This is a genomic window from Methylocystis sp. MJC1 (genome assembly GCF_026427715.1).
Lineage (GTDB): Bacteria > Pseudomonadota > Alphaproteobacteria > Rhizobiales > Beijerinckiaceae > Methylocystis.
In genome coordinates, this window is the sequence record NZ_CP107558.1 from 2655001 (window position 1) to 2885686 (window position 230686).

Here is a 230686-nt window from a genome sequence, read left to right on the forward strand (position 1 = left end):
CAACAGCCAAGCCGCCGCAAAGAAGACGCTTCCCCGTCCCGACGATACCCAGTCGAGCTATCAACCGTCTACCAGAAGACGAAGAAGCGACCGCATCCGCTGCAACCGTTGGCAGCGCCGCCGTCGATGAATGCGTTATACGGATGCGAGCTCAGGGTGTCAACGCTCCTTCGAAAAACTTTCGCACTTTTGTCGCATCGCCCGCGAAAGCCCGGTTTCTCTAGGGGTAGAGCCGTGGATAACTCTTTCGTCTCTCCGCGCGGACACGCCGTAAATGAGCCATAATGCGAAGGCTTCGTCGTGATGTGATAATCGTGCTTCGTATGTCAGCGCCAGGAAACCAGGGGCGGTCTAGGATGACGCCGCACGACCTGGAAATCGCCCCTGAGATAGTTTGAAAGGCTACGGCTCCGGTTCATGGGATTGCAATTCAACAGCCGCCTCGCCTCCGCCTCCGGGAGCGCCGACTGGCGCGATATCGGCGAGGAACCCGCGATTGAAGTCGACGGCCGCCGCCATACAGCCGATGATCGGCGCCGCGTCTCGGCCCGCTGGCTTTCGGGAACTGTTCTCACCGGCTTTTCGGGTGCATTGCTGATCAGCGCCGCAGCCTACACCGCGCTCGATCAGCAGACGCGCTTCGCGGAAGCGCCGCAGCGGGCGCAGGCGGCAAGACAGGCGGAGTCGGAAGGCAATTCCGTCAATCCGAAAAAGGGCGACCGCCTGATGCGCGCGGTCGACGTCGTCGCCGCCAAGCAAACATTCCGCGCCGCCACCACTTCGAAATCCGGCGACAAGGAAGTGGTGCGCACGCGCGCCTTCACCCATGTCGCCGCGACGCTCACGCTGGCGCCGACGAGCTTTGCGAACGAAGTGCCGGCTTATAATCCGCTCAAGCTGGCGAGCGATCCCCGCGCCCCCGAGAATAGCGGCGAATCCGACATCGCCCTCGACGAAGCGGAAGTATCTTTCGTCACCAAGGACCTGTCGGGGCTCGACATCCAGTCGCAGAGCGCGCATCTCTCGATCGACGAGGCGCAGGCGCAGGTCAACGAGCAGGTCAAAAGTTCGCTCGCCGCCGGACCTAAGCCGGCCCTGCCCCTCCCCGGGCAGCTTCTGCTGTCGCGCACGAGCCGCGCCGCGGCCATGGACCCTCAGGCCCTGGCCTACGCGACGCCGGGAACCTCGCTCACCGCGCCCTTCTCCTCGATCGAAGTGCGCATGGTGCCGGAGAATGTGACCATCGCGCCGCGCGATACGCCACAACCGACGCAGATGGAAGAAAAGCTCGCCGTCGTGCGCCGCAGCGAAACGCTCGAAGATATTCTCGTGGCGAATGGCGTGCCGAGAGCGCGCATTGCCGCGGTCGTGGCCGCCTATCGCGGCAAGCGCGATCCGGTGCGCGAAGGCCAGCGCGTGAAGCTTCTCTTTGCCGATTTCGACGGCTCGGGCAAAAACATGCAGCTCGCGCGCCTGTCCGTCTATAACGACGACGAGGTCGAGTCGATCGTCGCGGCGAACGACCAGGGCGCCTTCGTCCAAACGCCGACGGCCCCCTCGGGCGGCGCGCGACGCGCCCAGAAACGCGCGCCTGTCGACGATTTCAACGCCGATGGCGAAGACGACGACTCCGGCGCCATGCGGCTCTATGATTCGCTTTATGAGACGGCGCTGAAACAGCAGATTCCGAAGACCGTCGTCGGCGAGCTGGTGCGCATCTTCGCCAACGACGTCGACCTTCAGCGCGGCGTCGCGGGAGGCGACTCGCTGGACATCTTCTATGACGAGCCGGAGGACGGCTCGGGACCCACGCGCGATTCACTGCTCTATGCGTCGCTCACGACGCATAGTGAGACCTATCGCTACTACCGCTTCCAAACCCCCGACGACGGGCTCGTCGACTATTACGACGAGAACGGCCGCTCGAGCCGCAAATTCCTGGTGCGCAAGCCCATCTCGATCGGCGAGACACGCTCGGGCTTCGGCATGCGCCGCCACCCGATCCTCGGCTATTACAAGATGCATACGGGCGTGGATTGGGCGGCGCCGATCGGCACGCCGATTCTCGCGGCCGGCAACGGCACGGTGATCAAGGCGCAATGGGACTCGGGCTATGGCCGCCGCGTCGAAATCCAGCACGCCAACGGCTACATCACGACCTATAATCACATGTCCGGCTTCGCGCGCGGCGTTTCGGAAGGCGTGCGCGTCAAGCAGGGACAGGTCGTGGGCTTCCTCGGCTCGACGGGCCTCTCGACCGGCCCGCATCTCCATTACGAGGTGATGGTCAACGGCCATTTCGTCGATCCGATGCGCGTCAAGCTCGCACGCACCCGCGAGATCGAAGGCCGCATGCTTGCCGATTTCAAGCGCGAGCGCGATCGGGTCGACTCCCTGATGGCCAAAGCGCCCAACAGCAACAAGGTCGCCGCGCAGGGCGCGACGGCAAGCCGATAATCAAGCCCCCGAAAGCGGCGCGCCAGATTGCGCGAGGCGGAGCGTCTGCGAGATCGTTTCGAGCGATCGCATCGTCTCGCGCTTCATCGCATGGCGCGGAAATTGGACCCCGAGCTCACGCTCGAGCGCGAGCATGATCCGCACGGCGCAATAGGGCGTGAGGCCAAAGGCGAACAGATCGTCGTTTGGCGTCAGATCTGCGGCGGCGATAGGGAGCCGCCCTTCCCGATCGATAATGCGCCTGATGGTGGAGAACATTGCCCCGCCTCCTGAATTTTTTAAGCGGCGACGCGCGGCGTTTCGGCCACGACTGGCGGTGACCGCAGGCTCTCGATCGCAAGAGCGATCGAGGCGATCGAGGCGGCGGTCTCGCGCTTCAACAGCACGCGCGGAAGCTCGATCTTGAACTCGCGCTCGATGGCGACCAGCACGAGAACCGCCCCGAAGGGGGTCAGCCCGAGATCGTAAAGATTGGCGTGCGGGGTAAGACGCGCGGCCGGAACGGCGAGCTTGGTTTCCTGCTCGATAATGCGACGGATGGTTGCAATCATTGTCTTTCCCCTTGCCCTAGAGAAATTCGATTGTGAGAATGTAGCTGCGCGGGCGTGGGAATTTCGTGCGGACGCGCACGTAGGACGACGGCGCTCCGGCGCCTCGAACGGGCAAGGGCGCTGGGCGCGTTGCGAACGCCCTGCCTTCACTCCGCCGAGATCTGAAATCCAAGTTTCCGCCAGACTTCAGCGGCGCTGATCCCCGCTTCCCTGAGCGCCCGCAGCGTCGTCGAACCGCGGCTCTTTGCGAGCTTCTCGCCTGTATCGTCGAGAACGAGCTCATGGTGGCGATAACGCGGTTCGGGCAGGCTGAGCAGGCGCTGCAACAGGCGGTGCAGGCTCGTCGCGAAGAAAAGGTCGCGCCCGCGCACGATGTCGCTCACCCCCTGCAGCGCATCATCGACGACGACGGCGATGTGATAGCTCGCCGGCGTGTCCTTGCGGGCCAACACTACGTCGCCCCATTGCGCGGGATTCGCTGGCGTAAGAAAAAATCCTTCCCCTGCGTCGGGAGCCCCTTCCCGCCCACGAACGCAGTACTCCCGCCAAAAGAGCCCCTCCCCGGCCAGCGCCGTCGCCTTCGCCATATCGAGCCGCAAGGCTTCGCCGCCATCGGCCAAGATTTCGCGCGCCGGACGGCGGGGCTTTTCTCGACAGATTCCCGAATAGAGCGGCGCGCCATCGGGATCGCGCGGCCAGCCGGGATGCTCGGCGGCGAAATGGCCGATGTCGGAGCGCTTGCAGCCGCAGGCGTAGAGCAGGCCCATGGCGTCGAGCCGCTCCAGCGCCGCGGCGTAATCGTCGAAATGCTCGGACTGGCGGCGCACGGGTTTTTCCCATTCGAGCCCAAGCCAGGCGAGATCTTCATAGATCGCCGCCTCGAACGCCGGCCGCACGCGTCCCAAGTCGATATCCTCGATGCGCAGCAGGAAGCGACCGCCGCAACCGCGCGCGAGCGTAAAATTCAGCAGAGCGGAATAGGCGTGGCCAAGATGCAGATAGCCGTTCGGCGAGGGCGCGAAGCGGAAGATCCGACGCTCACTCATGCTTCCGCCTTTCCGGCGCCGATATCACCCAAATGGGTGATGACCGTTGGGCTTACTCTTGATTACAACAGTCCTATATTCAGAGCCATTTTCATCGCGGGGAGGCCTTCGGGCCTCCCTTTTTCATTGGCGCCCTTCAACGCGTCGCGCGCGCTCCGCGATCTCCAGCGCCACCGCGAATACCTGGTCGCGATCGAGCTCGCTCGTATCGAGCGTCACGGCGTCCTCCGCCGCCTTCAGGGGCGCGGCGCTGCGTTCACTGTCGCGGGCGTCGCGTTTCCGCACATCGTCCAGAATAGCGTCGTAATCCACTTCTTCCCCGCGGGCCGCGAGCTCCAGGGCGCGGCGCTGGGCGCGTGTCTCCGGCGACGCCGTGACGAAAATCTTCACCTGCGCGGCGGGACAGATGACCGTGCCGATGTCGCGGCCGTCGAGCACGGCTCCCTCGAGCCTCGCCGCGAAAGCCCGCTGCATGTCGACAAGCGCGGCGCGAACGGCCGGCATTGCGGCGACGACCGAGGCCGCCTCGCCCATATCGCGCGCCCGCAGCCGCGCCTCGTCGAAATCGGTCAGCGACAGCCCGCGCGCCGCCTCCACCGCCCCATCGACGTCGTCGAGCGGCAAGCCTTCGTCGAGCAGGGCGCGGGCGGTGGCGCGATATAGCAGGCCCGTATCGAGATGCGGCAGGCCGTAATGCGCGGCGAGCCTGCGGGCGAGCGTGCCCTTGCCGGAAGCCGCCGGCCCGTCGATGGCGATGACAAAGCTCACGAGAATCGCGCTCCCAGGCTTTCCATCAGCATGCGGAAGGAGGGGAAGCTCGTCGCGATCATCGTCTCGTCGTCGACCGTCACCTTGTTTTGCGCGGCCAAACCCATGACAAGGAAGCTCATGGCGATGCGATGGTCGAGATGCGTCTCGACCACGCCGCCGCCGGCCACGGAGCCGCCGCGCACGATGAGATCGTCGCCGATAATCTCGCAGTCGACGCCATTGGCCTTCAACCCCGCCGCGATGGCGGCGAGACGGTCCGATTCCTTCACGCGCAATTCGGAGAGACCGCGCATTCGCGTTTCGCCTTTAGCGAAAGCGGCGGCGACGGCGAGGATCGGATATTCATCGATCATCGAGGGCGCGCGTTCGGCCCGCACGTCGACGCCCTTCAAAGACGAATAGCGCGCGCGCACGTCGGCGACTTCCTCGCCGCCCTCCTCGCGCTTGTTGTCGAGAGAAATATCCGCGCCCATTTCGATCAGCGTCGTGAGCAGGCCGCTGCGCAGCGGATTGGTCATCACGCCTTCGACAACGATGTCGGAGCCGGGAACGATCAGCGCCGCGACCAGCGGAAAGGCGGCCGAGGACGGATCGGCCGGCACGCGCACGGGGCGCGCTACAAGCTCGGGGCGGCCTTCGAGCGTGATTTTGCGCCCATGCGGACCGTGCGGCTCGCTCATCACCGTCGCGCCGAAATGGGCGAGCATTTTTTCGGTATGGTCGCGCGAGGCCTCGGCCTCGATCACCACCGTGCGGCCGGGCGAGTTGAGCCCGCAGAGCAGCACGGCCGATTTGATCTGCGCCGAGGCCACGGGGGTTTTATATTCCACCGGCAGCGGCTCGGCCGAGCCTTGCAAAACGAGCGGCAGACGGCCGCCTTCGGCCTGCTCCAACAAGAGCGCGCCCTGGAGCGCCAGCGGATCGAGAATGCGCTTCATCGGACGCTTGCGCAGCGAGGCGTCGCCGTCGAAACGCGCGACGATCGGATGACCGGCGACGACGCCCATCATCAGCCGCGAACCAGTCCCGGCATTGCCGAAATCGAGCGTCTCGGTGGGTTGCAGAAGCGAGCCGAGCCCCGCCCCCCAGACGCTCCAGCTTCCCGGCGCATGCCGCACCACCTTGGCGCCGAGCTGGCGCGCCGCCTGCGCCGTGCGCAGCACGTCCTCGCCTTCGAGAAGCCCGTCGATCTTGGTCTCGCCTACGGCGAGAAGGCCGAAGATCATGGCGCGATGCGAGACGGATTTATCCCCAGGCGGCCGCACGCGGCCCGAGAGCGGACCTGAAGCATAGGCGCTCAGCGGCGCGGCAGAAGCATGGGCGGCGGCGTCCAATGACGTGATCCTCGGCGAATTGCGACGGAACTGTTCCGCCGTCTTCTAGCCGGGCGGCCGCTCGATGTCATTCCCATGAAAGCGGGAAAGTCTCGGCGTTCTACGCCTGCGCGTGATCTCGAGCGTTCAGCCGTCACGGTGGACACAGGGATCGCGCAGCGCGTCGCTGCTTGTTACCGCCGAATGCGTTGAACGCAGCCAGCCTAGAGATGGGTCACGGCCTCAGCTCGCTAGCGCCACATGGCGGGAAGGAGGCGGGACAGGGTGGCCCAGATCACGCGCGGCTTCGATCCAAGTGAGAATGGCGTCACGCGCATTCGTCACCGCTTCCTCTGGCGTCTCGCCATCTGACATGCAGCGGGGAAGATCGCGAACGATCGCTACGAAACCGCCGCCATCCTCCGCGGAAAGCGGCTGGACAATGAGCGGATAATCGGTTGCCTCGACCGTCATGGCAAAGTCCTGGCTGCTTCGACAAAGGCGACGAGCTTGCGGATATATATGCTTTGATAGGCCGCTTGAAAGGAATTGTGAGCTTTTCCGCCACCCTGGGATGCGCGACCTTGTAGTGAGAACCCCCGCCCCGCGGCGGCGCGCATAGGATGCCGAACTCGCGGCACAAGGCTGCAATATCGTCGATTCGCCAGTCGCCGGCCGGGTGGCGGCGCATTTCGTCAAGGCGACTGCTCACGGTGAGCCCTTCTTTCCAGGGCGGGAAACGGCTAAGTCAGCGGCAGAGCGATAAACGATTGGAATGCTGGGGAAAAATGGAGCGGGCGAAGGGAATCGAACCCTCGACATACAGCTTGGGAAGCTGTCGTTCTACCACTGAACTACGCCCGCGATTTCAAGGTATTAGCCTGCCTCGCTGCATCCCTTACGGAGTGATTTGGAAGAAAACGAGACTGAGCCGCAATGTAACTTGACGCGTCATTATGCGCAACCAGCTCTGTGATCTCGCCCTTGGCCGAAGGTTGGTTTTTTCTACGAGAGGATGGCTGATCGTCTCGCATCAATGGGGCAGGCAAAATACCAGGACACGACGCGTGTCAGCGGTGGCCGACCCAAATGGAACGGTAACGTGAGGATTGATGAAGCCTCGCTTGAGCTCCCTAGACGGTGGCGTAGTGGCAAGACCATCTTTGTAAATTCGATGTCGGATCTCTTTCACGAAAGTGTGCCGTTTGAATTCATTGAGGCCGTTTTCAAAACCATGGAAGAGACACCTCAGCACACCTATCAAGTCCTTACCAAGAGAGGTGAGCGACTTGAGGAGCTTTCATCAAAATTAAGGTGGCCGTCGAATGTGTGGATGGGTGTGAGTGTCGAGTCCCAGGATTATGCGTGGCGCATCGACTGCCTCCGCAAAACAGAGGCGTGGATCAAGTTCTTGAGTCTGGAACCACTTCTCGGTCCGCTGGAGAACCTCGATCTTTCGGGTATCGACTGGGCTATCGCGGGGGGGGGGAAAGCGGGCCAGGCGCGAGACTCATGGAAGCTGATTGGGTTCGGTCAATCAGAGACCAGTGCACTCGCGCTCGCGTAGCTTTTCATTTCAAGCAGTGGGGCGGAACAAACAAGAAGAAGAAGGGTAGGATCCTCGATGGGAGAACCTGGGACGAGTTCCCTGCTCGGTTCCGTTCTAGGAAAGCGGACTACGATCTCTTCGCTTGAGATCGAGTTGCAGCGCAGTGCTTCGCCCGAGCGCGCTCTTCACGCATTCTCCCGCTCGGCGGCGCATTCGGCGCGCGGCAGGGTTACGCGGACGATCAGCCCATGCGGAGCGCGATCCAGCATTTTCACCGATCCACCATGCCCTTCGACCAACGAGCGCACAATGGCGAGCCCGAGGCCGAAGCCGCCATGCTCGCTGATTGTGCGGGCGGCGTCGCCGCGCACGAAGGGCTCGAAGACCCGCGCCTTCAGCTCGTCGGGAATCCCCGGCCCGTCGTCTGCGACGTCGATCTGGATCATATTGCCGGAAATTTCGCAGACCTTGATCTCGACGTGCTTGGCGTGGCGCGTGGCGTTCTCCACAAGATTGGTGAAGGCCCGCTGCATATCGGAAAGTGAGCCGCGCATCGTCTGCTTTTTGTCGCAGGAGTAGACGACGTCGCGCCCGAGGTCGTTGAACTCATCGGCGACGGTCTGGATGACGCTGTCGAGATCGATGACGGAATGATCCACGCGCGGATTTTCGGTGCGCAGATATTCGAGATTTTTGCGCAGCATCGCATCCATGAGGCGGATGTCTTTCTGCATTTTGCCGCGCAACTCGTCGTCCGCGATAAACTCCGTTCGCAGATTCATGCGCGTGATGATCGTCTTCAGATCATGGCTGACGGCCGCGAGAATTTGCGTGCGTTCGGCCACCATCGCCAGAATGCGGGCCTTCATGGCTCGGATCGAACGGTTGAGATCGCGAATCTCGCGCGGCCCGCGCTCGACGAGCGGGAAGGCGAACCCCTCTTTGGTGGGGAAGGACTCGGCCCGCCGGGCCAGCTCATCCAAAGGCGCCACAATGTAGTTCGAGAGCCAGATCAAGATCACCGAGGCGCTGATGAAGAACAGAAAGCCCACCCGGGCCCAGCGGGTCAGGAAGAATGGGTAGCGCGGCTCCGGCTCCCACAGCCAACGCCACAGAAGGCGAGAGGGTTTCCGGTGCTGTGCGACGGAGACGACTGCATAGCCGCCCTTCTCCAGCTCCAGCGCCAGAGTGTCCTGCATATTGTGGAGCGGTATCGTCTCGAAGGCCTTGGCGGCCCCGATCAGATGCGCGTTGATGCGATGGATCTCGGCGATGAAAACCGGCTCGTTGGTATTGAACGCCGCGGGCCGGTCGTTGCGAATCAGAATGCTCGTATAGGGCGCGGCGAAGTGAATCTTCTGGATCAGCGCGTCTCGATCCGCAACGGGCGCCGTGTCGAGCGCCAGCAGCACCCCGGTTAGAAAATCCGCTTCGGAGACGTAGTGGCGGCGCCCTTCCGCCTCCATCACATGCAGCAGCAGGACGATGACCAGCTGATAAACGACGATGGAGCCGAGAATCACGAGGGAAATCTGGCCAAGGAGGTGATCCGGCCTCAACCGGCGGATAAAATCCGACAGGACCATGACGTCTTCCCTCTGGCGCGCGCCGGCACCTACCCGATCCTGAAATGTTTCGACAGTTTCAGGCCCTGGCCCTGATAGTTCGACAGGCCCTCCTCGCCATATAGAGACTGGGGCGTCTCGGCCATGCGCTCATAAACCAGCCGCCCGATGAATTGGCCGTCTTCCAATATGAAGGGCACCTCGCGCGAGCGGACCTCCAGCACGGCGCGCGCGGCGGCGCGTCCGTCCGGCCCCGCGCCGAAGCCGGGATCGAAGAAGCCGGCGTAATGCACGCGGAACTCGCCGATCGCGGCGTCCATCGGGGCCATTTCGGCTGCGAGGCCGGGCGGAATGGCGAGGCGCTCGCGCGAGGCGAGAATGTAAAAATCGCCCGGATCGAGGATCAGCCTCCCATCGCGGGCGGGCAGCAGGTCCCAGTAATCGTCGATCCGATAGGCGCCCACCCGGTCGACGTCGATCACATCGGTGTGTTTCTGCGCGCGATAACCGATGATACCGCCGAAAGCCTCGGCTCCAAGCGCAACCCGCAAAACCACGCCGTTGCGCAGATTGAGCGGCCCGTCGACGAGCGGCGTCTTGTCGTGCAACTCGGCAAGCGCCGCGTCGGAAAGCGCGACGCCGCTTTGCCGGCCCGCTCCTTCGGATCGCGCCCGAAACCGCAGCTGGTTGAGCCGCGACCCTATGCGCGCGCGCACCGAGAAGCTCCTCGGGGAAACCTCGGCGTAAAGCGGCCCATCATAGCCGGGCGCGACCTCGTCGAAGCGCTCGCCCCTGTCGGTGATGAGCCTCGTGAATATATCGAGGCGCCCCGTCGAGCTTTTGGGGTTGGCCGCGCCCGAAATATCCGGGCCGAGCGACAGGCGCTCCAGCAGCGGCACGACATAGACGCAGCCGCGCTCGAGAATGGCGCCCTCCCCTTCGAGCGACATTTCATCATAGGCGAGCGCAGAAAGAATATCGCCGACGCCCCGCTCCTTGCCGGGCAGGAAGCTCGCGCGCACGCGGTAGGCCTTGGGCCCGAGCCGCAGGTCGAGGCTCGCAGGCTGGATTTGGCCGCGAGCCAGTGGCGCAGCGGCGCGGATCGCGCCGTTCTCGGCCATCGCCTGTATTTGTCGGCTGGAGAGCACGCCGCTCATTCTTCCCCTCCTCGGCCGGGCGGAAGCCGGTTAACGGAGGCATAAGCGCCAAATTACGCCGCAAGGCAAGACGAGCCCGGTTGACAGCCCCGGCGGCTCTGCCCTCTATAGACGAACGTGGTTATTTGAGCCGGCCGGCTTGCCGCCACGCAAAACAAAGGGCTAAAAGGCCGGGTCTCCCGAAGGAAACCCGTTTTCGGCCGCGCGCTCGGCAGGCGCGCATGAATTTGCTTGGCGCAAGTGCGCCCGAGGGAGAAAAGGATGTCTACGAACGCTCCGCGCAATCTTAAGCCGGCCACGCTCCTCGTCCATGGCGGAACGACGCGCTCGCCCTTCGGCGAAATGTCGGAGGCGCTGTTTCTGACGCAGAGCTTCGCCTATCCCACGATGGAGGCGGCCGAGGCGCGGTTCAAGGGCGACGATCCGGGCTTCATCTATTCACGCTTCTCGAACCCAACCGTCGCCATGTTCGAGAATCGCATGTGCCTGCTGGAGGGTGCGGAGGCCGCCCGCGCGACGGCAAGCGGAATGGCCGCCGTCACGGCCGCCATTCTCGCGCAGGTGAAGGCCGGCGATCATGTGGTGGCGGCCCGCGCGCTTTTCGGCTCCTGCCTCTATGTCGTCGAGGACCTGCTGCCGCGCTTCGGCGTCGCCTCGACGCTCGTCGACGGCGCCGATCTCTCGCAATGGAAGGCGGCGATCCGCCCCGAAACCAAGCTCTTCTTCCTCGAAAGCCCGACCAATCCGGGCCTCGAAGTCTATGACGTCGCGGCGATCGCCGATCTCGCTCATAATGCCAGCGCGCGCCTCGTCGTCGACAATGTCTTCGCGACGCCCCTCTTACAGAAGCCTTTGGCGCTCGGCGCCGACGTCGTCGTTTATTCGGCCACGAAACATATTGACGGCCAGGGCCGTTGCCTCGGCGGCGTCATCCTCTCGACGCAGGCGCTGATCGAGGAGAGCATCCATAATTTCCTGCGCCAGACCGGCCCGGCCATGTCGCCTTTCAATGCCTGGGTGATGCTGAAAGGGCTCGAAACCTTGCCGCTCCGTGTCAACCAGCAGGCGGCGAGCGCGGCGAAAATCGCCGACTTCCTTGCCGAGCAGAAGGGCGTGACGAAGGTTCTCTATCCCTTCCGCAAGGATCACCCGCAGGCCGAGCTCGCGCGTCGGCAAATGAGCGGCGGCGGGACGCTGGTGAGCTTCTTCCTGGAGAGCAAGGCGGCGGCCTTCAAGCTCGCCAACGCCCTGCAGGTGATCAAAATTTCCAACAATCTCGGCGACGCCAAGAGCCTGATCACCCACCCGGCGACGACAACCCATCAGCGGCTCACCCCGGAGGCGCGCGCCACGCTCGGCATCGCCGACGGCATGCTGCGGCTCTCGGTGGGGCTGGAGGACGCTGGCGATCTGATCGACGATCTCGCCGAAGGCGTCGCGGCGGCCGGGCGCGCCTGAGCGCGCCCGTTTCTTTCAATTAAGGGCAATCGTCGGCGCATCTGAGCGCGAAGCACCCTTCCCGCTCGACTGGAATCGGTCGAGCGATAAGAAATCGCGCTAATTCAAAAAGTGCTGGAGCGAAGCCCGATCGCAAAAGCCTGTCAGCTTTTGCGGAATTCTCCCTGGGGCAACCGCTTACGCGCCACGGCCGGCCGCAACGCAGGGGCGGCTTCCTGGCGCAGGCAGTCGACGACGAAAAAGGCGGCGGTCAGCACCGCCAGGATCATCTCAACGCCGACCGATAAGACTGATTCGGACATTCTTTCCTCCGCGCCGCGAAGGCGGCGATTTTTTCAACCGAGATTCGCGTCGGCGCCTCAAGGAGGGAACTGGCGCCGACGCAAATCCGCCTGGGGGGCTTTAGCCGATAGTGGGCGGCGCCCGCGCCCAGTGAGGCAGACAGGTCCGGGGCGTCGGCGCAGCGCGGTCCGCCAACATCCAGGGGAGGTTCAGTCTCTGGATGTGCGCCGCAACGACGACCCCGGGCCGGGCTGCCAAGGGCGCGGCGCCACTGCAGAGCGTCTGACACAGGACGCAATCGATGCCGTGGTCGCCGGCCGAACCTGGCCGCCCTGTCTGCGCGTCGGGCAGGGAGGAGCCCGACGCGAAGCAAACGAAAAGAGACGCAACCGACCCAGCCCCCGCGCGCAGGCCCTTGGCGAGCGACGCCGCGAACGGCGCCCCCGTCAAAAGGGCGGCGACCAGCAGCAGCGCGCCCGCAAGGCGACTCGCTGCGGCGGCGCGCAGGAAAGAAGGGCTGTGCGTCATTTCGATGGTCTTTTAGGACTCGAGGCGCGCAAAACGCGCCCGCCGCTCCAGATTGATCAGCCGGATGCCGCTCTGCTGGGCGTCGCGCCACATGGCCACGACCGGCGCGATCAAAGGCGCCGCCGAAGCCATAGCCCTCTTTTCGTGGCGCTCGCGCTCACTCAAGGACGAAAGCGCAGCGCCCGCCAAGACGCTATCGCGGCCGCTCGGCCGTCTTTTTCTTCGATTCACGATATTTCTCCCTTCACCGCAATTACGCGGCGGCTATCGTCGTTCGGACATAGGGGCGCGCGCCTGAAACAAGGCTGCGGTCGCTATGGCGAAAGCTTTGGACGATCAGGAGAAGCTGGGAGGCGCGCGTGCGCGATTGGACTCGTCGCGCGCCCAAGCAGGCAAGGCGCGATCCGCCGGCGTCCAACGGAACTCGATCCATCGGGCAGGCGCCATGCCGATCGACATAGGGCGCAGGGCGATCGGCGCGACGCCGTCGCACAAGAACTGGCAAATGGGACAATCGCGGCCGCCATGAGGATGGCCAGGCGTTTGATGCCCCGCCTGGCTGCCTCTGGCGGCTTTCAGGCAAATGCTGACGGAGTTGTCGGCGTTGCCCTCCCGCGCGGCGGCAAAGGCGCTCGCCAATGGCGCAAGGACCTGCACGGCCAGCGCCAAAGCGAAAAGCATCTTTGTCAGCCACATGCGCGGCATGAAGAAAGCCTGTCTTTCAATTCGCCAAGAGAGCGGTCAATTTGCCAAGAGAGCGGTTTGATTGAAGCAAACGTAGCGCGAGTCGGCAAGCCCTCTGCGGCGCCTGCGTCTGTCTGCGTCAAAGCGCCGCATGCCGAAAAGCGCGCGGCGCCTCCAATCAGCGCGCCCCCGGAGCGGCGGCGCCAACTCCGCCGTTTAATCCCGCGACCGTCGCGCCGCCGTCCAGCCCGCCGATGTCATATTTCAGACCCAGGAAGAACGTGCGCTGGTTATAGGGATTCGGATTGACGTAGTATTTCCACCGGCCGATGTTGTCGATGCCGGCAGTCAACGTCCACTCGGGCGCGAGCTTGTAGTTCAGCTTGGCGTCGAACACGAGATATTCGCTGTCGACGCTGCCGTAATTATTGTGATTGAAGTCGACGTTGTTGAGCGTCACGAAGGCGGCCGAAGCATAGCGCGCGCCAAAGGAAACCGACCAGTCTTTCGTCGGGCTGTAGCTCACAACCGAGCGGATGCGGATTCGCGGCACCCGCGGATATTGCATGCCGTTGAGCAATATGCCGCCCGCCGTGGGGAAAGGCGAGCCGGCGGGCGAGCCTGTCAAAGCGAGAGCGCCCCCATTCGAAAGAATCTTCGAGTCGACGAAGGTCACGCTGCCGGAATAATCGAGGCCGGGGGTCAGAATGTCCTTCATCACGATCGCGCCCTCGATTCCGCGGAAGCGCGCTTTGTCGAGATTGGCGTTTTGGGTGACGATCTGCCCCGTTGGCCCAATCGCCGATTGGCTGACGATGGCGTTCCAGCGGTCGTCCAGGAAGAGGCTCACGCGCGGATTGAAAAGGCCGACCGCGCCGTTGAAGGCGTCGACCTTGCGATATTCGCCGGTCAAATCCCATGAGGTCGAGATCTCGGGCTGCAGATTGGGATTGTTCACGATCACGCTGCTCGACGTCGTGAGAGACTGGAACAGCTCGTTGACCGTCGGGAAGCGATAGGCGCGCCCCATGGAGCCGCGCATCGCGAATTCCGGCGTCACCTGATATTCGAGCGCCGCCTTCGGCGAGAAAGAATTTTTGTAGGCGTCTGGGAATTGCCCCGCTGTCGCCCGCGCCGGCACGACCGGCACAAGCCCCGGGGCCGATCCGTTGCCCGTCGCCAGCCCTCCCGCGACATTCGAGCCATTATAGGCGTGCCAGAACTCGCCGCGGCCGCCGGCGATGAGCTTCCAATCCGGCAGGAACTTCCAAGCGTCCTGGATATAGACCGCCTTGGTTTCGGTCTTGCCATAGTTCACGCCGGTAAGGCCCATCGCATAATTATTGCCGGCGAAGGGCGTCAGGCTCGTCACCGTGTTGAGCGAATAGACGTCGGCATGCCCGCCGAAGGAGACTTCGTGCTTTCCAAGGTAGTCCTGCACAGGCCGCCAGATGAAGCGCGCATCGCCCGTGCGCCAGTACGTTCCAGTGTTTACGGTGTTCTGGCCGGTGGTGTTGATATTATAGGCGGTCGCGGCGCCGTTGGGGCGCAGGCCATAGGACGTCGCGTTTTGTGAATAGTCGCGCAGGAAATTGTAGGACGTCGCCGAGAGATCGAAATCGAACACGCCGCCCGTGTCGCGCTTGAGCGAGAGCGCCTGCATGAGATGCGTCGAGCCGCCCCAACCCGGGTTCACGCCGCCCGGCTGGACGGCAAAGGGACCAATGGCGATGAAGCCGCTCTGCGTATTGTAGATCGGAACGCCATTGCGATCGTAGATGAAGCTTTGGACGGATGTCTTGTCTTCCAGATTCCAGACGCCGAGCGTATAGGTCGCGCGCAGCAGCGGCGCGATGTCGTAAGACATCTTCAGTTTCGCCATGTCCTGCTGCTGGAAATCGGCCCCGGCGGCGCCCGTGATGATGCGGGGAACGCCATTCTGGTTGAAATCCTGATAGCCGCCGTAGAAGCGCGTGCCGTTTCTGGGGGCGAAGGGCGTCATAAAATTGCCGGGGAAGGTTTGCGCCTGCCCCTGCGAGGTGAGGTGGTCGTAAGAGAAGAAATAGCGGAAGTCGCCGAAACGATCGCCGATGAGAAGATTGGCGTTGCCCGAGCCGTCGAGCTCGCTGCGTCCGTAAAGACTGAAGGGCTGCAGCGCGCCCGTCGCCGAGGCGTGCAGCTCAAATTTGTCCGGCATGCGCGTGGTGATCGCCAGGACGCCGCCGATCGAATTACCCGGATAGAGCGCCGAGAAGGGACCATAGATCACATCGACGCGGTCAATCTCGGCGGGCGAGACCATGCCCCAGCGCGGCGGGAAGTTGAAGCTGTTGCCGAGCAGATTGGAGAGCAGCACATTATCGGCGTAGACGAGCGTCTTGGCGCTTTCGATCGTGCCGGTCGTGCGGCCCGAGACGATGGCGTTGCGGTCGCCGATATAGCGCTCGCGGATGAGCAGCGAGGGCAGATATTTGAACGCCTCCGCCGAGGTCATGACATTGACCGTCTTCTCGATCTCCTGGCGCGTGCGCGACTCCACCACCGCCGGCACATTTTGCGGGATCGTGCGGCTGAACGGCGCGGGCTTGGGTCCGGCGTAACGATCGAGCCCGGCCGAGGGCGCGACGACCGGCCCCGCGGCGGGGGCGGGCGGGCGCAGGGGACCGCGCGGCGCGCTGGAGACGCTCGGCCGCGCCGGTCCGCGCCGCGCGCCGACATCGATCGTGGGCAGGCTTTGCTGCGCCAGCGCATCGGCGGAGACGAAGAAGAGAAGCGCGTGGATCGAGACGGCGCCGAGAAGAGAGTGACGGTTCATTGTGCAAATTCCGGAGAGCTTCGCGGGCTCTCGCACGCCGGAAAAGTCCGTCGCGCGGGCGACAAGCGGAGCAAGTCTTGCGGGAGAGCGGCAGGAGCCGCTCAACTGGACAGAGAGAAATGCGCGGGCGGGCGGCGAGGATTCGCGCCGACGCTCACGCGCTCAGGAAAATTGCAGGCGGGCCACGCGCGAGCCGGCCGCGCGCAAGGCGCGCCGGGGCGCCGGCGCTATCGGCGGCGATAAAGCGGACGCTGTAAAAGAGGCGGGGCTGGGCGAGATCGGGATAGAAGGCCCCGACCGGAAGCAAGGGCGGCCCAGCGCAGAGAAGGCAGGACTCGCACATATGATGGTGCGCGTCGCGGCCTCGATCGCCCGAGTCGGGCTCGCTGGCGTGCGACAGGCCGCAATGGTCCGAGATTTGCGGATCGAAGCCGTTGGGCGTCGCGCGCGCAGCGCCGAGCCCGCCCGCCACGGTCTGCAGGACCATGACGAACGCGACCAGCAAGGCGCGCAACGATGACGGCCGCATCTTCGTCCCTCAAAAACTTTTACGGTAATTTAATCGCTTAGCTGGGCTTGGAAGCCAAGCGGGCGTTTTCCTGTCGCTGTAAAAATCTCATGCGACGTGTCGAATCCGCCACAATCCGTCAGGCGCCCAGGAAACAGGCAGACAGGCGCCCGGAGAATGACATTCCTCTTTCGCAGAAGCCGTTTTAAGCTCCGGCCATGTATACCGCCATCACCAAAGACATTCGGGTCACGGCGCTGCCGGATTTCCTGCCCGAGAATTCAGACCCCATCCAAGGCCGGTTCTTCTGGGCCTATACCATCGAGATCGCCAATCTCGGCCGCGCCCGCGTGCAGCTCCTCTCGCGGCATTGGATCGTCATCGACGCCAATGGCCGACGCGAGGAAGTCCGCGGGCCCGGGGTCGTTGGCGAGCAGCCGGTGCTCGAGCCCGGCGAGACATTCCGATACGAGTCGGGCTGCCCGCTGGCCACGCCGTCGGGATTGATGCAAGGTAGTTATCGAATGGTCACGGATTCGGGCGAAACATTCGACGTGGAGGTTCCGGCCTTCTCGCTCGACAGCCCTATGTCCAATCCTACGCTGAACTAGCTTGCCCCAGATCGCCTGATGGACGCTCTCGACCGCGCAATCGACATGACCGCAAGGCTCGTGGCTTTCGACACCGAAAGCTCGAAGTCGAACCTGGCGCTGATCGACTTTGTCGAGGCCTATCTGCGCGAACAGGGCGTGCCCTTCGCGCGCGCCCCCAACGCCCTCGGCGACAAGGCCGCCATCTTCGCCACCATCGGCCCGATGGCGCCGGGGGGCGTGCTGCTCTCGGGCCATACGGACGTCGTGCCCGTCGACGGCCAGGAGTGGAGCTTCGATCCTTTCACCCTACGGCGCGACGGCGGGCGTCTCTATGGGCGCGGCGCGGTGGATATGAAGGGATTCGGCGCCGTCGCTCTGGCGATGATCCCGGAATTCAAAAAGGCGGCGCTGGCGCGCCCCATCCATATTCTCTTGAGCTACGACGAGGAAACGACCTGCCTCGGCCCGCTGGACATGATCGCGCGGCTCGGCGTCGATCTGCCCCGCCCCAACGCCGTGATCGTGGGCGAGCCGACCTCCATGGAGGTCGCCGACGCGCATAAGAGCGTCACGACCTTTACCACCCATGTGCGCGGTTTCGAAATCCACTCGGCCAATCTGCATCGGGGCGTGAGCGCCGTGCATATCGCCTGCCGACTGGTGACGGAGCTGGAGCGAATCTCGGAAGAGGTGCGCGCCGAAGGCGACCCCTCGGGCCGTTTCGATCCGCCCTACTCCACCATCCATGTCGGCTTCATCAAGGGCGGCACGGCCCGCAACATCGTCGCGAAAGATTGCGAATTCCACTGGGAATTTCGCGGCCTGCCGGGCGCCGCGCCGACGCTGGCGCGCGACCGGCTCGAAGCCTATTCCGACGGCCTGCGCAAAACGGTTTTCGCGAATTTCCCCCAGTGCGGGATCGACACCGACACGCTGGTGAAGGTGCCCGGCCTCGCGCCCCAGCCGGGCTCGGACGCCGAGGTTCTGGCGCTGCGCCTCGCGCGCCGCAACAACACGATCGCCGTGCCCTATGCCACGGAGGCCGGACATTTCCAGGAGGCGGGCGTTCCGACCGTCGTCTGCGGGCCCGGCCGCATCGATCAGGCCCACCAGCCGGACGAATATATCGACATCTCCGAGTTGGCCGCCTGCGTCGATTTCATGCGCGCTCTGGCGCGGGAGCTGGAAACGTAGATTTCGGACAGTAGCAGCGCCGGGTCGGAAAGCGTAGCGCGCGCGACCGGTGTCTCGGCCGCGCGCCCCAAAAACGCGAAAAATCTTTTTAGCAGGCCCAAACCCAGCGGCCATACCACCAGCGCCAGCAGGCGCCGCGATAGCCGCCGTAGCCGCCGCCATAATAAGGCCGGCGCCAGCCATAGCCGTAGCCGCCACCATGCCATCCATAGCCGCCGCCATGCCAGCCGGGGCCGCCATGCCAGCCGTGTCCTCCCCAACCGCCGCCGTGTCCTCCCCAGCCACCGCCATGGCCCCAGCCGCCGCCGTGACCCCAGCCTCCCGCAAACGCTGCATCTGGCGCGGCCAGGAGGCCCGCCGCCACGACCAAACAGGATAACTTCTTGAGCATGGACGTATTCTCCGAAGTCTTGTCTCTGCCTCAGGGGCGCATAGGGAGCGTCCGCTTTGGCGCCTGAACCATGGGTGAACGCTCACGCTGGCCCCGCTGTTCCGCTTCGCCAGCAAACAACCCCAGGGTGTAAGACTGGCAAATGCCTCGCGAAGCGGCATCCGGCATTGCTTTCGTAAGTCGAGCGGCTATAGTCCGCGCCCGTTCAGACGCCCGCTCGACGCCTTCAAAACGCGCGTCGCGCCTACGATAGAGACGCTGCGATGAAACTGATCACGGACGCCATGGCGCAAACCGAACAGCCGACGGCCCCCGCCCAACCGGCGCCCGCGCCAGCCGCCCCGACGCCTTCCCCTGCCCCCAGCGCGCCCGCTACGCAGACGAGCGTCGGCGCAGCCGGCCCCGCCGCTGACGCCAACCAGCCGCCGTCGATTCCCGATCTCATGGCCCAGCTCGTTCCCATCTTCGTGGTGATGGGCATTGTCTATATTCTCGTCATCCGGCCGCGCGCGCGCCGCGAGAAGGCGGAGCAGGAATCGCTGCGCAACGTCCGCCGAGGCGACGTGATCGTCACGACCGGCGGCCTCGTCGGCAAGGTGGCGAGAGCGATCGACGACAACGAAATCGAACTCGAGATCGCCCCCAACACCCGCATCCGCCTCATTCGCACGGCGATCGCCAGCGTGCGCGCAAAGGGTGAGCCTGTGAAGGACACCCCTGCGCCGGCGCCTGCCAAGGCGGCCAAGCCTGCTCCCGAGACCAAGGCGAAGCCGTAACACGCCTCTCATCGCGCGGACCCTCTGACGAAATAGCGACACGATGCTGCGATTCTCTACCTGGAAATTCCTCGCCATCGTGGCGATGACCCTCGCCGCCGTCCTGGTGACGGTCCCGAGCATGTTGTCGCCATCGACTTACGAGGCGCTCGCGGCGCGGCTGCCGTCATGGGTCATGCCGCCGACCATCGTGCTCGGCCTCGATCTACAGGGCGGCTCGCACGTGATGCTGGAGGTCGACCAGTCGGACCTTCTGAACACGCAGATCAAGAATCTGCGCGACGACGTGCGCCGCATTCTGCGTGAAGAGAAGGTGGCGATCACGGGCGGCATCGGCGCGACGACGCGCGGCGTGCAGCTGCGCGTCCCGGACGCCGCGGACCGCGAGAAAATCCTGCCGCGCCTGCGCCAGCTGCGCGGCAGCTTCAACGCGAATGTGGGCGGCCAGTCGCCCCTCGACGTCGATACGACGCCGGAAGGCCTCGTCCGCGTCACCGTCACCGACGCCGGCCTGCGCGACAAGTCGCGCAAGGCGGTCGAGCAGTCGATCGAAGTCATTCGCCGCCGCGTCGATGCGCTCGGCACGCGCGAACCTTCGATCCAGCGCCAGGGCGACGATCGCGTTCTCGTGCAGGTGCCGGGCCTTCAGGACCCGCAGACCCTCAAGGACATTCTCGGCCAGACCGCCAAGCTCGAATTCCGCCTCGTCGCCGAGCCGGGCCAGAACCCGGCCGAGGTCGAGGAGCTGGATCAGGTCGACGAGCAGGGCAAGCTGCCCGTCGAAAAGCAGGTCATGGTGCAGGGCGAGGATCTCACCGACGCCCAGCCCGGCTTCGACCAGCAGCGCAGCGGCGAGCCGGTCGTGAACTTCCGCTTCAATATCCGCGGCGCGCAGAAATTCGGCGACGTGACCTCCAAGAACGTCGGCCGCCTCTTCGCCATCGTGCTCGACAACAAGGTAATCTCGGCGCCGCGCATTTTGACGCCCATCACCGGCGGCTCAGGCCAGATTTCCGGCCGCTTCACCGTCGAGCAGGCGAATAATCTCGCCATCCTGCTGCGCGCCGGCGCCCTGCCTGCAAAGCTCAATATCGTCGAAGAGCGCACCGTCGGCCCCGGCCTCGGCCAGGACTCGATCGACGCCGGCAAGCGCGCCGCCTTTGTCGGCGCGGGTCTCGTCGTCTTCTATATGCTCATCACCTACGGCGTGTTCGGCGTCTTCGCCAATCTGGCGCTCTTCGTCCACATCGCCTTCATCTTCGCCGGCCTGGTGCTGCTCGGCTCGACGCTCACGCTGCCCGGCATCGCCGGCATTGTGCTGACCATCGGCATGGCGGTCGACTCCAACGTGCTGATCTATGAGCGCATCCGCGAGGAGAACCACGCGGGGCGGTCGATCCTCGCCTCGCTCGACGCGGGCTTCAACCGCGCCTTCGCAACCATCGTCGACTCCAACGTGACCATGGGCGTCGCCGCGCTGATTCTCTACTTCCTGGGCTCGGGTCCGGTGCGCGGCTTCGCCGTGTCGCTGGGGCTCGGCATTCTGACCACCATCGTCACCGCCGTGACCATGACCCGCATGATGATCGCGGTCTGGTATCACTATGCGCGCCCGACCAAGCTGCCGATCTAAGAGGCGAAAACACCGATGAAACTCCTGCGCCTCGCTCCGGAGAATACAAAATTCCCGTTCATGCGCTTCCGGCGCGTGAGCTATCCCTTCTCTGCCGTGCTATCGCTCATCGCCGTCGCGCTCTTCATCTTCAAGGGCATGAATTTCGGCATCGACTTCGCCGGCGGCACGGTCATCGAGCTGCGCGCCAAATCGGGCTTCGCCGAAGTCGCGACGCTGCGCGGCCTCGGCGAAAACCTGAAGCTCGGCGACATCGAAGTGCAGGCATTCGGCAATCAGGCCGACGCCACGCTGCGTTTCGGCCTGCAACCCGGCGGCGACAAGGCGCAGCAGGAAGCGGTCGAGAAGGTGCGCGGCGCGGTTGAGAACCAATATGACGTGCGCCGCGTCGAAGTGGTCGGTCCGCGCGTTTCGAACGAGCTGGTGCAGTCCGGCACGCTTGGCGTCGTCATTTCGATTCTCGCGGTTCTGACCTATCTCTGGTTCCGCTTCGAATGGCAGTTCGCCATCGGCGCGGTCATCGCGACGATGCACGACCTTCTGCTCACGGTCGGCTTCTTCTCGATCACGCAACTCGAATTCAACACCACCTCGATCGCCGCCATTCTCACAATCGTCGGCTATTCGCTGAACGAAACGGTCGTCGTGCTCGACCGTATCCGCGAGAATATGCGCAAGTATAAGAAGATGGCGACGGCGCAGATGGTCGATATGTCGATCAACGCCGTGCTGCCGCGCACCATCATGACCGCGACGACGGTCATGCTCGCCCTTATCGCGCTCGTCATCTTCGGCGGTCAGGTCATCCGCTCCTTCTCGCTCGCGATGATCTGGGGCATTTTTGTCGCGACCTATTCGTCAATCTTCATCTGCTCTCCCATGCTGATCTATCTTGGCCTGCGCACCGAGGACGTTGCGCGGCCGGCTGAGGAGAAACCAGAGGCCGAAGCGGCGACGGAAGACGAGTATTTTGGGTCTGCGGACTCTTATGCGGCCTCCATGTCGGACGACATCGGCGACGCGCCTGTGCCCGCTGCCCCGAAGCGCCCCGCCACCAAGGCGGCGACGAAGCCGAAGTCGGGCGCGCGACGCAACCGCCCGAAATAGGCGCTCACGCAGAAGGCGCGCATCATGACCGCCCCGCAGGGCTATGTCCCGGGCCGCTACAAAATCGACGATTATGGCGACGGCGGCTTTCGCTTCGCCGATATGTCGCACCGCGGCTCGGTCCTCGCCCTGCCGACCGGCATACGCGCCATCGCGCCTCGCGCCTGGACCGAGATCGATGCGGCCACGATCGATCTCGCGCTGTCCGAGTCGGGCGAGCTGGACCTGTTCATCGTCGGCACGGGCAAGGATCTGATGCCGCTGGCGTCGTCGCTACGCGCCAAATTGCGCGAGGCGGGGGTCGGCTGCGAAACCATGGCGACGGGCGCGGCCGTGCGCACTTACAACATGCTCATCGACGAAGGCCGCCAGGTCGGCGCGCTGCTGATCGCAGTGTGATGGAGAAGGCGCTCGGCTCGCTCCCCTGTCATTCCCGGCGCGCCAAAGGCGCGACCGGAAATTCTGAGCGACGGCGACCGCCTTCTGGATTCCCGATCGCGCTGCGCGCGTCGGGAATGACAGTCGCCAATACGCCCCCGAACGCGCCCACGTTAGGACTCTTTGGCGGCCTCAGGGCTTGTCATTCCCGGCGGGCCAAGGGCCCGACCGGGAATCCAGAGCAGCGGCGACAGCTCCTGTGCGCGCCTGAAGGCGCGCGGTCCGGGGGGCCCCTCTGGACCGCACGCCTTCAGTCGCGCCACCGGCGCGAGCGCTCATCATGAGCGCCGCCCCCGACCACTACGCCATCTGTGAAGCGGCGCTGCGCGAGCGCGACCGGGACCTCTGGCTCGCGAGCCTCTTCGCGCCGCCGGCTGCGCGCAAACATATCCACGCCGTCTACGCCTATGCGTTCGAGGCCGCGGATGTGCGCGCGAAAGTCTCGCAGCCTCTGCTCGGCGAGATGCGACTGCGCTGGTGGACCGACGCGCTCTCCAACGAAGCTTCCGAGGGAACCCGCGCCCACCCCGTCGCCGACGCGCTGATCGACACGATCGAGCGCTTCGCTCTGCCCCGTGAGGAATTCATCGCGCTCTCCGACGCCCATGTCGCCGATCTCTACGACGACCAAATGCCCGACATGGCCACCTTGGAAACCTACTGCCGGGCGACGGCCGCCGGCCCCATCCGCTGGGCGGCGCGCATTCTCGGCGCGCCGGACTCTCCGGCCTTCGACGACGCCGGCATGGCGCTCGGCATCGCCCGCGTGCTGCGGCTTCCCTCAGGCGCGCTTCTCCCGGCCGATCTGCTCGCGCGCCACGGCGCCGATATTCACGCCAATAACGCGGCCCTGCGCGCGGCCCTTTTGGAGCTACGCGACAAGGCGCAGGCCCATTATGACGCGGCCCGCCGCGCAGCGAGCGCACTGCCCAAGGGCCGAGAGGCCTTGCTGGCCGCTGCGATGGTTCCGGCCTATCTGGCGCGGGTCGCCGCCTCGGATTACGATCCGCTGCGCGGTTTGAGCGAAATCTCGCCCCTGCGGCGGCAATGGCGGATTTGGCGCGCCTCTCGCGGCGTCGGCCTTTGACAAGCGCCGCACGGCGCCGGAAGAAGAAGCATGAAACCCGACGTCTATGACGAAGATAGCCGGCGCCTGCGCGTCGGCACGCTGATTTTCCTGCGCTGGATCGCCATTCTCGGCCAGAGCATCGCCTGTCTCTTCGTTTATTTGGTTCTCAACTTCGAATTTCCCGTCGGGCTCTGCTTCGTCTTCATCGTCGCCTCCGCCACGCTCAATTTCGGATTGCGTTTCGGCACTTCCGGCACGTTCCGCCTGAGCGATCTCGAAGCCGTGGTGCTGCTCTGCTACGACCTCGTGCAGCTGAGCTTCCTGCTCTATCTCACCGGCGGCGTGACCAACCCCTTCGTCATGCTGCTGCTGGCGCCCGTGACGATCTCGGCCGTCTCGCTGCCGCGCAATCTCACGCTCTTCCTCGGCATCGTGATGCTCGCCGCGGCGACCTTCCTCTGCGTCGAATTCGAGCCTTTGCCCTGGTACGAGGACGAGCAGCTGAAATTCCCCCTGCTCTACCGCGCCAGCATTTGGTCGTCCCTCGCGCTGTCGGCGGCCTTCATTGCGCTCTACGCCGCGCGCGTGTCCGATGAAAGCCGGCTGCTCGCCACGGCGCTTGCGGCGACGGAATTGGTCCTGGAGCGCGAGCAGCATCTCTCCCAGCTCGACGGGCTCGCTGCGGCGGCTGCGCATGAACTCGGCACGCCCCTCGCGACCATCACCCTCATTACGCGCGAACTGCAGAAATCCTCGGCCAATTGCCCGGCGGAAGGCTTGAAGGACGATCTCGATCTCCTCGCGCAGGAGGCCGCGCGGTGCCGCGAGATTCTGGGCAAGCTGGCGTCGCTCGGCGCCGATCAGGGAACCATGATGAACGTGCTCTCCATCGACACGCTCATCGAGGAGGTTGTCGAGCCGCAACGCGAATTCGGCGTGAAGCTGGAAATTTCGAAGCGTAGCAACGGCTCGACCCCCTCCCCGGCGCTGGCGCGCAATCCCGGCCTTCTCTACGGTCTCGGCAATCTGGTCGAAAACGCCATCGATTTCGCCCAATCGCGCGTGCGGATCGACGCCTGGTGGTCGCGCGACCTCGTGACCATTTCCATCGAGGACGATGGCCCGGGATTTACGCCAGCCATCCTCGATCGCCTCGGCGATCCTTACCTGCGCGGCCGCCCGACCGACCGCCGCACCAAAAACGACAGCCAGTCGGGCTTGGGGCTCGGCCTCTTTATCGCCAAGACCTTGCTCGAACGCTCCGGTGCGACAGTCGAAGCCTATAATGTTTCGCCGCCCCGCACCGGCGCTATCGTCAAGGTCACCTGGCCTCGCGCGGCGCTCGAAATACCGGCTGCAAAGCTGAAGTCGACGGAGGCATAGAGCATCCACCGCGCTCTCGGATGAAAAGGGCTCTCGGCCTGGTTATTCGAGGATTGAAAATTCCCTGTCTTTTTGATTTTACGACAGCTGCGGCAGAGTCGACGTCGTAAAATCCTTGTTGTAATCTTGACAAAAATCACTCTGGGGGGCTCGGGGCATGAATCGCGAGGACATCGGCGACACGGAACACGCTGTCACGGAGCCCCAAGCCGATGCGCTCGTTCCCCCGCTGCCTGACGACCGGTCGCTGCTCGTCCTCGACGACGACAAGCCCTTCCTGCATCGTCTGGCCCGCGCCATGGAGGCGCGCGGCTTCATCGTCACCCAATGCGAGACGGTGGCCGAAGGGCTCGCGGCGCTGGGAAACAGGCCGCCGGCCTTTGCGATCGTCGACATGCGGCTCGAAGACGGCAACGGCCTGGACGTTATCGAGAAGTTGAAGGAAGCGCGGCCTGACGCGCGCGGCATCATCCTGACCGGCTACGGCAACATCGCCACGGCCGTCACCGCGGTGAAGCTCGGCGCCTTCGATTATCTCGCCAAGCCCGCGGACGCGGATGAAATTTATCACGCGCTGATGGCGACCTCGATCGAGAAACCCGATGCGCAGGAAAACCCCATGTCCGCTGATCGCGTGCGATGGGAGCATATTCAGCGCGTCTTCGAATCCTGCGACCGCAATGTCTCGGAGACGGCGCGACGCCTCAACATGCACCGCCGCACCTTGCAGCGCATACTCGCCAAGCGCGCGCCGCGCTGAGGCGTTGGACCGTGCGCCTTCAGGCGCACTCAACATGAAGCGAGCCTGAAGGTGCGCGGGTCCGATCTGTCTCAGCTCTCCAGCCGCTCGTCTCCGAAAGCGAGTGCGCAATAGCGTTCCGCCGCCAATGCGCCAAAGCGCACCAGCATCGCCTTTCGGCTCGCCGGCGCGAGACGCAAACTCGGCGCTTCGCGGGCGAGCATCGCACCATGCGCATCGGCGACGATCAGGCCGGCGTCCTGGGGAAATAAACCGACGTCGAGCGCCATGGGAATGGCGAAATAGAACCAGTCGCAATAGTTCCGGTACCGCGTCCATTTCTGATCCGCGCGCAAATCCTCGAGCGAGGACTTCACCTCGACGATGCGCAATCCCCCGTCGGGCGCCAGCGCGACGAGATCGGCCCGCGTCCCATTGGGCAAGGGCATTTCGGCCATGACGGCGAAGCCGCGGGCCCGCAGATAGACCCGCGCGCCGCGCGTCACGCGCCGGGTGGCCTCGGGCCGCCCGACCTCCGCCGATGAAAGCAGATTGGATTGCATCGTCTCTCCCGCGCGAGCGTGATAATCTCAGCCAGCGACATGCGGCGCAAGCCGCGCCCCTCCAGCCGGCCGCTCATGACGAAGATCCTCGCCGCCCTCCTCATCGCCTTTGCCTGCGCTCCCGCCTCGGCTGCCGAGCGCGTGGTTAATATCTTCAATTGGAGCGATTACATCGATCCGGGCGTGCTCGAGGATTTCACGCGCGAGACCGGCGTGAAGGTCGTCTATGACACATACGACTCCAATGAAATATTGGAGTCCCGCCTGCTTGCCGGCGCAACGGGCTACGACATAGTGGTGCCTTCCGCGACCTTTCTGCAACGGCAGATCAAAGCCGGCGTGCTGCAACCCGTCAGCCGCAAGCGCCTCGCCAATGCGGTCAACATATGGAGCGAAATCGACGGCCGGCTGTCGAGCTACGATCCGGGCAGCGCGCACGCGATCAATTACATGTGGTACACGACCGGCGTCGCCTATAATGTCGCGAAGATCAAGGAGCGCATCGGCAAGCCGATCACGAGCTGGGAACAGGTGCTGCGCCCCGAAAATTTGAAAAAGCTCGCCGACTGCGGCGTCTATGTGCTGGATAGTCCCGAAGACATACTCGCCATCACACTCAATTTCCTGAAGCTCGATCCCAACTCCAAGAGCGAAAGCGACCTCAGGCGCGCAGCCGATCATCTCGTGGGGCTACGGCGCTACATCAAGAAATTCCACTCCTCGGAATATATCAACGCGCTTGCCAATGGCGACATCTGCCTCGCCATCGGCTGGGCGGGCGACAGCCTGCAGGCGCGCAACCGCGCGCGCGAGGCGGGCTCGGATGTCGAGATCGCCTATGCGATCCCCAGCGAAGGCACGCTAATGTCCATGGACAATCTCGCCATGCCCATCGACGCGCCGCATGTCGCCGAGGCCTATCTGTTCATCGATTATCTGCTGCGGCCCGATGTGGCCGCGCGCAACACCAAGGCCACCAATTTCGCCAATGGCGTCGGCCCCTCCCGCGCCTTGATCGACAGTTCAATCGCGAATGACCCTTCGGTGTATCCGAATGACGCGACCATGCGCCGCCTCTTCACCGTCACGACCCCGAACCAGCCTCAGCAGAAGTTTATCACGAGGCTTTGGACAATGGTGAAAACCGGGCGATAGGCCCTGCCGGTATTGCGCATCGAGAAGCCGTGAATTTCAGGAAATTAGGCCGCTGTCATTCCCGACGCCCGCAAAGCGGGCGATCGGGAATCCAGAGCAAAACCAGCGCTCTTGTGGCCCGGGATTGACCTGCCCCTGAACAACTCCTCCAGCTTCGATTAGAGTCCGGCCCATTGCAGGACGGACGAGATGAAGAAGAAGCGGTTCACGGAAGAGCAGATCATCGGGATTTTGCGGGAGCAGGAAGCGGGCGCGAAGGTCGCGGATCTGGCGCGCAAACACGCGGTTTCGGAAGCGACGCTCTACAATTGGAAGGTCAAATTCGGCGGCATGGACGTTTCGGAAGCGAAGCGTCTGAAGGCGCTGGAGGAGGAGAATGCAAAGCTGAAGAAGCTGCTGGCGGATCAGATGCTGGAAGCGGCGGCGCTCCGGGAGCTTCTGGGAAAAAAATGGTAGGGCCCGCCGTCAGGCGCGAAGCCGTCGCGCATCTTCGGGCCGTGATGGGCCTGTCGGAGCGTCGGGCCTGCTGCATCGTCGCCGTCGACCGCACGACGGTCCGCTACGTCCCGAAGCGTCAGGCCGATACGGCTCTGCGCGAAAGGCTTCGAGAACTCGCCAACTCTCGCCGCCGCTTCGGCTACCGGCGGCTGTTCGTCCTGCTGCGTCAGCAAGGCGAGCGCTCCGGCAAGAACCGCATCTACCGGCTCTATCGCGAGGAAGGGCTCACGGTGCGCAAGCGCCGCTCCCGACGCCGCGCCGTTGGGACGCGGGCGCCGATCCTCGTCGAGGCGAAGCCGAATGCGCGCTGGTCTCTGGACTTCGTGCATGACCAGTTCGCCTGTGGCCGGCGCTTTCGCATCCTCAACATCGTCGACGACGTCACGCGCGAATGTCTGGCGGCGATCCCCGATACGTCGATCTCGGGCAAGCGCGTCGCCCGTGAGCTGTCCGCGCTGATCCGGCGGCGCGACAAGCCGGGCATGATCGTTTCCGACAACGGGACGGAGTTCACCTCGAACGCCATCCTGTCCTGGGCAAGCGAAGGCGGGATCAAATGGCGTTACATCGCGCCGGGCAAGCCGATGCAGAACGGCTTTTGCGAGAGCTTCAACGGGCGCATGCGCGATGAGCTTCTGAATGAAACGCTGTTTTTCGGCCTCGACCACGCACGGGCGAAGATCGGCGAATGGGTAAGCGACAATAGTCATCGACGCCCGCATTCTTCGCTCGGCTACGCGACGCCAGCGGACTATGCGGCCAATCTCACCGCAACAGGCGATCGGCTGCGCAACCCCGACCAGCTCCGCCGATCACCTGTTGCTACATCCGCGCCCTCGGGCGTATCAAATGCTCCGACTCTAATTATTGCTGGATGAGAGTTCAGGGGCAGGTCAGGATTCCTGATCGGACTATTCAGCCCGTCGGGAATGACAAAGCCCAATGCGAGCGGTTCCAGCGGAAATGCCTTCAGCTACTCACCGCCTATGAAGCCGTTGCGAATTGCTCGAGAAGCGCGTCGCGCGCCTCCGCAATACGGCGGTACTCCTCGGCGCTGCCGCCGGCGTCAGGATGCGCGGTCTTGGCCAGCCGCCGGAAGGCGGCGTTGATCTCCGATGGCGTGAGCGCGCCCTCGGTCGGCAAGTTCAGCGTCTCGCGGTGCTCTTCCTGATCCGACTCGGTGAAACGAAACTGAAACTGGAAGGCGCGGCGCTTCTCCCGCGCTTCGAGGCGCAATTCGAGCTGATCTTCTTGCCACCTCTGGCGCGACATGACGAGGCATTCGCCAAAGGCGATCCGCCCCTGCGCCTCGAGCTCGTCGAGGCTAAACGGGCCGATGACGCCGTAGGGCGGCGCAAGATAGGCGCGCCTGCCGTCCTCGCGCGCCTCGATATGGCCGATGGTCACCATATCCAAGACGCCCAGCGAGCCATTCCAGACGACCCATTGCTCTTTGTCCGTCATGCAGCGGACCTTCTCGCACAGGCCAGCGTCGCGCCCCCGCCTTATGCGTGCGAAAGGGTCTGCGAAGCCGGACAATCTGTGCGTCTATGCATGATTGGAGCCAAGGCGCGGAGAAAGGCCGGCAGGCTCCAGCGGTGAGGCTTATTGCTCGTTCAATATGCGTTTCAGAAGATCGATGACTTCCGCAAGGCTTTTGTCCTTGGAGACGAGCTCCTCGATCTTTCGGACAGCGTGCAGCACCGTCGTGTGATCGCGGCCGCCGAAGCGTCGACCGATCTCGGGCAAGGAGCGCAAGGTCAACACCTTCGACAGATACATCGCGATCTGGCGAGGGCGCACGACATTCGCCGTGCGGCGCGAGGAAAGAATGTCGGAGCGCGAAATATTGTAGTGCGACGCCACGAGCTTTTGGATGTCGTCGATCTTGACGCGCTTGGGCTCTTGCGTGCGAACCAAATCGCGGATCGCCGTTTCCGCGGTCTCGACGGTCAGCGGCGCGCCGTTGAGTGTGACATGCGCCAAAAGACGATTGACGGCGCCTTCCAGATCGCGGCCGTTGGTCACGATCGTGCGCGCGACGTAATTGATGACGTCCGGCGGCACATGGAAGCCCGGCTGCATTTCCTGGGCGGCGGCGATGCGCGCGCCCAAGATTTTTGCGCGCAAGGATTCGTCGAGCGGGCCGATGTCGACACACAGGCCGCCCTTGAAACGCGACAGAACGCGCTCATCCAGCGTTTCGAGATCGGACGGCGGACGATCGGCGGCGACGACAACCTGACGCCCTGCGTCGATCAACGCATTGAGCGTGTGGCAGAACTCCTGCTGGATCGATTTGCCTTGCAGGAACTGCACATCGTCGATGATGAGCATGTCGATGGCGCGCAACCGCTCCTTGAAGGTGTGCGCCGTCTGCGTGGTGAGCGAAGAAACGAAGCCGCTCATGAAACGTTCGGCGGTGAGATAGACCGCGCGGCGCCGATTGTCGTTCGTCGCATGGGCAAGCGCCTGCAGCAGATGCGTCTTGCCGAGACCCACCGCGGCATGCGCGTAAAGCGGATTGAACATCGGCGTATCGCCCGGCCGAGCGTCTGCGACGCGACATGCGGCGGCGTAAGCGAGCTGGTTGGAGGGACCTACGAGGAAGGTCGAAAAGGACAAGCGGCGATCCAACGGCGAACCGACAAAAGAGTCGTTCTCGCCACGCGGCGCAACGGGACGCGCTGGCCGCCGTTGCGCGGCGGGAGTCTCGATAGGTTCCGCAGCAATAACGTAAGGAGTCTGCGGCTTCTCGGCCAAATGCGGTGTATGCGCATCGGACTCGCCGGCGCCGTCGCGCAGTTTGGCCTTGCGCGCCGAGGAACGCACGTCGATCACCACGTGCTCGACACTTTCGAATTCGTTCGACACCCGCGCCTTGATGCGCGAGGCGTAATGGGATTGCACCCAGCTCTTCAAGAATTTGGTCGGCACGCTGAGATAGATGGTCTGGCCGGTCAATCGATCGAGCTCCAACCGGGTAAACCAGGAGCTGTAGACCGCATCGCCGAGCTCGGCGCGCAATCTTTGTCGTACACCTTCCCAGCGCTTTTGATCTTCCGGGGAAATCCCGTCGTTTGGCATGGCGCGATCCAGCATTCGTGACCTTTTTCGATAAAACGCGTTCCGTCGCGCCCGCAGCGCGCGGACGACGTGAATTCGCTCAGATAGATGTAGGCGGTTGCTAGAATTGTCTCTTTCGAGAACGCTCAGCACGGCGGGTCGAGTGCGACCCCTTCACTACTCGTTTCGCGTCTTGCGCGATCGCGATCGACGTTGGGGACGAAATCAATTGAACGCCGTGAGAAGAATTCACGCACAATACGCAGCACTCCAATCTCATTGGCCCGCCGCTGTCTTCTCATGACAAAACCCCCGGTTTCCAGAATCGTAAGATCCTGGATTTTTAACGCCCCCGCCTGACTGCCTTTAAACTCAGCAGCCCCGCGAACTGATCTCGTGAATGTCAAATCGAACAGGTGGGAAAGCAATCAATCGCCGGAAGCCTCGGCTTTTCGAGCAGGATCTCGACATATCGTCGCTCCCTTTGTGCGCTCAGCCTACAGCTGATGGTGGGCGATAATTGCTTTCGTTCGACAAAAATGAACCTACACGCGGCGCCTCATTGGCGCAATGACGGACATCAATGTGACGTCATCCTTTCGCCTCGCCTGTGGCGCCGTTGCAAGACTTTATGGTGCAAAGTTGGCCGTAAACTTATGATTCAGTTCTGGGAAAGAACGGAAATTGCGCCTGGGCCATTATGCGATTGGAATATGCGCGAAATCGCTGTCGCAAAGATGTCAAGTCACCTTCCGGTCAGGCATTTTCGATGACTTGGTCACAAGGGCTTGAATCACAGCCAACTTAGCTGCGCGCAACCTTTACGCGACATTTTTTGTTGGCGCGTCGCAGTGGCGCAGGGGAAATCAAGCTATAAGCAACCGGCAATAAAAAAAGCCCAGCAAAGCTGGGCTTTATTTTTTCTTCGAGCGGCTCCGAAAACAGGCGGGAGCTGCACGTTATGGGCGAGAAATCTTAGCCCTTGGCGGCGAGCGCCTTCACGCTGGCGCTCAGGCGCGACACTTTGCGCGAGGCGGTGTTCTTGTGAATGACGCCCTTCTGCGCGGCGCGCATCATCTCGGGCGCGGCGCTCTGCAGCGCGGCGGCGGCGAGCGACGCGTCGCCGGAAGCGATCGCCTCCTCGACCTTGCGCACGAAGGTGCGCATGCGGCTGCGACGGGCGCGGTTGACGGCGGTGCGGCGCTCGATCTTGCGAACGGCCTTTTTGGCCGAAGCGGTATTGGCCATGTCCTATCTGTCCTCGAAGCTGTAACAGCGACTCATGGCCGCTAGAAAACGCTGCGGCCGCGAAATCGCGGCCACGTCGTGCGCCTTATAGGCTCAGCCCCTTTTTTCGTCAATGGCGATGCGCATCCGCACGGCCCGGCCTTCGGGCCCGCATTTTCAGCGAGCCAGACCGCTCGCGGTTAGCCTCAGCGGTTCTGGAAAGCGGGTTTCCGCTTCTCGACGAAGGCCGTCATGCCTTCTTTTTGATCCTGGGTCGCAAAGAGGGAGTAAAAGAGCCGGCGCTCATAGCGCACGCCCTCGGTGAGCGTGGTTTCGAAAGCGGCGTTCACCGCCTCCTTGGCCATCATCGTCGCCGGCAGCGACATGGCGGCGATGGCCGCCCCGGCTTTCAGCGCCTCGGCGACAAGGTCGGCGGCGGGGACGATTCGGGCGACGAGACCGCAGCGCTCGGCCTCCTCCGCCCCCATCATGCGGCCGGTCAGCACAAGGTCCATGGCTTTGGCTTTGCCGATCGCGCGGGTGAGGCGCTGCGTGCCGCCCGCGCCGGGGATGACGCCGATCTTGATCTCCGGCTGGCCGAACTGCGCCGTATCGGCCGCTATTATGAAGTCGCACATCATGGCGAGCTCGCAGCCGCCGCCGAGCGCGAAACCGGCGACCGCCGCGATGATGGGCTTGCGGGCGCGCGCAACCGTGTCCCAGCGGCCGATGAAGTCGCTCAGATAAGCGTCGGCGAAGCTCTTGTCCTTCATCTCCTTGATGTCGGCGCCGGCGGCGAAGGCCTTCTCCGAGCCGGTGATCACTACGCAGCCAACGCCGTCGTCGGCCTCGAAGCCGGCCAGGGCGCAGTCGACCTCGCTGATCAGCAGCGCGTTGAGGGCGTTCAAGGCCTGCGGCCGATTGAGCCGAATGAGGCCCACGCGGCCATGCGTTTCGACTTCGATCGTCTCGTAGCTGCTCATCTGGGCCTCCTTCTAAATATCGAAGTCCGTCGCCGGCTCTCTCTGGCCGAAGCCCTGCGCGATCGCGCGGGTATAGAGATCCTCGAGCGTAATGTCGTCGAGCCGCGCCAGCGCCGCCTCTTCTGTCTCGGCGATCAGGGGCTCGAGCACGGCGATGAGCAGCGCAGGCGCCTGATCCTCTTCCTCCTCGGCGCGCAAGGCGACGCGCACGATCTCTCCGATGCAGAGCCGGCGTCGCTCGCGCGCCAGCTCATAGCCGCCCGCCGGGCCCCGCACGCTCTTCAATATGCCGGCGCGCACCAGCGCCTGCAGCAGCGTTTCGAGCCGACGCGGCGGAAGATCGTGGCGCGCGGCAAGCTCTTTCGAGGAGACCGGGCGTCCACGCGCATAGAGGGCGACGTCGAGCGCCGCCATCAAGGCGAATCGCGCCGGTCGCGGCAGCAGCCTCATTCCTCGCCGCCCCCATGCAAGCCAGTGGAGCCGAAACCGCCCGCCCCGCGCGCGGTTTCGTCGAGATCCTCGACTTCGGCCAGGATCGCGCGCATGACCGGCGCGACGACGAGCTGGGCGATCCGCATGCCGCGGGTGATCTCGAAGGGCTGCCCCCCATGATTGATGAGCAGCGCTTTCACCTCGCCGCGATAGTCGCTGTCGATTGTGCCCGGCGCATTGAGCACGGTCACGCCATATTCGACGGCAAGCCCAGAGCGCGGCCGCAGCTGCGCCTCATAGCCCGCAGGCAAGGCGATCTGGATTCCGGTCGGAATCAGATCGCGCGCGCCCGGCTCCAGCACGAGCTTCTGCCCAGCGGGCAGCGCCGCATAGAGATCGAGGCCGGCGGCGCCCTCGCTGGCGTAGGCGGGGAGCGGCAGGCCCTCGCCATTGGTGAGGCGGCGGATGGAGACTTTCATTCAGCGGCCTCTTTTTTGTTGAGAATCTCCGCGAACCGCGCAACGAGCCGCTCGGCGACCGCCCCCTTGCGCAGGCGCGGCCAGCTTTCGACGCCGATCGGCGAAACGAGATGCGCCTCGTTCTCATCGCCGCCGAAAACGCCGGAGCCTTCCGACACATCATTGGCGACGATGAGATCGCAGCCCTTGCGGGCGAGCTTCTCGCGGGCGTGAGTAATGACGTTGGTGGTCTCCGCCGCAAAGCCGACGACGAGCCGCGGCCGGTTTTGCGCGCGCGCGACGCTCGCCAGAATGTCCGGGTTTTCGACGAGCGCAAAGCTCGGCGCCTCAGCCCCCTGCTCTTTCTTGATTTTCTGCGCCGCCGCCTCGACGCGCCAATCGGCGACGGCGGCGGCGGCGACAAAGACATCGGCCGGCAGCGCCTGCTCGACAGCGGCAAGCATGTCGCGGGCGCTCTCGACGTGAATAACGTCGCAGCCAGGCGGATCGGGGAGCGTCACAGGCCCGGAGATCAGCGTCACCCGCGCGCCCGCGCTGGCGGCCGCGGCGGCGATGGCGTGGCCCTGCTTGCCCGAGGAGCGGTTGGCGATGTAGCGCACGGGGTCGATCGCCTCATGCGTCGGCCCGGAGGTGACGACGACAAGGCGGCCAGCCAGCGCGCCGGGTTCGACGGCCGGCAAGGAAAGCCGCGTGTCGCTCTCCAGCGCTTGCTCTATGGCGGCGACGATTTCCAGCGGCTCGGCCATGCGGCCCGGGCCATATTCGCCACAGGCCATCTCCCCGCTGTTGGGGCCGACGAACAGCGCGCCGTCGCCTTCGAGCGTTACGACATTGCGCCGGGTCGCGGGCGCCAGCCACATGCGCAGATTCATAGCGGGCGCGTAGAGGGCGCGCTTGTCGGTCGCAAGCAGAAGCGTCGTGGCGAGATCGTCGCAGAGGCCCTGCGCGGCGCGCGCGAGGAGATGCGCGGTCGCGGGCGCGACGACGACGAGGTCGGCGTCGCGGGAGAGCTGGATATGGCCCATCTCCTGCTCGTCCGTCGCCGAGAAGAGATCGTCGTAAACTTTTTCATTGGTCAGGCTGACGAAGGCGAGCGGCGTGACGAATTGCTTGGCCGCGGCGGTCATGACCACCCGCACCCGGGCCCCCCGCTCGCGCAGCCGACGCACGAGATCGAGTGACTTATAAGCCGCGATCCCGCCCCCAACGACGAGCAAAACCCTCTTCCCCTCAAGGCTTTGCATGATCTCTGGACGCGGCAAGGCGAATACTCCCCAATGAATGAGCGCGGAGAATACAGATTTTGGGCGCAAGGCCAAAGCGGCCATGGTCGGCGCGCGCCTTCGGCATCGCGAGGAGCGCAGCGACGACGCGATCCAGAGCCCCTAGTGAGGCTCTAGATTGCTTCGCTTCGCTCGCAATGACGGCCCGGCCTCTCACGGCTCGGCGACGCGTCCCTCCCATTGGTGTTATCTAACGGCGAATGACGCGCGCCGATTCCCTGCCCGCGCCGCGCGTGCGGCGCCTCACGCTTGCCGATTACCGCTCCTATGCGCAGGCGCGCTGCGAGATCGACGCGCGGCTCGTGGCGCTTGTCGGCGAGAACGGCGCCGGCAAGACCAATGTGCTGGAAGCCCTTTCGCTCTTTTCGCCGGGCCGGGGCCTGCGCCGCGCCGAGCTTTCCGAATGCGCCCGCCGCGACGGCTCTGGCGGCTTCGCCGTGTCGATCGAGATTGAAGCGGATGAGATGACGGCGCAGCTCGGCCACGGGCTTTCGGCCGAGGGCGAGCGGCAATTCCGCATCGACCGCACGCCGGTTTCCTCTGCCCGCGCCTTTGCGGATCATTTACGCGTCTTGTGGCTGACGCCCGCGATGGACGGGCTGTTCAACGGCCCGGCGGGTGAACGCCGGCGTTTTCTCGATCGACTGGCGCTCGGCGTCGACGCCGATCACGGCGCACGCGTCAACAAACTGGAGCGCGCGCTGCGCAACCGCAACCGGCTGCTGGAGGAAGGCATCTCAAACAAGCGCTGGCTCGACGCCGCCGAGCAGGAAATCGCCGCGCTCGGCGTCGCCGTGGCGGCGGCGCGGCGCGAGACCGTCTCGCGGCTTGCGTCGTTGATCGTCGCCAGCGAAAGCGTCTTTCCCTGGGCGGAGATCACGATAGACGGCGAAATCGAGAACATACTCGCCGAGGCGCCGGCGCTCGCTGTGGAAGAGCGCTTCCGCGAGACGCTTCGAGACACACGACGCCGCGACGCCGCCGCCGGCCGCACCCTCACCGGCCCGCAGACGAGCGATCTCGCCGTGCGCCACGGCCCCAAGAACGAAGCCGCGCGCGACTGCTCCACGGGCGAACAGAAAGCGCTGCTGATGGGCCTGACTTTGGCCCACGTCCGGCTCGTCGGAGAAATGACCGGCAAGGCGCCCCTGCTGCTTCTGGATGAGGTCGCCGCACATTTCGATCCGAAGCGGCGCGAGGCGTTGTTTAGCGAGCTAGAGGCGCTGGGCGGTCAAATCTGGATGACGGGCGCCGATCCGCTGTTGTTCGCCTCGCTCGACGGGCGGGCGGAGATGTTGTTGGTGACGCCCGGACGCATAGAAAAAGCTCTCTGACGCATGCTATCCATCACGCTGATCGAGGGAGCGCGCAATGGATTGGTATTGGTATGCAGTGATCGCCGGCGTGGCGGCGCCGTGGCTCATTCTCGGGGCCGGCCTGCGCAACGCCTTCAAGGAAGGCGGCGTCGTGACCGGCGCTTCCGTCTGGTCGGGAATGGCCGTCTTCACGACGCTCATCGCGCTTTTGATCGGCTGGATCGCGCATAGGCTGATTGGGTAAGCGGAATGAATAAGCCAGTCACGGGCGCGCAGTGGATCGAACATGAATCGCGCGCGGCGATCCTCGCGGAGCTGCATGCGCGGCCTTTCCTGCCGTTGCAGGTCCCGCGCCGCATCTACCATTTCGCCTTTGCGACCAATCGCGAGGAAGCTTTGGCGGACCGCGCCGCGCTCGAACAATTGGCGCGAAGGCATCAGCTCGAACCGCCGGCGCCAGACGCGAAATTCCATCATCTCGCGCTCGACGGCTGGCAATTGCGCTGGGAGCAGCACGCCGAATTCACGACCTATAGCTGGTCGACCAGCATAGGGGCGGAAAAGCCTTTCGATCACGCCGATCCTCTCGCGCGCGGCGAAATCGCCTTTCGCCCGCCGGGGCGGCTGATCGTCGCCGCGCATCTTTGCGTCATCGAGGGGCAAATGCCGCTCGAGGAGCTGGCCGCGCTTTTCAATTCGCAGAGCCTCTGCGTCATCGAAATCGGCAAGGCCGGCGGCGCCCAAGCGCTGACCGATTTCGCCGTCGACGCTTATGGCTTCACGCGCATGGCCATCCGCACCCTGGAGGCGCCGCCGCTCGAAGCCGGGCGTCTCGCGCAGCGCCTTCTCGAAGTCGAGACCTATCGCAGCATGGCGCTCATCGGCCTTCCGCTCGCGCGCGCCGTTTCTCCCGAGCTGACGATGATGGAGGAGGAGCTATCGGAAATCACGAATGCTTTGCGCCGCGACGAGTCGCGCAGCAATCAGCATCTGCTCAAGCGGCTTTCCGATCTTCTCGCCGCCAATGAGGCGCTTTCGACGCGCACGACTTTCCGTTTCAGCGCGAGCCGCGCCTATCATGCGCTGGTGAAAAGCCGGCTGGAATTGTTGCAAGAAGCCAAGGAAGGCCAATATCCGACCATTTCGAGCTTTCTCAACGCCCGGCTCGATCCGGCGATCGAAACCTGCAACGCCGTGCAGGCGCGCCAAACGCGCTTTTCGACCGATGTCGCCCGCACGACCAATCTGATGCGCACCGGCATCACGCTGGAGATGGAGCGACAGAACGGCGCCCTGCTCGATGACATGGTGCGTCGCACGCGCCTGCAGATGCGGCTCAACCGCATGGTGCAGGGCATCTCGGTCGCCGGCCTCGCTTATTATCTCGTAGGGTTGTTCGCCTTCATCGCCAAGGGATTGAAGGAGGCGGGCGCATTGCCGGAGGCCATCTCCGCGGATATGGCCGGGGCGATCTTCGTGCCTTTCGCGCTGCTCATTTCCTGGGCCTTCATGGCGCGCGTGCGCGTCTTGTCGATCCGCGCAGCCAAGGAAGAGCTGGGCGATTAGTTCCTTATTCCACGTCCAGAGGCGCAACGCCCTTGGGCGCGCCATTCTCGCCGAGCGTGATCTTTTCGACTCGCGCCTCGGCCTCGGCGAGCAGCTTCTCGCAGCGCTCCTGCAGCGCCTTGCCGCGCGCGTAAAGTCGCACCGATTCGTCGAGCGAGACGGAGCCCTTCTCCAGCTCTCCGACGATGCTCTCGAGCTCCTGCATCGCCTTCTCGAAAGGCATGGCGGAGACGTCTACGGCCGCTTCTTCTTTCTCGGTCTTCATGTCTTGCCTTGGTTCAATGCGCGCCTGAAGGCCCGCTCAGACTGGATGACGCCCCTCGTGCTTCGAGACGCCTGCTGCGCAGGCTCCTCAGCATGAGGAGCTTCTGCAACTTCGTCAAAAACTTAGGCCTCATCCTGAGGAGCGAGCGAAGCTCGCGTCTCGAAGGACGAGGCCGCCTCGGAGGTTTATCAACAATGCGCGCCTTCCGGCGCGCTGCCCTTCAATCATGATCGGCCGGCTCGGCATGGCCAACGATGCGCAGGATTTGAGGATACTCTTCGCGCATCCGACGCTCCAACCCATCGACCGCCTCGTGCACCGTCTCGACCGGCACGCTGGCGTCGACGGCGCAGTGATAATTCACGATGAGCCCGCCGGAAGTCTCGCGCACGCGCACATCGTGCACATTGGCGATATAGCCGACCTGCCCGCTGTGGCGATCGAGCGCCGCCGCGATCTCCCCCGCAAGTTCGTCCGGCGCGTCGCGACCGACGAGCACATGCGGCGCGAGCGGCTCGATATGCGTCTCGATTTCGACGTCCGCGCCGAATTCGTCGTGTATGGCGCTTTCGAAGTCCGTGGCGATAGCGTGGGCGCGCCCCATCGGCATCACCCCATCGAGCTCTATGTCGAGGCCGATCGACAAGCGCTCGCCGATCTGCTGGGCGATGACGTGATGCGCGGTGATATGGCGGCGCGCGGCGACGAGCATGATGCGCTCCACCACCGTCTCGTCGTCGAGCGCCCTTGCGTCGGCGGTGATGGTCACGCGCGCATGGGGGACAGCGGCGAGGATCGCCTCCGATACCGCGGCCTTGATGCGCGCCGCCTGCTCGACGCGCAGCGTGCGCGCGACGCCGATCGTCGCGTCGCCGATGATCTCCGCGCCGGCGCTGCGCAGCCGCAATTCGTCGAGCGTGATCACGCCCGGCACGTTTAGGATCGCCCGCTCGATCTGCGGCGTGAGATCGCCCGGCGCCACGTCGACCAAAGTGTCAATCGTGCGCCGGCCGAGCCGGTAGCCGGCGATGGCGATGAAGCCCGCGACGCCAAAGGAGGCGAGCGCGTCGCCCTGCGGAAAGCCGAAATGCGCCGCCGCCACGCCGATCAGCGCCAGAGCGGAGGACACGAGATCGCTCGCAAAATGCAGGGCGTCGGCGGCCAGCGCGTCGCTGCGCTCCTCCCGCGCGATCTCGGCTAATTGCCGCGAGCGCACGAAATCGATCAGGATCGACGCCGCGAGCACGCCATAGGCCGGCCAGCCAGCGTCGATCGTCACCGGCTCGCCGCCGAGGCGGCGGATCGCCTCGCCGACAACCACGAGCGCCAGGCCGAAGAGCAGGCCGGTCTCGACAAGCGCCGCGAGCGCCTCATATTTCCCATGTCCGTAATGATGTTCGGCGTCCGCCGGTTTCTCCGCCTCGCGCACCGCGAAATAGGTCAGCGCCGTCGCGCCCGTGTCGACAAAGGCGTGGCCCGCCTCCGAGAGCAGCGCGAGCGAGCCCGACCAGAGCCCGGCCGCGAGCTTGGCGACGGCGAGAAGCGCGCTTGCGGCGATGGAGGCCTTGGCGGCGGCGATTTTTCGGCTGGCGCCGCTGGCGTCGAGCGCTCTCGTCTCTGTCATGGGGGGTGTCCGCAAAGATTGATGCGCTTTGCCTAGCAAGAGCTGGCCGCGGCGGCAAACGCCGCTTGTGGATCGAAGCGCCGGAAATGGGAGAGGGCCTTCGGCCACGCACAAGCCGGCACGGGAGTGCTACGATAAGCCATTCGACAGGAGTTCAGGCATGAAGTTTCTGCATACAATGATCCGGGTGGGCGATCTCGACCGTTCGCTGCATTTTTTCTGCGACATTCTCGGCCTCGCTGAAGTGCGCCGGATGGAGAATGAGAAGGGCCGCTACACGCTCGTCTATCTTGCGGCGCCCGCCGACATCGAGGAGGCCAAGAGCACCGGCGCCCCGACGATCGAGCTTACCTATAATTGGGACGAGCACGAATATTTAGGCGGGCGCAATTTCGGCCATCTCGCTTTCGCGGTCGACGACATTTACGACGTTTGCAGCCGACTTCAGAAAGCCGGCGTGACAATCAACCGGCCGCCGCGCGACGGCCATATGGCGTTCGTGCGGACGCCGGACGAAATTTCGATCGAATTACTGCAGAAGGGGAAGCCTTTGGAACCCAAGGAGCCTTGGGCCTCGGCGCAGAATATCGGCGTCTGGTGACGCCCGAGGCGGCGCTGCCCGCATAAGGGGGGGCTGCATCCGTTTTCGCAACTGCAGCGACGATTTTTTCGACTCCCCATGAAACTATGGCCAGAGTGGCGCGTTGGGACAATACGGAGGCGCGGCATGGGCGCGCAGCGCTTCCTCCACACAAAAATTGCAACCGCTCGTCGTAGGCCGGTCACAGGCCTGAGATAGGAGTGGAAACGCGGAAGATGGGCCGCGGACGGGTCGCGCAAGGCGCGCTGCCCCCCGCAGCCTGGACGATGCGCCCGGGTCCGTTTGGGATCCGCGATTTTCAGCGCAAGCGGTTCAGCGACGGTTCAGCCGTGGCCGCTCAGTTTTCAGGGGGACGCGCCGCGCCCGAGGGGTGGGCGGGGCGCAGAAAGCGAAGAGGACGGGCTGAAAAAAGAAGCTAAAGCGGAGGACGATATGCTGGTTACGGATCTGATCCATTCCTGCTCGAATGAGATGGTCGCCCAGGCGGCCCTCAAATGCATCGGCGGCCGCTTCGCCGAGCGCGTGCGCGTCGCGGCGCAAGAGAAGGGAATGAGCGTCGGCAGATTCGTATCGATCATTGTCCGTGACTTCGCCCGTCGGGCGGACGACGGCGTCCGCGAGGCGCTGCGCGAACGGATCACGGGCGACGACCAGCCGCTGCTCAAGGGCCTGCGCGCGGTGCTCGAACCGGCGCTCGAGGAGGGAGCCCTCTTCACCGACGAAGGCCTCGGCCGGCCCTTCGCGGTCAATCTGAGCTGCGCCGGCGCGCATCAGTATCAATAACGGCCCGAAGGGCTTACGCATCGAAGCGACATCGCGCCACGGTGTCGCTTTTTCTTTATCCGAGCTTGCGCGACGTCATCATGGCCCATTTTCTCGATCAGGCTCAGATCGCCGTCATCCTCTCGACCTATGGCTATTGGGCGATCTTCTTTGTGGTTGCGCTGGAGAGCTCCGGCCTGCCATTGCCAGGCGAGACCATGCTGGTCGGCGCCGCGATCTATGCGCGGCTTTCAGGTGCGCTCTCCATCGATTGGATTGTCGCGGCGGCCGCCGCCGGCGCCATCATGGGCGACAACGTCGGCTATTGGATCGGCCGCGAATTCGGCTACCGCTTCCTGGAGCGCCATGGCTGGCGCGTGGGGCTCGGGCCGGAAAAGCTGCGGCTCGGGCAATATCTCTTCTATAAATGGGGCGGCGCCATCGTCTTCTTCGGCCGCTTCATCGCGCTGCTGCGCATTCTCGCGGCGCTGCTCGCGGGCGCCAACCGCCTGCCGGCCGGCAAGTTTTTCCTCTTCAACGCGGCCGGGGGCATCGTTTGGGCGCTTGTCTTCGGCCTCGGCGCCTATTGGCTGACGGCCGGCTTCGAGAGGATCGAGGGGCGGCTCGCTACGCTCGGCGTGGTCTGCGGGCTGATCGGGCTCTTCCTGCTCTGGCGGTACTATAAGGTCAATGAGGCGCGGCTGTTGCGCGACGCCGACGATGTCCTCTCGCAACGCAAGCAGTAGTCAGGAAAAACGCAGTCCCCTTTTCGCCATAGCGAGGGCGCGGCTGAGATCGCGGGCAAGCTCCGCCTTCTGATCCGGCCCGAGGAACGAGCCGACCTCGACCGTCTCGCCGCGAAAAACGAGAGCAACGCTCTGCGTGCCGAATTCCTCGTGGACCTTCTGCTCCAGGCGGACCCAGGCAGGATTGAAGCGCCATTCCCGCCGCCAGCCGCCGGCGCCAACCTTGGCGAAGACGAGTTCGAGCGGTGTGACGTCAAGAGTCTCGTAGGCGCGCGCATCCCGGAAGCTGAGGCGGAAGGCGATGAAAAGCGCCAGCGCATCGAGCCCCATGAAGCCCGCGACGGGCCAGGCCCCCATGAAGAGAAACGGCAGCGCGAACAGTCCCTGCGCTACGCAATAGGCGACGATGAAGAGATAGAAGGCGCGTGGCGTCATCGATCGATGCGGCGAGAGGCGCTTGGAATAAATCGGTTCGTCAAAGGGCTCAGCCATGGGCTCTACAGCGCTTCCGTCCCTGCGAACCAATAGATATAACGCTGTCATGGCGGGAAGAAACAGCGAAAACGCACAGACCAGGAAGCGCCCTGCCCACCGCCGCCTGCCCGCGGCGGAGGCGGCGCGGATCGAGGCTATTTTCGCGCGCCTCGCCGAAGCCAATCCCGAGCCCAAGGGCGAGCTTCTCTATACGAACCCCTTTACCCTGCTGGTCGCCGTGGTGCTCTCCGCGCAGGCGACCGACGCCGGCGTGAACAAAGCAACGCCGGCGCTTTTCGCCATCGCCGATACGCCTGAGAAAATGGTCGCGCTCGGCGAGGACCGCGTGCGCGAGGCGATCAAGACCATCGGCCTATTTCGCACCAAGGCCAAGAACGTCATCGCGCTCTCGCAATTGCTGATCGAACGCCATGGGGGCGAGGTGCCGCAGGACCGCGATGCGCTGACGGCCCTACCCGGCGTCGGCCGCAAGACCGCCAATGTCGTGCTCAACATCGCCTTCCACCAGCCAACCATCGCCGTCGACACGCATATCTTCCGCATTTCCAACCGCCTGCCCCTAGCCAAGGGCGCGACGCCGGAGGCGGTGGAGAAAGGGCTCGAGGCCGTCGTGCCGGAGAAATATCTCCTGCACGCGCATCACTGGCTGATCCTGCACGGGCGCTATGTGTGCAAGGCGCGCAAGCCGGAATGTGCGCGCTGCATTTTGTATGATTTGTGCAAGTTCAAGGAGAAGACGGCGTGACGTAACCGCACCTGAGCGAAGCGCTACTCCCCGCGGGGAACCGACGTCGCTCGAACTGTTCGCCAACGCGCCACAAGGCGTTCGCGCAGCACTCTCATGAAGCCCGGCGGCAGCATCCCATAAACAACGCTCGCGGGATCGCCGCGGACGGCCGGGCGAAGATCGGGGCCCGGCCAGACGAAATCATTAGCTTCGGTCAGCCCAACCCAGGAACGGGCAGTGTCGAGCCCGAGGCGTTGCTTCGTTGCGGGAGGAATCTCCAACCCATCCTCGGGATTTATCGGCGCGGTATGGGTGACCGGCAGGACGCGGACAAGCGGCGCCTCTCCCTCGCGCAGAAGAACGAGAACGATCGCGCAGGGCCGGTCCTTGACGCCTTCTTCCCTGCCCTCGCGAGCTTCGCGCGCCCAAAGATAGGAGTATCGAATCAACAATCCCGGCTGCGGAGCCGGCCAACTCACGGCCGCCAGTCTTTCAATTCCTCATCGAGGCTCTCATGGCCCGGCGGGACTTCCGCCTTGGCGATAGCGGCTATTTCTTCTTCCGTAAAATCCGCCAGTTCCATAACGCGCCGGTCGCAGCGCTTGAGGCGCGAATATTCCTCGGCCGAAATGACCACCAGCCGGTCACGACCGTTCCGCGTAATGGTGACCGGCTCGGAGAGGGCGCGATCGGACAATGCGCTGTAATTCTCGATAAATTCAGCGGCAGAGACCTTCATGGGTCTTTCACTCGCTTTGTGGCGTCGCCTTTATTATGGGGGCGCGCCCATCCGGTCGCAAGGCATTGGCTTTGGGGCTACCCCGCCCCTTCCAGCAACCGCATCGCCGCCGCGCGCGCTTCGTCGGTGATGGCCGCGCCGGACAGCATCCGCGCGATCTCCTCCCGCCGCTCGGCCTCCGCCAGCACGGCGACGCTCGTCGCCACGCGCTTCTCCTTGCCCTTGCTCGACGCGCCCTTGCTGATGCGCAAATGCCGGCTGGCGCGGGCGGCGACCTGGGGCGCATGCGTCACCGCCAACACCTGAGCCTTGCCCGCAAGCCGCGCGAGGCGCTGGCCGATCGAGTCGGCCACCGCGCCGCCGACCCCCGTGTCGATTTCGTCGAAGACCAGCGTCGGAGCCGACCCACGGTCGGCGAGCACGACCTTCAAGGCCAACATGAAGCGCGCAAGCTCGCCGCCCGACGCCACCTTGGTCAGCGGCCCGGGACGCGAGCCCGGATTGGTCTGCACCCAGAATTCGACGCGGTCGATCCCCTCCGGTCCGCCGTTCTCGGGCTCGCTCGTCACCTGCGTCGAGAAATGCGCGCCTTCGAGCTTCAAGGGCTTCAACTCGGCGTCGACCAGCGCGTCGAGCTTCTTCGCCGCCTTCTGGCGGGCGGCGGAGAGCGCTTGCGCCGCCGCGTCATAGGCGGATTTCGCGGCGGCGAGTTCCTGAGCGAGCTTTGTCAGCCGCGCTTCCGAGGCGTCGAGCGCCGCAATGTCTCCGGCGAATCTCTCCGCGAGCTTCGGCAGCTCCGGAATGCCCACCTGATATTTGCGCGCCGCCCCGCGCAGCGCGAACAGCCGCTCCTCGACGCGCTCCAACTCCGCCGGATCGAAGCGCGTTTCCGCCAGCGCCTGCTCCAGCGCCTGCTCGGCGAGCGACAAGGCGTCGACCGCCTGCGCCATCGCCTTGGCCGGCGGCTCCAATATTTGCGGGGCCTGCGTCAGCCGGCGTTCCAGCCGGCGCGCGGCATGGCCGATCTCCACGGCCGGCGCCCGGTCGTCTGCGAAAACAGCGAGCGCGTCGCGAATGTCAGTGGCGACCTTCTCGGCGCGCTGCATGAACAGCCGGCGCTCGGCGAGCGCCTCCTCCTCGCCCGGCTCGGGCGCGAGCTTGGTCAGCTCCTCATGGGCGTGGCGCAGATAATCGGCGTCGGCGCGGGCCTTGGCGATGCGCGCCTCCTCATCGGCCAGAGCGCGCCGCGCCGCCTGCCAGGCGCTGTGCCTGCCGCGCACCTCATTGGCCTGATTGAGCAAACCGCCATGGGCGTCGACCAGCGCGCGGTGGGCGCTCGGATCGACGAGCGCGCGATCGTCGTGCTGGCAATGGATTTCCACCAGCTCGCGGCCGATGGCGCGTAGCGCCTGCGCCGTCGCTGGCTGATCGTTGACGAAGGCGCGCGTGCGCCCGTCCGCCGCCTGCACGCGGCGCAGCACCATTTCATCTTCGCTGGCGAGGCCGAATTCGCGCGCGGCGAGATGGGCGGGATGGTCCGGGACGAGATCGAAGACGGCCGTCACCTGGCCTTGCTCGCTACCCGCGCGCACGAGCGAAGCGTCGCCGCGCCCGCCGAGCGCTAGCACGAAGGCGTCGAGCAGTATGGACTTGCCCGCGCCCGTCTCACCGGTAAGCGTCGTCAGCCCCTGCGCGAAATCGAGATCGAGCGCGTCGATGAGCACGATGTCGCGAATCGAGAGGCGGGTGAGCATGACGCTGACTTTATCGCTCCAGTGCGCGAACCGCATGCAACAGGCCTGCCGCCCGGTGGCGGAAGGGCGCGATTCGCCGACGCGCGAAGGTTGGCACGCCCGGCGACGAAATCAATCCGGGACCGCGAGCCTTCGGGCTCGCCCAGTCTGTCGACAAACCTCCGAGGCGGCCTCGTCCTTCGAGACGCGAGCGTCGCTCGCTCCTCAGGATGAGGCCTAAGTGTTTGGGGCAGAAGCAGAAGCTCCTCACGCTGAGGAGCCTGCGCAGCAGGCGTCTCGAAGCACGAGGGGCGTCATCGCCACTTTGTCAGCAGTCTGAGCGAGCCCGAAGGCTCGCGGTCCACCTTGGTTAGATCGCGTGGAGAGTCTTGCCGACCTTGGAGAGCCAGGAGTCGCTATATTCATGCGGCTCCAGACCGCCGGTTTTCAACAAGGCGTGCGCGTCCTTGTACCATTGCGAATCCGGGTAGTTATGGCCGAGGATCGCCGCCGCCGTCTGCGCCTCATTGGTGACGCCCATGGCGAGATAGGCTTCCGTCAGGCGGTAAAGCGCTTCCTCAGTGTGGCGGGTCGTCTGATATTTGCCGAGCACGTCGTGGAAACGATTGATTGCCGCCGGGTAGTTCTTACGCGTCAGATAGAAGCGGCCGACCTGCATTTCCTTGGCGGCAAGCTGGTCGCGGGCCACGCCGATTTTATACTTGGCGTCGGCGACATATTCGGACTTGGGGTATTTCTGCACCAGCTCGGAGAAGATCTGCAGCGCCTTTTCAGCCGACGTCTGATCGCGCATCACGTCCGGCACTTGATTGTAGTAGCTCATGCCCGCGAGATAAAAGACATAGGGCGTGTCGGGCGAATTCGGGTAAAGGCCGATATAACGCTGCGCCGCCTGCACGGCTTCGTCATAGGCCGGCTTCTCGAATTGCGTGAAGACAGTCATCAGCAGCGCCTTGCGCGACCATTCGGACGAAGGATAGTTTTTTTCCACCTCGCCGAATTTCTTCGCCGCCTTCTCGTAGTCCTTGGCCTTCAGCTTGGCGAGGCCCTGGTTATACAGATCGTCCGCCGGTATGTCCGGGGTGATTTCCGTCTTATATTTCTCGCCGCCGCCCAAAAGGCCAAAGCCGCTCGTGATCGTATCCATGATGTCCGCACGCGCCGGCGCGACGGAGAGCGCCAGGGCCGCCAATGCGGCGAGCATGGCGGAAGAGCGGAAAGAAGCAGCGAAAACCGACATATGAAGCGCCCCTTGCGGCAAAGAGCGACGAACCGCGCCGCGCTCTGAAAGCCTATTAGCCTAAACCGCCATAACCCGCCACTCGCGGCCCCGCTCTAGAGCGCATTCCGCAAAAGTTGGAAGACTTTCGCGATAAGAATGCGCTCCAAGCACTTTATTGGCGCGCGTCGTCGCGGCGCTGGCGGCGCGCGGCGACGGATTGTGGGATATTAGGAAGGACTTTGTTCTGGCGAGATTATGGCGAAGGACGAAGGATCGGCCGCTCCGCCACAGAATAGCGCTCGACGAATTCCAGCGCGCCGTCGCGCATCGCCGTTTGCACGAGCGCCACATTGAGGGCGTGCCCACCTCTGAACGAGCGGAACGCCCCCACGATCGGCGCGCCGGCGAGCGCGAGGTCGCCGACGACGTCGAGCATCTTGTGGCGGACGAATTCGTCGACGTAGCGCAGCCCCTCGGAGTTGAGCACGGTCTCGCCGTCGAGCACGACAGTATTCTCGAGCGAGGCGCCGAGCGCCAGACCATGGCGCCACAGACGTTCGGCGTCGCGCAGGAAGCCAAAACTGCGGGCGCCCGCAAGCTCGCGGCGGAACACGCCGGGCGTGAGGTCCAACATGCGGCGTTGCCGACCGATGCGGCCCTCGAAGGCAATTTCGACGTCTAGGCTCAGTCCTTTGCGGGCCGGCGTCAGCTCTGCCCAGCCGGCGCCGTCAGAGACGCGCACGGGCGCGGTGACGTGCAAGAAACGGCGCGGCGCGGCCAGCTCGACAATCCCCGCCTCATCGAGCGCAGCGACAAAGGCTCTAGCGGAGCCGTCCATGGCGGGTATTTCTTCGCCCTCGATCTCGACAAGGGCGTTGTCGACGCCAAGGCCGGCAAGCGCCGCCAGCAGATGTTCGACGGTCGAGACGCTCGCGCCCTCGCCCGAAAGCCTTGTGCGCAATTGTGTGGCGTCGACGCTGCGCCAGTCGGCGAGGATATCGGCGCCCTCGACGCTGAGGACGATTCCGGAATCAGCTGCGGAAGGCGAGAGCGTGAGCCGCGCTGGCGTGTCGCTGTGGACGCCGCGGCCGCTGAGCGTGACGGAACGCGCAAGCGATGTCTGGGCGCGAGACTTCGGGCGAATGAGGGGATCCTCCCGGCGAAGGCTGGAACAGGCCCAAGTTAGAGCCACTTACTGGATAATTCTTATCCCAGGGGCGTGGCAAGGCTCCAGTAACGGTTTCCTACCGTTTGTTACAAGCCACGCGCAAAAAACAAAGGCCCGCGCTGGCGGGCCTTTGCGAAGCTGCACTGCAGCTCAGTGGTTCGATTGCCGGCGCAGGAAAGCCGGGATTTCGAGGTGGTCTTCCTCCACCGGGCGCGCTGCGGGGGCGCGGCGGCCATGCGCGTCGAGCCCGGCGTGACCCGGCGCCTGCGGAGCGGGCGCCGCCGGGCGCTTGCCATATTCGGCATGCGCAGGCGAAGGCTGCGGGGCGCGCGGCGGCATGGGCGCCTGAGGATAAGGCGCGGCGGGAGCGTCCTGCATCGCGTCTTCCTGCCGGCTCGCGCCGAAGGAAGCGAGGCGCTCGAAGATCGATTTCCGGCGCGGATCCTGCGACGCCTCAGCGTGGTGCTGACGGATCTGGTCTTGCACCGGCTTCGGGAAATCCTCGATCGACGGCATGCGCGGGGTGCGCGGCATCTCCGGCGCCGGCGGCACATAGGGGGCCGGAGCAGGCTCCATCGCCATGCGCGACGCAGGCTCGGGCATGGGCTCGACATAGGCCGGACGGGCGGCGACCTGCTCCAGATAGACGCCATTGGTCGTCATATGCGCGGGCGCAGCCGGGGCCGGCTCGGCGTAATAGGCAGGGGCCGGCGCCGCTTCGCGCATCTCGGGCTGATAGGCGGGCGCAGCACGCTCCGACATCGCATAGATCTGCGCGGAGGGGGCGGCCTCGGCGACGGGCGCCGACGCCGACTGCGGCTTGGAATGCAGCTGCTGACGCAGCCGCTCGGCGGCCTCGGCCATGCGGCTCTGGCTCGTCGGATCCTCGGCCGTGATCGCGGCAAGATCGATTCCGGTCGCAACGACGGACACGCGGATGACGCCTTCGAGCGAGGAATCGAAAGTGGCGCCGAGGATGATGTTGGCGTCCTCGTCGACCTCCTGACGAATGCGGCTCGCCGCCTCGTCGACTTCATAAAGCGTGAGATCGTCGCCGCCGGTGATGGAGATCAGCAGGCCGCGCGCGCCCTTCATCGACACTTCGTCGAGCAGCGGATTGGCGATCGCCGCTTCCGCCGCAAGATTGGCGCGGCGCTCGCCGGTCGCCTCGCCCGTGCCCATCATCGCCTTGCCCATGCCGCGCATGATCGAGCGGACGTCGGCGAAGTCGAGATTGATGAGGCCTTCCTTGACCATGAGATCGGTGACCGAAGCCACGCCCGAATAGAGCACCTGATCCGCCATGGCGAAGGCGTCGGCGAAGGTCGTCTTCTCCGTCGCGATGCGAAAGAGGTTCTGGTTCGGGATGACGATCAGCGTGTCGACGCATTTCTGCAGCTCGGTAATGCCGGCGTCTGCGATGCGCAGGCGGCGCTGACCCTCGAAATGGAACGGCTTGGTCACGACGCCGACAGTGAGGATGCCCATCTCGCGCGCGATCTGCGCGATGACCGGCGCGGCGCCCGTGCCGGTGCCGCCGCCCATGCCGGCGGTGACGAAGCACATATGCGCGCCCTGCAGATGCTCGCGAATCTCCTCGCGGGCTTCCTCAGCGGCGGCGCGGCCGACTTCCGGCTGGGCGCCGGCGCCGAGACCTTCCGTCACCTGCAGGCCCATCTGAATCACGCGCTCGGCCGAAGAAGAGGCGAGAGCCTGAGCGTCGGTGTTGGCGACCAGAAAATCGACGCCCGACAGGCCAGACGTGATCATGTTGTTGACGGCGTTGCAGCCGCCTCCACCCACGCCGCAGACCATGATTCGGGGCTTGAGTTCCCTCAGTTCGGGCGCTTTGAGATTGATCGTCATTTGCCAGGCCTCTCGGAATTAACACAGCTCATCGGCGTCGGTTGTCCTTTCCTTGGACGCCCCGTCGCCGAACGCGTCGTCCTCGGTATCTTTACGCAGGGGCCCGTCTCGACAGGCCGAATCGCTTCGGTAGAGAGAATCACTTGCTCCGATTCTAGAAGCTTTCCTTTAACCATCTACCCACTCGCGACATGTAACCATCCGTACCCGTCGCAAACCTTTCGCCGCGATGCGGCTCGAAATATTCGCGCCCCGCGACCTGCGGGTAGACGAGCAATCCCGCCGCCGCCGCGAAGGCGGGGCTGCGCGCCGGATCGGGAAGCCCATCGACTCCGATCGGGCGGCCGATGCGCACCTGACCGCCGAGGATCGACCGCGCGCACTCGGCCGCGCCGGTCAGCTGGCAGGCGCCGCCGGTGAGAACGATGCGGCGGTTGGGGCCGGACGGATAACCGGCGCGCGCGAGCCGGTCGCGCAGGAATTCGAACGTCTCCTCGATGCGCGGACGAATGATCCGCACGAGATGCGACTTCGGCGCATGGGCCTTGTGACGGCCGCTCTCGCCGACATGGTCGAAGGACACCGTCTCGCGCTCGTCGGAGGAAGACGAGATCGCCGAGCCGTGGAAAGTCTTCAGGCGCTCGGCGTCGGCAAGCCGCGCGTCGAGGCCGCGGGCAATGTCCATGGTGACGTGATTGCCGCCGAGCGTGACTGCATCGAGATGGGTCAACTTTCCGCGCGCGAAGACCGCGAGCGAGGTCGAGCCCGCGCCCATGTCGATGAGGATGACGCCCATCTCGGCCTCGTCCGGCTCGAGCGCCGACAGGCCGGCGGCGTAAGGCGCAGCGGCCATGCCTTCCACGCCGAGATGACCGCGCTCGGCCGCGAGGACGAGATTGCGAACCGCCGCCTGATCGCAGCTTGCGACATGGAGATCGACGCCGAGCTCGTCGCCGATCATATCCTTCGGCTCGCGAATGTCCGGCACGCCGTCGAGCGAGAAGCCGGTCGGGATCGAATGCACGGCGACGCGGCCGCGATGCAGATGATGCGCGGCCGAGGCTTCGAGCACGCGATGAATGTCGCTTTCCGCGACCTCACGCCCGCCGATCGCGCGCTTCGCGGCAAAATGTTCCGACGCGAGCCGGCCGCCGGACGCAGTGACGATCACATGATCGATCTGCGTTCCGGCCATGCGCTCGGCGGCGTCCACCGTCTGCCGGATGGCGCGCTCGGCCGCGTCCATGTCGATCACGAGGCCGTGCTTCACGCCGAGCGAGCGCTGATGGCCGATGCCGATGACGCGGACGCGATGCGTCCGCCAATCGCGCGGCGCGACGTCGCCGGCCGGCGTCAGGCGCGCGATCAGGCAAGCGATCTTCGACGTGCCGATGTCGAGGACGCCGAAGGTTGCCGGACGACGCGGCGAGAGCGGCTTGAGACGGGGGGGAACAAGCTGGGACTTCATGACTCTACCCACCAGCCTTCTTGGTTTTATGGGGCAACGCCGCCTCTCGCGCCGCGGCGGCTTCCTCCGTCAGGCGCACAGTAACGCGGTCGGCCGCGCGCAAATCGATCGCCATCACGTCCTTGTCGAGAATGCGCGCCTCGCGCTGCAAGCGAATGAGGGCGCCAATGGCGCGGCCGGGATCCGCTTCCGGCAGCTTGACGATCACGCCATTGGTCATCTCGATGTCCCAGCGGCGGTTGGCGACGAGAACGCCGGCCTTCACGCGCTGCGCGAGATCGCCCATCCCCTCTCTGATCGCCAGAAATTCCGGCAGTCGCTTCTGCGCGCCTTCGCCGACCACGAAGGGCAAGCCGAGGTAACGCTCGTCGCGGAGTTCGTCGATCGCCACGCCGTCATCGGAAACAACCAAGATGCGGCCGTCGCGCTGCCAAAGCGCTTGCGGCCGCCGCTCCTCGATCGCGACGACGAGACGGTTGGGATAAAGCTTCATCACCCGCGCGGTCTTCACGAGCGGAATGGCGAGCAAGCGCTCGCGGACGGCGCCGGCGTCGAGAAAGAGCAGCGACTGGCGCGGCGTGACGCCGGCGGCGCCCAACAGCTCATTTTCGGTCAGCCGCGACTGGCCGGTGATGGTGACCGCGGAAATATCGAAACCGAAAGCGCGGGCGGCGATATCCCAAGGCTGGCCTTCGCGCCGGATCAGCGCGTCATAGCCGCCGTTCTGCAAGGCGCCGGCGAGGCCGACGCCGCCAAAGAGAAGAAGCACGGCGACCAGGCCGACGCCCGGGCGCGCAAGAAAAGCGTAGCGCTGCAGCGCAGGCGGCTCATCATCGCTGCGATGCGGCGGCTGGGGTGGAAGAGTGGCGCTGGCGTAGGAGGCGCCCGCGACGGCCGCCTCGGGCTGGGCGAGCGAAAAATGTACAGGCGGGAGGGAAGTCGCGAGCGACTCCCTCAACGATCGCAGGATGCGTCCTCCACCATCCATTTCACAAGCTCGCCGAACGATAAACCTGCATAAGCCGCCATATCTGGCACGAGCGAGGTCTCCGTCATTCCCGGCTGCGTATTCACTTCCAACACGACAAGCTCGCTCGTTCCATCGGGGCGATCGTCGTATCTGAAGTCCGCGCGGCTGACGCCGCGGCAACCGAGAGCCCGATGAGCCTCGATGGCTAAATGTTGAACCTCTTGGTAAATATTTTGTTTAAGATTCGCGGGAATAACGTGTTTTGAACCGCCTTTCGCGTATTTCGCGTGATAGTCGTACCAGCCGCCGTCGGCGGCGAGAATCTCGATCACGTCGAGAGCGCGGTCGCCCATCACGGCGCAGGTAAGTTCCCGCCCCGCCACGAATTGTTCGGCGAGCATCAGATCGCCATGCGCCCAATCTTCCCGCATCAGCTCCTGTGGCGGATGGGCCTGGTCCTCCCGGACGATGAAGACGCCGAAGGAGGAGCCCTCCGAGACCGGCTTCAGCACATAGGGCGGCGGCAGCACATGCGCCTGCGCGGCCTCCAGACGATGCACGACGCGGCCTTTGGGCACAGGAACGCGGGCGGCCGCCATCACGACCTTGGCCACATCCTTCTTCATGGCGAGCGAGGAAGCGAGCACGCCCGAATGCGTATAGGGGATGCGCAACAGCTCGAGCACGCCCTGGATACAGCCGTCCTCGCCGAATTTTCCATGCAGGGCGTTGAAGGCCACATCGGGCTTGAGCGACGCCAGCACGCTCGCGACGTCATGGCCGACGTCGACCGGCGTCACGCGGTAGCCCTGCTCCTCCAGCGCTTTGGCGCAGGCCGCACCTGAGCGCAAAGAGACTTCGCGTTCGGCGGAGAGTCCGCCCATCAGCACGGCGACGTGTTTGGTCATATCGATCTCTTGATTGGCGCCAAGACGAGGCGGAAGAGAACTCTTCGCCTCTGGCGCGCGTTGATCGGGCCGCGCCCGAATCCCTTACCCGGCCGAAGCTATGCCGCCCTCGGAGACGGCGCAACGGCGTCCCGCACCTTCCGGGTCCAGATTTCGATTTCCTCGGATTGGCCGGTTTTTTCATAGCCGTCGAGGACAGTGGCGCACTCCGGCTGCTTGATCGCCCACTCACGCGTCTCTTTATCCTCGACGATGATGACGTCGGGCTTGCCGAGACGAACATCCTCGGCAAATCCGGCGAGATCGCGACGGCGATAGTCTTGCAGCAGCGCGCGCCGCTCCGGATCGACGGCGCCGTTTGAGAGATAGGCGGCGAAGCTCGCGACCCAGAGCGCATTGGGGCGGCCGACCCAGACGCCGCCAAGCTGGCGCGTGACGGGATGGCCGAAGTCGAGCTGGCGCGCCATGGCGATCATGCGCGGATGCGGCGGCGCAGCGCGTGCGATCGCCGCGCGCAGGCCGGGGTGCTCCTCGGCGTTTACCCAAAGCATGTTGGCGCCGAACTCGAAGGGAGCGGCGATCAGCAGTGGCAGAAAGACGAATTTGAAGAGCCGACCTTCCCGCGCGGCCTTGGCGCGCGGATCGTCGCCGAGCGCGAACAGGCTCCAGGCGAGAAGCGCCAGCACGACGCCCGGATAGGCGTGATTCATCCAACCCTTCCCCTGCAAGAGAAAGCTTGCGAGAAAGGCGGCCGAGGCGAAGGCGCAAACCCGCACGGCGACGGGCGTCGCGCCACGCGCCGAGGCGAGGAAAAGCCCGACGAGAAGCGCGACGTTGACAGGCGCAAGCGAGTGGAACGCGAGATTGACCGCCGTTTCGCGCGACGGCTGATAAACATCCGCGATCACGGGCAGCGCATAATGCGCATAGCCGGGGAAAAACACGAGGGTCGCGACGCCATAGGCGACGCAGACGCCAACGGCGCTCGCCATTTCCGCCGTCAGCAGCAGACGCGGCGAGCGTTCGCGGTATGCGATAGCGAGCGCCGGCGCGATGATCGCGAGCGCGAAAAAGGGCTTGAAGCAGACTGCGAGCCCGGCGCCGAGGCCGGCGAGGATGCCCAACGATCGGGCGACACGCCCGCCTTCGGCTGACGCCGCCAATGTCGCAAGCAGAGGCGCGAGCGCCAGAAGCGCAAGGTGCTCGCGCTCTGCAAACGTCAAAGCAGGCGCGACGAGCAGCAGGAAAACCGCTGCGTTGCCGATCAGCCCCCATTCCTTGCGCGCGCGCGGCGCGGCGGACCGTAGGATCACAGCGCTGAGCGCGATCGACAGGAATGCCGAAAAGAACACGAGCCCTGCAACGACCGGCTCGGCCGCAAGACCCAAGGCGCGGGCCAGTTTGATCGCCGGCGCCAGAACGAGAAAGGACGCAGGCGGGTTCGGGTCGGTTATATCGACATAAGGAACCGCGCCGTCGAGATATCGCTCGGCAAAAGTGATGAACCAGGATACGTCGCAATCGAGGTGGCCTGCGAGCTGCTGGCCGATCGCAATCAAGACCAAGGCAAGCGTCGTCCAGAGACTCGCAAGGACCGCCTCGAGCTTCGAGGCCTCATCGGCGCGCGGCGCGTCCGCTTTCATTTAAGCGACGCCAATCCTTTTGATTTCCCAGTGCAGCTCGACCCCGCTCGTTTCGAGCACGCGGGCGCGAACCGTCTCACCGAGATTTTCGATGTCGGCGGCGGTGGCGGCGCCTCGATTGATGAGGAAATTACAATGCATCTCGCTCACCTGTGCGTCGCCGACGATAAGGCCGCGGCAGCCGGCGGCGTCGATCAACTGCCAGGCTTTGTGGCCTTCGGGATTCTTGAAGGTGGAGCCGCCGGTCTTTTCCTTGATCGGCTGTGAGGCCTCGCGCGCCTGCGTGATGCGATCCATCTCGGCAAGGATCACCGCGCTGTCGCCGGGGCGTCCCTGGAACAACGCCTGCGTGAAAATAACGTCTGCAGGCGCCGAGCAGTGGCGGTAGCTGTAGCCCATGTCGGCGTTGGAGAAGATGCGCATGTTGCCCGCGCGATCGACGCCGCGCGCTTCGATGAGCGTATCTTTCGTCTCGCCGCCATGCGCGCCGGCGTTCATGCGCAGCGCGCCGCCGATGGCGCCGGGAATGCCGCGATAGAAGGCCAGACCATCAATGCCCGCATCGACTGCGGCGCGAGCGGCTTTCACATCCGGCACGGCGGCGCCGACGCGCAGGCGAGCGTTTTCTTCAACCGCGATCTCGCCGAAGCCCTTGGCCGAGAGCCGGATCACCACCCCCGCGACGCCGCCGTCGCGCACGATGAGATTTGAGCCGAGGCCAATGACGGTGACGGGGATGTCGCTCGGTAGATGCGAGAGGAAATAGGCGAGGTCTGCTGCGTCCGCCGGCATGAAGAGAAGCTGCGCCGGCCCGCCGACGCGAAACCATGTGTAAGGCGCGAGCGCCTCATTGGCGGAGAGCTTGCCGCGCAACTCGGGCATGAGGGGCGCGATGTCGGGGGTGAGGTCGGGGAAGGTCATAGGCCCCCTCCCCACCCCTCCCCCGCTTTGCGGGAGAGGGAGCAGGCGCGGGTCTTCATCCACAATGCGGATCGCGAGTGTTCCCTCTCCCGCTTGCGGGGGAGGGACAGGGAGGGGGTAAACCGCAGCATCCTCACGCCTGCCCGCCCGCCGCAAGCTGCTCCGGCAGCGCATAGGCCCATTGCGTGATGTTCCCCGCGCCAAGACACACGACGTAATCGCCCGGCGCCACAATCTCCCGCACCATGGCCGGCAACACTTCCGGCGACGGCAGGCTCACGGCGCGGCGATGACCATGCGCGCGAATGGCGTTGACCAGCGCGTCGCGATCGACGCCCGCGATCGGCTGCTCGCCCGCCGCATAGACATCGGCGACGATAACAACGTCCGCGTCATTGAAGCAGGTGGCGAAGGCGTCGAAGAGCGATTGCAGGCGCGTATAGCGATGCGGCTGCATCACTGCGATGACCTTGCCCTTGGTGGACGCGCGCGCGGCGCGCAACACGGCGCCGATCTCGACAGGATGGTGGCCGTAATCGTCGAACACCTGCACGCCATTCCATTCGCCGGTGCGCGTGAAGCGGCGCTTGACGCCGCCGAAGCCAGCAAGCGCCTTGCGGATCTGATCGGGCGACAGGCCGAGCTGATAGGCGACGGTGATGGCCGCCGTCGCGTTCAGCGCATTGTGATGGCCGGGCATGGGCAGCAGCAGGTTTTCCAGATAGGTCGCCTGCGCGGTCTTGCGGTCGCGCAGCAACACATTGAAGCGCGACACGCCGCCTTCGAGATTGACGTCGAGCAAACGGACGTCGGCTTGCGGATTTTCGCCATAGGTGAAGACGCGCCGGTCTTCGATCTTGCCGACGAGCTCCTGCACGGTCGGATGATCGAGACACATCACCGCGAAACCGTAGAAAGGCAGATTCTCGATGAAGGCGCGAAAGGCTTCCTTGATCGCGTCGAAGGTATGGAAGTGATCGAGATGCTCGGGATCGATATTGGTGACGATTGCGACATCGGCGGGCAGCTTCAAAAAGGTGCCGTCGCTTTCGTCGGCCTCCACCACCATCCAATCGCCTGCGCCCAATCGCGCATTGGTGCCATAGGCGTTGATGATGCCGCCATTGATGACGGTGGGGTCAAGCCCGCCGGCGTCGAGCAGCGTCGCGACAAGAGACGTGGTCGTCGTCTTGCCATGCGTGCCGGCGATGGCGACGCATTGCTTGAGGCGCATCAGCTCCGCGAGCATTTCGGCGCGGCGCACCACTGGCAGGCGCTTCTCGCGCGCCGCGACAAGCTCGGGATTATCGCGCTTGATCGCGGTCGAGACGACGACGACGGCGGCTTCGGCAAGATTCTTCGCGTCATGGCCGACGAAGACCCTCGCGCCCTTTTCGGCGACACGCTTCACATTGGCGTTTTCGGCGGCGTCCGAGCCCTGCACCGTATAACCGAGATTTAGCAGCACTTCGGCGATGCCCGACATGCCGATGCCGCCGATGCCGACAAAGTGAATGGGGCCGAGATCGCGCGGCAGTTTCATTCCAATGTGTCTCCTTGAGGCGCGCGGCTTTGGGCCACGTTCAAAATCAGATCGGCGAGACGTTCGGCCGCGTCGGCGACGCCGACGCGCTTGGCCGCTTCAGCTTTTTGTGCGAGCGCCTGCGGCGCGTCGATGAGCTGCGCGAGACGCGCGGTCAGGAAGGCCGGCGAGAAATCGCTCTGCTTTACCGTCTCCGCCGCGCCGGCCTGTTCGATGACGGCGGCGTTTGCCGCCTGATCGCCGTCGAGCGAGTGCGGCAGCGGCACCAGCAGCGACGGGCGGCCGATTACCGCGAGCTCCGATACGGTGGAAGCGCCCGCGCGCGCGATGACGAAATGCGCCTGCGCGATGCGCATCGGCAGATCCTTGAAGAAGGGCGCGATCTCGACGTCGACCTTGGCGCTCTCATAGATCGCCTGGACGCGGGGAATGTCCTCGGCGCGCGTCTGCTGCACGAGGCGAATGCGCGAACGCAAATCATCGGGCAGCGCGGCGATCGCCTCCGGCACAATGTCCGCCATCACGCGGGCGCCCTGCGAGCCGCCGGTGACAAGGAGACGGAAAGTCCCATCTGCGAAATCGGGATAAGCAAGCGTCGCCGCTTCCAGCACCGCTGGCCGCACCGGATTGCCGGTGACGACAACCTTGCTTTGCAAAACGGGCGGCACGGCCAGATTGGGAAGCCCGGCGGCGATCTTGTCGACATGGCCGGAGAGAAAGCGGTTGGCTTTCCCCATGATGGCGTTCGACTCGTGCAGCACGGTCGGGATTTTCAGGAAAGACGCCGCGAGCAGCGGCGGCACGGTGGGATAGCCGCCGAAGCCGATCACCGCGCGCGGGCGCAACCGGCTCATGACCTTCGCGACCTGCGCCGTGCCGTACGCGAGTTGTGCGACGGCGCGCGCCTTCTCAAACAGCGAACCGCCGCGCGGCGTCGCCGAGGGAATGCAGTGCATCGCGCGCGCCGGGAAGCTTCCGCCATAAGCGAGCGCACGCTCGTCCGTGACAAGCTCCACCGCAGCGCCGCGGGCGCCGAGCGCATGCGCCAGCGCCTCGGCCGGAAAGAGATGGCCGCCGGTGCCGCCGGCGGCGAGAAGAATAGGCCGATCGTTCATTATCATGCAGCCGCCGGCAGCGGCCCGCTCGTTGCGGCGACCTCGGTAAGCACTCGCGTGCGCGGGCGCTTGCGCGTGACAGCAAGCAGGAAGCCCATGCCGAGCGACAGCGAGATGAGCGAGGAGCCGCCGTAGGAAACGAAAGGTAGCGTCATGCCTTTGGCGGGCATGAGGTGGACATTCACAGCCATATTGATGCAGCTCTGCAAGCCAAAGAGCATGACGAGCCCCGCCGTCGCAAAACGGCAGAAGGGGTCTTCGTTGCGCGCGGCGGAGAAGAGCCCGCGCACCACGATGAAGGCGAAGACCATCGCCAGCACAATGCAGACGATGACGCCGAATTCCTCGCCGATGACAGCGAAAATAAAGTCGGTGTGAGAGTCCGGCAAGATGCGCTTGACCGTGCCTTCGCCCGGCCCCTTGCCGAACCAGGAGCCCGCCTTGAAGCTTTCGAGCGCGGTCTCGGATTGGAAGTTCGTCGGCACGCCGGCGACGGGCGGCGGCGGCTCGAGAAAGGCGTCGACGCGCGCGCGCACATGCGGCGCGAATTTATAGGCGAGCAGCGCAGCGGATGCGCCCAGGCCCCCAAGCCCGACGACCCAGATGATATGCAGCCCCGCCATGAAGAAGAGCGCGGCCCAGACGACCGAGATCAGCATGGTCTGGCCGAAATCTGGCTGCAGTACGAGCGGCCCGATGGTGAGCGGGAAGAGGAGAAGCGCGAGCCAGTTTCCCGGAACGTCCTTGCGCCGCGCGCCTTCCGAAAAGGCCCAGGCGACGACGACGACGAAGGACGGCTTGAGGAACTCCGACGGCTGAATGCCGAAGATCCAGCGCCGAGCGCCTTTCACTTCCTGGCCGAAGAACAACGTCGCGACGACGAGCGCCAGCGACACGACGAAAACGACGAGCGCGGCGCGGCGCACATGGCGCGGCGACAGGAAAGAGGCGCCGATCATCACCGCCAACGCCGGCAGAAGATAGGCAACTTGGCGATTGACGAAATGGAAGGTCGAGAGATGCAGCCTTTCCGCAACCGGCGGGCTGCCCGCCATGCCGAAGACGAGGCCCGCCACGATGAGAAGCGCGATGCCGGCGAGTAGCCAACGATCGATGGTCCATGCCCAATCGGAAATCGGGGTTCGCTCGGCGCGCGAAATCATGGGTGCTCTCCTCTGCGAGCGGCGATAACGGCTGGCAATCCATTGACGAGGGCGCGGAACGCGTCGCCGCGCGCCTCGAAATTCTTGAATTGGTCGTAGGAGGCGCAGGCTGGCGAAAGCAACACGATCGGCTCCGCCGCATCGCCGTCGAGCGCATCGAAGGCCGCGCGCATGGTCGCGACGTCGAGCGTCTCGCAGCGCTCATAGGGCAGCGCGCCGTCGAGCGTGCGTGCGAAATCGTCGCTCGCATGGCCGATGAGATAGGCCTTGCGAATGCGCGGGAAGTAAGGCCGGAGTGGCTCGATGCCGCCCTCCTTCGCCTTGCCGCCGATGATCCAATAGATGTCGGCAAAGCTCGCGAGCGCCTTCTCCGCGGCGTCGGCGTTCGTCGCCTTGGAGTCGTTCACGAAGAGCGTGCGGTCAATGCGGCCGACCTCCTCCATGCGATGCGGCAGGCCGGGGTAGCTCAGCAGGCCGCGGGCGATTTCCTCGTCCTCGAGCCCGCATTCCCAGGCGGCTGCGGCGGCGAAAGCGGCGTTCTGCGCATTATGCGCGCCGCGCAGCGCCCGTGCGCCTTGCAAAGAGCCGAGCAGCTCGGCCTCTTCGGGTGGATGGCCCTGCTCGCGGAAATAGACGCCGCCGTCTTCGACATAGAATCCCCAATCCAGAGGGCGCGCGGCGGAAACCGGCATGATGCGCTGTTCGGGTTTCGCATTGGCGGAGAGACGCGCGCCGATCGCGTGGGTATAGGCGTCGTCGACGCCGACCAGCGCCACCTCGGCGCCCGCGACGAGACACTCTTTCACCGCCGCGTAATTCTCCATCGTTCCGTGGCGGTCGATGTGATCGGGCGTCAGATTGATCAATATGCCGATGGTCGGATTGAGCGACGGCGTGAGATCGATCTGGAAGGACGAGCATTCGATAACGTGGATGCGCTCGTCCGACGGCGGCTCGAGATCGAGGATCGGCACGCCGATATTGCCGCCGAGCTGCACGTCTCGGCCCGCCTCGTGCAGAATATGCGCAATGAGCGCCGTCGTCGTCGATTTGCCATTGGTGCCGGTGATGGCAATGAAAGGCGCGCCGCCCGCATGCGCGGCGCGTTCGCGGCAGAAGAGTTCGATGTCGCCGATGACCTCGACGCCGGCGGCGCGGGCGCGCGCGACCGTCCAATGCGGCTCCGGATGGGTGAGCGGCACGCCGGGAGAAAGAACCAGCGCAGCGAAAGACGACCAGTCGCTATCCGACAAATCTTCGAGCGGCACGCCATTCCTGGCGGCGGCGAGGCGCCCCGCTTCGCCATCATCCCAGGCGCGGACATTCGCGCCGCCCGCCATCAGAGCTTTGGCGGTCGACAGGCCCGAGCCGCCGAGCCCGAAGAGGGCGACAGTCTTGCCTCTGAAAGTTCTGACCGGCGTCATTCGTCACCTCAGCTTGAGGGTCGAAAGACCCATGAGCGCCAGAACGAAGGCGATGACCCAGAAGCGGATGACGATCTGCGGCTCCTTCCAGCCCTTCTTTTCAAAGTGATGATGGATCGGCGCCATCAAGAAGATGCGCTTGCCGGTCGCCTTGAAATAGGCGACCTGAATGATCACCGAGGCGCCTTCGAGCACGAAGAGCCCGCCGACGATGACCAGCACGAACTCCTGCTTCACCGCGACGGCGACAGCGCCGAGCAATCCGCCGAGCGCGAGCGAGCCGGTGTCGCCCATGAAGATTTGCGCAGGCGGCGCGTTGAACCACAGGAATCCGAGCCCCGCGCCGATCATCGCGGAACAGACGATGGTCAGCTCGCCCGCGCCCGCGACGTAATTGACGCCGAGATAGTTCGAGAAGATCGAATTGCCGACGAGATAGGCGAAGATCGCGAATGTGCCGACTGCGATCATCGAGGGCACGATGGCGAGGCCGTCGAGACCATCGGTGAGATTGACGCAATTGCCCGCGGCGACGATGACGAAAGCGCCGAAGACGATAAAGAACAGGCCAAGCGAGCCGACGTAACCCTTCACCATCGGTATGGCGAGATTCGACATGTTCTCGCCGCCCACTTTCATCATCAGATAGCAGGCGACGCCGGCGGCGAGAAACTCGAGCGCAAGGCGCGCCTTGCCGGAGAAGCCGGCATGCGATTGCTTCGTCACCTTGAGGTAATCGTCGTAAAAGCCGATCGCGCCGAAGGACGCCGTGACGAAGAGCACGATCCACACATAATAGTTGCGCAGATTGGCCCACAGCAGCGTTGCGGCGATGAGGCCGGAGAGGATCATCAGCCCGCCCATGGTGGGCGTGCCTTTTTTGGTCAGAAGATGCGACTCGGGGCCGTCCTCGCGGATCGGCTGGCCCTTGCCCTGCTTGAGGCGCAGCGCCGCGATAATATTCGGGCCAAAGAAGAAGACGAAGAACAGCGCCGTCGCCGCCGCCATGGCGGCCCGGAAGGTGATGTAGCGGAAAATGTTGAGCGGACTGTAGAGATAAGACAGATCCGCAAGCAGCGTCAGCATACAGTAGTCCTCAACTGGCCATCTCGGGCGCGAATTTGGCTTTCGCCGCAGCGACAATCCTCGACATGCGCGACCCGTTGGAGCCCTTGATCATGACGACGTCCCCCGACCGAATTGCGGCGAGGATGGGCTCTTCCAGCTCCAGAGCCGTGGCGCGATGGGCGGCGCGCATGGGCTCCGGCGCAGCGTAAAAGAGCTGCTGCATCAGCGGCCCAGCCGTGAACAGCAGATCAACCTTGGCTCGCGCGACGTCCTCCGCCAGCGCAGCGTGTAGATTCCCGCCTTCTGGACCAAGCTCCAACATGTCGCCGAGCACGGCGATGCGGCGTCCGCCCGCGCCCGGCACCGCCGCGGCAAGCAGCTCCAGCGCCGCGCGCATGGAGGTCGGATTGGCGTTGTAGCTCTCGTCGATGAGCGTGAAGGAGCCCTCCGCGACGGGAAGCGTTTCGCGCTGGCCGCGCCCCGTGGGCGGCGCGAAATCGACGAGCGTCGCGGCGGCCTCTTCGAGATCGAGATCGAAAGAAACGGCGACGAGCAGCGCGGCAAGCGAATTGAGCGCGATGTGCTTGCCGGGCGCGCCGATGCGATAGGTAAGACGCCGGCCGAGAATCTCCGCCTCGACCTCGCAGCCGCCGTCGGTCTGCTTATATGCAATGAGCCGCGCCTGCGCGCCGTCGGCCTCGCCGAAATCGAGAACATGTCCCGCGTAAGGCGCCGCCGCGGCGGCGAGCTGCTCATATTCCGCGTCATCGCGATTGATGATTGCGACGCCGCCTTCGAGGCCCGCAAAGATTTCCGCCTTGGCGTCGGCGATGGCCTCGAGAGAGGCGAAATGTTCGAGATGCACGGGCGCGACGCGCGTCACCACCGCGACATGGGGGCGAACCTGCCCGACGAGGCCGGCGATTTCGCCGGCGTGATTCATGCCGATCTCGAAAACGCCATAGCGCGACGAAGCCGGCATCCGCGCCAGCGACAGCGACACGCCCCATTGATTATTGTAAGAAGCCGCGGAGGCGTGCGTGGCGCCAAAATGCGCCAGCATCAGCCGCGTCATGTCCTTCGTCGAGGTCTTGCCGACCGAGCCGGTGATGGCGGCGATGAAGGCGGCCGTGCGGTCGCGCGCGCGCATGCCGAGAAGCTCCAGCGAACGCTGCACGTCCTTGACGACGAAAAGCGGCCCGGCGCCTGCAAGCTCACGCGCATGTTCTTCGTCGATCACGACCGCGGCGGCGCCCTTCTCGAAAGCCGCGCGGACGAATTCATGACCGTCGCGCGCCTCGCCCTTGATGGCGACGAAAAGATCGCCGGGCTGTAGCGTGCGCGTGTCGATCGAGACGCCCGTCGCCTGGCGCGCCAGCGCGCCGCTGACGCGAGCCTGCAAGGCGCCGACAAGCGCCAGTCCCGACCATAGAGTTTCCTGCTTCATGAGCCGTGCTCCTGCAGCGCTTTCGTGACAGCTTCGTGGTCGGAAAAGGGCAATATGCGATTGCCGACGATCTGGCCAGTCTCATGCCCCTTGCCGGCAACGACGAGCGCATCGCCGGCGCGAAGGCTCGCGACCGCCTGGGATATGGCCTCCCCCCGGTCTGCGATCTCGATGATCTGCGCCGGACCAGCGCTTTTTGCGCCGTCGATGATCGCTGCGCGAATCAGGGTCGGATCCTCGCTTCGGGGATTGTCGTCCGTAATGATCGCGACATCGGCGGCGCGCGCGGCGATCTCGCCCATCAGCGCCCGCTTGCCCTTATCGCGGTCGCCGCCGCAGCCGAAAGCGACGATGAGCCGGCCCTTGGTCAGCGGCCGCAGCGTCGCGAGCACTTTTTCGAGCGCGTCGGGCTTATGGGCGTAATCGACGAAGACCGGCGCGCCATTGCGGGCGCCGACGAGTTCGAGGCGCCCAGGAGCGCCCTGGAGATGGTCGAGCGCGGCGAAGACTCGCGCAGGATCGTCTCCGCACGCGATGGCGAGCCCCGCCGCAACGAGCGCGTTGGAGGTCTGAAAGGCGCCGGTGAGCGGCAGTTCGATCTTATAATCCTTGCCGGCGTGGCTGATGTCGAGGCTCGTCGCCAGCGCGTGCGGGCGCGCGTCTTTCAGCACGATTGCCGCGCCCTTGGCGCCGACCCCGAAGACGCTCAGCCCGCGGGCGTTGCAAACCGCGGCGACGCGCACCGCCACATCGCTGTCGGCGTCGATCACCGCCGTCTGGCCGGGCTGCAGCAGCGTATCGAAGAGGCGCATCTTCGCCGCGAAATAGTCTTCCATGTCGCGGTGGTGGTCGAGATGGTCGCGCGAGAAATTGGTGAAGCCCGCCGCGCTCAGCCGCACGCCATCGAGGCGGCGCTGGTCGATCCCGAGCGAAGAGGCTTCCATCGCGAGGTGCGTCACGCCCTGCTCAGCGAGCTCGGCCAGCGTCTTGTGTAATTCGATGGGCCCAGGCGTCGTCAGCGCGCCATAATGGGCACCCTTGGAGTCCACGACGCCGACCGTGCCGAGCGAGGCCGCCTCATGGCCCATCGCCGCCCAGATCTGCCGCAAAAAGGCGACGACGGAGGTCTTGCCGCTCGTGCCCGTGACCGCGACGATGGTTTGCGGCTGGCGCGGATAGAAGCGCGCCGCCGCGCGCGCCACGGCCGCCCGAACGTCGGGAACGACGACCAGCGGCAAGGCGCATTCGGCTGGGCGCTCAGCGACGACGACCGCCGCGCCGCGCGCCTTGGCGTCCCCCACAAAAGCAAGACCATCCCCGGCATGGCCAGGGATGGCGAAAAAGGTAAAGCCCTCGCTGACGACGCGGCTGTCCGCCGACAGGCCGGCGATCTCGATGTTCCCGAGGGAAGGGTCGAGATTGTCCGTGGCGAGGAGTTCAGAGAGACGCATCAGTGGCCATGGCCTCCGGCAGCAGGAACATTGGCCATGCCATAACCGAGTTTGGCGAGCAGCGGGAAGGGCGTATGCGGCGGCTCGAAGCGCGGCGCGAGGCCGAGGATCGGCCCTGTGCGCTCGATGATCTGACCAGTGACGAAGCCGGCGTTATAGGCGGCGGTGGCGTAGCCGCCGTCCTCGGGCCGGCCCTGCGGCTCATCCATGATGGTGAGGAAGAGATATTTCGGCTTGTCCGACGGTGCGACGGCCATGAAGGTCGTGAACAGGCGGGTCTTGCTGTAATGGCCGCCGATGACCTTTTCCGCAGTGCCGGTTTTGCCGCCAACGAAATAGCCGTCGACATTCACCTTTCTGGCTGAGCCAATTTCCGCGTTGAGGCGCATGAGATAGCGCATCGACTCGCTCGTCTCGGGCTTCACCACCTGCACGGCGTTCTTCATCGCCTCTTCCTGCGAGCGCTTCAGGAAGGTCGGCGTGATGAGATAGCCGCCATTCATCAGCGCGCCGACCGCCATCATCGCCTGTAGCGGCGCAACGGCGAGACCATGGCCGAAGGCGATGGTCATGGTGTTCAGCTCGCTCCAATGCTTCGGATAGATCGGCTCGGCGCTTTCGGGCAGCTCCGTGCGCATACGCGTGAGCTGGCCCATCTTGCGCAAAAACACCTTGTGCTTCTCGACGCCCTGCCCCATCGCCATGCGCGCGGTGCCGATATTCGATGAATAAGTGAAGACCTCCGGCACTGTCAGCGCCCGGTTTCGCGCGTGATAATCATGGATCTTGAAGCGGCCGAAGGTGAGCACGCCGCGCGCGTCTAGGCGCGAGCCCAGATTGACCTTGCCGGAGTCGAGCGCCATCGAGATGGTCAGCGCCTTGAAGGTCGAGCCCATCTCATAGACGCCGACATTCATGCGGTTGATGTGGGTGAGGTCGAGCGCGTTGGCGTTTTCTTCGGTCGGATGATTGGGGTCGTAGTCCGGCAGCGAGGCCAGCGCGATCACTTCTCCAGTGTTGACGTCTAGGATCGCTGCGGCGCCGGCTTTCGCCTTGAAGCGAGTAACGCCTTTTTCCAGCTCGTCGCGCAGCGCATGGGTCGCGCGAATGTCGAGCGACAGCGTGATCGGCTGAAGCTCGTCGGGCGTGATGCCGAAGCCGAGATTATGCAGATCGGCGAGCCCTTGCCCGTCGATATATTTCTCGATTCCCGCAATGCCCTGGTTGTCGATATTGGCGAAGCCCAGCACATGCGCGCCGATCGGTCCGTTCGGATAGACGCGCTTGTTTTCGGCGATGAGTCCGACGCCCGGCAGGCCGAGGTGGAAAACCTCGTCGCGCTGATGCGGCGTGACTTCGCGCTTCACCCAGACGAAACCCTTCTTCGCGGCGCCGAGACGCTCGCGCAATTCTTTTGAAGGGACGTCGGGCAGAACGGCGGTGAGAAGCTCCGTCGCCTCGTCCTTGTCGATGAGGCGTCGCGGCTCTGCGAAGACCGACATCACTTTCACGTCGCTCGCCAGCACTTCGCCGTTGCGGTCGAGAATATCGGGACGCGAGGCGGAAACCGCTTCGGCGGCGGGATGACGGATCGTCTCCGGCTTGAAACCAAGATAGACGAGCTTGGCGCAAATGACGCCGTAAAGGACGAGGAAGCCGAGCGCGGCGAGGCGCATGCGCGAAGCGCTCGAATCGAGGCTCGTCGAAAAGACGGCGCGCATCATGCCCGCATATTTCGACGGCTTCTTGGTCGGGCGCGGCGGCGGCGTTTCGAGCATGTCCGGCATGGGCTCGGGCGTGGGCTCCCAGTTGGGCTGACGCTCTGTCATGGCTTTTTGGGCTCGCGGCTCGGGCTCTGCGGATTGGCGCTCGGCGCCTTGCTGGTTGCGACGGTTTTGGGCGTCGCGGTCTTCGGCTTGGCGGCCTGGGGCTTCGGCGTCGTCGTCGGCGCGCTCGGCAGCGCGGAAGGCGTCGCAGGCGCGGAGAGGCCGATCTCGCTGAGCTTGGCCCCGATCGCGTCGCTACGGGTCTTCTGCGGCAAGGCCGCCGCCGGCACGAGCTGCGACACCTGAAGCGGCTTCAACTCTGGCAAATATTTGTCGGCCAGCGGCTGCAGGCGCTCGGGGCGCGTCATATAGGCCCATTCCGCCCGCAAAACGGCGATGGCGTCGCGCTCGGCCTTGATCTCCAGCTTTGTCTTGGTGATCTGCTCGAGGCGATAGGCCGTCTGATATTTGATCGTATAGGCGTAGACCGCCGAGCTGATCAGCGCCGCCACCGCGAGAATGTTGAGAAGCCGGAGCATCAGACTTTTCCTTTCTCGCGCGTCGGGAGGCGCACAAGCCGCGTCAGCTTGTCGCCGAGCGGCAGCGCAGCCGACGTCGTGCGCGTCGCATGGCGCAGCTTCGCCGAACGGGCGCGCGGATTGGCCTCGACTTCCTCGCGCGTCGGCGCGATCGGCTGGCGGCCCTCGCAGACGAAGCTCGCTTCCGGCGGCGCAGCTTCGCCGGGCAGACGGCGCGAGCCAGTCTCGCCACGTCCCGACCGCTCGGCGAGGAACTGCTTGACGATGCGGTCTTCGAGCGAATGGAAGGTCACGACGACGAGGCGCCCGCCGGGGCCAAGCGTGCGCTCCGCCGCCGCGAGACCGTCGAGCAATTCGCCGAGCTCGTCATTGACCGCAATGCGCAGCGCCTGGAAGCTTTTTGTCGCGGGGTGAATATCGCCCGGCCGTCCCGGCGCGACGCGCGCGATCATTTCGGCCAGCGCCTTGGTGGAGGTGAAAGGCGCGAGATTGCGGTCGTGGGCGATGGCGCGGGCGATGCGGCGCGAGGCGCGCTCCTCGCCGTAGTAATAGAGAATATTCGCGAGCGTCTCTTCGTCCGCCTCATTGACGATATCGGCGGCGGAGACGCCCCTGCCCTCCATGCGCATATCGAGCGGGCCGTCGCCGCGAAAGGAAAAGCCGCGCTCGGCCTGGTCGAATTGCATGGACGAGACGCCGATGTCGAAGACGGCGCCGTCGAGGGGAACGAAGTCCTGCGCTCGCGCAACCTCCTCGAGCTGCGAGAAGCGCGCCTCGACAAGCGTGAGCCGCCCCTGCGCCTGCGCCACGAGATCGGCGCCGCCGGCGATGGCGGTCGGATCGCGATCGAGCGCCAGAACCTTCGTATCGGCGGCGGCGAGCAAGGCGCGCGTATAGCCGCCAGCGCCGAATGTGCCGTCGAGATAGCGCCCGCCGTCGCGCGGCTGCAGCGCCTCGATCACCTCATTGAGCAGCACGGGCACATGCCGGGCCGGACCTTCGCCGGCCGGCGGCTCATCCGCGCCGCGGTCCCTTCCCATCACGCTCGCCCTCGCATTCGCCATCGCCGCCGCCCCGACGCGTCGGACCGGCGCGACCGAGCCCTTTAAAGGCTCACGCGCGGTCCGAAGGCGTCGCGGCGAAAACGGTTGGCGGGCCATGGTTCGTTCAAAGCGTCGGCGGAGCGGCGGACAAGCCGCGGCGCCGCCTCCGGCGCCAAACAGCATTAAGCTTTGTTAGTATTAAGAGAGGGTTACCAGCTCCCGCGAGAATTCGTCTCGAATTATCGTGGCCGGTCCCGTCATTGCGAGCGAAGCGAAGCAATCCAGGGCCGCGATAGCCGCTCTGGTTTGCTTCGTCGCTGCGCTCCTCGCAATGACGGCCCGCTGCAAAAACCGGGCGCCAGCCGGCCTGTAAGCCGGGTTCTGTATGGCGTTGGCCGGTTTCCCGACCCACGCGTGACGGCCATTCCTCTGGGACGGTCGTCGCCGACCGCCTCGAGCAACCAACCCGGGCGACGTCCCGGAGACGGGTCGAAAGCTTTGAGAGCCTTCAGTCGCCCCTATTCGGTTTTGCTCCCGGCGGGGCTTGCCATGCCCTGAAGCGTTGCCGCTCAGGCGGTGCGCTCTTACCGCACCCTTTCACCCTTACCGAGCCGTGAAGCCCGGCGGTTTGCTTTCTGTGGCGCTTTCCCTGGGGTTGCCCCCGCCGGACGTTATCCGGCGCCGTGTCTCCGTGGAGCCCGGACTTTCCTCTGCATGACGCAGCGGCCGTCCAGCCGACTGGCTCATTCAGGGATAGGGAGCGGACGACGGAAGGTCAAGGCGCGCCGATCCATCTCATCCGCGTAGGAGCGGGATCGCTTGGCGCCATCCGACCCACCGTGGCTGGCGCGCCCGCGCCGACGCCATCGCACCGGCCGCAAGCCCGAAAGCGAAGGCGACATAGGTGGCCGCCAGCGATTTCTTTGAAAGCGCCAATTCCCAGCCCGGCGTAAAACGATGCGGCGTCGCGCCGTAATCCACGACCGCGGCGATTCCCGACATGGCGAAGGCGTCCCGCAGCAGGTCCCACATCGAGCGCGGCGGATTGCGCGCCAGCCAGGCCTCGAAGAATCCCGCCCATAGCACCGACGCCAGGTGATGGGTGACGAAGCCGACCAGCGTGTGGCGCGCCGTGGGCTGCTCGACTTTCGCGGCCGCGTCGCCCTGAACCCAATGGCTCGTGGCGTTCAACGGCTGCAGCGCTCCCTTGCCCTCCGACTTGGCGAGCGCCGCCAAAGCGCCAGCCGAAACGAGCGCCGCCACCGTGCCCGTCACCACGGCCGAGAAGCCGAGCTGCGACCATCCGTTGTCCATAACCTTGTTCATGCGGGCCTCCAGAGAGCATCTTTTGCAGGAGCAACCGCAGGGAGCGGGCTTCGTTCCGCGGCTTCCGGCGGCGCATGAGATGCTTTAAGCCGTCGCCATGAGCGCGGCGCAGGATCATTCGAAAAGGGCCCATACCGTCGACGTGCTGGCGCCGGTCGCCGTCGACACGACCTATTCCTACCTCGCCCCGCCCGCCCTCGGCTTGCAGCCGGGCGACAGCGTGCAAGTTCCACTCGGAGCCCGCGAGGCCTATGGGGTCGTCTGGTCCGTCGACGACGCGGAACGGCCGCGCGGCAATCTCAAGACCGTCATCACGCGCCTCGACCGGCCGCCGCTCTCGCAGAAACTGCGCGATTTCATCGACTGGCTCGCGCGCTACACGTTGACGCCGCGCGGCATGGCGCTGCGCCTCGCAACCCGCGCCGCAGAGGAAGCCGCGCCCGATACGTTGCGCACGCTCTATCGCGCGGGCGGGAAAAAGCCCGAGCGCCTCACGCCCACACGCGCGCGTGTGTTGGAAGCTGCCCAAGGCGGCATGGCCTTCTCCAAGAAAGCGCTCGCCGAAGCCGCCGCCTGCTCGACGGGCGTGATCGACGGGCTCGTCGACGAAGGCGCATTAGAGACAATCGCAGCGCCGCCGGAACCCGTCGCGCGCGCGCTCGACCCCGATTTCGCTGCGCCCTTACTCGAGCCCGCGCAACGCGAAGCGGCAGACGCATTGACCGACGCCGTGCGCGCGCGCGCGTTCAAACCCTTTTTGCTCGAAGGCGTCACCGGCTCCGGCAAAACCGAAGTCTATTTCGAGGCCGTCGCGGCGGCGTTGAAGGACGGCGGCCAGGCCCTCGTGATGATGCCGGAGATTGCGCTCACGGCGCAATTTCTCGAGCGCTTCGCGGCGCGCTTTGGCGAGAAGCCGGCGGAATGGCACTCGGGCGTCTCCGAGCGCAAACGCGCGCGTATCTGGCGCGCCGCCGCCACAGGGGAGTTGAGCGTCGTCGCGGGCGCGCGCTCGGCGTTATTCCTCCCCTTCCGTGACCTTCGCCTCATCGTCGTCGACGAAGAACATGAGGGCGCTTACAAACAGGACGACGGCGCCTCTTATCACGCGCGCGACATGGCGGTGGTGCGCGCGCGTATCGAGAACGCAGCGATCGTGCTCGCTTCCGCGACGCCCTCGATCGAAACGCGCGTCAACGCCGAACGCGGACGCTACGGCCATTTGCGCCTGCATGCGCGCGCCGGCTCTCGCGCCATGCCGCTGCTCGAGCCGATCGACATGCGCGTCCAGGGCGCAGAACGCGGACGCTGGATTGCGCCGCGGCTTGCGCTCGCCATCGGCGAAACCATCGCGCGCGGCGAACAGGCGCTGCTCTTTCTCAATCGTCGCGGCTATGCGCCTTTGACGCTCTGTCGTGATTGCGGCCATCGCTTCCGCTGCACGCAATGCGACGCCTGGCTTGTCGAACATCGCTTCCGTCGCGCGCTCGTCTGCCATCACTGCGGCCATACGGAGCGGCGCCCTGACACATGCCCGGAATGCGGCGCCGAAGATTCGCTGACTGCTTGCGGCCCCGGCGTCGAGCGCCTCGCCGAAGAAGCCGCAACGCTCTTTCCCGACGCGCGCATTCTCGTGCTCTCGTCTGACTTCCCCGGCGGCGCCGAGAGGTTGCGACGCGAGCTCGATGAAATCGCCAAAGGCGCTTTCGACATTGTCATCGGCACGCAGCTCGTCGCCAAGGGTCACAACTTTCCGCATCTCACTTTGGTGGGCGTCATCGATGCGGATTTGGGGCTCGGCAGCGGCGATCCGCGTTCGGCCGAGCGCACCTTTCAATTGCTCAATCAAGTGACCGGACGCGCCGGGCGCGGCGACAAGCCGGGACGCGCGCTCATTCAAACATTCCAGCCCGAGCATCCCGTGATTACTGCGCTGCTCTCGGGCGACGCGGAGAAATTCTACGCGCAGGAAATCGCGCTGCGCGAACGCGCCGGACTGCCGCCCTTCGGGCGCCTTGCGGCGCTCATCGTCTCCGGCAAGGACGCTGCCACGGCGGAAGCGCATGCGCGCGCCTTGGCGCGCGCCGCGCATGAATTGCCGGCGTCTCCGCGCTATCGCGTCGCCGCGCTCGGCGGTCTGCCGGAGGCCGATGAAATCATGATGCTCGGCCCGGCCGAGGCGCCGATCGCGCTCATTCGCGGCCGCTTTCGCTACCGCCTGCTCGTGAAGGCGCCGCGCAGCGCCGATGTGCAATGCTTCCTGCGCGATCTCATTGCAACGGCGCCGAAAGAGCGCGGCGGCGTGCGTGTGCAGATCGACGTCGATCCGCAGAGTTTTATGTGAGGGCCCCCTCCCTGTCCCTTTCCCGCCGTAGGGCGTCTGCAAGACGCCCGTCTCTCCACGGGCTATGGCGGAAGAGGGGACGCTCGCGATCAACATTGTCGATGCAGGCCGCAATCTGCTCCCTCTCCCGCTTTAGCGGGGGAGGGTTGGGGAGGGGGTCAGCCGTTGAAACTACGTACCCCGGCGACAGATAGCACTGACCGCAAAGCGCCTATGAGCGCTTTGCTCTTTCCTGCATGGAAGGACAAGAGATGAAGATCAAGTCAGTCTTCTTCGCAACGCTCGTGGCGGGCGGCGTCGTCGCCGCCGCGCCGCTTGCGTCCGCTATGACTCTGGCGCCGCTAAAGGCCCCAGGCGTCGCTCCGCAAACTGTGCACTCAGTCATGATCTGCGAGCACGGCCGCTGCTTCTGGACCCGCAATCACTGGGGTTACGGCGGCGGCGATCATTGGGGTTACGGCGGCGGATGGCGCGGCGATCGTTGGGGTTATGGCGGCGGATGGCGCCGTGATCACTGGCGCGATCGCGACTACGACGGGGATCGCGATTGGCGTTGAGCGCGGACGATGCGCATGAAACATGGCTCGCGGCGCAACCGCGAGCCTTTTTATTTTGGATCGCGCGCCTCCCGCCGCACAACTCGCGCAACTGTGAAGCGAGCCTGAAGGTTCGCGGTCTCCCGCGTCTCCATCTTGCGTTGAAAGCGCGGAAGCGCGCGACAGATAGAAGGCGCCTCTTCGAATGAAGAGGAAATAGCCTGCCTTCAGCAGGAAAGGACAAACCGATGCCGAAGACGCTTCTCTTGCTCGCTTCCGTAGCCGCCGGCGCCGTCGCCCTTGGCGCGCCAGTCTCCAAGGCCATGCCGCTTGCGAGCCCCGGCCAGGACAGCGGCGTTGTGCAAGCGCATGGCGTTCGCATCTGCGACGACGACGGCGATTGCTGGTGGTCCTACCGCCACCATCGCGGCGGTTATTGGGACGAAGACCGAGATCATGGGCGATATGGCTATCGCCACCATGACGAGGATTATGATCACGGGCATCGCTACCGTCGCGACTATGATCGCGATGAATATGAAGAGCGGGGCGAATATCGCGATCATGGACGCTACGGCCGGGGCGACCATGAACGCGGCGAGATGGAGCGCGACAAATATCGCGAGCGCCAGGGCATGGAGAAGGGTCGCGAACGTGAGCAAAGCGCGCGCGAGGAATCCAAAGAGCAAGGCAAGGAATATCGCTCCGAGCAAGGGATGAAGGAGCGCGGCGGACAGTCGAAGAAGGACTGAGGCTGCTTCCGCTCGAACAGCTGGCATTGGCGCCTGTCATTCCCGGCGGGATGAAAGCCCGACCGGGAATCCAAAACAAGCAAACGCCAATGTGGCTCTGGATTCCCGATCGCCCGCTGCGCGAGCGTCGGGATGACAACCGGCGCCAGCGTGAAATCACGCGCCGCCGACGACGCGCGCGACGACCTTCGCGGTGTAATCGACCATCGGCACGATGCGCGCGTAATTCAGGCGCGTCGGGCCGATGACGCCGAGCGCGCCGATGATGCGTCGCTCGCTGTCGCGCAAAGGCGCTGCGATCATCGACGAGCCGGAGAGCGAAAAGAGCTTGTTCTCGGAGCCGATGAAAATACGCACGCCCTCGCCTTCCTCTGCGCGCTCCAAGAGATCGATTACGCCGGTCTTGGTTTCGAGATCGGCGAAAAGCAGGCGCACGCGCTCGAGATCGGCGGCGGCGGTCAAATCTTCGAGAAGATGCGCCTGGCCGCGCACGATGAGTTGACGATTCTCGCTCGGCGCCCCGCCCCAGCTGGCAAGCCCCGCCTGAACGAGCCGTGCCGTCAATTCGTCGAGTTCCATCTGCGCTGCGCGGCGCGAAGCTTCTATGCCTTCGCGCGCCTCTGCCAACGTGCGGCCGATAATGCGCGCATTCAGATAATTTGCAGCTTCGATCAGAGAGGAAGCCGGAAGGTCGCGCGAGACGGGGATAACGCGATTTTCGACCGTCCCATCGTCGGCGACGAGGATCGCGAGCGCGCGCTCCGGCTCCAGCCGCACGAAATCGATCTGCTTGAGCCGCACATTCTCCTTGCTCGCGACGACGACTCCGGCGACGCGCGTCAGGCCAGAAAGCAGGCCCGTGGCCTCCGCCAGCACGCCTTCGAGATCGTGATCCTTGGAGGCGGCCTCGACCTCCGCCGCGATGCGCGCGCGCTCGGCGTCCTCGATATCGCCGATCTGCAAGAGCGAATCGACGAAAAAGCGCAAGCCAAGCTCTGTCGGCATGCGCCCGGCGCTGGTGTGCGGCGCATAAATAAGGCCGAGCTCCTCGAGGTCCTGCATCACATTGCGGACCGAAGCCGGCGACAAGGTCATCGGCAGAAGGCGCGATATTTGCCGCGAACCGACAGGCTCGCCCGTCGTCAGATAGCTGTCGACGAGCTGCCGAAAAATTTCCCGCGAACGGTCGGTCAGCAACGACAGGCCAGATGCAGAGGGAACAAGCGGCGACGGTCGGATCATAGGCAGAAGAATAACCCATCGCCGCGCCGCGTCGAGAAACAAAAAAGCCCGACCGCTTAGGCCGGGCTCTTCACTAGATACCGTCGAGTGGGGTCAAATCCCCAAATCGGGCATGCCGATCAGGGCGCCCAGGTTCTTGACGCGGTAATTGACGCCGACGCGCGCGATATGCGTGTCGAAGCCATTGCCCGTGAAGGTGCGGTAGGCGTTGGGGTAACCCAAGCCCGAGCCATGCGTGCCCTGCAGGCTCGAATAGAGATATTCGGCCTTCACGCTGATCTTGTCGAACAGGGCATATTCGAAGCCCGCGCCGACCGTCCAGCCGGCCTGCCAGCTCGAAGCCGAGGTCGGGAAGAGGTAGCCGGCGACGCTGTCCACGCCGCTGGCGTGCAGTTGGCCATAAGCGAGACCGCCGGTGATATAGGGCATGAACCGACCGAAGGCATAGCCGACGCGCAGACGCTCTGCGCCGAACCAGCGCAGGCGGCTGTAGAGCTGATTGCCCCAATTCCATCCGCCGGTGACGTTGCTGCTCACATCGGCGTAGTTGAACTCGGATTCGTAGCCGAGCACGACACGGTTCGGCAGCTGCCAGTCGGCGCCGCTCTGCACGCCGACCAGATAGCCTCTCGTGCCGAGGTTGGTCGCCACATTGTTCCAGGCGACGGCCGGAGTCGGGCCGAATGCGGTGACATTGGAAAGATAGCCGGTCGTGCCGGCGCCATAGCCGCCGCTGATGCCGAGATGGTAGCCGGTCCAATCGAAGCCGATTGCCGGCGGGGGCGGCGGCGGAGCCTTATAGCTCGGCAGGTCTGCGGCGGTCGCAGCGCCAAAAGCCAGGATCGACGCGGCAGCGCCAAAAACCGCAGCCTTGAAATTCATATTTAGTCTCCAAGAGCAAGGCCGCCCGGTGGCCGGCGCAGCAACATGTCGTGAAACTAACACTGCATAGCCAATGAAGAAATTATGGGCGCCCCCCATTCGGCGAATTTAACGGCCGCGTTGCGCCTCAGTCACACTTTTATACAATTATCTGATTTGAACTGGAAATCTTGCGACTATAACGCCAGGAGCGGAGCCGCCAGCGCGCCAAGGTTACGCTGATAGGCGGCAAGCGAGAAGCGGGTCTCGTAATAAACGCGGGCGGCGCTCACGCGGCGCTGCGAATCGTTGTGCGGCGCCCCGGCGGCGGCCGAGCGCAGCGCGGTGGCGAAACCCTCCCCGGTTTCGGCAAGCGTCAAGCCGGGAAGCGAAAGGACGTCACAATCCATGCCGCGCAGGGCTTGGGGCGTCGCGATGAGCGGCAGGCCGCTCGACATGGCCTCCACCGTCTTGATCGAAAGCCCCGTCCCACTGATCGTCGGCAGGAGGACAAGCCTGGCGTTGGCGTAGACTGCGCCAGGGTCTTCGACCCGGCCGAGGAACCAGTCCTTATAAGCCGTATATTCCTCCGGCGCGCGGGCGCGCACGCCGGCGTCGACGCTGCCGGCGATCTTGACCGTCACGCCCGGCGCTTTCGGCGCGACCTCGCGCAAGAACCAGATCAGGCTTTCGACATTGGCCGTGTTGTTGCTGGAAACAATGACGATGTCCGACCCTCCGGGCCCTGTGGGCGCGGCGGGCGTCGGCGGGTAGAGCAACGCATGGCGCTTCTCAGGCAGGAGCGCGCGGAAATCCTCCGCCTCCTGCGCATTGAGATGCAGCAGGAGATCGGCGCCGCGCATCGCCGTGAGCTCTTGCGCCAGCATCGCCTCATAGGTCACGCGAGGGGCAAGCCAGGGCATGCGCTCATTGATGAGAGCGAACTGCCGCGCCTGCAGATCATGCGTATCCAGCAAGATCGGCGCACGCCCGCGCGCCAGCCGCCGCGCCACCGGCATCAGGAAAAAGTGGTTGCAGTGGACGAGGTCGTAATCTTGCGCCTCGACCAGCGGCGAGAGCGCGGCGCGCTCGGCCATCCCCAATCGAATCGCCGCCTGATCGCCATGAATATAGGGCCACAGCGTCTGCGCCAGGAACCGCGGGCCGAGCATGGCGTAGAACGGCGCGCCGCCGTAATAGCGCGGGCCAGTCTCAAGCTCGGGTGTGGCCTCAGTGAAGCTCTTCCAGATCCATTCGCGGCCGGGGACGAAACCGGGGTCGGAGCTGATGGCGATCGGCAGCGCCTCGGCGCCCATCGCCCGATAAGCCTCGATCTGTCCGAGCACGACGCGATAGGTGCCGCAGGAGTGCCAGGCCGGATGGATGAGCGCCACGCGCCGGCCGGCGAGAGAAAGCTCGCTCATAAGGGAAGGGTTTCCAACTCGGTCGCCAGCGCCCGCGCGTAGGCTTGCGGACTGAAGACCTCCTCGTAGAATTTACGCGTGGCGCTCGCCGCCGCGGGCGTTTCGCCCCGGTCGGCGCGCGCCTGCGCCTCGCGCCAGAGGCGGGCGAATTGCTCGGCGTCCTCGGCCAGACCGACATTCGAGAAAGCCGATGGATCGACCTTCATGCCGCGAAACGCGAGCGGCGTCGCGATGAGCGGCGCGCCGCAGGAGAGCGCCTCGACCGCCTTGATGGAGAGGCCATGCCCTTCGACCGTCGGCAACAGGACGCAGCCCGCGCCGGCGTAAACCGCGCCGATATTCTCGACCCGCCCCCGAAACAGCGCGCGATGCGCCTCATAGAGCGCGGGATCGCGCTGCTTCACGCCCGCGTCGATATTGCCGTAGATCGCAACCCGGGCGCCCTCCGCGCGCGGGACGACCTCTTCGAGGAGCCAGCGGAGGCTCTTGTAATTGGCGTAATTGTCGCTCGCGACGATGATGATCTCGCCGCCCGCCGCGCGCGGAACTTCGAGCACCGCCGGGTAAATCAGCGCATGGCGCGCCTGCGGCAAAAGCGCCCGGAAGTCGCGATCTTCCTCCTCGTTGAGATGCGCGCAGAGATCGGCGCGGCGCATCCAATCGAGTTCGACCGCCAGCATCTCGTCGTAGCCGACGTAAGGCGGAATAAAAAAGCCGCCCTGATTGCGCAGCACATATTGCCGCGCCTGAATGTCCTGAGTCTCCAGGATCACCGGAACCCGCCTGCCCCGCTTCAATCTTTTGACGAAAGGCAGCGTGAAATAGTGGTTGGCGTGAAAGAGATCGATCGTTTCGAGATCGTCGGGGACCCGAACGCGTTTGGCGATTTCGATCAGCCATGACGCCTGATCGCCATGGATGAGGCGCCACCAGCCGTCGAGGAGCAGCCGCGAGGCGAGAGCGGCGTTCGGCGCGCCGCAGAAATAGCGTCGATCCGCCCCGATGTCGCGGGTGGCGGCAAGATATGACGGCCAGCGCCCGCCGACCGGCGGCGGCGGGGTAAGCGCGTCCATCATCGCGATGGACAGCACGCGCGCCCCAAGCGCCTTATAGGCGGCGATCTGACTGACGTTGACCTGATAGCTGCCGCAACTGTGCCAGGCGGCGTGGACGACGGCGACGGTCTTCCCGGCGAGCGGCCGCGCGGAAGGCGGCGTCTCCGAAATCTGCCCCAATCGACCGCCCCCTTGCTTTTGCCCGAATTTTACAAGTACACCCCCTATATGAGCCTTCGACCTTCGAATCCACCCCTGCGCGCCCCGGAGTCAGAGACCGGCGCCGCCGCGCCCGCCAAGCGCTATGGCATCGCCATTGTCGGCAACGACAAGATCATCGATTGGCTGCTGCCCTTCCTGGAGAGCTACCGCGACACCAATTCGTCGCTGCCGATCTATCTCATTCCCTATGACGACAATGTCGAAATGACCCGCCGCGCCGCCGATATTTACGGCGCGACCTATGTGGACGAGGAGCCGGTCGAGATCGACAAGCTCTCCCATGAGCTTTATCCGGGTTTTTTCAACAGCAACCGCCGGCGCCTGCGCAAGCTTCAGGCGCTTGCCCTGCCGCTCGACGAAGTCGCTTATGTGGATGTGGACGTCATTCTGTTTCGCGACTTCACGCCCATTTTCGGCAGGCTCGAAGCCGACAAAAGGGAATTCATCGTCGCCTCGCCGAGCTTCGAATATGTCTATAACGACAGGCGCAGCAATTATGCGTTCCTGAACGACGCGCTGCTCTTCAACGACGGCTTCTGGGTCACGTCCAACAAATATCTCAAGCTCTCCGACTTCATCGAGACGATGAAGGAAGACGCCGAGATTTTCCACGACGTGCGCAAGCGCGGCCAGCTGTTCGCGCAGCCGCTCGTGAACTTTGTCACCCATCGCCGCGGGATCAAGATCGAGCTGCTGCCCAATGTGGTGGAAAAGGCCTCGCACGAGAGCTTCTACAAGGCACCGGGCGTGACCTTCGTGGACGGCAAGCCGGTGGATTTCGAAGGCAAGGAAATTTATTTCGCCCATTGGGCCGGCGCGGTCGCGCTGCCCGCGCGCGGCGTCTTCGATCCGGCCTGGACGCAATATTCCAAGGCCGCCTGGGCCCGGTTCAAGAAATAGCTCTGCAGGACGACGCGCCTTGATCTTTTACCCGTCATTGCGAGCGACGCGAAGCAATCCAGGGGCCGCGATGTGGCTCTGGATTGCTTCGTCGCTGACGCTCCTCGCAATGACGGGCATAACGCCAAAGCGGCAATAACCCATGCCCCGCCTCCTCTTTTACTATCTCTTCAAGCGCGTGGGCTTCAGCGTCCTCATCGTTCAGCTCGCCTTGTCGGTTCCGGTCGTTCTTTCCTATTTGCTCTACCAATTGCCGCCGGCGGCCGTGCGCGGCGGGCTCGTCATTCCGGCGCTGGTCGGCGTCACGCCGACGGTCGCTTATATGACCTTGCCGATGGCCATCGGCGTTGGCGCCGCACTCGAATTCTCCCGCATGGCCAGCGAAGGCATGATCGCCGTGCTCTATGCGCTGCGGCTTTCCGTCTGGTCGATCTGCCGCCCGACGCTGTCGCTCGCAGCGGGCGTTGTCGTGCTCGGCTATATTCTGGCGAACATCGTCGCCCCGCATTATTCGAGCAATATGCAGGACGTGTTGAACGTCGTGCGCAATTCGCTCAACCACCGCATGCTCGACGCGGCGCATTTCTACACATTCTCGAATGGCGTGAAGACGCTCTACATCGAGCGCTGGATCACGCCCGACATCGCCGCCAATCTGTTCATCCGGCAGATTTCCATCGAGAAGATGCAGGAAGAGACGATCACCGCGGCGCGCGCCGAATTCCGCCGGAACGAATCTGGCGTCATCGTCGCCCTCTCCAATGGCAGCATCCAGACCCGCTCGGTCACGAGCAATGAGGTGCGGATCGCCAATTTTGACGAATACGCCATGGCGCTTCCCATGCAGGGCAGCGGCTCGCTGCCCGATCGCGGCTGGAAAGGCGTCTATGAATTGTCGGCTGGAGAATTTCTCTCCAGCCTGGAGCTTGCAAAGCGGGATCATCGCCAGTTCGGCGAGTGGATGGCGGAGGCGGCGAAACGCTTCGGCGCGCCGACCCTTGCGCTGGCGCATGCCCTGCTCGCCATGGCGCTGACCCTGACCTTCGGCAACATCACAGGCCGGCGCGGCGCGGCCGGCAGCCTGCCGATCATCGCCATTCCGGCGGCGCATATCGGTTTTCTGGTGGGGCTGGAATCGCTGCTGCGCATCAGCGCCTGGTTCGCGATCCCCTTGATCGCCGCCGTGGGCGCTGAAATCGGCGTGTCGGCCTGGCTCATCGGCAGGCTGAATTATAGCCCGCACGCCAAGCGCTTCGACGTTCTCGCGCCGACGACGGCCGGCTACGCCGCGCCGGCCGCCTGAGCTTCCTCGGCCCGCATCGCAGCGCGATAATCGGCGATGATGCGCTTGGGCTCGCCGATCTCCTTGACGACGCCCTGCTCCAGCCAAAGGATGCGATCGCAGAGGTTCTCGAGGAAATCGAGATCATGCGAGACCATCAGGATCGTGCCGTTCCGGCTGAAGTCAGCGATATATTTCTCGCATTTGCGCTGGAAGATCTCGTCGCCGACCGACAACGCCTCGTCGACGATGAGCACGTCCGCCTTGGCGTGGGCGCAAATCGCGAAGGCGACGCGCGCGATCATGCCCATTGAATAGGTCCGCATCGGCTGCTCGAAGAAGGGGCCGATGTCGGCGAAGGCGGCGATGTTTTCGATGCAGTCGTCGACTTCCTTGCGCGATAGGCCGAGGATCGCCGCGCCGATGCGGGCGTTCTCGCGCCCCGTCAGCAGCCCGTCGAAGCCCGAGCCCAACGCCAGGATCGGCGCGATACGGCCTTTGACCTCGAACTCGCCTTTGGTTGGCATGGTGATGCCGCAGATGATCTGCAGCAGCGTCGTCTTGCCGGCGCCGTTGCGCCCAAGAATGCCAACGCGCTCGCCCTTCTCGACCGTGAAGGTCATGTCGTGCAGAACCCACTTCTCCTTGTAGAATGTCTTCCACAGGCCAAAGAGGATCTGCTTCAACTGGTCGTTCTGATGCGCATAGAGCTGGAAGGCTTTCCCGATGCCCTTGCAGCGAATGGCCGGCTCAGATGACATCGACGATCACCGATTTGTAGCGCATGAAGAACTGGTAGCCCCCGATGAACACGGCGTAGGAGACGGCGAAGACGAGCAGATAGGCGAAGACGTTCGGCACATAGCCATCGAGCGCCACGGCGCGCAGCATCTCGATATAGTCGCCGACGATATTGAGGCGCAGCCACATCGCGGTCGAGTTGGACATCTGCGCGATCTGGTCCAGCCGATAGAAAATCGGCGTCGCGAACATCAGCACTGGGACGATCGACGCCATGATATGCGCGACGTCGCGCGTGAAGGCGCCGAGCGCCATCAGAAACCAGACGACGCCCAGTATGAACAGGAAGAACGGGACGACGAGCAGCGGCGTCAGCACGATGGTCAGCGGCACACTCCCCGCCGTCAGCAGGCGGAAGGCGATATAAACGCCGAAGGCGACGCCGGCATAGGTGAAGGCGCGGATGGTCGCGGTCCAGGCGATGGTTTCGCTCGGAAAGATCGAGCGCTTGACGAAATTCACATGCTCATGGAGCAGGATCGGCGCGCGATAGGCGAGCTCGCTGAAGAGATTGAAGACGATCAGCCCGATGAAGATGCCGCTCGCATAGTCCGTCACGCTCATGCCGGCTGAGAGCTGCGGCACGGTGATCGAGAAGAGCGTCGTATAGGTGAGCAGCATCACCAGCGGCGAGAGCGCCGCCCAGGCCGGCCCCAGGAAAGAGCCGCGAAAGCGTGAGATGAATTCCCGCCGCACCACGGCGCGAATTAGCTCCCGGTGACGCCAGGCCCGCTCGAAAGGGGCGATATAGGCGGGCGGGATCGAGGCGAGCAACAGTCTCAGCGTCCTTTGCGAAAGCGAGCGCCATGAGGCGCGCCGGTCGCCTGCATAGACCAGTTCCGGCCGCGCCCTGTCAATGGCGAGGGTTAACCGACGGGCCGCGCGGGCCTATGCTCGCCTGGGAGGCCCAATGCTGACTCGCCGGCAGACCATGAGACTTTTGGGCGCCGCCGCGCTTGCGCCCGCGCGCGCGAGCGCTGAAGCGGACTACCGGATCGGCGCATGGACAGGCGACAGTTTCGCGCCCATGCACGCCATCCGCGACGGTCTTTGGGACCGGCCGGCGCCCGCGCCGGAGCGGCGGGTCGAGGTCGCCATCGTCGGCGGCGGCCTTGCAGGCCTCGCCGCCGCGGCGCTGCTGCGGGACCACGACATTTTGCTGCTGGAGCGCGAGACGGAGCCCGGCGGCGCCGCCAAATCCGGGCGCTGGCGCGACATCGACTATGCGCTGGGCTCCGCTTATTTCGTCGACGTCTCGGAACCTTTCGGGCCTTTCTACGAGACGCTGGGCCTCACGCCCGTGCCCGTGCCGCAGCCGGAGAATCGCGTGATCGCCGGCGGGTCGACCGACGCGTTCAGCGGACCGCTGCGGGCGCCCCTGGAAAGGCTGCAGGGCCTTGTGGCAAGGCTCATGGCGAGCGCCGATTTCCCCAGGACGCCGATCGAAGCAGCCTCGCCCACGGCACTGGCGCTCGACCGATTGACGCTGCGCCAGTTTCTCCTTCGGGAACAGATCGACCCGGCCCTCCTCCCCTGGCTCGACGCCTTCAGCCGCTCGGCCATGGGCGCGGGAGCGGCCGAGGTCTCGGCCTATGTCGGACTGAACTTCCTCTCCGAGCTCGCCGGCCGGATTTACGCCTTTCCGGGCGGCAACGCCGCGCTTGCAAAGGCGATGGCGGCGCGGGCCTCGAGCGCCGGCGCAGGCCGCATCGTCACCGGCGCGGCGGTCTTCGCGGTCGAGCCGTCGAACGATGGCGGCGAGGCACGCGTCGCCTGGTTCGACGCCCAGAACCCCGGGCAGCCTCGCTGCGTGGCGGCCAAATGGGTTGTGCTCGCCGCGCCTTTTTTCTTCGCGGCGCGTATCCTGCGCGACCCCGCCGCGAAAGCCGCGATGACGCGCCCACGTCAGGGGAGCTTTCTCGTCGCCAACTGCTGTTTCAGGGGCCCCATGGCGCCCGGCGCCTATGATTGCTGGACGCCGGAGGCCGAGAACGTCACCGACGCCGTCGACGCTGGGGCCGCGCTCGGCGAGAAACGGCCGAGGGACCATGGGATTCTCACGGTCTACGCGCCGTTCCGAGACCCGCAGATGGGGCGCGCGCAATTGCTGGCTGGCGACGGCGCGGCGCTGGCTGCGCCGATCGTCGCGGAGCTGCGGCGCTTCCTGCCCGAGGCCTTTTCAGGGACGCGGCTTGCCGAGGTGCGGCTGACGCGCTGGGGACACCATCATCTCCTTCCGACGCCAGGCATTGTCGAAACGATGCGCGCGCTGCCGAAGCGTTATGGCAATGTCCTGCTGGCCCATTCCGACGGCCAGGGCATGCCGGCCGTCGAAAGCGCTATCACCGAGGCGCACCGCGCCGCGGCCATCATCAGGGGCAGGTAGCGGCGTCCCTACTCCACCGTGACGCTCTTTGCGAGATTCCTCGGCTGGTCGACGTCTTTGCCCATGAAGGTCGCCACATGATAGGCGAGAAGCTGCGCCGGCACGGCATAGACGATCGCCGCGAAGGGCCCCGAGACCGTCTCCGGCATTTCGATATAGCCCGCGAGTTCCGCCGCCGCCTCCTGCTTGGCGCGGGGCGAGCCGATCAGGATCAGATGCCCGCCGCGCGCGGCGACTTCCTGCAGATTCGACACGGTCTTCTCAAGGCTCGCGTCCGGCGGCGCGAGCACGATCACCGGCATGGCGTAGTCGATGAGCGCGATCGGGCCATGTTTCAGCTCGCCCGCCGCATAGCCCTCGGCATGGATGTAGGAAAGCTCTTTCAGCTTGAGCGCCCCTTCCATCGCCAGCGGAAAGGACGGGCCGCGGCCGAGATAGAGCACGCTCGACGCCCGCGCCACGTCGCGCGCCACCGGCTCGACCGCCGCCTCGCGGGATAGCGCCTCGGCCATCTTCCCCGGCGCGGCGATCAGTTCCGAGACCAGCTCCCGCTCGCGCTCCTTCGTGAGCACGCCCCGCGCGCGCCCGAGCGCCAAAGCGAGACAGGCGAAAACCGCGAGCTGGCAGGTGAACGCCTTGGTCGAGGCGACGCCGATTTCCGGCCCGGCGAGGGTCTTCGCCACCGTGTGGCTCTCGCGGGCGATGGTCGAGGTCTCGACATTAACGATCGAGAGAATGTGCTGGCTATGCGCCTTGGCGTAGCGCAGGGCTGCGAGCGTGTCGGCCGTCTCGCCCGATTGCGAGACAACGATCATGAGCCCGTTCTCGGCCAGAGGCGGGTCGCGGTAGCGGAACTCCGAGGCTATGTCGATCTCGACCGGGAGCCGGGCGAAGCGCTCCAGCCAATAGCGCGCCACCAGCCCGGCGTAATAAGCGGTGCCGCAGGCGGAAATCGTCACCCGCGACAGGCGGCTGGGATCGAAGTTCAGCTCGAAGGGGAGGCGCGTGACGCCCTCGGCGAGATCGAGGTAATGCGACAGCGTGCGGCCGACGACCTCGGGCTGCTCATGGATTTCCTTGGCCATGAAATGGCGGTAATTGCCCTTGTCGACCAGGAACGAGCCCTGCTGCAAAGGCAGGCGGCGCCGCTCGACGGGCGCGTCTTGGGCGTCGAAGAATTGCGCGCCGCCGCGACGCAGCACGACCCAGTCGCCTTCGTCGAGATAGGCGATCGTCGTCGCGAAGGGCGCGAGCGCCAGCGCGTCCGAGCCGAGATAAGCGCCCTCCTCGCTCCAGCCGACGGCGAGCGGCGAGCCGCGGCGCGCGCCGATGAGAAGGTCGGGCTCGTTGTTGAAGAGAAAAGCCAGCGCAAAGGCGCCCTTGAGCCGCTTCAGAGCCGCGGCGACCGCCGCCTGCGGCGCCATGCCAGCCTGCATTTCATCGGCGACGAGATGGGCGACCACCTCCGAGTCGGTCTGCGAGGTGAAGGCATGGCCCTTGGCCATCAGCTCCTCGCGCAGCTCGCGGAAGTTCTCGATAATGCCGTTGTGAACCACCGCGACGCGGCTATTGGCGTGGGGATGGGCGTTGTCCTCATTGGGCTTGCCATGCGTCGCCCAGCGCGTGTGGCCGATGCCCACGCTCCCGCGCATGGGGGTCGCGGCGAGCTTTTCTTCGAGATTCTTCAGCTTGCCGGAGGCGCGAAGCCGCGTGAGGCGGCCCTCTTCGAGGGTGGCGATCCCGGCAGAATCATAGCCGCGATATTCCAGCCGCTTCAGCGCCTCGACGAGCTGTCCCGCAACCGGGCCTTTCCCGAGAATTCCGACGATTCCGCACATAGGGCTGCCTCCGAAAAAGGATCATAGCAAAAGCGCTGCAGCACGCTTCGGTCTGATTCAAGGTTAAGGGGATCGTTGAGAGGAGCGTTAGCTCCCCTTAAGACGTAACCCGTGCGGATCGGCACCCTTCCCAAGGCGATCTAAACCATAGTCACGACTTCTTGGCGGCAGCCTTCTTCTCCGCCTGCGTCGCCCGGAAAGACGCCGCCCAGCCGGCTTTCTCCATCTGCCGGCCCCGCGCCACCACGAGCGCGTCGCCGCTTACATCCTTGGTGACGACCGAGCCCGAGCCCACATAGGCCCCCGCCCCGATCCTCACCGGCGCAACCAGCGCGGAATTGGAGCCGATGAAGGCGTTCTCGCCAATCTCCGTGCGATATTTGAAGAAGCCGTCGTAATTGCAGGTGATCGTGCCCGCCCCGATATTGGCGTTGGCGCCGATGTCGGCGTCGCCGATATAGGTCAGGTGATTGACCTTCGCGCCCTTGGCGACATTGGCGTTCTTGATCTCGACGAAATTGCCGACCTTCGCCGCCTCCGCAAGCGCCGCGCCCGGCCGCAAACGGGCAAAAGGCCCGATCGTCGCGCCCCGCCCGACGCTCGCGCCTTCGAGATGCGAAAAGGCGTGGATCACCGCCTTGTCGGCGATCGAGACGCCGGGGCCGATGACGACATGGGGCTCGATCGTCACCTCTCGTCCCAAAACCGTGTCGGCGGACAGAAAAACCGTCTCGGGCGCGATCATGGTGACGCCCGCGGCCATGGCGGCGCGTCTCAGGCGGTTCTGCGCGACGGCCTCCGCCTGAGCGAGCTGAATGCGGTCGTTCACGCCGAGCACTTCCGTCTCGTCGGCCACGACAACCCGCGCCTCGCGCCCCGACGCGCGGGCGATTTCGACGATATCCGTCAGATAATATTCGCCCTTGGCGTTGCTATTGCCGATCTGGCCGAGCCAATCCGCGGCCGCAGCCCCATCGATCGCCATCAACCCGGCGTTGCACAGCCGGATGGCGCGCTCCGCCGCGCTCGCGTCCTTCTCTTCGCGGATGGCGACGAGGCGTCCTGCCTCGTCCTGCAGCAGCCGCCCATATCCGAAGGGGTCAGCCGCCGAGAAACCCAGCGCCGCAACGCCGGCGCCGGCCGCCAGCGCCTCCCGCAGCGCACGGATCGTCGCGCCGGTCACGAGCGGCGTGTCGGCGAAAAGAACGAGGAGATCGTCGCAACCGGCGGCAATCGCCGCCCGCGCCGCAAGGACGGCGTGCGCCGTGCCCAGGCGCTCCGCCTGGACGAAGGTCTGGGCATGCGGAGCGCGCTTCAGCGCTTCGGCCGTAACGTCCTCTCTGCCCGGCCCGACCACGACCGCGATCGTCTCGACGCCCGCCTCGGCGACCGCGGCGAGCACATGGGCCAGCATCGAGCGGCCGGCGACCTGATGCAGAACTTTCGGCGTATCCGACTTCATACGCGTCCCCTCGCCGGCGGCGAGGACGATCGCGAGCGCTTTGCGGGAGCTCGACATGAGGCGCCTTTGGTTGCGTGGAGCGCGGCGAGGCCGCGGTAATTTCGGCCCGTTTGTTGCAGATTCGAAGCGCTAAGGGCAAGGGTGCAAGCGGGGGACAGGCAAATGAGGGGCAGCTCGCGAGAGGCGCGCCCGCGCCGCAAGAATTCCTTTTTGTTCCCCGAAATTCTTCTATAGAGGAGCGACGCGCCATCCCGACCGCCTTCCGACCTCGCTCCCGGTTGCTCAATGTTTGAACGTAGAGATGTTCTCAAAGCGGCTTTCGGCGCCCTTGCGTCGGGCTTTTCGCCTCCTATCGTCCGCGCCGAGCCGACGCCCTCGACCACTCCGCCGCCGCCCCCGGCGAGCTTTTCGCGCGATGTGATCGTCGAGCTCGCGCGCACGCTGGCCTCCCGCCCCTACGCCGCGCCGCCCGCCGATTTGCGCGAGCCTTTCGCAAGCCTCACTTACGAGCAGTTCGTCGGCATCAAGACCAAGCCTGGATCGGCCCTTTGGGCTGGAGAAAACAAAGGCTTCTCGATCGAGCCGCTGCATCGCGGCAATATTTTCACCGCGGCCGTCGACCTCTTCATCATCGATAATGGCGCGGCGGTCAAAATCGCCTATGACCAGAGCCGCTTCGACTATGGCGGCCTGAAAGTCCCCGAAAAACTGCCGGACATTGGCTATTCCGGATTTCGGGTGCTGCGCGCGCCGCCGGGCGGCCAGGAAGCCGAGCTCGCGATCTTCCAGGGCGCGAGCTTCTATCGCGCGGTGGCCGCCGGCCAGAATCTCGGGGTGACGGCGCGCGGCCTCTCCATCCGCACGGCCGACCCGCGCGGCGAGGAATTCCCGGCCTTCCGCAGCTTCTGGATCGAGAAGCCGGTGCTCGGGGCCAATGCGCTCGTTATCCATGCGCTTCTGGATTCGCCGAGCGTCGCCGGCGTTTATCATTTCACCCTGCGCCCCGGCGAAGCGACGATCATCGACACCGAGCTGACCCTCTTCCCGCGCACCGCTGTCGATCATTACGGGCTCGCGGGCTTTGCCGCCGCCTCGCTCTACACGCCGCTCAATCCGCGCCGCCGCAACGACGACTTGCGTCCGATGGTGACGGCGACCAACGGCCTGCAGATGCTGACCGGCTCGAGCGAGTGGCTGTGGCGACCCGTCGCGAATCGCGAGGAGCTGCAGTTTTCGTCCTTTGTCGACGTCAATCCCAAGGGCTTCGGCGCTCTGCTGCGCGATCGCGACATCTCCAATTATCAGGACGACGACCAGCATTGGGAGCGCCGCCCGTCGCTGTGGATCGAGCCGCTCGGCGACTGGGGCGACGGCGCCATGCAGCTCGTCGAAATCCCATCGGAATCGGAAAACAACGAAAACATCGTCGCTTACTGGCGGCCGAAATCGCCATTGGTCGGCGGCGCGCAGGCCAATTTCGCCTATCGCCAGTTCTGGTGCTGGGAGCCGCCGAGCCGCCCGCCCCTGGCGGTCGCCGTTCAGTCGCGCTCGGGTAAAGTTTCGAACGCCAAGCTACGCCGTTTTGTTGTCGTTTTTTCTGGCGAGGTTCTGGGCGACCCGCAAAAAACGGCGCGTCTTTCGGCCGCTTTGACCACTTCGCCCGGATCAGCGACGAACGTGCGCACGTTTCTCAATCCGCAGGCGAAAACGTGCCGCGTCGTGTTCGACGTCGATCCCGCCGGCGAAAACTACTGTGAAATTCGTCTCGTCCTGCGCGCGGACGAGCAGCCGATCAGCGAAACGTGGCTCTACAGATGGACTCCCTGACGCTTACGCCCGTCGACTCCGCCCAGCCGGCGCCGGCCTTCAAAGACCCGGCCGCGGCGCCGCCGACGCCGATCGAAAACCGGCTCTCGATGCCGGCGCAAAATATCTTCAAGTTCGAGCAGAGGCAGCGGCGCAAGCTTCAGGCGCAATCGCTATGGCGCACGCCCTGGCTCGCGCGCCTCGTGACCTTCGGCGGCGGTCTCGCGCTCACGGTCTATGGCGGCTGGCAGATGTACAAGGTCATCGACGTCGGCGGCGTCACGACCTTGAAATGGGCGCTGCTCGCCCTCTTCATCCTCAACTTCTCCTGGATCGCGCTGAGCTTCGCGAGCAGCGTCGTCGGCTTCGTGGCGCTGCTCTCAAGGCGCCCGTCGGCCGGCCTGCCTGAGACTCTGCGCGAGAAAACCGCCGTCGTCATGCCGATCTACAATGAGGCGCCGAGCCGCGTCTTTGCGGCGCTGCAGACGATCTATGAGGATATTCAGGCCACGGGACTGGGCGAGAACTTCGACTGGTTCTTCCTCTCCGACACGACCAATCCGGACGTCTGGATCGCCGAGGAGCGCGCCTTCATCGCCATCCGCCGCCGCCTCGGGCCCAACGCGAGCATCTTTTATCGCCGCCGCGAGAAGAACACCGGCCGCAAGGCCGGCAATATCGAGGATTTCGTCTCGCGCTGGGGCGGCTTCTACGCCCATATGGTCGTGCTCGATGCCGACAGCCTGATGACCGGCCCGACGATCGTGAAGCTCGCCGCCGCCATGGAGGCGGACCCGGACTCGGGCATCATCCAGACGCTGCCGCTCATCATCAACCGCAACACGCTATTCGCGCGCGTGCAGCAATTTGCGGCGCGCATCTATGGCCCGGTCATCGCGACCGGCCTTGCCTGCTGGATGGGCCGCGACGGCAATTATTGGGGCCATAACGCGATCATCCGCACCGAGGCTTTCGCGCGCCATTGCGGCCTGCCCGACCTGCACGGCCGCCCGCCGTGGGGCGGGCACATTATGAGCCATGATTTCGTCGAGGCGGCGCTGATCCGCCGCGCCGGCTACGCTGTCTATATGTTGCCGAGGCTCGGCGGGTCCTACGAGGAAAGCCCGCCCTCGCTGATCGACCTCTCGACCCGCGACCGGCGCTGGTGCCAGGGCAATCTGCAGCATTCCCGCGTGCTGTTCGGACGGGGCTTGTGCTGGGCGTCGCGCCAGCACTTCCTCACCGGCATTTTCGGCTATCTCACCTCGCCGCTGTGGCTGCTGCAGCTCCTCGTCGGCATCGTGATCGTCTTCCAGGCGAGCTATTTCAAGCCGGAGTATTTCACGAGCGAATTCGCGCTGTTCCCGACCTTCCCGCGCTTCGACGCGGAGCGCTCGCTCGAGCTGTTCGCGCTCACCATGGGCATTCTGCTCGCGCCGAAATTCTTCGGCCTGCTCGTCGCAATCTACGAGCCCGAGACGCGCAGGGGCTCGGGCGGCGTGATCATGCTGCTGATCTCGACCCTGTTTGAAATCGTGCTGTCGGCGCTGCTGGCGCCGATCATGATGCTGATCCAGACCGGCCATGTGGTGCATATTGTCTTCGGCTTCGACACGGGCTGGGACCCGCAACGTCGCGACGACGGCTCCGTGCCGCTGATCGACATTGTGCGCCGCCATCGCTCGCATATGGCGATGGGCGCGCTCTCCCTCGTCGCGGGCCTCCTGATTTCGCCCTCGCTCGTCGCCTGGATGTCGCCGACCATCGCCGGCCTCATCCTGGCCATTCCGATCTCCTGGCTCACGAGCCAGCGCTGGCTGGGCCTCGTCTTCCGCCGCGCCGGCGTGCTGGTGACGCCGGAGGAGACGACGACGCCGCCGATCGCCAAACGCGGCAAGGCGCTTTCCAAGGCGCTGGCGCGCGGCGAGGACGACGAGGTGAACGCCATCGTCGCGATCCACGCCGATCCGGAACTGCGCACGCTGCATGAAGCCTGGCTCCCGACCCGCAAACCGCGCCAGCGCGGCGTCATCACCGCCGATCGCGCCGTCGCGGAAGCCAAGGTCGCCGACGCCGAAACGATCGAGGACGCCGTCGCGTGGCTCAATCGCGGCGAGCGCCTCGTGGCGCTTTCCGATCGCGCGCTGATCGGCATGATCGCGAGATTGCCGCGCAGAGCCGATTTGCAAGAGGCTCAGGCGGCGGAATAGGCCCCTCATTCTCGCGATCGAGAGTGTTACTGAAGACCACGACCCCCTCTCCCGCGAAGCGGGGGAGGGCTGGGGAGGGGGTGTTAGCCGTGATAATTTACAAAATCATCTCCGCCCCCGAATGGCGCACCGCGGAGGCCGAGGGCGTCTTCCATGGCGCAGCCATCGATCTCGCCGACGGCTACATCCATTTCTCCGCCGCCGAACAAGTCGCGGAAACGGCCGCGAAACATTTCGCCGGGAAATCCGATCTGCTGCTCGTTTCCATCGACGCCGATAGGCTGGGCGACGCACTGAAATGGGAAGTCTCCCGCGGCGGCGCGCTTTTTCCGCATCTCTATGCGCCGCTGTCGCTCGACGCCGTGACGCGCGTGGCGCTACTGCCGCTCGACCCCGATGGGCGCCATGATTTCAGGGGGCTGCTGTGATCGACGTCTTCGGCCTCGCCCTCCCCTTTCTGCGCCTGCTCGACGCCGAAGACGCGCATCACGCCACCATCGCGGCATTGAAGCTGTTGCCCGCACGTCAGCCGCCGAAGAACGACCCCCGCCTCGCGGTTTCGGTCTTCGGCCTCGATTTTCCCAACCCCGTCGGCCTTGCGGCGGGCTTCGATAAAAACGCCGAGGTCGCTGACGCCATGCTCGGCTTCGGCTTCGGCTTCGTGGAGGTGGGGACGCTCACACCGCGCCCGCAGCCAGGCAATGCGCGGCCGCGCGCCTTTCGGCTGATGGAAGATCGCGGCGTCATCAACCGCTATGGTTTCAACAATGATGGCCACGCGCTGGCGATGGCGCGCCTCTCCGCCTGTCATTGCGAGGAGCGCAGCGACGAAGCAATCCAGAGCAGCCATCGCGGCCCTGGATTGCTTCGCTGCACTCGCAATGACGGGATTGTCGGCATGAATATTGGCGCCAATAAAGACTCGACTGATCGAGTTGCGGACTATGTTTCCGGCGTAAAAGCCTTCGCCGATGTCGCCAGCTACTACACCATCAACATCAGCTCGCCCAACACGCCGGGGCTGCGCGATCTGCAGGAGCCTGAGGCGCTCTCCGATCTTCTCGCGCGCGTGATCGAGGCCCGCGACGCGGCGCCCGCGCGGCGTCCGCTGCTCTTGAAGATCGCGCCGGACCTCTCTCTCGCTCAGCTCGACGGCGTCGTGCGCGTGGCGCGTGCGCGGCGGATCGACGGGATGATCGTCTCCAATACGACGATCTCCCGCCCCGCCACGCTGCGCTCGTCGTTAGCTAAGGAAACCGGCGGCCTCTCCGGCGCGCCATTGTTCGATCTTTCGACCGCGATGCTCGCGCAAACCTATCTGCGCGTCGAAGGACAGTTCCCGCTGATCGGCGTCGGCGGCATCGACAGCGCCGACGCAGCGTGGAGGAAAATCGAAGCCGGCGCGACGCTCGTGCAGCTCTATTCGGCGCTGGTCTATGAAGGCCCCGGCCTAGTGGAGCGCATCAAAAGGGGCCTCGTCCTGCGGCTTGAACAGGAAAATATTTCCCTCGCCGCGCTCGTCGGGCGCAAGGCCGCGGCGTTTGCGGCGCGCCCGCCGAGCGGTTGAAGCCAGAACCGCAAGCACGGGTCCTGCGCTTTTGCGCCGCCGCGGAAAATGCATACTTAGGCGGAGCCGTATATCCAGCGCGGCGCAACTTAAGTGAAGGCTTTCCGAATATGCGATCAATTCTGCGGACGCTCGGTCTTCTCGCCTGCCTCTGCGCGCCGCTCGGCGCGCTTGCGCAAGATTATGAAGGCGGCCGTCCGCTGACGGGAACCTGGCTCCAAACCTATTCCACCGCCGGCCAATGCCCCACGTGCTCGATCGCCATTCGTCGGGACGGCGACGGCTATCTCGTCTCGAGCAGCAATGGCTGGTCGGCAAGAGTGATCGGCGGGCCGCATGGCGCTGTTGGCGGCGGCTCCTGGAATACGCAAGGCGCCTGGGGCGGCCCTCTTCAGGTGCGTCTCAGAGCGCGCGGCGACGAGCTGGAATTGTCGATGACGGCCGAGTGGTCGGGAGCCTCGCTGACCTCGACCTACATCGCCGCCGACGCGCGTTGACACGGCGCGGCGCATAAGGCTGGCGCGCCACTTTCGCAGGCCGCGCACCAATGCTATTCCCCGCGCCACACCGTAACCAAAGGATATGAAATGAGCGACGACATCTGGCTTGCCACCGGCGAAGCGACGGTTCTCGCGGCGGACGGGCAATACACCGACGCCATGCCGGAAGTCTTGATCGGCAGCGTCAAGGGTCCGGTGGGCCAGGCTTTCGCCTCGATGACTGGCCAGGTCGCGGGCCATCCGCGCATGTTCGTCATCCGCGACCTCAATCAGCAGGTCCGCCCGGCGACCATGATGACCACCAAGATGACCGTGAAGTCGGAAGATTACGTCGAGCTTCTCGGCGGCGTGGTGCAGGCGGCGACCGCCGACGCCATCGTCGATTGCGTGGCGGAAGGGATTATCCCCAAGGATAAAACCAACGAGCTGTGCATGATCATCATGGTCTGGCTCGACCCGCGCTGCGCCAAGCATCTCAAGAAGCTCGACAAGAGAGACCTCTACCGCACCAATTATGAGGCGACGAAGCTCGCGATCTCCCGCGCGCTAAAGGGCGAGCCGACGATCGACGAGCTGATCGCCAACCGCAAGACAATCTCGCATTACGCGCTCGAAGGCGTCTTCGAGGAGTAAGTTGCTTTTCGCTTGAACAGCTCGCTTTGGCGGTGTCATTCCCGGCGGGCTGAAAGCCCGACCGGGAATCCAGGGCCAAAGTAGTAGCTGGATTTGCTCTGGATTCCCGATCGCTCGCTACGCGAGCGTCGGGAATGACAGTGGATCGCCGACCACCGCTGCGTTCAAATTTCCAGTTTCAATTGCCCATCAGCCTTCGTCTCCTCCGCGCTCAGCGACGACAGGCTCACGCCGAGCAGCCTGATTCCCTTTTCCACGGGAAAGACCGGCCCCAGCAGTGAAAAGGCCAGCGCTTCGAACTCTTGCAGAGACGCGATCGAACCCGCATTGGTGCGCGCGCGGGTGATTTGGCGGAAGTCTGCGTATTTCACTTTGAGCGTGAGCGTGCGCCCGCGGACCGGGCCGTTTTCAATCGCGCGCCAAACCTTCCGGACAATCGGCGCGAGCGCGGCGCAGGCGGCGTCATAGCTGAAAAGATCTTCCGCAAATGTGTTCTCCGCGCCGATCGATTTGCGGATGCGATTGGCGCGCACGGGCCGGTCATCGACGCCGCGCGCAATCCAATAGTAATAGGCGCCAGCCTTGCCGAAATGCCTTTGCAAGAATTCGAGCGTCTGCGCCTTCAGATCGTGACCCGTCTCAATGCCTAAGCGAGTCATCCTCTCTGTCGTCGCCGGCCCTACGCCGTGAAAGCGCCCGACCTCGAGCGCTTCGACAAAGCCCGGCCCCATCTTCGGCGTGATGACGAAGAGTCCGTCCGGCTTGCGATAGTCCGAGGCGATCTTGGCGAGGAACTTATTGTAGGAGACGCCGGCCGACGCGGTCAGGCCTGTCGCGATTTTGATCTTGGCGCGAATCTCCTCCGCGATCTGCGTCGCGGAAGAGATAGCTTTCAGATTCTCGGTCACGTCGAGATAGGCTTCGTCGAGCGCGAGTGGCTCGATGATGGGCGTATATTCGGAGAAGATTGCACGGATTTGCAGCGACACTTGCCGATAAACATCGAAGCGCGGCTTCACGAAAACGAGCTCGGGGCATTTGCGCCGCGCCGTGACCGAAGGCATAGCCGAGCGCACGCCGAATTTGCGCGCCTCATAGCTCGCCGCCGCGACGACGCCCCGCTCCCTTGCGCCGCCGACCGCGACGGGCTTGCCGCGCAGCTCTGGATTGTCGCGCTGCTCGACCGAAGCGTAGAAGGCGTCCATATCGATATGAATGATCTTGCGCGGCCGCGCGGCGTCGCTCGTCTCCGCGATCTTCTCCATGTCCGCTTCGCGCCTTGTCATGGCGGTAATTATACCGGCTGCCGCCCTATTGGCTCGAAAGCAAAATCTCGACGATAATCTCGCCATGACGGAGGATATCGGCATGGACGAGCCCGCGGGACTGCGAAAGAGCGTCGAGCCTCTCGAAGCGTTGTCCTGGCGACAAAGCGCTGCATCGCTTGTCGCCAGCGCGATGCTGCTGGGGCTCGGCGTCTATATCGTTTCGGGCTATCTCCATGCCCTGTTATGGGCCCTGGTTCTCGCCGTCGCGCTCTGGCCGCTTTACGGCCGCTTCAAACGCCGCCTCGGACCCTCCGCCCCGAAAGAACTCGCGCCGATCTTTTTCACGGCGCTCGTCGGGCTCGTGATATTGGCTCCGATCGCCGTGCTCGCGGTGGACGCCGCCGCCGAGTTTCGCCAGCTTCTCGACTATGCTCGCGCCGCCGAGGAAACCGGCCTGCCGGTTCCGGACGCGCTCGCGCGCCTGCCCGCGATCGGGCCATGGGCGTCGCAATGGTGGGCGGCGCATCTCTCGCACGCAGGCTGGGCGAAGGAGCTCGCCCAGCAGCTCAATACATCTCACGCACGGGAGGTCGGCGCGTCGCTCACCATCAATATCGCCCATCGCTCCATTCTCTTCGCGATCTCGCTCCTGGCCTTGTTTTTCCTCTTCCGCAGCGGGGAAAGCGTCGTCTCCCAATGCCGCGCCGCCTCGACGAGGCTCTTCGGCGCGCGCGGAGAGATATTAGCCGCGCAGATGATCGCGTCGGTACACGGCACGCTGAGCGGGCTCGTGCTCGTCGCCATGGGAGAAGGCGTTCTCATGGGCGCGGCCTATATGCTCACGCACACGCCTCACCCGATCCTTCTCGGTCTTCTCACCGCCTTCGCCGCGATGATCCCCTTCGCCGCCGCCTTCGCCATCGGCTTGGCGGCGCTGCTGGCGGCGGCGACCACAGGGCTGGCGCCGGCGCTCATTATCGCGGCGTGGGGCTTTATCGTCGTCTTCGCCGCGGATCATTTCGTGCGCCCCAATCTCATCGGCAGCGCGACGAAACTGCCTTTCATCTGGGTCCTGCTCGGCATTCTGGGCGGCGTGGAGAATTTCCAGCTTCTCGGGCTTTTCATTGGGCCCGCCGTCATGGCGGCGCTAATCTCGCTCTGGCGCGAGCTCTCCTTTGAGGAAGAGACCTAGTACTATTTCCGTTTGAACAGCTCGCATTGGCGCCTGTCATTCCCGGCGGGCTGAAAGCCCGACCGGGAATCCAGAGCCAAGGCGCTGGTTTTGGTCTGGATTCACGATCGCTCGCTTTGCATGGAGACACCGAACCAATCAAGCGGATCTCGAATAAGACTCCGACCAACCCTTTTGGAGAAGGGCTCGTCTTTTACCGCGTTGAGCACAGAGCCAGCTAGCCGCGTGTGGCTGTCGCTCTAAATTAGGCCGTGCCGCAAGCAAGTCTTTTCAGCGAACGAACGAGGCGCGGATGCGTGGCAAATTGTTCGGCCAAATTTCTATGACGATTCTCGCATCACTTCCGCCGCTCTGCGCTCTGGCGGCGCAAAGCGAAAACAAGCCGGCCTGTCCCAATGGCGACGCCGGCATAACCTTGCCCTCGGGGTTCTGCGCGACGGTCTTCGCCGATCACATCGGCCATGCCCGCCATATCGCCGTCGCCGATAATGGCGTCGTTTACGTAAACACATGGAGCGGGCGCTACTATGGGAAGCGGGGAAAGACGCCCCAGGGCGGCTTCCTCGTCGCGCTCCAGGATAAAAATGGCGACGGCGCGGCGGATGTCGTCGCGCGTTTCGGCGCGACGCCGGAGGGCGGCGGCTCAGGCGGCACCGGCGTCGGAATCTATAACGGCGCTGTCTACGCGGAAGAAGGCGACCAGATCGTCCGCTATGCGCTGTCGCCCGGCGACATCGCGCCAAGCGCCAAGGCGGAAACGGTGATCTCAGGAATGCCGCTCACCGGCGATCATCCCATGCATCCCTTCGTGATCGACGCGCACGGCAATCTCTATCTCGATTCCGCCTCGGCCACCGATTCCTGCCAGGCCAGCAACCGCATGCCCGAGTCGCCGGGCCTCACGCCCTGCCGGGAGCTCGAGACGCGCGCCGGCGTCTGGCGATACGACGCGAAGAAGAGAGACCAGAAATTCTCGCCCGCCGAACGTTTCACGACAGGCATCCGCAACGCCGAGGGCCTTACCGTTGAAGGGGATCGCGTCTACGCGACTCAGCACGGCCGCGATCAGCTCGCGGAGAATTGGCCGAAGCTCTACTCGCCGCAGCAAGGCGCCGAGCTTCCCGCCGAGGAGCTTTTAGAACTGCGCGAGGGCGCCGATTACGGCTGGCCCGAATGCTATTATGACGGCTTTCAGAAGAAGCTCGTGCTCGCGCCCGAATATGGCGGCGACGGCGGCAAGAAGGTCGGCGTCTGCGCGGAGAAGCAAGGGCCCATCGCCGCTTTCCCGGCGCATTGGGCGCCGAATGCGCTGCTCGCCTATCGCGGCGGGCAATTCCCGACCGCCTATCACGGGGGCTTCTTCATCGCTTTCCACGGCTCGTGGGATCGCGCCCCCTTCCCACAGAGCGGCTATAATGTCGTGTTCCAACCCGCGAAGGACGGCAAGCCCGCGGGCGATTTCATCGCTTTTGCCGATGGATTCGCGGGCGGGGCCAAGGAGCCCGGCGGCGCGGCGCATCGGCCCTCCGGTCTCGCGCAGGGGCCGGACGGCGCCCTTTACGTCTCCGACGACACCAACGGCCGCATCTGGCGCATCACCTACCATGGCGACATTGCGCAGGGCCTCGAAGCCGCGCCTCCGCCCGCGCAGACGGCAGAGCGCGCGCCAAAGGCTGGCCCGCCGGAGGGCGTCAATCCGGAAGCCGGGAACTTGGAAGGAAAAAGCCTGCCGGTCCCGCCGGGTGCAACGGACGCGCAGGTCGCGTTGGGCGAGCGCATCTTCAATGGCCATGCGGAAGGTGGAAACTGCGCCGGCTGCCATGGCGAGAATGGCAAGGGCGCGCCCCTTGCGCCCGACCTTACGAGCGGCAAATGGCTCTGGTCCGATGGGAGCTTCGATTCGATCAAAGAGGTGATCGCCCGCGGCGTCGCGAGCCCCAAGGAATATCGCAGCCCCATGCCCCCGAAGGGTGGCGCGCCTTTGAGCGACTCCGATGTGACGGCCGTCGCGGCCTATGTCTGGGCGATCGGGCGTCAAAGTAAGAAATAGGCGGCGCAAAGGGGGGCCTTTGCCCGCCTAGTCATGCGCCATGCGCCTTAGGCTGCCGAACCTCGCGGCGCACCCAAAGCTGCTGTTTCTTTATGCATTCTGGAGAGCGCCAGGACTTCCGCGCCCTGTCGAATCTATGCGAAATTTCCGCGAATCTCGGAAAAGGAATTTGCGGATGTCCGATTACTTCACGACCCGCGAGCTCGCGGCGCTGCTGCGCGTGAAGGAGCGCAAGGTCTACGATCTCGTCTCTGAAAAGGCGCTGCCGGTGCGGCGCGTGACGGGAAAGCTGCTTTTCCCGAAAAGAGAGATCGAGGCCTGGATCGCCAGCAGCGGCGGCGAGGGCGCATCGGCGGAGAGAGAGCCGGCGTCGGCGCAATTCCCGCTCGTCATGGCGGGCGGGCACGATCCGCTTCTCGAATGGGCTCTGCGCGAATCGCGCGCGAGCATCGCGGCGCTGCTCGACGGCGCGCTCGATGGTCTCGCCCGGCTCAAGTCGAAGGATTGTCTCGCAGCGGGGTTGCACATTCCGACGGCGCGCCTGGATGATTGGAATGTCGCCGCCGTGCAGGAAGCGATGGGCCGCGAGCCCGTCGTCTTGTTGGAGTGGGCCAAGCGCAGCCGGGGCCTCATGTATCGCCCCTCCCCCGGCCACGCGATCAAATCGCTCGCGGACATCGGCGATCTTCGCTTCCAATCGCGACAACCGGAGGCCGGCAGCGAGCTGGTGCTCTCGCAACTGCTGGCGAAAGAGAAGATGCAAAAGACGGACCTGAATGCGATCGAAGCGATCGAACGGTCGGAGACCGACCTCGCCATGGCGATCGCCTCCGGCCGGGCGGATGTGGGGCTTGGCATCGAAGCCGCGGCGAATCAGTTCAAGCTCGCCTTCACGCCGCTGGTAGTCGAGCGTTTCGATATCCTCGTGTGGCGCAAGGCCTATTTCGATCCGCCGTTCCAGAAGCTCATCCGCTTCTGCGCCTGCGACGCCTTCCGCGATCGGGCTGCCGCTCTCGGCGGATATGATTGCGCCGACCTCGGAACCGTTCATTTCAACGGCCCGTGAGCTTGGGAACGGTCAGCGCGAAATCTTGCCATTTCAACTTCCTCGGGGCTTAATCAGGCGGGGAGCGGGTCCAATGTCCAATGAATTGACCGTCTTGGTTTGCGGGATCGGGGAAGACGCCTCGGCCGTTGCGCGCGGGCTTTTTGGCGAAGGCTATGCGGTCGCCCTGCACAAATGCACGAGCCCGCTGGCCCTGCGGCGGCGCATGAGCTTTGCCGACGCCTGGTATGATGGCTACGCCGTCCTCGACGGCGTCGAGGCGCGACGCGCCGATGTCGCGTCCGAATTTATGCTCGGGCTGCAAAGCCACGCCTTCATCCCCCTGCTGCGCGGACAGCTCGCCGATGTCATCGAGCGCTGGCCCTGGCATGTGATCATCGCCGCCCGCGAAGACAGAGAGGACGAGCCCGCCTCCTTCCTCAGCCTCGCTGAGTTCACCATCGGACTGGGATCGAGCTTCTCGCCGGGCGTCGATTGCGACGCCGCGATCGCGACCCACGGGCCCGACCCGGGCGCAATCCTGCGCGCCGGCGACAGCTGGCCGAAAGAATGGCCGGAAGCGCAAGATATTATCGTCTCGGCTCCCCGCGCCGGCCAATTTCGCGCGGACATGCCGATCGGCGCACTGGCGACGCAAGGCGCGCCAATTGGATTCATCGGAGAAACGCCCGTTCCCGCGCCGGCCGGCGGGCGGATCGTCGGCATTGCGCGCAGGGAGCAGGCCGTGGCCGAAGGCGCGCCCATTGCTGAAATCGCGGAGAACGTGACCGCGCGCGTCGCAGGCGTCAGCCGCCGAAGCCAGCTCGTGGCGCGAGCGGCTTCCTTTGCGATCGAGTTGGAAAACGAGGGCATCAAGCCCTTCTCCTTCGAGGACTGGCGCTAGAATCTCCCGTCCTGCAAGTCGTCGTCCGACAAATCTGTGATGAGCGGCCTGCGCCGTTCCCCACTCGCGTAAGCGAACGTCGGGAATGGCTTAGCTTCCCATAAAGACGTTTACCGAACAGGTAGTTAGAGAATTTGCATGAGTCGCATCAAACCGAAGCGCATCGTCGATCTGTCCAAGGAAATCGTCGATAACCCCAACGATCCGTTCTTCATGCGCGTGAAGATCAAGCACCATGGCCATCGCAAGGCGCGTTGGCTGGTGCGGGCGCTCGGCCTCCCCTTCCGGCTCTTCCCCAAGGATTTTGCCGGCTGGGCGGATGACACCATCACGCGCATGGGCGTCCATTCCACGACTCATATCGATGCGCCCTGGCATTACGGTCCGGAGCTTTCCGACGGCCGCCGTCCCGCGACGGTGGATGAGATGCCGTTGGACATGTGCTTTGGCCCGGGCGTCGTCTTCGACATGCGCCACAAGGCCGATGGCGACGAGATCACTGTCGCCGATATGGAGCAGAGCCTGCGCGACAGCGGCGCCACGCTCGGCGAGGGCGCCATCGCCCTGATCCACACCGGCCGCGACCGCCTGCAGGGATCGAAAGACTATTGGAAACGCGGAACCGGCATGAGCGCGCCGGCGACCGAATGGTTGATCGACAAAGGCGTCATGGTGATGGGGATCGACCAATGGGGCTGGGACCTGCCTTTTCATCACCAGATCCGCGCCTCCAAAGAGAAGAACGACGCGAAATCTATTTTGGCAGGGCCATCTCGTCGGCCGCCGCAAGCCCTACTGGCAAATGGAGCAATTGCGCGGCCTAGAGCAACTGCCAAGTCATGGCTTCGACGTGGCGATTTTTCCGCTCCGCTTGAAAGGCGCATCCGCCGCGCCGGCGCGCGTCGCCGCATTTCTTTATGACTGAGACGTAGAGAGAGCTTTGATTGGTTCGTCGTCGTTCCCGACGCTCGCGACGAGTGATTGGGAATCCAGCGCTATTTTGGCTCTGGGTTCCCGCGCGGGCTCTTCAGCCCGGCGGGAATGACGCGCCCTGGGCCTCCCGCCCCGGCGGATTCCCCCCTTTCGCCGGCGCGGATATGATAGACGTGAATCGAAACCGTGGTAGCGGGCGCGAGACGGATGACGACAACCAAAAAGATAGACGCGCTTCTTGCGCTACGCAGCGAAGGTAAATTCCTCATCGGGCGCGACCGAATCAAGGTGCTCGAGGCCGTTGCGCAGCATGGAAGCATTTCCAAGGCCGCCAAGGCGGCCGGCTTCAGCTACAAGGCCGCGTGGGACGCCGTCGCCGCGATCAACAATCTGCTGCCGAGCCCGGCCTTCGTTACGAAAGCCGGCGGCAAGAGCGGCGGCGGCGCCGAGGTGACGCCGGAAGGCCGTAAGCTGATCGAGACCTTTCACAGGCTCGAGGACAGGCTCTCGAGCCTCTCCTCCATGATCGCCGAAGTGGGGCTCGACGGGCAGGAGGATTTTCTGCTCTGGGGCGTCGCGGTGCGCATATCCGCCCGCAATGTTTTCCAGGCGGAGGTCGTCTCGATCAAGAAGTGGCCCGTCGACGTCGAGGTCACATTGCGAATCTCCGGCGAACATACACTGCTCGCCATCGTCACCAATGAAGCGACGGTCGATCTCGATTTGAAACCCGGCCGCAAGGTCGCCGCTTTGGTCAAATCGTCTTTCATCGAATTGAGCCTGCCGCAGGAAAAGGCAAAGGACGCTCGCAATCGCTTTACCGGCGTGGTCACGCGCCGAATCGACGCCGAGCGCAACTGCGAGCTGCTGATCGACATTGGCTCGGGAAAAACAATGACGGCGGTCCTGCCGAGGCAAGACGTCGAGGCAATGGGGATTTCCGAAGGAAGCGATGTCGTCGCCCAATTCGCCGCGCAGAATGTCATTCTAGCCGCGGATTGAATCCGCTCGCATGAATCATTGCATTTCAGCTTGCCGAGCTCGCTCGACGCTTGTCATTCTCGGCAGGCCAAAGGCCTGAGACTGGGGATCCAGAGCAAACGCGTGCTCCTGCCATTCCCGTCTGGCTGTAAGCTCGATTCCTAGTGACCACCGCCGTCATTGAGAGGAGCAAAGCGACGAAGCAATCCAAAGTCGCGTCATTTCCCTGGATTGCTTCGCTTCGCTCGCAATGACGGCGCTGGTTTGCTCTGGATTTCCCGATCGCGCGCTTCGCGAGCGTTGACCTGGCCGCCTGACTGATATTGGCGCTCAGGCGCAGGGGCTGGCTAATTGACGCCGCCGGCGGTCTGCCGATTTTCCAGCTCGCGAAGGCGCGCGCGAATCGTTCGCCAATTTGGGACTGGCAGCGACTCTTCTTTGCACTGCCGCGCAATCTCTTGGACAAGCGTGCTGAATCGCGGGCGCTCGCGCTCCGCGAGAAAGGCCGCCAACGCCGCCTCTATGATTCGCTCGCGCTTGGGATCGAGTCCCTTTGTGCCCTTCGGACGCCCGACGGAGCGCGAAGACGACGGAGCGATGGCGCCGCAGGTGCGAAATGACTTCATCATGCGATACGCCGTCGCCCGTGAGACGCCCAAATCCTTCTTGAGCTCATCGACGATTGCCCTCGTCGGCGCACGATTCGCGTGCGCCAGAAGGCAACGAAGCGCATCTTCCCGCCGGCGCTGCAACGTCATTTGTCTGTCTTCTTTACTATCCATGGCGTCGTCTAGATTTTGTTTATTCTTGTGATTTTCGGACATTTCAACGGCGGCCGGATGCCTGACTGAGCGTTTCTGGTTTTCCAGACATTGGCTCCCGCGAGCGGAAACCGGAAGCCAGGCCATCATTTCTCTCATAAATACAAAGCTAAGGGAATGATCGTTTTTTTGCAGCAAACGGACGAAGGGGCGAGAAGTCGAAGAAAGCGTCTCACCCCCGGCCCCGCCAAAAAGGAAGAAGGATATCGTAGATTCAATGGGTTCTTGGCAAAAATAGAAATCCTCTACAGTTGAAGCCTTGATTTTTGTGCAGTGAGACAATTTTATACATACTCTGCTTCATAGTGTCGCACGCCGGACTCATTCAGACAGGCGATTTCCGCATCCAGTGGACCAGCCGGGAAGACGAAGCGGCCGGCGCCAGTTGCGTCGCACAAACAAAAAATGTCCCGGCTCGACAGGTCGAGCCGGGACAAATTGCCTGGGAAAAATGCTTGGCAGCAGGCTCAGAGGTTGAGCATGCGATTCACCGTCGGAATGAATACGGCGAACAGAAAGATGATGAAGCCGATCCAGAACGCGACCCAGCCGAGCTCATTGACGGAGTGGAATGTTTTCATTGCTTGGCGCCTCCCTACTTTTCTAAGGCCGTTGTTCAGCCAAGCGCACATAATCGACGGACGAAGCTTCAAATCAACTGACTTTGGTGCGGCAGAAAGTCGCGATTCACAAGTATCACTATAATATACATCAGTCTCATATTTATTTACACTGCATATAATCTCAGTTTAAAATACATATAAGTGATACAGTTCAATACAATGCGCGCAATTGACGCAGTTGATGCCTCAACTGGACAATTGACGTTGCTCATCCTGTCCGTGATAGCCTCCAGCTCTGTCAGGAATGCTTTCTTTCCAGCCTAAAGTGCTTGGAAAGCATTGAAAATTCTACCTGATAGACACGAAAGGACACGCAACTCTAGGGAAGCCTTCGCCCGAAACGGTGCGAAAGCTTCGTGCGAGTGCGCGAACCCAGTCCAAACTGAAAACTGGAGGAGAGGAATGTCACTAACAGAAAAAGCAGGGATAGCGACCAAGGCGCAGGCGGAATCTATTGTTAATTACCGCCCCGCTTATCTCGCCATGGCGGCGCTGGGGACCTTTTACGTCGGCATCCGAATCTACGAGCAGTATTTCGGCTGGAAAGCCGGTCTCGATTCTTTCGCGCCGGAGTTCCAGACCTACTGGCTCAACATCATGTGGACCGAGCTGCCGCTCGAGTTCATCTCCTTCTGCGCGATCGGCGGCTATCTGTGGAAGACCCGCGACCGCAACATCAACGCCGTTGCGCCGCGTGAAGAAATGCGTCGCCTGATCACCCTGATCGGCTGGCTGCTCATCTACGCCTTCACGGTTTATTGGGGTGCGAGCTACTTCACCGAGCAGGACGGCACCTGGCACCAGACCGTCATTCGCGACACGGACTTCACGCCGTCGCACATCCTGGAGTTCTACCTCAGCTATCCGATCTACATTATCGCGGGCTGGGGCGCCTTCATGTACGGCCGCACGCGCATTCCGCAATTCGCGAACCGCATCTCGCTGGCCTTCCTGATGTTCTTCGCCGGTCCGTTCATGATCTTCCCGAACGTCGGCCTGAATGAGTGGGGTCACACCTTCTGGTTCATGGAAGAACTGTTCACGGCGCCGCTGCATTGGGGCTTCGTGTTCTTCGGCTGGTTCGGTCTCGCGATGTTCGGCACCGTGCTGCAGATCCTCAGCCGCGTGATCGAGCTCAGCAAGGAGTTCGAAAAGGACGTTCTCGCGATCTGATCGCGAGAGTGGCTCTCGGCGGCGCGCGCATCGCTCCCAGGGCGCGCGCGGGACCGAAGAAGAAGCGGCCGCTTTCGACAATTTCTCCCTCTGGTGTCGCGAGCGGCCGCTTCCGGCCGACGCCAAGACCACTGCGGCCTGATCGCAGGAAGGCGCACGGCGAAACGAGAAAAAACACCCGGCGGGGCCGCCGGGAGGAACAATCAAGGAGAGGCAAAATATGTCTATATCGAATGAAACGGCTCCGGCGGCAGGCCGGGCCTGGGCGTCGAAGGAGGAATTCCTCGGCTGCGTCAAGCTGACCGACTGGGTCCTGCTTCTCATCCTTTTCCTGGTGCTGCTCGGCTCCTTCCACATCCATTACATGCTGCTGGCCGGCGACTGGGATTTCTGGATTGACTTCAAGGATCGCCGTATGTGGCCGACCGTGGCGCCGATCGTCGCCATGTGCTTCGCCGCCGCCGCGCAGTCCTTCTTCTGGCAGAAGTTCCGCCTGCCCTTCGGCGCGACGGTCGCCTGCTTCGCGCTGCTCGTCGGCGAATGGATCAACCGCTACGACAACTTCTGGGGTTGGACCTTCTTCCCGATCAATCTCGTCTTCCCGTCCGCGCTGATCCCGATGGGCTTCTGGCTCGACGTGATCCTGCTGCTCTCGGGGAGCTGGATCGTCACGGCGGTGCTCGGCGCGATGGGCTGGGGTCTCTTGTTCTATCCGAGCAACTGGCCAGTTCTGGCGCAGTTCCACCAGGCCACCGAGGTCGACGGCGTTCTGCTGACGCTCGCGGATCTCATCGGCTTCAACTACGTCCGCACGGGCACGCCGGAATACATCCGCATGATCGAGCGCGGCACGCTGCGCACCTTCGGTAAGGACGTCGTGCCGGTCGCGGCCTTCTTCTCGGGCTTCGTCTCCATGCTCGTCTACTTCCTCTGGTGGAAGGTCGGCGGCTGGTTCTCCACGACGAAGTATCTCGAGAACGACGACATCTAATCCAAGCACCGAACAACGGCCGGGGCGTAGAGCCCCGGCGCAGAAAACGACAAGGGAGTCGGATACAAATGAAACAATCTTTCTTCCAGAAACTGGCAAGAACGGCGTCGGGCCGCGCAGGCCGTCTGCTCGCCGTCGGCGCGGCTGCGATCGTCGCCGCCACGACCTTCGCCGCTACGCCGGCTGCGGCGCATGGCGAACGCTCGCAGCAGGCCTTCCTACGCATGCGCACGCTCAACTGGTATGACGTGAAGTGGTCGAAGACGACGCTGAACGTCAATGAAGAGATGGAGCTCACGGGCAAGGTCCATGTCTTCTCCGGCTGGCCGCAAGCCGTCGCGAAGCCGCAGGAAGCCTTCCTCAACGTCGGCGAACCCGGTCCGGTGTTGATCCGCAAGAGCGCCTTCGTCGGCGAAGTGCCGGTGCCGCGCACCTTCTCGCTGGATGTCGGTCAGGACTATGAATACAAGATCGTCCTGAAGGCGCGCCGTCCCGGCCGCTTCCACGTCCACGTCCAGGTCAACGTGAAGGACGGCGGCCCGATCGTCGGCCCCGGCCAGTGGATCGAGATCAAGGGCGACATGAAGGACTTCACCAATCCGGTGACGCTCCTCGACGGCTCGACGATCGACCTCGAAACCTTCGGCATCAACTGGACCTACACCTACCACTTCCTGTGGATGGCGGCCGCTGCGGTGTGGATCCTTTACTGGTTCATGCAGAAGGGCATCATCGTGCGCGGATGGCAGGTTGCCGCCGGCAAGAAGAACGAGATGATCTCGACGGCGGACAAGCGCTTCGGCGGTCTGTGGCTCGCCGGCTCGATGCTCGCGCTGCTCTTCTTCTATGCGCAGGCCAACAGCCAGTTCCCGCGCACGCTGCCGATGCAGGCCGGTCTGCTCACGGGCATCGCGCCGCTCTACCTCGGACCGGATACCGTCACGGCGCATTATGCTGGCGGCTCCTACAAGGTGCCGGGCCGCGAGCTGACCGTGAACCTCCGCATCACCAACAACGGCAAGGAGCCGCTGCGGATCGGCGAGTTCACCACGGCGGGTCTGCGCTTCCTCAACCCCGACGTGTTCACCAGCCGTCCTGACTTCCCCGACTACCTGATGGCGGATCGTGGTCTGTCGCTCAACGACTCGACGCCGATCCAGCCCGGCGAGACCAAGAATGTGGTCGTCACCGTGCAGGACGCCCGCTTCGACGTCGAACGTCTGTCGGATCTGGCCTACGACACAGACAGCCAGTTCGGCGGCCTCCTCTTCCTCTTCAGCCCGTCGGGCGAGCGTAAGCAGGTGGAGATCGGCGGTCCGGTGATCCCGAAATTCCAGCTGGGCGCTGCGCTCTAAGCTGAACAGCTCTTCACGCGGCTACTCTTCCTCTTCTCCGCGTGTTGGTGCGACTTGCCCGCCGGGTCTTCCTGGCGGGCATTTTTATTTCCCCTGGCCGGTAAATCGACTGCCCGCCGCCTTACACAAAAGTTCGCCAGCAACCCCCCGCCGTCATTGCGAGGAGCAAAGCGACGAAGCAATCCAGAGCCTCGATAACGCTCTTGATTGCTTGTGTAATGGCCAGGCCTGTTAGCGATCTATTTGGGAGGCTGGCGGGCGCGAAGCGCTGGCGCACGCCTATTTGCTCCGAAATCCCTGCTCGCTCGCGCGCGTCGGGAGAGGCAGTGAATGAACCGATCGGGCGTTGATATCGGGGTATATTTCTGATATGTTTCTGCTATATTTCCAAACGACAGTTCTTTGTTTCCGACTTTATTGATTCCGGCGATCTTGCAAAAAGGCTTTTGCAATGCGCGAGAATGGTCCAGCCGCCTTTTTCAGAGCGACCTCTCGAAGGTTCCGCGACGCGATCAAAACCCGCCGCGGCCACGCCGGTCTTATCGGCGCGCTCTGCGTGGAGGCTTTCGACAGTTTCGACAAGAATGTCCCGGTTTCGGCCTCGCCTGCGCTCCCGGTTGCTTGCGAGCAGGAGTGCGGCGGCTGCCTCCGGTTGCGGGCTGTCGCTACCGCGCCCGAAATTTTGCTGTTGGCGCATTTCCTTTACGGCATCGAGCGTGGCGCGATTTCCCCATGCGACGACGGCGAGAGCGCGGCCGCAGCGCGCCATGGCGCGGCGCAACGCCCGCACGATCTCTGGGACTGCCCCCTCATCGAAAATCGTCTCTGCCTCGCCCATAAGCTGCGCCCGCTGGCGTGTCGCGGCCTCGCTGGCGACGACGAGCTCGCCTGTGACAAGCTGACCTGCGTCGCCGCCGCCGGCGAATATGGCGAGGCGTCGCTGTCCAAGCCGAATCTCGTCGTGCGCAGCCTGGTGCAGAACGCCATGATGAATGCGCTTCGTCGCGAGGGCATGGCCTGGGGCCTGTACGAGATCGCCAGAGGCTTGCGAATCGCCCGCGACGCGCCAACGGCGGCGCGTGAATGGTTGGCCGGCGGCGATCCGCTGGCGCCGGCCTCGGCGCCGGACTTCGACCGCCAGCGCGCCGCCGCAATCTTCGACACGATCGACCGCCTCTAGATCCCTCCCCTGGCGCGGAGGCGAAGGTTGGCGGTAGAGCCTCGCCCGTCGCGCATGGGAAATCGCGTAGCTCGAAAAAGCAACTTCGGCGGATCAAACGACAAGCTGTTGACAGCGCGCGCCGCTCTCTCTAGATGACGTCCCGTCACGGCGACACGCCGACCGTTGGGGGATAGTTCAACGGTAGAACAGCGGACTCTGACTCCGTTAATCTTGGTTCGAATCCAGGTCCCCCAGCCAAACTGAATGCCCAGGCGAATTTAGGGCTTTTCCGCCCTCCGCCTTCTTTGCATTCAGGACAGTTCCTGCAATTAAATCAAATGGTTGGCGAAACTCGACAGTGAGGTTGCCGTTCTTCCACGTCGAGTTCGAAAGTAGAAAATTCAGCAGTCGCCTTTGCTCCTGCGGCTCCTGCTTGGCGAACAGGTTCTGGGCGTTGCGGGCGAAATCCACGAATCGCACACCCTCGTCGATGTAGCTCCGATCTGCCGACTCGTGCCGCTTGATCTGATACGCCAGCGAATCGAGTTCATTGCGCCACGTCTCGGCCATTTGGTCATAGAATGCGCCGGTGATCCGCCCGTCGAGCTTATCGAAATACATGCCACTCAGGCGGTTCTGCAGCCGATCAGATTCAGTCCGCAGACGTTTGATGGCCTCTTCGTGCTCCCTCCGCTCGTCGGCGTGGCTTTCCTTAAGGGCCTGAACGACCCAAGCCAACACATCCTCACCAAAGGTGAGAAGGCCGAGGACGGCCGTGAATTTCTCTGAAATGACCTCCTCCCGCACATAGGGCTCGCCGCATTTTCCCTTAAAGCCGGTGCAGTGGTAGTAGACGTAGCGGCCCTTCTTGAGCTCGCCGACCAAGGCACAGCCGCAGTGGCCGCAATTTATCAGGCCGGTGAAGGCAAAGTCGCGCTTACTGCCGCGCAGCTTGCGGGCGTTGCGACCGTCGAGCACGCCCTGGACGCGCTCCCAGAGCTCCCGCGTGACCAAGGGCTGGTGTTTTCCCTTATAGCGCCGACCGTTCCATTCGAAATCGCCGGTATAGATAAGGTTGCGCAAGATCGCATGAATGTTGCTGACCGGCATGGGTTTACCGGTGCTTGGGTGCCCTAGCCCCGCGGCATGCGCCTGAACGGCCGCCTCCTTAAGGGACATGGTGCCGGACGCATACCAGCCAAACAGATGGGCAATGACACCGGCGGTTTTCGGATCAGGAGCGATGATTTTCTTGCCGTCGGGGCCGATCACGTTGCGATAGCCGCGCGGGGCCTTGGTTGGCCAGATCCCCTGTTCAGCCTTCTCTTGTTGGCCTTTGCGCGCTTCTTCCGAGAGGTTGTCGATATAGTTCTTCGCCATCAGCACCTTGATGCCGTGAACGAATTTCTCGGAGGATTTCGAGTCGCGTGAGAGAATGATGCCTTCTTTGACGAGGTGTATTTCGACGTCCAGTTCGTCGATCGTCACCCAGTCCTTGAGGTTGCGATAGAGACGATCTGTCTTCTCGACTAGCACGACGCGAACATCCTCGTGCTTTTTCAAATAGCGGATCATTCCGTCGAAGTTAGTGCGTCCCGTCTGCTTCGCGGTTTCAATGTCGACGTAGTTTTCGACAACCTGTATGCGGTTCGCCTCGGCGTAACCCTGCAGAAGCTTTTGCTGCGCCGGGATTGAAAAGCCCTCTTTCTCCTGCTCCTTGGAGGAAACGCGCGCGTAGGATACCGCGCGTACGACGCTGATTTCGGGCTTGTCTTTGAGGCGTGAGCTTTTCATGGGCTCCTCTGGGCGCAAGTTATGACGGAGCCCCATCAGTCTGCCGCTAACGTGGCCGCAGAGCAATGAAATTCATACGGGAGTGATGATCGGAACAGGTTGCGTTTCCCCGTTGGTCCTCGCGCGTTTGGGGTTGCCGCATTTGCTTGCTTGCGCTTGTTCGGCGCGGTCCCATTCCTGCAAGATGCGGAAGAAGCCGGTCATATTCTCGATGATCTCACGCCCATCCTCGCGGTTGAGCGGGCGGGTTGTCCGCTCCTGCCAAAAAGCAATTGTCTGATCGATAAGCTCGCGATTTTCGCCAAGTGCCCCGCTGACCGGAAAGTAGGTGCGAGGCCGCGCATCAACCTTTGCCGTGCGGCTGCGGTTGCGGTGCTTTCGCCGAAGGGTGCGGGGCTTCGCCATGTTGCTCCTTTCGAGCAAGATTATCGGCGAGCGCGCTTCCAATGCTTTCGGAAACTATTGGAAAACAATAGATTTCAGTACGGTGGCGATCGGGTCGAGGATGTCACGAACGCTGCAAGCTCTTGGCGGCGGTCAACACACTCCGCTCGTCATGACCAATCTTTCCCATTCCTTCCGATTGGCTTCCACGCAAAGCGCCATATCATGGTGTTCGCGGCAGCCTTATAGGCTGCTTTGGCGTGCTGCGCTGTGAAGGACCGTCAAATGAGCGACCAGGAGTCGGATTTCGCCCACGATCTGCTGCGTGGGGCCGATGAAATTGCGGAATTCCTTTTTGGATCAAGGTCTTTACGACGCAAAGTGTATCATATCGCCCAGACATCGAACGTGCCTACCTTCAAGCTCGGCTCGATGATCTGCGCCCGTAAGAGCGTGTTGCTGGCCTGGGTGGCTTCGCAAGAGCAGAGGCACGCCAATGACAATCACGATCCCGCGGAAAAGGCGGCAAAGGTCGGCAACCTTTAGCATCGGTCCAGTTCCCGATTGACTTCGAAGGCCGCAAAGAACAAAATAGGAACCTTCCTTCGGTCCCTCCGAAAGGGACATGCATAATGGATTGCGACGCTACTCATTAAACGAGTGCTCGGCCCCTCGGGTCAGCCTCAGTCGGGTTCAAGGCAAGCAACTCCCATCTGCGCCGCCGCGGGAACGCCCTCGCATCAGCGCCGGGCTAATCAACAGCAGCTTTGGGAGATGAAACATGGACCAGCACGCCGGACCAAACAATAACGCACCAGAACTTGCGGATGATATACTTCATGGAGCGGATGAAATTGCTGAATTTATCTTCGGTAAGAAATCGAGTCGACGCAAGGTATACTATTTAAGTGAATGCACTCGTTTACCTGTTTTCCGTTTGGGATCGATGCTTTGTGCGCGTAAGTCCGTGATCAAGGGCTGGATCGCGGGGCAGGAGAATAGAGCATTGCCGCCGCATAATCAGAATCCGTGAGCTTGGGAGCTCCGTACATTTACTTGAGAAGCTCTTCGATTTCGGCAAGGGTAGCGCGTGCCGATTTGAGCCAGACATGTCCTTCAGTAACTTTTCGCTCAAGCAACCCAATGGCTTCCTGGAGAAACCGCTTGCCCTTCTCGATATGTTTCGTGCGGTCGGTCGACGCAATCCAGATTTTTGCAAGCAGCCAGCGGCTGTGGGCCCTGTCGGGGTGCTCCTCTGCGCACGCGCTCTCGCGAAGAGCGAAGGCTTGCTGGGCGAGGTCTTCAGCATCGACGAGCCGGTTCTGATAAAGCCTCACCTCGGCTAAGCCCGCGAGCGCACGGGCATACCGGGGATGTTTCTCCAGGCTTTTCATGCGCTCGCGCACCTGCTCAAAATAGAATTCGGCTTCGTCCAAACGCTTCTGCTCCATGCGGAGAAGGCCAAGGCTGGTGAGCGTGTTAATGGTTTCGGCATGTTCTGGCCCGAGTGTGTCTTCGCGCATTTTGCGAACATGCTGAAGTTCTTTGTCGGCTTCTTCATAGCGCCCAAGTCGCAGATAAATTTGTCCTGTGTTGTAAATCAATGCGGCTAGGACGGCATGTTGTTGTCCTTCCATTTTGTCGCGATTGCGCAGACAATGCGAAAGTCCTTCCTCGTAGCGGCCAGCGCAGAGACACATCCACCCCATCGTGACGAAGGGGTCGGTCCTCGCTACATATTCGGAAGCCGGCACGTTTGCGCGCACTGCGCATGCTCTGGTCAGAAAAATTTCGGCCCGCTTGTAGTGACCTTCATACACTTCAAGCCAGCCAATGCGATGTAGCGTTTCTGCCGTATCGAAATGGTCCTTGCCTAAAGCTTTTTTCCTAATCGCAAGGGCTTTCAAGAAATATGGTCGGGCAGCTTTATATCTGCCCATGGTCACGCATAACCAGCCTATTCCATGATTCGTCATGCCGACGATGGGATCGAAAGGATCAACGATAGCCTTCGATGTGTCCAATGCGCGCGTATAGAACTTCATTGCTTGATCGTAATCGCCGATTGCTCCATGCTGATATTGACCTAACAGATTTAGCAAATAGACAACTTTATTTTTTTGCGCATTCTTGGGAAGCGGATTGTCGAACACCAAGTATCTTGCATGGATGTCCAGGTGGCGTACACCGGGCCACACGGCCGGATTAGTGAAAACCTCGTTTGGATATGCTTCGACCAAGGCTGCAATAAGCCGGCATCGAATTTCGTCCTGTTGCGCGGGAGATTGCTGGAACATAACAATTTCGCGGATTAGACGATGAAACCAAATGCAATTAGGACGATAGGATGCGTCGCGTTCATCCTCAATTTGCTTAAAGTAGATAACTGCAAACCTGCGCAATTTGGCGACAGCATCGTCGATGTCCAAGTCTCCCATGGACACGAACGGCTTACCTAATGTCGAGCGGGCTTGTTTAAATATAGATATCGGAATGGGTGCTGAAGCGAATTGGGCTGCATAGTTTAGAAGGACTTTGGGCCCTTCGTCGATACCGCCATTTTCGTTCGTTGTCGCCTGAGCGGACGCGAGTTCGAAGGTGCCCGCTACGGTGCGTAAGTATCGTTGCTCTTCGTCGGAATGATAACCAGCCGCCAAATACCTGCTATTTTGAAGCAATTTGGCCTTCGCCGCAGCAAGTTTTTTAAGATAGGTATCGAAGTTATCACCACATTCGTCACAATATGCTGCTACCTGCGCAAGTGCCAATGGCAGGCCGCCGAGCTCGTGAGACAGGGCTTCCGCAAACGCGCGCTCCTCTTCCGGCTTTTTGAGGCGTGTGAGTAGGTAGTCTCCTCCTACGGTTGGTGACCAAACATCGATCTCAATAGGGTTGGCAATCTCCCCCCATGCGTGTGAATTTGAGGTAATGATAACGTGCACCGCTTCGTTTACGGGCAAGAACTCTAGTATGAAATCTTTATCGAGCGCGTTGTCAAAGACGAGCAGGATGCGCTCGTTCACCTTGTTCAGGCGGCTCATCACTGTGACGATGGCGTCTTTCTCATTAATTTCATCGACGATCCATTGAAGTTGCCGTCCAAGTGAAACAAGCGCGCTCCTAATGCCGTCGGTTAGTTGAGCGTCGATCCACCAGGCGGTGAGATACCGGGCACCATGGCGATTTGCATAAGCGGCAGCGAGCGTTGTCTTGCCAACGCCGCGCAGTCCGTGGAGTGCGGTGATCGCAACGCGACCGCGCGAAGATGAGAGGGCCGACGAAATGCGCTCAATTGAATCTTCGCGCCCAATGCAACGGGACATAAACGGGATATTTGCTCCAGGAGCATGATCCTCGCAGCGATTAGCGACGGAAGAGGCATCTCCGCCACCCGGCTGAACTGGGCTTCGTTCCCACTCGTTAGTGGGCGTTATGGACGACTGGGTGTTTTGATCGCCATCCTGAGGAGAGAGAGGGGGGGCAGCAGTAGTGCGGTTATTTGGAATGAATGGCTTATTCCCTACGACTGCGTCCAGTGCGTTTTCAAGAAATGTAAGCCAGGGCCCTGACGACTCCGTGAACGCTGTTTCATCATGATAAAGGCAGAGTTCTCGCAGAGTCGCTTGGATGCACTGAATATTGGATGTTTTAATCGGGGCGTTACCAGCGACAAGGTAGTTATAATAGTTATCATCCGGAAAGCCAAAAAGCCTTTCATAGGTCGCTCTAGCTGTAGGCCTGAAGCTACGAGCTATCGAGCGGTTAACAATTTTCTTTACATGAACATCATAAATCTCTCTTAATTTACCTTCTCTCCATTGCTTTTGAACTGCGAGCGTTCGCATCGCAGAGATAATTGTAATGATATACGCGCGTAATTTGTCTCCATCCTTCTGCGCATCAGACATGAACCTTTCCCCATCCCTAAGCTCATTAACTCTATCAGCCCTCTAGGCGCGGGGCGCAAGGGGGGGGGCTGATACTTGGAAGGGAGTTTATGGGAAAGTTTGGGAGGCAGACAATATTCGCTATACATTAAATACGCAGCAATATAATATTTCGTAGATAAATATTATTTATGGCTGCCGATGAAAGCGAGACGATTACTTCGAGAAACAGATTTGGAAACGGGCGTCGCCGTATCGGAGGCGTACCGGTTGAATGGTAGACTCCATCGTGATCCGAACGAAGGACCAGCATTTATTGTCCGCAATCCCGCGACCGGTCTTCTCGTCAAGCAGCGCTATTACTGGCATGGCCGCCTACATCGTCCGAACGGACCTGCCAGAAGAGCGTACGACGAAAATGGGATGCTCCTTTATGAACAGTATTATTGCCACGGCGTGATGAATCGTGATCCTGGCCAGGGCCCAGCTTGGATCGAACGTCAGGTGGATGGTTCACTAACCGGTTATTACGTCGTCAATGACAAACTCTTACGTGAGGCTCCCGCGAGCCCGTCTGATTTGACTCCTTTCGTTAATTCGGGGGCCGAACACGATGCTGATTCTCGTGGCGATCAGATCCCTTTGAGGTCACCGCAGCCGCGGAAGGGACCGGAACCGGGACCGGCGGTTTAAAAAGGCTACTCGTCGTCTTACTGCCCTACTGGGGTTTATACCGGAAATACGGCAGCCTTTACTGCCTTTTCGTCGTTGACCCTACCGTTCTACCACTGGTCCACTGATTATCGACGCTGGTTAGCGGCCAGCGCTCAATTCACCAAACCGACGTCAGCCACCGCGGAATCTGATTCCCTGGAACGGGAGAGATTTGTCATGAACGCTCCTCTTCATCCTAACGAACTGCCGCCGTCTTCCACGGAATCCGTGGAGCATTCCGTTTGCCCGACCTGTGGGCGTCTGGTCGTCGCTCCAAAAAGCGACATGCCGTACTCCCCTGAGAAAACTGCGGCCGTGATTTCCGCCAACCCGGACGATGTTTCCAGCAGCGTCTACGCGGCATGGGATGGCGATTAGACAATTCCATGCGATGAACGCGCGCTTCCGAGCTCCAAGCTCGGAAGCGAATTTCTTCGGTTTTCCCACAGTTGAGCAATCTTCCTAAAGAGAAGAGTGAAAAGAGAGGATGGCATCCATGGATATGCCGGACCCTCACGCATTCAAGGCTAACCCGTTTGACAGGCTCTGGCTCAAAATCACGGGCGTTTCCCGAGACGTTCTCCAAAAATGTCCCCTCCACGACTGGGAAAATGTCCGGGCGATCGGCGAAATAATGCTCTGCACCTGGATTTACCAAGCGGCGCTGTTTTCCATCGTCGCACATCGCTTGTTCGCGACACCCGGACAAATCCGCCCCGAACTCATTTTGATCGCAATGTTCTTCGCGACCTTCATCATGCTGATTGACAGCTACATGGTGATGCGATCGGGCTGGCACTTAAGCGGCATTTCCGAGCTGAAGCGCGGCGGCGGGATAGATATTTCGGGTGGGACCTGGGCGCGGATCAAGGCTGGATTCTTCCTGCTGATCCGTATCGGGTTGTCGGTTGCCTTGGCGCAGCTGACGGCGGTCTTTCTATCCCTCCTCATTTTTAGCAGCGACATCGACGCGCGGGTGGGCGCGGATTGGCGGCAAGCCAACGCAGTGCTGGTCCCGGGGGCGGCTGAACTTGTCGATTCCGAGATTACCCGTGCAACCGAAGCCGTCAATGCACAGGTAGAGCGGGTCGCCCATCTCGCCGCGCAGGTCGAAACCCTTCGCCAGAGCGAAATCGACCCCTCCGCCGCTTATACCCAGCCGGCGCAGCAGGAAGTCGCTCAACTGCTTGCCCAGAAGGCCAAAGCCGAGGAGGATTTGCGCAACGCCGAAAAATTCGCCGCCGATGAGTTGGCGGGCATCAAGGCCTCTCCGGGCAATTCCGGGCAAGCCGGCAGCGGGCCGCGCCGCCGGGCGGCGATGGAGCAGATCGGCAATGCCCGCGCGCATGCGCAAGAAACAGCCCGCGCCCTTGAGGCCGCGCGCGCTCGGCTTGAGGCGCAGCGTGAGAAGCATAAAACCGGCGGCGAGACGATGCGGCAGCAAGCGCGCGACCAGTTGCCCACCTTTGAAAAAACGCTGGCGGGTGAAAACGCCAGACTAGTCGCGTTGAAGGAGGAGCTTTCGCGCCTGACGCAAGGACGTGGCGACGCTATCCGTGCTGCGATCGAAACGGCCCCCAATCACGTGCCGCTCGATAATGGGTTGCTCGCGCAGATCACAGTGCTCGAACATATGGCGCAGGCCCATTCCAAGATTGCCGTGGTCATTATCCTGATCGACGTGGTGTCGTTCGGCTTTGAGCTCGCATCGGTGCTGGCCAAGGTAACGAGCTACGTGCCGACGACCTACGCCATGTTACTGGCGCGCGACGCGTTTGTCGGCGCTGTGCATATGGCCGACGACATTGAAGCTGAGGTGAATCCGCCGTCGCAGGACGATCCCGCGCCGATTGACATCATGGCCCCGAAGTTCGCCAACGATAATCGGCCGCTGAACGGGCAAGCCGTGGGGCAAAATCCATTTGGTGATTTCGATGATCCACCGCCGACGCCCCCCAAGCGCCCACGCGGGCGGCCGCGCAAGAATCCGCCCCCTGCTGCGGCTTAAAAGCCTTTGCCGGCAAGGAAAGACAGCAAGGCAATCAGCCCGGCAAAGGCCATTGTCAGATAAAGGATCTGAAGTGCTTTGCTTCGGTTATTGAGGGCCATTTTAATCTCCTAAATTAAGGAACAGCGCCGCCTTCGGGCGGCAATTGTTTCGTTATGCGAGTTCGAGCCGTTGTAGCCGGTGCAGCGCGTGCCCGGCACGGCGCTCCGTGGCGCGTTTCTCGCGCAGCACATTCGACGCGATCTGTCGCTCTTCCTTGGCGGCGCATAACGCAGCCGCTCGCTCGTGCCTCGGCAGCCGGCGCAACCCCATAAGTTTGCGCTGAAAGATGGCCTCGATTTCCAGTTCGGCCGCTTGGCTCTCAGCTTCCTCAACCTCCGCTGAGAATGACTGCTTCTGGGCCCCAACATGTGTGAGTGGCCGGAAAGGCGGCGCGAGCAAAGCGTCTGGTGGCGCTGCCGGGGAAGGATGCCTTTTGTTTGCCAGGTAATCAGGGGAGACGGACGTGGCTGGCCCGCTCCCCCGGTCATTCCCCGGCCGACCTTTGCTTTCGGTACCACTCGTTGTCGGCCTCTTCCCGCTCAGCCTGCTGATTCTGTCGCGATTCCTCGAACGCAGCATCGAAGGGGCTGCGCGGAGGATCGGGCTCCGCAGCGCGCATTTTTGGTTCTGGCTTGCTTCCGCTTGAGTCGAAGAAATCGGCGGCAAGCGACAGGAGGCCAAAGCCAAAGCCCGTCGCAATGTCGCCGGCAACTTCGCTCCCCGGCTTGATCCCGGCATGGTTTTCTTTGGCCGCATAGGTCGGTGCCCAAGCCTCGGCCTGCCAGCTATATCCAACGGCGCGCGTCGACTCTTCCGCCGCGCCACGGAATTGATCCTGCCTTTCCTGCTGGAAGCGCTTCTCCTCGATGGCGCTGAAGAAGAGCGCATTATCCAGCTGGAGCTCCTGGCGTTCCCTCAGGCCGTGCCTCGCGTCGCGTTGCTCATCAAGCAGCTCGCTATAGAGCCCGTTGCGGGTTTCGCGCAGCTCCTGGCAGGCCTCGTCACGCCGAGCCTCAAGAACAGCTTTCTGCTCGGCGACCAGCCCGGCCTTCAGGCTCTTAAGCGCCTCTTCGTCGGCCCCGCCTTTCTCGGCGGCATAATAATCCCGCCAGCGTCCACGAAATTCCTCGCGCACCTCGCGGTAAATTGAGGCGCGTAATTCCGAGAATGTGGCTTTCCCATCGGCGAAAAATTCCTCGCGCTCATCACGCTGAATTTCCTTGAGCCTTTTCCACTCGGCGGAATTTCTGTCGGGCGGATTTTCCCGATTTTCTGAAAAATCCGGCGTTAATTCGCGCAAGGTTTTTTCCTCATTTTCGAATTTTTGCTGTTTTTCGCGGAACGCCATCCAAGCCGGGCGCGTAGGAGCATCCTCGCGCGCTTCCGGTTCCAGCAGCCGCTGCTCGCAATAAATACGACCTTGCTCACGCTCATAGTCGAGGGCCCAGGCCTGGGCGCGGCGCTGTTCGAAACTGTCGCTGAGACGCAACCCCGTTTCGGGATGTATGCAGTTGAGCATGAGATGCACATGCGCATGCTCTTTATCCTCATGCGCGACCAGCAAGGCCTGGTGATCCTGCCATTTCATCTGCCGCAGAAAACCCTCAGCTGTCTCGATCATATGCGCGCGGCTCGGATCTTCGTCGGGAGCCCAATTGAGGCTGATATGCTTGACCACTTCTGGCCCCGAGGTCCGGCCGCCAGCGCGGATGCCGGCTTCCTGCTTAAGCAGTTCGGCTTGGCGCGCGGTCCACAGCATTTCGTCCACGGCCGAGGGCACATGGTCGTTGGCCAGATTGAGGGTATGGGTCCAGGCGACACGTTCGCTGGTCTCCGCCTCAGGGTCGTGCGTGAGATAGGTGGCGAGCCCTGTGAAGGACGAGCCATCGCCGGCGATTTTGACAATCATGACGACACCCGCGCGATGATCTGGCGAATGTCGTTGAGCAGGGGGGCGAGGTCCCCCGGCAAGGGATCGCCGGTGCGGTGCAAATGCCGGACGAGCTGATTGAGATTATTCCCCAGGCGGACCAGCTGCGTAAAAATCAGCCGTTCCATGCAATTATGATTTTCTTTTTCGCGTGAATTTATTTTGCGATTTTCATCGAGCAGGAGGGCGCGCCCCAAATGCACCGGGCGCATGCCGACCGCCTCGGCGCGCCGCTGGAGGCTCGCCAATTCGCTGGCCGTCAGGCTGAGATTGAACTGCCTGTCGCGCGGTTCGCTTACTTTTGGCCGGCCCATGGTTGCTTCTCCTGGCAGAGCGCAAGCGTCCTGGGGTTTGGGGCCATAGTGCCGGCCCCAACGAGAGTCTTTGCCCTAGGCAAAGACACATCTCGCTACCCTCTACCGGCCAATTTATTCTCTTCTCCTTCTCACTCCCATTGTAAGCCCTTGTACTTCTCATTCATTGCAACTGCTTTTCAGCTTCTCACAGACTGAACGAGCTTCTTCAATCCAGCACCAACCATCGCCATAGATTGCAGCATCCTTTTCACGAAGGCTGCGGCATTACCAATCTTCACCAGACAATCAACCTGCTCTGCGTACGCGCGCGCGACTATCCTGGTCTCCAGCATAGCGAGCGGAGAATAGGATGAGCTGGTGGAAGCCAAGCGAACGGGAAAAGTGGGCATCGCCGCTGGCGCTTGCCAACCCGCAGCCGCATCTCGGCTTGCCGGCTCTCGATGCGCTGAGTCGCGAGCTCTACGAACGTGCGCTGCCGCGCGGCGTAAGGGCACCGCGTTTCTTCCCCGATCGTCCGCCGATCAATTATTGGATGTCGCCCTATCAGCTGGCGCAATATGCCTATCTGCCGGGGCAGATCATATTAGGGAAATTTGCCGGGCGCTTTCTCGGCCACCTCGACGACCGGCCGATGGTTACCATTGCCGGAGCGCGCGCTGGCAAGACATCGACCGTGCTGGAGCCCAATCTCTATCTTTATCCCGGTTCGATGCTCGTGCTCGATCCGAAAGGCGAATTGGCGCAAACCGGCCTTCTGCGCCATGCGTTGGGTCATCAAGTCTATGTGCTCGATCCGTTCGGACAATCCGGTCTGCCGAGCGCCTGCTTTAATCCGCTGGCGGAGCTCGATCCTGAAAGCCCTACAATCATCGACGACGTGGCGGCGATCACACAGGCGCTGATTGTCGACGAAGGCGATGCACGCTCCCGCCATTGGAACGACAGCGCCCGCGCGTTGCTCGGCGGTATTATCCTGCTGACGCTAACGCTCCCTGAGGGCGAACCAAGCCTGATAACCGTGCGCCAGCTGCTGTCACTGACCTATGGGCCGTTGATACAGGCGGTGCAAGCGAAGCCGCGCCCGGCGGCGGATGGTCCGATGAATGAGCAATTCTTCGATGAGAACAAAGCGGCGGTCGACACGCTTTTGCGCGCGATGAGCAGGGCCGGTGAGCGTTTCGGTGGAATCCTCGCCGCCGTTGGTAACCGCTTTCTCTCGACGCCGCTCACCGAACGCGGCAGCGTTTTTTCCACTGCCGCGGCGCAAACCGATTTTCTTGATAGCCTGCCCTTGCGCGACATCTCCCGCCATTCGGATTTTGAGCTTGCCGATTTGCGCGGCGAACGGCCAACCACGATTTATCTCTGCCTGCCCGTCGGGCGCATGCAAAGCCATTACCGCTGGCTGCGTCTGGTGGTGCAGTTGGCCTGTACCGTGCTTGAGCAAATGGGAACTTATCCCAGGGACCAGCCGCCGATTTTATTCATGATGGAAGAATTCGCGACGCTCGGGCACATGGAAATAATGGAGCGCGCCGCGGCGTATTTTCCGGGCTTTGGGGTGAAGCTGTGGGCAGTGCTCCAGGACACGACCCAACTGCAACGCTATTACCGCAGCAGCTGGGAAACCTTTTTGGGAAACGCCGGCCTCATTCAGTGCTTCGCGAATGGCGACCAATCGACGCTGGATTATCTCGCCCAACGTCTCGAACGGCTGATGATGCCATTCGAGTTGCGCACGGCCTTTTCCCGCCAGCGGTTCAGCCAATTGCTGATGTTCGAAGGTGAGCCCCCATCAGCGGTACTGCGGTTGGCGCATGAGGATGTCGCAGCGATCCGTGCCTATGCCCTGCAAGGGCGTAGATGATTGCTTCGGGGCACTCTCGCGTTTTCACGTCGTAAGACATTCATTCTCAAGCTCATGTGAATTGTTGCGGAAGGTTTGTTTTTGCACGCGTGCTGAGCTGGATGCGCCTAAACTCAATATAATAAATCATAAGTGCCTTTAAATTGCATAACCGCTTGACATGCGCATTATGATCGTTTATATGTCGATTATAACAGCTCTTATAGACATATAAAGGAAAGAGGATTCACATGGTAACCGTTAAGACTGCATCTATAGTGGCTCAGCTGCGAGCGCTTTATCAAGACAAGGAGGACGCCCAATACCGGCAGTTCTTCGATTGGGCAGCGACGGCGCAACGGAATCGCTGGGCAACGACCATTGACAACATATGCAAGGCGTTCGAGGACGGAGACCGTAGTGACGCCAAAATCCTTGCTGACAAAATGGAAGAAATCGGCGTTGGCCTTTACAAGGTCGGTCGCCGTGGTGGAAAATCGAGAGTGGAATGGAGGTTCCGCATCGACAGTGTCGGTCAGGTCGCGCGCGGAGATTCTACTGATCTCCTTGAAAAAGGCATGACCCCAGAGGACGAAGACGAAAATGCCGACGAAACTGACGGGTTCTTGTCACATCGTTTCCGTCTGCGCCTCGATGAAACGATCACCATCAATCTACCTGCTGATTTAACACAAAGTGAAGCGGACCGGCTGGCGAATTTCGTAAGAACGCTTCCCTTCGAGTAATAAGGGATGGGCGATGTGGTCAGGCCGCGCGCCGTCACATAAAGCGTGACATGCCAGGAGTGATTCAGCCAAGGCGTGAGCGAAAGGCGGATTTTGCCGAGGATCTGGGTCCACAGGTGAAGCGTGGCGTAAGTATCCTCCCATTGCTGATAGGGAAGCTCTGGTAAGGCCTCGGAGGGCGCTTTGGGCGAATTCATTTCCCAGCCTCCTCCGGCGAGGATCTGCGATCGGTAACGCATCTAGGGCAGGCAGCCCTGCCGGATAGAAGCGCACGGCAGATGGTAGCTTAAGCGCAGAGGGTGTCTGCGGATTTTGCGGACGCAAAGCACCCCAGTCGCTGCGTAAGCGTTTAGCGCTCACGCCCTTGCTCTTCGCGCTCACGATGCACGGGCCTTGGTGCAGGCGCTTCGTCTGGGTAGAACCAGAAATACATGCCGAGCGCGCCATGGGCTTTGTGGGTTCTGTAGAGTTGCGCGCGCTCGGCAGCGCGGCGCTCGTCCTCGGTGATTCCACGCTTGGCAGGTTGACGCTCTTCCCGTTCCATGTGGGCCTCCTGGGTTATGACTGCGGATGGTGCCAAAGCTGGCGCATAGCGTCCTGGAGATGGGCGGCAAATACCTCGGGCATGCGGTCGAGCTCGTCGAAACGACGTAGCGTCAGATATTCGACGAAGCGCGTGCCATAGATGCCGCACAGCACTTGATTGCCTTCTTCATTGGCCTGCAGGGCTGGCCAGCTCACCTCCATCAAGCGCCGCCAGAAAACATCGCTGCCGTCGATGATCAGACAGTCGGGCCTAATTTCAATTCGGCGATACAGCTCGACCGGCTTGGCGACGATCAGCCAGTTGACGGCGCAGGCTGCGAGGAAGGCGATGAAATTCACCCAGCCAATTTGCACGGGCGAATGATGCAGCAGAAACCAGCCTTCGAGCCCGGTGAATCCCGACCAAGCAAACAGACGCCAGAGCGTATGGCGCAGGCGTTCATCCAAGTCCTTGTAGATCAGCAGAATGCCGCCCTCGGGAGTGAGAAAGCGACCGTAATCGACGTAAGGGTCCGGTTGAAAAGCGGTAGAGGCGAGAGGGGGCGCAGCTACCTGAGGCGCACGCCTGACCAGCGGGCGATCCGTCCGCACAACAATCCGGGACACCGTGAGCGACCGTGCGACACGATGTGCGCTGTGCGCCGTTCTTTGCGGCCTCTCCAGCTGTCTATGCATGCGCATGCAGAAAAAGATAAAGCTTTTGGCGGAGAGGAGGGCGGAAAGAGAGGTAATGATTGGGAGCGAAAGAAAAGGAGGTCCGCTGTTTACGGACCTCCAGGAGTTAGTCACTGACCGTGGATCCGGGAATATTCTCGACGATATGCCCGGCTTCGTTGGCGGCGGCGATATAAGCCGAGATCGGTCCGTGCGCTTTGAAGTAGAGATCGCGTTCGATCCCGACGCCAAGACGACTGCGGTATTCGGCAAGTTCGGTGAGGCTGACCGTCCCGAATTCGGGAGAGCCCATGCCAAGGTCGCAGAGACCCCAGGCGATGGATTCGTCATCGGGATCGATTTCGGTGAGGAGCCAGGTGCAGGCCCCACAGGGATTGAACAGCTTGACGACGGGCGGGAAGTCGAGCTCGTCGGGCGTTCCCTTCACGGCCGCCTGACGGCGGCCGTTGTCGAGGAGCTGTTGGCGCTGGGCTTGGGTGAGGAGCTTCATTTGGCGTCTCCTTCATCCTTGGCTTCGCGCATCACGATGTCGGAGCCGTCGATGGGCAGGAGGGAGAGCTTGATGTTGAAGCCCTTGCCATCCTGGTTGGCCCAGGCTGCGCCGATTTGGGTCCACAGGCTCTTCTCGCCGTTGGTTTTGCGGACCGCATAGACCCGGTGCGTCGGGCGCTTGGAGCTTTCGGTGTTCGACATGATGTGTCCTTTCGGGCTGTGAGGTCGCCGGGCTGGCAACCTCGTTGCCCGTTCGCTCGCCGAGGCGGACCGAGCGCAGCGGTCAAAAGCGCGCAGCGCCGTGCCGTAATGGGGGGCAGCCCGTAGGGGGGAACCGTTCGGTTTTGACGGCAAGCGCCGCCTCGGTAGAACCGGGCAGAGTGAGAGGTTGCTGGCTTGGCGTCGCTTGTCGAAAGGACATGACGACAGCGGATACTCACCGACCTAGGCTCTACAGTAATTATTCAAGCCGAGATGCCAGTTGCCGCCATAGTCTAATTGTGGCGGACCGGAGATCCGTGAGCCAACTTGAAAAGCCGACAGAAAAAGGAAAGAAAGAGCCGTAGATAGATAAGAACTACAAGCTGAAGCGAATGGCTACATCGCTTCAAACCAGCATGGGGTGGGAAAGTCCGGTTTGCGGGCTGACGGACGCGTTTCGCCCTCGTCGCCTACCTCGCGTGATCGACGCTGACCTGCTCGACAGGCGGTAGCCGCTGGCCAAAAAGTTGGACATTTTATTATACGGTTGTACCCTGCATGGACTCGCCGATTAGCTGCTCGTTTTAAAGAAACCTTCCATGCGTTTCCACCCAGACGGACCCGACATACCTGACGAACTTGTCGCTCTCCAAGAAAAAGGAGAGGTCATCTTTATTTGTGGAGCTGGGATTTCGAGGGCAATCGGCCTTCCTGATTTTCGGGGGCTTGTTAGTAAGATCTATGAGGAGCTAGGGGAAAGCTGGGAAAGGCATCCCCCTGAATGTGAAGTTATGCGGGAGGGAGGACGGCTAGCCCACCAATATGATCGTTGCCTGCGCAGCCTTGAGAGACGCCTTGCCGCCTCTGATCTCCCTAGAAATAAAGGGATGCGCGAACGTATGCGGATCGCCATCCGCAGGGCTTTGTCAGTCCCCGAAGGAGCTAATCTAGCCAATCATCTAGCACTGCTAGCACTTTCTCGAGGCGCAGAAGGGCAGACAAGGCTGATAACGACAAACTTTGACACCCTGTTCGAAAGAGCATGGCTTGAGAAGTACCAGAAAGCTATCGCCAGTCACGCAAGTGCAGCTATGCCAGCACCCAAAGCCTCTGGGTTTGAAGGCGTCTTGCACTTGCATGGTCGCCTTGCTGATGACAGCCCCAAACTCAGTTTGGCGGAGACAGATCTTGTACTAACGAGTTCTGAATTTGGTGACGCGTACCTGCGCTCGGGCTGGGCTTCGCGTTACGTCTACGACGTCGTACGCGCCTGCACGGTTGTGCTCGTTGGCTATTCAGCCGACGATCCTCCGATGCGCTACTTGCTGGAGGTTCTGGAGGCTGACCGCGAACGATACAGCGATTTGCACCGAGTATATGCGTTTGCGGCGAGCAAGGATGAGGAAGAGGAGCTCGAAGCCGCGCTCTGGCGTGCAAAAGGAATTGAGCCAATCCTTTACCGTCCTAGTGAAAATGATCATTCTGCCCTTTATAAAACATTAGAAGAATGGAGGGATTACGCGAACGATCCGACCGCTTGGCGGAGGGAAGCTCTTCGCGTGATTTTTACTCAATCACCTAAGGAGCAGGGTGAGGATGAGCTTGCACGCTGCGCAGCGTTGCTACGCCACAGGGATGCGGCTCAGCTCTTAGCCGAGCTATCACCACCTTCCGATTGGCTTTCGCCTCTGAATGATCGCCGCGTGTTTGCCGAACAAGAAAGACATGCCGGGCAATGGATTGCAGCGCGACTTAATGATGCCGACATGATCCGCGCATCGATCTCTTTGCCGTATTTTAGCGATGAATGTGCCTGGTATATTGAGCTCGCAATCGAGCAAAAGCGGGCTGAGCTATCACCGGTTCGATTAAAGGCGTGGCAATTGATTCTGAGAAGCAAGCGGCAAGTGCGAATTCCGTCGCGCATGCTCGATGACAACTGGTACACCGTGTCGAGATATATCCGACAAGGAGATGCCGGGTACCACATTCGGCAAGTTGTTCGAAAATTGCTTCAGCCTCGCCTTACCGTGGCGAAAGCCTTTCGCTTGTCAGAACGAACTACAGAAAATGAACCTGAGAGACTTTTCGATCTGTTGCGGATCGATTTTGACGCTCCCGATCATGTGCCTATCCGCGAAATTTTGCTGTGTTGGCCGGAGAGTTTGGATAAAGAGCTCGCTTTGTTCCGTGTATTGGAGCGGGCGTTGACCGAAGCGCTTGAAGAAGCGCACGATCTAGGCTTGCTGGATGGCTGGGACTGCGCAAGCGGCGATGTTCCATCTATTGGGGATCATCCGCAAAACAAGCACCGCCGCGGATTTTATCCAATTATCCGTGTTTTAGCTGACTTGTGGGGACGAATTGCCTCGCGCGATCCAGAGACAGCGCGGACTCTTATTTCCAGCTGGTGGAGCTCGCCATACTTGTTGGAGAGGCGTTTTTATCTTTCGGCGCTGTGCTCCGATTCAGTGTTTTCTTGTGAGGAAGTTTGGAGTGGCTTAGACCGCCTCAGCCCGGAGGACTTCTGGTTGGGAGGAGCTCAAGTCGAGATTATGCGGCTGGTCACCCTACGTTGGCGCGAATTCGCACCAGCACAAAGGCAAGCTTTTGAAGCCCGTATATGTTCGGGCCTTCCTCGCGACCTTTTCCAGGAGGGATCTTTTGAAAAAGATGAGTGGGGTTCCGTATATGACTCGGCTGTGATGAAGCGGCTAAACCGACTTAAGTTAATGGGTTGGCCGCTAAATAATGATAGCGAGACTCTTCTACGAGAAATCGCATCTCGGCATCCCAGATGGGCCCCGGGAGAGGGTGACCGGGATGATTTTTCTTCATGGCACGAGAGTCATTCTGGGCCTGACGGACAGCCCGAGCTGCTGGCGAACATCGCAGATAGCGCCCTCGTATCCGAGGCTATGCGCCTGCAACGTGAAAGCCGCTGGCAGCAGGGCGACGTTTGGCGCTTGTTCTGTGCCGCCGATCCAGAGCGTGCACAGCTCGGTTTACGCAGCGAGGCGAAGGCCGGTCGCTGGGAGGTGGATGCATGGCGCGACTTTATATGGTCTGCTACTGAGAGGAGCGAGGACACACTACAGCTTGAGCTTGCCGCATCATTGCTTGCTATGCCTGAGGCGGTTCTAACGCAGCTCTTACCGGCTGCGTGTCGTTGGCTACAAAAGCGTCGACAACTGTTGACGCGCCTCGCTTCACGTGAGGGTAATTTCCTCACACTATGGGACCGGCTAGCTGAGCTGGCCTATCCGGCCAACGCGCCTAGCGTTGATAAGGAAGAACGCGGTGCTTACGACAGGGCATTGAATGATCCCGCGGGCGAACTAGCGGATGCTTTGCTGCGACATATTGATGCAAGAAAGCCAGAGCAAGGCGGCGGCTTTACCGAAGAGGAAGCAATTCGGTTAAATCGCATTGTCCATTCTGATGGGGATCCAGGACTTTTGGCGCGGGCAACCCTTTGTCGATTTTTGGCCTATCTTGAAGCGACTGACCCCGATTGGGTGTTGTCGCAAATGCTGCCGTTTCTCAGTTGGGATCAGCCACATGCCGCTTCTTTGTGGCGATCACGAGCATTTGACAACATCGGTACAGCGCGGCTGTTCAATGCGACGAAGACATTGATGCTTGAGGCTTTCGTAAGACCTGGCTTGGGCGATGATGAACTCGAAGGTCTAATGACGCAGTTGCTCACGATAGCCTTCGCGCACCGTCGACAAGAGCTTATAGATTACGCTTTGTCGAGCGCTGAGATCAAAAATGCCCTGGCCGCAGGTTCTGATCGACTTCGGACGAACGCCGCATGGCAGTTTTGGCGCGCAATGGGAGATGAGGCCGATAAAGCTGCACGCTGGAATGAAATGATTGGGCCTGTTTTCCGTGGAATGTGGCCATTAGATGCCGCACTCAGAAACGAAGGCGTGTCTCAGAACCTCGTGCTAATGACTTTGGAATGCGGAGAAGCTTTTCCAGATGCTGTTGATGCTGTGATTGTTTTCCTCGTGCCTTATCAGCTTTATCTCATGGCACATACGTTACGGCTAGAGTCCGCGCATGACGATCTAATACGAAAGTTCCCACGGGCGGCATTACGGCTTGCAAGTGCAATTATCGACCCAGACAAATATCCGGTGCCTAGTGATCTCTCTTCGTTTCTGGAGTTATGTATCGAATCTGACGCTAGCGTTGCCTCTGAACCTTCATATATTCGGCTTTTCGGTTTGCGGCGGCAGCGCGCGGCATAGCCATTAACGGCTTGAACTGTCGCGAGGCTTTTCAGTAGGCCCAGTCGGCCTGGGCAAGAGGGCCCTCATTCAATGTCCGACGGACGGATTGCCAGTTCGGCATATGCCGCTCCATGAGCGTCGTGAAGCGGTCATTATGGCGGCGTTCGATCAAGTGAAGCAACTCATGGATTACTATATATTCGAGACACTCGGCGGGTTTTTTCGCGAGATCGACATTGAGGCGGATATTGCGAGAATTTGTATTGCAGCTTCCCCACTTGGTCTTCATCTTCTGAACGAACAGCTGGTTGGGTTTAACGCGAAGGATGCGCTGCCATTTGATAAGCAGCTCTTGTGCAGCGTGTTTGAGAAGAGATCGATACCAGGCATCGAGGACGGCTTGCCGCTTTGCGGATGAGCTGCCTTTGCGAACGTTTAGAAGGATGTGGCGGTGGCGTAGCATTACATTTGGCGGCGCGTCACCTTCCACGACCTTGAGGAGGTAACGCTTGCCCCAGAGATAATGGCTCTCGCCACTTAGGAATTCACGCGCTGTTTCTCGCTCCTGCCGTTGAAAGCGCTTCTGCTGGCGCTTAATCCATTCGAGCTTTGAGATTGCAAAAACCCGAACGGTATCGAGCTTCATGCGCGTTGGTGCTGCGATGCGTACGTGGCCGGAGGGAGGATTGACGCTCAGATGGACGTTCTTGATGTTTTTGAAGACGACTTCCACCTCAATCGAGCCAATGCGTAGCCGATTTGCCATCAATACTCGCTCTGCGCCTTGACGATGAGGAAGATGCGTTCGACCCCGGCAACGTCTTTGAGGATATCATAGAGCCCTTGCTTGATAACCTGCTCCCGCGGTGCGACGCCTCGCCAATCATCGGGGCGCACGGCCTTCACCTTAGCATCAATTTGCAGCGCCAATTCTTCGTTCTGGTCGAGATTGCTCCATAGCGCACGTTTGCCTGGCGTATTGAGGCTCACCGGCGTATCTGACGCAACACCCGCCTCAACCTTTGTTGCCAGCGCGGCAATGCGCTTGAGATACTCCTCGTACTCGATAGCCTTAGCCTTACGCGCGGCTATGACTTCGTCCAACAGCGCGGACATTTTCTCGTAGAAAGCCGGGTCGCTAAGCTGCTCTTTGATAATTTTCGAGCGGACGTTGTTTTCAATGGTTTCCGCGATCGCGTCCTTATTTCCTTTGAGGCTGCTCAGCTTTTTGCTGATAGCGTCGCCAATGCCGGTTTTGACGATGAGTTCAAGCAAACCCATTGAGTCGAATGGCGATATTTTTCTCGGCTCGGAAGCCTCGATATAGGTATCGATGAGATGACGCATATCCGCTTCGTACGCTTTAAGGTCGAGGGTCTCGCCACTCGCGTTGCGGATAATGTCTCGCAGACTTGTGTAATGCTCGATAAGCTGTTTGATACGGGAAATGTCTGCCGCGTTGTAGCCAACGCTTTCGAGCTCATCCGCGATGTTGGCATACGCGCGCAGGAGAGCGACGGTTCCCTTGTACAGGGCTGCGCGTTGAGGTTCTCTTTCCGCAAGGTCCGAGGGGATTTCGGTGTTGCCGCAGAAATAATGAATATGTTCGAGCTCGCCGTGCGGAGGCTGCACAGGCTCGCAGAGAAGGGCGAGTGCTTCAATGGCGCTGTCGAGTCGTTCCTTGCCCTTTTTCAGTCGGTCTTGAACCATGACTTCCGGCGCTGCGCCACCTGAGCTGTGATCAAGTTCCGACGTGTAGACTGAGATGGCGTTTTCAACCTTTTTGAAGAGGTCCTTGTAGTCGACGATATAGCCGAAGTCCTTGTCCTCGCCATCAAGCCGATTGGTACGGCAGATCGCCTGGAAAAGGGCGTGATCTTGGTAGCCATCCGGCGTAGGCCGCAGGCGATGCAGTCGGGCTGTTTCAGCGCCTGAGGAGCGTCGGATCGTTTTTATGCATTTTGATTAGTTCGATTAAATTCTCGACGCCGAAGTCGGTGAAGGCCATCACGGCGTCGTCGCCGATCCCCGACACCCATATGAGCCCGTCCTCGGGCTCCATCTCGGCGGCGACGTCGAACAGCCAATCCTCGTTTTCGCCGAGGTCCGAGGCGACCCGATTGATTGTCGTGACGTGAGAGACTTTGTTGACGTGCATGATCAAGCTGCACGAGCGGAGATTACCGGACCTTGTATCGCCCAGTTCCAGGGCAGCAACTCTTCAAGCCGATGTGCGGGATGGGCGGCGATACAGGACAAAACGTCTGCGAGCCATGCCTGCGGATCGACGCCATTCATTTTGGCCGTGACAATGAGACTATACATGGCCGCAGCGCGCTGCCCTCCGCGATCGGACCCGCAGAACAGCCACGATTTTCTTCCCAGCGCGATGCCTCTTAGCCCTCGTTCTGCAGCGTTGTTGGACAAGCACACGCGTCCGTCTTCAAGGAAAAGCGTGAACGCGGCCCAGCGCTTGAGCATGTAACTGATAGCCTTGACCAGGTCGTGCCCGCGCGAGAGCCTGGCCGCCTGCTCGCGCATATAGATCCGCAGATCATCGACCAATGGACGGCTCAGCATCTGGCGGACCGACAGGCGTTCTTCCGCGCTCTTTCCATTGATGGACCGCTCGATTTCGAACAGCGCGTCGATGCGACGCACCACCTCGATCGCGATGGGCGACAAAGGGATTTCCTTCTTGCCAGCAGCCTTGCGTCGCGCGTTCTCATCCAGATCAGCCATGGCGAAGAAGGGGCGTCGCGCATGGACCCAGCACGCCGCCTCGCGGATCGGGCCCGGCTTGCGGTCCGCTAGGTAGAGCCTGTTGTAGCCGTCATAGGCGTCGGCCTGCAGGATGCCAGCATATCCCGCCAGATGCGCCTGCGGATGTTCGCCTTTGCGGTCGCGTGAGTAATAAAAGATGGCCGCCGGCGGCCCGGCGCCGCCGAAGGGCGCGTCGTCGCGGACATAAACCCAGCACCGACCCGTGTCGGTTTTGCCCTTCGCCAGCACGGGAACCGTGGTGTCGTCGCCGTGTAGGCGCTCGGCGGCCAGGACATGCGCCTCGATGAGACGCCGCAGCGGATCCAGCGCCGCACAGATGGAGCCGACGGCGTCGGCCATGGTCGACAAGGAGATCGGCGCGCCTTCCAACGCATAGCGCTCCGCCTGACGGTTCAGCGGCTGATGTTGGCCGAACTTCTCGAAGGCGATCATCGCCAGAAGGCTTGGCCCCGCCCAGCCGCGCGGAACGGCATGGAACGGCGCCGGCGCCTGTGTGATCTTCTCGCAGTCCCGACAGGAGAATTTCTCTCGCACGGTCTCGATCACTTTCCACTGACGCGGCGTCGTCTCCAGCGTCTGCGTCACGTCTTCGCCGAGCTTCCGCAGCCGCGATCCGCCGCAGCAAGCGCAGCTCGTCGGCGCCTCGATTACGACGCGCTCGCGCGGTAGATGTTCCGGGAATGTGTGGCGCTCGGACCGTTTGCGCGTGAAGCCCGCGACCAGCGTGGTTTTCGTGACCGCCTGCTCCGCCGCGAGCTCATCTTCCGTCGCGCTCGCTTCCAGCTCTTCGAGCTCGAGCGACAACTGATCGATCAGCCGCGCAGCGCGCTCCGACTTTTGCCCGTAGATCTGCCGCTGCAACTTGGCGATCTGAAGCTTTTGCGCGGCGATCAGCGCCGTGTCTTCCGACGCCTTCGCCCGTGCGACGGCCAACTCTGCTTTCAGCGCAGCATTTTCGTCGAGAAGGGCCTGGGCAGCAGCGTCCATAGGCGAAGTGAATCACATATCTTGCGATTTGTGGCGCCCCAAAATGCCTCCGCCCTGGATTTTTTGCGATTCACCCCGCGCTTTGCGGCCGAAAGGTCATTTGCGGATTTCGCCAATCTATCCCTTCGAGCATATAGGCCATCTGCGCCGCCGAGATCGACACCGCGCCCGCCGTCGCCGAGGGCCATATGAACTTTCCGCGATCGAGGCGTTTTGCATACAGCGACAGTCCGACGCCATCATGCCAGAGAATTTTTGCGAGGTCGCCCCTGCGCCCGCGGAAAATGTAGAGATCGCCGGCGTGCGGGTCGCGCTTCAACTGCTCCTGCACCTGAAGGGCGAGGCCCTGCATGCCGCGTCGCATGTCGGTGTGGCCGGTGGCGATCCAGACGCGGCAGCCCGCCGGCAACGGGATCATCGCCGCAGCGCCTTCACGACCCGCGACAGCGCGGCTGCCTCGACATCGGACCACACGAGGATCCGGTCACCCTCGGCGAGGACGATCTCCATCTGGCCGGTCGGCCCCGGAGCGGAATGCTCCCCCACTGTGTCCGGCGTGATCGTCACGGGCAGGATCGGCGCGAGGTCCTGCGGCGCAGCCAGATCGACGCCGAACTGCCGGCGCCAGGTGAAGAGCTGGTTGGTGTTGAGGTCGTGCCGTCGCGCAACCTCGGCGATCGAAGCTCCGTCCTCAAGGCTCTCCTCGACGATCCGGCGCTTCTCTTCGAGAGACCAGGATCGGCGTCGGCGCCGGAGAGCCGGCGGATCGTCATCGTTGCGCGACATCGGCGATAGTGTCCGCTTGTAATAGAAGTGGACACGATCATCGCGCCACCCGTCAGGCAGCTATCTCAAAAACCGCAATCAACGCCAGGCGGCCGCCGCCGGAGGGATACTGATCTTGCATCGATTTGTCAATGTAAAGGTAGGTGCAAGGAGGGGCGTCAAAGCCGGTAAGGAGCTTGTCGACGACCACCAAAAGCTTCATGTTGGCGGGCTCTTTGATGAAAAGTTTCTTGGCCCATTCTTCATAGGTCTCGGTCTTTGTCATGCCCGGCTTGGGCTCGATATTTTTGAGCAGTTCCGTGTAGGTGTTGAAAATGAACTGCTTGTCGGTTTCGGTATTGGCCCCGGTTTCCTCCAGCGTCACATCCTTATTTTGCGGGTTGTAGGAGGTGATGACCGCGCACTTTCCCTTGAAAACTGTTTTTTGGAAAAGCGAAAAACATTTACAGGCCTCGTAAATGCTCGAGGCGACCAGGATGGCGTTACCGCGCTCGCTTGAAAGGCGCGGCTTGACGCTGAAGTCGAAAATGATGTCGCTCACAACGCGATCCATGCGTGACTTTGAACTCAGGATCGTTTGGAGCGTGCCCCATTTCTTTTTCAGCTCGTCCTTCTGCCAGTCATTAAGGCCTTTGGTCTTGGCCTCGAACCATGCGTCAATCTTATCCGTTGAGCCCAGCTTCTGGTCGATGTCACGCGCCTCGTAGATAAGATCGAGCACAACCTCATCCTCGACCGCTTCACTGAATTTATAGGTATGAATGTAACTGCCAAAGACTTCGAGGCTGGTGGCCCGATCCTTCTTGAGGAGAGGGGTGCCGGTGAAGCCGATGAAGACTGCGTTAGGCATTATCGCCTTCATCGCGCGATTAAGCTTGCCGCCTTGGGTGCGATGACATTCGTCGACAAAAACGAAGACTTCGCCCACCGTGGAGCTCGGCTGTGCCTCCAACTGTTTGATGAAGGCATCAAAGTCGTCGACATCTTTTTGCCCGAACTTATGAACGAGCGAGCAGAGAAGGCGCGGCTTGGCTTGGCCCAACTGGCTCAGGAGATCACGCCCACTGTTGGTACGCTTGATCGGTTCGCCGGCCTCGGTGAAGACCCGTTCGATTTGCTTATCGAGCTCGTCGCGGTCGGTGATGATCACGACGCGTGCATGGGGATTGTTTTCGAGGATCCATTTGGCGAGCAGCACCATGACGATGCTTTTGCCGCTGCCCTGGGTATGCCAAATGATGCCGCCCTTCTTCTCCCAAATGTATTTTTGGGCCGCCTTGATACCAAAATACTGATGCACCCGCGGCAGCTTCTTCACGCCGCCGTCAAACAGGACAAAATCATGCATTAGCTCGATAAGCCTGTCCTTGGCGCAGAGTTTGAGGAGGTATTTGTCTAGCTTAAGACGGCTGTTGTCTTCTTCATCTTCTCTCCAAGTGAGGAAGAGCTTCTCAGGCGTCCCGATCGTTCCGTATCTCAGGCCTTCCGTGTCGTTGCCGGCAAATACGAACTGAATGGTAGTGAAGAACCAAGCATTAAATTCAGGCAGTTGGTTCGAGAGGTTTTGCCTGATGCCATCGGCGATCGAGGCGCGACTGCGCTTCAATTCGATCACGCCGATCGCGATGCCATTGACGTAAAGTACCAAATCAGGGCGACGCTCGGCGGATCCTTTAAGGGTTACCTCCTCGGCGACCGCAAAATCGTTGTCGTGCGGCTCGTTCCAGTTGATCAGTTGAACCAGCTCAGTAACTTTTCCGGCCTCAACCTTGACCGGGACGCCATAACGCAAGAGCGCATAGACAGCCTCGTTGTTGGTATAAAGGCTCCGGCTGTGATTGTTGGCCTCGGTGCGCAGCTTGTGCAGCGCGCTGCTGATCTGCGCCGATGTGTAACCGCGACGGGCGAGAAAGTCGTTGAGGAGGTTTTCCTCGATGTTGCTATTGCCCGAACGGTCCGTCCAATCGCCAAGATAGCGATAACCAAGCTCATTGCGAAAGAGCTCAAGAACTCGGTTTTGGGTGGCGCGTTCGGTTTTGCCAATCATCATGTTTGCAATTCCTGGACAAGAATTTCAGCTTTCACGTAAGCCTTAAAATCATCGATGTTTGTGAAACAGCGGAAGCCAGCTTGGCTGGCGGCAGCGATCGTCTCCGCACCCTCGTTCAAAAGAACCGCGACCGGCTGCGTCAACTCCTCTTGCAAGCCGGTAGGCCACGCTAGATCTAAGACCGCGCGCTGCTCACCCGTCGCCTGGTCAATCAATTCGAACGAAATTGCGCCGCGAGGTAGGTTGTGCGTTTCGATCCAATCATCCAACGCTTCGAGCTCTTCTTCCTCAGCTTCGCTGGTAATGGCTCCGATAGTTGCGCTTGCCGATGCGATCGGCTTTGAGGCTCCGGTTAACCAGCGGGTGTCGCCGTGGAGCAGCTCTTCCATGCGGCGGTTCACTTCAGCGGCGAGCAGAGCTTGACGGGCTTCAAGGAATTCGGGGAAGTGTTCAATTTTCCAGAGGCTCGCGTCGGCGGGGATCCATTGCGAGGCCAATGCGCCAGGATGGCGCTTCTCGATTTCTGGGAAATACTCTTCGGGTAGGCGATCGCTGATATTGAGGTTGGTGTCCTTGGTTAGGAAGCAGAAATTCGCAAGCGCGTTGACCTGCGGTTTTGAATATTTGCGCTTGTAGAGCTGCGCTTTCGGAAAAATATGATGCACTTCAAGGCTGCTCATTTTGCCAAGAAGGCTTGCCTTCAACGCTAGGCCTGTTCCCCAATCGCGGGCTTCGCCCATGCGGGTAAGCATGTAGAGGACTGGATAAAAACGCGCGCCGAGGCTCCAGCCGGTAAAGTGTCCAGCCTCGACACGGAGGCCGCCGTGCCACAGACGCAATTGCTCAAGGAGTTTTTCAAGACCACCATCAAGGCCTTCAAGCGCAGCCAAGTCCTGATCGATATAGCTTTCAGTCGACCCGGAAAAACGTCCCCACATGCCCGATTGGACAAACCAGAACAGGAGCTTGTCCCGTTCCTTTTCGTCCATCGGGCCTTTGCGCTGATCGAGGTAACGAACCATTACCGGCACACCAAAACGGCCGAAAAACACTTGATCGTGATCGAGGCCGAGACGTCCGCCGATCAGATTGAGGCAGGTATCGATGTGTTTGGTGGCGCGCTTGAGAGCGTCTTGAATCTCCTCGGCGCTCTTGTCATGAAGGAACTGGAATTTAGCTTCGCCGGTCAGAACTGTATTCATCGAGCGAAGCATCCAATCCAGGTTGAAATGATAGTCGGCCTTACTCCATTCCTTGAGCTTGCCCTTCATGGCGTCACGTGCCTCAGGCCAATCGGCACAAATTTTCGCTAGGGCGAGATCGCCGTTTGAGAGCTTGGTGCCGCCGCTATTGACCTTGTTGAATATATCCACCACGACATCGAGGGTTTTGTCAGTGCCGGTGATTTCCTCGACATGTAGCGTTACATCGAGGACGCCCAAAAGGTGGCTGAGGCGGGCAACATAGTCGCCGATCATTGGGGCCAAGGCAGGGTCCGCGCTAAGACGCGTCACATATCCGCTCAGGCCTGCCGTGCCTTTCCCTATCAGCTCGGTAACATCGATCCAAAGCGGGTCGCCTTGCATCTTTAAAGGCTGATAGAAAGCGAAAGTCTCCGTACCCAGATGGAACTGCAGGCCCGTGAACGCTTGCGCATTGCCATCGAAAAATTTGGGAGGACGGCCGCGCGCTACGCCATACAGTGAGGTCATCCGTTGCTGGCCATCGAGCAGCATCTTCACGATGCCCGCTGCTAGCTTGCCGTCCCCACGGTGTGCCGCCGTCTTGGACTCGGTAGCCCAAACGAGCAAGCCGCCGATCGGATGGCGCTTGTAAATCGAGTCAAAGAGACCGCGAACCTGATCGCGGTTCCAGACATAGCCGCGTTGGAATTCAGGTAGGGCCATATGGCCGCTGTCAATGTGATCGAGGATGGTGGAAATTTTCATATCAGTCGAATCCGTCCGGTCAGTAATTCTTGCATCATGCCTTGTTTGATCTCGAGGATCTTGGTGAGTTTCGATTCAAGCACGGTAATTTGAGTTTCGTAGTCGATAAGAATTTCTGTGATTGCAGCTTGCTCGCCTATCGTTGGCGGTAATGGCACCGGCAAAGCCGCATATTCCTTCCCGTTTATTCCTGGCTGCCCACTACGCATAGAATTCTCCTTTACCCAATTCCAGTAAGGCCGACTTTGCATATAAAGCGACAGGAATTCCGGGAGGAGGCAATCGCTATTTGGGCTTAACCGTATTAGAAATCCCGCAAAAACGAGCATGCCATCAAGGGGGTTGTAAAGGTACGATTTGCCGACACTCGCGCCGGTTCTCGCGACAGCAATGTCACCGGGCTCAAGTTCATAAGAACTACACATTGGATGGGCTACAGACGCCTTTGCTGTGTGTTCGAATTTGCCGTGCTCCGTAATGTCGGTGATTCGAAGATACGTTGGATATCGAGTATCAAAATCAGTTGCAGGTGCGTTTATGCCGTACTTGGGCGCTCTGCGGAGGCATTTCTGGAGCGAAACCACGTCCCAATCGCTTGGAATCGTGCCAATATCCGTTTGTTTATAGCCTTCATTACGAGAAAAACTCGGTAAGCGCCTCTTCCCTGTCAGCAACTCCTGCATTGCGCCCTGTTGGAGGTCGCGCTTTTTCGCGATGAGCTTTTCAAGAGATTCGATATAACCATTCGTCGCGCTTAGGGCCGCAGCGATTGCCTCTTGTTCCTGCTTGCATGGTGGATAGGGGAACTGAAACCCTTCCATCTGCCATTTTTGGACGTGAACTAGAGCCGATGCTCCGTGCGCCCATCCTTCAATGTAGGTTGTGAGCTGTTTCAGAGCATGAAAAAGGAAGCTCTTGTCGATCTCCGACTCGAACGCATTTATTTTCCACGTATGGTAATTAAGTAATCCGAGAGGACCGGACCAAATATGAGGTCCGAAGGAGGTGCCACGGCTGCCGGACCACGCAAAAAGCAGTTGGCCAGGCTCGATCTCGAGTTTTTTGGCGTAAGATCCGTCGAAGAAATTGAAATCATCGGATCCATTCAGATTCTGAATTCGAATGATTGGGAGGCCAGAAGTTTTCCATTCGAAAGGCTTGAAGCCCCTGCCATTGATTAGTACGCAAACGCTATCGATCCGACGCGGTTCCCAATCGTTGGGGATAACACCGACTTCGGTCTGCTTGTATCCAGGTCTTACTTCCATGTGAATCCCATCCTTTCCAGATGGCAGTTCACTTTCTCCTCCAATTCAGAAACCAGGGTCATCAATTGGGGCGCAGTTGTCTCGTAGCGTTCAGCCAGCTGCTTGATCCGCTGAGTGAGAGCCTGACTGATGCGATCCATTTCGCCGTGAATGGCTGTGTCGAGCGCGGCGAGCCACTTATCGTCAACGACCAAAGCTTTAATTTCCGGCTCGGCCAGCTTTGGATATTTCGCAAGCGCCTTGGCGTCTAGCGCTGCCTCGGCGTCCTTAAGGCGTTTTTTGAGTCCGGCTTCTTCTTCAGCAAGCTTCAGCCATTCATTGAGTATCGCAGCCTCATCTTTAGCGTCCTTATCGCCTTTGATCTCTTTCAGCCGTGCAGTGACATTCGCCTTGTTTATCTTGTCGATCTCCGCGAATGCAGCTTCTTCGCCACCATGTTCTTCTTCCAGTTCGGTTCGCTGCGCCTCCACGCCTTCCAGCTGCGCGGTTAGCGTTGCGATCTCCTCTTGGTCTTTCGAGAAAAAGCGGGCGACAATGAGCGCCTTCGGGATAAGGTCACAGGTCCAACCCTTGTCCCTTTCCTTGCCCTTCTTATCGGTCTCGATAATCCGGTAGGTCTCGGCTTTCCAACCGTCGGCGGAAATCAGATAGCAGTCGTCCTGCATCACCGTGGCCCAGTAATCCATGAGATGCTGGTAGACCGCGTATTTGTCGATAAGTGGCTTGTCAGCGTAGTGCGCCAGCAAATCCTCGGAGAGTTCCTCGATCAGCTCTTTCGGGTGGAAGCCAGGCTCTAAATCTTTGAGGAGCGCCGCGCTCTTGTCTCGCCATTCGACAAAGTGCGAGTTCATATCCGCGATGAAGGCGCTGAATTGTGGATGGTTGTAAATCGTGGATTTGATCGCGGATTTGTCGACCGCAAGGTCAACATAGCCGGGGCGATTGTCCTTGAAGAGAGCCTTGCGAAGATCGGGACAAACCTTCCAGTAGCGACCCAGCGCATCGATGTCGCGCTGCGGAACGCCGCCGCGCAAATGTGCCTCAATATCCTGGAGGTCCTCTTCCTGCTGGCTATCGATATAGCGCGGCAGGTTGAGATTGAACTCGTTTTTCTCGATCTCTGCAAAAGAGACCATGCGGCTGTATTTCGGAATTTCCAGCTGCCGCGAAAAGGCGTCAACGATTTGGTGCATATCCTGCGCCCGCAAACGGTTTTTGGGTCCGTCTTTCATGAAGCCTTGGCTGGCATCAATCATGTAAATGCCCTTACGGGCAGCAGCCTCGGCTTTGTCGACCACCACGATGCAGGCGGGAATGCCGGTTCCATAAAAGAGGTTAGCCGGCAGGCCGATAATGCCCTTGATATAGCCTTTTCGTACGAGGTTGCGCCGAATGTCCGCTTCGACATTGCCGCGGAACAGGACGCCATGCGGCAAAATGCATGCGCCGCGACCTGTGCTTTTTAGCGACCGGACGATATGCAGTAGGTAGGCGTAGTCGCCCTGCTTTGCCGGCGGCACACCGAAAGATTCAAAGCGTTGGTAATCGTCGTCGGCCGGGTCAAATCCGGTGCTCCAGCGTTTGTCCGAAAAAGGCGGATTAGCGACGACAAAATCAAAACTCTTGAGAGCGTCGCCATCCTTGAATTTCGGGTCGGCGAGGGTATTGCCCTGCACGATCAGTGCAGTCGGATTGTTGTGGAGGATCATGTTCATGCGAGCGAGACTGCTCGTCGCTGAATCTTTCTCCTGCCCATAGAGGGTTACGGCGGTGCCGGCTTCGTGGCCAACTTTTAGGAGCAGCGAGCCCGAGCCGCAGGTTGGATCGTAAACCGTCGTCGCGGCGCTGGTCTTGGCTTCATGGATGCCAATGATCTGTGCGATGACGCGGCTTACTTCGGCAGGCGTGTAGAATTGGCCCTTGCTCTTGCCGCTTTCAGTCGCGAAATGCCGCATGAGATATTCGTAGGCGTCACCCAGAATGTCGTCGCCGTCGGCCCGATTCTTCGAAAAGTCGAGCGCCTTGTTCTCGAAAATAGCTATCAGGTTCGTGAGTCGGTCGACCATTTCCTTGCCACTGCCAAGCTTATTGGCATCGGCAAAGTCCGGCATGTCAGACAGCTTATTGGCGTCAGCGAGGGGGGTGATGATCTTTTTATTGATTTGGTCGCCGATATCGCTCTTGCCTTTGAGCGCGACCATATCTTTAAAGCTCGCCCCTTCGGGAATAGTAATCGGCGCGAAAGGCTGCCCGGCATATTTATCGCTGACGTATTTTATGAAGAGGAGGACGAGGACGTAATCCTTATACTGGCTCGCATCCATACCTCCACGGAGTTCATCACAGCTCGACCACAGCGAAGAATAGAGTTCAGATTTTTTAATTGCCATTGGACCGGGCTTTGTTTTTGAACAGGTTTATGGTGATTCCGAGATGCGCAGCTTAGCGAGCAGAAGGGGCTTTGTGAATCTGCTTGTGCACGCGAGGGGAACCGCCAGAGCCAAGGACGTGGCGGGCGACAGCCTGGGCACTTTACCGGCGTCTCTCACTTCGCATTTGCCTCACCTAGCGAAGGGGAGCCCATGGCGGTAGAGGAGAGTCGGGACGCGAATGCAGCGCTTGATCCACCTCGTGGAGGTGATCGACACGGCCCACCTCACCGACCTCCAAAAAAACTGCAAACCTTAGATCATTGGCCGCCTGGCGCTTCATCATAAATGAGGCCCCCGGTCTGTCGCTCGGATACCACAAAAATATCTGGTTAAAAAATCTTCACGATAAAAAAATTGAACGACTTCCCTAGAAATGGGAACTAATACCCAAGAATGAGCAGCTTAATGCCTTGTAAACCAAGCATTCCGCTGATTAGTTTCGGCGTCCATCCATACAATCATTTTCATATTGCATGGATAGGAATTTCATATGACGGAACATTTTGTTTTAGACCATGAAAAGATTACGAACGCTTTGAGTGAGCTTGGATCAATCATCGGTGCAACGCTTCAGCGTAGCGTGACCGTCAGGATATATGGGGGAAGCGCGCTCATCCTTGCCTCCAATTTTCGCCGCACTACATTCGATATCGATTTTATCGGAAACAAAATCCGGCCTGTCCCGCAGCTATTGAAAGACACAAGAAGAGATAGTCCAGAAAATGATTTTCTGGTCGCCGCTGCTGAAATCGTCGGCAAGAAATTCGGTTACAAGGAAGGGTGGTTCAATTATCAGGTGGCGAGAACGATTAGCGGTGCTTTTGATCATCACGACTTGGCCCACCATGAGCCGGTTGGACGCTTCCCGGAAACGGGGCATGGCCTTGAGGTGCACGTTCCATCCCTCGATTATATTTTGGCCATGAAGCTGCAGGCTCAGCGCATTAAGCCTGCTGAAGAGTATAAAGATTTGAGGGACTTAATATGCTTAACGCGGATCAAGGGGGATGAAATCAAAAACCCCGACGATCTTATCGAAATTCATGCTAGGTTTTACAGACCCCGCCAACGGCGCATGGATTTTGAGGATAGAATTGAACAGCTTTGGGAACATCATATTACGGGAAAGGTCCCTGTGGCTGTCCGACGCGCCGGAATCCCCGCAGCGCCGCGATACCTTGGCTATGGTCGCTCATGAGCATATGTCGGGTATCCGCGATATCAGCTTAGGCATTTTTACTTTCATCGACACCGTATATCGCCAAGCGCTTTTTGTGCCGGTGGCTTGCTATGAAAACGGCATTGGCACGCGCGAGGAATGGGGCTCTCTTTCTGAGGATCAATTCCTAGCTTACTTCCGGCTAAATGTTCCGGAAGATGGGAAAGAATTCTTGCGCGAGAAGTTTAGGGAACGTCCGGTAATAAGCGAATTGAGGACCAGGATTCATTTTGCCGCGATGACACATCATTTCCATCGGATTTTCGGATTAGGACCATCCCCTGAATGGACGGAAAGCCCCGATCTGAAAGCGGCTAAGCTCTACGATATTAAGCCGCTCATCAACCGCCCAATCAGCTGGGCCATGAGAGACCCCGAGGAGAGGATCGCCCATTTCAGCAATCTCGATGCAGCGCGCTACGCCGTAAAGGAAGGAGCCTTGAATCTCCTTGATCAAGGCCGACATGGCGATGTTGGCCGTCTTATCCTTGAAGGCATGAAACGCGCTAATGGGCTTACCCTTCCGTGATTAGCTTGCAGCTGCAAAAATGGGCGGCTCTAAAAGACTGAATTAACGCCACCCTCCTCTGTTAGAGTGAGCTACGGCCATATGCGCCCTTTCCTTTTATCAGACAGACGCCGAAGAGGTCCGGTCAGGCATCGAGCCGATAGAAGCGGGCCGTATTGCACGCCGATCGGTTCGGCGAAATGAGAATGAGTTCGCCACTGGCAGAGACGATCAGCGCGATCCTCCCAACCATTTTTTGATCAGAGCTTTAGCCATATCCCAGCCCTCTAGCACACGCTGAACGATTGCATGAAGTGGGCCAACGCGAACTTTCCCAAGCTCGATTGCGTCGTGGAGGTCTTGCGCCTTCACCGCCGCGATCATTTCAGGCGACATCGCGCCCGCCCATTGGACGTGACTTCCAGTTATCCAATAGTGTGATTTGCAGGGGAAGCTCCAATTGCCGATAGACGGAGCTAGCGACACAGCCCCGGCACGATCGGTGAGATGCCACTTTGCGGGATTGAGAGGCGTGACGACTTCCATTCCGCACCCGCAGCAGCATTGATGTGAGGCTGTTGAATACCGCCGCGAGATATACAGAACGCCCGGTTCCAGACATTCCGGTATAAATTCGACGAATTCCGGCTGAAGCTCTAGAATTTTGTTCATGCCAATCCTTCAACAACGGTCTCGCCGCTAGCTAACGAGTAGCCAGCGTAAACTTCTTTGCGAGTATCATTATACACGCCGAAAAGCTTTTTCCATCTGATCACCGCCATAGCGGCGTTCAAAGCGTTCAACTCGGCAATCTGGATGTTGCTCGAATACTCGTTCGCTCCAACGTCGCCCTCAGCAAATGAGATATGCCGCGCCGCGCTGTCTCGCGTGTCGGCGGTGCTCGTCGTCGTCCGCACGATACCGGATAACCGTCCGTCATTGACCACAACCCCCATTCCGACATCGATAAAGGGTACGCCGCGGTTGACAACGTGTTCGATAAGCGCCCGCTTTGTCGAACCTACGTCCATGCAGACGAAAATAAAGTCGAGGCCGTCAAGGAGAGCGAAGTTATCGGGCTCGAGGAAGGCGTCGTGTACGGTAATTCCCCGACGCATGTTGGAGTAAATCGCGGCGAACCGGGTCACCTTTTGAGGCTTAGCCTGCAACTCCTCGATCGAAGGTGCTCCCGGAGAGCGGAATGCGTTGTGTTGCGAGAATATGTCGCCATCAAAAAGACGTATCTCCGCTACGCATGTTTTAGCCACAAAGTCGAGGATGTAGGAGCCAGTGCCTCCGAGGCCCGCGATGCCAATCCGCAACCCATCCAGCCTAGCGTTGATCACGCCAATCCCTGCGCGACTAGTTGCCGTATCGATGTATTTGAAAACGCTTTCGTTCTCGCCCGTGGGGATCACCGGGAAGGTGCAGGCTGTTACGCTTGGGTCGAGCTTGGCGGCTTCTCCTGAAATGCGGCCCATATAGGTCGTCATTTTATGGTAATAGTCGCGATAATCTGCCTTAGCGGAAAACGTGAAATCGGCGCGCACACCTGGAGCGAGATCCTGAGGTGCGGAGGAATTCTCGATTGACGAGATTTTTGAGCCGTCGGCATGACACGGATGTGTGCCAGTCCAATAACAGACATGGGTATCAGGCTTTTCGGCAATATCGCCGGATAGTTTAAGCGTCGAGATCAGCATGCCTCGGCGCACTGCGCGCTGTGAGTCGATAAACGGGACGTCCCTGACGAGCAGGAAGCCATCCCCGATATCGATATCGTAACCTTCGTTCTGCAACCGCAGAAGATCAGGGCTAAGAGCGATTGGTCGACGTGACATCGAATTCCATCCCATCCTTCACTTTGACCGACTGCCCCTCGACTAAGGTACCGGCCGGCTTGTTGCCCTGGCCGCGCGTGTACTGGACCGTGAACTGGATGCCGTCACCGGATGGCGGATTGGGAAAGGCAAGAGAGACTACCTGATCGAAGGTGATCTCCTCATTCTTAGGCACTGTCTTCGCGCGGCCGTTGACGATAATGGTTACGGTTTTAGTCTCTTCGGCCTTGCTGTGCTCTTTAACGTCTTCACTGCTCATAGGGATATCTCCTTCCGAAACACCACAGAGAATCGCGGTGTTCCAATTTTTCAATTGATTGCGAATTCGCAACTGACCTGGTATATAACATTGACCAAAGCTGATTGCAATATCGCAATCGATAGCTTTTTAGCAATACGGAGGTCGGATGGCGGAAAATTTCGACATGGAAGCCTTCTATGCGGCGTTGAACGCCACGCGCCTGAGTCGACAGAAGACATGGAAGGAGGTTGCCCAGGAGACAGGGATTGCTGCATCGACCCTCTCACGAATGGGGCAAGGCGCGAAGCCCGACGTGAACGGTCTTGCAGCGCTTCTGAAATGGTCGAACCTCAAAGCCGAGATGTTTATCCCGGGGGCTAGCAAGAAAGACGCGCCGCCAATTGCTAAGCTTACTGCGCTTCTGCGCGCTGATCCTCACCTTACTCCGCAAAATGCCAAGCTGATGGAAGAGATCGTGGTCAGCACGTATAACAGGCTGCGGGACGGTTGAATTGGCTTTTCGTCGAGGATTCAAAGCAGAGTCAAATCGCATTGCACTGAGCGTCCGCGAGCAGATGGGCCTTGGGCCGCTCGATCCGATCGATCCCATCCAGGTGTGCGCCCACTACGATATTGTACTCCTTAAGCTCAGCGAGCTCGGCTGTGATTCATCATCCTTCCTCGGGGCCAGCCGCTCCTCCTTCTCAGCGGTAACCGTCCCCTGCGGTTGGCGGACTGCGATCGTTCACAATGATTCGCATCACCGCTACCGCCAGCGCAGCAACATCTGCCATGAACTTGCTCATTGCTTTCTCGGTCATCAGTGCACGCCGCCGCTCACCGAAAGCGGTGGACGCGCTCACGACGGCGGCATTGAGGCTGAAGCAAACTTTCTCGCCGGCACCCTATTGATTCCGAATGAGGCGGCGATTCATATCCTCCGCCAGGGGCTCATCCCTACTGCGCAAACCATCTATGGTGTAAGTCAGCCGATGCTGGACTACCGTCTTCGCGTGAGTGGGGCTTACACAATCCATGCGCGGCGTATGGGGAGAACCCGCGCGGATTCCTGAATAGCGCTCGCTAGTTTTGGGTAGGGGTGCACCCCGTCTGAGGGGCTATGTGGATCCGACGGCGCATACGGACTATTCCCTAGTTCGATCGGCCGCCAATCATTCCCTCGTCCCGATCTGGCTTTCCGAACCCGCAGCCTCGCAGAGCCGTCAAAGGCGCGCAGCGGCACCGCAGTCACGCGCAGCCAACGGCGAGCATGGCGAGGAGCCACCCTTTGACGGGTCGAGAAGCGTAGGGATCATTACCTGGACGGGCGAGAGCGGTCCGAAAATCCTCTTCAGGTTAGCGCGCGAAAGGCTCCGTGCCCTGGTTGAGGATATCGAGATAGGCTTGGTAGACAAAAACCTTGTGCCGTTCTTTGCCGGTCGCTTCCCGGACAATACCCAACGCTTCGAGCGTTGCGAGACCGCGCAAAGCGGTCGGCAGTGAAACCTTGCAGGCTTCCTTGATGCGGGTGGTGGTGGCAACCGGGTGGCGCTGCAGATAGGCATGAATGGCGAGAACGGTGGCGGTCGATTTGCCGGAATTTGCGATTTTTGCTCGGTCTTCGCTGAAGAGCGCGAGGACGGCCCGCGCGGTATCTGTCGCCTGATTGGCGACCTCGATAACGCCCGTCAAAAAGAATTTGATCCAGGCTTCCCAGTCGCCGGTCGTGCGGACGGATTGCAGATGATCGTAGTAAGCTTGGCGGTTCGCTTTCAGATAGAGGCTGAGATAAAGCAGCGGTTCTTTAAGCACGCCTTCGGCACACAGGATGAAGGTGATGAGCAGCCGGCCAAGGCGGCCGTTGCCGTCAAGGAACGGGTGGATCGTCTCGAACTGCACGTGGGCAAGAGCGGCCTTAATCAGGACCGGAAGCTTGACCCTTTCGTCATGCAAGAATTTTTCAAACGCATCGAGCGCTTCATTCAGCCGTTCGGGCGGTGGCGGCACGAACAGCGCCTTGCTTGGGCGTGATCCGCCGATCCAATTTTGCGTGCTACGAAATTCGCCGGGCGTCTTATCGCCACCGCGCGCATTACTCATGAGCTTGGCGTGAATCTCGCGCAGCAGTCTGAGAGAAAGAGGCAGGCTCTTCAGGCGTTCGAGGCCATAATCCATAGCCGCGACGTAGCAGGAGACTTCCGTCACATCGTCCATAGGTACGCCGGGGGCTTCGTCGGTCTCAAACAGGAGCAGGTCGGACAAGGAGGATTGCGTTCCCTCGATCTGGGAGGACAGCACCGCTTCCTTGCGGACGTACATATAAAGGAAGAGAGCTGCGTCCGGCAGGACCATGCTCATCCCGTCCAGGCGACCAAGCGCCGTATTCGCCTGATCAAGCAGCGGGTAAAGCGCGCCCATGTCTAACGGCGGGTCGGGCGGAAGATTAGCGGGGACATAGGCTTCGTAGGCTTCGCCACCGACCAGGCTCGACCTTATCAGCTGTCCCACGCGATTGTTTGTGCAGGTCATGACGGATCAAATAACAAAATTGGACAGATTCGTTAGTAGGCCGAAGATAGCTCACGCGGATGTTAGTTGCAAGGAATTAAGTAACGAAATGTATTGAATTCGTTAGTTATCGGATAGCGGCGCCCTCCCCCCTCTGAACGGCCCTTCAAGCTAAACGAACGCTCTTCGAGCTCCGTGATTCCGAAGGTCACCCTATTTTCGATAGGACGGGAGGCTCCCAAAAGGCCGGTTCGAGACTAAAACCAAGCAACGCTAGTTTTCGGGCGCTGGCGGGGGATTTGAGGTGCGGGGCACACGGTAGATTGGTGTCATAAACGATTGAATTAACGCTAAAATCTCGTCTGTCGGCGCGAGCCAAAAAGTTCGGTATGCCTCTACGAACTTCAGCCAACAGCTTCCCAAAACTTGTCAACACCCCCGCTATTCCCTTACGGGATGGATATCTGCGACCGACGCGCTCCTCCCGCGGGGGCCTGTCTTCCCCACTAGTTCGGCTTCTCCCTTTGCGCTCTCTCCTCCATCAGCGCCGAAACGGTGTCGAGTAAGCGGATCGCTGCGGGCAGACGCGCATGGGAGTCGCGCTGTTTTTCATCGGCAGGCTCCAGAGCGCGCCACCAATCGATGAAACGTCCGATCAGCGCGCGCGCCGGGATTTTCTCGAAAGGCGCGCCCGGGAACGCCTCGAAGCCGAAGGACGCCTCAACATCCCGCAGGCATGCCTCGATGTAACGGGCGTCTTCGTCGCTTAGGGCGAAAGGCCGCTCCGGCGCGCGGCGCACCATGCGGACCTCACTGAGCTCGGGAATGTAGTCTTTCTTCACTGTCGCCACGCCCCACCCGCGGGCCGGGCCATGTTTGGAGCGCCGGCGAGCCGGCTTTCCCTATCAATTCTCGTGCCGCCGGCCCGAATCCACGCTGAGCGATGCGCACGCTTCTGTTTGGCGCGATGCTTGCTTTTTGATCGGACGAAAAGCCAACGCCGGAACAGCAATGAGCGCAGCCGAACCGATTTCGCCGATGGACACACGGGGTCCGATCCCGGCGGCCCTGAAGCGTTTTATTTGGGACATTCAGTCCATGGTCGAACTCGCGGAGAGCGAGCGCGAGATTCTCTTGATCGGCCGCGATTTGATGGCGCGTCTTATCTGCAGCGCCGACGTCTTGCCGGCGACCTTTTCCGTCGCGCCACCAGGCGCCGGGCGTCAGTTCCAGATCTACAGCGACGGCATGGAGCGCTTTTGCGTCGTGAGCACGATATTGGCGGGCGGCGCGGCGCTCTCGATCGCCCAACCCGCCGCCTGGGAGATCATGGGCGTGTTGGCCGGAGCGATCGATCGAGGCGCGCTCGACGGCGCCAGCGGCGGCCGGCTGCTGAGGCCGGGCTCGGTCGAGACTCTGGGATCGAAAAGCGGCGACGCGCTCCGCCTGTCCAACGCCCTCGATGATCGCCTCTCGGTCTCGATCCACGTCTATGGCGGCGAGATCGGCAGGCTCAGCCGCCGCCCGCTCGCGCCGGACGGAACGACCGCGCCGCCGCTCGGCTACGCCAATGGCGAGAACGCCCCGCCCTACGATATTTTTTCCATCCAAACGGACATTCGGGATTGAGCGGCCGGCCGACCGGGTTTTGATGAAGCCCGACGCCCATCGCCTTTAGAGCAATTCTCCAATCTCGCGATGCGCGCGTTCGATCTCGGCGACGAGCCTTTGGCATAGCGCCAGGCTTCCCGCTTCGCCGCGGCGCAGCGCGGATTCATAGGCCTCCGCCGCCTCCCCCAGCGCGAAAGCGCCGACGGCGCGCGCGGAGCCCTTCAGCGTATGGGCGAGATCGGCCCGCGCGCGGGCGTCGTCGGATTGGCGCGTTTCGCGCAGGCGGGCGGCGAATTGGGCGTTCTGGCGGTCGAACAGCCTCAGCAATTCGCTTTCGAGCGCCTGGTCGCCGAGCGTCTGCTGGGAAAGGTGGACGAGATCCAGCGCCGGAGCCGCCTCATCGCTTTCCAATCGATTGCCCACATGGTTAACGGCCGCAGACTTGGGCATTCGACAATGCTCCGCTTTTCCCCGCCTATGCTTTGCATCCACTGAAAAGCCGCACTTATAGGGCAAATTCACGCAGACGGCGGGTGGCTTCCGGGGGGTCCTGCAAAGAAGATTGACCGGCAGTTCTGAAACCGGCGTTAACGAAGTTTCGGATTACGCCCTCAGCCTGTGTTTCAATTGCAGGTGAGGGGCTGTAATGTTTGGTTAATTCTTTTTTTGGCGCCCGGGGGGACCGGGTGTGGCAGGGGGCGGCCGCCTCGACGGCTGCTCGGAGAGACTGACGATGTCGAAATCGGGCAAGATTCAGGACGCGGCCGCCGCCGCTCTTTCCGCGATCGAGGAGGCGCTCGACCTTGGCGCACCCCCGGCGACGGAAAGCGCTGCGCCCAAGGCTCCAGCGCCCAAGATTGAAGCGCCCAGGACCGAAACGGCCAAGTTCGAAGCGACCAAGTCCGAAGCGGCCGCAGCCGATTCCCGCTCCATGACCGCCAGCGCCGCCGACATCGCCCAAGCTATGTCGCGCAAGATTGAGCGCAGCGAGACGCCCAAGCCCTCGCCCGTGGCGCCGTCCATCGCGCCCGCCAACGACGACCGCCGCTCCGTGGGCGAGTTGCGCGCTGCGCTGCAAATCCAGCCGAACCGCGGCATTTTGGCGATGACCTTCGCCTCGATTGCGCTCTGGGCGGTTTGCTGGACGCTTTATGTCTATTTCCATCGCGGCGAGATTCTCGACGCCGACGGCTCTTTCTTTGCGCCCAAGCCGCTTTTGACCATCGCGGCGCTATTGGGTCCGACGATCTTTCTTTTCATCACCGGCGTCATGGCGCGCCGCGCCCATGAGATGCGGCTCATCGCCAATTCGATGACGGAAGTCGCGATTCGCCTCATCGAACCCGAAACCATCGCCACGGAGCAAGTGGTCTCGCTTTCGCAGGCGATCCGTCGCGAGGCGGCCTCCATGGGCGACGGCATCGAGCGCGCCCTGGCGCGCGCCGGCGAGCTCGAAGTGATCGTGCGCACCGAAGTCAGCAATCTCGAACGCTCCTATACAGAAAACGAGCGCCGCCTCCGCCAGCTCATCGATGAATTGACGCGCGAGCGCGAGGCGATCGTCGTCAACGCCGACAACGCCCGCACCGCCCTTTTCGGCGCGCGCGACATGCTTTCGCAGGAGCTCGCTGCGACGTCGGCGCATCTCGCCGAGGCCGTGAGCGACGCCGGCGCGCGCGTCACGTCCTCGCTCGGCTCGAAGGGCGAGGAAATCAAGCTCGCGCTCGACAGGGCGGGCGACAATTTCGAAATGACGCTGGCCTCGCATGGCGACAGGGTCGTCGGCGTTTTGACCCAGACGGGCGACGTGCTCACTGAAAAGATCGCGGGCGCGAGCGACGATGTGACCCGACGCTTCGTCGAAGGCGTGGACGATGTCGGCGCCAGGCTGCAATCGACGGGCGACGCCCTGGCCATCGATTTCGGCGCGCGCAGCGCGGCGCTTCTCGAGCGTTTCGAGGAGCTGGGCGTGCATTTTGCCGACTCGATCGGCGAACAGGGCGAGCGGCTCACGGTTCGTCTTGCCGAGAGCGGCTCGGCCATAGAGGAAACGATCCGCGTGCAGGGCGGCGCGCTCGACAAATCGCTGGCGGAGACCACCGAGCGTCTCACCTCCAACGTCTCGCAACAGGTGGCGCAAGCCAAATCCACCTTCGAGAGCGCGGAAACGCAGCTGGTCGCCCTGCTGGAGGAAACGAACGCCAAGGCCCATGAGACCTTCGAGGAGCGCGGCAAGGCGCTGCAGGACTCGCTCACTTTCAGCCTCAGCGAGACGGCCTCCATGCTCACGGAGCAGGCCGAAACGCTGCAGCAACGCTTTGTCAGCGTCGCGAGCGACGCGGTTTCCGCGCTCGGCTCGCACAGCGACCGCGTAAATGAGACGCTCGCCGAAAACCTCGAGAATTTCGAGCGCATGGTGCTCGAGCGCGGCGAAAAGATGATCGACCGCGTCTCCGAACGCGGCGGCCAGCTCGAGACCACTCTCGCCGAGCGGCTCGCCGCTTTCGAAGACGCGGTGGTGAGAAACAGCGCCGACGCCGCGATGCGGGTCGCGGAGCATGGCGACCGCGTCAGCGCGGCGTTGAGCGAAGGACTCACGGCTTTCGAGGAGACCTTCAGCCGCCAGGGCCAGGAAATGACCGCCCGCATCGCCGAGCACACCGAGCAAAACGCCGCGGCGCTCTCCGAACGGCTCGCGGCTTTCGAAGAGGGTTTCGCCACGCGCGGCGAGGAGCTTGCGGCCCGCGTCACGGAACATGGCGACCGCGCCGCAAGCGCGGTGACGGCGCAGCTCGAGGAATTCCAGGGCGCTATTTCGCGCGGAGCGGAAGACTTGGCGACCCGCGTCGCCGACCGCGCTGAATATGCAACCACGACTTTGTCCGGCCGCCTCGCGGATTTCGAGGCCGCCGTCGCCCAACGCAGCGACGAAGCCGCCACGCGCCTCTCGGAGAATGGCGCGCGCGCCGCGGCGACAATCGCCGAGCAGCTCGGGAACTTCGAGACGGCGGTCGCGCTTTACGGCGAGGAACTGACGACGCGCGTGTCCGAACAGGGCGAGCGCTCGACGGCGGCGCTGGCCGAAAAACTTGCCGCCTTCCAGGAAGCGGTGACGACTCAGACCGAGACGCTCGCGACCCGCGTCACGGAACAGGGCGATCGGGCGCTCGGCAATCTGTCGGTCGGCCTCGCCGCCTTCGAAGACGCCGTTCTCCAGCGCAGCGAGGCGATCGCTGCGCGCCTGGCGGAACAGGGCGGCCGCGCCTCCTCGGAAGTCGCCGAGCAGATCGCCGCCTTCGAGTCCGCCGTCGCCCGCCATGGCTCGGACGTCGCCGCCCGCGTCGCCGAACATGGCGAACGCGCCACGACTATTCTCGTGGATCGCCTCGCCGCTTTCGAGGAAAGCGTCTCCCGCCGCACGGCGGATATCTCAGCGCTCGTCGCGCTGCATGGGGAAAGCGCGAACGAGGAGCTCACCCGCCAGATCGCCTCCTTCCAGGAGACCGTCGCGCGGAGCCGCGAAGAAGTCGCGGCGCTCGCCGCCGCGCATGGCGAGCGGGCGACGGAGGAGCTCAGCCGTCAGATCGCCGCGCTCGAGGACACCGTCTCGCGCAGCAGCGAGCAAGTCGCGGCGCTGGTGGCCTCGCATGGCGATCGCGCCACGAGCGAAATCGGAAAGCAGATCGCGGCCTTCGAAGAGACCGTCAACCGCAAGAGCGAAGAGGCGGCGACGCGCGTCACGGAACAGGGCGACCGCGCGCTGAACAACCTGTCGCTCGGCCTGGCGTCTCTGGAGGACGCGATCCTGCGCCAGAGCGAAAACGTCACCGCCAGCGTCGCACAGCGCGGCGAACAGGCCGCCGCCGCCATCACCGACGGCCTCGCCGCATTCACGGAAGCCGTGACGCGCCTGAGCGGCGAAGCCGCCGCACGCGTCACATCCAAAAGCGAAGAAGTCAGCGCAGCCTTCTCCCGGGGCCTGTCCTCCTTCGACGACACTTTCTCGCGCCAGGAAGAGATCGCCCGGCGCGTCCTCGATCAAACGACGGCCACGGGCGACAATCTCGCTGCTCGACTGCAGGCTTTCGAGGCCGCCGTGCAACAGGCGAACGCCGAGACAACGAAGCGGCTCGAAGAGGAAAGCGCCCGTATTTCCGGCACGCTCACGAGCGGCGTCGGCGCCTTCGAAGACTCTGTGAAACGCCACAGCGAGAGCGTCTCCGCGCTGGTCGCCGAACATGCGAAGCGCGTCGACGAATTGCTCATCGAGCGCATGGCCACTCTGGAAAGCGCTGGCGCCCTTCTCGCGGAAACGCTGGAGGAAACGCGGGAGCACGCCGCCGGGGCGTTCGAGTCCCATGGCGCGGCCTTGCGCGAGAGTTTGCAACGCAGCGTCCAGGAGGCCGCAGCGGCCCTCGCCGAGAATTCCGAAGCGCTGCAGGATCGCTTTACGATAACGGCGAGCGACGCGGTTCTCGCGATCGCCACGCAAGGCGAGCGCCTCAACGAAACGCTTGCCGAGCGTCTCGTCGCCTTCGAGAGCTCTGTGCTCGACCAAGGCCGGGAAGTTGTCGGCGCGCTTGCCTCGCACAGCGAACAAATCGCCGCCACTCTCGGCGATCAACTCGTCCAGTTCGAGAACACACTATTGCGCGACGGCGGCCTCCTTGCGGATCGCGTGGCGGAACACGCCGCACGCTTGAGCCAGGATGTCGCTGCGCGGCTGACGACCATTGAGGAAGTCATCGGCGCGCGTGGCGGTGAGCTCGTCGAGAATCTCGCGGCGCGCGCCGAAGACGCCGACGCCCGCATCGGGGCGCAGGCCGAACGCTTCGTCGCGAGCGTCGATGATCGTCTCAACGCCATCGACCAGACCATCGCCACTCAGGGCGGCGCCCTTGTCGAGCGCCTGGCGGCGCAGACCGACGAATTTGCCTCCCGGATCGGCGACAACTCGCGCCACTTCGCCCAGGAAATCGATGCGCGCCTGAGCGCCCTCGACGACGCCGTTTCCTTGCGCGGCGCCGCGCTCGTCGAGCAGATCGCCGCACGGACCAACGAGATGACGGTCCGAATCGGCGAAACGTCGCAGCAGCTGTCGCAGCAGATCGACGCCAAGATCGGCGAGCTCGACCACACGATGAACGCCCAAGGCGGCGCCTTCGCCGACCGGCTCGCCGAGCAAATCGATCAGTTCTCGGCGCGCATCGGCGACAACTCGCGCCACTTCGCGACGGAGATCGACACGCGCCTGGAGACCATCGACGACGCGATTTCCGTGCGCGGCGGCAAGCTGGTCAGCGAACTCGACTCGACGACGGTCACGGCCTTCTCGCGACTCAGCGAGCAGGTCGGCAAGCTGGCCGACGAGGTCAACTCGAAGCTCGACGCCATCGACAACGCCCTTGGCGAGAAAGGCGAGCAGCTCGTCGAAAAGCTCGGCGAGCGCGCCGAGAGCCTCGCCACGACGATGTCGAGCAAGATCGAAGCCTTTGAGACCGTCAGCGACGCGCGCACCCGCGAGGCCGCCCAGCGCATCGAAGCTCTCGTCAAGCATATGGACGCGGGCTTCGGCGTCGGCGGCCAGAAACTCCAGGAATCGCTCGCCAAGCATGCGGTCGAGATCGCCCGCGTGATGGGCGAAGGCGGCCGCGAGGTCGTCAGGACGCTCGACGAGAAAATCAAGGACGTCGATTCGACGCTTGTCGCGCGCTCGAGCGAGATGGCGCAGACGCTGTCCGCCAAGGCGTCGGAGATCAACGAGACGCTCGACGGCCGCGCGAAAGATCTCGCCAACACGCTCGATGGCCGTATCGAGCGCTTCGAAAGAAACGTGGTCGAACGTCTCGGCGCCGTGTCGTCCGAGATCGACGATCGCGGCCGCGAGGTTGTCGAATCGATCACCTCACGCCTGCAGGACATCAACCACACCCTCGCCGAAGCGCGCCGCGAGCTCGACACCACGATGCACGCGCGCACCGGCGACCTCGGCCAGTCGCTCGTCGAGAAAGTCGGCGACATCAGCGGCGCCCTCGACCAGCGGCTGACGCAGATTCAGACGGCGCTCGATGAGCGCATGGCGCAAATCGAATCGACTTTCGGCGAACGCGGCGGCGCGGTGACGCAGGAGCTTGCGAGCGTTGGCGAGCTGGTCGCAAAGACAATCGAGACGCGCGGCGCCGCGATTGTCCGTCACCTCGGCGACAAGCGCGAGGAGCTGACCCAGGCGATCGACCAATCGACGTCCTCGCTGACGGCGGCGCTCGACGCCGGCGCGGAGAACTCGATCGGCGCCCTCGTCGCAATGAACGAGAAGATCCGCGCCGAGCTGCCGACATTGCTCGACAAGCTCGGCCAGACCAACACGTCTCTGCACACCATCATCGACAAGACGGGCGGCAATCTCGTCGCTCTCGAGCGCGAGCTGAGCGCGCGCGTCGGCGAGTTCCAGGAGGCGGTCGAAGCCGTGTCCGACCAGGTTCGGCGGATGAGCGACGTGGCGGGCGGCACCGTCAACAATGCGCATGAACTCGTCGACGCGCTCGGCGAACGTCAGGATGCGCTGGCGCAGAGCGCCGAGCGGCTCACGCACAGCCAGCAGGCGCTCGACGCCGCCTTCGACGCACGCCAACGTTCGCTGGAAAACGTCGTGTCCCTCGTCGATCAGAAGCGAAGCGAGGTCGAGAATGTGATGGTGACCTTCGCGCAGAAGATGCAGGAGACTTTCGACGCGGTCGAAAGCCGCTCGCAGGAAGTCGGCGGCGCATTGTCCGCCGCCACCAAAGAGACGGCCAATCTCGTCGAGACGCGCTTTGCCCATCTGCGTTCGACCGCGGAAAGCCAGCGCGCTGAAACCGAACAGACCTTGCGCGCGACCTTCGGCAACGCGAACGAGGAGATCAACCGCCTGTTCTCCGAAGCGAATGCGCGCTTCCAGGCGACGGCCAACGACATCCGCAACCTGTCGCGCGAGATTCACCGCGAGCTCGAGGAGACGCGCGAAGAAGTGCGGCGCGGCGCGACCGAGTTGCCGCGCGAGACCGCCGAGCAGGCCGCCGCGCTGCGCCGCGTCGTCGGCGATCAGGTGAAGGCGCTGAATGAATTGACGGACATCGTAGCGCGTTCGGGCCGCGTCTATGACGTCGCGGAGCAGGCTCCGCCCGTCGTCGGACGCCGGGCCTTCGAGCCCGCGCAACAGGCCGAGGCGCCGAAGCCGCGGGTTGCGCCGGCGGCCCCGGCCCCTGCCCCGGCTCCTCGCAACGCCCAACCGGCGCGCGACGCGCAAGGCGGCTGGCTGACGGATCTCCTCGCCCGCGCATCGCGCGAGGAAGCGCCGCAAAAGCCCGCCGCCCCAGCCCCGGCGCGATCGGCCCGCGCCGGCGCGCTCGATAGCCTGACTCTCGACATCGCCCGCATGGTCGACAGCGCGGCAGTGGCGGAGCTGTGGCGGCGCTACCAGCGCGGCGAGAAGGGCGGCTTGTTCGGACGGCGTCTCTACACCGCGCAGGGCCATCAGACCTTCGAGGAAATCCGTCGCCGCTACAATGTCGATCCGGAGTTCCGCGCGACGGTGGACCATTATGTCCGCCACTTCGAGGAGCTGCTGGTGGAGACGAGCCGCGCCGATCGCGAAGGCGCCAAGGCGCTCGATCTTCTGACGGGCGACGCGGGCAAGGTCTACACCATGCTCGGTCACGCCGCCGGGCGATTCGATTAAGGAGACGCGGGAAAAACAGCCCGCGCCTGCGATCCGGGCGGCTATTCCTGCTCGGTGTTGATCACTCCCAAGGCGGCCTCGTCCTTCGAGACGCGAGCTTCGCTCGCTCCTCAGGATGAGGCCTAAGTGTTTGGCCTAGAAGCAGAAGCCCCTCATGCTGAGGGGCCTGCGCAGCAGGCGTCTCGAAGCACGAGGGGCGCCAACACCGCTTTGTCAGCAGCCTCGGCACTCGAAGACAACGAGTCTATCCGAGTGCGCCCGCTTCTTCGAAAGCGAGTTCGGCGCGCAGGCTGTCGAGATCGCGACCGAGCGTCGCCACCGCGAGTTTGCGGCCGCCCTGCAAATAGTCGACGGCGCAATTGCCCGACGCCGGATCGCCAGACAATTCGCAGCGGTCCCACTGCGGCGCATGGCCGACATAAGAGATCGTCTGATCGTAATGCTGGCTCCAGAAGAAGGGCGCTGCGTCGAAGCGCTCGTTATGGCCCAGAATATTGCGGGCTGCTGTCTGCCCTTGGCGCTCGGCCACGGCCCAGTGCTCGACTCTGACGCGCTCGCCCGAGATCCGATCCGGCCAGCGCGCAATGTCGCCGGCCGCGTAGACGCCCAGCGCGCTCGTCGCGAGATAGGCGTCGACCAGCACGCCTTTATCGACAGCGAGACCCGCGCTCTCAGCGAGTGAGAGATTCGGCCGCACGCCGACGCCGATCACGACAAAGTCGGCCGCAACGGCGGCGCCGCTCTTCAAACTCAAAACGTCGTCGCCGATTTCCGTCACCGTGTCCTCCAGGTGGAAGACGACGCCATGCGCCTCGTGCAGGCGCTGGATATGCGCGCCGAGCTGGGGGCCGAGGATGCGCGCCATGGGAACCGCCTCCGGCGCGATCACGTCGACGGCAAGGCCGCGCGTGCGTAACGACGCGGCGACCTCGAGGCCGATGAAGCTCGCGCCTATGACCGCAGCGCGAGATGCGCCGCCGCAGGCGGCGATGATTCGGTCGGCGTCCGCGAGTTGCCGCAGATAAAAGACATTGGGCCGATCCGCGCCCGGAATGGAGAGGTGCACGGGGTCCGCGCCCGTCGCGAGGAGCAAAGCGTCGTATCCGACCTTGGAACCGTCGTCCAGCGTGAGCAGCTTTTCTGAAACATCGAGCGTCTCGGCCCGCCGCCCCAGACGCAACACGACGCCATTGTCGTGATACCAGGCGGGATCGCGCAGCGGCAGCCATTCCGGCGGCGCCGTCCCGGCGAGGTAATCCTTGGAGAGATTGGGCCGGTCGTAAGGCGCGGCGAAATCGGCGCCGATCATTTCCAGCGCGCCGCTATAGCCCTCCGCGCGCAGCCGATGGGCCGCCGCGAAGCCTGCCGCCCCTGCCCCGACGATGACGATTTTCTCGGGCGCGCTTCTTGGCGCCGGCCTCGCCGCGGGGCTGGGTAATTTTTCGCGGGCGAAAATTTTGCCGTCGATTTCCTCCACCCGCCAGCGCGGCAGCGAATCGAACGCCGGCGCACGAATCGCCTCGCCGCTGCGCAGGCTGAAACAGGCATGATGCCAGGGGCATCGAATCGTCTCGCCGACGACCAGCCCTTCGGCCAATGGCCCATGATAATGCGTGCATTCGGCCCCGACGACGAAGACTTCCGCCCCTTTGCGAATCATGATCGCGGCCTCGCCGTCGATAGAGCCGCGTAGCGGAACGCTTTCGTCGAGCGCGTTCAGCGCCACCCCCTTGCTGAAATTCGGCAGCTCGGACTGTCCGCTTTGAGACATTTTGTGTCCTTCCATTTTGTGCGGACCTGAACGTGGCCGCCCCTCAAGGGAAAGTGGGCCGGCGAAGCAGGCCGGCAAGCGAGTTTCCTTAATCGCCACGCCGAATCAACCATTAAGGACGCCGGACCCGCGCGTCGCGGAAGCCTTGATCGGGTTGAAGGCGCTTAACAGAAGATAAATTTCTCAAGATCGGAGGCCGGCCATAATGTGACATCGCAGCAACATATCCGGACAATCCGTCAGTCTTGCCTATTCGTTAGGCAAATGCAATTTCGATAAGCTTGAACGAAGTCTTCGCTGCAGCTGATATTCATGCAGGTTTCTTTTCCAGACCGGAGTTCCTGGCATGAAATGGTATAGTCTTCCCCTTGTGACTGCGGCGTCGCTCGCGGCCGGCGTGGCCCTCGCGGCCGATCTGCCGAAGAAGAAAGCGCCGGTCGCTCCGCCGCCGCCGCCGGCCTGGCTCGATACGCTCACCGTCGACGGTTATGTCGAGGGCGGCATCGCCATCAACTTCAACCAGCCCTACAACAAGCTGAACTGGGGCCATCTCTACACCGATCGCGCCAACTGGCCGACGTTCAACGGCGCCGTTCTGACTGTCCAGCGCCCGATCGACCCCAAGGCGACGACCTATGACTTCGGCTTCAAGCTGCAAGGCCAGATCGGCGAAGACGCCCGCTACAACCATCTCACTGGCTTCCTGGATTATCTGATCCACGACCGCACCCAGATCGCCATTCTCGAAGCCAATGTGCAGGCCCATCTGCCCTGGACGAGCATCATCTCCGAAGGCGGCGTCGACGTTAAGGCCGGCATCATGCCGACGTACAACGGCGCTGAGCTGATGTATGCGAAGGACAATCTGTTCTACTCGCACTCCTACATCTTCAACTTCGGGCCCTTCCTGCACACCGGCCTGATGACGACGACGCATGTGCGCGAGTGGCTCGATGTTTACGCCGGCGTCACGACGGGCGTGAACAACTGGATCGGCTATCCGGGCCAGCCGAACGCCTCGCCCTCCTTCCACGGCGGCTTCGGCCTCAACCTGCTCGAGGGCAATCTGACGGTCCTCGGCATTGTTCATCACGGTCCGCAGAATTCGTCGCAGGGCCGGTTCAATTACCTCTACACGCCGGCCGCCCTCACGGCCTCCGCGTGGCCGAATGGCGTGCTGGGCGGCATTCCGCAGGCCTGCATCTGCGAGCCGAACACCGCCAACCGCACCTTCGCCAACCTGACGACGACCTGGAAGGCGACCGAGAATCTGACGCTCATCACGGACATCGCCTATAACCGTGAAAGCGGCTGGAACCCGATTTCCACGGTCACGGGCATTCCGCAGAACCAATATGGCGCGTTCGACGGCATTGCGGCCGGGATCAATCCGGCTTGGCCCGGCCTAGCCGCGCTGCCGCAGAAGCCGCAGGGCGCCGAGTCCTATGCGATCGCGCAATATGCGTCCTATAAGATCAACGACATCTTCAAGATCAACGGCCGCATCGAATACTACCGCGACAACAAGAACTTCTTCGTGACGGGCTTCCCGGGCTACTTCGACTCGGTAAACTCCTTCCATGGCTTCCCCTGCCCGTCCTGCATCTTCCAACCGGCAAACGTCGGCACCAGCTATCTGGCGCTCACCATCGGCACGACGATCACCCCGGAGATTCCGAAGCTGCCGATCATCACCGGCCTGATCCTGCGTCCGGAATTCCGTTGGGACACCTCGGTCAACGGCACGCAGCCCTTCTTCCGGGGCCAGAACAGCGGCAACTGGGTCGCCCGCAGCTCCTCGCAGGGCATGTTCAATATGGACGTGATCATCCCCTTCTCGCTGCTCTGAGCGAGACGCCGTCATCCAGGGTCGCTCGCGAAACGTGCGACGGGGATCCAAAAAAATCAGCCGGCGACCTTCGGTCGCCGGCTTTTGATTTTGCGGATACTTTAGGAGCCCGCTATTGCGGCCGCTCATCCTGCGGAGGCGCCTCTTCCTTCATGACGACCTCGACATCGGCGTCCCTCGTCGACTGAACTCGGAACGTGTTCTGATAGGTCTTTCCTTCGTGCCGCGCGATGGCGACATATTCGCCTTCCGCCAGGACGAGCGACGGAAAAGCGCCGATCAATTCGCGAATGACGTCGCCACCCGGAGTCAGCACCGAAAAGCTGGTGTTCGCCAGCGCCTCGCCTCCAGGCGCCTTCACGAGCTTGAGCGTGATGGTGGCGGCGTGATGCTTCAGCGTCGCCTCGATCAGCTTGCCGGCGGGGACCTTTAGATCAGCGGTAACCACTGAGTTTGTCGTATTATTGCCGCCCTGCGCGCCCTGCGTCGTGTCGAGCAAGGTCGAGACAATATGGTAGGCGCCTTCCGGCAAGCAGATGACCTCGTCGCCTTTTGCATTGGCGGCGACGAGCTTGGCTTCCGAATTGCCGCGCTCGGGGACATAGATCGAGATAGCGAGACGATGTGGCGGGATCTTGGTCTCACCGAGCATATCGATGAGCTTCAAACCGCCGGCGTTGAGCGGCAGCCGCTCCGAGACATTATGCCCCTCCACGACGACGCGCCGTGTCGCGCCCGCCAGACCATAGGCCGCGTGCACGACATAGGCGCCATCCGGCAATGGTAGGGTCGGCGTCGCTTCGTTCGACTGCGCGACGAGTTTATGGGAGCCGTCCGGCTGGGCGGCCTCCTCGAAAACGCGCCACACCATGCCGGAGCGGACAGTCTGCGAATCGCTCGCGCCGAGAGTCGCGCTCAGGCGTAGCGTCGCGAGGCCCTCGGTATTGGCGGGCGCCGCGGGCGCCGGCGAGGATTGCGACGGGCCGGCGGACGCGGGCGCAGCCTGCCCCCGCCGGGCAAGCGCCTCATCGGTTGCGACGGGCAGCGCGAGCGCCACGGCGAGAATATAGCCGGCCCTGCGGAAGTCTCTCTTGATCATCGCCCGTTCTATGGCGCCGATCATGGCCTTTTGTCGATCACGGCGCATCGAAGACCGCCTCGATCGCCGCGATCTCCTCTTCCGAAAAGGCCATGAACCCCTCAAAACCCTCGCGCCGCGCGACCGCCAAAGCGGCGCCCGGCGCCTCTATGGCCGAAACGCCGGCCGCCGCAGCGCCTAAAGCGAGTAGCGCGCGCGTCGTCGCCCGAGCTTGCGCGCCGCCCGGCAGCCCGCTTTCGTCCAACGCCAGAGCGGCAAGACGCGGCGAAGCGCCTTTATATCGGCCCAGCTGAAAAACAGCGGCCGGCGTTTGGGCGGCGAGCGCGACGATCTTCAGCGCGCCAGCTGGCAGGCCGCTCTCCGCCTCCATGACCGCAAGCTTGACGGCGAGCCATTGCACGTCGGCGCGCCCCTCGCAGCCTTCGAGGAAAACGCCGTCGAGGCCCTCGCCCACGATCGCCTTTAGGTCATCGTCGACCTCCCCGCCATTCACAGGCGCAACCTGCACGAAGAGTCTCGGGCGCCGTTCGCGCTTTCGCGCGATTTCGACAAAGGCTCTCGCGCGCGAGCGCGCCTCGGCGCGGGAAGGCGCGCCGCCGAGGCGCATGAGCAGCGCGGCGGCGCCGCTCTCGAGCGCGCGCATCGAAAGCCGCTCATTGGCCGAAAGGACGAGCACAGAGCGCATTTTGTCGAGATTTTTCAGTCGGGCACACCATGATTTAAGCCAGAATTTACCATAAATCGCCATAATCCGTTTACGTAAGCCGCTGCGTTAACGGAGGTCTCAGCGTCCATGATCGTGCGTAATTTCCTGTCTTGGGCGCAGACGGCAAATGCGGCGCAGCGGGCCGAGGGCGCGGGGGCGCTCGCGCGGGCCTATCTCTACACGGATCTCGAGCCGCAGGAGCGGCGCGCGGCGGAAATCGCGCTGATGTCGCTTCTCGACGATCCCTCGCCGCTGGTGCGCCGCGCGCTTGCCGATAATTTCGCGAGCGCCGTCGACGCGCCCCATGCGATCGTCTCCGCGCTGGCAAGCGACCAGTCTGATATAGCCGCGCCGGTTTTGTCGCGCTCGCCGCTCCTCACCGAGGCCGAGCTCATCGATTGCGCCGCCATCGGCGACGCTTTCGCCCAGAGCGCCATCGCCTTGCGCGCCCGCGTGCCGGCGGGAGTCTGCGCTGCGCTGGCGGAAGTCGGCGCGCGCGAGGCCGCGATTTCGCTGGCGGTCAATCCTGGCGCAGACTTGCCGGAATTTTCCATGCGTCGCATGATCGAGCGCTTTGGCGACGACGGCGAAATGCGTGAAGCTTTGCTCGCCCGGCCCTGGCTGCCCGCGACCGTCAGGAATGACCTTGTCAAAGCCACAGCGGCGGCCCTTTCCGCTTTCGTCGTCGACTGCGGCTGGATGACCAATGAGCGTGCCGAGCGCCTCTCTCGGGAAGAGCGCGACAAGGCCAATGTCATCATCGTCACGGAGACCGCCGAGCGGGACGGCCGCCACGGCGTGCGGGAGCTTGTTTCGCATCTGCGCGCCTCTCAACAACTTACCGCGAGCCTGGTGCTGCGCGCGCTGCTCAGCGGCAATCGCGACCTCTTCGAGGCGGCGCTGGTCGAGCTTTCGGGCTTGCGCGCGGAAAAAGTCGCGGGGCTGCTGCGCGACTTCCGCGGCGCCGGCTTCGCCGCGCTCTACAGTCGCGCCGGACTGCCGGAGAAATTCCTGCCCGCCTTCCGCGCGGCGCTCGAAGCCCAGCACGAATATGGAGACAGTCACGCCGGCGAGACGCGTCTCTCGCTCATGATGATCGAACGCGTGCTCACCGCCTGCGACGAAATCAACGGCGGCGAACTCGACCGGCTGATGGCGTTGCTGCGCCGCTTCGAGATGGAGGCCGCGCTCGACGACGCGCGCTTAGAGGCCGCCCGCATCGCGGCCGAGGCGCAAGCGCCCGAGGTTGCGGCGCCCGCTGCTTTCTCCGGCGTGCCGGCCCGTTCGGCGCCGCTCATCGATCTGGCGGCGTTTGAAGCGGAGCTGATGCAGATCGCGGCGTGATCGGTGATCAATGCGCGCCTGAAGGCGCGCCAGTTTGTCGGCTAACTCCCAAGGCGGCCTCGTCCTTCGAGACGCGAGCTCCTCAGGATGAGGCCTAAGTGTTCAGGATGAGGCCTAAGTGTTTGGTGTAGACGCAGAAGCCCCTCTTGCCGAGGAGCCTGCGCAGCAGGCGTCTCGAAGCACGAGGGGCGTCAATACCACTCTGTCAGCAGCCCGCCCGCCCCTCGTCCATGGCTTTGCGCATCTGGCGGATCGACTCGGCCAGGCCGACAAAAACAGCCTCGCCAATCAGGAAATGGCCGATATTGAGCTCGACCACCTGCGGCAGCGCCGAGACCTGACGCGCGGTCTCGTAATCGAGGCCGTGGCCGGCGTGGACTTCGAGCCCGCGCTCGCCCGCATAGGCCGCGGCAGCCGTCACCCGCGCAAATTCGCGCTCGACCTGAGCCGCATCGCCGACCTCGACCGCATGGCACCAGGCGCCTGTATGCAGCTCCACGACCGGCGCCTTGATGGAGACGGCCGCGTCGATCGCCTCGGTGGACGGCTCAACGAAGAGCGACACGCGAATGCCGCCGCGCGCGAGCTGATCGACATAAGGAACGAGGTAATCATGCCCGCCGACGACGTCGAGCCCGCCCTCGGTCGTGCGCTCGGTACGCTTCTCGGGCACGAGGCAGACGGCGTGCGGGGCGGTGGCGAGGGCGATGTCGAGCATCTGTCCGGTCGCCGCCATTTCGAAATTGAGCGGCTTGGAGATGGCCGCCTTCAACCGTGCCATGTCGGCGTCGAGAATATGGCGGCGATCCTCGCGCAGATGGGCGGTAATCCCATCGGCGCCGGCCTCGATGGCGAGCAGCGACGCGCGCACGGGGTCGGGCCTGGGGCCGCCGCGGGCGTTGCGGATGGTGGCGACGTGATCGACGTTGACGCCGAGACGGAGAGGTTTGGCGCTCATGCGCTTTCATAACCCGCCGCCCCCCGCTTGTCATTGGGGCGTGGCGCCAGGCGTCGCGTTCAGACGAAGGCGCGCGCCCGCTATGGGACCTCATCCCAGCTTAACCGAATCTGCATCTGTGTCCGCCTTGAATGGCTGCGGCGGCAGACGAGCATTCAGCGCAATCTTCGATGCCGTGACCTCTCGCAAAAAGCGGCGAAAAAATGAAAATCTCAGCGCATCCATTTGTCTCGAGCTTCAAAGCCACGGCCATATTGGCCTTCATGCTGTGCGGCTACTCAGCGAGCTTCAATGCGCAAGCCGCGCAACAAGACGAAACAGTCGCCAAAACCGACAAGGGGCTGGCGCGCGGCGTCGTGCATGACGGCCTACGAGAATTCAAGGGAATCCCTTACGCCGCGCCGCCCACGGGCGAGCTGCGTTGGGCGATGCCGCAGCCGGCGCACGCCTGGAGCGGAATTCTCGACGCGACCAAATATAAGAGCGCCTGCCCGCAGGCCGCGCGCTATGGCATCCCCGAATCCAGCGACGACGAAGACTGCCTCTACGCCAATGTGACGGCGCCCTGGTCAGGCAAGGCCGACAAGCGCAAGCGTCCGGTCATCGTGTGGATTCACGGCGGCGCCTTCGTCGGTGGATCGAGCGCGCTTTATCCGCTCGACCATCTGGCGCGCGCCGGCGACGCCGTCGTCGTGTCCTTCAATTACCGGCTCGGCGTCTTCGGCTTCATCGCCCATCCCGCCTTCGAACCGGATCACAACGGCGGATATGGGCTAGAGGATCAGCGCGCCGCGCTGCGCTGGGTGAAGCGCAATATCGCAGCCTTCGGCGGCGATCCGAATAACATCACGGTCGCAGGCGAATCCGCCGGCGCGGCCGGCGTCTGCATGCATATTCTCGCGCCCGACGAGACGAGAGGCCTCTACAACAAGGCGATCGTTCAGAGCGCGGGCTGCGTCACCCCGCTCCCGACCGTCGCGGAAGGCAAGGAGATCGGCAAGAAGATGTCCGATCTCGTCGGCTGCAAGGACGAGTCGACCGCCCTCGCCTGCCTGCGCAAGAAGCCCGTGAAGGATTTGCTCGACGCTGGCGTGACGATCGCCGGCGGCAATATCGTGACCTTCCTGCCGGTCACCGGCACGAAGACCGTGCCGCAGCCAGGCGCCGTGGCGATCCCCGCGGGGAAATTCGTGCATGTGCCGGTCATCATGGGCGGCACGCGCGACGAGCTTCGCCTCTATGTCGCCTATGCGGTTCAGGCGGGCCTATCCGTGACGAAGGATAATTACGCCACTGAGCTCGCGCAGACCTATGGCAAGAACGCAGACGCGATCGCCGCGAAATATCCGGTCGCCGATTATTCCTCGGCCCCTGCCGCTCTCGGCACGGTCTGGTCCGATTTCCGGCCGGACGTCGGCATCAACAATTGCATCTATCTCCAGACGGCGAAGCTGTTGAGAAAGTCGGTTCCGGTCTATGAGTTCGTCTTCGCCGATCGTAACGCGCCGGCCGTCACCGCGGATCCGGGTTTCGAGATGGGCGCCGTGCATTCATCGGAGTTGCCCTATCTGTTCCCGCATTTCGACAACACGCGCAACGTCGCCGGCCCCGATCTCCAGGGCGGATCGAAGCTCATCTCGGAGCAGATGACGGGCTATTTCACGAGCTTCGCGAAGACTGGCCGTCCAGCGGCCGCCAATGCGCCAGCCTGGCCGCTTTTCACGGCGGATGGCGATGTGATGCGCTTCGCGCCCGGCGAGACGGGCCGCTTCGACGCCTCCAGCGCGCATAAATGCGGGTTCTGGAAATCGCTCTATCCATCGATCCTCACGCAGTAGAGGCTAGGCGGAAGACGGATCCTTTCCGTTTTGAACAGCTCGCATGGGCTCCTGTCATTCCCGGCGGCCCGGAGGCCCGACCGGGATCCAGAGCCAAAATCGCTGTTTTCTGCTCTGGATTCCCGATCACTCGCTACGCGAGCCTCGGGAATGACAGCAGCCGGCCGCATCGTGCGTGGCAAAAAGCAATCTCGGTCAGGAAGCGAGAGCCCGGTTCCACTACCTTATGCGTATGGAACAAGAAGCGACCCGCCAGGAAAGAGAGTATGCGCGACGCATCAATCGCGTGCTCGATTACATTGACAAGCATCTCGATGAAAAGCTTTCGGTCGACCGCCTCAGCGGCGTCGCCAATTTCTCGAAATTCCACTTCCATCGGCAATTCTCTGAATATTGCGGGATAAGCCTCTCGCGCTACGTCCAGCTCATGCGCCTCAAGCGCGCCTCCTACCGGCTCGCTTTCAATCCCCGCGCGCAGATTATCGACATCGCGCTGGATGCGGGTTTTGAAAATCCCGAATCCTTTTCGCGCGCCTTCAAGAACAGTCTGGGCCAAACGCCGAGCGGTTTCCGCAAAAAGCCCGATTGGGCCTCGTGGAGCGAACGCTATCGAATTCCCCTCCCCCCTCGTGAAAGGACCAATGAAATGGACGTCAAGATCGTGGAAGTCGCACCTGTATTGGTCGCGGCGCTCGAACATCGCGGCTCCCACACTTTGCTCAACGCCTCGGTGCAGCGGTTCATCGAGTGGCGGAAGGCCTCCGGCCTCTCGCCAATCAATGAATGCGAAACCTACGGCGTTCCCTACAATGACCCGAACGTCACGCCGCCCGACGAATTCCGTTTCGACATTTGCGGGTCGCTGACGGAGCCGGCGCCCGCCAATTCGCAGGGAATCGTGACAAAGACGATCCCTGGCGGCCGTTGCGCCATGACGCTCCACGCCGCCTCGCGCGAGCGGATCAGCGAAAGCGTCTATGCGCTCTATCGAGACTGGCTTCCGAAAAGCGGCGAGGAGCTTCGGGATTTTCCAGTCTATTTCCACTATCTGAATCTCGATCACGATACGCCGGAGCAGAGCCATTTGACTGAGATCTATTTGCCGCTCAAGTAATGCCGTTTCCGCATGAGCAGCTCGCTTGGGGCATTGTCATTCCCGGCGGGCCAAAGGCCCGACCGGGAATCCAGAGCCACAAGAGCGTTGTTTGTGTTCTGGATTCCCGATCGCTCGCTGCGCGAGCGTCGGGAATGACACGGTCGCACCAGACCACGCCAGCTCTATGAGAGCGCGCGCCCAAGTCCCTGCTGGACCAAGCGAAATTACGCTATGTGGCACTAGGAGTTCGGGCAGAGTCGCTTCAATTGACGCCCACAGCCTCAACTTAAGATGGGCGACAGCCATGACTCTTCCCCCCTCATTATCCGTTTCCACCGTCTGGAGATATCCGGTCAAATCCATGATGGGCGAGGAGCTGACCGCTTCCGTCGTCACGCCCGCGGGCCTGCTCGGCGATCGCGCCTTTGCGCTCGTCGACGTCGAGACCGGCAAGGTGGTCAGCGCCAAAAATCCCAAGAAATGGCCGGACTTCTTCTTCTACCGAGCCGCATATGCGTCGCCGCTCGACGCGCAGTCCGCTCCGCCGATCTGGATCAGCCTCCCATCGGGGCAAATGGTCCGCACCGACGCTCCCGACGTCGAGGACGTGCTCTCGGCGGCCTTGTCGCGGCGCGTGCGCCTCAGCGCCTCGGCGCATCAGAAACCGACGCTGGAGCAATATTGGCCCGAGCATGAGGGCGAGGCGAACGAAGTGAGCGAGGAAGCCGTCGCCGGAGACGCGCCGGCGGGCACCTTTTTCGATTACGCCACGGTGCATCTGTTGACCACCGGAACGATCAACCGCTTGCGGGAGCTTTATCCCGAAGGCCGCTTCGAGGCGCGGCGTTTCCGCCCCAACATTGTGATCGACACCGGCAAGGCCGCGGAATTCGTCGAAAATGACTGGGTCGGCAAAACCATCCGCATCGGCGACGTTCGCCTGCAGATCACCGACCCTTGCCCCCGCTGCATCATGCCCACGCTCGCCCAGGGCGATCTGCCGAATGATCTGGGCATCCTTCACAAGGGGGTCTTGCAGAACAAGGTCTACGTCCCCTTCGCCGGCAAGGCGCTCCCTTCGGTCGGCGTCTACGCCCGAGTGATTTCTGGCGGCGCACTGAAGCGCGGCGACGCTGTCGAGATAGAAGCCTAAAAGCATTTTTGCTCGAAGGCATGGACGCCGGAAAAGATCGAATTGAGAAAGATCAAGTCGAACTGGGCCGGCGTCTCAGAAAAACCTGCATTAGAAGCGCGGTAGTTTCTTTGTCTTCAATAAAAACGACGTCTGCCCGCCATGACTCCGCCTCATAAAGTTGCAAGATCACGCAAGGCTACTCGTTAAAGAGCCTATTTTTGATATTTCTCAAGATTCGACATCATTCGAGGCTTTTTGAGCAGCCTTTTCGAAGCAACGCTGACTGGCGGAGGCGTATTATGACGAAATATAGACAGTTTTTCTTCCCGCGCGGGCTTTTGTGGCGCACCGCTGACCCCCGAAAGACGGTTCTCGCCGCAATGGCGGCGGGCCTGATCGCAACATCTTCACAACCCGCGGCGGCGTTGGAGCGTTTGCTGACGCCGAGCGAATTCGAGGCGATCCGGCATGCGCTGCAGAGCGATCTCCAGCATTCGCGCTTCAACCCGGCCAAAGAAGCGCAAAACTGGCCGGAGCGGCTTCTCGGCGAGAAGCTTTATTCCGACAACAATCTTTCCCTGAACAGAAACCAGTCTTGCGCGACGTGTCATCAGCTCACGCCGGCCATCGATCCGGTTACCGGGCAACCCTATCAAGCGCCTGGGTTTGTCGACGCCGATAATGTCGAGAAAGGCACGCCCGTATCCGATGGCTCGGTTGCGGGAGCCTTCGGCGCCCTCAATGCGCCCAGCGCCGGTTACGCCTCCTTCACCCCGCCGTTTCATTGGGATGCGGGGCAGAAGCTTTATGTCGGCGGCCAGTTCTGGAACGGTCGCGCCTCGACGCTCGCCGAGCAAGCCGGCATGCCGCCGCTCAATCCGGCGGAAATGGCGATGCCGAGCAAAGCCGCGGTCATCGAGCGGCTGAAGGAGAACGCCGCCTATCGCGCGCTCTTCTGGGCCGCCTATCGGCTGAATATCGCCGGTTTGCTGTCTGCGGCGGAAACGGACGTCGCCTATAACGCCATGGGGAAGGCGATCGCCGCTTTCGAGCGGACGCGCTCCTTCGGTCCGTTCACGTCCAAATATGATTACTTCATTGCCGGCAGAACCGAGTTGACGCCGCAAGAGCGGCTCGGCCTCGATCTCTTCAACAATAAAGCCCAGTGCGCGAGTTGCCATGTCAGCGCGCCGACAAAGAACCAAGCGGGGACCTGGACCCCGGCGCTGTTCACCGATTACACCTACGACAACATCGGCGCGCCGCGAAATCTCGACATACCGGGCAACCCAGAGCCCAATAAGGGATTAGGCGGTCGGCCCGACATCATCGCCGTCGATCGGCAGGGGCTCGAAATCGGCAAGCACAAGACGATGTCCTTGCGCAACATCGCCATCACGCCGCCCTATGGGCACAATGGCGTCTTCAAATCTCTCGAGCAGATCACGCATTTCTACAATACGCGCGACACGCTCGGGCGCGTTCCGGACAATCGTGACCCCGGCTTCGGGATCAAAGGCTGGCCGCTTCCCGAGGTTCCTCAAAACATCAACGCCACTACCATCGGGAACCTTGGCCTCACCGCTCAAGAGGAAGCCGCGATCGTCGCCTTTTTGAAAACATTGACGGACGGCTATCCGATCTGGGGACGCGATCCGCGCGTGTCGTCGAATGACCCGGGGCCGTATGAGCACTGAGCGTTGCGCGTAATGGGAGCGTCCGCGCGCGTCGCGGGCGCTCTTCCCTTGCCGAATAGGACTCAGTTGTCGCCAATCGCAAGCAAATAGAGCCGTCATTGCGAGCGAAGCGAAGCAATCCAGGGCCGCGATGGCTGCTCTGGATTGCTTCGTCGCTACGCTCCTCGCAATGACGGGCGGTGGCCGTTCTGGCCCGCCGGCCTCAATGCTCGCTCATCCGATCATCCGCTCGACTTTGCTCACCAGCGGCGACGCGCGCAGCCGTGTGAGCACCTCCGTCAGATGCTTCAGATCCGCCACCTCGAGATCGAAGGTCATTTCGCGGAAATCCGGCGAATGGGCGCGGAAAGTGATGTTGTCGATATTGGCGTGGGTCTCGCCGATGAGGCTCGCGAGGGCGCCGAGTGTGCCGGGCTCGTTGATCGCCGTGGCGACGATGCGCGCGGGGAAGAGCACGCGGGTTTCCGGATCGACGTCCCAGCGCACGTCGAGCCAGCGCTCGGGCTGATCGTCGAAGGCCGTGAGCGAGGGCGATTGGATCGGGTAGATCGTGATCCCCTCGCCCGGCGAGAAAATGCCGACGATGCGGTCGCCCGGCACGGCGCCGCCCTCCGGCGCGAAACGCACCGGCGAATCCCCCCGCAGCCCGCGGATCGGGATGGCCCCGGCGGCGCCGTCCCCCGCTGCGCCCGGCGCCTTGAAGACGACATTGGCGTTGGCCTTCACGCCGAACCAGCCGGGTTCGCCCGGCGCGATCGGCGCCATCGGAGCCTTACGCTCCTCGATGAAATCCGGATAAACCGCCTTCACAACGTCGCCCGAGTAGATTTCGCCGCGTCCGACCGCTGCCAGAACGTCCTCGACCGAAGGCCGGGCCAAGCGTGTCACAGCGGCCCTCAGCTTGTCCTCCGAATAGGCGCGGCTGGCGCGTTCGAAAGCGCGCTCCACGATCTGGCGGCCGAGCCCGGCATATTGCTGGCGCACAGCCTCGCGCGTGGCGCGGCGGATGGCGGCGCGGGCCTTGCCGGTCGCAACCGCCGCCTCCCAGGCGGCCGGCGGCACATGGCCCTCGGCGCGGATGATCTCCACCTCGTCGCCATTCTGGAGATATGAGAGCACCGGCGCGACCCGGCCATTGATCTTGGCGCCCACCGCCGAGTCGCCGAGCTTGGTATGGACGGCATAGGCGAAATCGATGGGCGTCGCGCCGCGCGGCAGCGCGATGAGCGCGCCCTTGGGCGTGAAGCAGAAGACCTGGTCCTGAAACAGCTCGAGGCGCGTGTGCTCGAGAAATTCTTCGGGATGGCTGTCGCCATGGGCGAGCAGCTCGAGCGTCTCCTGCAGCCAGCGGAAGGCGCGGCTCTCCTTGGCGAGCTCCTCGCGCCCCTCGTCGCCGGTCGCGTCTTTGTAGAGCGCGTGCGCGGCGATGCCGAAGCGCGCGATCTCGTGCATTTGCGCCGTGCGGATCTGCAACTCAACGCGCTGATGGCCGGGGCCGATCACTGTGGTGTGGAGCGAGCGATAATCGTTTTGCTTGGGCGTCGAGATGTAATCCTTGAACCTGCCCGGCACGCTCGGCCATTTGGTGTGGATGACGCCCAGCGCGCTATAGCAGTCCTCGACCGAACCCACGATGATCCGGAAGCCGAAAATATCCGAAAGCTGCTCGAAGGAGATAGATTTGCGCTCCATCTTGCGCCAGACGGAATAGGCGGTCTTCTGTCGGCCCGTGACCGCCGCCTCGATGCCGCGCTGCAAAAACTCACCGGCCAGCTCTTCCTCGATGCGCTTGATGATGCGCCCGTTTTTCGTGCGTAGGTCATGCAGGCGCTGTTCGATCGTGCGATGCGCCTCCGGCATAAGATGCCGGAAGGCCAGGCCCTCCAATTCCTCGCGCAGGCGCTGCATGCCCATGCGCCCGGCGAGCGGCGCATAAATGTCGAGCGTCTCCTGCGAAATGCGCGCGCGCTTTTCCGGCGGCACATAATGCAGCGTGCGCATATTGTGGAGACGGTCGGCGAGCTTCACCAGCAGCACGCGCACGTCGTCGGCCACCGCGAGCAGGAGCTTGCGGAAATTCTCGCCCTGGCGCGCCTGTTTCGAGACGAGGTCGAGCTTCTCGATTTTCGTCAAGCCATCGACGAGCTTGCCGATCTGCGCGCCGAAGAGACGGTCGATTTCCTCGCGCGTCGTCTCGGTATCTTCGATCGTGTCGTGAAGAACCGCGGCGACGATGGTCGCGTCGTCGAGCTTGAGGTCGGTGAGGATCGCGGCGACTTCGAGCGGGTGGGAAAAATAGGGATCGCCGGAGGCGCGCGTCTGCTGACCATGCGCCTTCATGGCGTAGACATAGGCGCGGTTCAGCAAATCCTCGTCGACGTTCGGATTATACTTCCGAACCCGTTCGACGAGCTCATATTGACGCATCATGCGCGAAAGCCACAGCAAGGCAATGCGGGCCCCGCCATTCTGCGCTATGCGCGCTGACGCCGCCCGACAGGCGGCGCAAGGCCGCCGGGATCAAAGGAGAGTGTAGCCCAGCTTCGCCGCCGCCTCTAGTGCGGCGCGAAAAAGACGACGCTTACTCGCCGTCCTCTTCGACCTCGGCCGGAGGAACGAGGCCTTCGAGGCCGCGCAGCAGATCTTCCTCGGTCATGCGGTCGAACTGGGCTTCGCCCTCGATATCGCCGCCGACGGCGGGAGTCAGCGCCGGAGCGGCCTCGGCCTCGGGCTCGTCGACCTCGACGTGGCGCTGCAGCGAATGGATGAAATCTTCCGAAAGATCCTCCGGCGAAAGGTGGGTCTCGGCGATCTCGCGCAGCGCGACGACGGGATTTTTATCGCGGTCGCGGTCAACGAGGATCGGCTGTCCGGAGGAGATCAGCCGCGCGCGATGCGCTGCCAGCAGAACCAGATCGAAGCGGTTTTCAATCTTGTCGATGCAGTCTTCGACGGTGACGCGCGCCATTTTTCTCTGGCTCCTACTTGAACAGGGGGAAGAGCGCTGCTACAACAGCTTTGCTGATTAATCAATCATATTCGCGTTATCTTCAAGATGGCGGCCTTGCCCAAAATGGGCATAGAGCTTTTGCGGAACTGGAACTTTTCGACGTTTCCGCAATGATTTATGCGTAAAAATGCCTCTATCCTCTTGACCTGACGCCCTAGAGCGGCAATTTATCGAAGATGACGCTTTGGCGTCTCGACTTCGACAAAGCGAAAATCGCTGTGGCGGCGGCGCCGGCGACGTGAGTCGACGGTTAAGCCGGGTTCAAACCTAAAAAATTTGAAGTCGGCCCGAGAGCCGAGCAACGCTAAAATTGGACGCCCAACGATCACGACGAGTTCGATAGTCGCGAGGCGGCAAGACGGCGGCAGACATCAGGCAACGCCACAACAACAGCTTGAACGCGAGAAAAAAATGGCAGATATCGAACGAATTGCGCTATTCATTGACGGCGCGAATCTTTATGCGACCGCCAAATCGCTGGGATTCGATATTGACTATAAACGTCTATTACGCGAATTCCAGGGCAAGGGCCGTCTCATTCGCGCCTTTTACTACACGGCGTTGATCGAAGATCAAGAGTATTCTTCGATCCGCCCCCTGATCGACTGGCTCGACTACAATGGCTACGCCGTCGTGACGAAGCCGACGAAGGAGTTCGTCGACTCTCTCGGCCGTCGCAAGGTCAAGGGCAATATGGACATCGAGCTCGCGGTGGACGCGATGGAGATGGCCGAGCACATCGATCACATGGTGCTCTTCTCGGGCGACGGCGACTTCCGCTCGCTGGTCGAGGCCGTGCAGCGCAAGGGCGTGCGCGTCTCGGTGATCTCGACGATCACCACGCAGCCGCCGATGATCGCCGACGAACTGCGCCGCCAGGCGGACGAGTTCATCGATCTCATCCATCTCGTGGGCAAGATTGGCCGCGACCCGGGTGAGCGCGCCGAGCGTATGCAGCGCTATCAGGAACGCCGCCCCATGCCGGCAGCGGCTCCCGTTGGGCACGAGGAAGAGGAAGAGTAATCCTCCTTTCGCTTGAACGGCTCGCCTCGAGCCTCATTCCGGGCGGGTGGGCGGCGGCCCGACCGGGAACGAACCAATCAAACGGATTTCTCATCAAAAAAGCCCGGTCTAGGCCGGGCTTTTTTGCGTTCCTATTGGGGGGAGGAGAGAGGCTCAGCCCTTCTCGCGCATGAGCCGCCCTTTTTCGCGGCTCCAGTCGCGCTTCTTTTCCACTTCGCGCTTGTCGTGGATCTTCTTGCCGCGCGCCAGCGCAATCAGCAGCTTCGCCCGGCCCTTGTCGTTGAAGTAGAGCTTGAGTGGCACGATCGTCATGCCCTCGCGCTCAATGGCCTGCGACAGCTTGGCGATTTCGCGCGACTTGAGCAGCAGCTTGCGCGGCCGCTTGGGCTCGTGGTTGAAGCGGTTGCCGGAGAGATACTCCGGGATATTGGCGTTTACCAGCCAAGCTTCGCCATGCCGATCGACATGGGCGTAGCTCTCGGCGATCGTCGACTTGCCGCTGCGCAGCGACTTTACTTCCGTGCCGGTGAGCACAAGCCCGGCCTCGAAGGTCTCGCCAACTTCAAAATTGAAGCGCGCCCTGCGGTTGTCGGCGACGACCTTGTGATTTGGCTCTTGCTTAGCGGCCACGGATTACCTTCAAGCCGGCAGCACGCCGGCGTGGATCATTGCGGCGCGGATGCGGTCCTTCGTCGGCTGCGTCGAGGGCACCAGCGGAAGACGCACTTCCTCACGCGCCTTGCCGAGCAGCGACAGGCCATATTTGGCGCCCGTCACGCCGGCTTCCAGGAAGGTCGCGACATGAAGCGGCACGAGTTTATCCTGAATTTCCAGCGCCTTGGCGTAATCGCCCGCAAGGCAGGCGTTCTGCAGGTCGGCGCAAAGCCGCGGCGCGATATTGGAGACGACGGAAATGCAGCCGTGGGCGCCCGCCGCCATGCAGGAAAGCGCGGTGAGGTCGTCGCCCGAGAGCTGGATGAAATCCGGCCCCATCGCGTCGCGCTGCAGGGAAATACGCCCGATATTGCCGGTCGCGTCCTTCACGCCCACGATATTCTTGAGCTCTGACAGCCGCTTCATCGTCTCGACGCTCATATCCACCACCGAGCGCGGCGGAATATTATAGATGATGATCGGAATCGAGACGGCGTCGTTGATCGCCTTGAAATGCAGATAAAGCCCTTCCTGATTGGGCTTGTTGTAATAGGGCGTGACGATCAGCAGGCCATCGGCGCCGGCGCGCTCGGCATGACCGGCGATGGCGATCGCCTCGCGCGTATTGTTGGAGCCCGCGCCGGCGATGACTGGCACGCGCCCACGCGCGGCGCGGATCGTCTCGGTGATGACGCGGCCATGCTCCTCATGGGACAGCGTCGGGCTCTCGCCGGTCGTGCCCACAGGCACGAGCCCATGCGTTCCTTGCTCAATCTGCCAATCGACGAGCGCCCGGAGCGCCTCGAAATCGACCTCTCCATTGGCAAATGGCGTGACGAGAGCGGTGTTCGACCCGTGAAAAATAGGCTTTGTTCTCATAGAATCAGGAACTTCCCTGCGCCTCACAGCCGCCGTATTCGCGTCCGTATCATGGAAGCGCCCTTCATAGCCGCTGGGCGCTTGGGAGAAAAGCCCCACCTTCGCTCTACATGTCTTGGGCAAGGCCGGAGCGCGGCGGCGGGGACTTTGGTTGACGCTTCGAAAATGATTAGAGAGCAGCTTCTGCGCAACGGGGAACCACGCCGATGACGTTGCCTGCACGCGTCTCGATTCGCCTCCAGCTCCTTGCGACGGCGACGGCGATCGCCGTCATCACGCCTGCCTTCACGGGCTTCGACGCTCTGCGCGACAAGGAGGCGACGCCGAAGGCCGCCCGCTGGGTTCCCTATATCCCCTTCAGCCTCGGCGCCTGGCGCACACGCGTCGGCAATTTGGAAGAAACGCTGCGCGGATTTGTCACGGGTGAGGCGCCGCATACGGAGGCGGCGCATCCCGCTCAGCCCTCGCTCTTCGGCTCCGAGGACCCCACATCGACGCCCCTCGCCGATTACGCGCCGCCAGACGGCTGGCTGCGCGAAACGCCGGCCGCGCTCGACCCTGCGAAGATCCTCGGCGACGATTCGGAAGCTTTCTACCAGGCGCTCGCCGCCTTCAAGAACGCCGATTTTGCGGCTGGCGACGCCGCCGCCGCTAGCCTCGATAGTGGACTCGCCCATACGGCGGCACATTGGACGGCGCTCAAGCTTCACCCGCGCGAGGCCGGATTCAAGCGGATCGCCGCCTTTCTGGACTCCCATCCCGATTGGCCGGCGGCCGACTGGCTGCGCCGCCGCGCCGAAGAAGCGCTCATCGCCGAGCACCAGCCCGACAAGGTCGCCAAGGCCTGGTTCGATGATAAGCCGCCGCTCACGCCTTACGGCAAATATGCTCTGGCCAAGGCGCTCGGCCGCGACGGCGATTTCGACACGGCGGCCTTCTACGCCCGCGACGCGTGGCGGGAAGACGATCTCGGCGGCTTCGAGAGCCAGTTCCTCAAGGAACTCGGCGAGCTTCTCACCCCCGCCGACCATAAATATCGCGCCGACCGCCTGCTCTACGCCGGCAAGAACGCCCAGGCCCTGCGCGCTGCGGAGCTCGCCGGCAAGGATGTGACGCTGCTCGCCCGCGCCCGCATCGCGGCGAATGTCGGAGCCGCCGGCGACAAGGTTTTCGCCTCTGTGCCGCCGGCGCTGCAAAACGATCCCGGCCTGTTGTTCTCACGCGCGCGCATGCTCAACGCCGCGAAGAAATTCGCCGACTCCGGCGCGCTGTTGAAAAAGGCGCCCACCGATCCCGGCAAGGTGATCGACGGCGACGCCTGGTGGGCGGAGCGGCGCCAGACCTCGCGCAAGCTGCTCGATCTCGGCGACGCGGACAGCGCATATATCGTCGCCGCCCAGCACAACGCCCGCTCGACCAGCAACAAGGTCGAAGCGGAATTCCAGGCGGGCTGGATCGCGCTGCGCTTCCTTGATGACCCCTCCCGCGCCGCCCGCCATTTCGCGACGCTCGAGCAGGTCGCCGAAACGCCGTTGCAGAAATCGCGCGCTCTTTACTGGCGCGGCCGCGCCGCCGAGGCCTATCGCACGCCGGACGACGACGCGAGGGCGCGCGACTTCTACCGCCAGGCAGCCGCCCATTCGACGACTTTCTACGGCCAGCTCGCCTGCGCCAAGCTCGGCGCGGAAGATCGCCCGCTGCGCCCTGCCCCCACGCCGGCCAGGGACGCCGAGCGTCACGAGGCCGTGAGAGTGGTGGAGCTGTTGCTTGCCACTGGGGACAAGGACGTCGCCGCGCCGCTCGCGCTCGACGCCGCCAAGAACATGCGCGACATCGCCCAGGTCGCGGCGCTCGGCGAGGTCATCTCGAAACAGCGCGACGCGAAAATGTCCCTCGTCTTCGGCAAGAGCGCCTCTTACCGCGGCGTGCCGCTCGACGACGTGGCCTTCCCCTCTTACGGAATCCCGAACTTCGATGCGCTGCCGAATTCGGCGCCGCGCTCGGTCGTCTATGCCATCGCGCGTCAGGAAAGCGCCTTCGATCCGAAAGCGGTTTCCTCCGCCGGCGCGATGGGTCTGATGCAAATGATCGCGTCGACCGCGCGTCACACCGCCTATACGCATGGCGTCGCCTTCGATCTCCCGCGCATGCTGAGCGAGCCCGCCTTCAACGCCAAATTGGGCGCGGCGCATCTCGGCATTCTGCTCGGCGAATATAGAGGCGCTTATCTTCTGACCTTCGCCGCCTATAACGCCGGCGGCGGCCGCGTGAAGCAATGGATCGACGCCTATGGCGATCCGCGCAAGCCCGGCGTCGATCCGATCGACTGGGTCGAGCGCATCCCCATCTCCGAGACGCGCAATTACGTGCAGCGCGTGATGGAGAATTTCGTAGTCTATCGCGCCAAATTCGGCGACAGGGACACGCGCGCCCCGCAGGTGGAGCTGGCGCATGCCGGCGTCCGGCTGTGAGACCCTTTCCGTTTGAACGGCTCGCAGCGGCTTGTCATTCCCGGCGGGCTGAAAGCCCGACCGGGGAATCCAGAGCCACAATAGCGCTGGTTTTGCTCTGGATTCACCAACGCGGCCTCTCAAAGGCTATCGCGTTCGTTCACTTGGATATCTGCTGAAGTCTTCTTCCAAGGTCATTATAGATCCATGGAGGGAGTCGAGCCCGCGCTCCGCCAGCGTGCGAAACTGCATGGCTTTCTCGATCGGCACAATGGAAACGCCAATCCCGAAACCAATCGCTCCGGCGACAGAAGCGGTGATCATAAAAGAATACAAACCGCGCAGGATTTTGCGCCCGACTCCAACTTGAACGTTCTCCGCCTCCTTGTGGGTGCGGGCTTTCATAGGAGCTCTTAGTAGCCTCTCCTGTTCATCGAGCGCCACGGTTGCAGCCGCCTCTGACGTGAGCCCTCTGTCATTGGCGGGGCGGATGGCTTCGACCTGTTGGCGCTCGATCCTCGCTTCGCCAAGCTCAGCTAAGTCGCTGAGGAGCGCCTCCTTGCTGCGTTGCTTTTCTTCCAGCAATAGGGGGCGAACCGCCTGAGGCGGCTCAGGCTGTTCTTTCTGAGGCCGCCCTTCTTCTCTTTTTTCCAGCGCTGCGAGCCTTTGCTCTATAGCAGCGAATCTCTTTTGTAGAGCGGCGACAGTCCATTCGCCGCAGAGTATTTCATTGCTGCGCTGCTTTTCCTCGCTCGACCGGACGCGAGCCGCCTCGTCCCGCTCCTTGCTGCGGCGCTCTTCTTCTCTTTGTTCGAAAGCGTCGAGAGTCCAGTCGCTGAGGAAACCTTTTTTCATGCGTCACTCCCGTTCGTCAGTTTCTTATAACTTGCCAGATTGAACTTCCGGCTTTTTGGCCCCGCTATGATGCAAAGCGCTGGCGCTGCGGTTGCAGCTCCAATCAACTCTACTTCTCTGTCAGACGCGGAACAACTTCCGCCGCCCGTCGGACACGGAGAGCGCTTCTCAACTTTCATTACTCAGATCGAAAGCTGCTATCTGGAGAAGGGAAGAAGCAAACTAGGCGAATTTGTGAAGAATCCGCTTCGGCGCCGAACAATCTCGTTACACAAGTTCTCGGACGCACATCTGGTCGCAGTCGCGGTCAAGACTTTCACAGGAGGGGCCATTTTTGGCGCCACGCGGTCCAGTGCGGAAGGCTGCTCTTGACCCGGAGCAGCCATTGGCAGTGTCTCAGTTTAAAGTTCAGCATTGCATGGGAAGGGGTGCTCAAATCAAATGGCCGTCCTGCCGGACGGTACCGTCTGGGCCCTCGGGAGAAATCCCAGGGGCCTCGATGTCCGCGCAACTTGCCAGCCCCATCCTATGGGCACTGGGGAGTCGTTGGCGGGCGTGGGAATCTCGAGGGATTTGCCACATTTTCGCGGAGCGCGCCCAGCAAACGACGTCCTGCTTGATCGAGAGCGGTCCCTGGGTGCGCGGCTTTGTTCCCACCACTCGTATTGCCAAACAAGAAAACGCCGATTTTGGCACCACGATCAAAGGCCATGTAGGTTTCATAGCCGTTGAGGCCGCCGTTCTTGTCGAGGTAATCATTCGACAATTGCCACCCGAGGCCCATGGAAAGTCCCTCGGATCCCGAGTAGGCTTGCTGGGTCTCGGTCATTGCTGCGCCGAGGGGATTTGGCGGCGGGCTGATGGAAGCCTCCAAGAACGTCAGCATGTCCTTAAGCGTCGATGACAGCGCGCCCGCGCCGAGGCCCGCAGACGTCAGCGCCCAATTGGGCGGATCGACGCGATTATAGGCTGGCCCGCCGGCAGCGTCGGTATAGATATGGCCCTGCGCCACCCGCCCAGATACATTGCTGTAGTCGACTTGTGTACTTGCCATTCCGAGCGGCGCGGAGATGTTGTCGACCACCACTGCCGGCCAGTTCTGATATGTGGCGTCCCAGTCCGAGCTCGCGCCGCCGCCATAGGCATGTGACAGCAAAACGCCCAGGAGAGCGAAGCCTTGATTGCTGTAGACCCAGTATTTGCCCGGCGCATAAGACGGCTCGAAGTTACTCAGAAATCGCCCCATCAATGTGAACGAATAGTCGCCGAACGGGTGAGCGCCGCACGTCCCGTCCGGATATCCGGCGCTGTGCGTGGCCAGGTGCCAAAGGAGAATTTCGCCATACGGTTGGTTGATGCTGACATTCGATGGCAGAAGGCTCGCGACAGATGTTGAGGGTGTGACGGGATTATTCGCCGACGAAGCCGCGAGCGCCAGCAAGGTCGCTGTAAAGACCTTGCTGTTCGAGCCAATGAAAAACACGATATCCTTGATGTGGACGCTGTCCCTGATTTGGGCGCTTCCGCTTGCCAGATCAACTTGACCGTAGTGGTAGTAGTATCGAACGCCGGCATAGGTCACGCCGACGAGGATCCCTACGGATTTATTTGGTTCTGGATCTTTTGAAGATCCGATCAGCGGAGAAATATGGTTCTTGACGAACTCACCAATTTGGTTTGGGTTCAACATTGCCGTCCTCCTGAAAGCATAAGAAATTCTTGTAAACGCTCAACGAGCCTTCCATCCCTCTCATCGAGTCTCCGGCGAGACTACATCGCCGGAGGGAGGGGTGGGCCCTTCCATAATCACCGTCCACACGGCTGCGCTACGCACGCGCGTGGGTGTCCTACGCTCTGTCCAAAGCGGTCGTTCGCAAACCCGCGACCGGAGTCTGCTTGAGGCGCTTTGCTGTACTTTGACTATTAAACCGCCAAAGCCCCTGCGGCCGCCGCTCCAAGCAGGCATACATCATGTAATGCAAGCGCAAGCCGCGACGGGCGCGCGCCTTCATGCAGGAGACGCAGAGCCGCAACATTCACAGCGCCCCATCCGATCCCGATTGCAAGCAGCCCCACAGTCACACTCGCGACCGATGCGGCCGAAAGCACTGCGGCGGCGCCCGCGAGCATGGCGGCAAGACCGATTCCAATAATCGCCAGCGGCGGGAAAAGCGCCGGCCAGCGTGCGGCGAGCGCCGCCGGTCCATACATCGAGAAGAGATGCCATCCCATCGCGCCGCCGATGAAAGCCGGCGCGGCCGAACAAACGGCGAGCGTCAGCGGCCCGTGCAACATGCCCGCCGACATCACGAACCAGGCGAGCGCGCCCGCAACCGTTGCAATCACGAAACCACGCGAGAGGCGCCATTCGGCTGCGCCCGGCTTGCCGACGCGCGCATGCGGCATGCGCACCGAAAGCGCGAGCGCCGCGATATGCAGGCCTGCGGCCGCCAGCAGCATCGCGCCGGGGCTCTCCAGAAGCGACACGAAGAGCGGCGTCAGCAACGCCGCGCCGGCGCCGCCGGCGAGCACGATCAGCCCGTCGCGCGGCGCGCCTTGCGCGGCGATATGGCGGTAGAAGAGCGCGAAGCCCTGCGCGAGTCCGAGCCAGAAGGCGCCCAGGCACAGGCCGAAGAAATTGCCTTTGGCGATCGAGAAAGCGCACAGCGCCCCGCCCGCCGCGCCAAGGCTCGCGCCAAGTCCGAAGGCCGCGCGGCGCCCGAAAGAATCGACGAGCATTGCAGCGGGAAAGCTCGCCATCGCCGCGCCGATGAGCAGGAGTGCGAAGGGCCAGCCGATGCGCTCGGCGCTCGGCGCGATGAGGCGGCTTTGCTCGGGGAGAACGGTGAGAACCAGCGCCTGCGCCAGCACCGCGAGTCCGAAGCCCGCTGCGAGGGTCAGCCGATGATCGGTGATGTCGGCGCGCGGCAGCGAGGCCGGACAAGCGCAGACGATCTGCCCGGCGCGCATAGCCGTCGCACTATCTTCGTCCTGCGGAGCCGACCTCCCCAGGACGAGATCATCGAGATTCACGCTCACTTTTTTCCCTCGAGATCGTCATCCATCAGCACGCGATGCGCCGCGCCGTCGAGATCGTCGAACTGGCCGCGCTTGAGCGACCACATGAAGGCGACGAGCGCCAACAGGCCGAGCAACAATGCGAGCGGGATGAGAAAGAGAAGCACCGTCATTCCGCGGCCTCCAATCTTGTCACGCGTTCCCGCGCATCGGCCGAGGCGGCGCCCTGCTCTCTCTCCCGCGAAGCGGGGGAGAGGTGGAGAGGGGGCGCTTCGGGAGTCGGCGATCCTTCGCCGCCTGCCCCTGCCCGCAAGGCGTTCAACGTCACCAGGATCGACGATCCCGACATCGCCGCCGCAGCGATTAAAGGCGTGAGAAGCCCCGCCATCGCCAGCGGCACAGCCAGGACATTGTAGATCACCGAGAGCGCCAGATTCTCACGCATCAAGGCGCGCGCCTGACGCGCAACATCCAGCGCGGTGAGGACAGGCGCGAGGCGTTCGCCGAGAAATACGGCGTCGGCCGCGGCCTGGGTGATCTGCGTGGCGTCGATCGGCGAGATGGACACATAGGCCGAGGCGAGCGCCGGCGCGTCGTTCAATCCGTCGCCAACCATCAAAACCTTGCGGCCCTCAGCGCGCAACGCCTCGAGTCGCGCGACCTTCCCGGCGGGCTTCAAGGCGCCGGACCATGTCGAAACGCCGAGCGCGCGAGCGATTTTTTCGACAGCCTCGACACGATCGCCCGACAGGATTTCAATTGCGAAGCCGCGCTTTTTCAGCGTGGCGATCGCCTCGACGGCGTCACTGCGCAACACCTGCCGGATTTGGAAAAGCGCATGCGCGTCGCCATGCCGGAAGGCGACGAGCGAAACATCTCCGTCGAGCGCATCGAGACGCGCAGCTTCTTCGTTGAGCCCGCAGAAATGCGGCGAGCCGAGCCGCGCCTCGACGCCTGCGACCATGGCGCTGACGCCCTGCCCATGATCCTCCCGCGCATCGAGCGCCGTTGCGCGCGGCCGCTGCTGAGCGACGGCGCGCGCGAGCGGATGGCTGCTCGCCCGTGCGAGACGCGCCGCTAGCTCCATCACGCCCGCGTCTATCTCACTTGCATTCACCACGCGCGGCTCGGGCGTGGTCAACGTGCCGGTCTTGTCGAAGACGATCGCGTCGGCTTCCGCAAGGCGCTCGATAGCGTCGGCGCTGTTGAGCAGCACGCCGGCGCGAAACAGCGCGCCGCTCGCCACGACCTGCACCGCCGGCACGGCGAGCGCCAGAGCGCAGGGACAGGTGATGATGAGCACGCAGATCGCCGTGATGAGCGCATCGTGCAGGCTTGCGCCACGCCACATCCAAAAGAGCGCAGTGGACAGCGCCGCGAGATGGACCATGGGCGCGTAAAGCCGCGAGACCCGATCGGCGAGGCGCCGATAACGTGAGCGCGCATTGGTGGCCTTCTCCAACAGTCGCTCGATGTCGTCGAGCAAGGTCTCGCCATTGCCGGCTTCCACACGGATGGTGAGCGCGCCGTCGTAATTCATGCTGCCGGCATAGACCTGATCGCCGGATAGAACCGCGCGCTGCTTCGTCTCGCCGGTGATGAGGCTTTCGTCGAGTTGCGACGCGCCTGTTTCGATCACGCCGTCGACGGGAAGGCGCTCGCCGGGCTTCACGCGCACGATGTCGCCGGGGAGAATTTTCGCGAGCGGAACCAGCGTCTCGGCGCCGTCGCTCGACAGGCGGCAGGCGAGCGGCGCGCGCAGCGCCGCGAGATTGGCCGCAACCGCGCGCGTCTTGCGCCGCATGGCGTGATCGAGGAAACGCCCAAGCAGCAGAAACGACAGCAGCATGGTTGCACTGTCGAAATAAGCGTGCTCGGCATGCGTCAGCGTCTCATAGACCGACATGCCGAGCGCCAGCACCACGCCGAGCGAAATCGGCACATCCATATTGAGGCGCCCGGCGCGCAACGCGCCGAAGGCGCTCTTGAAGAACGGCTGGCCGGCGAAGGCGGCTGCCGGCAGCGCGATGAGCGCGGACACGCCGTGGAAAAGATCGCGCGTCGCCGGATCGATGTCGCCGCCGACCCAGACGCCGACGGAGAGCAGCATAATGTTCATCGCCGCGAAGCCCGCGATGGCGAGGCAGCGTAATAGCCAGCGCGAGGTTTCGATCTCCTCGCGTTCGCTCTCCGCGAGCTCGAAAGGGTGCAGCGTATAGCCCATGCGGCGCAGGCGCTCGAAGGCGGCGGCGAGATCGAAGGCGTCGCCGCGCCATTCCAATGCCAGGCGCCGGTTTCCGTAATTCACCCGCGCATTTTCGAGGCCCGGCAGATCGCTCAAGCCCTGCTCGATCTCGGCGATGCAGGCCGCGCAAGTCATACCGTCGATCGCCGCCTCGAAGCGGCGCGCGCCATTTTCGCTGCGGGTGACGAGAGAGTCGAGATCGAAAGCGGCGGTCATGCGAGCCTCTTTGAAGCAACCAGGCTAGGGAGTGAGCCCTATACCTCCCCTTTACGGGGAGGTCGGCGGTCGTAGACCGCCGGGTGGGGTTCTCGCCGCTACGACTCGGGTTAAGGCGGACCCCACCCGTCGCGCTACGCGCGCCACCCTCCCCGTAAAGGGGAGGGATGGGCTCACGCCCACGTTCGCCAATACCCTATTCCACGTCGATCCTGTTCTTCGAGCGGAACACTTCATCGCCGCCGCGCGTCGCCGTCAAGACGAGATCGCGCTGGCCCGCGGGGATCACGCCCTTGCCCGCATAGCGCCCTGGCGCCGTCTCCACGAGCTTCACGCGAACATCCTTTGACAGATCGGCGGGCGCCGCGAACAGCGCCGTCATCTGCGCGCCGGACACATCGCCCCCCTCGCCGTCGCGCGCGACGACGCGGATTTCCGTCTCGCCGGTCGCGAGGCGCGCAAGCCGCGCGTCGACCTTCCAGTCGCGCATCCCCTGCTCTCGCGCACGCGCAATGTCACGATTATAGGCGAGGCCGCGCTCATAAGGATGCGCCACCACTTCGCCCGAAAAGGTCTTCACCGCCTTGTAGATCATCACGCCATTGACGGCGCCGACGAAGAGGAAGAAGCCGACGATCATCGCCAGCACCTTCCGCCCGCTGAGCGGCTTGCCGCCGGCCTCATAGTCGGATTTCGTATCGCGCGGATTGCTCATGACCATGCTCATGTCGGTTCCTCACGGCCAGATGAAAACGTCCGTCACCAGCGTCGCCTCGCCGCTTGCGGCGTCGGTCGTGGTGAAGGTGACGGGAACTTGCTTCTTGCTTCCGCCCGCGCCGTGGGTCGAGAGCAGAACGCGCGCTTCGCGGGTTTGATCCGGGCCGACCTCGATCACGACCTTGCCTTTGTCGTCCGGCGCTACGCCCACGATCTCCATCTGCGCGCCGGCGATCCCGGAGACGGCGATGGTGAAGCCCCGCGCCTCCGCCTTCTTATTGGCGAAGCGCAGCGTATAGCCATTCCGCACGCCGCCGTCTTTCAGGCGCACGGCGAGCGGATTGCGGTCATGCAACACGCTCACATGCATGTCGTCGCGCGTCGCGAGCGTCACCGACATGAAGCCGCCGATGGCGAGAATGAGCACGGCGTAGAATACCGTGCGAACGCGGAACGGCTTGTAGATCGCGCTCTCGCCGCATTGCCGGCGCTTGACGTTCATCTCCGTATCGTAGCCGATGAGCCGTGCGGGACGATGAATCTTCTCCATGATCGCGTCGCAGGCGTCGATGCAAAGGCCGCATTGAATACAGCCGAGCTGCGCCCCCTTGCGGATGTCGACCCCCGTCGGACAAACGGCGACGCATTGGCCGCAATCGACGCAATCGCCCGAGGGCAGGTTCGCCGCACGCGCCGCGGTCGCTTGCTTGAGAGACATGCGCGGCTCGCCGCGATCGTAGCGATAGGTGACGTTCAGCGCATATTCGTCGGTCAGAGCCGCCTGAATGCGCGGCCAGGGACAGGCGTGCAGGCAGAGCTTCTCGCGCATCACGCCCGCGAAGACGTAAGTCGTGAAGGTGAGAATGCCGATCCAGAGATAGGTGTCGAAAGCGCCGTTTCGGAAGGTCGCCAATTTCCAAACTGTTGTCGGCGCGTCGGTGTAATAGAGCACCCAGGCGCCGCCGGTCCACCAGGCGATCAGCAGCCAGACGAGATGCTTCGAGACCTTCTTGCGGATTTTGTCACGCGTCCACGGACTTTCGTCGAGCTTGATACGGTCGCGCGCGTCGCCCTCGATCCAACGCTCGGCGGAGAGGTAAAAATCCGACCACACCGTCTGCGGACACATATAGCCACACCAGATGCGGCCTGCGACGGCGTTCATGAGGAAGAGCACCAGGGCCGCGAGGATGAGGAGGCCGGTGGCGTAATAGACTTCCTGCGGCCAGATCTCGATGAAGAAGAAATAAAAGCGCCGGTGCGGGAAATCGACGAGTACGGCCTGGTTTGGCGCGTCTGGCCCACGATCCCAGCGCACGAAAGGCAGGAAATAATAGATCGCAAGCGTCGCGAATTGAATGCCCCATTTGATGCGACGGAATTGGCCGTCCACCTTCTTGGGATAGATCTTATGCGCCGCTTCGACGATGGGTTCGTCGAGAAGGGTTGATTGGGTTTCCGCGCTGGACATGGCGATGACTCTACTTGCGATGAAGGCCCCCTCCCCAACCCTCCCCCGCTTCGCGGGAGAGGGAGCGCGTCGGCGCCTTCATCGAGTGCGCTGATCGTGAGGGTTCCCTCTCCCGCGAAGCGGGGGAGGGACAGGGAGGGGGTCTTGCATCTTGTCCCTTACTGCCCGCCGCCGAGCGAATGCACATAGACGGCGAGCGCCTTGATCGTCGTGTCGTCGAGCCTGCCTTTCCAGGCCGGCATCACCGCGCCGCCGCCATTGGCGATGCGCGCGATGATGGTCGGCTTGTCGGCGCCATAGAGCCAGATCTGGTCGTAAAGCGCCGGCGCGCCCATCTCGGGATTGCCCTTGCCTTCGACGCCATGGCAGCTCGCACAATTCTCCGCGTAGAGCTTCTCGCCCTCCGCCGTCGGCGCGTCGGAGTCCGGCGTCTCGGCATAGGTGCGCACGTGATCGGCGACGATCGAGATTTGCTCCGGCGTCAGAATGCCGTCGCGCCCGAAGGCCGGCATAGCGGAAGAGCGGGTCGCCTTGTCGGCCTCCCAACGCACGCCATGCTCGATCGTCTGCTGTATGTCGGCGAGCTTGCCGCCCCAGATCCAATCGTCGTCGTTCAAATTGGCGTAGCCCTTGGCGCCCTGCCCGCCGGCGCCGTGACACGAGGCGCAATTCGTCGCGAAAGCCACCTTGCCGACCATGCGCGCCGCGGCGAGCAATTCAGGATCGGACTCGATCTTGTCGAGCGGCGCGGCGGCGATCTTCTCGAGCACGGGACCGCGGGTCGTCTGCAAATCCGCCACGTCGGACGCCACCTGCGTGCGCGAGCTCCAGGCGAACAGTCCCTGCGTGCCGCCGGACAGCGTCGGCCAGGCGGGATAGACGATCGTATAGCCGACGCCCCAGATGATCGTGATCCAGAAGGTCCACACCCACCAGCGCGGTAGCGGCGTATTCAGCTCCTCTATGCCGTCCCACTCGTGACCCGTGGTCGGCACGCCGGTCGCCGGGTCGATTCTGACTTTGCTTGTTTTCGGCTCGCCCGTTCTTGCTTGGCCATTGTCAAACGTGTCGTCAGACATCGTCGTCATCCTCTCGAAAGGGAATTCGGGCGTCCTGTTCGAATTGCTTCCGGCGCGACGGCCAGAAGACGTAAACGATGACGCCCAGGAAAATCAGGCCGAAGAACATCAGCCCCCAGGAGGCCGCGAAGGCGCGCAAGCTTTCATAGGTGGAGATGATTTCGGCGTTTCCAGCGTTCATCGGATCACCTGACATTCGCCTTGTCGTCGTAGATTTTGAAATCCACCGAGACGCCGAGATGCTGCAGATAGGCGACGAGCGCATCCTCCTCGGTCGCGCCGGCTTTCGACGGCGTATCCGTGAAGGCGGCGTTCGGATAGCGCTTCAGCATCTCGCTCGCGCCCTGTGCGTCGGCGGAAAGCTGCGCCGCGAGATCGACCGACGCATTGTCGATCTGCTCGTCGGTGTAAGGCACGCCGACCATCCGCAGCGTCCGCATCTGCTCGGCGAGATGCGCGCCGTCGAGCGGCGTCTGCGACAGGAAGGCGTAGCCAGGCATGATGGAGGACGGCACCACCGAACGCGGGTTGCGCAGGTGGTCGCGATGCCAATCGTTCGAATATTTGCCGCCGACGCGGGCGAGATCGGGCCCTGTGCGCTTCGAGCCCCATTGGAAGGGATGGTCGTACATGCTCTCCGCGGCGAGAGAATAGTGGCCGTAGCGCTCGACCTCGTCGCGCAAGGGGCGGATCATCTGCGAGTGGCAGGTGTAGCAGCCTTCGCGGATGTAAATATTGTAGCCCGCGAGCTCCAGCGGCGAATAGGGCCGCACCCCTTCCACCTGCTCGATCGTGTTCTTGAGATAGAACAGCGGCACGATCTCGACGATGCCGCCGACCGACACCAGAAGAAGGATGCCGACGATCATCAGGATCGAATTGGTCTCGAGGATCTTCTGAAGCCCGCCGCCGCTGGCGGGCGCATGTTGAGCGGATTGCGACATGGCTTTCGTCCTCACTCGGCAGGCAGGGGAGAGGCAGCGACGTCTTGCGCGGATTCGAGCGCGGGAGACGCGATCGTGCGCCAGATGTTATAGACCATGATCAGCGCGCCGATCAGGAACAGCCCGCCGCCGATGGCGCGGATGACATATTCAGGATGCAGCGCCTCGGTGGTCTCGACGAAGGAATATTCGAGGAAGCCTTGCGGCGTGTAAGCGCGCCACATCAACCCCTGCATGATGCCCGCCACCCACATCGACGAGATGTAGAAGACGATGCCGATCGTCGAGATCCAGAAGTGCCAGTTGACGAGCTTCAGCGAATAAAGCCGCTTGTTGAACACCCAGGGAATGAGGCAGTAGAGCGCGCCGAAGGACACGAAGGCGACCCAGCCGAGGCTTCCCGAATGCACATGGCCAATGCCCCAGTCGGTATAGTGTGACAGCGAATTCACCGCCTTCACCGACATCAGCGGGCCTTCGAAGGTCGACATGCCGTAGAAGGCCACCGACACGACGAGCATGCGCAGAACCGGATCGGTGCGCAGCTTGTCCCAGGCGCCCGAAAGCGTCATCAGGCCGTTGATCATGCCGCCCCAGGAGGGCATCCACAGCACGACCGAGAACACCATGCCGAGCGTCTGCGCCCAGTCGGGCAGCGCGGTGTAATGCAGGTGATGCGGACCCGCCCAGATGTAAAGAAAGATCAGCGCCCAGAAATGCACGATGGACAACCGGTAGGAATAGATCGGCCGGCCCGTGCGCTTCGGGATGAAGTAATACATGATGCCGAGGAAGCCGGCGGTGAGGAAGAAGCCCACGGCGTTGTGGCCGTACCACCACTGGATCATCGCGTCCTGCACGCCGGCCCAGACGATGACCGATTTCGGCGAGAAGACCGAGATCGGAATCTCGACATTGTTGCCGAGCACCAGCACGGCGACCGTCACGATGAAAGCGAGGAAGAACCAGTTCGCCACATAGATATGCGGCTCGGCGCGGCGCGCGAGGGTGAAGAGATAGACTAGGAGATAAACCACCCAGACGACGACGAGCCAGAGGATCGCGTACCATTCCGGCTCGGCATATTCATGCCCGCGCGTGACGCCGAGCAGATAGCCCGTGCCGGCGATCAGGATGAAGAAATTATAGCCGAGCACGACGAACCAAGGCGCGAGATCGCCGGCGATGCGGGCGCGGCTGGTGCGCTGCATGACGTAGAAGGACGTGGCGAGCAGCACGTTGCCGCCGAAAGCGAAGATCACCGCGGAGGTGTGCAGCGGCCGCAGACGTCCGAAGTTGATCCAGGGAAGATCGAGATTGAGCGCGGGGTAAGCCAGCTCCAAGGCGAGATAGAGCCCAACGAGGAAGCCCGCGACGCCCCAGAACAGCGCGGCGATCGAGGTAAATTTGATCGGCCCGTAATTATAGTTCGGCCGGCCATTGATCAGCAGCGGCGCCGCCGCCGCGTCCCTGGCGCGGAAACGCAAAACGATCGCGACGACGGCGCCGACCGACCCAAGCGCGAAAAGCGCGGCGTGAAAAGCATAAGCGGGAGTATATGCCTTGGTGGCGATGAAGCTCGAGGCAATGGCCAAGGCTACGAAAACGGCGGCGAGAGATATCTCGCCGAAAGTCATTTGCTTGGGGATGGGGTGGGTACGCTCCATGATCTTGTCCTCTGGAGGTTTCCGCATGTTTTGGGCGCCTGCGAGAAACCGCCAACGCCAATAGGGCGTGACAAAGTCTCACTGCGCTTTCATCGATTCACATTGCGTATTGTACCGCGCAACAATCGCCTGAATTTGACAGGCGTCAAAAAAACGCAAGGCGAACAGCTTCTGCGCGCAATTGTCACAGATCAAATCTATGTAAATGCAATTGTCTCAGGCGCGCCAGCATTTTCGTGCAGCAACTCTGCGACGGCGGCATTTTGCCGACGCGCCTGAACATCGCTTTGTGCCTATATGTCGCAGTCGCGCGATGCCGGAATTGACCCGCTCAACAGGGGTAGAATCGGTGGTAGCCGAGAAGCGCCCCCAGCGGCTCGCTATGGCGCAATTGCGCGAGCGGACGCGTGAAGAAGTAATTGCTGCCCGAATAGGGGTAGCCGTAGTCGCAAGTCGGGTCCGCCGCCGGCTGATCGCTCGGCGACGCCGCGACGAGCTGCGCGTAGGGCGCATAGAAACGCCGTCCCTCGAATGCGACCGGAACCCATTTGTCGCCGTCGCCAAGAATAATAATCTCGCCGCCGGCCGGGACGGTCAGTGCGATCGGACGCTTGGCGCCGGGCCGGGTTCGCAGATCCACAGGATCATGCAGAGTCAGCGCCTCCGCGGAAGCGGCCCCGAGCGGGGCGGCGAGAGCGAAAACAAAGAACAGTGTGCAAATGAAGCGCCGCATATCGTCTCCTAAGCGTTCCTAAGAACAAATTTGGCGCGCCCATCTGATCGGCTTGCGGGGGCATGTCATTCCCGACGGGCCAAAGGCCCGATCGGGAATCCAGAGCCAGATTAGCGGGCTCTGCTCTGGATTCCCGATTGCTTCGCTGACGCGAAGCCTCGGGAATGACACGCGCGCCCACGATTCCTAATCGTGGCGGACAAGGCGCCAGGACGCCGGCCTGTGCGCCAGCGCAACTTCTCTCTTCCTCACATAGTCTAGAAGAAAACCGGCTCGTCTCAAATGCGGGCGAAGGAGCGCGTCATGGCGAAGGAGAGCATGCCGTCGGGCGGCCTCGACTCCTGTGCGAAGCTGGTCCTATCTTCCTGTCGCGGCGGCTGCGCCGCGCGCGTTTATTACGGTGGCCTCATGCGGCGCATTGCTTTTTCCCTTCTGGCTGCGGGCGCGGCCTATTTCTTCTCCTCCAGCTTCTCCCTCGCCAAGAACAAAATTGCCGAGGTCCGGCCTGCCGCCGCCCCCATCGCGGTCTCGCCAAAAGAGGTCGCGCTCGACAACGACGGCGCGAGCCTGCTGACAATCCCCGCGCCCGGCCGCTACTCGATCCGCGCCAAAAGCTCGACAGGCGCGCGCATCGAGCTCGTCGACATGATCGCCGGGCCGCTCGACTCATCCGGCGCGGCGGGGCTGCGCGACGGGCGCATCGACGCGCTGCTCGACAAGGGCGTCTATAAATTACGCATCGGCGCCGTGAAAAACGCGAGCGGCAAGGCGAGCGTCGCCGTCGAGCCCTTTGCCGAAGTGGAGACGGCGCGTCCGACGCTTGGCCCCGGCGTGACGCAGAGCGGCGAGCTGGGCGATCTGCAGCAGCGCTCCTATGAGCTCAACGTAACCAACGACAAGCCTGTCTATCTGGAGGCCGTCGGCCGCGCCCTGCAGGATCTTCGCGTCTGGCAGGCCGATGGCGCGCTGGCCGATCTCGCCTTCGAGCGCACGACGATCGAGACGCGGCCGGGCCATTCCGTGAACCGCGTACGGCTCGAAGGGAAGCTCCCTGCCGGCCGCTACGTCGTCACCGCCTATGGCGGCGAAAAGCTCGTCTGGCCGGATGGCTCCCCGGCGCAACCGTTTGCGCTGCGCATGGCGGAGCCTGCGCTGCTTGCAGCGGGGGTCGCCGAGGGCGTGATCGGCCCCTTCGGCTCGGCGCGCTTCGAGGCGCCGGCAAGCTATGATTCCTTCCGCCTCGAATTGCCGCAACAAGCCCCGGCGCGCCTTGAGGCGAAACGCGGCGGCGCGCGCGATGTCGCATCTATCGGCAAATCCAGCCGCGCGCCCGTCGCCACGCTTCGTCTTGCCGGCGACAACGTCTCGCCCGCGCGCCTGGAAGTGATCGGCTATGAGGGCCAGCCCTATACCCTGCGCGCCGTTCATCAATCGAACCGCGAGACCTTCGAGGGCGCCGGGCCGCATCTCATTTCCATCGACGTCGCCGGAGAAGGCGGCGACGAGGCGCCGCTCACCGCCCTCTTCGCGCGCATCGAGAGAGACGGGCGCACCCGCGTTCTCGCCTCGGATACGCCGCGCGTCGGCGCCGGCAAGGCCTGGCGCGGCAAGTTCAATCTGCTCGGCCCTGTGTCGCTGCTCTTCGAGGCGACGCGCGACGGCCAGGTGGCGATCGACGCCAAGGGCGTGCGGCTGCATGCGAGCGTCGAGCCGGCGCTGGGCAATCTCGCCCCGCACGCCGCGGCGAAGGATTCGAACGTCTATGATGTGGTCGCGGGCTTTTATCTGCTGACCCTGGAGCCCCTGAACGGCGCCGGCGGGTTGGTCGACGTGACGCTCGGGCCCCCGGGCCTTACCGCACCGCAACCCGCGGCTTTGCCCTCGCGCGCCTCGCTCTCTTTTGGCGAACAACTACTCGAGTCGAACGGGTCTTATCTCATCCTCACGAATGTCGCGCCGCAGCTTCTTACCGGCCCGCGCGTGGTCGCGCTGCCCGCCGATCTCGCCAAGGCGCCGCTCGCGCTGCATCAGGCTGTGGGGCAGGAAATCACGCTCCCCCTGCGCGCGCCCAATGACGGAAATATCGTCGCGCGCGACGCGACGGGCGCCGATGTGCCGCTAACATTCCCACAGGAAAAGACGGAAAAGGATTACCGCATCCTCACGACGACGATCGCGCCCGCCGCCAAGGAGCGCGCGCTCGCCGTCATCTATCTGCCCGAGACGCTCGTCTCCATGCCCGAGACGCCCGACGGCGCCGAGAGCGCCAAGACGCGCGCGGCCTCTGGCCGCCCCGCCTTCTTCGATCTCAAGCGGGATGAAACGAAAAACGTCCCCTTCGATGTCGCGCCGGGCGGGCTCTATCGGCTCGAAACCCTCGGACGCATGAAGACGGCGCTGCGCATCGGTGCGATCATGTCGCCGAAGCTCGCGGAGGGCGAAGCCAACGGCCCTGGCAATAATGCGCTGGTCACGGCCTATCTGCGCGCCGGCGCCTATCGCGCCGTCGTCACAGCAAAAGACTCCGCCGGCCATCTCGGCCTTTCCGTCGCGCACGCGTCGCTGACGCCGACCGCCAAGATCACCGACACGGGCGAGGCGCGCGCAACGCTCGCGCCGGCAAAGGGCGCCATCGTTCCGATCGAGATCACCCGCGCCGGCGATTATCGCCTGGAGCTGTTCAGCCTCACGCAGCAATGGCAGGCGCGTCTCGAAGACGCCGACGGCTGGCCGCTGACCAAGCCCGGCGCCTTCAAGCGCGAGACTGAGCATTTGGAGCCCGGCGCCTATCGCCTCGTCGTGAGCCCCGCCGACGCCGAAGCCAGAATGATTGCGCGCGTGACGCCGATCGTCGCGGCGGCGGCGCTCAACGGCCATGGCCCCCATGCCCTGCCGTTCGAGAAACCCCAGAAGCTGCAGTGGCGCGAGCCGCAGGCGAAGGACGCGCCGCGCGCGCCTGATGTCTGGCGCTTCACGCTTACCGGCGACTCCGACATCGCGCTTTCGATCGGCGAAGGCATGATCGGCGACATCGTGAAGGGCGAAGCCGAGAACATTGGCAAAGTCGTGGGCGATCGTCCCTTCAAGGGCAAGCTCGGCGCCGGCGATTATCGGGTCGAAGCGCGCAGCCTCGCTCATGACGACCGGCTCGATTACGAGATTACGCTGTCATCCGATCAATTGCAGCCCGGCGCGCCGCAGCGCGTCGACCTGCCGGCGACGCTCGACTTCAATCTGGCGAAGGAAAGCGTCGTCGATCTCTCGACCTTCGGCGACAAGGAAACGATCGGCGCCTTGAAGACCGCCGCCGGTGATGTCGTGGAGCGCCTGGAGCCGCGCGCCAACGACTGGAATGTCGCGCTCTCCCGCCGCCTGCCCGCTGGCGCCTACCGGCTGGAGCTCGGAGAACTCGGCGCAACGCGCAAGGCCGCGTCCGACGAAGCGAGCGACACGCCGGCGTCCGACGAGTCGGAAGCGGATTCGGGCGAGGAATCCGCTTCCGCTGATAACGCCGCCTCCGAGGAAAGCCCGCAGGCGGAAAGCGAAGAGGACGACAGCGGCGTCGAGGTTCGTCTCGCCATTATGAGCGAGACGGACGGTGCGCCGCTTGCCGCGACGGGCGAGGCGATTCTGACGGGCGGCGGCGCGCAACGGCTCGCTTTGCCCGCCGCGCCTGCCGGCGCGCTCACGCTCGTCGCCGCGCATTCGACCGCAGAAGTCGCCATTTCCATCGAGCGCCGCGAGGCCAATGGCGACTGGCGCGTGGTCGGCGCCGACCGGGGCCTTGCGCCCGTCGCCACCTGGCCCGCCTCCGTCGACAAAAGCGAGTGGCGCGCGACCGTGTGGCCGGTCGGCGGCGGCGCCGAACCCATCACGATTGCGGCGCGCGCCATCGACCGCCGCGCGCGCAGCCCCGGCGATGTTGCTTTTGAAACGGTGAGCGACATCGCGCCGCAACTCTGCGTCGCCAAGATCGACACGCCCAGCGCCGCGCTCGTCAACGTCACGACGGCCGACTCCCTTATCGCCGGTTCGGCGCAAAGTCGCCCGCTGCGCCCGGTGCGCTCGGGCGTGCTCGCGCCGCAATTGCAGGCGCTGTGGCTGATGACGCGCGACTGCAAGGCGAAGCCCCGCGTCGCCGCTTTCGAATGGCTGGGCGAAGAGGTCGCGCTCGACATCGGCGAAGGCGAACGCGCCTTCCTGCCGCCGCTGGGCGCGCCGCGCGGCAAGACGCGTCTGTGGCTGACGCGCTCGACCTTCGCGCAGCCTGCGATCGACGCCGGAAACGGCATGGGCGTCGCTGAGGGCGCCGCGCTGGCGCTTGCGAACGACGCCGCCCCGCAGTTGTGGAACGCGAGCAACCCCAGCGCCATGCGCGCCACGCTTTCGGCGATCGACGTGGAGACGCGCCCGGCGCTGAACGGCGGCGCGCTGTTTGCGGGCGTCATTCCGCCGATGAGCGCGCAGCCTGTCGAAATGGAGAAATCCGACGCGCCGCTCGCCCTCGACCTCGCCGGCGGCCTCGCGGCCTTCATCGACAAGCGCGGCGTCTTCGGCGATAGCGCGTCCGTCTCGCGCACACTCAACGGCGTGGGTTCGCGCGTGCTGCTCGTCAACACGACGAGTGCGCCGCTGCCCGCCCGCATTGCGCGCGCGGCCGATGCAGGCGTCACTCTCAATACAAAGACGGCGCTCAAGCGCTTCTTCGGCGCGGCCGGCCAGATATCGCTTCCGGTCGACGCGCAGAAAGGCGACCGCCTGATCGTCATCGGCGCGGACGCGAGTTTCATCTCGCAGAGCGGGCGCGTTCTTCGCGGACGCGATCTCGCGCTCGACGGCGCCGGCGAAGCCATCCTCGATTACAAGCCCGGTCTCATCGCGGCCTGGATCGAAAGGGCCGGCGCCGCGCCTTGGCCGCTTCCCGCAGCGCGCGCGATCGACCTGCCGCAACGCATCACGCTCGACGGTCGCGCCATGCGCTTGGCGATCAAGCGCGACGCGCCCGCGATGTTCACCGCCTCACACGGCGCCCCGGCGCTGATTTCCTTCACGCAGAACGGCAAGCGCGAAACTTTCGCCTTCCCCGCGGGCGTCGAATTCCGTCACTATGTGGCGGCGGGCGACGCTATCCTCGACATCTATGCGCCGCACGATGGCGCGCTCTCGGGCGCGCTCGACCTCGCCGCGCAGAAGGTGATCGAGGCGCATGAGGGCGTCAACGACGCGATCGCCGTGGCGCCCGGCGCCAGCGCGCTTTTCTTCTTCGAAACGAAACGCGACGCCGACGTCGGCATTGGCATCCGCGCCGAGCCCGACCGCGTGAGCGCGCGGCTTCTCGACGCGAGCGGCAAAACGCTTTCCGAAGGGGTGAGCCAAATCATAAAGCTCGCGCCCGGCCGCTATTTCGTCGAAGCGCGCGTCCCTCCCGACGCCAGCGCGACGACCATTCGCGCTGCAATCGTCGGCCTGGCCCCCCCGCCCGCAACGCCGCCGGAAGAAGCCGTCGCCGACCTCCTCGACAAGGCCGGCATGAGGAAGACCAAATGAGTCGGCCGAACACTTGGACCGCGAGCACCGGGGGCCTGTCATTCCCGGCGGGCCAAAGGCCCGACCGGCAATCCAGAGCCACAGTAGCGCATTTGCGCTGGATTCCCGATCGCTCGCTCCGCGGACGTCGGGAATGACAGCCCCCCAAACAAACGAATTTTTGCATGATTGAGCCAATGAAAGTCGCAGCGATGAAAAAGACTCTTGCTCTCTGCATTTTGGCGGCGGTCTCTTTCGCAGCGCCGCTGCGCGCCGAAGCGCCGCCGGTTTTCGACCACGCGCAACGCGCCGACGGCGCCCGCATCACGCCCGACCGTTTCCTGCGCGCCTATGATCCGCTGACGATCTTCTTCCCCGGCGACGTCGGCCCCAAAGCCGGCGGCCCCGAGGACTCAGCCGCGAAATACGCTTCCATTACGCCGCAGCCTGCCGGCGAATGGCGCTGGATCGGGCCCCGCGCATTGCAGTTCCGGCCGGCCGAGCCCTGGAAGCCGCTGTCGCGCGTCACTGTGAAGAGCGGCGGCGCCGAGCAGAAACTCGTCGCATTGCTGCCAACGCCCGTTTCCACCACGCCATCGGCAAACGATGATCCGACGCCCGAATTGACGCAGATCGCGCTCACTTTCGCGCAACCCGTCGATGTCGCAGCGCTCGCGCGGCTCATGACGGTCGAGCTGCGTCCAGCGCCGGGCGTCTCGGCGCAGGGCGGACAAATCCTGAGCCCCTCTGCCTATGATATTCGCCCGCTCGAGCGCGCTGGCGGCGCCGCCGAACAGACCTATGTGCTGCGGCTGCGCGACAGCATCAATGATGGCCGCGTTGCGATTCTGCGCCTCAAGCTGTCGGACGAGCCCGGACTCGATGACGAAATCTACGAGCTGCGCATCCGCACCGCCCTGCCCTTCGCCGTGACGGAAACCACCTGCGGGCGCGGCTGGAGCGACGACAAACTCGGCGGCGTGCTGCGCTGTGCGGCGAATGGCGATGCGCCGGCGCCTGAGAGCGGCGACGCGGAAGGCGGCGACGCCGCATCGACCTATAATCCCACAGCCAAGCGCCGCCTCACCTTGAGCCTCAACGCCGAGCCGGAGACGCTCGACATTTTGCGCGCGCGCGACGCCTTGCGCATCACGCCGCCGGTCGACGATCTCGCTGTCGAGTCCGACTCGAGCCATCTCAAGATCACCGGCAAGTTTCTCTCCGACAAAGTGTATGAGCTGTCGATCGCGCCCGGCGCGCTCAAGGACAAGCGCGGCCGGCCGCTCGCGGCGCCGTTCACGCAGCGCTTCGCCTTCACGCGCGACAATCCGGCTTTGCAATGGGACGCGGGCTATGGCGTCGTCGAGCGTTTTGGCGCGCAACTTTTGCCCTTGCGCGGCCGCAGCTATGACCGCGCCGATATCCGCATCCACGCCATTGATCCGCTCGCGCGCGACTTCTGGCCCTTCCCTGAGCATGGCGTGGAGACCGTCGACGCCGACGCGCCGCCGCTCCCAGGCAATGAGCCGGCGCGCTGGAGCGAGAGCGGCAATATCGAAGCCGAGGCCATCAAGGAGCGCATCAAAATGCTCGGCTCGCCGGCGGTCTCGCGACTTGTCGATCTGCCGATCAAGCGCAATGGCGCCGATGCCAAATTCGGCGTCGATCTGAAAGACGACTTCGCGCGTATCGCTGGCCGCGAGCAGCCGGGAACCTATCTCGTCGGGCTTCGCGCCGTCGATGAAGACAAGCGCAAATGGCTGCGCGTGCAGGTGACGGATCTTTCGCTCTCCGCCATAGAGGAGCCCGCGCGCGTGCGCTTCGCCGTGACGTCGCTCGCGACCGCTCAGCCCGTGAGCGGCGCGCAGATCCGCGTCGAGGGCGTCAAGGACGATAAATTCTTAACGCTCGCGAACGGCGTAACGGATGCGAACGGTTTCTTCTCCTGGACGCCGATCAAGCGCGGCGATGGGGAGTTACGCCGCGTGGTGGTGAGCAAAGGGCTCGACACGCTGGTGATCGACCCCGACAGCGCGCCCTCGGAATATTCCAGGGAGTTGTGGTCGAAGCCCGAGGCGCAATGGCTCTCCTGGGTTTCCGAAACGGATTCGCAGCGCGCTGAAAAGCCGCGCACGCTTTGCCATGTGTTTTCCGAGCGGCCGATCTATCGCCCCGAGGAGCCCGCCCATATCAAGGGCTTTGTGCGCAGCTATGTCGGGGGCGCGTTGAAGCTCACGAAAACCGGTGGCACGCTCGTCGTGACGGCGCCAAACAATCAGGAATGGCGCGTGCCCGTGAAGCTCGACGCGAGCGGGAGCTTCTACCACAAATTCGACGCGCAGACGCCGGCGACCGGCGATTATTCGGTGAAGTTCGAACCCGATGCGCCGAAAGCCAAGAAGCCCGAGAAGAGCGAAGACGCGGACGCCACCGAGGGTGAAACGGCGGAAGTCGCACAGGATACCTCCTGCGGCCAATTCACTTTCAAGAAGGAAGCCTATCGCCTGCCGACCTTCGAGGTCGTGCTCAACGCGCCGCAGACCGTCGCGCTCGACGGAACCTTCGACGTCGACCTCCTCGCCCGCTATTTCGCCGGCGGCCTCGCGGCGGATCGGCCCATCAAATGGCGCGCCGCGCAATTCCCGCATGTGTTCACGCCGCCGAACCGCGAGGGCTTCCTCTTCTCGACCGACGCGCGCTTTTCGAGCGACGGCAAGTTCAAATCGACCGCCGTGCTGGAGCGCGACGCGCGCACCGACGCCGGCGGCGCCGCGCGCATGACCTTCGACACGACAATCGAGCCGACCGCCCAGCCGCGCCGCTACTCGATCGAGGCGACCGTCACGGGCGACGATGGAATCGAAGTGCGTAATGTTCAGAACGTCATCGCGCTGCCGCCCTTCGTGCTCGGCGTGAAGACGCCGCGTTATGTCGAAAAGCCCGGCGCCGTGACGCCGGAGCTCATCGCCGTCGACGGCAAGGGCGAGACGATCGCCGGCGTCGAGATGACGCTGCGACTCATCAAGCGCAATTGGATCTCGACGTTGCAGGCGAGCGACTTCGCGCAAGGCGCCGCGAAATATGTCACTCAGGTGCAGGACGAGACTGTCTTCGAGCGCAAGGTGACGAGCGCCAAGGAGGCCCAGAAGATCGAGCTCGCGACGAAAGACGCGGGCGTCTATGTCGTGCAGCTCGAGGCCTATGACAAGTTGAAGCGCCGCCAGCAGGTGAGCGTCGATTTCTTCGTCGGCGGCGACACGCCCGTCACCTTCGCGCGCCCGCCCGCCGCCTCGACGACGATCACGACAGACAAAGAAAAATATGCGCCTGGCGAAACCGCGACTCTCGTCATCCAGTCGCCATTCCAGAACGCGCGCGCGCTCGCCATCGTCGAGCAGCCGAGCGGCGTCTACGACTACAGCTATGTCGACATCGCCAATGGCTTCGGCCGCTTCGCGCTGCCGGTGAAGAAGGAGCAGACGCCCAAGCTTGCCGTGCATTTCCTGATCATGCGCGGGCGCCTCAAGGACAGCGCACCGCTGCCTTCCGCCAATTTCGATCAGGGCAAGCCCGTCACCATCGCTGCGACCAAATGGGTCGAGGTGACGCCGGTGAAGAACATTGTGAATGTGAAGCTCGACGCCCCCGCCAAGGCGCGCCCCGGCCAAGAGGTCGAAGTGACCTTGAAGCTCGCCGACGACACAGGCAAGCCGATCGCGGGCGAAGCGACTTTCTGGATGGTCGATCAGGCGGTGCTCTCGCTCGCCAAGGAGCGCCCGCTCGATCCGCTGCCAGATTTCATTGTGGCGCGCGAGACCAAAATGGCGGCGCGCGACACGCGCAACATGGCCTTCGGCGTCATTCCGCTCGAAGAGATCGCGGGCGGCGACGCCGAGCTTCAGGAATGGGGCGCCGAGAACAACATCTCCGTGCGCAAGAATTTCACGCCCGTGCCGATCTATCTGCCGAGCGTGAAAGTGGGCGACGATGGCGTCGTGAAAATCAAGGTCGCGCTGCCCGATACGCTCACCGTGTTCAAGCTGCGCGCCAAGGCGGTGAGCGGGCCGGATCGTTTCGGCGCCGCGGGCGGCGAGATGTTCATCCGTCAGGAGCTCGTCGCGCAGCCGGCTTTGCCGCGCTTCGTCCGCCCGGGCGATACTTTCGACATCGGCCTCGTGGCGCGCATCGTGGAGGGGCAAGGCGGCGCGGGCAAGGCGGCGATCGCCGCGCCGGCGCTGAAGCTCGCGGGGGAAACAAGCCGCAAGATCGAGTGGGCCCAAAACAAGCCCGTGCGCGTCGATCTGCGCGCAGAGGCGCCGGCTTCGCTCGAAGACAGCGTGAAGCTCAATTTCCGCATCGACCGTGACGCCGACCACGCCAAGGACGCCGTCGAGATCGACCTTCCCGTGAAGCCCGATCGCGAGCCCACGCGCCGCTATGAGGTTGTCGAAATTGCGTCGGGCGAGACCAAGACGCTTGCCCCAATCGGCGAAGCAACGCGCCCCAAGACATTCTCGCGCAACATTGTCGTTGCGGCTGATCCGGCGATCGTCAAGCTCGTTGCCGGCCTCGATATGCTCGTCGATTATCCTTACGGTTGCACCGAGCAGCGCCTTGCGCTGGCGCGCGCCAGCCTGTCGCTCAAAGGCTTTTCGCCAATCCTCTCGGCGGCGGGCCTACAGGACCGCGTCTCGGCGAACGTACGAAACGCGGCGATGCAGATCGAGCAATCGGTCGACAGCGACGGGCTCGTGGCCTTCTGGCCGCGCGCGCGCGGCAATGTCTTGCTCACCGCCTGGGCCTACGCCTTCCTCGCGCACGCCGACCGCGCGGGCGAACCGGTCGACAAGACTCTGATGGACCGCCTCGCCAATATTTTGAAGCTCTCGCTGCGCTCCGACTATGCGCGTTTGCTCGGCGGCGAAGAGATGCGCGAGCGCGCGGCCGCGCTCGCGGCGCTCGCCGAAGGCGGCAAGTTGGACGAATCCTATGTCGCGGAATTCGCGCGCCGCGCCGATTTCCTGCCGAATGAGAGCGTCGCTGAAATGGCGGCGGCCGCCGCGCGCCTCGCCAATGTTGATCAGCGCATTCTCGCTTCTCTCATGGAGACCATGTGGGGCCGCGTGAAATTCGCGAGCCGCGGCGGCGCGCAAGTCTATGCCGGCATGGCGGGCGAAAGCGCTTCCGAGGTTATCCTGCCCTCCGAGACGCGCAGCCTCGCCGAGATGCTGCGCGCGGCGGCGCTTGCCGCGCCGTCCGATCCGCGCGCGCCGGTGCTGCGCGACGCGCTGCTGCGGCTCGGCGAAGGCGACGGCTGGGGCAGCACAAACGCCAACGCCAGCGCCATCGAAGCGCTCGCCGAAGGCTGGCGACGCCCGGTGACGCCGATCACGGTCGCTTTCGCGCAAGGCGGCGCGCCCGAGACGATCACGATCGACGCCAACAATCCCGTCGCGCGCCGCGCAAGCGACAAGGACGCGCCGCTGACCATCGCCAACACATCGAACGCGCCGCTGATCGCGCTTGTCGAGACGCGCTACATGCCCGCCGAGACCGGCGCCAAAGCGCAAGCGGCGAGCGAAGGCTTCGTCATCACGCGGCAGAGCTGGCGCGTGAAGAATGGAAAGGCGCCGGAGAAGTTAGAGGCGGCCAATGGCACCTTGCGCGTGAACCAGGGCGACGTCATCGAGGAGACGGCGGAAGTCGTGAACCCCGAAGATCGCACTTATGTGGCGATCTCGCTGCCACTCGCGGCGGGCTATGAGCCGCTCAATCCCAATATCGCCACGGCGCCCGCAGAAGCGCAGCCCTCCAGCGAGCCGACTCTTGCGCCGACCTGGGTCTCCTATGGCGACGACCGCGTGCTTTATGCGTATGACTCGTTGCCCAAGGGCAATTACCGCTTCGCCTTCCGCCTCAAGGCGCAGACGGCGGGGGGCTATACGCAACCGCCCGCGCGCGTGGAGACGATGTATAAGAAAGGCCTGCGCGGCCAGAGCGCCGGCGCGCGCGTGGAAATCGCCAAGCAGCCATGAGCCGGTTCGCACTTCTCGCCGCGCTCGCTTTCATCTCGACGGCGCTGCGCGGCGGGATCATGATCTCGCAAGAAGCCGCGGGCAGCGCCGATCTTGACGCGCCGCCCGCGAGTCAGATCGTCTATGATCGTAGCGGCGCCTTTATCACGCAGATCGGCAATGCGAGACACGACGAGAAAGGCGAAAAGCGCGTCGACTACGGCTATTGGCCGCTGGAGCGCATCCCCGAGCGCGTCGCCCGCGCGACGCTCATTCTCGAAGACAGGCGCTTTTATGCGCATGCCGGCGTCGATCCGCGCGCCGTGGCGCGGGCGCTGTGGAACAATCTCGCGCATCGCCGCCAGATGGAAGGCGCCTCGACCATCGCCATGCAGGTCGCGCGCATGCAGCAGCCAGAACCGCGCACATACGCCAATAAATTTTGGGAGGCGGCGACAGCTCTCGCGATCATCGCGCGTCAGGGACGCGAGGCGACGCTCTCCCATTATCTGCGCCTTGCGCCCTATGGGCTCGGCAGCCATGGAATCGCGCACGCGGCTCGCTTTTATTTCGACAAGCCGGTCGAGGATCTCTCCTGGGCGCAGGTGGCGCTGCTCGCCGCAATTCCGCAATCGCCGGGCCGCATGAACGTCACCCGCGAGAGCGGCCTGCGGCTTGCCGTCGAGCGCGCGCGTTACGCCATTGCGCAGCTCGAAAAAGAGGGCCCGCTCGACGCCGCTCAGGCCGAATTGGCGCGACGCGAGCTGGCCGCCATGCGGCCGCTCGCCGCCAAGCGACGCCCGGAGACGCTGCATCTCGCCTTGCGCTACGAGCGCCTGGCGCGCGAGGGCCGCGTGCGGGCCGCCTCGCAATATGACCCGCGCATCCATGCGACCATCGATCTCTCCATCGAACGCGAGGCGACGCAGCTCGCGCGCCGCTATCTCTCCATCTTTCGCAACGCCGGCGCGCGGCAGGTTGCGATCATGGTCGCCGAGCGCGGCTCCAACGCCATCATCGCCGATGTCGGCTCCGCCGATTACAACGATCCGCGCGCCGGCGCCTTCGATTTCACCCGCGCGCCGCGCTCGCCCGGCTCGACGCTCAAGCCCTTCATCTATGCGCTCGCTTTGGAGCGCGGCGCGCTGAAGCCCACCGACCTTCTCGACGATCTTCCCGAAGGCGCCTCGGGCGTCGCTAACGCCGACGGCCTCTACCTCGGGCCGCTGACGCCGCGCCAGGCGCTCGCCAATTCGCGCAATGTGCCGGCGACCAATCTGCTACGCCGCGTGGGCCTCGAAGCAAATTTCCTGTTCCTGCACGAGCTCGGCCTGCATGATCTCGAAGCGGCGCCAGAAAGCTTCGGCGTCTCCATGGCGATCGGCGCCTTGCCGACGCGGCTCGAAAATCTGATGCGCGCCTATGCGGCGCTCGCCGACGACGGCGTGATGCATGATCTCTCTTTCGCGCGCGACGAAGCGCGCGCGCCGCCGCGCCGCGTGATGTCGCTCGACACGGCGCGGCTGGTCACGTCATTCCTCTCCGATCCGCAGGCGCGCCTGCCCTCTTTCCCGCGCTATGGGCCGCTCGAATATCCTTTCGCCGTCGCCGTGAAGACCGGCACCTCGCAAAATTATCGCGACGCCTGGGCGCTCGCCTTCTCGCACAAATTCATCGTCGGCGTCTGGATCGGGCGCGGCGACGCGAGCGGCATGCGGGCCCTCACGGGGGCCAGCTCGGCGGCGCGTCTGGCGCATGCGATGATGACGAAACTGCATGGGACGAAACCCGGCGACCTCGCGCCCGAGACTTTCGCGCCGCCGCCCGGGCGCGTCGCCATAGACCTCTGCCGCGCGGACGCCGGGCCGGAGTGCCCGCAGACGCTGCGCGAATGGGTGCGGCCGGACGAGATTTCCGCCCGACCCGCCGCGCACGCCCCGACTCCTGTCGAAGAGGCGCTTGCGGCGGAGAGCGGCGCGCTCGTGATCGCGACGCCCGAGCACAATATGCACATCTGGCGCAATCCGGAGCAGCCGGCTCCCTTGAACAAGCTGGCTTTGAAACTCACTGACGGCGGCAAGGACGCCCAGATCGTCTGGCTGGTCGACGGCGCGCCTTTCGCTGTTGCGCAGGCAGATGAGACCGTCTTCTGGCCCATGACGCCCGGCGCGCATCGCATCCAGGCGAGATTGGCGCTGGCCCCCGTGACGTCGCGGCCGGTGCGGGTGATCATCGAGTGACGCTGCTCCCACCGACCGGCAAGCCCAGGGCGACCACAGCCGTCATTGCGAGGAGCGAAGCGACAAAGCAATCCAGAGCCATGTTACGGCCCTGGATTGCTTCGCTTCGCTCGCAATGACGGGCGACTCCTCTCCCCGTGCGCGGTCGTGCGCGGGGAGAGGTTGGGTGAGGGGCCAGGGGATGAGTAGAAACGATAAACGCCGCAAGGCGCTCGGGGCCTTCACGCCCGCCCGGGCTCCCGCCCCGGCCCCTCACCCAGCCTCTCCCCGCAAGCGGGGAGAGGGGCGGATTTGCCGCTGATCATCAGCGTATACCGGCCCGCAACAAATACAATTTTCATAAACCCCAGTTGGCGGTTTCGCGTGAAGGCAGCGCTTTCGTGTCGCGCCCCCTTCAACTCCTTGCAACCCTCCCCATATCGCTTTCGAAGGCCGCCGAAAGGGGCTCGAAAAATTGCTGACATGGGGCGCCTCGCTCGAAAAAGAGGCGGCGTCCTTCCGGTCGAGAGGTGATGTTATGAATTTCGAGAAATACACCGAACGCGCGCGCGGATTCGTGCAGAGCGCGCAGTCGCTCGCCACCCGCGAGGGGCATCAGCAGTTCACGCCCGAGCATATTCTCAAGGTTCTGCTCGACGACGATCAGGGCCTCTCCGCCGGCCTCATCGACCGCGCGGGCGGGCGCTCGCGCGAGGCTTTGGCCAAGACCGAGGCCGCGCTCGCCAAGCTTCCCAAGGTTGCGGGCTCAGGCGCCGGGCAGCTGTATCTCGCGCCGGCGACCGCGCGGCTCTTCGCCAACGCCGAACAGATCGCGCAGAAGGCGGGCGATTCCTACGTCACCGTCGAGCGCCTGCTGCTGGCGCTGGCCATGGAAAAGGACTCCGAGGCCGCGAAAATTCTCGCAGCCGCCGGCGTGACGCCGCAGACGCTCAACGCGGCGATCGAGGATCTGCGCAAGGGCCGCACCGCCGACACCGCCTCCGCCGAGAACCAATATGACGCGCTGAAAAAATACGCCCGCGACCTGACGGAAGCGGCGCGCGAGGGCAAGCTCGATCCGGTCATCGGTCGCGACGAAGAAATTCGCCGCACCGTGCAGGTGCTCTCGCGCCGCACCAAAAACAACCCCGTTCTGATCGGCGAACCCGGCGTCGGCAAGACGGCGATCGTCGAAGGGCTCGCGCTGCGCATCGTCAATGGCGACGTGCCGGAGTCTCTCGAAGACAAGAAGCTGCTGGCGCTCGACATGGGCGCGCTGATCGCCGGCGCGAAATATCGCGGCGAGTTCGAGGAGCGCCTCAAGGGCGTGCTCAACGAGGTCACGGCGGCCGAGGGCAATGTGATCCTCTTCATCGACGAGATGCATACGCTGGTCGGCGCCGGCAAGGCGGATGGCGCGATGGACGCCTCCAATCTGCTGAAGCCTGCGCTGGCCCGCGGCGAGCTGCATTGCGTCGGCGCAACGACGCTCGACGAGTATCGCAAGCACGTCGAGAAGGATGCGGCGCTGGCCCGCCGCTTCCAGCCCGTCTTCGTGGACGAGCCGACGGTCGAGGACACCATCTCGATCCTGCGCGGTTTGAAAGAAAAATACGAGATGCACCACGGCGTGCGCATCACCGATAGCGCCATCGTCGCGGCGGCGACTTTATCGAACCGCTACATCACCGACCGCTTCCTGCCCGACAAGGCAATCGACCTTGTCGACGAAGCCTCGTCGCGCCTGCGGATGCAGATCGACTCCAAGCCCGAGGAGTTGGACGAGCTCGACCGCCGCATCATTCAGCTCAAGATCGAGCAAGAGGCCTTGAAGAAGGAGACCGACACGGCCTCGAAGGACAGGCTGGCAAAGCTCGAAGGCGAACTCGCGGACCTCGAAGAGAAGTCGGCGGCGCTCACCGCGCGCTGGAAGGCGGAGAAGGACAAGCTCGGCAGCGCCCAGAAGCTGAAAGAACAACTCGAACACGCGCGCAACGAACTCGCCCAGGCGCAACGGCGCGGCGAATATCAGCGCGCCGGCGAGCTGGCCTATGGCCAGATCCCCGATCTGGAGAAGAAGCTTGCGGCGACCGAAGCCAGCGAAGGCAAAGGCGCACTGATCGAGGAAGCTGTGACGGCGAATGACGTTGCGGCGGTCGTGTCGCGCTGGACGGGCGTGCCGGTCGATAAAATGCTCGAAGGCGAGAAGGAAAAGCTTCTCCATATGGAGGAGGAGCTGGCCAAGCGCGTCGTCGGGCAACATGAGGCGGTTATCGCGGTCTCGACCGCCGTGCGCCGCGCCCGCGCCGGCCTGCAGGACCCCAACCGTCCGATCGGCAGCTTCATCTTCCTCGGCCCGACGGGCGTCGGCAAGACGGAGCTGACGAAAGCGCTCGCGAACTTCCTCTTCGACGACGAGACGGCGATGGTGCGCCTCGACATGTCCGAGTACATGGAGAAGCACTCGGTCGCCCGCCTCATCGGCGCGCCTCCCGGCTATGTCGGCTATGAGGAAGGCGGCGCGCTGACGGAAGCGGTTCGCCGCCGGCCCTATCAGGTCGTGCTCTTCGACGAGATCGAGAAGGCGCATCCGGACGTGTTCAACGTGCTGCTGCAGGTGCTCGACGACGGGCGCCTGACCGACGGCCAGGGCCGCACGGTCGACTTCAAGAACACGCTGATCATCATGACGTCGAACCTCGGCTCCGAGTTCCTGGTGATGCAGCAGGAGGGCGAGGACTCGATGGCCGTGCACGACGAGGTGATGGCGGTCGTGCGCGCGCACTTCCGGCCGGAGTTCTTGAACCGCGTCGACGAGATCATCCTGTTCCACCGCCTGCGGCGCGAGGATATGGGCGCGATCGTCGATATCCAGGTCAAGCGGCTCCAGAAGCTGCTGGAGGATCGCAAGATCACGCTGCATCTGGACTTGAAGGCGCGCGATTGGCTGGCGGCCAAGGGCTACGATCCCGCCTATGGCGCGCGCCCCTTGAAGCGCGTGATGCAGAAAGAGCTGCAGGACGCTTTGGCCGAACGTCTGCTCGCGGGCGAGATCGTCGACGGCGCGACGGTGCAGATTTCGGCCGATGGCCCGTCGCTCACCATCGACGGCAAGCCGACGCATGGGCCGGCGAAGCCGCTGTTGCGGACTGTGGGGAACGCTTAAAGAGCGCGCCCTCATCCGACCCCTGCTCACGCAGGGGCCACCTTCTCCCGCACGCGGGAGAAGGAGCCGCGTTGCTAGATTTGAGATCATTTCCGATGGTTCAGAAACCTCGGTGTTCTCTCCTTCTCCCGCTCGCGGGAGAAGGTGGCCCTCGCGTCAGCGAGGGTCGGATGAGGGCGCCGCTGCGTCGGGCGGCTTTCGCGCGCTGATCGCCAGACGATTATATATGTTCATCAAGCCGATCGCGATGGTGAGGTCGGTCAGCTCCTTCTCGTCGAATTGCCGGCGCGCCGCCTCGAAATCCGCATCGGGGACATTTGTTTCGGCCACTTTCGTCACCGTCTCGGCCCAGGCGAGCGCCGCTTGCTCGCGTGGCGAGAACAAGGCCCCGGCTTCGCGCCACGCCGGCACGAGAAAGATCTTATCGATCGCCATCCCTTCATCGAGCAGCGCGCGCGAATGCAGGCCAATGCAATAAGCGCAGCCGTTGATCTGCGAGGCGCGCAGATAAGCGAGTTCGATCAGCGCTTTCGGCAGGCCGCAGCGGGCGACGTAGCCATGGACGCCGGCGAGCGCTTTCATGCCTTCCGGCGCGGCCACCGAATAATCGAAACGTGGGGTCATGATCATCCTCATTCCTGATCGGCGTGCGTCAGCTCTTCGTCCCTCGTATCCACCACGAAAATAGCGAGCAGACGCGCCGGCTCCGCGTCGCTGGCGTTCTCGCTGACGGAATGGCGCGCGCCCGGCGGCTCGAACCAACTCTCGCCCGCATGGTAAACCTGCGGCGCGGCCACGCCTGTCTGGCTGCGAATCGCGCCCGACAGGACATAGGCGTAGATAAAGCCGGAGGCGGCGTGTCGATGCGGCGGCGATTTCGCACCCGGCGCATAGGTGACGAGCACGCTAACGAGGCTCTTGCCGGGGATGTTCGGAATTTCGCGCCGGGCGACGACCGCAGCGACGTCAGTCAATGGGTTTGCCGAAGGGGCCGCTTGCGCCGCGCCGGTGGCGACGAACGCCATTAGAAGAAGCCTGAGAAGGGACAAAGCGCGTTTCCTCGGTTCAAAAACGATGAAGGATCGTCGCGCGAAAATCGGTTCAGAAAAAAGCGCCAAGATCGATGCAAATGAATGTACCATCGGTCATGCGGCCATTTTTGATTACGCTCGACCGCAGGGCGAGAACGCCCTTGGCGACGCAAATTTACGTTGCAATACGTGACGCCATTCGGGAAGGACGGCTTGCCGGCGGCGCGCGCCTGCCGTCCTGGAACGATCTCGCGGCGCAGCTTGGCGTCGCGCGCGGCACGGTGCGGGCGGCCTATGAAAGGCTGAGCGACGAACAACTCACGGAAGCGCTCGGCCCGGGCGGCACCCTTGTCGCGCAACGGGTCACGCCTCCTTCAGTTCAAATGCAAGATACGCCCAGGCATGGGTTGAGGCCGGACCTGTTTCGCGACTTCGAGCGACCTCCGCTCCTCTTCCAGATGGGCGTGCCGGCGCAAGACGCCTTTCCCTTCAGCCTATGGTCTCGCCTGATGGCGCGTCACGCCCGCGCCGCCGCGGCCGCGCCGGTCTGTTATCCGGACCCTCGCGGCGAGGCCGCGCTGCGGGACGCGATCTGCGCCTATCTGGCAATCGCGCGCGGCGTCCGCTGCAGGCCCGAGCAGGTGCTGGTGACAGCCGGCTTCACCGGGGCTCTGGGCCTTGCCTTGCGCGCCTTGCCGCTGCGGAACGCCATCGCATGGGGCGAGGACCCGGGCTTTCCGCTGACGCGCGACGCTTTGACCATCGCCGGGCTGGCGATCAATTCGATCCCCGTGGACTGCGAGGGCCTCGATGTGTGCGAAGGCGTCCGCAAGGCGCCGGGCGCCGCTCTCGCCATCGTCACGCCGGGGCAGCAAGCCCCGCTCGGCATGACCATGTCGCTCGCCCGGCGACACGCGCTGCTGCAATGGGCGAGCGACGCTGGCGCATGGATCATGGAGGACGATTATCTCGGGGAATTGCAGCTCAACGGCCGCGCCGCGCCCGCGCTCGCCTCGCTCGACCGCGAGGGCCGCGTGATCTACGCCGGCACTTTCAGCAAGACAATCAGCCCATCCTTGCGGCTCGGCTTTTTAGTTGTTCCGCCGCCACTTGCGGCGCGCTTCGCCGAGACTGCGGGGACTCTCGCGCCGGCGCCCGCGCCGGCGACGCAGCGCGCCGTGGCCGCCTTCATCGCCGAAGGGCATTTTCTGCGGCATTTACGCCGCATGAAACGGCTCTATCGCGCGCGGCGGGACGCGCTCACGAATTGCCTTGCCGCCGCCTCGGGCGGCGCATTCGACGTCGCGACGGGGGGCCTCGGCGTGTCTTTGACGCTGCCGCCCGACGCCGATGATCGCGAGATTGCGGCACGCGCGCTTGCAGCCGGTTTTGCGCCGACGCCGCTATCCCCGTGGCATGCTCACACGGTCGAGCGGCAAGGCCTGTTGCTCGGAGCAACAAATCTCTCGGAGCCACGTCTTACGGAAGACTGCGCGAGATTCACGAAGATCGTCACGGGCCAATGAAGAATCCCGAATGTGTCACAACTTCCGCAACGCCACTTCCTCGATGCGGTGATCGGCGCCCTTTGTGAGGATCAGGCTCGCCCGCGGCCGCGTCGGCGCGATGTTATGGCGCAGGTTTTCGAGATTGATGCGCGTCCAGATGTCCTTCGCGACGCGCACCGTCTCGTCGTCGGAGAGATCGGCGTATTTGCGGAAATACGAGCGCGGATCCCGGAACGCGGTCTCGCGGAGCTGCAAAAAACGGTCGATATACCAGCGCTCCAGCAACTCCTCGCTCGCGTCGAGATAGACCGAGAAATCGAAGAAATCCGAGACGAAGGGAATTTCCTTCGGCTGCCGCGACGGCCGCGCCGCAAGCACATTCACGCCCTCGACGATGAGAATGTCGGGCCCGTCGAAACAGGCCGACTCTCCGGGGACGACGTCATAGGTCAGATGCGAATAAACCGGCGCGCAGACATAACGCTGGCCGGCTTTCACGGCCGTGAGAAAACGCAGCAGTGCCTTGTTGTCGTAGCTCTCCGGAAAGCCCTTCTTCTCCATCAGCCCCTCGCGTTCGAGCACGGCATTGGGGAGAAGAAAGCCGTCAGTGGTGATGAGCTCGACTTTCGGCGTATTCGGCCAGCGCGACAGCAGCGCCTTGAGAATGCGGGCGGTCGTGGATTTGCCGACCGCCACGGAGCCGGCGACGCCGATGATATAGGGAACCTTGCCGTCCTCGGCGCCCAGAAACCGCTGCGTCGCCTTGAAGAGGCCCTGCGTCGCGGCAACGTAAAGGGCAAGCAGGCGCGACAGCGGCAGATAGATTTCGATGACTTCTTCGAGCGAGATCGGATCGCCGACCGATTTCAGGCGCGTGAGGTCGTCGAGCGTCAAGGTCAGCGGCGTATCGGCGCGCAGGCTCGCCCATTCGGAACGCATGAAGCGGCGATAGGGCGAGAGGGCCCCATTCGCCTGCCCGGCGACGTCGATCATTTGCCGGCTCCGCGCGAGGCCTTCTCGGCGAGGCCGGATTGTCCCGTGCGGCGGCCAAGCTCTGCGACCACTTCGCCGAGAGAAACCCCGCGCGCCTCGAGCAGCACGAGGAGATGATAAAGCACGTCGGCGGCTTCGCTGGTCAGCGCCTTTTTGTCGCCCTCCATGGCGGCGATGACGGCTTCCACCGCCTCCTCGCCGAATTTCTTGGCGATGCGCGGCGGGCCGGCCTCGAAGAGCTGCTTTGTGTAGGAATTGGAGGCGCTATCGTCGCGGCGCGATTTGATGAGCGCGGCAAGATCGTCGAGGGTGAAGGTCATTTCCCCCTCCCCAGCCCTCCCCCGCTTCGCGGGAGAGGGAGCAGATCGTGGCCTTCATCACCAGTGCTGATCGCGAGCGTCCCCACTCCCGTGAAACGGGGGAGGGACAGGGAGGGGGCAAGTCGAATATCCAAGAAGCCTCCAGCCATTACGCCGTCTCCAAACCATCCAGCCGCATCGGCAGACCCGCAGCCGCCATATGGCGCTTCGCCTGCGGAATCGAATATTCGCCGAAGTGGAAGATCGACGCCGCCAGCACGGCGGTGGCGTGGCCCTCGCGAATGCCAGCAACCAGATGATCCAGATTGCCGACGCCCCCCGAGGCGATCACCGGTGCGCGCACGGCGTCCGCCACCGCGCGCGTCAGCGCAATGTCGAAGCCGATCTTGGCGCCGTCGCGATCCATGGAGGTGAGCAATATTTCGCCAGCGCCGAGCGCCGTCACCTCGCGGGCGTAATCGACCGCGTCGATGCCTGTCGGCCGGCGCCCGCCATGGGTGAAGATTTTCCACTTTCCGGGCCCGACCTGCTTGGCGTCTATGGCGACGACAATGCATTGCGAGCCGAATTTCTCGGCGGCCTCCCGCACGAATTGGCGGTTGGAGACGGCGGCCGTGTTGATCGAGGCCTTGTCGGCGCCGGCGAGCAGAAGATTGCGGATGTCGTCGAGCGTGCGCACGCCGCCGCCGACGGTGAGCGGCATGAAGCAGGCCTCGGCGGTGCGCTGCACGACATCGAAGAGAATGCCGCGGTTCTCGTGGCTCGCAGTGATGTCGAGAAAGCACAGTTCGTCGGCGCCGGCGGCGTCATAGGCGATGGCGCACTCCACCGGATCGCCGGCGTCGCGCAAATCGACGAAATTGACGCCCTTGACGACGCGGCCTTCCTTGACGTCCAGGCAGGGGATGACGCGGGCTTTGAGCATTAGAGAGGCCAATAAATCTGTTGGAGGGGAAGAAGCTGTCGCGTCCGCTCGTCAAACGCAGGATAATTTGTCAAGACAGCCGCAACAAGCTTTTCAAAATCCAGTAGCGTAAGGGGTATGGTAGAGCGTTCGGCTTCATAGTAAGCCTCCTGGGTGAACCCACCCGTACTTACGTATAGCCCACACTCATGTGGTCTACGGCCACCAACAAAGCTACGAATCTCCGGAGCACCGATCCTCGCACCCGGCCGATGCTTTACTTCAACGGCAATTCGAGGTGCCTGAAATCCAAGGCCGTCAGGGGAAGCTAAGATATCTTTCCCCCTATCGCTGCCAGCCGGCGACACGGTTGTTTTGTAACCCATCGCTTGCAAGAGCGCTGCGACTAACTGCTGCATCTCAGACCACGAGAGCTTTGCGATTCGGTCCTTGATCTTCTCGGACGCAAGTTCTCCTATTTGATCCGCGGTCGGATCAAAAGACGTTGCCGCCTCTTTCGAGTCAGGCACGATCTCTGTTGCGGATTCTTCCGCAGGAGCCGATGACCACAGCTCGTCCGAGACGGCAGGCGGAATTAGAAATATCGTGGAAATCGCACCTAGAGAGTTTTTGGCGACCGCCGAGAGCTGGTCACGCCCTTTCTCATGCGTCCATGTGACCTCGCGGCGATTGGACAACTCGTCGGGCTCTGCCTCAGAGAACCATTCGCATTCTCCTGCGATTATCCCACAAAGATAGAAGCGCGCCCGAGGATCGTAAGTCACGACCCGATCGCCAATCTTCATTTCCCTTGCGAAGCGCCAAATCTGACCCGCGCTCATCGAGACTGCTTGATCTCGCATCTCTAGGTAGGTCATCTTGACTTGTTCCCAGAGTCTAGCCTTCTCCGTAATGTGCGTTGCTGGCCCCACGTCGCCCCAGCCGATCGCAACTATCGACTGTTGCCGGAACTCGTCGAACAGGTAACCTCCCTCGCCGGCTCTCACCATCCACGTTTCAACCATGGAGGTTGTTCCTCGCGCTCCGGATCAGCGCCAGCGCCTCCGCCGGATCGAGGCGGCCATCGTAAAGCGCGCGGCCGGTGATGGCGCCGGCGAGCTTGGCGCAATCGGGCTGCACCAGCCGCTCGATATCCGCAAGCGAGGCCAAGCCGCCGGAGGCGATAACCGGAATCGTCAGCGCATTGGCGAGCGCCAGCGTCTGCTCGATGTTCAACCCCGTCAGAATGCCGTCGCGCGAGATATCGGTATAGATGATCGCCGCGACGCCCGCGTCCTCGAAGCTTTTGCCCAAATCCAGCGCCGACATGCGCGTGGTGCGCGCCCAGCCGTCGACGGCGACCATGCCGTTCTTGGCGTCGATGCCGACCGCCACGCGGCCTGGATAGACCCGCGCCGCCTCGCGCACGAAGGAGGGGTCCTTCACCGCCGCCGTGCCGATGATGACGCGCGTGACGCCCTTCTCCAGCCAGCCCGACAGGGTGCGCATGTCGCGAATGCCGCCGCCGAGCTGCACCGGAATGGTGAGCGCGGAGAGAATCGCCTCGACGGCTTCCGCATTGCGCGGCGTGCCGGCGAAGGCGCCGTCGAGATCGACGACATGCAGATATTCGAAGCCCTGGCGCTCGAAGGCGCGGGCCTGCTCGGCGGGATCGTCGTTGAAGACGGTGGCGCGGTCCATATCGCCCTGGGCGAGGCGAACGCACTGGCCTTCCTTCAGATCGATTGCCGGAAAAAGTATCACGGGCGCCACCTCAGGAAATTGGCGATGAGCGCGAGGCCGAGCCTCTGGCTCTTTTCGGGATGGAACTGAACGCCGACGAGATTGTCGCGCACGACCGCGGCCGTGAGCGGCCCGCCATAGTCGCTGGTGGCCAACACATGGCCGGGCTCGGCCGGCGTCAGATGATAGGAGTGCACGAAATAGGCATGCAGGCCGGTCTCGCCGGTCGGGATGCCGGCAAACACCGGATGCGCGCGCGCAAGCGACAGCGTGTTCCAGCCCATATGCGGGATTTTGAGCGACGGGTCCTTCGGCTCGATGGCGACGACGTCGCCGCCGACCCAGTCGAGGCCTGGCGTTTCGCCATGCTCCAGCCCGCGCGCCGCCATGAGCTGCATGCCGACGCAAATGCCGAGGAAAGGACGGCCCCGCGCAATCGCCGCCTCATGCAGCGCCTCATAGAGGCCGGGCAGCGCCAGCAAGCCGGCGCGGCAATCGGCGAAGGCGCCGACGCCCGGCAGAACGACGCGGTCCGCCGCGCGCACGATCTCGGGGTCGTTGGTCACTCGAATGGCGGCGTCGAGCCCCGCTTCGCGCGCGGCGCGCTCAAAGGCCTTCTGCGCCGAGTGCAGATTGCCGGAACCGTAATCAATAATCGCCGTGGTCAAGCGCGGCTCTCCGGGGGAAGCGTTTGGGGGGAGAACGCCCGCAGCCGGCCGAAGTAGACCATCTCGGCCTCCTCCTCACTGTCGGCATTCACCAGGTCGCCCTCGACATAGCCGCGCCGCTGCAAACTCCATGCGAGAATGCGGTCGCCCTCGAAGCCCAGCACGAGCGCGGCGGCGAGCGCGAGAAAAGACGTGGCGTATTTTGGGAGCATGGAATATGCGCCGAAGCCAGCGATGGCGGCAAGCAGCAGCGACCAGCCGAGAGCGGCGATCCAGGCGCGCTTCCACAGCAGCCAAAGCGGTCCGAAGACGAAGGCCGGCGCGCAAAAGGCATCGCGGAGAAACACGACCTTCTCCGGCCTCGCGACGCCCTCGGGCGGCAGATGAACAGTATATATCGCCATTTCGGCCTCCCCCTCCTCTTTCGGACTGTTCGCCGGCCGCCACTCAGGCGGTCAGCGTGCCCTTGGTGGAGGGCGCTTCGCCCTGGGCGCGGCGCGGGTCGATCGCCACCGCCTTGCCGAAGGCCCGGGCGAAACCCTTGAAGGCGCTTTCGGCGATATGATGGCTGTTGGCGCCCTTGAGGCTGTCGATATGCAGCCCGATGCGCGCCTGCACGGCGAATGCCTGGAAAAACTCGCGCATGAGCTCGGTGTCGAAGGCGCCGATGCGCTCCGACGGAAAATTCACGTCATAGACGAGATAGGGCCGGCCCGAGACATCGACGACGACGCGGGTCAACGCCTCGTCGAGCGGCACATGGGCGTCGCCATAGCGGGCGATTCCCTTGCGGTCGCCGAGCGCGCGATCCACCGCCTGGCCGAGCGCCAGCCCGACGTCCTCGACGGTGTGGTGGCCGTCGATATGCAGATCGCCCTTGGCGAGCACGGTCAGATCGAGCGGCGCATGGCGGGCGATCTGTTCGAGCATATGGTCGAAAAAGCCAATTCCCGTCGAAATGTCGGATTTCCCCGCCCCGTCGAGGTCGACGGCGACGGAGATCGTCGTTTCCTTGGTGACGCGCTCGATCTGGGCGCTGCGCATGGAGAATAGGCCTTCCAAAAGGACGCGGGCCGAGCATCCGCCGGCCGCAAGCGAGCGGGTTGTAGCAATTCCGTCGCAACGGCGCCAGCCAGAGCCGTGCGCCAGGGCTCTGAATCCAGGTTAACAACCCTACGCAGCCGCGTCATGCCCGCGCTTGTCGCGGGCATCCACGCCAGGACATTACGACAAGCGGGAAGAAGAAGCGGCGTTGTTCCGCTCATGTTCTCAGCTTTCCGCGTCGGCGCGGCGTGGATGGCCGCGACAAGCGCGGCCATGACGCTGGAACACATCTCCTCCTTAACCCGAATTCGGAGCATAAGCCGTGCGCCAAGTCACTGGCCGCTGCGCCCGCGCTTCTTTATGCTCGCCGGAGGTTCCTAGCCAACATAGCAGTTTTCAGGAGAATTGATGAAGCCCGTCTATTTTGCCGCGCCCGCGCTGCTCATTGGCCTCGCGGCCGCCGTCGCCGGAACGCCCGAGGAGGATTACGTCGCCGCCCGCGACGCGGCCATCGCCAAAATCAAGAAGATCGAGGCGAAGAACCCCGACGCCGACGTTTCGAAAGTCAATAAAAGCGCCCTGGCCGCTCTCGAAAAACGCCTGCAAGCGATCATCGGCCTGGTTGCGATCAAGCCTTATCCCGAGAAGGGGAGAATGGAGTACGATAGTCTTTCCGAGGGCGAGCTCGGCGCGGACGGACTCGACGGCCTGCGCTTCGGCAAGGACGGCGACGGGCCGCAGCTCGTCGTCACCACGGACGGCCTGCTGGAAACATGGTTGAAGCGGCCGCGGGAATGGGGGACGAAGAAAGGCAAGCGGCCGTCGATCGACGAGGCGCTGGCCAATGCCGAATTCTATACTTTCGCCGTCGGACAGGACGCCGCCCTGACCAAGACGGCCGACATCCCTATCGCCAAGCCCGAAGGGGCGACCTTCGCGGTCGCGCTGCTCGGCGGCTGGGCGCAGGACGACGGCCCCAATCCAATACAGGATATTGTCCTGGCAGTGCGCCGCGAGGGAAAGGTCTATATCGCGAGCGAGCGCGCCAAGGCCTATAAGCCCATCCCCGCCTGCGACGCCAGCCTGAAGGCGGCGGAAGCGAAAGCCGACGCGATCTACAAGAAATATCAGGCGAGCGGCGCGAAGGACGAGAAGATCTTCAACGAGTCTTCACAGGCGCGCGAAAAGGGCGACGCCGACTATCGCGCCTGCTACCGCGAGCGTGTGCCAAAGGAAGCGTTTTTCCCCGCGCTGGTGAAGGAGGCGCAGGAGATCGCCGATCGTTTCGGCGGGAAGTAGCGCGCCCTCATCCGACCCCGCTTCGCGGGGCCACCTTCTCCCGTAAACGGGAGAAGGAATCGCGTTGCAATCTTTATGATCCAAAAAGACAGGGCTCTCCCTTCTCCCGGCAGCGGGAGAAGGTGGCCCTCGCGTCAGCGAGGGTCGGATGAGGGCCGCATCCATGGAGCGCCCCCGCCCTTGCTCAACACCGGCCAAACGCCTACATCCGCCTGACATATTAGTCTGGATGGCGAGAATGGAAAGCGAACGCGAGAAGTCGCTCCTGATGCATGCGACAACGATCATACTGGTGAAAAAACAAGGCGAAACCGTCATAGCCGGCGACGGCCAGGTCAGCCTCGGCCAGACCATCATGAAAGGCAACGCCCGAAAGGTCCGCCGCCTCGGCAAGGGCGATGTGATCGCGGGCTTCGCCGGCGCCACCGCCGACGCCTTCACCCTCTTCGAGCGTCTCGAGACCAAGCTCGAACAATATCCCGGTCAGCTCATGCGCGCCTGCGTGGAGCTCGCCAAGGACTGGCGCATGGACCGCTATCTGCGCCGTCTCGAAGCGATGATGCTCGTCGCTGACAAGAATGTCGGCCTGGTGCTGACAGGCTCCGGCGACGTGCTGGAGCCCGAGACGACTGAGGGCGGCGCCGTCGCGGCGATCGGCTCGGGCGGCAATTATGCGCTTGCCGCCGGCCGCGCCCTCATCGACACGCCGGCCGATGCCGAAACCATCGCGCGCCGCGCCATGAACATCGCCGCCGACATTTGCGTCTATACGAACCACAGCATCGTGGTGGAGAAAATCTGATGGCCGACTTCTCCCCACGCGAGATCGTCTCCGAGCTCGATCGCTACATCGTCGGGCAGCAGGACGCCAAGCGCGCCGTCGCGATCGCGCTGCGCAACCGCTGGCGCCGCCTGCAGCTGCAAGGGCAGATGCGCGAAGAGGTGATGCCCAAGAACATCCTCATGATCGGCCCCACGGGCTGCGGCAAGACCGAGATCGCGCGCCGCCTCGCCCGCCTCGCCAACGCCCCTTTCCTGAAGGTCGAGGCGACGAAATTTACCGAGGTCGGCTATGTCGGCCGCGACGTCGAGCAGATCGTGCGCGACCTCATCGAAGTCGCTTTGGTGATGGTGAAGGACCGCCGCCGCAAGGATGTACAGGCCCGCGCCGAAAAGGCTGCGGAGGAGCGCGTGCTCGACGCGCTCGTCGGCCCCGCCTCCTCGCCCGCGACGCGCGAAAGCTTCCGCAAGCGGCTGCGCGACGGAGAGCTCGACGACAAGGAAATCGAGATCGAATTGCAGCAATCGGGCGGCTCCACGCCAATGTTCGAGCTGCCGACCATGCCGGGCGCGAGCGTCTCGGCTTTTTCGCTCGGCGACCTCTTCGGCAAGATGCAGCGCGGCAAGCCGCGCAAGCTCACGGTTAAGGAAGCGCATGGGCCGCTGATCGCCGAGGAGAGCGACAAGCTCATCGATCAGGAGGCGAGCGTTCGCGAAGCCATCCACGAGGTCGAGAACAATGGCATCGTCTTCATCGACGAGATGGACAAAATCTGCGCTCGCGAAGGCCGCGGCGGCGCCGATGTCTCGCGCGAGGGCGTGCAGCGCGACCTGCTGCCGCTGATCGAAGGCACGACGGTTGCGACCAAGCATGGGTCGGTGAAGACCGACCATGTGCTCTTCATCGCCTCCGGCGCCTTCCATGTCGCAAAGCCTTCGGACCTCTTGCCCGAGCTTCAGGGCCGCCTGCCGATCCGCGTGGAACTGGCCTCTCTCAACGAAGAAGACTTCCGCCGCATCCTGACCGAAACCGAAGCCTGTCTCACCAAGCAATATTCGGCCTTGATGGGCACGGAGGGCGTGACGCTGGAATTCGCGCCCTCGGCCATCGACGCCATCGCCAAGGTGGCCGTGGCCGTAAACACCTCGGTGGAAAACATCGGCGCCCGGCGCCTGCAGACGGTGATGGAGCGCGTGTTGGACGACATCAGCTTCACGGCCTCCGACCGCGCGGGCGAGACGGTGACGATCGATGGGGATTTTGTCGAGAAGCACATCGGGGATCTGGCGAAGAACCGGGATTTGAGCCGGTTTATTCTGTAATGACTATCGAGCATGAGCGGCGCCAATACCTCCCCTTTACGGGGAGGTCGGCGGCCGAAGGCCGCCGGGTGGGGTTCTCTCAGCAACGATAGTCATTGGGGCTTGCCCCACCCGGCCCGGCTAACGCGGGGCCACCCTCCCCGTAAAGGGGAGGGATGGGCTCATGGCCAGCGTTCGTTCAGCGCCGCTATGAGGGGCGATTTTCCCAGGGCGCTCTCATTGCCATGAGCTTCTGCAAGCGGCAGTTTCGCTTAGCGGGCGCCTCGAAAAACTCCTGAAAGCGGTCAAAGACCTTCGCGTCGACTACGACAAGAGTCGCATCAAGTTGCTTATCTTGCTCGATCCCGGATTTGCTCGGCTGGGTCATTTCTGAGCCTTCCTCAAGTCGAGCTGTAGTGGCCCGAATAGCGCGGATCAAACTTACCACACTTGCGCCCGCGCCCGCGCATTGTCATAACCCCCGCCAAAGTTCCTCAACCCTCGACGGCGCAATCCATGTCCAGCTTCCCCCAGCGCGTTTTCTCGGGCGTGCAGTCCACCGGCAATCTGCATCTCGGCAATTATCTCGGCGCCATCGTCAAATTCGTCGAGCTGCAGGAGCGCTTCGAGTGCCTCTATTGCGTCGTCGACCTGCACGCGATCACCGTGCCGCAGGACCCAATCGAGCTGCGTAACAACACGCGTGAGATCGCAGCGGCCTTCATCGCCTGCGGCATCGACCCGAAGAAGAACATCGTCTTCAACCAGAGCCAGGTCGCCGAGCACGCCGAGCTCGCCTGGGTGTTGAACTGCGTCGCCCGCATCGGCTGGCTCAACCGCATGACCCAGTTCAAGGACAAGGCCGGCAAGGACCGCGAGAACGCCTCGATGGGCCTCCTGGACTACCCTGTCCTGATGGCCGCCGACATTCTCCTCTATCGCGCCACCCATGTGCCGGTCGGCGAGGACCAGAAGCAGCATCTGGAGCTCGCGCGCGACATTGCGCAGAAGTTCAACAATGATTTCGGCGCCTCGATCGAGCGCAATGGCTTCGGGGAAGGCTTCTTCCCCCTGCCCGAGCCGCTGATCGCCGGCCCCGCGACGCGCGTGATGAGCCTGCGCGACGGCACGAAGAAAATGTCGAAATCCGACGCTTCGGATTATTCGCGCATCAATCTCTCGGACGACGCCGACCAGATCGCCACGAAGGTGAAGAAAGCCAAGACCGATCCAGAGCCCCTGCCCTCCGAGGAAAAGGGTCTCGAAGGCCGGCCCGAGGCGGATAATCTCGTGGGCATTTTCGCCGCGCTGTCGGGGCGCGCCAAGGCGGAGGTTTTGAGCGAATTTGGCGGCTCGAATTTCTCGACCTTCAAAAGCGCGCTGGTCGATCTCGCGGTCGCCAAGCTCTCGCCGATCACCGCGCAGATGCGCCGCATCCGCGAGGACGAAGGCTATATCGACCAGGTGCTGCGAGACGGTTCGGACCGCGCCCGCGCTCTGGCGCGCGAGAACATGAACGCCGTGAAGGATATTGTGGGGTTCTTGAGGTAAATCGGCCTAATCGCCTCGCTTGGCGAGGAGGCGTTCGACCTCCTCTCTGAGCGGGCGCAGGTCCTTCGAGATAACGTCCCAGACCAGAAAAAGATCGACGCCCCAATAGGCGTGGATGAGGCGATTGCGGAAGGCCACGATTTTCGTCCAGGGAGCTGGCGCCGTCGCCTTTGGCTCGGGGGAGAGCTTGCCTGCCGCCTCGCCAATAATCTCGAAATTGCGGATGACAGCGTCCTGGACAATGCGCTCCCGCAAAAAGACATCCCGGCCGCCCGCAACATAGCTCTCGATCGCGCGGATGCTGTCCGCGATATGCTCCAGATAGAAGCGATCGGACTTCACAAGGGCAACGCTTCGCGTTCGATCAGTGGCCTGAGAAAGGGACTCACGCCCCGCGAGGTCACAAGATCGACCTTCCGCCCGATCAGCGTCTCCAGTTCCTCCGCCAGCGCGAGATAATCGTCGAACCCACGTTCCTCAGCGAAATCGATGAGCAAATCCACGTCGCTCGACGGCGTCTCTTCCCCTCGAACGACCGAGCCGAACAGGCGGATGTTCGACGCGCCGTGGCGGCGCGCGGCGGCAATCAACTCCGAGCGTTTATCAAGCAGGGATTCGAGCAACGGCATGGCACACACCTCCGGCCGACAATAGCATATATCAGGCTGTCAGCGCGTCCGGCTTCGGCCCGCCTGTCGCCCAGTCCAATAATTCCACCGTATGCACGATCGGGATCGCCGTCCCCGCCCCGATCTGCGCCATGCAGCCGAGATTGCCCGCAGCGATGACTTGCGGCGCGAGGCTCTCGATATTGGCGACCTTGCGCGCGCAAAGCTGGTCAGCCAGCTCGGACTGCAGAAGGTTGTAGGTTCCCGCCGAGCCGCAGCAGATGTGGCCTTCGGGCACGGCGACGACCTCGAAGCCCGCGCGCTCCAGCGCCGCAACCGGCTCTCGCGTGATTTTCTGGCCGTGCTGCAACGAGCAAGCCGCGTGATAGGCGACCCTCAGGCGCGGGATGGCGACGCGCTCCAACTGCAATTTATCGACAAGCTCGCTCACGTCGCAGGCGAGCGCGGAAATGCGCGCGGCCTTGTCGGCCAAGGCAGCCTCATTGCGGAACATGAAGCCATAATCCTTCACGCTCGTGCCGCAGCCGGATGTATTGACGACGATATGGTCGAGGCCGCCTGTCTCGATTTCGCGCGTCCAGGCGTCGATGTTCCGGCGCGCAAACGCATGGGACTGGTTGACCTTGCCGAGATGATGCGGCAGCGCCCCGCAACATCCGGCGCCCTCGGCGACGACGACCTCGACGCCGTGGCGCGTGAGCAGACGCACAGTCGCTTCGTTGATGGGCGTGTCGAGCACTGTTTGCGCGCAACCGTTCAGAAGCGCGACGCGCATTTTGCGGGCGTCCTGAGCTGGAAAAACCTGCGGGCGGTCGACGTTCGACGGCGCCGGCAAATTCGTCGGCGCAAGTCTCAGCATCGCGCGCAAGCGCTCGGGCAAATAGCGGGCAAACGGCTTGGCGGCGGTTGCGAAGCGTAACGCGAACCGGAGCAAAGACGGGCGCGGCAGAATGAACGCGAGCAAGGCGCGCAGCGTCTTATCTGCGAAGGATCGCTGATAGGTCTCCTCTATATGAGCGCGCGCATGGTCGACGAGATGCATGTAATGCACGCTCGACGGACAGGTCGTCATGCAGGAAAGGCAAGAGAGGCAGCGATCTACATGCCGCGCCGTGCGCGCATCGGCGGCGCGCCCATTCTCGAGCATGTCCTTGATGAGATAAATGCGCCCGCGCGGCGAATCCAATTCGTCGCCGGTGAGCAGATAGGTCGGGCATGTCGCCGTGCAGAAACCGCAATGCACGCAGGCGCGCAGGATCTTCTCCGATTGCGCCATATCCGGGTCCGCGAGCGCGGCAAGAGAGAAATGCGTCTGCATCTCAAAACGCCTCGCGCATGCGGCCGCGCTCCAGAATATGCGCGGGATCGAAACTTTCCTTCACGCGCTTGGTCAGCGCCGCAAGCGGCGCCGGCTGCGGATGAAAGACTTCTACGCGCGCGCGAATATCGTCGGATGCGCGGATGAGAGTCGCATGGCCGCCGCAGGCGTCGACAGCGGCGCGCATCGCCGCCGCATGGGCGTCGCCCGCCGGCTCCAGGCATAGCCAGACGAGCCCGCCCGCCCAGTCATAGTAATAGGCAATGATGGGCGCGCCAGCGTTGCGCAGCGCGTCCAAGACGGCGAGCCCGTCGGTCGGCGCGACGGAAACGCGCCAGATTTGCCCGCTGTGAGACGCAAGCGGCGTGACATCGCGCAACGCCGCCCAGAGCGCCGCCGACTCGTTTTGCGGCAATGCCTCGAAGCGCGCGCCGCTGTCGCTAAGCTGCGCGATCAGCGCCTCCCGCCGACTCGAAACAGAGATTTCGGGACCCTCAATGCGCAGCAGCGCGGCGTTGGCGTCGAGCCCGAGCGGCGCGGCGCCCGCCGGCAGCATGGCGAAGGAGGACACTTCATGCGGCGATCCCGACGCGCGACGCAATTGCGCGAGGCTTTGCGCTTCCGCGAGACCGAGAACCAAGAGAGTCTGTTCGGTCTCCGCCTTCGGCAGCACCTTCAACGTCACTTCGGTGAGAAGCGCCAGCGTGCCGTAAGAGCCGCAGACCAGCTTGGAAAGATCATAGCCCGTGACGTTTTTCATAACGCGGCCGCCGGATTTCACCACCTCGCCGCGCCCCGTCACACAGTGAAAACCCAGTAGATGATCGCGCGCGGCGCCCGCCTTGATGCGGCGCGGGCCTGAGGCGTTGACGGCAATCGCCCCGCCGATTGTCGCGCTCCGCGTCGCGCCGCCGAGCAGCGGCGCATAATCCATCGGCTCGAAAGCGAGCTGCTGGCCATGCGCGTCGAGCAGCTCCTCGATCTCGCACACAGCCGTGCCGGCGCGCGCGGAGAGCACAAGCTCCTCGGGCTCATAGAGCGTCACGCCCGTCAGCGCGCGCGTGGAGATGTGCTGCTGCAAAGGCGCATGGCGGCCGAGGCGCTTCTTCGAGTCGGCGCCGACAATGGCGAAAGGCGTTTTCCGAGTGTTGGCGACGCGCAAGGCGTCGACGGCGTCAGCGGCGTCGCGAATGTCGAGCGTAGCCAGGCGAGCGTCCATGTCAGAATCTCGGCAGATCGGGGAACGGCGTCTTGCCGCCCAAGACATGCATCATGCCGAACTCGGCGCAGCGATGCAGCGTCGGGAAAACCTTGCCGGGATTGAGCCGATTCAATGAGTCGAAGGCGCATTTCACGCGTAATTGCTGATCGAGATCGGTCTCGTTGAACATCTCGCCCATCAGATCGCGCTTCTCGACGCCCACGCCATGTTCGCCGGTGAGCACGCCGCCGACAGCGACGCAGAGACGCAAAATGTCGAAACCGACCTTCTCCGCCCGTTCCATTTCCCCCGCGATCGAGGCGTCATAGAGAATGAGCGGATGCAAATTGCCGTCGCCCGCATGGAAGACATTGGCGACCTGCAGGCCCTCGCGCTTGGCGATCGCATCCATGCCCGCGAGCACCTCCGGCAGGCGCCCGCGCGGGATCGTGCCGTCCATGCACAGATAATCCGGCTTGATGCAGGAGACTGCCGGGAAGGCGTTCTTGCGGCCGGCCCAGAATTGCAAGCGCTCGGCTTCGCTCATTGAAACCTTGATCGTCATCGCCCCTTCGTCACGCGCAATCGTTTCGACGAGGTCCATGAGATGGTCGACTTCCGCCGGCGCGCCGTCGAGCTCCACGATGACCAGCGCCTCGGCGTCGAGCGGATAGCCGCAGGGCTGGAAACGCTCGACGGCGTGGATCGTCGCCTTGTCCATCATCTCCATGCCGCCGGGGATAATCCCCCGCGCGATAACGGCGCCGACAAAGCGCGCGCCGGCCTCGACGCTCGCAAAGCCCACCAGCAGCCCGCGCGCAACGGCGGGCTTTTGCAGAATGCGCACGGTGACTTCGGTGACAACGCCGAGCAAGCCTTCCGAGCCGGTCATCAGGCCGAGAAGATCATAGGCCTCGCTATCGAGATGCTTGCCGCCGAGGCGAATGACCTCTCCGCCCATCAACACGACTTCGAGCCCGAGAATATTATTGGTCGTCAACCCGTATTTGAGGCAGTGCACGCCCCCGGCGTTCTCGGCCACATTGCCGCCGATGGAGCAGGCGATCTGCGAGGAGGGATCGGGCGCATAGTAAAAGCCGCGGCTCTCGACAGCCCTGGAGATGGCGAGATTTTGCACGCCGGGCTGCACGCGCGCGCAGCGGTTCTCATAGTCGATCTCGAGGATGCGGTTGAACTTCGACATGCCGAGCAGAATGCCGTCCTCGAGCGGCATCGAGCCGCCGGAAAGCGACGTCCCGGAACCACGCGGCACGACCTTGACGTTCATCCCGGCGGCAAGCGCCAGAACGGCGCTCACCTGCGCCACAGTTTCAGGCAAAGCGACCACGAGCGGCAGCGCGCGATACATTGTGAAGGCGTCGCATTCGTAAGCGCGGCGCGCCGTCTCGTCCACGATGAGGTTCTGCGCCGGCAAAATGGCGCGCAGGCGCTCGATCAGCTCGTCGCGCCGCGCGAGAATCTCGGGCTCGGGCGCAGGCATGATCAGCGTCATTATTCAGCGCCTTCCTCAGCGCGTCGAGCGCGCCGTTGCGCCGGCGCTCCCGGCGTGGGATTGCAGCGGCCTCGAAATTTTCCCTAGTCGAGGCGCAGGATGGGCGCAAGTCCCGCAGGCTCGCAGTCCAATCAACAGGAGAAGCAATGAAAATGAAATTCGTTTTGACGCTTGCCGACGCCAAGCGCGTGGCGGCGGCGGCCGCGGAGGAAGCCCAGCGCAACGGCTGGAGCGTGGTGATCGCCATCGTCGACGACGCAGGCCTGCTCGTCTATCTCGAGCGCCTCGACGGCGTGCAGCCCGCCTCCTGCGACATCGCCCAGGCGAAGGCGCGCGCTGCGGCGCTGTTTCGGCGCCCGAGCAAAGCGCTGGAAGAGACGGTCGCCGGCGGCCGGATCGCCTTGCTGAGCCTGCCCCATATCATCCCTGTCGAAGGCGGCCTGCCGCTCGTCTATGAGGGGCAGGTCATCGGCGCCATCGGCGTGTCCGGGGTGCAATCCTTCGAAGATGGGATCGTCGCCAAGGCGGGCGCGGATGCGCTTGGCGCAAGCGCTTAAGCCTCTGGTTACGATAATGGCGAAGGCCCGCAATCTTTCGAACATATCCGATCAGCCAGGGCGCATAGCCTAATCGCCGCCGCCGAGAGACCTTCGGGCGCGCCCCACGGCCTCCGGCGGCAGCCCTTCGGCCGCGGCGAAAGCCAAAAGAATAGTCTCGTCCCCGGCCAAATGATCGAGAACCGCCAGATGAAACCCACGATCGCCGAGGAGCGCGGGCACATCGCCCGCGTCGAGCCCTGTCAAAGCAAGAAATCGCGACACGCGCTCCTCGTCGTGGGTGAGAAAAGCGAGCGCGCGCAGAGCCAATTCCGCCGGCGCCGGCTCGATGGTTTTTGGGGCGCGAATATCTCGCGCATTCCGGCCGATTTTCATTAATACTCCCATGCTACCCATGGACAAACGGCCCTTCGATCCTTTTGCCGCTTCGAAGCCGCCGAGTTTCAAGAGCTGGGCCATGAAAAAGACAGTCCTCATCGTAGAGGATAACGAATTGAACATGAAGCTGTTCAACGACCTGTTGGAGGCGAATGGGCACGCGACGCTGCGCACCAAGAGCGGCGTGGACGCGATCTCGCTCGCGCGCGAGCACAGGCCCGATCTCATTTTGATGGACATTCAATTACCGGAGGTCAGCGGCCTGGAAGTGACCCGCTGGCTGAAGGACGACGACGAATTGAAAGATATTCCGGTCATCGCCATCACCGCCTTCGCGATGAAGGGCGACGAAGAGAAAATCCGCCAGGGCGGCTGCGAGGCTTATCTCTCCAAGCCGATCTCGGTGGCCAAATTTTTAGAGACCGTGAACTCATTCCTTGCGGACAAAAACTAGGAGACGTCAGCCCTATGACCGCGCGCGTCCTGATCGTTGACGATTTGCTCCCCAACATCAAACTGCTGGAAGCCCGCCTGTCGGCTGAATATTTCGATGTGGTGGCGGCGACGAACGGCCCCCAGGCGCTCGAGCTCTGCCGCGAAGGCCGCTGCGACATCGTCCTGCTCGACGTGATGATGCCGGGCATGGACGGTTTCGAGGTCTGCGCCCGGCTGAAATCGGACCCCGCCACCATGCATCTGCCGGTGGTCATGGTGACGGCGCTGGATCAACCGGCGGATCGCGTGCGCGGGCTCGAATGCGGCGCCGACGACTTCCTCACCAAGCCCGTCGATGAGATCGCGCTGATCGCGCGCGTCCGGTCGCTGGCGCGCCTCAAGATCACTATCGATGAATTACGCGCCCGCGCCAGCACTTCGGCCAATCTGGGCCTCGCCTCCCGCGAGCCCAACGACGGCGCCCGCGGCCGCATTCTGCTGGTCGAGGATCGGCCGAGCTCGGCCGATCGGATCGTCTCGACGCTGCGCGACTTCCACGACATCGACATCGAGCAGCATCCACAGGAAGCGTTGTTCCGCGCTGCCGAAAACAATTACGAGCTTGTCGTCGTCAGCCTCAACCTCGCCCATTTCGACGCGCTGCGGCTATGCAGCCAATTGCGTTCGCTGGAACGCACCCGCGCGCTGCCGATTCTGCTGCTGGCCGACATGGAAGACCGCCAGCGTGTCTTGCGGGGTCTCGATCTCGGCGTGAACGACTATATTATACGGCCGATCGACCGGAACGAGCTTCTGGCGCGCGTGCGCACCCAGCTGCGACGCAAGCGCTATACGGACTCCCTGCACGAAAATGTGCAGGCGGCGATCGAGCTCGCAGTGGTCGACGCCCTTACTGGGCTCAACAACCGCCGCTTCCTCGAGACGCATCTCGCCACGGCGCTCGACCAGGCCGCCCACAAGGGCCGGCCTTTGTCCTTGATGATTCTCGACATCGACCACTTCAAATCGGTCAACGACACCTATGGCCACGATGGCGGCGACGAGGTGCTGAAGGCCTTCGCCCAGCGCATCAAGCGCGTCCTGCGCAGCGCCGATCTCGTCTGCCGTCTGGGCGGCGAGGAATTCGTCGTCGTGATGCCTGATACGCCGCTCGCTCTTGCGCAAAGAATCGCCGAGCGCGTGCGCGCGGCGGTCGAGGGCGAACGCTTCCTCGTCGACCCCAAGGCGACGCGGACGATTCCCGTCACCACCTCCATCGGCCTCGCCGAGCGCGGCGCCGACGCCAACGCCGACGCCCTGATGCGGCGCGCCGACAAGGCCCTCTACGCCTCGAAAACCTCAGGCCGCAACAGGGTGACAGCGGCCGCAGCTTGAGGCCTGTGAGAAAATTGACATAAAGCCGCTCGCCGGGCTTGCAGACAAAGCCCGGCTGAACTATACAGCGCCCGTCGACGCCGCGTCGGCCGCAGCCTCCCCCAAGAGGCCCGTAGAAAAGATGGGGCCATAGCTCAGTTGGGAGAGCGCTTCAATGGCATTGAAGAGGTCGTCGGTTCGATTCCGTCTGGCTCCACCAAACAATCCACGTAGCAAGAATGATGTGTCTGACGTCACGGAAGATTGGCTCTTCCGGAGCGTAGCTGGGGGCCCCGCCCCATAGCAATTGGATTCATCTCTAATCCCCCAGGCGGGCGCCAATCTCGAGCTGTCTGATGCCGTTCAGGAACGGGCTATGCTCATCCCCTTCCCTCACTCCCCCACGAGCCTCGTAGCGAAGCGAATCGAGTATGCCTCCTCTCTGACGAGGACGAAGACGACGAGGCGCTCCTGATTGGCGCCCAAGCTCGAAATGGTTGAAACCCCAAGCTACGGGCAGGACGCCCCTCGGTGTCGGCTTTCCCACAAATTGCATCAGAGACACAACATTATGTCCAGTAACGCGTCGAGCTGCTGAAATCCGAAGATCGTCTACTTTGCAGCGCTATATATATTGAATCCCTTACGGTTGCCCGTGAGACGCCTCATTGGCCCGCTCTTTGCTGCCAATCTCCCGAAAAAGGGATGCAGCGATGAATGATCTCCAGCCGCGCGGTTTTCTGCATAATCAGGCCGATCCATACGCGATTATCCTCGGCACGAATGAGATCGCCTCGGCGATCGCCGTCAGGCTCTGCTGGGAGCGTTTCCGCGTCGTGCTGAGCCATGACCCGTTCCCACCCGTCATCCGGCGCGGAATGGCGTTCCATGACGCGCTGTTCGACGATCAGGTCGCCGTCGACGGCGTCGTCGGGCAGCGCGCCGAGACCGCTTTGGAGATCATCGACGCCCTCGCCCTGCGCGGGCGGGTGGCGGTCACGCATCTTCAATTGACCGATCTGATCACCTTGCGCGCGCCCGTCGCCGTCATCGACGCGCGGCTTCAGAAACACCGCGTCACGCCGGACCTGCGCGGCGTCGCCCGACTTGCGATCGGCGTCGGACCGAAATTCGCTGTGGGCGAGAATTGCGACATTGCCATCGAAACCCACCCCGCGAAGACCGGCGCGCTTCTCGACGCCGGCGAGACGCGCGACGCAGATGGCGTCGCGCGCGCCTTGGGCGGCGTCGGCAAGGAGCGTTTCGTCTATTCGGCGCGGCCGGGCGTGTGGCGCACGCCGCTCGATATCGGCGCGCAGGTCTTCAAGGGCTTTGTGCTCGGCCATTTGGACAGCCAGCCGGCAAAGGCGCCGATGGACGGTTTTCTGCGCGGAATCACCCGAGACGGCGTTGCTGCGCCCGCCGAAGTGAAGCTCGTCGAAATCGATCCGCGGGGCCGCGCCGCCTGTTGGACAGGCACAGACGAGAGAGGCCGCACCATCGCGGAGGCGGTGATTGCGGCGATGGCCAGGGCTCCAATCAGCCCGCTTCTCGTCCCGTTCCAACTCTAAGCCGGCCGCGCGCCGCCATAAGATTGTCTGCGCGCGCCTTCGCCTCGCGGCGCCCCGCACACATATCGAGATCATATATATCGCGGCGCGGCGATCCCCTGCTTGTTTGCAAGCCTGCCGGCGCCGTCATTTAGCGCTATATTCGCGTACTTTTTAAGCTAGAGCTTTATTGACAGTATTGCGTAGCTTGTCATAGCTTTTCGTTATGTACCAGATAAACATATCGAATCGATTCAAGCGCGGCGTCGCCGCCCTGTCCCGCGCGACGCTCCTGGGATGCATCGCATTCAGCGCCATCCCGCTTCGCTTGGCCCAGGCGGAGGAGACCAAGATCGTCGTCGTCACGAGCTTCCCGGAAGAGCTGACGACGCGTTACGAGCAAGAATTCGAAAAACGCTATCCGGACATCCATATTCAATTCGTCTGGAAGCAGTCGCGGGATGCGCTTGCCGAGCTCAGCAAGCCGGCGCAAGGCGGCGCCGATGTCTATTGGGCGCCGACCATCGCCAATTTCGCGGCCTTGCGCGAGCGCGGCGCCTTCCAGAAAATCCCAGTGGACCGCACGGCGCTTCCAGGCCGCCTCGGGCGCGAGCAAATCTCCGACCCGGCAGGATTTTACGAAGCCTATGACGTCGCCGGCTATGGCGTCGTGATGAATGCGCCGCTCGCCGCGGCGAGCGGTCTCGCGGCGCCGAAGCGTTGGCGCGATCTCACCGCCCCAGACTATGCGCGCCGCTTGGCGATGCCCATTCCGGCGAAGGTCGGCTTCTCCCCTGCGCTCTACGACATCTTCCTGCAAAGCGAAGGGT

198 protein-coding genes, 3 tRNA genes, 1 other RNA gene, 2 pseudogenes and 1 riboswitch (1 of these 205 cut by a window edge) are annotated in these 230686 nt (G+C 63.0%); of the genes and pseudogenes, 81 read left to right on the forward strand and 123 right to left on the reverse strand.

The window, feature by feature from the left end:
* Positions 1-417: 417 nt before the first annotated feature.
* Positions 418-2457, forward strand: a complete 2040-nt coding sequence (locus OGR47_RS12885) for a M23 family metallopeptidase (protein ID WP_165055894.1) — start codon at positions 418-420, stop codon at positions 2455-2457.
* On the opposite strand, the gene OGR47_RS12890 is transcribed toward OGR47_RS12885, so the two are convergent.
* The 7 genes from OGR47_RS12890 to OGR47_RS12920 form a co-directional block, all read right to left on the reverse strand.
* Positions 2458-2715 (reverse strand): phosphopantetheine-binding protein, encoded by a 258-nt coding sequence (locus OGR47_RS12890; RefSeq protein ID WP_165055893.1) that lies wholly within the window; start codon positions 2713-2715, stop codon positions 2458-2460. It lies immediately after the preceding gene.
* Between the two features lie 20 nt (positions 2716-2735).
* Positions 2736-3008: a phosphopantetheine-binding protein gene (locus OGR47_RS12895; RefSeq protein WP_165055890.1), complete on the reverse strand. Its 273-nt coding sequence runs from the start codon at positions 3006-3008 to the stop codon at positions 2736-2738.
* A 146-nt stretch (positions 3009-3154) separates the two neighbouring features.
* On the reverse strand, positions 3155-4054 hold the full coding sequence (gene gluQRS, locus OGR47_RS12900) for a tRNA glutamyl-Q(34) synthetase GluQRS (RefSeq protein ID WP_165055888.1): 900 nt from the start codon (positions 4052-4054) through the stop codon (positions 3155-3157).
* Positions 4055-4177: 123 nt separating this feature from the next.
* On the reverse strand, positions 4178-4822 hold the full coding sequence (gene cmk / locus OGR47_RS12905; protein ID WP_165055886.1) for a (d)CMP kinase: 645 nt from the start codon (positions 4820-4822) through the stop codon (positions 4178-4180).
* Complete coding sequence (aroA, locus tag OGR47_RS12910) at positions 4819-6159, reverse strand: 3-phosphoshikimate 1-carboxyvinyltransferase (RefSeq protein ID WP_165055884.1); 1341 nt, start codon at positions 6157-6159, stop codon at positions 4819-4821. The genes cmk and aroA overlap by 4 nt, the downstream gene beginning before the upstream one ends.
* Positions 6160-6381: 222 nt before the next feature.
* Positions 6382-6612, reverse strand: a complete 231-nt coding sequence (locus OGR47_RS12915) for a type II toxin-antitoxin system HicB family antitoxin (RefSeq protein ID WP_165055882.1) — start codon at positions 6610-6612, stop codon at positions 6382-6384.
* A 315-nt stretch (positions 6613-6927) separates the two neighbouring features.
* Positions 6928-7002: transfer RNA gene (locus OGR47_RS12920), tRNA-Gly, on the reverse strand.
* Between the two features lie 151 nt (positions 7003-7153).
* Between OGR47_RS12920 and OGR47_RS12925 the strand changes: the two genes are divergently transcribed.
* Complete coding sequence (locus OGR47_RS12925; RefSeq protein ID WP_246729873.1) at positions 7154-7705, forward strand: DUF5131 family protein; 552 nt, start codon at positions 7154-7156, stop codon at positions 7703-7705.
* On the forward strand, positions 7651-7833 hold the full coding sequence (locus OGR47_RS12930) for a DUF5131 family protein (protein ID WP_246729872.1): 183 nt from the start codon (positions 7651-7653) through the stop codon (positions 7831-7833). Before OGR47_RS12925 ends, OGR47_RS12930 begins: the two co-directional genes overlap by 55 nt.
* A 39-nt stretch (positions 7834-7872) precedes the next feature.
* Here OGR47_RS12930 and OGR47_RS12935 read toward each other — a convergent pair whose 3' ends face one another.
* Both OGR47_RS12935 and OGR47_RS12940 read right to left on the reverse strand, forming a co-directional pair.
* The gene (locus OGR47_RS12935; RefSeq protein ID WP_165055880.1) at positions 7873-9273 is read right to left on the reverse strand and encodes an ATP-binding protein; all 1401 of its coding nucleotides are present in this window, start codon (positions 9271-9273) and stop codon (positions 7873-7875) included.
* A 29-nt stretch (positions 9274-9302) separates the two neighbouring features.
* The gene (locus tag OGR47_RS12940; RefSeq protein ID WP_165055878.1) at positions 9303-10409 is read right to left on the reverse strand and encodes a 2'-deoxycytidine 5'-triphosphate deaminase; all 1107 of its coding nucleotides are present in this window, start codon (positions 10407-10409) and stop codon (positions 9303-9305) included.
* Positions 10410-10516: 107 nt separating this feature from the next.
* Positions 10517-10595: riboswitch (SAM riboswitch) on the forward strand.
* A 75-nt stretch (positions 10596-10670) separates the two neighbouring features.
* On the opposite strand from OGR47_RS12940, the gene OGR47_RS12945 reads away from it, so the two are divergent.
* Positions 10671-11867 carry an O-succinylhomoserine sulfhydrylase gene (locus tag OGR47_RS12945; RefSeq protein WP_165055876.1) on the forward strand — a complete coding sequence of 399 codons (1197 nt, stop codon included), beginning with the start codon at positions 10671-10673 and terminating at the stop codon, positions 11865-11867.
* Positions 11868-12010: 143 nt separating this feature from the next.
* Here the strand turns inward: OGR47_RS12945 and OGR47_RS12950 are convergent, their stop codons facing one another.
* From OGR47_RS12950 to OGR47_RS12975, 6 genes are all read right to left on the reverse strand, one after another.
* Entirely contained in the window at positions 12011-12169 is a 159-nt protein-coding gene (locus OGR47_RS12950; protein ID WP_165055874.1) for a hypothetical protein, read from the reverse strand.
* A gap of 100 nt (positions 12170-12269) precedes the next feature.
* The gene (locus OGR47_RS12955) at positions 12270-12677 is read right to left on the reverse strand and encodes a hypothetical protein (protein ID WP_165055872.1); all 408 of its coding nucleotides are present in this window, start codon (positions 12675-12677) and stop codon (positions 12270-12272) included.
* Positions 12678-12689: 12 nt separating this feature from the next.
* Complete coding sequence (locus tag OGR47_RS12960) at positions 12690-12908, reverse strand: hypothetical protein (protein ID WP_165055870.1); 219 nt, start codon at positions 12906-12908, stop codon at positions 12690-12692.
* Between the two features lie 105 nt (positions 12909-13013).
* Entirely contained in the window at positions 13014-13382 is a 369-nt protein-coding gene (locus OGR47_RS12965) for a DUF2946 family protein (protein ID WP_165055868.1), read from the reverse strand.
* A 157-nt stretch (positions 13383-13539) separates the two neighbouring features.
* On the reverse strand, positions 13540-16176 hold the full coding sequence (locus OGR47_RS12970; protein ID WP_165055866.1) for a TonB-dependent receptor: 2637 nt from the start codon (positions 16174-16176) through the stop codon (positions 13540-13542).
* A gap of 154 nt (positions 16177-16330) precedes the next feature.
* Positions 16331-16705, reverse strand: coding sequence for a hypothetical protein (locus OGR47_RS12975; RefSeq protein ID WP_165055864.1), 375 nt, complete (start codon positions 16703-16705; stop codon positions 16331-16333).
* A 197-nt stretch (positions 16706-16902) separates the two neighbouring features.
* Between OGR47_RS12975 and apaG the strand changes: the two genes are divergently transcribed.
* Positions 16903-17295, forward strand: coding sequence for a Co2+/Mg2+ efflux protein ApaG (apaG, locus tag OGR47_RS12980; RefSeq protein ID WP_165055862.1), 393 nt, complete (start codon positions 16903-16905; stop codon positions 17293-17295).
* A gap of 18 nt (positions 17296-17313) precedes the next feature.
* Positions 17314-18471, forward strand: a complete 1158-nt coding sequence (argE, locus tag OGR47_RS12985) for an acetylornithine deacetylase (protein WP_165055860.1) — start codon at positions 17314-17316, stop codon at positions 18469-18471.
* A gap of 88 nt (positions 18472-18559) precedes the next feature.
* On the opposite strand, the gene OGR47_RS12990 is transcribed toward argE, so the two are convergent.
* Positions 18560-18862 carry a hypothetical protein gene (locus tag OGR47_RS12990; RefSeq protein ID WP_165055858.1) on the reverse strand — a complete coding sequence of 101 codons (303 nt, stop codon included), beginning with the start codon at positions 18860-18862 and terminating at the stop codon, positions 18560-18562.
* Positions 18863-19125: 263 nt separating this feature from the next.
* Between OGR47_RS12990 and yajC the strand changes: the two genes are divergently transcribed.
* From yajC to OGR47_RS13025, 7 genes are all read left to right on the forward strand, one after another.
* Positions 19126-19638 carry a preprotein translocase subunit YajC gene (gene yajC, locus OGR47_RS21810; protein WP_165055857.1) on the forward strand — a complete coding sequence of 171 codons (513 nt, stop codon included), beginning with the start codon at positions 19126-19128 and terminating at the stop codon, positions 19636-19638.
* Positions 19639-19681: 43 nt separating this feature from the next.
* A complete protein-coding gene (gene secD / locus OGR47_RS13000; RefSeq protein WP_165055855.1) occupies positions 19682-21271 on the forward strand; it encodes a protein translocase subunit SecD in 1590 nt (529 codons plus the stop codon).
* Between the two features lie 15 nt (positions 21272-21286).
* Positions 21287-22378: a protein translocase subunit SecF gene (gene secF, locus OGR47_RS13005; protein WP_165055854.1), complete on the forward strand. Its 1092-nt coding sequence runs from the start codon at positions 21287-21289 to the stop codon at positions 22376-22378.
* Positions 22379-22402: 24 nt separating this feature from the next.
* Entirely contained in the window at positions 22403-22777 is a 375-nt protein-coding gene (locus OGR47_RS13010) for an Mth938-like domain-containing protein (RefSeq protein ID WP_165055852.1), read from the forward strand.
* Between the two features lie 319 nt (positions 22778-23096).
* Positions 23097-23903: a phytoene/squalene synthase family protein gene (locus OGR47_RS13015; protein WP_246729871.1), complete on the forward strand. Its 807-nt coding sequence runs from the start codon at positions 23097-23099 to the stop codon at positions 23901-23903.
* A gap of 30 nt (positions 23904-23933) precedes the next feature.
* Entirely contained in the window at positions 23934-25268 is a 1335-nt protein-coding gene (locus tag OGR47_RS13020; RefSeq protein WP_165055850.1) for an ActS/PrrB/RegB family redox-sensitive histidine kinase, read from the forward strand.
* 157 nt (positions 25269-25425) lie between these two features.
* The gene (locus tag OGR47_RS13025; RefSeq protein ID WP_165055848.1) at positions 25426-26028 is read left to right on the forward strand and encodes an ActR/PrrA/RegA family redox response regulator transcription factor; all 603 of its coding nucleotides are present in this window, start codon (positions 25426-25428) and stop codon (positions 26026-26028) included.
* 71 nt (positions 26029-26099) lie between these two features.
* Here OGR47_RS13025 and OGR47_RS13030 read toward each other — a convergent pair whose 3' ends face one another.
* Positions 26100-26570: an MmcB family DNA repair protein gene (locus tag OGR47_RS13030; protein ID WP_165055846.1), complete on the reverse strand. Its 471-nt coding sequence runs from the start codon at positions 26568-26570 to the stop codon at positions 26100-26102.
* Between the two features lie 75 nt (positions 26571-26645).
* Between OGR47_RS13030 and OGR47_RS13035 the strand changes: the two genes are divergently transcribed.
* Positions 26646-27725, forward strand: coding sequence for a polyamine ABC transporter substrate-binding protein (locus OGR47_RS13035; RefSeq protein WP_165055844.1), 1080 nt, complete (start codon positions 26646-26648; stop codon positions 27723-27725).
* A gap of 189 nt (positions 27726-27914) precedes the next feature.
* Positions 27915-29101 (forward strand): IS3 family transposase gene (locus OGR47_RS13040; RefSeq protein WP_216697913.1). Its coding sequence is split into 2 segments (ribosomal slippage): positions 27915-28167 and positions 28167-29101, totalling 1188 coding nucleotides; the frame shifts between segments, so codons are not numbered across the junction.
* 106 nt (positions 29102-29207) lie between these two features.
* Here the strand turns inward: OGR47_RS13040 and OGR47_RS13045 are convergent.
* The 7 genes from OGR47_RS13045 to coaBC form a co-directional block, all read right to left on the reverse strand.
* Positions 29208-29687 (reverse strand): J domain-containing protein, encoded by a 480-nt coding sequence (locus OGR47_RS13045; protein WP_165055316.1) that lies wholly within the window; start codon positions 29685-29687, stop codon positions 29208-29210.
* Between the two features lie 141 nt (positions 29688-29828).
* The gene (gene dnaA / locus OGR47_RS13050; RefSeq protein WP_165055314.1) at positions 29829-31325 is read right to left on the reverse strand and encodes a chromosomal replication initiator protein DnaA; all 1497 of its coding nucleotides are present in this window, start codon (positions 31323-31325) and stop codon (positions 29829-29831) included.
* A gap of 939 nt (positions 31326-32264) precedes the next feature.
* Positions 32265-32537: a 30S ribosomal protein S20 gene (gene rpsT / locus OGR47_RS13055; protein ID WP_165055313.1), complete on the reverse strand. Its 273-nt coding sequence runs from the start codon at positions 32535-32537 to the stop codon at positions 32265-32267.
* Positions 32538-32722: 185 nt separating this feature from the next.
* Positions 32723-33499, reverse strand: a complete 777-nt coding sequence (locus OGR47_RS13060) for an enoyl-CoA hydratase (protein WP_165055312.1) — start codon at positions 33497-33499, stop codon at positions 32723-32725.
* Between the two features lie 12 nt (positions 33500-33511).
* Entirely contained in the window at positions 33512-33949 is a 438-nt protein-coding gene (locus tag OGR47_RS13065) for an RrF2 family transcriptional regulator (RefSeq protein WP_165055311.1), read from the reverse strand.
* On the reverse strand, positions 33946-34410 hold the full coding sequence (gene dut / locus OGR47_RS13070) for a dUTP diphosphatase (RefSeq protein WP_165055310.1): 465 nt from the start codon (positions 34408-34410) through the stop codon (positions 33946-33948). The genes OGR47_RS13065 and dut overlap by 4 nt, the downstream gene beginning before the upstream one ends.
* Positions 34407-35654: a bifunctional phosphopantothenoylcysteine decarboxylase/phosphopantothenate--cysteine ligase CoaBC gene (coaBC, locus tag OGR47_RS13075; protein WP_165055308.1), complete on the reverse strand. Its 1248-nt coding sequence runs from the start codon at positions 35652-35654 to the stop codon at positions 34407-34409. Before coaBC ends, dut begins: the two co-directional genes overlap by 4 nt.
* Positions 35655-35893: 239 nt before the next feature.
* Between coaBC and recF the strand changes: the two genes are divergently transcribed.
* From recF to OGR47_RS13090, 3 genes are read left to right on the forward strand one after another with little or no spacing between them, the layout of a single operon-like run.
* Positions 35894-37027: a DNA replication/repair protein RecF gene (gene recF / locus OGR47_RS13080; RefSeq protein ID WP_165055306.1), complete on the forward strand. Its 1134-nt coding sequence runs from the start codon at positions 35894-35896 to the stop codon at positions 37025-37027.
* 37 nt (positions 37028-37064) lie between these two features.
* Positions 37065-37253, forward strand: a complete 189-nt coding sequence (locus OGR47_RS13085) for a hypothetical protein (protein ID WP_165055304.1) — start codon at positions 37065-37067, stop codon at positions 37251-37253.
* A 5-nt stretch (positions 37254-37258) separates the two neighbouring features.
* Positions 37259-38575 carry a DUF3422 family protein gene (locus OGR47_RS13090; RefSeq protein WP_165055302.1) on the forward strand — a complete coding sequence of 439 codons (1317 nt, stop codon included), beginning with the start codon at positions 37259-37261 and terminating at the stop codon, positions 38573-38575.
* 4 nt (positions 38576-38579) lie between these two features.
* Here OGR47_RS13090 and OGR47_RS13095 read toward each other — a convergent pair whose 3' ends face one another.
* Complete coding sequence (locus tag OGR47_RS13095) at positions 38580-38840, reverse strand: exodeoxyribonuclease VII small subunit (protein WP_165055300.1); 261 nt, start codon at positions 38838-38840, stop codon at positions 38580-38582.
* A 220-nt stretch (positions 38841-39060) separates the two neighbouring features.
* Positions 39061-40464: a cation diffusion facilitator family transporter gene (locus OGR47_RS13100; protein ID WP_165055298.1), complete on the reverse strand. Its 1404-nt coding sequence runs from the start codon at positions 40462-40464 to the stop codon at positions 39061-39063.
* Positions 40465-40624: 160 nt separating this feature from the next.
* Between OGR47_RS13100 and OGR47_RS13105 the strand changes: the two genes are divergently transcribed.
* The 3 genes from OGR47_RS13105 to OGR47_RS13115 all read left to right on the forward strand — a co-directional run bounded on the left by OGR47_RS13105 (position 40625) and on the right by OGR47_RS13115 (position 42573).
* Positions 40625-41065 (forward strand): VOC family protein, encoded by a 441-nt coding sequence (locus OGR47_RS13105; RefSeq protein WP_165055296.1) that lies wholly within the window; start codon positions 40625-40627, stop codon positions 41063-41065.
* 432 nt (positions 41066-41497) lie between these two features.
* Positions 41498-41848 (forward strand): hypothetical protein, encoded by a 351-nt coding sequence (locus OGR47_RS13110; RefSeq protein ID WP_165055294.1) that lies wholly within the window; start codon positions 41498-41500, stop codon positions 41846-41848.
* A gap of 80 nt (positions 41849-41928) precedes the next feature.
* On the forward strand, positions 41929-42573 hold the full coding sequence (locus OGR47_RS13115) for a DedA family protein (protein ID WP_165055337.1): 645 nt from the start codon (positions 41929-41931) through the stop codon (positions 42571-42573).
* Here the strand turns inward: OGR47_RS13115 and OGR47_RS13120 are convergent, their stop codons facing one another.
* Positions 42574-43065, reverse strand: coding sequence for a DUF2244 domain-containing protein (locus tag OGR47_RS13120; protein ID WP_165055292.1), 492 nt, complete (start codon positions 43063-43065; stop codon positions 42574-42576). It abuts the gene before it with no gap.
* A gap of 49 nt (positions 43066-43114) precedes the next feature.
* On the opposite strand from OGR47_RS13120, the gene nth reads away from it, so the two are divergent.
* On the forward strand, positions 43115-43813 hold the full coding sequence (gene nth / locus OGR47_RS13125) for an endonuclease III (RefSeq protein WP_206527491.1): 699 nt from the start codon (positions 43115-43117) through the stop codon (positions 43811-43813).
* A gap of 23 nt (positions 43814-43836) precedes the next feature.
* On the opposite strand, the gene OGR47_RS13130 is transcribed toward nth, so the two are convergent.
* The 23 genes from OGR47_RS13130 to OGR47_RS13240 form a co-directional block, all read right to left on the reverse strand.
* Complete coding sequence (locus tag OGR47_RS13130) at positions 43837-44274, reverse strand: hypothetical protein (protein ID WP_165055289.1); 438 nt, start codon at positions 44272-44274, stop codon at positions 43837-43839.
* Complete coding sequence (locus OGR47_RS13135) at positions 44271-44534, reverse strand: type II toxin-antitoxin system prevent-host-death family antitoxin (RefSeq protein ID WP_165055287.1); 264 nt, start codon at positions 44532-44534, stop codon at positions 44271-44273. The genes OGR47_RS13130 and OGR47_RS13135 overlap by 4 nt, the downstream gene beginning before the upstream one ends.
* A gap of 77 nt (positions 44535-44611) precedes the next feature.
* Positions 44612-46288: a DNA repair protein RecN gene (gene recN / locus OGR47_RS13140; protein WP_165055335.1), complete on the reverse strand. Its 1677-nt coding sequence runs from the start codon at positions 46286-46288 to the stop codon at positions 44612-44614.
* 349 nt (positions 46289-46637) lie between these two features.
* The gene (locus tag OGR47_RS13145; protein WP_206527490.1) at positions 46638-47528 is read right to left on the reverse strand and encodes an outer membrane protein assembly factor BamD; all 891 of its coding nucleotides are present in this window, start codon (positions 47526-47528) and stop codon (positions 46638-46640) included.
* A 235-nt stretch (positions 47529-47763) separates the two neighbouring features.
* Entirely contained in the window at positions 47764-48702 is a 939-nt protein-coding gene (lpxC, locus tag OGR47_RS13150) for a UDP-3-O-acyl-N-acetylglucosamine deacetylase (RefSeq protein ID WP_246729825.1), read from the reverse strand.
* Between the two features lie 126 nt (positions 48703-48828).
* Positions 48829-50544 (reverse strand): cell division protein FtsZ, encoded by a 1716-nt coding sequence (gene ftsZ / locus OGR47_RS13155; protein ID WP_165055285.1) that lies wholly within the window; start codon positions 50542-50544, stop codon positions 48829-48831.
* Positions 50545-50698: 154 nt separating this feature from the next.
* On the reverse strand, positions 50699-52012 hold the full coding sequence (ftsA, locus tag OGR47_RS13160; RefSeq protein ID WP_165055283.1) for a cell division protein FtsA: 1314 nt from the start codon (positions 52010-52012) through the stop codon (positions 50699-50701).
* Between the two features lie 4 nt (positions 52013-52016).
* A complete protein-coding gene (locus OGR47_RS13165; RefSeq protein ID WP_165055281.1) occupies positions 52017-53000 on the reverse strand; it encodes a cell division protein FtsQ/DivIB in 984 nt (327 codons plus the stop codon).
* The gene (locus OGR47_RS13170; protein ID WP_165055280.1) at positions 52967-53890 is read right to left on the reverse strand and encodes a D-alanine--D-alanine ligase; all 924 of its coding nucleotides are present in this window, start codon (positions 53888-53890) and stop codon (positions 52967-52969) included. The genes OGR47_RS13165 and OGR47_RS13170 overlap by 34 nt, the downstream gene beginning before the upstream one ends.
* 98 nt (positions 53891-53988) lie before the next feature.
* Positions 53989-55533, reverse strand: a complete 1545-nt coding sequence (locus OGR47_RS13175; protein ID WP_165055279.1) for a hypothetical protein — start codon at positions 55531-55533, stop codon at positions 53989-53991.
* Entirely contained in the window at positions 55534-56454 is a 921-nt protein-coding gene (gene murB, locus OGR47_RS13180; RefSeq protein WP_165055277.1) for a UDP-N-acetylmuramate dehydrogenase, read from the reverse strand.
* Positions 56455-56587: 133 nt separating this feature from the next.
* The gene (gene murC / locus OGR47_RS13185) at positions 56588-57997 is read right to left on the reverse strand and encodes a UDP-N-acetylmuramate--L-alanine ligase (RefSeq protein WP_165055275.1); all 1410 of its coding nucleotides are present in this window, start codon (positions 57995-57997) and stop codon (positions 56588-56590) included.
* Positions 57994-59112, reverse strand: coding sequence for an undecaprenyldiphospho-muramoylpentapeptide beta-N-acetylglucosaminyltransferase (gene murG / locus OGR47_RS13190; protein WP_165055273.1), 1119 nt, complete (start codon positions 59110-59112; stop codon positions 57994-57996). Before murG ends, murC begins: the two co-directional genes overlap by 4 nt.
* Before the next feature lie 2 nt (positions 59113-59114).
* Positions 59115-60275 carry an FtsW/RodA/SpoVE family cell cycle protein gene (locus OGR47_RS13195; RefSeq protein WP_165055271.1) on the reverse strand — a complete coding sequence of 387 codons (1161 nt, stop codon included), beginning with the start codon at positions 60273-60275 and terminating at the stop codon, positions 59115-59117.
* Positions 60272-61699 carry a UDP-N-acetylmuramoyl-L-alanine--D-glutamate ligase gene (gene murD, locus OGR47_RS13200; protein WP_165055269.1) on the reverse strand — a complete coding sequence of 476 codons (1428 nt, stop codon included), beginning with the start codon at positions 61697-61699 and terminating at the stop codon, positions 60272-60274. The genes OGR47_RS13195 and murD overlap by 4 nt, the downstream gene beginning before the upstream one ends.
* 3 nt (positions 61700-61702) lie before the next feature.
* The gene (gene mraY / locus OGR47_RS13205) at positions 61703-62785 is read right to left on the reverse strand and encodes a phospho-N-acetylmuramoyl-pentapeptide-transferase (RefSeq protein WP_165055267.1); all 1083 of its coding nucleotides are present in this window, start codon (positions 62783-62785) and stop codon (positions 61703-61705) included.
* 10 nt (positions 62786-62795) lie between these two features.
* The gene (locus tag OGR47_RS13210) at positions 62796-64214 is read right to left on the reverse strand and encodes a UDP-N-acetylmuramoylalanyl-D-glutamyl-2,6-diaminopimelate--D-alanyl-D-alanine ligase (protein ID WP_165055265.1); all 1419 of its coding nucleotides are present in this window, start codon (positions 64212-64214) and stop codon (positions 62796-62798) included.
* Entirely contained in the window at positions 64211-65665 is a 1455-nt protein-coding gene (locus OGR47_RS13215; protein WP_165055263.1) for a UDP-N-acetylmuramoyl-L-alanyl-D-glutamate--2,6-diaminopimelate ligase, read from the reverse strand. The genes OGR47_RS13210 and OGR47_RS13215 overlap by 4 nt, the downstream gene beginning before the upstream one ends.
* Complete coding sequence (locus OGR47_RS13220) at positions 65665-67452, reverse strand: peptidoglycan D,D-transpeptidase FtsI family protein (protein WP_371824441.1); 1788 nt, start codon at positions 67450-67452, stop codon at positions 65665-65667. Before OGR47_RS13220 ends, OGR47_RS13215 begins: the two co-directional genes overlap by 1 nt.
* Before the next feature lie 38 nt (positions 67453-67490).
* The gene (gene ftsL, locus OGR47_RS13225) at positions 67491-67970 is read right to left on the reverse strand and encodes a cell division protein FtsL (protein ID WP_165055260.1); all 480 of its coding nucleotides are present in this window, start codon (positions 67968-67970) and stop codon (positions 67491-67493) included.
* A complete protein-coding gene (gene rsmH / locus OGR47_RS13230) occupies positions 67970-69010 on the reverse strand; it encodes a 16S rRNA (cytosine(1402)-N(4))-methyltransferase RsmH (RefSeq protein ID WP_165055258.1) in 1041 nt (346 codons plus the stop codon). The genes ftsL and rsmH overlap by 1 nt, the downstream gene beginning before the upstream one ends.
* 357 nt (positions 69011-69367) lie before the next feature.
* Positions 69368-69755, reverse strand: an RNA gene (gene rnpB, locus OGR47_RS13235) — RNase P RNA component class A.
* Between the two features lie 53 nt (positions 69756-69808).
* Positions 69809-70339 (reverse strand): hypothetical protein, encoded by a 531-nt coding sequence (locus OGR47_RS13240; protein WP_246729823.1) that lies wholly within the window; start codon positions 70337-70339, stop codon positions 69809-69811.
* A gap of 97 nt (positions 70340-70436) precedes the next feature.
* On the opposite strand from OGR47_RS13240, the gene OGR47_RS13245 reads away from it, so the two are divergent.
* The 3 genes from OGR47_RS13245 to OGR47_RS13255 all read left to right on the forward strand — a co-directional run bounded on the left by OGR47_RS13245 (position 70437) and on the right by OGR47_RS13255 (position 73968).
* Complete coding sequence (locus OGR47_RS13245) at positions 70437-72680, forward strand: primosomal protein N' (protein ID WP_165055256.1); 2244 nt, start codon at positions 70437-70439, stop codon at positions 72678-72680.
* Positions 72681-72931: 251 nt separating this feature from the next.
* Positions 72932-73237 carry a hypothetical protein gene (locus tag OGR47_RS13250; RefSeq protein WP_165055254.1) on the forward strand — a complete coding sequence of 102 codons (306 nt, stop codon included), beginning with the start codon at positions 72932-72934 and terminating at the stop codon, positions 73235-73237.
* Between the two features lie 227 nt (positions 73238-73464).
* Positions 73465-73968 carry a hypothetical protein gene (locus OGR47_RS13255; RefSeq protein WP_165055252.1) on the forward strand — a complete coding sequence of 168 codons (504 nt, stop codon included), beginning with the start codon at positions 73465-73467 and terminating at the stop codon, positions 73966-73968.
* A 156-nt stretch (positions 73969-74124) separates the two neighbouring features.
* Here the strand turns inward: OGR47_RS13255 and hrcA are convergent, their stop codons facing one another.
* From hrcA to OGR47_RS13275, 4 genes are all read right to left on the reverse strand, one after another.
* Positions 74125-75210, reverse strand: a complete 1086-nt coding sequence (gene hrcA / locus OGR47_RS13260) for a heat-inducible transcriptional repressor HrcA (protein ID WP_165055251.1) — start codon at positions 75208-75210, stop codon at positions 74125-74127.
* Positions 75211-75303: 93 nt separating this feature from the next.
* Complete coding sequence (locus OGR47_RS13265) at positions 75304-76092, reverse strand: outer membrane protein (protein ID WP_165055249.1); 789 nt, start codon at positions 76090-76092, stop codon at positions 75304-75306.
* Between the two features lie 176 nt (positions 76093-76268).
* A complete protein-coding gene (locus tag OGR47_RS13270; RefSeq protein ID WP_165055247.1) occupies positions 76269-77495 on the reverse strand; it encodes a glycosyltransferase in 1227 nt (408 codons plus the stop codon).
* Positions 77492-78721 carry a glycosyltransferase gene (locus tag OGR47_RS13275; protein WP_165055328.1) on the reverse strand — a complete coding sequence of 410 codons (1230 nt, stop codon included), beginning with the start codon at positions 78719-78721 and terminating at the stop codon, positions 77492-77494. Before OGR47_RS13275 ends, OGR47_RS13270 begins: the two co-directional genes overlap by 4 nt.
* Positions 78722-78778: 57 nt before the next feature.
* Here OGR47_RS13275 and OGR47_RS13280 point away from each other — a divergent pair, with 57 nt between their 5' ends.
* Positions 78779-79672 (forward strand): hypothetical protein, encoded by an 894-nt coding sequence (locus OGR47_RS13280; protein ID WP_165055245.1) that lies wholly within the window; start codon positions 78779-78781, stop codon positions 79670-79672.
* Between the two features lie 142 nt (positions 79673-79814).
* Positions 79815-80975 carry an LptF/LptG family permease gene (locus tag OGR47_RS13285; protein WP_165055243.1) on the forward strand — a complete coding sequence of 387 codons (1161 nt, stop codon included), beginning with the start codon at positions 79815-79817 and terminating at the stop codon, positions 80973-80975.
* Here the strand turns inward: OGR47_RS13285 and OGR47_RS13290 are convergent.
* Together OGR47_RS13290 and OGR47_RS13295 are read right to left on the reverse strand one after the other, a co-directional pair.
* Positions 80954-81715, reverse strand: a complete 762-nt coding sequence (locus tag OGR47_RS13290) for an ABC transporter ATP-binding protein (RefSeq protein WP_165055241.1) — start codon at positions 81713-81715, stop codon at positions 80954-80956. The genes OGR47_RS13285 and OGR47_RS13290 overlap by 22 nt on opposite strands.
* On the reverse strand, positions 81705-82529 hold the full coding sequence (locus OGR47_RS13295) for an ABC transporter permease (RefSeq protein ID WP_165055239.1): 825 nt from the start codon (positions 82527-82529) through the stop codon (positions 81705-81707). Before OGR47_RS13295 ends, OGR47_RS13290 begins: the two co-directional genes overlap by 11 nt.
* Positions 82530-82665: 136 nt before the next feature.
* Here OGR47_RS13295 and OGR47_RS13300 point away from each other — a divergent pair, with 136 nt between their 5' ends.
* On the forward strand, positions 82666-84141 hold the full coding sequence (locus tag OGR47_RS13300) for an FAD-dependent oxidoreductase (RefSeq protein ID WP_165055238.1): 1476 nt from the start codon (positions 82666-82668) through the stop codon (positions 84139-84141).
* 8 nt (positions 84142-84149) lie between these two features.
* Here the strand turns inward: OGR47_RS13300 and glmS are convergent, their stop codons facing one another.
* Positions 84150-85979, reverse strand: coding sequence for a glutamine--fructose-6-phosphate transaminase (isomerizing) (glmS, locus tag OGR47_RS13305; RefSeq protein ID WP_165055236.1), 1830 nt, complete (start codon positions 85977-85979; stop codon positions 84150-84152).
* A 151-nt stretch (positions 85980-86130) separates the two neighbouring features.
* Entirely contained in the window at positions 86131-87498 is a 1368-nt protein-coding gene (gene glmU, locus OGR47_RS13310; protein WP_165055234.1) for a bifunctional UDP-N-acetylglucosamine diphosphorylase/glucosamine-1-phosphate N-acetyltransferase GlmU, read from the reverse strand.
* Between the two features lie 228 nt (positions 87499-87726).
* On the opposite strand from glmU, the gene OGR47_RS13315 reads away from it, so the two are divergent.
* The 6 genes from OGR47_RS13315 to fae all read left to right on the forward strand — a co-directional run bounded on the left by OGR47_RS13315 (position 87727) and on the right by fae (position 94157).
* Positions 87727-89268 (forward strand): glucan biosynthesis protein, encoded by a 1542-nt coding sequence (locus OGR47_RS13315; protein ID WP_165055232.1) that lies wholly within the window; start codon positions 87727-87729, stop codon positions 89266-89268.
* On the forward strand, positions 89256-91457 hold the full coding sequence (gene mdoH / locus OGR47_RS13320; RefSeq protein WP_165055230.1) for a glucans biosynthesis glucosyltransferase MdoH: 2202 nt from the start codon (positions 89256-89258) through the stop codon (positions 91455-91457). Before OGR47_RS13315 ends, mdoH begins: the two co-directional genes overlap by 13 nt.
* Positions 91458-91546: 89 nt before the next feature.
* A complete protein-coding gene (locus tag OGR47_RS13325) occupies positions 91547-91885 on the forward strand; it encodes a DUF952 domain-containing protein (RefSeq protein ID WP_371824425.1) in 339 nt (112 codons plus the stop codon).
* Positions 91882-93024: a quinone-dependent dihydroorotate dehydrogenase gene (locus OGR47_RS13330; RefSeq protein WP_165055226.1), complete on the forward strand. Its 1143-nt coding sequence runs from the start codon at positions 91882-91884 to the stop codon at positions 93022-93024. Before OGR47_RS13325 ends, OGR47_RS13330 begins: the two co-directional genes overlap by 4 nt.
* 110 nt (positions 93025-93134) lie before the next feature.
* On the forward strand, positions 93135-93521 hold the full coding sequence (locus OGR47_RS13335) for a hypothetical protein (protein ID WP_165055224.1): 387 nt from the start codon (positions 93135-93137) through the stop codon (positions 93519-93521).
* 90 nt (positions 93522-93611) lie between these two features.
* A complete protein-coding gene (gene fae / locus OGR47_RS13340) occupies positions 93612-94157 on the forward strand; it encodes a formaldehyde-activating enzyme (protein ID WP_165055222.1) in 546 nt (181 codons plus the stop codon).
* A gap of 164 nt (positions 94158-94321) precedes the next feature.
* Here fae and dinB read toward each other — a convergent pair whose 3' ends face one another.
* Positions 94322-95422 carry a DNA polymerase IV gene (dinB, locus tag OGR47_RS13345; RefSeq protein ID WP_246729820.1) on the reverse strand — a complete coding sequence of 367 codons (1101 nt, stop codon included), beginning with the start codon at positions 95420-95422 and terminating at the stop codon, positions 94322-94324.
* Between dinB and OGR47_RS13350 the strand changes: the two genes are divergently transcribed.
* From OGR47_RS13350 to OGR47_RS13375, 6 genes are all read left to right on the forward strand, one after another.
* Positions 95421-96617 carry an AI-2E family transporter gene (locus OGR47_RS13350; RefSeq protein ID WP_246729818.1) on the forward strand — a complete coding sequence of 399 codons (1197 nt, stop codon included), beginning with the start codon at positions 95421-95423 and terminating at the stop codon, positions 96615-96617. The genes dinB and OGR47_RS13350 overlap by 2 nt on opposite strands.
* Before the next feature lie 292 nt (positions 96618-96909).
* On the forward strand, positions 96910-98667 hold the full coding sequence (locus OGR47_RS13355) for a c-type cytochrome (protein WP_206527489.1): 1758 nt from the start codon (positions 96910-96912) through the stop codon (positions 98665-98667).
* A gap of 175 nt (positions 98668-98842) precedes the next feature.
* A complete protein-coding gene (locus OGR47_RS13360; RefSeq protein ID WP_165055218.1) occupies positions 98843-99733 on the forward strand; it encodes a helix-turn-helix transcriptional regulator in 891 nt (296 codons plus the stop codon).
* 73 nt (positions 99734-99806) lie between these two features.
* Complete coding sequence (locus tag OGR47_RS13365; RefSeq protein ID WP_165055215.1) at positions 99807-100616, forward strand: hypothetical protein; 810 nt, start codon at positions 99807-99809, stop codon at positions 100614-100616.
* A gap of 138 nt (positions 100617-100754) precedes the next feature.
* Positions 100755-101537 (forward strand): cyclase family protein, encoded by a 783-nt coding sequence (locus OGR47_RS13370; RefSeq protein WP_246729816.1) that lies wholly within the window; start codon positions 100755-100757, stop codon positions 101535-101537.
* 219 nt (positions 101538-101756) lie between these two features.
* Positions 101757-102551 carry a TOBE domain-containing protein gene (locus OGR47_RS13375; RefSeq protein WP_165055213.1) on the forward strand — a complete coding sequence of 265 codons (795 nt, stop codon included), beginning with the start codon at positions 101757-101759 and terminating at the stop codon, positions 102549-102551.
* Positions 102552-102877: 326 nt separating this feature from the next.
* Here OGR47_RS13375 and OGR47_RS13380 read toward each other — a convergent pair whose 3' ends face one another.
* Positions 102878-103633: a hypothetical protein gene (locus OGR47_RS13380; RefSeq protein ID WP_246729815.1), complete on the reverse strand. Its 756-nt coding sequence runs from the start codon at positions 103631-103633 to the stop codon at positions 102878-102880.
* Positions 103634-104376: 743 nt separating this feature from the next.
* On the opposite strand from OGR47_RS13380, the gene amoC reads away from it, so the two are divergent.
* The 5 genes from amoC to OGR47_RS13405 all read left to right on the forward strand — a co-directional run bounded on the left by amoC (position 104377) and on the right by OGR47_RS13405 (position 108913).
* On the forward strand, positions 104377-105147 hold the full coding sequence (gene amoC, locus OGR47_RS13385) for a bacterial ammonia monooxygenase, subunit AmoC (RefSeq protein WP_165055211.1): 771 nt from the start codon (positions 104377-104379) through the stop codon (positions 105145-105147).
* Positions 105148-105367: 220 nt separating this feature from the next.
* Positions 105368-106138, forward strand: a complete 771-nt coding sequence (gene amoA, locus OGR47_RS13390; protein ID WP_206527488.1) for a bacterial ammonia monooxygenase, subunit AmoA — start codon at positions 105368-105370, stop codon at positions 106136-106138.
* 68 nt (positions 106139-106206) lie between these two features.
* A complete protein-coding gene (gene amoB / locus OGR47_RS13395) occupies positions 106207-107493 on the forward strand; it encodes a bacterial ammonia monooxygenase, subunit AmoB (protein WP_165055209.1) in 1287 nt (428 codons plus the stop codon).
* A gap of 451 nt (positions 107494-107944) precedes the next feature.
* The gene (locus tag OGR47_RS13400; RefSeq protein WP_165055207.1) at positions 107945-108673 is read left to right on the forward strand and encodes a hypothetical protein; all 729 of its coding nucleotides are present in this window, start codon (positions 107945-107947) and stop codon (positions 108671-108673) included.
* 166 nt (positions 108674-108839) lie between these two features.
* A tRNA-Gln gene (locus OGR47_RS13405) sits at positions 108840-108913 on the forward strand.
* On the opposite strand, the gene OGR47_RS13410 is transcribed toward OGR47_RS13405, so the two are convergent.
* The gene (locus OGR47_RS13410; RefSeq protein WP_165055205.1) at positions 108881-110449 is read right to left on the reverse strand and encodes a recombinase family protein; all 1569 of its coding nucleotides are present in this window, start codon (positions 110447-110449) and stop codon (positions 108881-108883) included. The genes OGR47_RS13405 and OGR47_RS13410 overlap by 33 nt on opposite strands.
* Before the next feature lie 72 nt (positions 110450-110521).
* Positions 110522-110854 (reverse strand): hypothetical protein, encoded by a 333-nt coding sequence (locus tag OGR47_RS13415; RefSeq protein ID WP_165055203.1) that lies wholly within the window; start codon positions 110852-110854, stop codon positions 110522-110524.
* A gap of 264 nt (positions 110855-111118) precedes the next feature.
* On the opposite strand from OGR47_RS13415, the gene OGR47_RS13420 reads away from it, so the two are divergent.
* Positions 111119-111379: a DNA-binding protein gene (locus tag OGR47_RS13420; RefSeq protein ID WP_206527487.1), complete on the forward strand. Its 261-nt coding sequence runs from the start codon at positions 111119-111121 to the stop codon at positions 111377-111379.
* Positions 111380-111614: 235 nt separating this feature from the next.
* A complete protein-coding gene (locus tag OGR47_RS13425; RefSeq protein WP_165055201.1) occupies positions 111615-111866 on the forward strand; it encodes a hypothetical protein in 252 nt (83 codons plus the stop codon).
* Between the two features lie 19 nt (positions 111867-111885).
* On the opposite strand, the gene OGR47_RS13430 is transcribed toward OGR47_RS13425, so the two are convergent.
* Complete coding sequence (locus tag OGR47_RS13430; protein ID WP_165055198.1) at positions 111886-114741, reverse strand: tetratricopeptide repeat protein; 2856 nt, start codon at positions 114739-114741, stop codon at positions 111886-111888.
* An 870-nt stretch (positions 114742-115611) separates the two neighbouring features.
* Here OGR47_RS13430 and OGR47_RS13435 point away from each other — a divergent pair.
* Both OGR47_RS13435 and OGR47_RS13440 read left to right on the forward strand, forming a co-directional pair.
* Positions 115612-115812 (forward strand): hypothetical protein, encoded by a 201-nt coding sequence (locus OGR47_RS13435; protein WP_165055196.1) that lies wholly within the window; start codon positions 115612-115614, stop codon positions 115810-115812.
* Positions 115813-115930: 118 nt separating this feature from the next.
* On the forward strand, positions 115931-117442 hold the full coding sequence (locus OGR47_RS13440; protein WP_165055194.1) for a DUF4407 domain-containing protein: 1512 nt from the start codon (positions 115931-115933) through the stop codon (positions 117440-117442).
* Positions 117443-117968: 526 nt separating this feature from the next.
* Here the strand turns inward: OGR47_RS13440 and OGR47_RS13445 are convergent.
* Entirely contained in the window at positions 117969-119393 is a 1425-nt protein-coding gene (locus OGR47_RS13445) for a relaxase/mobilization nuclease domain-containing protein (protein ID WP_165055192.1), read from the reverse strand.
* Positions 119390-119728, reverse strand: coding sequence for a plasmid mobilization protein (locus OGR47_RS13450; RefSeq protein ID WP_165055190.1), 339 nt, complete (start codon positions 119726-119728; stop codon positions 119390-119392). Before OGR47_RS13450 ends, OGR47_RS13445 begins: the two co-directional genes overlap by 4 nt.
* Positions 119729-120080: 352 nt before the next feature.
* On the opposite strand from OGR47_RS13450, the gene OGR47_RS13455 reads away from it, so the two are divergent.
* Positions 120081-121598 carry a type IV secretory system conjugative DNA transfer family protein gene (locus tag OGR47_RS13455; RefSeq protein WP_165055188.1) on the forward strand — a complete coding sequence of 506 codons (1518 nt, stop codon included), beginning with the start codon at positions 120081-120083 and terminating at the stop codon, positions 121596-121598.
* 230 nt (positions 121599-121828) lie between these two features.
* Positions 121829-122323: a hypothetical protein gene (locus tag OGR47_RS13460; RefSeq protein WP_165055186.1), complete on the forward strand. Its 495-nt coding sequence runs from the start codon at positions 121829-121831 to the stop codon at positions 122321-122323.
* Here OGR47_RS13460 and OGR47_RS13465 read toward each other — a convergent pair.
* From OGR47_RS13465 to OGR47_RS13485, 5 genes and pseudogenes are all read right to left on the reverse strand, one after another.
* A pseudogene (locus OGR47_RS13465) lies at positions 122323-122520 on the reverse strand (DUF5996 family protein); the annotation flags it as partial. The gene OGR47_RS13460 and the pseudogene OGR47_RS13465 sit on opposite strands and share 1 nt — an antisense overlap.
* Before the next feature lie 152 nt (positions 122521-122672).
* Positions 122673-122867, reverse strand: a complete 195-nt coding sequence (locus tag OGR47_RS13470; RefSeq protein ID WP_165055184.1) for a hypothetical protein — start codon at positions 122865-122867, stop codon at positions 122673-122675.
* 14 nt (positions 122868-122881) lie between these two features.
* On the reverse strand, positions 122882-123460 hold the full coding sequence (locus OGR47_RS13475) for a hypothetical protein (RefSeq protein ID WP_216697914.1): 579 nt from the start codon (positions 123458-123460) through the stop codon (positions 122882-122884).
* Positions 123461-123650: 190 nt separating this feature from the next.
* Positions 123651-124034, reverse strand: a complete 384-nt coding sequence (locus OGR47_RS13480) for a DUF2958 domain-containing protein (protein WP_165055180.1) — start codon at positions 124032-124034, stop codon at positions 123651-123653.
* Entirely contained in the window at positions 124031-124237 is a 207-nt protein-coding gene (locus OGR47_RS13485) for a hypothetical protein (protein WP_165055178.1), read from the reverse strand. Before OGR47_RS13485 ends, OGR47_RS13480 begins: the two co-directional genes overlap by 4 nt.
* 923 nt (positions 124238-125160) lie before the next feature.
* Here OGR47_RS13485 and OGR47_RS13490 point away from each other — a divergent pair.
* Positions 125161-128496, forward strand: a complete 3336-nt coding sequence (locus tag OGR47_RS13490; protein ID WP_165055176.1) for an SIR2 family protein — start codon at positions 125161-125163, stop codon at positions 128494-128496.
* Positions 128497-128527: 31 nt separating this feature from the next.
* Here OGR47_RS13490 and OGR47_RS13495 read toward each other — a convergent pair whose 3' ends face one another.
* From OGR47_RS13495 to OGR47_RS13540, 11 genes and pseudogenes are all read right to left on the reverse strand, one after another.
* Positions 128528-129244 (reverse strand): M48 family metallopeptidase, encoded by a 717-nt coding sequence (locus OGR47_RS13495; RefSeq protein WP_165055174.1) that lies wholly within the window; start codon positions 129242-129244, stop codon positions 128528-128530.
* Positions 129244-130188 (reverse strand): hypothetical protein, encoded by a 945-nt coding sequence (locus tag OGR47_RS13500; protein ID WP_216697915.1) that lies wholly within the window; start codon positions 130186-130188, stop codon positions 129244-129246. Before OGR47_RS13500 ends, OGR47_RS13495 begins: the two co-directional genes overlap by 1 nt.
* Positions 130189-130311: 123 nt before the next feature.
* A pseudogene (locus OGR47_RS21910) lies at positions 130312-130434 on the reverse strand (hypothetical protein); the annotation flags it as partial.
* Positions 130403-130636, reverse strand: coding sequence for a hypothetical protein (locus OGR47_RS13505; RefSeq protein ID WP_165056343.1), 234 nt, complete (start codon positions 130634-130636; stop codon positions 130403-130405). The gene OGR47_RS13505 and the pseudogene OGR47_RS21910, both read right to left, overlap by 32 nt.
* A gap of 2 nt (positions 130637-130638) precedes the next feature.
* A complete protein-coding gene (gene tnpC / locus OGR47_RS13510; RefSeq protein WP_165056342.1) occupies positions 130639-132249 on the reverse strand; it encodes an IS66 family transposase in 1611 nt (536 codons plus the stop codon).
* A 70-nt stretch (positions 132250-132319) separates the two neighbouring features.
* Positions 132320-132667: an IS66 family insertion sequence element accessory protein TnpB gene (gene tnpB / locus OGR47_RS13515; RefSeq protein WP_165056340.1), complete on the reverse strand. Its 348-nt coding sequence runs from the start codon at positions 132665-132667 to the stop codon at positions 132320-132322.
* Complete coding sequence (gene tnpA / locus OGR47_RS21915; RefSeq protein ID WP_165056339.1) at positions 132664-133035, reverse strand: IS66-like element accessory protein TnpA; 372 nt, start codon at positions 133033-133035, stop codon at positions 132664-132666. Before tnpA ends, tnpB begins: the two co-directional genes overlap by 4 nt.
* A gap of 52 nt (positions 133036-133087) precedes the next feature.
* Positions 133088-135085 (reverse strand): type I restriction endonuclease subunit R, encoded by a 1998-nt coding sequence (locus tag OGR47_RS13525; RefSeq protein WP_216697916.1) that lies wholly within the window; start codon positions 135083-135085, stop codon positions 133088-133090.
* On the reverse strand, positions 135082-137034 hold the full coding sequence (locus tag OGR47_RS13530) for a DUF262 domain-containing protein (protein WP_165053637.1): 1953 nt from the start codon (positions 137032-137034) through the stop codon (positions 135082-135084). Before OGR47_RS13530 ends, OGR47_RS13525 begins: the two co-directional genes overlap by 4 nt.
* Positions 137031-138302 (reverse strand): restriction endonuclease subunit S, encoded by a 1272-nt coding sequence (locus tag OGR47_RS13535; RefSeq protein WP_165053634.1) that lies wholly within the window; start codon positions 138300-138302, stop codon positions 137031-137033. The genes OGR47_RS13530 and OGR47_RS13535 overlap by 4 nt, the downstream gene beginning before the upstream one ends.
* Entirely contained in the window at positions 138293-140692 is a 2400-nt protein-coding gene (locus tag OGR47_RS13540) for a type I restriction-modification system subunit M (RefSeq protein ID WP_165053631.1), read from the reverse strand. Before OGR47_RS13540 ends, OGR47_RS13535 begins: the two co-directional genes overlap by 10 nt.
* A 532-nt stretch (positions 140693-141224) precedes the next feature.
* Between OGR47_RS13540 and OGR47_RS13545 the strand changes: the two genes are divergently transcribed.
* Positions 141225-141932, forward strand: a complete 708-nt coding sequence (locus OGR47_RS13545) for a nucleotidyl transferase AbiEii/AbiGii toxin family protein (RefSeq protein ID WP_165053629.1) — start codon at positions 141225-141227, stop codon at positions 141930-141932.
* 4 nt (positions 141933-141936) lie between these two features.
* Positions 141937-142482 (forward strand): hypothetical protein, encoded by a 546-nt coding sequence (locus OGR47_RS13550; RefSeq protein ID WP_165053626.1) that lies wholly within the window; start codon positions 141937-141939, stop codon positions 142480-142482.
* A 210-nt stretch (positions 142483-142692) separates the two neighbouring features.
* On the opposite strand, the gene OGR47_RS13555 is transcribed toward OGR47_RS13550, so the two are convergent.
* From OGR47_RS13555 to OGR47_RS13565, 3 genes are read right to left on the reverse strand one after another with little or no spacing between them, the layout of a single operon-like run.
* On the reverse strand, positions 142693-143133 hold the full coding sequence (locus OGR47_RS13555) for a DUF6527 family protein (protein ID WP_206527460.1): 441 nt from the start codon (positions 143131-143133) through the stop codon (positions 142693-142695).
* Complete coding sequence (locus OGR47_RS13560) at positions 143130-144302, reverse strand: ThiF family adenylyltransferase (RefSeq protein WP_165053623.1); 1173 nt, start codon at positions 144300-144302, stop codon at positions 143130-143132. The genes OGR47_RS13555 and OGR47_RS13560 overlap by 4 nt, the downstream gene beginning before the upstream one ends.
* Positions 144277-144561, reverse strand: a complete 285-nt coding sequence (locus OGR47_RS13565; protein ID WP_165053620.1) for a multiubiquitin domain-containing protein — start codon at positions 144559-144561, stop codon at positions 144277-144279. Before OGR47_RS13565 ends, OGR47_RS13560 begins: the two co-directional genes overlap by 26 nt.
* 148 nt (positions 144562-144709) lie before the next feature.
* Here OGR47_RS13565 and OGR47_RS13570 point away from each other — a divergent pair, with 148 nt between their 5' ends.
* Both OGR47_RS13570 and OGR47_RS13575 read left to right on the forward strand, forming a co-directional pair.
* Positions 144710-145054, forward strand: coding sequence for a helix-turn-helix domain-containing protein (locus OGR47_RS13570; protein ID WP_165053617.1), 345 nt, complete (start codon positions 144710-144712; stop codon positions 145052-145054).
* Between the two features lies 1 nt (position 145055).
* Positions 145056-145616 (forward strand): ImmA/IrrE family metallo-endopeptidase, encoded by a 561-nt coding sequence (locus tag OGR47_RS13575; RefSeq protein WP_165053614.1) that lies wholly within the window; start codon positions 145056-145058, stop codon positions 145614-145616.
* Positions 145617-145899: 283 nt separating this feature from the next.
* On the opposite strand, the gene OGR47_RS13580 is transcribed toward OGR47_RS13575, so the two are convergent.
* Together OGR47_RS13580 and OGR47_RS13585 are read right to left on the reverse strand one after the other, a co-directional pair.
* Entirely contained in the window at positions 145900-147072 is a 1173-nt protein-coding gene (locus OGR47_RS13580; RefSeq protein WP_165053611.1) for a Fic family protein, read from the reverse strand.
* A 485-nt stretch (positions 147073-147557) separates the two neighbouring features.
* Positions 147558-147893, reverse strand: coding sequence for a hypothetical protein (locus tag OGR47_RS13585; protein WP_165053608.1), 336 nt, complete (start codon positions 147891-147893; stop codon positions 147558-147560).
* A gap of 169 nt (positions 147894-148062) precedes the next feature.
* On the opposite strand from OGR47_RS13585, the gene OGR47_RS13590 reads away from it, so the two are divergent.
* Positions 148063-148680 (forward strand): hypothetical protein, encoded by a 618-nt coding sequence (locus OGR47_RS13590; RefSeq protein ID WP_246729734.1) that lies wholly within the window; start codon positions 148063-148065, stop codon positions 148678-148680.
* Between the two features lie 45 nt (positions 148681-148725).
* Here the strand turns inward: OGR47_RS13590 and OGR47_RS13595 are convergent, their stop codons facing one another.
* The gene (locus tag OGR47_RS13595; RefSeq protein ID WP_165053605.1) at positions 148726-149112 is read right to left on the reverse strand and encodes an Hpt domain-containing protein; all 387 of its coding nucleotides are present in this window, start codon (positions 149110-149112) and stop codon (positions 148726-148728) included.
* 283 nt (positions 149113-149395) lie between these two features.
* Here OGR47_RS13595 and OGR47_RS13600 point away from each other — a divergent pair, with 283 nt between their 5' ends.
* Positions 149396-156379, forward strand: coding sequence for an apolipoprotein acyltransferase (locus OGR47_RS13600; RefSeq protein WP_165053603.1), 6984 nt, complete (start codon positions 149396-149398; stop codon positions 156377-156379).
* Positions 156380-156623: 244 nt separating this feature from the next.
* Here the strand turns inward: OGR47_RS13600 and OGR47_RS13605 are convergent, their stop codons facing one another.
* Positions 156624-158150, reverse strand: coding sequence for an FAD-dependent oxidoreductase (locus OGR47_RS13605; RefSeq protein ID WP_165053600.1), 1527 nt, complete (start codon positions 158148-158150; stop codon positions 156624-156626).
* 346 nt (positions 158151-158496) lie between these two features.
* Between OGR47_RS13605 and OGR47_RS13610 the strand changes: the two genes are divergently transcribed.
* The gene (locus OGR47_RS13610; RefSeq protein ID WP_165053597.1) at positions 158497-159999 is read left to right on the forward strand and encodes an outer membrane beta-barrel protein; all 1503 of its coding nucleotides are present in this window, start codon (positions 158497-158499) and stop codon (positions 159997-159999) included.
* 112 nt (positions 160000-160111) lie between these two features.
* Here the strand turns inward: OGR47_RS13610 and OGR47_RS13615 are convergent, their stop codons facing one another.
* Together OGR47_RS13615 and OGR47_RS13620 are read right to left on the reverse strand one after the other, a co-directional pair.
* On the reverse strand, positions 160112-161122 hold the full coding sequence (locus tag OGR47_RS13615) for a hypothetical protein (RefSeq protein WP_371824442.1): 1011 nt from the start codon (positions 161120-161122) through the stop codon (positions 160112-160114).
* Between the two features lie 13 nt (positions 161123-161135).
* Positions 161136-161783: an aldolase gene (locus OGR47_RS13620; RefSeq protein ID WP_165053594.1), complete on the reverse strand. Its 648-nt coding sequence runs from the start codon at positions 161781-161783 to the stop codon at positions 161136-161138.
* A gap of 108 nt (positions 161784-161891) precedes the next feature.
* Between OGR47_RS13620 and OGR47_RS13625 the strand changes: the two genes are divergently transcribed.
* Positions 161892-163148, forward strand: a complete 1257-nt coding sequence (locus OGR47_RS13625) for a DUF2336 domain-containing protein (RefSeq protein ID WP_165053591.1) — start codon at positions 161892-161894, stop codon at positions 163146-163148.
* 205 nt (positions 163149-163353) lie between these two features.
* Here OGR47_RS13625 and OGR47_RS13630 read toward each other — a convergent pair whose 3' ends face one another.
* The gene (locus OGR47_RS13630) at positions 163354-164106 is read right to left on the reverse strand and encodes a pyridoxine 5'-phosphate synthase (protein ID WP_165053588.1); all 753 of its coding nucleotides are present in this window, start codon (positions 164104-164106) and stop codon (positions 163354-163356) included.
* A 203-nt stretch (positions 164107-164309) separates the two neighbouring features.
* On the opposite strand from OGR47_RS13630, the gene OGR47_RS13635 reads away from it, so the two are divergent.
* The 4 genes from OGR47_RS13635 (at position 164310) to OGR47_RS13650 (ending at position 169872) form a co-directional block, all read left to right on the forward strand.
* Positions 164310-165944, forward strand: a complete 1635-nt coding sequence (locus OGR47_RS13635; RefSeq protein WP_246729732.1) for a carboxylesterase/lipase family protein — start codon at positions 164310-164312, stop codon at positions 165942-165944.
* A gap of 286 nt (positions 165945-166230) precedes the next feature.
* On the forward strand, positions 166231-167058 hold the full coding sequence (locus OGR47_RS13640; protein WP_246729731.1) for an AraC family transcriptional regulator: 828 nt from the start codon (positions 166231-166233) through the stop codon (positions 167056-167058).
* Positions 167059-167344: 286 nt separating this feature from the next.
* The gene (locus tag OGR47_RS13645) at positions 167345-168193 is read left to right on the forward strand and encodes an MOSC domain-containing protein (RefSeq protein ID WP_165053585.1); all 849 of its coding nucleotides are present in this window, start codon (positions 167345-167347) and stop codon (positions 168191-168193) included.
* A gap of 281 nt (positions 168194-168474) precedes the next feature.
* Positions 168475-169872 (forward strand): cytochrome-c peroxidase, encoded by a 1398-nt coding sequence (locus OGR47_RS13650; protein WP_246729730.1) that lies wholly within the window; start codon positions 168475-168477, stop codon positions 169870-169872.
* Between the two features lie 213 nt (positions 169873-170085).
* On the opposite strand, the gene OGR47_RS13655 is transcribed toward OGR47_RS13650, so the two are convergent.
* Positions 170086-172302, reverse strand: coding sequence for a RelA/SpoT family protein (locus OGR47_RS13655; protein WP_165053581.1), 2217 nt, complete (start codon positions 172300-172302; stop codon positions 170086-170088).
* A gap of 151 nt (positions 172303-172453) precedes the next feature.
* Entirely contained in the window at positions 172454-172840 is a 387-nt protein-coding gene (gene rpoZ / locus OGR47_RS13660) for a DNA-directed RNA polymerase subunit omega (RefSeq protein ID WP_165053578.1), read from the reverse strand.
* A gap of 453 nt (positions 172841-173293) precedes the next feature.
* On the opposite strand from rpoZ, the gene OGR47_RS13665 reads away from it, so the two are divergent.
* Positions 173294-173905, forward strand: coding sequence for an NYN domain-containing protein (locus OGR47_RS13665; RefSeq protein ID WP_165053575.1), 612 nt, complete (start codon positions 173294-173296; stop codon positions 173903-173905).
* 153 nt (positions 173906-174058) lie between these two features.
* Here OGR47_RS13665 and smpB read toward each other — a convergent pair whose 3' ends face one another.
* The gene (smpB, locus tag OGR47_RS13670) at positions 174059-174535 is read right to left on the reverse strand and encodes an SsrA-binding protein SmpB (protein ID WP_165053572.1); all 477 of its coding nucleotides are present in this window, start codon (positions 174533-174535) and stop codon (positions 174059-174061) included.
* 9 nt (positions 174536-174544) lie between these two features.
* Complete coding sequence (gene dapA / locus OGR47_RS13675; RefSeq protein WP_165053569.1) at positions 174545-175438, reverse strand: 4-hydroxy-tetrahydrodipicolinate synthase; 894 nt, start codon at positions 175436-175438, stop codon at positions 174545-174547.
* 206 nt (positions 175439-175644) lie between these two features.
* On the opposite strand from dapA, the gene OGR47_RS21815 reads away from it, so the two are divergent.
* Positions 175645-177909: a lytic transglycosylase domain-containing protein gene (locus tag OGR47_RS21815; protein WP_165053565.1), complete on the forward strand. Its 2265-nt coding sequence runs from the start codon at positions 175645-175647 to the stop codon at positions 177907-177909.
* A gap of 126 nt (positions 177910-178035) precedes the next feature.
* Here the strand turns inward: OGR47_RS21815 and OGR47_RS13685 are convergent, their stop codons facing one another.
* The 12 genes from OGR47_RS13685 to OGR47_RS13740 form a co-directional block, all read right to left on the reverse strand.
* A complete protein-coding gene (locus OGR47_RS13685; RefSeq protein ID WP_165053562.1) occupies positions 178036-178743 on the reverse strand; it encodes a hypothetical protein in 708 nt (235 codons plus the stop codon).
* 526 nt (positions 178744-179269) lie between these two features.
* Positions 179270-180433 carry a serine hydrolase domain-containing protein gene (locus OGR47_RS13690; protein ID WP_165053559.1) on the reverse strand — a complete coding sequence of 388 codons (1164 nt, stop codon included), beginning with the start codon at positions 180431-180433 and terminating at the stop codon, positions 179270-179272.
* 233 nt (positions 180434-180666) lie between these two features.
* The gene (locus OGR47_RS13695) at positions 180667-181782 is read right to left on the reverse strand and encodes an MFS transporter (RefSeq protein ID WP_246729729.1); all 1116 of its coding nucleotides are present in this window, start codon (positions 181780-181782) and stop codon (positions 180667-180669) included.
* Positions 181779-181934: a cbb3-type cytochrome oxidase assembly protein CcoS gene (ccoS, locus tag OGR47_RS13700; RefSeq protein ID WP_165053556.1), complete on the reverse strand. Its 156-nt coding sequence runs from the start codon at positions 181932-181934 to the stop codon at positions 181779-181781. Before ccoS ends, OGR47_RS13695 begins: the two co-directional genes overlap by 4 nt.
* Positions 181931-184222, reverse strand: a complete 2292-nt coding sequence (locus OGR47_RS13705) for a heavy metal translocating P-type ATPase (protein WP_165053554.1) — start codon at positions 184220-184222, stop codon at positions 181931-181933. Before OGR47_RS13705 ends, ccoS begins: the two co-directional genes overlap by 4 nt.
* 196 nt (positions 184223-184418) lie before the next feature.
* Positions 184419-184949 (reverse strand): FixH family protein, encoded by a 531-nt coding sequence (locus OGR47_RS13710; protein WP_165053551.1) that lies wholly within the window; start codon positions 184947-184949, stop codon positions 184419-184421.
* A gap of 9 nt (positions 184950-184958) precedes the next feature.
* Entirely contained in the window at positions 184959-186410 is a 1452-nt protein-coding gene (gene ccoG / locus OGR47_RS13715) for a cytochrome c oxidase accessory protein CcoG (RefSeq protein ID WP_165053548.1), read from the reverse strand.
* Positions 186411-186568: 158 nt separating this feature from the next.
* Complete coding sequence (gene ccoP / locus OGR47_RS13720; protein ID WP_165053545.1) at positions 186569-187498, reverse strand: cytochrome-c oxidase, cbb3-type subunit III; 930 nt, start codon at positions 187496-187498, stop codon at positions 186569-186571.
* Entirely contained in the window at positions 187482-187670 is a 189-nt protein-coding gene (locus OGR47_RS13725; protein WP_206527459.1) for a cbb3-type cytochrome c oxidase subunit 3, read from the reverse strand. Before OGR47_RS13725 ends, ccoP begins: the two co-directional genes overlap by 17 nt.
* A gap of 4 nt (positions 187671-187674) precedes the next feature.
* Complete coding sequence (gene ccoO / locus OGR47_RS13730; protein ID WP_165053542.1) at positions 187675-188433, reverse strand: cytochrome-c oxidase, cbb3-type subunit II; 759 nt, start codon at positions 188431-188433, stop codon at positions 187675-187677.
* 11 nt (positions 188434-188444) lie between these two features.
* Positions 188445-190127 carry a cytochrome-c oxidase, cbb3-type subunit I gene (gene ccoN / locus OGR47_RS13735; protein ID WP_371824427.1) on the reverse strand — a complete coding sequence of 561 codons (1683 nt, stop codon included), beginning with the start codon at positions 190125-190127 and terminating at the stop codon, positions 188445-188447.
* 304 nt (positions 190128-190431) lie between these two features.
* Complete coding sequence (locus tag OGR47_RS13740; RefSeq protein ID WP_165053539.1) at positions 190432-190833, reverse strand: SH3 domain-containing protein; 402 nt, start codon at positions 190831-190833, stop codon at positions 190432-190434.
* 303 nt (positions 190834-191136) lie between these two features.
* On the opposite strand from OGR47_RS13740, the gene OGR47_RS13745 reads away from it, so the two are divergent.
* The 4 genes from OGR47_RS13745 to clpB all read left to right on the forward strand — a co-directional run bounded on the left by OGR47_RS13745 (position 191137) and on the right by clpB (position 207758).
* The gene (locus OGR47_RS13745; protein WP_246729728.1) at positions 191137-196380 is read left to right on the forward strand and encodes a hypothetical protein; all 5244 of its coding nucleotides are present in this window, start codon (positions 191137-191139) and stop codon (positions 196378-196380) included.
* 191 nt (positions 196381-196571) lie between these two features.
* Positions 196572-202394: an alpha-2-macroglobulin gene (locus OGR47_RS13750; protein WP_246729727.1), complete on the forward strand. Its 5823-nt coding sequence runs from the start codon at positions 196572-196574 to the stop codon at positions 202392-202394.
* Positions 202391-204613 (forward strand): transglycosylase domain-containing protein, encoded by a 2223-nt coding sequence (locus OGR47_RS13755; protein ID WP_165053533.1) that lies wholly within the window; start codon positions 202391-202393, stop codon positions 204611-204613. Before OGR47_RS13750 ends, OGR47_RS13755 begins: the two co-directional genes overlap by 4 nt.
* 517 nt (positions 204614-205130) lie before the next feature.
* The gene (gene clpB, locus OGR47_RS13760; protein WP_165053529.1) at positions 205131-207758 is read left to right on the forward strand and encodes an ATP-dependent chaperone ClpB; all 2628 of its coding nucleotides are present in this window, start codon (positions 205131-205133) and stop codon (positions 207756-207758) included.
* Positions 207759-207914: 156 nt separating this feature from the next.
* Here clpB and OGR47_RS13765 read toward each other — a convergent pair whose 3' ends face one another.
* Positions 207915-208382, reverse strand: a complete 468-nt coding sequence (locus tag OGR47_RS13765) for a carboxymuconolactone decarboxylase family protein (RefSeq protein WP_165053526.1) — start codon at positions 208380-208382, stop codon at positions 207915-207917.
* A gap of 8 nt (positions 208383-208390) precedes the next feature.
* A complete protein-coding gene (locus tag OGR47_RS13770) occupies positions 208391-208783 on the reverse strand; it encodes a cupin domain-containing protein (RefSeq protein WP_165053523.1) in 393 nt (130 codons plus the stop codon).
* Between the two features lie 122 nt (positions 208784-208905).
* Between OGR47_RS13770 and OGR47_RS13775 the strand changes: the two genes are divergently transcribed.
* On the forward strand, positions 208906-210315 hold the full coding sequence (locus OGR47_RS13775; RefSeq protein ID WP_165053649.1) for a PLP-dependent aminotransferase family protein: 1410 nt from the start codon (positions 208906-208908) through the stop codon (positions 210313-210315).
* A gap of 15 nt (positions 210316-210330) precedes the next feature.
* Here the strand turns inward: OGR47_RS13775 and coaA are convergent, their stop codons facing one another.
* The 8 genes from coaA to hisB all read right to left on the reverse strand — a co-directional run bounded on the left by coaA (position 210331) and on the right by hisB (position 215969).
* A complete protein-coding gene (gene coaA, locus OGR47_RS13780) occupies positions 210331-211290 on the reverse strand; it encodes a type I pantothenate kinase (RefSeq protein WP_165053519.1) in 960 nt (319 codons plus the stop codon).
* Positions 211287-211610, reverse strand: a complete 324-nt coding sequence (locus tag OGR47_RS13785; protein WP_165053516.1) for a phosphoribosyl-ATP diphosphatase — start codon at positions 211608-211610, stop codon at positions 211287-211289. Before OGR47_RS13785 ends, coaA begins: the two co-directional genes overlap by 4 nt.
* A 148-nt stretch (positions 211611-211758) precedes the next feature.
* Positions 211759-212535, reverse strand: a complete 777-nt coding sequence (gene hisF / locus OGR47_RS13790; protein WP_165053513.1) for an imidazole glycerol phosphate synthase subunit HisF — start codon at positions 212533-212535, stop codon at positions 211759-211761.
* Positions 212535-213539, reverse strand: a complete 1005-nt coding sequence (locus OGR47_RS13795) for a restriction endonuclease (protein ID WP_165053510.1) — start codon at positions 213537-213539, stop codon at positions 212535-212537. Before OGR47_RS13795 ends, hisF begins: the two co-directional genes overlap by 1 nt.
* Positions 213532-214278 carry a 1-(5-phosphoribosyl)-5-[(5-phosphoribosylamino)methylideneamino]imidazole-4-carboxamide isomerase gene (hisA, locus tag OGR47_RS13800; protein ID WP_165053507.1) on the reverse strand — a complete coding sequence of 249 codons (747 nt, stop codon included), beginning with the start codon at positions 214276-214278 and terminating at the stop codon, positions 213532-213534. The genes OGR47_RS13795 and hisA overlap by 8 nt, the downstream gene beginning before the upstream one ends.
* Positions 214275-214925 (reverse strand): imidazole glycerol phosphate synthase subunit HisH, encoded by a 651-nt coding sequence (hisH, locus tag OGR47_RS13805; protein WP_165053504.1) that lies wholly within the window; start codon positions 214923-214925, stop codon positions 214275-214277. The genes hisA and hisH overlap by 4 nt, the downstream gene beginning before the upstream one ends.
* A complete protein-coding gene (locus OGR47_RS13810; protein ID WP_165053501.1) occupies positions 214922-215329 on the reverse strand; it encodes a DUF2628 domain-containing protein in 408 nt (135 codons plus the stop codon). The genes hisH and OGR47_RS13810 overlap by 4 nt, the downstream gene beginning before the upstream one ends.
* Before the next feature lie 43 nt (positions 215330-215372).
* Entirely contained in the window at positions 215373-215969 is a 597-nt protein-coding gene (hisB, locus tag OGR47_RS13815; protein ID WP_165053498.1) for an imidazoleglycerol-phosphate dehydratase HisB, read from the reverse strand.
* Between the two features lie 408 nt (positions 215970-216377).
* On the opposite strand from hisB, the gene OGR47_RS13820 reads away from it, so the two are divergent.
* The 4 genes from OGR47_RS13820 (at position 216378) to trpS (ending at position 220901) form a co-directional block, all read left to right on the forward strand.
* Entirely contained in the window at positions 216378-217268 is an 891-nt protein-coding gene (locus OGR47_RS13820) for a hypothetical protein (protein ID WP_165053495.1), read from the forward strand.
* 238 nt (positions 217269-217506) lie between these two features.
* Entirely contained in the window at positions 217507-218070 is a 564-nt protein-coding gene (hslV, locus tag OGR47_RS13825; protein WP_165053493.1) for an ATP-dependent protease subunit HslV, read from the forward strand.
* Positions 218070-219371 carry an ATP-dependent protease ATPase subunit HslU gene (gene hslU / locus OGR47_RS13830; RefSeq protein ID WP_165053490.1) on the forward strand — a complete coding sequence of 434 codons (1302 nt, stop codon included), beginning with the start codon at positions 218070-218072 and terminating at the stop codon, positions 219369-219371. The genes hslV and hslU overlap by 1 nt, the downstream gene beginning before the upstream one ends.
* A 495-nt stretch (positions 219372-219866) precedes the next feature.
* A complete protein-coding gene (gene trpS / locus OGR47_RS13835; RefSeq protein ID WP_165053487.1) occupies positions 219867-220901 on the forward strand; it encodes a tryptophan--tRNA ligase in 1035 nt (344 codons plus the stop codon).
* Positions 220902-220907: 6 nt separating this feature from the next.
* On the opposite strand, the gene OGR47_RS13840 is transcribed toward trpS, so the two are convergent.
* Genes OGR47_RS13840 through OGR47_RS13860 form a run of 5 tightly spaced genes read right to left on the reverse strand, consistent with a single transcriptional unit; the run spans position 220908 to position 225562 of the window.
* Positions 220908-221243, reverse strand: coding sequence for a DUF86 domain-containing protein (locus OGR47_RS13840; RefSeq protein ID WP_165053484.1), 336 nt, complete (start codon positions 221241-221243; stop codon positions 220908-220910).
* Positions 221240-221530 carry a nucleotidyltransferase family protein gene (locus OGR47_RS13845; RefSeq protein ID WP_165053481.1) on the reverse strand — a complete coding sequence of 97 codons (291 nt, stop codon included), beginning with the start codon at positions 221528-221530 and terminating at the stop codon, positions 221240-221242. The genes OGR47_RS13840 and OGR47_RS13845 overlap by 4 nt, the downstream gene beginning before the upstream one ends.
* A gap of 31 nt (positions 221531-221561) precedes the next feature.
* Entirely contained in the window at positions 221562-222848 is a 1287-nt protein-coding gene (gene glcF, locus OGR47_RS13850; RefSeq protein ID WP_165053478.1) for a glycolate oxidase subunit GlcF, read from the reverse strand.
* A gap of 1 nt (position 222849) precedes the next feature.
* Positions 222850-224067: a glycolate oxidase subunit GlcE gene (gene glcE / locus OGR47_RS13855; RefSeq protein WP_165053475.1), complete on the reverse strand. Its 1218-nt coding sequence runs from the start codon at positions 224065-224067 to the stop codon at positions 222850-222852.
* 1 nt (position 224068) lies between these two features.
* Complete coding sequence (locus OGR47_RS13860) at positions 224069-225562, reverse strand: FAD-linked oxidase C-terminal domain-containing protein (RefSeq protein WP_165053471.1); 1494 nt, start codon at positions 225560-225562, stop codon at positions 224069-224071.
* 146 nt (positions 225563-225708) lie between these two features.
* Here OGR47_RS13860 and OGR47_RS13865 point away from each other — a divergent pair, with 146 nt between their 5' ends.
* Positions 225709-226119, forward strand: coding sequence for a GlcG/HbpS family heme-binding protein (locus OGR47_RS13865; protein ID WP_165053469.1), 411 nt, complete (start codon positions 225709-225711; stop codon positions 226117-226119).
* Between the two features lie 69 nt (positions 226120-226188).
* On the opposite strand, the gene OGR47_RS13870 is transcribed toward OGR47_RS13865, so the two are convergent.
* Entirely contained in the window at positions 226189-226494 is a 306-nt protein-coding gene (locus OGR47_RS13870) for a DUF3572 domain-containing protein (protein WP_165053466.1), read from the reverse strand.
* A gap of 82 nt (positions 226495-226576) precedes the next feature.
* Here OGR47_RS13870 and OGR47_RS13875 point away from each other — a divergent pair, with 82 nt between their 5' ends.
* The 5 genes from OGR47_RS13875 to OGR47_RS13895 form a co-directional block, all read left to right on the forward strand.
* Positions 226577-226951 (forward strand): response regulator, encoded by a 375-nt coding sequence (locus tag OGR47_RS13875; RefSeq protein WP_165053463.1) that lies wholly within the window; start codon positions 226577-226579, stop codon positions 226949-226951.
* 14 nt (positions 226952-226965) lie between these two features.
* A complete protein-coding gene (locus OGR47_RS13880) occupies positions 226966-228327 on the forward strand; it encodes a PleD family two-component system response regulator (protein ID WP_165053460.1) in 1362 nt (453 codons plus the stop codon).
* 123 nt (positions 228328-228450) lie between these two features.
* Positions 228451-228526: transfer RNA gene (locus OGR47_RS13885), tRNA-Ala, on the forward strand.
* 493 nt (positions 228527-229019) lie between these two features.
* Positions 229020-229877 carry a xanthine dehydrogenase gene (locus OGR47_RS13890; protein WP_165053457.1) on the forward strand — a complete coding sequence of 286 codons (858 nt, stop codon included), beginning with the start codon at positions 229020-229022 and terminating at the stop codon, positions 229875-229877.
* Positions 229878-230082: 205 nt separating this feature from the next.
* Positions 230083-230686, forward strand: partial view of an ABC transporter substrate-binding protein gene (locus OGR47_RS13895; protein WP_165053454.1) — the beginning only. It continues 734 nt past the right edge of the window; the window shows 604 of its 1338 coding nt (coding positions 1-604); the start codon lies at positions 230083-230085; the stop codon falls past the right edge of the window.

Coding starts and splice junctions, on each gene's coding strand:
- glcE (WP_165053475.1), bottom strand. CDS start 224,067: ATGGACGCTCGCCTGGCTACGCTCGACATTCGCGACGCCGCTGACGCC.
- OGR47_RS13360 (WP_165055218.1), top strand. CDS start 98,843: ATGTCCGATTACTTCACGACCCGCGAGCTCGCGGCGCTGCTGCGCGTG.
- OGR47_RS13020 (WP_165055850.1), top strand. CDS start 23,934: ATGAAACCCGACGTCTATGACGAAGATAGCCGGCGCCTGCGCGTCGGC.
- OGR47_RS13870 (WP_165053466.1), bottom strand. CDS start 226,494: ATGAAAATCGGCCGGAATGCGCGAGATATTCGCGCCCCAAAAACCATC.
- OGR47_RS12955 (WP_165055872.1), bottom strand. CDS start 12,677: ATGACGCACAGCCCTTCTTTCCTGCGCGCCGCCGCAGCGAGTCGCCTT.
- OGR47_RS13120 (WP_165055292.1), bottom strand. CDS start 43,065: ATGGCTGAGCCCTTTGACGAACCGATTTATTCCAAGCGCCTCTCGCCG.
- OGR47_RS13425 (WP_165055201.1), top strand. CDS start 111,615: ATGGACCAGCACGCCGGACCAAACAATAACGCACCAGAACTTGCGGAT.
- OGR47_RS13210 (WP_165055265.1), bottom strand. CDS start 64,214: ATGAAGCAGGAAACTCTATGGTCGGGACTGGCGCTTGTCGGCGCCTTG.
- OGR47_RS13375 (WP_165055213.1), top strand. CDS start 101,757: ATGACGACAACCAAAAAGATAGACGCGCTTCTTGCGCTACGCAGCGAA.
- recN (WP_165055335.1), bottom strand. CDS start 46,288: ATGCTCACCCGCCTCTCGATTCGCGACATCGTGCTCATCGACGCGCTC.
- OGR47_RS13655 (WP_165053581.1), bottom strand. CDS start 172,302: ATGATGCGTCAATATGAGCTCGTCGAACGGGTTCGGAAGTATAATCCG.
- OGR47_RS13665 (WP_165053575.1), top strand. CDS start 173,294: ATGGCAGATATCGAACGAATTGCGCTATTCATTGACGGCGCGAATCTT.
- OGR47_RS13195 (WP_165055271.1), bottom strand. CDS start 60,275: ATGATTTCGCGCGCCGAGCGAACCCCGATTTCCGATTGGGCATGGACC.
- tnpA (WP_165056339.1), bottom strand. CDS start 133,035: ATGTCGCGCAACGATGACGATCCGCCGGCTCTCCGGCGCCGACGCCGA.
- OGR47_RS12890 (WP_165055893.1), bottom strand. CDS start 2,715: ATGTTCTCCACCATCAGGCGCATTATCGATCGGGAAGGGCGGCTCCCT.
- clpB (WP_165053529.1), top strand. CDS start 205,131: ATGAATTTCGAGAAATACACCGAACGCGCGCGCGGATTCGTGCAGAGC.
- OGR47_RS12975 (WP_165055864.1), bottom strand. CDS start 16,705: ATGCGGCCGTCATCGTTGCGCGCCTTGCTGGTCGCGTTCGTCATGGTC.
- OGR47_RS12885 (WP_165055894.1), top strand. CDS start 418: ATGGGATTGCAATTCAACAGCCGCCTCGCCTCCGCCTCCGGGAGCGCC.
- OGR47_RS13795 (WP_165053510.1), bottom strand. CDS start 213,539: ATGGTTGAAACGTGGATGGTGAGAGCCGGCGAGGGAGGTTACCTGTTC.
- argE (WP_165055860.1), top strand. CDS start 17,314: ATGGACGCTCTCGACCGCGCAATCGACATGACCGCAAGGCTCGTGGCT.
- OGR47_RS12990 (WP_165055858.1), bottom strand. CDS start 18,862: ATGCTCAAGAAGTTATCCTGTTTGGTCGTGGCGGCGGGCCTCCTGGCC.
- OGR47_RS13240 (WP_246729823.1), bottom strand. CDS start 70,339: ATGAACAAGGTTATGGACAACGGATGGTCGCAGCTCGGCTTCTCGGCC.
- rpoZ (WP_165053578.1), bottom strand. CDS start 172,840: ATGGCGCGCGTCACCGTCGAAGACTGCATCGACAAGATTGAAAACCGC.
- OGR47_RS13860 (WP_165053471.1), bottom strand. CDS start 225,562: ATGACGCTGATCATGCCTGCGCCCGAGCCCGAGATTCTCGCGCGGCGC.
- OGR47_RS13480 (WP_165055180.1), bottom strand. CDS start 124,034: ATGAAGCTCCTCACCCAAGCCCAGCGCCAACAGCTCCTCGACAACGGC.
- OGR47_RS13620 (WP_165053594.1), bottom strand. CDS start 161,783: ATGCGCTCTGTGCTCGTCCTTTCGGCCAATGAGCGGCTTTCGATGCGC.
- murB (WP_165055277.1), bottom strand. CDS start 56,454: ATGACCTTCCCCGACCTCACCCCCGACATCGCGCCCCTCATGCCCGAG.
- ccoS (WP_165053556.1), bottom strand. CDS start 181,934: ATGACGGTGCTTCTCTTTCTCATCCCGCTCGCATTGTTGCTCGGCCTG.
- OGR47_RS13545 (WP_165053629.1), top strand. CDS start 141,225: ATGACGGAACATTTTGTTTTAGACCATGAAAAGATTACGAACGCTTTG.
- OGR47_RS13090 (WP_165055302.1), top strand. CDS start 37,259: ATGAATAAGCCAGTCACGGGCGCGCAGTGGATCGAACATGAATCGCGC.
- OGR47_RS13785 (WP_165053516.1), bottom strand. CDS start 211,610: ATGACCTTCACCCTCGACGATCTTGCCGCGCTCATCAAATCGCGCCGC.
- OGR47_RS13610 (WP_165053597.1), top strand. CDS start 158,497: ATGAAATGGTATAGTCTTCCCCTTGTGACTGCGGCGTCGCTCGCGGCC.
- ccoO (WP_165053542.1), bottom strand. CDS start 188,433: ATGTCGCAATCCGCTCAACATGCGCCCGCCAGCGGCGGCGGGCTTCAG.
- secF (WP_165055854.1), top strand. CDS start 21,287: ATGAAACTCCTGCGCCTCGCTCCGGAGAATACAAAATTCCCGTTCATG.
- OGR47_RS13595 (WP_165053605.1), bottom strand. CDS start 149,112: ATGCCCAAGTCTGCGGCCGTTAACCATGTGGGCAATCGATTGGAAAGC.
- OGR47_RS13650 (WP_246729730.1), top strand. CDS start 168,475: ATGACGAAATATAGACAGTTTTTCTTCCCGCGCGGGCTTTTGTGGCGC.
- OGR47_RS13845 (WP_165053481.1), bottom strand. CDS start 221,530: ATGCCGTTGCTCGAATCCCTGCTTGATAAACGCTCGGAGTTGATTGCC.
- OGR47_RS13285 (WP_165055243.1), top strand. CDS start 79,815: ATGCCCCGCCTCCTCTTTTACTATCTCTTCAAGCGCGTGGGCTTCAGC.
- OGR47_RS13250 (WP_165055254.1), top strand. CDS start 72,932: ATGAAGATCAAGTCAGTCTTCTTCGCAACGCTCGTGGCGGGCGGCGTC.
- OGR47_RS13740 (WP_165053539.1), bottom strand. CDS start 190,833: ATGCGGCGCTTCATTTGCACACTGTTCTTTGTTTTCGCTCTCGCCGCC.
- OGR47_RS13145 (WP_206527490.1), bottom strand. CDS start 47,528: ATGTCGGTTTTCGCTGCTTCTTTCCGCTCTTCCGCCATGCTCGCCGCA.
- rsmH (WP_165055258.1), bottom strand. CDS start 69,010: ATGGGAAGGGACCGCGGCGCGGATGAGCCGCCGGCCGGCGAAGGTCCG.
- OGR47_RS13265 (WP_165055249.1), bottom strand. CDS start 76,092: ATGAATTTCAAGGCTGCGGTTTTTGGCGCTGCCGCGTCGATCCTGGCT.
- glcF (WP_165053478.1), bottom strand. CDS start 222,848: ATGCAGACGCATTTCTCTCTTGCCGCGCTCGCGGACCCGGATATGGCG.
- secD (WP_165055855.1), top strand. CDS start 19,682: ATGCTGCGATTCTCTACCTGGAAATTCCTCGCCATCGTGGCGATGACC.
- OGR47_RS13010 (WP_165055852.1), top strand. CDS start 22,403: ATGACCGCCCCGCAGGGCTATGTCCCGGGCCGCTACAAAATCGACGAT.
- OGR47_RS13745 (WP_246729728.1), top strand. CDS start 191,137: ATGGCGAAGGAGAGCATGCCGTCGGGCGGCCTCGACTCCTGTGCGAAG.
- OGR47_RS13500 (WP_216697915.1), bottom strand. CDS start 130,188: ATGGTTCAAGACCGACTGAAAAAGGGCAAGGAACGACTCGACAGCGCC.
- OGR47_RS13820 (WP_165053495.1), top strand. CDS start 216,378: ATGAAGCCCGTCTATTTTGCCGCGCCCGCGCTGCTCATTGGCCTCGCG.
- OGR47_RS13290 (WP_165055241.1), bottom strand. CDS start 81,715: ATGTCATCTGAGCCGGCCATTCGCTGCAAGGGCATCGGGAAAGCCTTC.
- OGR47_RS13280 (WP_165055245.1), top strand. CDS start 78,779: ATGAGCCTTCGACCTTCGAATCCACCCCTGCGCGCCCCGGAGTCAGAG.
- OGR47_RS13355 (WP_206527489.1), top strand. CDS start 96,910: ATGCGTGGCAAATTGTTCGGCCAAATTTCTATGACGATTCTCGCATCA.
- hslU (WP_165053490.1), top strand. CDS start 218,070: ATGGCCGACTTCTCCCCACGCGAGATCGTCTCCGAGCTCGATCGCTAC.
- OGR47_RS13105 (WP_165055296.1), top strand. CDS start 40,625: ATGAAGTTTCTGCATACAATGATCCGGGTGGGCGATCTCGACCGTTCG.
- OGR47_RS13095 (WP_165055300.1), bottom strand. CDS start 38,840: ATGAAGACCGAGAAAGAAGAAGCGGCCGTAGACGTCTCCGCCATGCCT.
- OGR47_RS13890 (WP_165053457.1), top strand. CDS start 229,020: ATGAATGATCTCCAGCCGCGCGGTTTTCTGCATAATCAGGCCGATCCA.
- OGR47_RS13645 (WP_165053585.1), top strand. CDS start 167,345: ATGACTCTTCCCCCCTCATTATCCGTTTCCACCGTCTGGAGATATCCG.
- amoA (WP_206527488.1), top strand. CDS start 105,368: ATGTCTATATCGAATGAAACGGCTCCGGCGGCAGGCCGGGCCTGGGCG.
- OGR47_RS13470 (WP_165055184.1), bottom strand. CDS start 122,867: ATGGAACGGGAAGAGCGTCAACCTGCCAAGCGTGGAATCACCGAGGAC.
- OGR47_RS13220 (WP_371824441.1), bottom strand. CDS start 67,452: ATGCCGGACATGCTCGAAACGCCGCCGCCGCGCCCGACCAAGAAGCCG.
- OGR47_RS13530 (WP_165053637.1), bottom strand. CDS start 137,034: ATGAAAATTTCCACCATCCTCGATCACATTGACAGCGGCCATATGGCC.
- dinB (WP_246729820.1), bottom strand. CDS start 95,422: ATGGAGAAGATCGCGGAGACGAGCGACGCCGCGCGGCCGCGCAAGATC.
- OGR47_RS13615 (WP_371824442.1), bottom strand. CDS start 161,122: ATGATCGGCGCCATAGAACGGGCGATGATCAAGAGAGACTTCCGCAGG.
- gluQRS (WP_165055888.1), bottom strand. CDS start 4,054: ATGAGTGAGCGTCGGATCTTCCGCTTCGCGCCCTCGCCGAACGGCTAT.
- OGR47_RS13565 (WP_165053620.1), bottom strand. CDS start 144,561: ATGAGCAGTGAAGACGTTAAAGAGCACAGCAAGGCCGAAGAGACTAAA.
- nth (WP_206527491.1), top strand. CDS start 43,115: ATGGCGGGAAGAAACAGCGAAAACGCACAGACCAGGAAGCGCCCTGCC.
- OGR47_RS13445 (WP_165055192.1), bottom strand. CDS start 119,393: ATGATTGTCAAAATCGCCGGCGATGGCTCGTCCTTCACAGGGCTCGCC.
- OGR47_RS13725 (WP_206527459.1), bottom strand. CDS start 187,670: ATGAACGCTGGAAACGCCGAAATCATCTCCACCTATGAAAGCTTGCGC.
- mraY (WP_165055267.1), bottom strand. CDS start 62,785: ATGCTGACGCTGCTTGCGGATCTGTCTTATCTCTACAGTCCGCTCAAC.
- hisB (WP_165053498.1), bottom strand. CDS start 215,969: ATGCGCAGCGCCCAGATCGAGCGCGTCACCAAGGAAACGACGATCTCC.
- OGR47_RS13770 (WP_165053523.1), bottom strand. CDS start 208,783: ATGGCGTTCGTCGCCACCGGCGCGGCGCAAGCGGCCCCTTCGGCAAAC.
- tnpC (WP_165056342.1), bottom strand. CDS start 132,249: ATGGACGCTGCTGCCCAGGCCCTTCTCGACGAAAATGCTGCGCTGAAA.
- mdoH (WP_165055230.1), top strand. CDS start 89,256: ATGGACTCCCTGACGCTTACGCCCGTCGACTCCGCCCAGCCGGCGCCG.
- OGR47_RS13710 (WP_165053551.1), bottom strand. CDS start 184,949: ATGAGCATGGTCATGAGCAATCCGCGCGATACGAAATCCGACTATGAG.
- dut (WP_165055310.1), bottom strand. CDS start 34,410: ATGAAAGTCTCCATCCGCCGCCTCACCAATGGCGAGGGCCTGCCGCTC.
- OGR47_RS13030 (WP_165055846.1), bottom strand. CDS start 26,570: ATGCAATCCAATCTGCTTTCATCGGCGGAGGTCGGGCGGCCCGAGGCC.
- OGR47_RS13570 (WP_165053617.1), top strand. CDS start 144,710: ATGGCGGAAAATTTCGACATGGAAGCCTTCTATGCGGCGTTGAACGCC.
- hisF (WP_165053513.1), bottom strand. CDS start 212,535: ATGCTCAAAGCCCGCGTCATCCCCTGCCTGGACGTCAAGGAAGGCCGC.
- OGR47_RS12915 (WP_165055882.1), bottom strand. CDS start 6,612: ATGACGGTCGAGGCAACCGATTATCCGCTCATTGTCCAGCCGCTTTCC.
- OGR47_RS13415 (WP_165055203.1), bottom strand. CDS start 110,854: ATGGCGAAGCCCCGCACCCTTCGGCGAAAGCACCGCAACCGCAGCCGC.
- OGR47_RS13100 (WP_165055298.1), bottom strand. CDS start 40,464: ATGACAGAGACGAGAGCGCTCGACGCCAGCGGCGCCAGCCGAAAAATC.
- OGR47_RS12945 (WP_165055876.1), top strand. CDS start 10,671: ATGTCTACGAACGCTCCGCGCAATCTTAAGCCGGCCACGCTCCTCGTC.
- OGR47_RS12950 (WP_165055874.1), bottom strand. CDS start 12,169: ATGTCCGAATCAGTCTTATCGGTCGGCGTTGAGATGATCCTGGCGGTG.
- OGR47_RS13635 (WP_246729732.1), top strand. CDS start 164,310: ATGAAAATCTCAGCGCATCCATTTGTCTCGAGCTTCAAAGCCACGGCC.
- OGR47_RS13810 (WP_165053501.1), bottom strand. CDS start 215,329: ATGGCGATATATACTGTTCATCTGCCGCCCGAGGGCGTCGCGAGGCCG.
- OGR47_RS13560 (WP_165053623.1), bottom strand. CDS start 144,302: ATGTCACGTCGACCAATCGCTCTTAGCCCTGATCTTCTGCGGTTGCAG.
- OGR47_RS12925 (WP_246729873.1), top strand. CDS start 7,154: ATGGCTGATCGTCTCGCATCAATGGGGCAGGCAAAATACCAGGACACG.
- OGR47_RS13300 (WP_165055238.1), top strand. CDS start 82,666: ATGCTGACTCGCCGGCAGACCATGAGACTTTTGGGCGCCGCCGCGCTT.
- OGR47_RS12935 (WP_165055880.1), bottom strand. CDS start 9,273: ATGGTCCTGTCGGATTTTATCCGCCGGTTGAGGCCGGATCACCTCCTT.
- OGR47_RS13450 (WP_165055190.1), bottom strand. CDS start 119,728: ATGGGCCGGCCAAAAGTAAGCGAACCGCGCGACAGGCAGTTCAATCTC.
- OGR47_RS13875 (WP_165053463.1), top strand. CDS start 226,577: ATGAAAAAGACAGTCCTCATCGTAGAGGATAACGAATTGAACATGAAG.
- OGR47_RS13245 (WP_165055256.1), top strand. CDS start 70,437: ATGAGCGCGGCGCAGGATCATTCGAAAAGGGCCCATACCGTCGACGTG.
- apaG (WP_165055862.1), top strand. CDS start 16,903: ATGTATACCGCCATCACCAAAGACATTCGGGTCACGGCGCTGCCGGAT.
- OGR47_RS13400 (WP_165055207.1), top strand. CDS start 107,945: ATGCGCGAGAATGGTCCAGCCGCCTTTTTCAGAGCGACCTCTCGAAGG.
- OGR47_RS13630 (WP_165053588.1), bottom strand. CDS start 164,106: ATGAGCGCCAAACCTCTCCGTCTCGGCGTCAACGTCGATCACGTCGCC.
- OGR47_RS13025 (WP_165055848.1), top strand. CDS start 25,426: ATGAATCGCGAGGACATCGGCGACACGGAACACGCTGTCACGGAGCCC.
- OGR47_RS13525 (WP_216697916.1), bottom strand. CDS start 135,085: ATGATGATTGGCAAAACCGAACGCGCCACCCAAAACCGAGTTCTTGAG.
- OGR47_RS13690 (WP_165053559.1), bottom strand. CDS start 180,433: ATGTTGAACCCAAACCAAATTGGTGAGTTCGTCAAGAACCATATTTCT.
- OGR47_RS13420 (WP_206527487.1), top strand. CDS start 111,119: ATGAGCGACCAGGAGTCGGATTTCGCCCACGATCTGCTGCGTGGGGCC.
- murD (WP_165055269.1), bottom strand. CDS start 61,699: ATGACGCCGGTCAGAACTTTCAGAGGCAAGACTGTCGCCCTCTTCGGG.
- OGR47_RS13685 (WP_165053562.1), bottom strand. CDS start 178,743: ATGAAAAAAGGTTTCCTCAGCGACTGGACTCTCGACGCTTTCGAACAA.
- OGR47_RS13435 (WP_165055196.1), top strand. CDS start 115,612: ATGAACGCTCCTCTTCATCCTAACGAACTGCCGCCGTCTTCCACGGAA.
- OGR47_RS13455 (WP_165055188.1), top strand. CDS start 120,081: ATGAGCTGGTGGAAGCCAAGCGAACGGGAAAAGTGGGCATCGCCGCTG.
- OGR47_RS13755 (WP_165053533.1), top strand. CDS start 202,391: ATGAGCCGGTTCGCACTTCTCGCCGCGCTCGCTTTCATCTCGACGGCG.
- tnpB (WP_165056340.1), bottom strand. CDS start 132,667: ATGATCCCGTTGCCGGCGGGCTGCCGCGTCTGGATCGCCACCGGCCAC.
- OGR47_RS13115 (WP_165055337.1), top strand. CDS start 41,929: ATGGCCCATTTTCTCGATCAGGCTCAGATCGCCGTCATCCTCTCGACC.
- ftsZ (WP_165055285.1), bottom strand. CDS start 50,544: ATGACGATCAATCTCAAAGCGCCCGAACTGAGGGAACTCAAGCCCCGA.
- OGR47_RS13065 (WP_165055311.1), bottom strand. CDS start 33,949: ATGAGGCTGCTGCCGCGACCGGCGCGATTCGCCTTGATGGCGGCGCTC.
- OGR47_RS13430 (WP_165055198.1), bottom strand. CDS start 114,741: ATGTCTGATGCGCAGAAGGATGGAGACAAATTACGCGCGTATATCATT.
- ftsL (WP_165055260.1), bottom strand. CDS start 67,970: ATGCTCCGGCTTCTCAACATTCTCGCGGTGGCGGCGCTGATCAGCTCG.
- OGR47_RS13535 (WP_165053634.1), bottom strand. CDS start 138,302: ATGGAAGTAAGACCTGGATACAAGCAGACCGAAGTCGGTGTTATCCCC.
- glmU (WP_165055234.1), bottom strand. CDS start 87,498: ATGTCGAGCTCCCGCAAAGCGCTCGCGATCGTCCTCGCCGCCGGCGAG.
- OGR47_RS12965 (WP_165055868.1), bottom strand. CDS start 13,382: ATGCCGCGCATGTGGCTGACAAAGATGCTTTTCGCTTTGGCGCTGGCC.
- OGR47_RS13045 (WP_165055316.1), bottom strand. CDS start 29,687: ATGACGGACAAAGAGCAATGGGTCGTCTGGAATGGCTCGCTGGGCGTC.
- OGR47_RS13015 (WP_246729871.1), top strand. CDS start 23,097: ATGAGCGCCGCCCCCGACCACTACGCCATCTGTGAAGCGGCGCTGCGC.
- OGR47_RS13775 (WP_165053649.1), top strand. CDS start 208,906: ATGCGGCCATTTTTGATTACGCTCGACCGCAGGGCGAGAACGCCCTTG.
- OGR47_RS13410 (WP_165055205.1), bottom strand. CDS start 110,449: ATGAAAAGCTCACGCCTCAAAGACAAGCCCGAAATCAGCGTCGTACGC.
- ccoN (WP_371824427.1), bottom strand. CDS start 190,127: ATGCGGAAACCTCCAGAGGACAAGATCATGGAGCGTACCCACCCCATC.
- OGR47_RS13865 (WP_165053469.1), top strand. CDS start 225,709: ATGAAAATGAAATTCGTTTTGACGCTTGCCGACGCCAAGCGCGTGGCG.
- OGR47_RS13485 (WP_165055178.1), bottom strand. CDS start 124,237: ATGTCGAACACCGAAAGCTCCAAGCGCCCGACGCACCGGGTCTATGCG.
- OGR47_RS13460 (WP_165055186.1), top strand. CDS start 121,829: ATGGTAACCGTTAAGACTGCATCTATAGTGGCTCAGCTGCGAGCGCTT.
- amoC (WP_165055211.1), top strand. CDS start 104,377: ATGTCACTAACAGAAAAAGCAGGGATAGCGACCAAGGCGCAGGCGGAA.
- trpS (WP_165053487.1), top strand. CDS start 219,867: ATGTCCAGCTTCCCCCAGCGCGTTTTCTCGGGCGTGCAGTCCACCGGC.
- OGR47_RS13600 (WP_165053603.1), top strand. CDS start 149,396: ATGTCGAAATCGGGCAAGATTCAGGACGCGGCCGCCGCCGCTCTTTCC.
- ccoG (WP_165053548.1), bottom strand. CDS start 186,410: ATGTCCAGCGCGGAAACCCAATCAACCCTTCTCGACGAACCCATCGTC.
- OGR47_RS13625 (WP_165053591.1), top strand. CDS start 161,892: ATGATCGTGCGTAATTTCCTGTCTTGGGCGCAGACGGCAAATGCGGCG.
- OGR47_RS13505 (WP_165056343.1), bottom strand. CDS start 130,636: ATGCACGTCAACAAAGTCTCTCACGTCACGACAATCAATCGGGTCGCC.
- OGR47_RS13540 (WP_165053631.1), bottom strand. CDS start 140,692: ATGGCAATTAAAAAATCTGAACTCTATTCTTCGCTGTGGTCGAGCTGT.
- ftsA (WP_165055283.1), bottom strand. CDS start 52,012: ATGAAGTCCCAGCTTGTTCCCCCCCGTCTCAAGCCGCTCTCGCCGCGT.
- dapA (WP_165053569.1), bottom strand. CDS start 175,438: ATGAGAACAAAGCCTATTTTTCACGGGTCGAACACCGCTCTCGTCACG.
- OGR47_RS13215 (WP_165055263.1), bottom strand. CDS start 65,665: ATGCGTCTCTCTGAACTCCTCGCCACGGACAATCTCGACCCTTCCCTC.
- rpsT (WP_165055313.1), bottom strand. CDS start 32,537: ATGGCCAATACCGCTTCGGCCAAAAAGGCCGTTCGCAAGATCGAGCGC.
- OGR47_RS13315 (WP_165055232.1), top strand. CDS start 87,727: ATGTTTGAACGTAGAGATGTTCTCAAAGCGGCTTTCGGCGCCCTTGCG.
- OGR47_RS13555 (WP_206527460.1), bottom strand. CDS start 143,133: ATGAACAAAATTCTAGAGCTTCAGCCGGAATTCGTCGAATTTATACCG.
- OGR47_RS12970 (WP_165055866.1), bottom strand. CDS start 16,176: ATGAACCGTCACTCTCTTCTCGGCGCCGTCTCGATCCACGCGCTTCTC.
- OGR47_RS13765 (WP_165053526.1), bottom strand. CDS start 208,382: ATGACCCCACGTTTCGATTATTCGGTGGCCGCGCCGGAAGGCATGAAA.
- amoB (WP_165055209.1), top strand. CDS start 106,207: ATGAAACAATCTTTCTTCCAGAAACTGGCAAGAACGGCGTCGGGCCGC.
- murG (WP_165055273.1), bottom strand. CDS start 59,112: ATGAACGATCGGCCTATTCTTCTCGCCGCCGGCGGCACCGGCGGCCAT.
- OGR47_RS13035 (WP_165055844.1), top strand. CDS start 26,646: ATGACGAAGATCCTCGCCGCCCTCCTCATCGCCTTTGCCTGCGCTCCC.
- OGR47_RS13495 (WP_165055174.1), bottom strand. CDS start 129,244: ATGGCAAATCGGCTACGCATTGGCTCGATTGAGGTGGAAGTCGTCTTC.
- OGR47_RS12930 (WP_246729872.1), top strand. CDS start 7,651: ATGGAAGCTGATTGGGTTCGGTCAATCAGAGACCAGTGCACTCGCGCT.
- OGR47_RS12940 (WP_165055878.1), bottom strand. CDS start 10,409: ATGAGCGGCGTGCTCTCCAGCCGACAAATACAGGCGATGGCCGAGAAC.
- OGR47_RS13085 (WP_165055304.1), top strand. CDS start 37,065: ATGGATTGGTATTGGTATGCAGTGATCGCCGGCGTGGCGGCGCCGTGG.
- OGR47_RS13705 (WP_165053554.1), bottom strand. CDS start 184,222: ATGACCGCCGCTTTCGATCTCGACTCTCTCGTCACCCGCAGCGAAAAT.
- OGR47_RS13590 (WP_246729734.1), top strand. CDS start 148,063: ATGAGCGCAGCCGAACCGATTTCGCCGATGGACACACGGGGTCCGATC.
- recF (WP_165055306.1), top strand. CDS start 35,894: ATGACGCGCGCCGATTCCCTGCCCGCGCCGCGCGTGCGGCGCCTCACG.
- OGR47_RS13880 (WP_165053460.1), top strand. CDS start 226,966: ATGACCGCGCGCGTCCTGATCGTTGACGATTTGCTCCCCAACATCAAA.
- OGR47_RS13255 (WP_165055252.1), top strand. CDS start 73,465: ATGCCGAAGACGCTTCTCTTGCTCGCTTCCGTAGCCGCCGGCGCCGTC.
- yajC (WP_165055857.1), top strand. CDS start 19,126: ATGAAACTGATCACGGACGCCATGGCGCAAACCGAACAGCCGACGGCC.
- OGR47_RS13165 (WP_165055281.1), bottom strand. CDS start 53,000: ATGGATGGTGGAGGACGCATCCTGCGATCGTTGAGGGAGTCGCTCGCG.
- coaA (WP_165053519.1), bottom strand. CDS start 211,290: ATGATCGACGTCGCCGGGCAGGCGAATGGGGCCCTCTCGCCCTATCGC.
- coaBC (WP_165055308.1), bottom strand. CDS start 35,654: ATGCAAAGCCTTGAGGGGAAGAGGGTTTTGCTCGTCGTTGGGGGCGGG.
- OGR47_RS13350 (WP_246729818.1), top strand. CDS start 95,421: ATGTCCGCTTCGCGCCTTGTCATGGCGGTAATTATACCGGCTGCCGCC.
- OGR47_RS13550 (WP_165053626.1), top strand. CDS start 141,937: ATGTCGGGTATCCGCGATATCAGCTTAGGCATTTTTACTTTCATCGAC.
- OGR47_RS21815 (WP_165053565.1), top strand. CDS start 175,645: ATGACGTTGCCTGCACGCGTCTCGATTCGCCTCCAGCTCCTTGCGACG.
- ccoP (WP_165053545.1), bottom strand. CDS start 187,498: ATGACGACGATGTCTGACGACACGTTTGACAATGGCCAAGCAAGAACG.
- OGR47_RS13365 (WP_165055215.1), top strand. CDS start 99,807: ATGTCCAATGAATTGACCGTCTTGGTTTGCGGGATCGGGGAAGACGCC.
- OGR47_RS13060 (WP_165055312.1), bottom strand. CDS start 33,499: ATGAGCAGCTACGAGACGATCGAAGTCGAAACGCATGGCCGCGTGGGC.
- glmS (WP_165055236.1), bottom strand. CDS start 85,979: ATGTGCGGAATCGTCGGAATTCTCGGGAAAGGCCCGGTTGCGGGACAG.
- OGR47_RS13175 (WP_165055279.1), bottom strand. CDS start 55,533: ATGAAAGCGGACGCGCCGCGCGCCGATGAGGCCTCGAAGCTCGAGGCG.
- OGR47_RS13580 (WP_165053611.1), bottom strand. CDS start 147,072: ATGACCTGCACAAACAATCGCGTGGGACAGCTGATAAGGTCGAGCCTG.
- hslV (WP_165053493.1), top strand. CDS start 217,507: ATGGAAAGCGAACGCGAGAAGTCGCTCCTGATGCATGCGACAACGATC.
- OGR47_RS13370 (WP_246729816.1), top strand. CDS start 100,755: ATGAGTCGCATCAAACCGAAGCGCATCGTCGATCTGTCCAAGGAAATC.
- fae (WP_165055222.1), top strand. CDS start 93,612: ATGAGCGACGACATCTGGCTTGCCACCGGCGAAGCGACGGTTCTCGCG.
- OGR47_RS13270 (WP_165055247.1), bottom strand. CDS start 77,495: ATGAGCGAGCTTTCTCTCGCCGGCCGGCGCGTGGCGCTCATCCATCCG.
- dnaA (WP_165055314.1), bottom strand. CDS start 31,325: ATGCTGGATCGCGCCATGCCAAACGACGGGATTTCCCCGGAAGATCAA.
- OGR47_RS13335 (WP_165055224.1), top strand. CDS start 93,135: ATGCGATCAATTCTGCGGACGCTCGGTCTTCTCGCCTGCCTCTGCGCG.
- OGR47_RS13605 (WP_165053600.1), bottom strand. CDS start 158,150: ATGTCTCAAAGCGGACAGTCCGAGCTGCCGAATTTCAGCAAGGGGGTG.
- hrcA (WP_165055251.1), bottom strand. CDS start 75,210: ATGATCCGACCGTCGCCGCTTGTTCCCTCTGCATCTGGCCTGTCGTTG.
- OGR47_RS13110 (WP_165055294.1), top strand. CDS start 41,498: ATGCTGGTTACGGATCTGATCCATTCCTGCTCGAATGAGATGGTCGCC.
- OGR47_RS12895 (WP_165055890.1), bottom strand. CDS start 3,008: ATGATTGCAACCATCCGTCGCATTATCGAGCAGGAAACCAAGCTCGCC.
- OGR47_RS13750 (WP_246729727.1), top strand. CDS start 196,572: ATGAAAAAGACTCTTGCTCTCTGCATTTTGGCGGCGGTCTCTTTCGCA.
- OGR47_RS13440 (WP_165055194.1), top strand. CDS start 115,931: ATGGATATGCCGGACCCTCACGCATTCAAGGCTAACCCGTTTGACAGG.
- OGR47_RS13170 (WP_165055280.1), bottom strand. CDS start 53,890: ATGACCAAACACGTCGCCGTGCTGATGGGCGGACTCTCCGCCGAACGC.
- murC (WP_165055275.1), bottom strand. CDS start 57,997: ATGAAACTGCCGCGCGATCTCGGCCCCATTCACTTTGTCGGCATCGGC.
- OGR47_RS13135 (WP_165055287.1), bottom strand. CDS start 44,534: ATGAAGGTCTCTGCCGCTGAATTTATCGAGAATTACAGCGCATTGTCC.